The organism is Prochlorococcus marinus, assembly GCF_001180245.1.
Taxonomy (GTDB): domain Bacteria; phylum Cyanobacteriota; class Cyanobacteriia; order PCC-6307; family Cyanobiaceae; genus Prochlorococcus_A; species Prochlorococcus_A marinus_F.
On sequence record NZ_CVSV01000131.1, the window covers coordinates 283,979 to 500,623 of the forward strand.

At 30.8% G+C, this 216,645-nt stretch carries 268 protein-coding genes, 1 tRNA gene, 1 other RNA gene and 1 pseudogene (1 of these 271 running past the window's edge); 130 read left to right on the top strand and 141 right to left on the bottom strand.

Going from position 1 to position 216,645, the window contains the following annotated elements; translation table 11 throughout:
• The 8 genes from AMO19_RS06790 to AMO19_RS06820 form a co-directional block, all read left to right on the top strand.
• Positions 1–378: the 3' end of a hypothetical protein gene (locus tag AMO19_RS06790; RefSeq protein ID WP_075507832.1), read on the top strand. Its footprint begins 786 nt before the window's first position; 378 of the gene's 1,164 nt are visible here — the last part of the coding sequence; its start codon lies beyond the left edge, outside the window; it ends in the stop codon at positions 376–378.
• 54 nt (positions 379–432) lie between these two features.
• Positions 433–738 (top strand): DUF3764 family protein, encoded by a 306-nt coding sequence (locus AMO19_RS06795; RefSeq protein ID WP_075507833.1) that lies wholly within the window; start codon positions 433–435, stop codon positions 736–738.
• A gap of 3 nt (positions 739–741) precedes the next feature.
• A complete protein-coding gene (locus tag AMO19_RS06800) occupies positions 742–1,311 on the top strand; it encodes a S41 family peptidase (protein WP_075507834.1) in 570 nt (189 codons plus the stop codon).
• Positions 1,312–1,319: 8 nt separating this feature from the next.
• Positions 1,320–1,532: a hypothetical protein gene (locus AMO19_RS06805; RefSeq protein ID WP_075439674.1), complete on the top strand. Its 213-nt coding sequence runs from the start codon at positions 1,320–1,322 to the stop codon at positions 1,530–1,532.
• Positions 1,533–1,632: 100 nt separating this feature from the next.
• Positions 1,633–2,034 carry a hypothetical protein gene (locus AMO19_RS06810; RefSeq protein ID WP_075507835.1) on the top strand — a complete coding sequence of 134 codons (402 nt, stop codon included), beginning with the start codon at positions 1,633–1,635 and terminating at the stop codon, positions 2,032–2,034.
• A 97-nt stretch (positions 2,035–2,131) separates the two neighbouring features.
• A complete protein-coding gene (locus tag AMO19_RS08575) occupies positions 2,132–2,299 on the top strand; it encodes a hypothetical protein (RefSeq protein WP_179850530.1) in 168 nt (55 codons plus the stop codon).
• Between the two features lie 216 nt (positions 2,300–2,515).
• On the top strand, positions 2,516–3,244 hold the full coding sequence (locus tag AMO19_RS06815) for a response regulator transcription factor (RefSeq protein ID WP_082302708.1): 729 nt from the start codon (positions 2,516–2,518) through the stop codon (positions 3,242–3,244).
• 2 nt (positions 3,245–3,246) lie between these two features.
• Positions 3,247–4,392 carry a sensor histidine kinase gene (locus AMO19_RS06820; RefSeq protein WP_257008976.1) on the top strand — a complete coding sequence of 382 codons (1,146 nt, stop codon included), beginning with the start codon at positions 3,247–3,249 and terminating at the stop codon, positions 4,390–4,392.
• A 53-nt stretch (positions 4,393–4,445) separates the two neighbouring features.
• On the opposite strand, the gene AMO19_RS06825 is transcribed toward AMO19_RS06820, so the two are convergent.
• Positions 4,446–5,774 carry a carbohydrate porin gene (locus AMO19_RS06825; RefSeq protein ID WP_075507837.1) on the bottom strand — a complete coding sequence of 443 codons (1,329 nt, stop codon included), beginning with the start codon at positions 5,772–5,774 and terminating at the stop codon, positions 4,446–4,448.
• A gap of 350 nt (positions 5,775–6,124) precedes the next feature.
• Here AMO19_RS06825 and pstS (AMO19_RS06830) point away from each other — a divergent pair, with 350 nt between their 5' ends.
• Complete coding sequence (pstS, locus tag AMO19_RS06830) at positions 6,125–7,111, top strand: phosphate ABC transporter substrate-binding protein PstS (protein ID WP_075508054.1); 987 nt, start codon at positions 6,125–6,127, stop codon at positions 7,109–7,111.
• 46 nt (positions 7,112–7,157) lie between these two features.
• On the opposite strand, the gene chrA is transcribed toward pstS (AMO19_RS06830), so the two are convergent.
• The 3 genes from chrA to AMO19_RS06845 are packed head-to-tail and all read right to left on the bottom strand — an operon-like array spanning position 7,158 to position 10,708.
• Complete coding sequence (gene chrA / locus AMO19_RS06835) at positions 7,158–8,384, bottom strand: chromate efflux transporter (RefSeq protein WP_075507838.1); 1,227 nt, start codon at positions 8,382–8,384, stop codon at positions 7,158–7,160.
• A 30-nt stretch (positions 8,385–8,414) separates the two neighbouring features.
• Positions 8,415–9,674: an organoarsenical effux MFS transporter ArsJ gene (arsJ, locus tag AMO19_RS06840; RefSeq protein ID WP_075507839.1), complete on the bottom strand. Its 1,260-nt coding sequence runs from the start codon at positions 9,672–9,674 to the stop codon at positions 8,415–8,417.
• Between the two features lie 11 nt (positions 9,675–9,685).
• The gene (locus tag AMO19_RS06845; RefSeq protein WP_075507840.1) at positions 9,686–10,708 is read right to left on the bottom strand and encodes an ArsJ-associated glyceraldehyde-3-phosphate dehydrogenase; all 1,023 of its coding nucleotides are present in this window, start codon (positions 10,706–10,708) and stop codon (positions 9,686–9,688) included.
• Between the two features lie 165 nt (positions 10,709–10,873).
• On the opposite strand from AMO19_RS06845, the gene AMO19_RS06850 reads away from it, so the two are divergent.
• Positions 10,874–11,146 (top strand): ArsR/SmtB family transcription factor, encoded by a 273-nt coding sequence (locus AMO19_RS06850; protein ID WP_075508055.1) that lies wholly within the window; start codon positions 10,874–10,876, stop codon positions 11,144–11,146.
• Between the two features lie 18 nt (positions 11,147–11,164).
• On the opposite strand, the gene AMO19_RS06855 is transcribed toward AMO19_RS06850, so the two are convergent.
• Complete coding sequence (locus AMO19_RS06855; protein ID WP_075507841.1) at positions 11,165–11,371, bottom strand: hypothetical protein; 207 nt, start codon at positions 11,369–11,371, stop codon at positions 11,165–11,167.
• Positions 11,372–11,508: 137 nt separating this feature from the next.
• Here AMO19_RS06855 and AMO19_RS08310 point away from each other — a divergent pair, with 137 nt between their 5' ends.
• Entirely contained in the window at positions 11,509–11,757 is a 249-nt protein-coding gene (locus tag AMO19_RS08310) for a hypothetical protein (protein ID WP_146255936.1), read from the top strand.
• Positions 11,758–11,789: 32 nt separating this feature from the next.
• On the top strand, positions 11,790–11,939 hold the full coding sequence (locus tag AMO19_RS08580; RefSeq protein WP_179850531.1) for a hypothetical protein: 150 nt from the start codon (positions 11,790–11,792) through the stop codon (positions 11,937–11,939).
• Between the two features lie 35 nt (positions 11,940–11,974).
• On the opposite strand, the gene AMO19_RS06860 is transcribed toward AMO19_RS08580, so the two are convergent.
• Complete coding sequence (locus AMO19_RS06860) at positions 11,975–12,187, bottom strand: DUF3721 domain-containing protein (protein ID WP_257008765.1); 213 nt, start codon at positions 12,185–12,187, stop codon at positions 11,975–11,977.
• 301 nt (positions 12,188–12,488) lie between these two features.
• Between AMO19_RS06860 and AMO19_RS06865 the strand changes: the two genes are divergently transcribed.
• The 5 genes from AMO19_RS06865 to AMO19_RS06885 all read left to right on the top strand — a co-directional run bounded on the left by AMO19_RS06865 (position 12,489) and on the right by AMO19_RS06885 (position 17,940).
• Entirely contained in the window at positions 12,489–13,601 is a 1,113-nt protein-coding gene (locus tag AMO19_RS06865) for an aspartate/ornithine carbamoyltransferase family protein (protein ID WP_257008977.1), read from the top strand.
• 4 nt (positions 13,602–13,605) lie between these two features.
• Positions 13,606–15,618 carry an asparagine synthase (glutamine-hydrolyzing) gene (gene asnB, locus AMO19_RS06870; protein WP_075507843.1) on the top strand — a complete coding sequence of 671 codons (2,013 nt, stop codon included), beginning with the start codon at positions 13,606–13,608 and terminating at the stop codon, positions 15,616–15,618.
• 94 nt (positions 15,619–15,712) lie between these two features.
• Positions 15,713–16,990, top strand: coding sequence for a M20 family metallo-hydrolase (locus AMO19_RS06875; protein WP_075507844.1), 1,278 nt, complete (start codon positions 15,713–15,715; stop codon positions 16,988–16,990).
• Positions 16,991–17,677, top strand: a complete 687-nt coding sequence (locus AMO19_RS06880; protein ID WP_075507845.1) for a DUF1028 domain-containing protein — start codon at positions 16,991–16,993, stop codon at positions 17,675–17,677.
• A 128-nt stretch (positions 17,678–17,805) separates the two neighbouring features.
• Positions 17,806–17,940, top strand: a complete 135-nt coding sequence (locus AMO19_RS06885) for a high light inducible protein (protein ID WP_011376693.1) — start codon at positions 17,806–17,808, stop codon at positions 17,938–17,940.
• Between the two features lie 247 nt (positions 17,941–18,187).
• Here the strand turns inward: AMO19_RS06885 and AMO19_RS08315 are convergent, their stop codons facing one another.
• On the bottom strand, positions 18,188–18,334 hold the full coding sequence (locus AMO19_RS08315; protein ID WP_179850519.1) for a hypothetical protein: 147 nt from the start codon (positions 18,332–18,334) through the stop codon (positions 18,188–18,190).
• Positions 18,335–18,557: 223 nt separating this feature from the next.
• Here AMO19_RS08315 and AMO19_RS06890 point away from each other — a divergent pair, with 223 nt between their 5' ends.
• Positions 18,558–19,481 (top strand): alpha-amylase family glycosyl hydrolase, encoded by a 924-nt coding sequence (locus AMO19_RS06890; RefSeq protein WP_075507846.1) that lies wholly within the window; start codon positions 18,558–18,560, stop codon positions 19,479–19,481.
• A gap of 45 nt (positions 19,482–19,526) precedes the next feature.
• Here the strand turns inward: AMO19_RS06890 and AMO19_RS08585 are convergent, their stop codons facing one another.
• Together AMO19_RS08585 and AMO19_RS06895 are read right to left on the bottom strand one after the other, a co-directional pair.
• Entirely contained in the window at positions 19,527–19,676 is a 150-nt protein-coding gene (locus AMO19_RS08585) for a hypothetical protein (protein WP_179850532.1), read from the bottom strand.
• 134 nt (positions 19,677–19,810) lie between these two features.
• The gene (locus tag AMO19_RS06895; RefSeq protein WP_011862700.1) at positions 19,811–19,912 is read right to left on the bottom strand and encodes a DUF4278 domain-containing protein; all 102 of its coding nucleotides are present in this window, start codon (positions 19,910–19,912) and stop codon (positions 19,811–19,813) included.
• 305 nt (positions 19,913–20,217) lie between these two features.
• Between AMO19_RS06895 and AMO19_RS06900 the strand changes: the two genes are divergently transcribed.
• On the top strand, positions 20,218–20,412 hold the full coding sequence (locus tag AMO19_RS06900; protein WP_025894292.1) for a hypothetical protein: 195 nt from the start codon (positions 20,218–20,220) through the stop codon (positions 20,410–20,412).
• Here AMO19_RS06900 and AMO19_RS06905 read toward each other — a convergent pair.
• Complete coding sequence (locus AMO19_RS06905) at positions 20,409–20,675, bottom strand: RNA recognition motif-containing protein (RefSeq protein ID WP_075507847.1); 267 nt, start codon at positions 20,673–20,675, stop codon at positions 20,409–20,411. The genes AMO19_RS06900 and AMO19_RS06905 overlap by 4 nt on opposite strands.
• 88 nt (positions 20,676–20,763) lie before the next feature.
• Positions 20,764–23,097: a ribonucleoside-triphosphate reductase, adenosylcobalamin-dependent gene (gene nrdJ, locus AMO19_RS06910; protein ID WP_025925185.1), complete on the bottom strand. Its 2,334-nt coding sequence runs from the start codon at positions 23,095–23,097 to the stop codon at positions 20,764–20,766.
• 134 nt (positions 23,098–23,231) lie between these two features.
• Here nrdJ and AMO19_RS06915 point away from each other — a divergent pair, with 134 nt between their 5' ends.
• The 3 genes from AMO19_RS06915 to AMO19_RS06925 are packed head-to-tail and all read left to right on the top strand — an operon-like array spanning position 23,232 to position 26,322.
• Positions 23,232–23,927, top strand: coding sequence for a class I SAM-dependent methyltransferase (locus AMO19_RS06915; protein ID WP_075507848.1), 696 nt, complete (start codon positions 23,232–23,234; stop codon positions 23,925–23,927).
• 31 nt (positions 23,928–23,958) lie between these two features.
• A complete protein-coding gene (locus AMO19_RS06920) occupies positions 23,959–25,596 on the top strand; it encodes a peptide chain release factor 3 (protein ID WP_025934975.1) in 1,638 nt (545 codons plus the stop codon).
• A gap of 51 nt (positions 25,597–25,647) precedes the next feature.
• Positions 25,648–26,322 carry a CPP1-like family protein gene (locus AMO19_RS06925; protein ID WP_075507849.1) on the top strand — a complete coding sequence of 225 codons (675 nt, stop codon included), beginning with the start codon at positions 25,648–25,650 and terminating at the stop codon, positions 26,320–26,322.
• On the opposite strand, the gene hslO is transcribed toward AMO19_RS06925, so the two are convergent.
• Together hslO and AMO19_RS06935 are read right to left on the bottom strand one after the other, a co-directional pair.
• Positions 26,317–27,225 (bottom strand): Hsp33 family molecular chaperone HslO, encoded by a 909-nt coding sequence (gene hslO, locus AMO19_RS06930; protein ID WP_075507850.1) that lies wholly within the window; start codon positions 27,223–27,225, stop codon positions 26,317–26,319. The two genes, AMO19_RS06925 and hslO, sit on opposite strands and share 6 nt — an antisense overlap.
• The gene (locus AMO19_RS06935; protein WP_075507851.1) at positions 27,215–27,862 is read right to left on the bottom strand and encodes an ABC transporter ATP-binding protein; all 648 of its coding nucleotides are present in this window, start codon (positions 27,860–27,862) and stop codon (positions 27,215–27,217) included. The genes hslO and AMO19_RS06935 overlap by 11 nt, the downstream gene beginning before the upstream one ends.
• An 83-nt stretch (positions 27,863–27,945) precedes the next feature.
• Between AMO19_RS06935 and AMO19_RS06940 the strand changes: the two genes are divergently transcribed.
• The 3 genes from AMO19_RS06940 to AMO19_RS06950 are packed head-to-tail and all read left to right on the top strand — an operon-like array spanning position 27,946 to position 29,922.
• Positions 27,946–28,389 carry a DUF3531 family protein gene (locus tag AMO19_RS06940; RefSeq protein ID WP_011818170.1) on the top strand — a complete coding sequence of 148 codons (444 nt, stop codon included), beginning with the start codon at positions 27,946–27,948 and terminating at the stop codon, positions 28,387–28,389.
• Positions 28,390–28,398: 9 nt separating this feature from the next.
• Entirely contained in the window at positions 28,399–29,172 is a 774-nt protein-coding gene (locus tag AMO19_RS06945) for a 16S rRNA (uracil(1498)-N(3))-methyltransferase (protein ID WP_075507852.1), read from the top strand.
• A gap of 6 nt (positions 29,173–29,178) precedes the next feature.
• Positions 29,179–29,922 carry a TIGR00297 family protein gene (locus AMO19_RS06950; protein WP_075507853.1) on the top strand — a complete coding sequence of 248 codons (744 nt, stop codon included), beginning with the start codon at positions 29,179–29,181 and terminating at the stop codon, positions 29,920–29,922.
• Positions 29,923–29,937: 15 nt separating this feature from the next.
• Here the strand turns inward: AMO19_RS06950 and AMO19_RS06955 are convergent, their stop codons facing one another.
• From AMO19_RS06955 to AMO19_RS06975, 5 genes are read right to left on the bottom strand one after another with little or no spacing between them, the layout of a single operon-like run.
• A complete protein-coding gene (locus AMO19_RS06955) occupies positions 29,938–30,582 on the bottom strand; it encodes a GDSL-type esterase/lipase family protein (protein WP_075507854.1) in 645 nt (214 codons plus the stop codon).
• A 49-nt stretch (positions 30,583–30,631) separates the two neighbouring features.
• A complete protein-coding gene (locus AMO19_RS06960) occupies positions 30,632–32,134 on the bottom strand; it encodes a PhnE/PtxC family ABC transporter permease (protein WP_075507855.1) in 1,503 nt (500 codons plus the stop codon).
• A 4-nt stretch (positions 32,135–32,138) separates the two neighbouring features.
• The gene (locus AMO19_RS06965; protein WP_075507856.1) at positions 32,139–32,879 is read right to left on the bottom strand and encodes an ATP-binding cassette domain-containing protein; all 741 of its coding nucleotides are present in this window, start codon (positions 32,877–32,879) and stop codon (positions 32,139–32,141) included.
• A complete protein-coding gene (locus AMO19_RS06970) occupies positions 32,876–33,769 on the bottom strand; it encodes a putative selenate ABC transporter substrate-binding protein (protein ID WP_075507857.1) in 894 nt (297 codons plus the stop codon). Before AMO19_RS06970 ends, AMO19_RS06965 begins: the two co-directional genes overlap by 4 nt.
• Before the next feature lie 12 nt (positions 33,770–33,781).
• A complete protein-coding gene (locus AMO19_RS06975) occupies positions 33,782–34,960 on the bottom strand; it encodes a pyridoxal phosphate-dependent aminotransferase (RefSeq protein WP_075507858.1) in 1,179 nt (392 codons plus the stop codon).
• A 161-nt stretch (positions 34,961–35,121) separates the two neighbouring features.
• Here AMO19_RS06975 and AMO19_RS06980 point away from each other — a divergent pair, with 161 nt between their 5' ends.
• The 3 genes from AMO19_RS06980 (at position 35,122) to AMO19_RS06990 (ending at position 38,274) form a co-directional block, all read left to right on the top strand.
• A complete protein-coding gene (locus tag AMO19_RS06980; RefSeq protein ID WP_011818178.1) occupies positions 35,122–35,625 on the top strand; it encodes a uracil-DNA glycosylase in 504 nt (167 codons plus the stop codon).
• A 35-nt stretch (positions 35,626–35,660) separates the two neighbouring features.
• Positions 35,661–36,878, top strand: a complete 1,218-nt coding sequence (ispG, locus tag AMO19_RS06985; protein ID WP_011818179.1) for a (E)-4-hydroxy-3-methylbut-2-enyl-diphosphate synthase — start codon at positions 35,661–35,663, stop codon at positions 36,876–36,878.
• Positions 36,879–36,939: 61 nt separating this feature from the next.
• On the top strand, positions 36,940–38,274 hold the full coding sequence (locus AMO19_RS06990; protein WP_075507859.1) for a S41 family peptidase: 1,335 nt from the start codon (positions 36,940–36,942) through the stop codon (positions 38,272–38,274).
• On the opposite strand, the gene nadA is transcribed toward AMO19_RS06990, so the two are convergent.
• Entirely contained in the window at positions 38,271–39,230 is a 960-nt protein-coding gene (gene nadA / locus AMO19_RS06995) for a quinolinate synthase NadA (RefSeq protein WP_075507860.1), read from the bottom strand. The genes AMO19_RS06990 and nadA overlap by 4 nt on opposite strands.
• Before the next feature lie 118 nt (positions 39,231–39,348).
• Here nadA and AMO19_RS07000 point away from each other — a divergent pair, with 118 nt between their 5' ends.
• Positions 39,349–40,122, top strand: coding sequence for a TIGR04168 family protein (locus AMO19_RS07000; RefSeq protein ID WP_257008978.1), 774 nt, complete (start codon positions 39,349–39,351; stop codon positions 40,120–40,122).
• Between the two features lie 22 nt (positions 40,123–40,144).
• Here AMO19_RS07000 and AMO19_RS07005 read toward each other — a convergent pair whose 3' ends face one another.
• On the bottom strand, positions 40,145–40,942 hold the full coding sequence (locus AMO19_RS07005; protein WP_075507862.1) for a methanol dehydrogenase: 798 nt from the start codon (positions 40,940–40,942) through the stop codon (positions 40,145–40,147).
• Positions 40,943–40,973: 31 nt separating this feature from the next.
• On the opposite strand from AMO19_RS07005, the gene AMO19_RS07010 reads away from it, so the two are divergent.
• Positions 40,974–42,164 (top strand): SAM-dependent methyltransferase, encoded by a 1,191-nt coding sequence (locus AMO19_RS07010; RefSeq protein ID WP_075507863.1) that lies wholly within the window; start codon positions 40,974–40,976, stop codon positions 42,162–42,164.
• Here AMO19_RS07010 and aroB read toward each other — a convergent pair.
• Positions 42,161–43,252 (bottom strand): 3-dehydroquinate synthase, encoded by a 1,092-nt coding sequence (gene aroB / locus AMO19_RS07015; RefSeq protein WP_075507864.1) that lies wholly within the window; start codon positions 43,250–43,252, stop codon positions 42,161–42,163. The genes AMO19_RS07010 and aroB overlap by 4 nt on opposite strands.
• A 124-nt stretch (positions 43,253–43,376) precedes the next feature.
• Here aroB and AMO19_RS07020 point away from each other — a divergent pair, with 124 nt between their 5' ends.
• The 5 genes from AMO19_RS07020 to AMO19_RS08595 all read left to right on the top strand — a co-directional run bounded on the left by AMO19_RS07020 (position 43,377) and on the right by AMO19_RS08595 (position 45,510).
• Positions 43,377–44,567 carry a 5-(carboxyamino)imidazole ribonucleotide synthase gene (locus tag AMO19_RS07020; protein WP_075507865.1) on the top strand — a complete coding sequence of 397 codons (1,191 nt, stop codon included), beginning with the start codon at positions 43,377–43,379 and terminating at the stop codon, positions 44,565–44,567.
• A 17-nt stretch (positions 44,568–44,584) separates the two neighbouring features.
• A non-coding RNA gene (gene ssrS / locus AMO19_RS07025) (6S RNA) lies at positions 44,585–44,769 on the top strand.
• A 162-nt stretch (positions 44,770–44,931) separates the two neighbouring features.
• Complete coding sequence (locus AMO19_RS07030) at positions 44,932–45,231, top strand: DUF1651 domain-containing protein (protein ID WP_012007505.1); 300 nt, start codon at positions 44,932–44,934, stop codon at positions 45,229–45,231.
• Positions 45,228–45,368, top strand: a complete 141-nt coding sequence (locus AMO19_RS08590) for a hypothetical protein (RefSeq protein WP_179850533.1) — start codon at positions 45,228–45,230, stop codon at positions 45,366–45,368. Before AMO19_RS07030 ends, AMO19_RS08590 begins: the two co-directional genes overlap by 4 nt.
• On the top strand, positions 45,343–45,510 hold the full coding sequence (locus tag AMO19_RS08595; RefSeq protein WP_179850520.1) for a hypothetical protein: 168 nt from the start codon (positions 45,343–45,345) through the stop codon (positions 45,508–45,510). Before AMO19_RS08590 ends, AMO19_RS08595 begins: the two co-directional genes overlap by 26 nt.
• A 123-nt stretch (positions 45,511–45,633) precedes the next feature.
• On the opposite strand, the gene AMO19_RS07035 is transcribed toward AMO19_RS08595, so the two are convergent.
• The 4 genes from AMO19_RS07035 to AMO19_RS07050 all read right to left on the bottom strand — a co-directional run bounded on the left by AMO19_RS07035 (position 45,634) and on the right by AMO19_RS07050 (position 47,249).
• On the bottom strand, positions 45,634–46,383 hold the full coding sequence (locus tag AMO19_RS07035) for an NAD-dependent DNA ligase (RefSeq protein ID WP_075507866.1): 750 nt from the start codon (positions 46,381–46,383) through the stop codon (positions 45,634–45,636).
• Positions 46,384–46,578, bottom strand: coding sequence for a hypothetical protein (locus AMO19_RS07040; protein ID WP_257008979.1), 195 nt, complete (start codon positions 46,576–46,578; stop codon positions 46,384–46,386). It abuts the gene before it with no gap.
• Positions 46,579–46,621: 43 nt separating this feature from the next.
• Positions 46,622–46,879: a Notch domain-containing protein gene (locus tag AMO19_RS07045; protein WP_075507868.1), complete on the bottom strand. Its 258-nt coding sequence runs from the start codon at positions 46,877–46,879 to the stop codon at positions 46,622–46,624.
• 82 nt (positions 46,880–46,961) lie between these two features.
• Entirely contained in the window at positions 46,962–47,249 is a 288-nt protein-coding gene (locus AMO19_RS07050; protein WP_257008980.1) for a hypothetical protein, read from the bottom strand.
• Positions 47,250–47,377: 128 nt separating this feature from the next.
• On the opposite strand from AMO19_RS07050, the gene AMO19_RS07055 reads away from it, so the two are divergent.
• Entirely contained in the window at positions 47,378–47,668 is a 291-nt protein-coding gene (locus AMO19_RS07055) for a DUF1651 domain-containing protein (protein WP_075507870.1), read from the top strand.
• Between the two features lie 733 nt (positions 47,669–48,401).
• Here AMO19_RS07055 and AMO19_RS07065 read toward each other — a convergent pair.
• The 8 genes from AMO19_RS07065 to AMO19_RS07095 all read right to left on the bottom strand — a co-directional run bounded on the left by AMO19_RS07065 (position 48,402) and on the right by AMO19_RS07095 (position 50,977).
• Positions 48,402–48,584, bottom strand: a complete 183-nt coding sequence (locus AMO19_RS07065) for a hypothetical protein (protein WP_075507872.1) — start codon at positions 48,582–48,584, stop codon at positions 48,402–48,404.
• Positions 48,585–48,590: 6 nt separating this feature from the next.
• Entirely contained in the window at positions 48,591–48,788 is a 198-nt protein-coding gene (locus AMO19_RS07070) for a hypothetical protein (protein ID WP_011818197.1), read from the bottom strand.
• Between the two features lie 96 nt (positions 48,789–48,884).
• Positions 48,885–49,139, bottom strand: a complete 255-nt coding sequence (locus AMO19_RS08600) for a chlorophyll a/b-binding protein (RefSeq protein ID WP_075507873.1) — start codon at positions 49,137–49,139, stop codon at positions 48,885–48,887.
• A 517-nt stretch (positions 49,140–49,656) separates the two neighbouring features.
• The gene (locus tag AMO19_RS08605; protein WP_179850534.1) at positions 49,657–49,830 is read right to left on the bottom strand and encodes a hypothetical protein; all 174 of its coding nucleotides are present in this window, start codon (positions 49,828–49,830) and stop codon (positions 49,657–49,659) included.
• Between the two features lie 98 nt (positions 49,831–49,928).
• On the bottom strand, positions 49,929–50,141 hold the full coding sequence (locus AMO19_RS07080) for a TIGR02450 family Trp-rich protein (protein ID WP_075507874.1): 213 nt from the start codon (positions 50,139–50,141) through the stop codon (positions 49,929–49,931).
• 178 nt (positions 50,142–50,319) lie between these two features.
• Positions 50,320–50,529, bottom strand: a complete 210-nt coding sequence (locus tag AMO19_RS07085; RefSeq protein WP_075507875.1) for a hypothetical protein — start codon at positions 50,527–50,529, stop codon at positions 50,320–50,322.
• Positions 50,519–50,710 (bottom strand): hypothetical protein, encoded by a 192-nt coding sequence (locus AMO19_RS07090; protein WP_025955516.1) that lies wholly within the window; start codon positions 50,708–50,710, stop codon positions 50,519–50,521. Before AMO19_RS07090 ends, AMO19_RS07085 begins: the two co-directional genes overlap by 11 nt.
• A 60-nt stretch (positions 50,711–50,770) precedes the next feature.
• Positions 50,771–50,977 (bottom strand): hypothetical protein, encoded by a 207-nt coding sequence (locus AMO19_RS07095; protein WP_075507876.1) that lies wholly within the window; start codon positions 50,975–50,977, stop codon positions 50,771–50,773.
• 170 nt (positions 50,978–51,147) lie between these two features.
• Between AMO19_RS07095 and AMO19_RS07100 the strand changes: the two genes are divergently transcribed.
• Positions 51,148–51,813, top strand: coding sequence for an SDR family oxidoreductase (locus AMO19_RS07100; RefSeq protein WP_075507877.1), 666 nt, complete (start codon positions 51,148–51,150; stop codon positions 51,811–51,813).
• Positions 51,814–51,904: 91 nt separating this feature from the next.
• Here the strand turns inward: AMO19_RS07100 and AMO19_RS08610 are convergent, their stop codons facing one another.
• From AMO19_RS08610 to AMO19_RS07115, 5 genes are all read right to left on the bottom strand, one after another.
• The gene (locus AMO19_RS08610; protein WP_179850535.1) at positions 51,905–52,054 is read right to left on the bottom strand and encodes a hypothetical protein; all 150 of its coding nucleotides are present in this window, start codon (positions 52,052–52,054) and stop codon (positions 51,905–51,907) included.
• A gap of 290 nt (positions 52,055–52,344) precedes the next feature.
• A complete protein-coding gene (locus tag AMO19_RS07105) occupies positions 52,345–52,599 on the bottom strand; it encodes a hypothetical protein (protein WP_075507878.1) in 255 nt (84 codons plus the stop codon).
• Entirely contained in the window at positions 52,599–52,826 is a 228-nt protein-coding gene (locus AMO19_RS07110) for a hypothetical protein (protein ID WP_075507879.1), read from the bottom strand. The genes AMO19_RS07105 and AMO19_RS07110 overlap by 1 nt, the downstream gene beginning before the upstream one ends.
• Before the next feature lie 92 nt (positions 52,827–52,918).
• Complete coding sequence (locus AMO19_RS08615; protein ID WP_012007524.1) at positions 52,919–53,074, bottom strand: hypothetical protein; 156 nt, start codon at positions 53,072–53,074, stop codon at positions 52,919–52,921.
• Between the two features lie 15 nt (positions 53,075–53,089).
• The gene (locus AMO19_RS07115) at positions 53,090–53,341 is read right to left on the bottom strand and encodes a hypothetical protein (protein WP_025931689.1); all 252 of its coding nucleotides are present in this window, start codon (positions 53,339–53,341) and stop codon (positions 53,090–53,092) included.
• Positions 53,342–54,286: 945 nt separating this feature from the next.
• Here AMO19_RS07115 and AMO19_RS07120 point away from each other — a divergent pair.
• Together AMO19_RS07120 and AMO19_RS07125 are read left to right on the top strand one after the other, a co-directional pair.
• Positions 54,287–54,523, top strand: coding sequence for a hypothetical protein (locus tag AMO19_RS07120; RefSeq protein ID WP_025890625.1), 237 nt, complete (start codon positions 54,287–54,289; stop codon positions 54,521–54,523).
• A 21-nt stretch (positions 54,524–54,544) separates the two neighbouring features.
• Positions 54,545–54,787, top strand: a complete 243-nt coding sequence (locus AMO19_RS07125) for a hypothetical protein (protein ID WP_075507880.1) — start codon at positions 54,545–54,547, stop codon at positions 54,785–54,787.
• A 20-nt stretch (positions 54,788–54,807) separates the two neighbouring features.
• On the opposite strand, the gene AMO19_RS07130 is transcribed toward AMO19_RS07125, so the two are convergent.
• Together AMO19_RS07130 and AMO19_RS07135 are read right to left on the bottom strand one after the other, a co-directional pair.
• Positions 54,808–54,999 carry a hypothetical protein gene (locus tag AMO19_RS07130; RefSeq protein ID WP_025943342.1) on the bottom strand — a complete coding sequence of 64 codons (192 nt, stop codon included), beginning with the start codon at positions 54,997–54,999 and terminating at the stop codon, positions 54,808–54,810.
• Positions 55,000–55,097: 98 nt separating this feature from the next.
• Positions 55,098–55,409, bottom strand: a complete 312-nt coding sequence (locus tag AMO19_RS07135) for a DUF3303 domain-containing protein (RefSeq protein ID WP_011818215.1) — start codon at positions 55,407–55,409, stop codon at positions 55,098–55,100.
• Between the two features lie 282 nt (positions 55,410–55,691).
• Here AMO19_RS07135 and AMO19_RS07140 point away from each other — a divergent pair, with 282 nt between their 5' ends.
• From AMO19_RS07140 to AMO19_RS08625, 12 genes are all read left to right on the top strand, one after another.
• Positions 55,692–56,075: a DUP family protein gene (locus tag AMO19_RS07140; protein ID WP_075507881.1), complete on the top strand. Its 384-nt coding sequence runs from the start codon at positions 55,692–55,694 to the stop codon at positions 56,073–56,075.
• 96 nt (positions 56,076–56,171) lie between these two features.
• Complete coding sequence (locus tag AMO19_RS08620; RefSeq protein ID WP_179850536.1) at positions 56,172–56,309, top strand: hypothetical protein; 138 nt, start codon at positions 56,172–56,174, stop codon at positions 56,307–56,309.
• 121 nt (positions 56,310–56,430) lie between these two features.
• Positions 56,431–56,784, top strand: coding sequence for a DUF1499 domain-containing protein (locus AMO19_RS07145; RefSeq protein WP_025890629.1), 354 nt, complete (start codon positions 56,431–56,433; stop codon positions 56,782–56,784).
• Between the two features lie 77 nt (positions 56,785–56,861).
• On the top strand, positions 56,862–56,993 hold the full coding sequence (locus tag AMO19_RS08800; RefSeq protein ID WP_011818220.1) for a hypothetical protein: 132 nt from the start codon (positions 56,862–56,864) through the stop codon (positions 56,991–56,993).
• A gap of 183 nt (positions 56,994–57,176) precedes the next feature.
• Positions 57,177–58,232, top strand: a complete 1,056-nt coding sequence (locus tag AMO19_RS07150) for a potassium channel family protein (RefSeq protein ID WP_075507882.1) — start codon at positions 57,177–57,179, stop codon at positions 58,230–58,232.
• A gap of 36 nt (positions 58,233–58,268) precedes the next feature.
• Positions 58,269–58,640, top strand: a complete 372-nt coding sequence (locus AMO19_RS07155) for a c-type cytochrome (RefSeq protein WP_257008982.1) — start codon at positions 58,269–58,271, stop codon at positions 58,638–58,640.
• Positions 58,641–59,009 (top strand): hypothetical protein, encoded by a 369-nt coding sequence (locus AMO19_RS07160; protein WP_075507883.1) that lies wholly within the window; start codon positions 58,641–58,643, stop codon positions 59,007–59,009.
• Between the two features lie 151 nt (positions 59,010–59,160).
• Complete coding sequence (gene pstS, locus AMO19_RS07165; protein ID WP_075507884.1) at positions 59,161–60,132, top strand: phosphate ABC transporter substrate-binding protein PstS; 972 nt, start codon at positions 59,161–59,163, stop codon at positions 60,130–60,132.
• 105 nt (positions 60,133–60,237) lie between these two features.
• Positions 60,238–61,185, top strand: coding sequence for a phosphate ABC transporter permease subunit PstC (gene pstC, locus AMO19_RS07170; RefSeq protein WP_075507885.1), 948 nt, complete (start codon positions 60,238–60,240; stop codon positions 61,183–61,185).
• A 6-nt stretch (positions 61,186–61,191) separates the two neighbouring features.
• The gene (gene pstA / locus AMO19_RS07175) at positions 61,192–62,085 is read left to right on the top strand and encodes a phosphate ABC transporter permease PstA (protein ID WP_075507886.1); all 894 of its coding nucleotides are present in this window, start codon (positions 61,192–61,194) and stop codon (positions 62,083–62,085) included.
• A complete protein-coding gene (pstB, locus tag AMO19_RS07180) occupies positions 62,086–62,895 on the top strand; it encodes a phosphate ABC transporter ATP-binding protein PstB (protein ID WP_025952645.1) in 810 nt (269 codons plus the stop codon).
• A gap of 387 nt (positions 62,896–63,282) precedes the next feature.
• A complete protein-coding gene (locus AMO19_RS08625; RefSeq protein ID WP_002808068.1) occupies positions 63,283–63,429 on the top strand; it encodes a hypothetical protein in 147 nt (48 codons plus the stop codon).
• A 183-nt stretch (positions 63,430–63,612) separates the two neighbouring features.
• On the opposite strand, the gene AMO19_RS07185 is transcribed toward AMO19_RS08625, so the two are convergent.
• From AMO19_RS07185 to AMO19_RS07225, 9 genes are all read right to left on the bottom strand, one after another.
• On the bottom strand, positions 63,613–63,915 hold the full coding sequence (locus tag AMO19_RS07185; protein ID WP_075507887.1) for a hypothetical protein: 303 nt from the start codon (positions 63,913–63,915) through the stop codon (positions 63,613–63,615).
• Positions 63,916–64,089: 174 nt separating this feature from the next.
• Entirely contained in the window at positions 64,090–64,740 is a 651-nt protein-coding gene (gene pdeM / locus AMO19_RS07190; protein ID WP_075507888.1) for a ligase-associated DNA damage response endonuclease PdeM, read from the bottom strand.
• Entirely contained in the window at positions 64,741–67,227 is a 2,487-nt protein-coding gene (locus AMO19_RS07195) for a ligase-associated DNA damage response DEXH box helicase (RefSeq protein WP_075507889.1), read from the bottom strand.
• Positions 67,224–68,864, bottom strand: coding sequence for an ATP-dependent DNA ligase (locus tag AMO19_RS07200; protein WP_075507890.1), 1,641 nt, complete (start codon positions 68,862–68,864; stop codon positions 67,224–67,226). Before AMO19_RS07200 ends, AMO19_RS07195 begins: the two co-directional genes overlap by 4 nt.
• A 2-nt stretch (positions 68,865–68,866) precedes the next feature.
• The gene (locus AMO19_RS07205; RefSeq protein WP_075507891.1) at positions 68,867–69,853 is read right to left on the bottom strand and encodes a ligase-associated DNA damage response exonuclease; all 987 of its coding nucleotides are present in this window, start codon (positions 69,851–69,853) and stop codon (positions 68,867–68,869) included.
• 35 nt (positions 69,854–69,888) lie between these two features.
• A complete protein-coding gene (locus AMO19_RS07210) occupies positions 69,889–70,299 on the bottom strand; it encodes a competence protein ComC (RefSeq protein WP_075507892.1) in 411 nt (136 codons plus the stop codon).
• Between the two features lie 83 nt (positions 70,300–70,382).
• The gene (locus AMO19_RS07215; RefSeq protein ID WP_075507893.1) at positions 70,383–70,664 is read right to left on the bottom strand and encodes a translation initiation factor IF-2 N-terminal domain-containing protein; all 282 of its coding nucleotides are present in this window, start codon (positions 70,662–70,664) and stop codon (positions 70,383–70,385) included.
• 95 nt (positions 70,665–70,759) lie between these two features.
• Positions 70,760–72,079 carry a DUF2130 domain-containing protein gene (locus AMO19_RS07220; protein ID WP_075507894.1) on the bottom strand — a complete coding sequence of 440 codons (1,320 nt, stop codon included), beginning with the start codon at positions 72,077–72,079 and terminating at the stop codon, positions 70,760–70,762.
• 131 nt (positions 72,080–72,210) lie between these two features.
• Positions 72,211–72,579, bottom strand: a complete 369-nt coding sequence (locus AMO19_RS07225) for a CopG family transcriptional regulator (RefSeq protein ID WP_075507895.1) — start codon at positions 72,577–72,579, stop codon at positions 72,211–72,213.
• A 229-nt stretch (positions 72,580–72,808) separates the two neighbouring features.
• Between AMO19_RS07225 and AMO19_RS07230 the strand changes: the two genes are divergently transcribed.
• Positions 72,809–73,012, top strand: a complete 204-nt coding sequence (locus AMO19_RS07230) for a hypothetical protein (protein ID WP_025972018.1) — start codon at positions 72,809–72,811, stop codon at positions 73,010–73,012.
• A 57-nt stretch (positions 73,013–73,069) separates the two neighbouring features.
• Here AMO19_RS07230 and AMO19_RS08630 read toward each other — a convergent pair whose 3' ends face one another.
• On the bottom strand, positions 73,070–73,243 hold the full coding sequence (locus AMO19_RS08630; RefSeq protein WP_011818237.1) for a hypothetical protein: 174 nt from the start codon (positions 73,241–73,243) through the stop codon (positions 73,070–73,072).
• Positions 73,244–73,379: 136 nt separating this feature from the next.
• On the opposite strand from AMO19_RS08630, the gene AMO19_RS07235 reads away from it, so the two are divergent.
• Entirely contained in the window at positions 73,380–73,577 is a 198-nt protein-coding gene (locus AMO19_RS07235; RefSeq protein WP_025972019.1) for a hypothetical protein, read from the top strand.
• A 25-nt stretch (positions 73,578–73,602) separates the two neighbouring features.
• Here the strand turns inward: AMO19_RS07235 and AMO19_RS07240 are convergent, their stop codons facing one another.
• Positions 73,603–73,797, bottom strand: a complete 195-nt coding sequence (locus tag AMO19_RS07240; protein ID WP_011818239.1) for a hypothetical protein — start codon at positions 73,795–73,797, stop codon at positions 73,603–73,605.
• A gap of 143 nt (positions 73,798–73,940) precedes the next feature.
• Here AMO19_RS07240 and AMO19_RS07245 point away from each other — a divergent pair, with 143 nt between their 5' ends.
• Positions 73,941–74,123 (top strand): hypothetical protein, encoded by a 183-nt coding sequence (locus tag AMO19_RS07245; RefSeq protein ID WP_075507896.1) that lies wholly within the window; start codon positions 73,941–73,943, stop codon positions 74,121–74,123.
• A 313-nt stretch (positions 74,124–74,436) separates the two neighbouring features.
• On the opposite strand, the gene AMO19_RS07250 is transcribed toward AMO19_RS07245, so the two are convergent.
• From AMO19_RS07250 to AMO19_RS07255, 3 genes are all read right to left on the bottom strand, one after another.
• Positions 74,437–74,787 carry an alpha-2-macroglobulin gene (locus AMO19_RS07250; protein ID WP_075507897.1) on the bottom strand — a complete coding sequence of 117 codons (351 nt, stop codon included), beginning with the start codon at positions 74,785–74,787 and terminating at the stop codon, positions 74,437–74,439.
• A gap of 41 nt (positions 74,788–74,828) precedes the next feature.
• Positions 74,829–75,005, bottom strand: a complete 177-nt coding sequence (locus tag AMO19_RS08635) for a hypothetical protein (protein WP_179850537.1) — start codon at positions 75,003–75,005, stop codon at positions 74,829–74,831.
• An 81-nt stretch (positions 75,006–75,086) separates the two neighbouring features.
• On the bottom strand, positions 75,087–75,524 hold the full coding sequence (locus AMO19_RS07255; protein ID WP_075508057.1) for a hypothetical protein: 438 nt from the start codon (positions 75,522–75,524) through the stop codon (positions 75,087–75,089).
• 127 nt (positions 75,525–75,651) lie between these two features.
• Here AMO19_RS07255 and AMO19_RS07260 point away from each other — a divergent pair, with 127 nt between their 5' ends.
• On the top strand, positions 75,652–75,921 hold the full coding sequence (locus AMO19_RS07260; protein WP_075507898.1) for a hypothetical protein: 270 nt from the start codon (positions 75,652–75,654) through the stop codon (positions 75,919–75,921).
• Between the two features lie 260 nt (positions 75,922–76,181).
• Here the strand turns inward: AMO19_RS07260 and AMO19_RS07270 are convergent, their stop codons facing one another.
• Positions 76,182–76,460: a DUF2103 domain-containing protein gene (locus tag AMO19_RS07270; RefSeq protein ID WP_075507900.1), complete on the bottom strand. Its 279-nt coding sequence runs from the start codon at positions 76,458–76,460 to the stop codon at positions 76,182–76,184.
• Positions 76,461–76,576: 116 nt separating this feature from the next.
• On the opposite strand from AMO19_RS07270, the gene petN reads away from it, so the two are divergent.
• Positions 76,577–76,678 (top strand): cytochrome b6-f complex subunit PetN, encoded by a 102-nt coding sequence (gene petN, locus AMO19_RS07275; RefSeq protein ID WP_011376303.1) that lies wholly within the window; start codon positions 76,577–76,579, stop codon positions 76,676–76,678.
• 140 nt (positions 76,679–76,818) lie between these two features.
• Here petN and psb29 read toward each other — a convergent pair whose 3' ends face one another.
• A complete protein-coding gene (psb29, locus tag AMO19_RS07280; protein ID WP_257008984.1) occupies positions 76,819–77,415 on the bottom strand; it encodes a photosystem II biogenesis protein Psp29 in 597 nt (198 codons plus the stop codon).
• Positions 77,416–77,504: 89 nt separating this feature from the next.
• Here psb29 and clpP point away from each other — a divergent pair, with 89 nt between their 5' ends.
• Positions 77,505–78,095 carry an ATP-dependent Clp endopeptidase proteolytic subunit ClpP gene (gene clpP, locus AMO19_RS07285; protein ID WP_257008990.1) on the top strand — a complete coding sequence of 197 codons (591 nt, stop codon included), beginning with the start codon at positions 77,505–77,507 and terminating at the stop codon, positions 78,093–78,095.
• On the opposite strand, the gene ftsH is transcribed toward clpP, so the two are convergent.
• Positions 78,092–80,005: an ATP-dependent zinc metalloprotease FtsH gene (gene ftsH / locus AMO19_RS07290; protein WP_075507903.1), complete on the bottom strand. Its 1,914-nt coding sequence runs from the start codon at positions 80,003–80,005 to the stop codon at positions 78,092–78,094. The genes clpP and ftsH overlap by 4 nt on opposite strands.
• A gap of 107 nt (positions 80,006–80,112) precedes the next feature.
• Between ftsH and AMO19_RS07295 the strand changes: the two genes are divergently transcribed.
• The gene (locus tag AMO19_RS07295) at positions 80,113–80,322 is read left to right on the top strand and encodes an NAD(P)H dehydrogenase assembly family protein (RefSeq protein ID WP_075507904.1); all 210 of its coding nucleotides are present in this window, start codon (positions 80,113–80,115) and stop codon (positions 80,320–80,322) included.
• A 1-nt stretch (position 80,323) separates the two neighbouring features.
• On the opposite strand, the gene AMO19_RS07300 is transcribed toward AMO19_RS07295, so the two are convergent.
• A complete protein-coding gene (locus AMO19_RS07300) occupies positions 80,324–81,541 on the bottom strand; it encodes a M16 family metallopeptidase (protein ID WP_075507905.1) in 1,218 nt (405 codons plus the stop codon).
• Positions 81,535–82,785: a M16 family metallopeptidase gene (locus AMO19_RS07305; RefSeq protein WP_075507906.1), complete on the bottom strand. Its 1,251-nt coding sequence runs from the start codon at positions 82,783–82,785 to the stop codon at positions 81,535–81,537. The genes AMO19_RS07300 and AMO19_RS07305 overlap by 7 nt, the downstream gene beginning before the upstream one ends.
• 41 nt (positions 82,786–82,826) lie before the next feature.
• On the opposite strand from AMO19_RS07305, the gene AMO19_RS07310 reads away from it, so the two are divergent.
• The 11 genes from AMO19_RS07310 to AMO19_RS07355 all read left to right on the top strand — a co-directional run bounded on the left by AMO19_RS07310 (position 82,827) and on the right by AMO19_RS07355 (position 93,351).
• Positions 82,827–83,552 carry a phycocyanobilin:ferredoxin oxidoreductase gene (locus AMO19_RS07310; protein ID WP_075507907.1) on the top strand — a complete coding sequence of 242 codons (726 nt, stop codon included), beginning with the start codon at positions 82,827–82,829 and terminating at the stop codon, positions 83,550–83,552.
• A complete protein-coding gene (locus AMO19_RS07315) occupies positions 83,552–84,466 on the top strand; it encodes an HlyD family efflux transporter periplasmic adaptor subunit (protein ID WP_075507908.1) in 915 nt (304 codons plus the stop codon). The genes AMO19_RS07310 and AMO19_RS07315 overlap by 1 nt, the downstream gene beginning before the upstream one ends.
• The gene (gene devC / locus AMO19_RS07320; protein ID WP_075507909.1) at positions 84,466–85,638 is read left to right on the top strand and encodes an ABC transporter permease DevC; all 1,173 of its coding nucleotides are present in this window, start codon (positions 84,466–84,468) and stop codon (positions 85,636–85,638) included. Before AMO19_RS07315 ends, devC begins: the two co-directional genes overlap by 1 nt.
• A gap of 13 nt (positions 85,639–85,651) precedes the next feature.
• Positions 85,652–86,380, top strand: a complete 729-nt coding sequence (locus AMO19_RS07325; RefSeq protein WP_025953735.1) for a DevA family ABC transporter ATP-binding protein — start codon at positions 85,652–85,654, stop codon at positions 86,378–86,380.
• Positions 86,381–86,398: 18 nt separating this feature from the next.
• Positions 86,399–86,548, top strand: a complete 150-nt coding sequence (locus tag AMO19_RS08325) for a hypothetical protein (protein ID WP_011376314.1) — start codon at positions 86,399–86,401, stop codon at positions 86,546–86,548.
• Positions 86,549–86,609: 61 nt separating this feature from the next.
• On the top strand, positions 86,610–87,521 hold the full coding sequence (locus AMO19_RS07330) for a glycosyltransferase family 2 protein (RefSeq protein WP_075507910.1): 912 nt from the start codon (positions 86,610–86,612) through the stop codon (positions 87,519–87,521).
• Between the two features lie 129 nt (positions 87,522–87,650).
• Positions 87,651–88,355, top strand: a complete 705-nt coding sequence (rpsB, locus tag AMO19_RS07335; protein WP_075507911.1) for a 30S ribosomal protein S2 — start codon at positions 87,651–87,653, stop codon at positions 88,353–88,355.
• 44 nt (positions 88,356–88,399) lie between these two features.
• Positions 88,400–89,056 (top strand): translation elongation factor Ts, encoded by a 657-nt coding sequence (gene tsf, locus AMO19_RS07340; protein WP_075507912.1) that lies wholly within the window; start codon positions 88,400–88,402, stop codon positions 89,054–89,056.
• Between the two features lie 4 nt (positions 89,057–89,060).
• Entirely contained in the window at positions 89,061–90,131 is a 1,071-nt protein-coding gene (locus tag AMO19_RS07345) for an adenylate cyclase (protein ID WP_257008985.1), read from the top strand.
• Positions 90,132–90,153: 22 nt separating this feature from the next.
• Positions 90,154–92,610: an ATP-dependent DNA helicase RecG gene (gene recG, locus AMO19_RS07350; protein ID WP_075507914.1), complete on the top strand. Its 2,457-nt coding sequence runs from the start codon at positions 90,154–90,156 to the stop codon at positions 92,608–92,610.
• Positions 92,611–92,667: 57 nt separating this feature from the next.
• On the top strand, positions 92,668–93,351 hold the full coding sequence (locus AMO19_RS07355) for a M15 family metallopeptidase (RefSeq protein ID WP_075507915.1): 684 nt from the start codon (positions 92,668–92,670) through the stop codon (positions 93,349–93,351).
• Positions 93,352–93,354: 3 nt separating this feature from the next.
• Here AMO19_RS07355 and AMO19_RS07360 read toward each other — a convergent pair whose 3' ends face one another.
• On the bottom strand, positions 93,355–95,142 hold the full coding sequence (locus tag AMO19_RS07360; protein ID WP_075507916.1) for an NADPH-dependent assimilatory sulfite reductase hemoprotein subunit: 1,788 nt from the start codon (positions 95,140–95,142) through the stop codon (positions 93,355–93,357).
• Between the two features lie 87 nt (positions 95,143–95,229).
• Here AMO19_RS07360 and glyS point away from each other — a divergent pair, with 87 nt between their 5' ends.
• Positions 95,230–97,392, top strand: a complete 2,163-nt coding sequence (gene glyS, locus AMO19_RS07365) for a glycine--tRNA ligase subunit beta (RefSeq protein WP_075507917.1) — start codon at positions 95,230–95,232, stop codon at positions 97,390–97,392.
• On the opposite strand, the gene chlP is transcribed toward glyS, so the two are convergent.
• On the bottom strand, positions 97,373–98,713 hold the full coding sequence (gene chlP / locus AMO19_RS07370; RefSeq protein WP_075507918.1) for a geranylgeranyl reductase: 1,341 nt from the start codon (positions 98,711–98,713) through the stop codon (positions 97,373–97,375). The genes glyS and chlP overlap by 20 nt on opposite strands.
• Before the next feature lie 112 nt (positions 98,714–98,825).
• Between chlP and AMO19_RS07375 the strand changes: the two genes are divergently transcribed.
• From AMO19_RS07375 to ccsB, 5 genes are all read left to right on the top strand, one after another.
• On the top strand, positions 98,826–99,539 hold the full coding sequence (locus tag AMO19_RS07375) for a M15 family metallopeptidase (protein WP_075507919.1): 714 nt from the start codon (positions 98,826–98,828) through the stop codon (positions 99,537–99,539).
• Between the two features lie 129 nt (positions 99,540–99,668).
• Positions 99,669–101,465, top strand: a complete 1,797-nt coding sequence (gene typA / locus AMO19_RS07380) for a translational GTPase TypA (RefSeq protein WP_025923065.1) — start codon at positions 99,669–99,671, stop codon at positions 101,463–101,465.
• Between the two features lie 11 nt (positions 101,466–101,476).
• Positions 101,477–101,845, top strand: a complete 369-nt coding sequence (locus AMO19_RS07385; protein WP_075507920.1) for a DUF309 domain-containing protein — start codon at positions 101,477–101,479, stop codon at positions 101,843–101,845.
• 94 nt (positions 101,846–101,939) lie between these two features.
• A complete protein-coding gene (gene lptB, locus AMO19_RS07390; protein WP_075507921.1) occupies positions 101,940–102,668 on the top strand; it encodes an LPS export ABC transporter ATP-binding protein in 729 nt (242 codons plus the stop codon).
• A 114-nt stretch (positions 102,669–102,782) separates the two neighbouring features.
• Complete coding sequence (ccsB, locus tag AMO19_RS07395) at positions 102,783–103,712, top strand: c-type cytochrome biogenesis protein CcsB (RefSeq protein ID WP_075507922.1); 930 nt, start codon at positions 102,783–102,785, stop codon at positions 103,710–103,712.
• Positions 103,713–103,739: 27 nt separating this feature from the next.
• Here the strand turns inward: ccsB and rpe are convergent, their stop codons facing one another.
• On the bottom strand, positions 103,740–104,498 hold the full coding sequence (gene rpe / locus AMO19_RS07400; protein ID WP_075507923.1) for a ribulose-phosphate 3-epimerase: 759 nt from the start codon (positions 104,496–104,498) through the stop codon (positions 103,740–103,742).
• A gap of 187 nt (positions 104,499–104,685) precedes the next feature.
• Between rpe and glpX the strand changes: the two genes are divergently transcribed.
• From glpX to AMO19_RS07435, 7 genes are all read left to right on the top strand, one after another.
• Entirely contained in the window at positions 104,686–105,687 is a 1,002-nt protein-coding gene (glpX, locus tag AMO19_RS07405; RefSeq protein WP_075507924.1) for a class II fructose-bisphosphatase, read from the top strand.
• 18 nt (positions 105,688–105,705) lie between these two features.
• Entirely contained in the window at positions 105,706–107,016 is a 1,311-nt protein-coding gene (locus AMO19_RS07410) for a glutamyl-tRNA reductase (protein WP_075507925.1), read from the top strand.
• A 130-nt stretch (positions 107,017–107,146) separates the two neighbouring features.
• Positions 107,147–108,442 carry a glucose-1-phosphate adenylyltransferase gene (locus tag AMO19_RS07415; RefSeq protein ID WP_075507926.1) on the top strand — a complete coding sequence of 432 codons (1,296 nt, stop codon included), beginning with the start codon at positions 107,147–107,149 and terminating at the stop codon, positions 108,440–108,442.
• Positions 108,443–108,537: 95 nt separating this feature from the next.
• Entirely contained in the window at positions 108,538–109,956 is a 1,419-nt protein-coding gene (gene gndA, locus AMO19_RS07420) for an NADP-dependent phosphogluconate dehydrogenase (protein WP_075507927.1), read from the top strand.
• Entirely contained in the window at positions 109,944–110,681 is a 738-nt protein-coding gene (gene pgl, locus AMO19_RS07425; protein ID WP_075507928.1) for a 6-phosphogluconolactonase, read from the top strand. Before gndA ends, pgl begins: the two co-directional genes overlap by 13 nt.
• 30 nt (positions 110,682–110,711) lie before the next feature.
• On the top strand, positions 110,712–111,260 hold the full coding sequence (locus AMO19_RS07430) for a CIA30 family protein (RefSeq protein ID WP_075507929.1): 549 nt from the start codon (positions 110,712–110,714) through the stop codon (positions 111,258–111,260).
• A complete protein-coding gene (locus tag AMO19_RS07435; protein WP_075507930.1) occupies positions 111,250–111,636 on the top strand; it encodes a coat-like protein in 387 nt (128 codons plus the stop codon). The genes AMO19_RS07430 and AMO19_RS07435 overlap by 11 nt, the downstream gene beginning before the upstream one ends.
• A gap of 21 nt (positions 111,637–111,657) precedes the next feature.
• Here the strand turns inward: AMO19_RS07435 and ilvD are convergent, their stop codons facing one another.
• Genes ilvD through AMO19_RS07450 form a run of 3 tightly spaced genes read right to left on the bottom strand, consistent with a single transcriptional unit; the run spans position 111,658 to position 114,292 of the window.
• Entirely contained in the window at positions 111,658–113,331 is a 1,674-nt protein-coding gene (gene ilvD / locus AMO19_RS07440) for a dihydroxy-acid dehydratase (RefSeq protein ID WP_075507931.1), read from the bottom strand.
• A 23-nt stretch (positions 113,332–113,354) separates the two neighbouring features.
• Positions 113,355–113,645, bottom strand: coding sequence for a hypothetical protein (locus AMO19_RS07445; protein WP_011376338.1), 291 nt, complete (start codon positions 113,643–113,645; stop codon positions 113,355–113,357).
• 29 nt (positions 113,646–113,674) lie between these two features.
• Positions 113,675–114,292, bottom strand: a complete 618-nt coding sequence (locus tag AMO19_RS07450) for a uracil phosphoribosyltransferase (RefSeq protein WP_075507932.1) — start codon at positions 114,290–114,292, stop codon at positions 113,675–113,677.
• Positions 114,293–114,355: 63 nt separating this feature from the next.
• Between AMO19_RS07450 and AMO19_RS07455 the strand changes: the two genes are divergently transcribed.
• From AMO19_RS07455 to purQ, 5 genes are all read left to right on the top strand, one after another.
• Positions 114,356–114,868 (top strand): pentapeptide repeat-containing protein, encoded by a 513-nt coding sequence (locus AMO19_RS07455; protein WP_075507933.1) that lies wholly within the window; start codon positions 114,356–114,358, stop codon positions 114,866–114,868.
• Between the two features lie 9 nt (positions 114,869–114,877).
• Positions 114,878–115,942, top strand: coding sequence for a GTP-binding protein (locus AMO19_RS07460; protein WP_075507934.1), 1,065 nt, complete (start codon positions 114,878–114,880; stop codon positions 115,940–115,942).
• A gap of 46 nt (positions 115,943–115,988) precedes the next feature.
• On the top strand, positions 115,989–116,153 hold the full coding sequence (locus AMO19_RS08640; protein ID WP_179850538.1) for a hypothetical protein: 165 nt from the start codon (positions 115,989–115,991) through the stop codon (positions 116,151–116,153).
• A 97-nt stretch (positions 116,154–116,250) separates the two neighbouring features.
• Positions 116,251–116,505 (top strand): phosphoribosylformylglycinamidine synthase subunit PurS, encoded by a 255-nt coding sequence (gene purS, locus AMO19_RS07465; RefSeq protein ID WP_075507935.1) that lies wholly within the window; start codon positions 116,251–116,253, stop codon positions 116,503–116,505.
• Position 116,506: 1 nt separating this feature from the next.
• A complete protein-coding gene (purQ, locus tag AMO19_RS07470) occupies positions 116,507–117,172 on the top strand; it encodes a phosphoribosylformylglycinamidine synthase subunit PurQ (protein WP_075507936.1) in 666 nt (221 codons plus the stop codon).
• Between the two features lie 50 nt (positions 117,173–117,222).
• On the opposite strand, the gene fba is transcribed toward purQ, so the two are convergent.
• The 17 genes from fba to hisA all read right to left on the bottom strand — a co-directional run bounded on the left by fba (position 117,223) and on the right by hisA (position 133,131).
• Positions 117,223–118,296, bottom strand: coding sequence for a class II fructose-bisphosphate aldolase (gene fba / locus AMO19_RS07475; RefSeq protein WP_011376344.1), 1,074 nt, complete (start codon positions 118,294–118,296; stop codon positions 117,223–117,225).
• A gap of 147 nt (positions 118,297–118,443) precedes the next feature.
• Positions 118,444–119,511: a class I fructose-bisphosphate aldolase gene (locus AMO19_RS07480; protein ID WP_075507937.1), complete on the bottom strand. Its 1,068-nt coding sequence runs from the start codon at positions 119,509–119,511 to the stop codon at positions 118,444–118,446.
• A 103-nt stretch (positions 119,512–119,614) separates the two neighbouring features.
• Positions 119,615–120,712 (bottom strand): Gfo/Idh/MocA family protein, encoded by a 1,098-nt coding sequence (locus AMO19_RS07485; RefSeq protein WP_075507938.1) that lies wholly within the window; start codon positions 120,710–120,712, stop codon positions 119,615–119,617.
• Positions 120,712–121,107: a hypothetical protein gene (locus AMO19_RS07490; RefSeq protein WP_075507939.1), complete on the bottom strand. Its 396-nt coding sequence runs from the start codon at positions 121,105–121,107 to the stop codon at positions 120,712–120,714. Before AMO19_RS07490 ends, AMO19_RS07485 begins: the two co-directional genes overlap by 1 nt.
• 1 nt (position 121,108) lies before the next feature.
• The gene (gene accD / locus AMO19_RS07495) at positions 121,109–121,990 is read right to left on the bottom strand and encodes an acetyl-CoA carboxylase, carboxyltransferase subunit beta (RefSeq protein WP_075507940.1); all 882 of its coding nucleotides are present in this window, start codon (positions 121,988–121,990) and stop codon (positions 121,109–121,111) included.
• A 139-nt stretch (positions 121,991–122,129) separates the two neighbouring features.
• On the bottom strand, positions 122,130–123,026 hold the full coding sequence (locus tag AMO19_RS07500) for a phosphoribulokinase (protein ID WP_025881193.1): 897 nt from the start codon (positions 123,024–123,026) through the stop codon (positions 122,130–122,132).
• An 89-nt stretch (positions 123,027–123,115) separates the two neighbouring features.
• A complete protein-coding gene (leuB, locus tag AMO19_RS07505) occupies positions 123,116–124,189 on the bottom strand; it encodes a 3-isopropylmalate dehydrogenase (protein WP_075507941.1) in 1,074 nt (357 codons plus the stop codon).
• 28 nt (positions 124,190–124,217) lie between these two features.
• Positions 124,218–125,252 carry a UDP-3-O-(3-hydroxymyristoyl)glucosamine N-acyltransferase gene (lpxD, locus tag AMO19_RS07510; protein WP_075507942.1) on the bottom strand — a complete coding sequence of 345 codons (1,035 nt, stop codon included), beginning with the start codon at positions 125,250–125,252 and terminating at the stop codon, positions 124,218–124,220.
• Between the two features lie 20 nt (positions 125,253–125,272).
• Entirely contained in the window at positions 125,273–126,355 is a 1,083-nt protein-coding gene (gene proB / locus AMO19_RS07515; protein WP_075507943.1) for a glutamate 5-kinase, read from the bottom strand.
• Positions 126,352–126,846 (bottom strand): YqeG family HAD IIIA-type phosphatase, encoded by a 495-nt coding sequence (locus AMO19_RS07520; RefSeq protein WP_075507944.1) that lies wholly within the window; start codon positions 126,844–126,846, stop codon positions 126,352–126,354. Before AMO19_RS07520 ends, proB begins: the two co-directional genes overlap by 4 nt.
• A gap of 5 nt (positions 126,847–126,851) precedes the next feature.
• Positions 126,852–127,388, bottom strand: a complete 537-nt coding sequence (locus AMO19_RS07525; protein ID WP_075507945.1) for a DUF3727 domain-containing protein — start codon at positions 127,386–127,388, stop codon at positions 126,852–126,854.
• A 26-nt stretch (positions 127,389–127,414) separates the two neighbouring features.
• The gene (gene ruvX, locus AMO19_RS07530; protein ID WP_025945874.1) at positions 127,415–127,876 is read right to left on the bottom strand and encodes a Holliday junction resolvase RuvX; all 462 of its coding nucleotides are present in this window, start codon (positions 127,874–127,876) and stop codon (positions 127,415–127,417) included.
• Positions 127,873–128,928 (bottom strand): hypothetical protein, encoded by a 1,056-nt coding sequence (locus AMO19_RS07535; protein ID WP_075507946.1) that lies wholly within the window; start codon positions 128,926–128,928, stop codon positions 127,873–127,875. Before AMO19_RS07535 ends, ruvX begins: the two co-directional genes overlap by 4 nt.
• Positions 128,929–130,095 carry a hypothetical protein gene (locus AMO19_RS07540; RefSeq protein ID WP_075507947.1) on the bottom strand — a complete coding sequence of 389 codons (1,167 nt, stop codon included), beginning with the start codon at positions 130,093–130,095 and terminating at the stop codon, positions 128,929–128,931.
• Between the two features lie 8 nt (positions 130,096–130,103).
• Positions 130,104–130,652, bottom strand: a complete 549-nt coding sequence (locus AMO19_RS07545) for a thylakoid membrane photosystem I accumulation factor (protein ID WP_075507948.1) — start codon at positions 130,650–130,652, stop codon at positions 130,104–130,106.
• Between the two features lie 15 nt (positions 130,653–130,667).
• Positions 130,668–132,284, bottom strand: a complete 1,617-nt coding sequence (locus AMO19_RS07550; RefSeq protein WP_075507949.1) for a DUF3685 domain-containing protein — start codon at positions 132,282–132,284, stop codon at positions 130,668–130,670.
• 79 nt (positions 132,285–132,363) lie between these two features.
• Positions 132,364–133,131 carry a 1-(5-phosphoribosyl)-5-[(5-phosphoribosylamino)methylideneamino]imidazole-4-carboxamide isomerase gene (hisA, locus tag AMO19_RS07555; RefSeq protein ID WP_075507950.1) on the bottom strand — a complete coding sequence of 256 codons (768 nt, stop codon included), beginning with the start codon at positions 133,129–133,131 and terminating at the stop codon, positions 132,364–132,366.
• 92 nt (positions 133,132–133,223) lie between these two features.
• On the opposite strand from hisA, the gene AMO19_RS07560 reads away from it, so the two are divergent.
• The gene (locus AMO19_RS07560; protein WP_075507951.1) at positions 133,224–134,144 is read left to right on the top strand and encodes an NAD-dependent epimerase/dehydratase family protein; all 921 of its coding nucleotides are present in this window, start codon (positions 133,224–133,226) and stop codon (positions 134,142–134,144) included.
• Here the strand turns inward: AMO19_RS07560 and pgsA are convergent.
• Complete coding sequence (gene pgsA, locus AMO19_RS07565) at positions 134,118–134,657, bottom strand: CDP-diacylglycerol--glycerol-3-phosphate 3-phosphatidyltransferase (protein ID WP_075507952.1); 540 nt, start codon at positions 134,655–134,657, stop codon at positions 134,118–134,120. The two genes, AMO19_RS07560 and pgsA, sit on opposite strands and share 27 nt — an antisense overlap.
• 184 nt (positions 134,658–134,841) lie before the next feature.
• On the opposite strand from pgsA, the gene AMO19_RS07570 reads away from it, so the two are divergent.
• Positions 134,842–135,453 carry a PCC domain-containing protein gene (locus AMO19_RS07570; RefSeq protein ID WP_075507953.1) on the top strand — a complete coding sequence of 204 codons (612 nt, stop codon included), beginning with the start codon at positions 134,842–134,844 and terminating at the stop codon, positions 135,451–135,453.
• A gap of 9 nt (positions 135,454–135,462) precedes the next feature.
• On the opposite strand, the gene AMO19_RS07575 is transcribed toward AMO19_RS07570, so the two are convergent.
• From AMO19_RS07575 to nth, 3 genes are read right to left on the bottom strand one after another with little or no spacing between them, the layout of a single operon-like run.
• Complete coding sequence (locus AMO19_RS07575; protein WP_002805798.1) at positions 135,463–135,651, bottom strand: hypothetical protein; 189 nt, start codon at positions 135,649–135,651, stop codon at positions 135,463–135,465.
• A gap of 26 nt (positions 135,652–135,677) precedes the next feature.
• The gene (locus AMO19_RS07580) at positions 135,678–136,337 is read right to left on the bottom strand and encodes an SDR family oxidoreductase (RefSeq protein ID WP_075507954.1); all 660 of its coding nucleotides are present in this window, start codon (positions 136,335–136,337) and stop codon (positions 135,678–135,680) included.
• Positions 136,338–136,372: 35 nt separating this feature from the next.
• Positions 136,373–137,026 carry an endonuclease III gene (gene nth, locus AMO19_RS07585; protein ID WP_075507955.1) on the bottom strand — a complete coding sequence of 218 codons (654 nt, stop codon included), beginning with the start codon at positions 137,024–137,026 and terminating at the stop codon, positions 136,373–136,375.
• 95 nt (positions 137,027–137,121) lie between these two features.
• Between nth and AMO19_RS07590 the strand changes: the two genes are divergently transcribed.
• Together AMO19_RS07590 and AMO19_RS07595 are read left to right on the top strand one after the other, a co-directional pair.
• Entirely contained in the window at positions 137,122–138,180 is a 1,059-nt protein-coding gene (locus tag AMO19_RS07590; RefSeq protein ID WP_075507956.1) for an ABC transporter ATP-binding protein, read from the top strand.
• Positions 138,181–138,423: 243 nt separating this feature from the next.
• Entirely contained in the window at positions 138,424–138,978 is a 555-nt protein-coding gene (locus AMO19_RS07595) for a ferritin (protein ID WP_075508058.1), read from the top strand.
• On the opposite strand, the gene AMO19_RS07600 is transcribed toward AMO19_RS07595, so the two are convergent.
• Together AMO19_RS07600 and AMO19_RS07605 are read right to left on the bottom strand one after the other, a co-directional pair.
• On the bottom strand, positions 138,964–139,251 hold the full coding sequence (locus AMO19_RS07600) for a hypothetical protein (RefSeq protein WP_075507957.1): 288 nt from the start codon (positions 139,249–139,251) through the stop codon (positions 138,964–138,966). The genes AMO19_RS07595 and AMO19_RS07600 overlap by 15 nt on opposite strands.
• A 4-nt stretch (positions 139,252–139,255) precedes the next feature.
• Positions 139,256–139,843 (bottom strand): Crp/Fnr family transcriptional regulator, encoded by a 588-nt coding sequence (locus tag AMO19_RS07605; protein ID WP_075507958.1) that lies wholly within the window; start codon positions 139,841–139,843, stop codon positions 139,256–139,258.
• A gap of 153 nt (positions 139,844–139,996) precedes the next feature.
• Between AMO19_RS07605 and AMO19_RS07610 the strand changes: the two genes are divergently transcribed.
• Positions 139,997–140,185 carry a hypothetical protein gene (locus AMO19_RS07610; RefSeq protein ID WP_075507959.1) on the top strand — a complete coding sequence of 63 codons (189 nt, stop codon included), beginning with the start codon at positions 139,997–139,999 and terminating at the stop codon, positions 140,183–140,185.
• Here the strand turns inward: AMO19_RS07610 and AMO19_RS07615 are convergent.
• The 3 genes from AMO19_RS07615 to AMO19_RS07625 all read right to left on the bottom strand — a co-directional run bounded on the left by AMO19_RS07615 (position 140,178) and on the right by AMO19_RS07625 (position 142,746).
• Complete coding sequence (locus tag AMO19_RS07615; RefSeq protein WP_075507960.1) at positions 140,178–140,966, bottom strand: ABC transporter ATP-binding protein; 789 nt, start codon at positions 140,964–140,966, stop codon at positions 140,178–140,180. The genes AMO19_RS07610 and AMO19_RS07615 overlap by 8 nt on opposite strands.
• Before the next feature lie 104 nt (positions 140,967–141,070).
• On the bottom strand, positions 141,071–142,393 hold the full coding sequence (locus tag AMO19_RS07620) for a Rieske (2Fe-2S) protein (protein ID WP_075507961.1): 1,323 nt from the start codon (positions 142,391–142,393) through the stop codon (positions 141,071–141,073).
• A gap of 158 nt (positions 142,394–142,551) precedes the next feature.
• On the bottom strand, positions 142,552–142,746 hold the full coding sequence (locus AMO19_RS07625) for a hypothetical protein (RefSeq protein WP_075507962.1): 195 nt from the start codon (positions 142,744–142,746) through the stop codon (positions 142,552–142,554).
• Positions 142,747–143,114: 368 nt separating this feature from the next.
• Here AMO19_RS07625 and AMO19_RS07630 point away from each other — a divergent pair, with 368 nt between their 5' ends.
• Positions 143,115–143,456: an RNA-binding protein gene (locus tag AMO19_RS07630; RefSeq protein WP_075507963.1), complete on the top strand. Its 342-nt coding sequence runs from the start codon at positions 143,115–143,117 to the stop codon at positions 143,454–143,456.
• A gap of 21 nt (positions 143,457–143,477) precedes the next feature.
• Here AMO19_RS07630 and AMO19_RS07635 read toward each other — a convergent pair whose 3' ends face one another.
• From AMO19_RS07635 to AMO19_RS08645, 3 genes are all read right to left on the bottom strand, one after another.
• Entirely contained in the window at positions 143,478–143,717 is a 240-nt protein-coding gene (locus AMO19_RS07635; protein ID WP_257008986.1) for a hypothetical protein, read from the bottom strand.
• A 280-nt stretch (positions 143,718–143,997) separates the two neighbouring features.
• The gene (locus AMO19_RS07640) at positions 143,998–144,294 is read right to left on the bottom strand and encodes a hypothetical protein (RefSeq protein WP_012007619.1); all 297 of its coding nucleotides are present in this window, start codon (positions 144,292–144,294) and stop codon (positions 143,998–144,000) included.
• A 97-nt stretch (positions 144,295–144,391) separates the two neighbouring features.
• Positions 144,392–144,553 carry a hypothetical protein gene (locus tag AMO19_RS08645; protein WP_179850539.1) on the bottom strand — a complete coding sequence of 54 codons (162 nt, stop codon included), beginning with the start codon at positions 144,551–144,553 and terminating at the stop codon, positions 144,392–144,394.
• 76 nt (positions 144,554–144,629) lie between these two features.
• Here AMO19_RS08645 and AMO19_RS07645 point away from each other — a divergent pair, with 76 nt between their 5' ends.
• From AMO19_RS07645 to AMO19_RS07655, 4 genes are all read left to right on the top strand, one after another.
• Positions 144,630–145,028 (top strand): hypothetical protein, encoded by a 399-nt coding sequence (locus AMO19_RS07645; protein WP_075507964.1) that lies wholly within the window; start codon positions 144,630–144,632, stop codon positions 145,026–145,028.
• 127 nt (positions 145,029–145,155) lie between these two features.
• Positions 145,156–145,476: a hypothetical protein gene (locus tag AMO19_RS07650; protein ID WP_075507965.1), complete on the top strand. Its 321-nt coding sequence runs from the start codon at positions 145,156–145,158 to the stop codon at positions 145,474–145,476.
• Positions 145,477–145,869: 393 nt separating this feature from the next.
• Positions 145,870–146,043 carry a hypothetical protein gene (locus AMO19_RS08650; RefSeq protein WP_179850540.1) on the top strand — a complete coding sequence of 58 codons (174 nt, stop codon included), beginning with the start codon at positions 145,870–145,872 and terminating at the stop codon, positions 146,041–146,043.
• Between the two features lie 251 nt (positions 146,044–146,294).
• Entirely contained in the window at positions 146,295–146,474 is a 180-nt protein-coding gene (locus AMO19_RS07655) for a hypothetical protein (protein WP_075507966.1), read from the top strand.
• A gap of 35 nt (positions 146,475–146,509) precedes the next feature.
• Here AMO19_RS07655 and urtE read toward each other — a convergent pair whose 3' ends face one another.
• From urtE to ureE, 8 genes are all read right to left on the bottom strand, one after another.
• Positions 146,510–147,220: an urea ABC transporter ATP-binding subunit UrtE gene (gene urtE / locus AMO19_RS07660; protein WP_075507967.1), complete on the bottom strand. Its 711-nt coding sequence runs from the start codon at positions 147,218–147,220 to the stop codon at positions 146,510–146,512.
• Between the two features lie 2 nt (positions 147,221–147,222).
• The gene (urtD, locus tag AMO19_RS07665) at positions 147,223–147,972 is read right to left on the bottom strand and encodes an urea ABC transporter ATP-binding protein UrtD (protein ID WP_075507968.1); all 750 of its coding nucleotides are present in this window, start codon (positions 147,970–147,972) and stop codon (positions 147,223–147,225) included.
• A complete protein-coding gene (gene urtC, locus AMO19_RS07670) occupies positions 147,965–149,095 on the bottom strand; it encodes an urea ABC transporter permease subunit UrtC (RefSeq protein ID WP_075507969.1) in 1,131 nt (376 codons plus the stop codon). Before urtC ends, urtD begins: the two co-directional genes overlap by 8 nt.
• The gene (locus tag AMO19_RS07675; protein ID WP_075507970.1) at positions 149,095–150,249 is read right to left on the bottom strand and encodes an ABC transporter permease subunit; all 1,155 of its coding nucleotides are present in this window, start codon (positions 150,247–150,249) and stop codon (positions 149,095–149,097) included. Before AMO19_RS07675 ends, urtC begins: the two co-directional genes overlap by 1 nt.
• 83 nt (positions 150,250–150,332) lie before the next feature.
• Positions 150,333–151,610, bottom strand: a complete 1,278-nt coding sequence (gene urtA / locus AMO19_RS07680) for an urea ABC transporter substrate-binding protein (RefSeq protein WP_075507971.1) — start codon at positions 151,608–151,610, stop codon at positions 150,333–150,335.
• Between the two features lie 128 nt (positions 151,611–151,738).
• A complete protein-coding gene (gene ureG / locus AMO19_RS07685; RefSeq protein ID WP_075507972.1) occupies positions 151,739–152,350 on the bottom strand; it encodes an urease accessory protein UreG in 612 nt (203 codons plus the stop codon).
• Positions 152,351–152,353: 3 nt separating this feature from the next.
• The gene (locus AMO19_RS07690) at positions 152,354–153,040 is read right to left on the bottom strand and encodes an urease accessory protein UreF (RefSeq protein ID WP_075507973.1); all 687 of its coding nucleotides are present in this window, start codon (positions 153,038–153,040) and stop codon (positions 152,354–152,356) included.
• Positions 153,033–153,482, bottom strand: a complete 450-nt coding sequence (ureE, locus tag AMO19_RS07695) for an urease accessory protein UreE (RefSeq protein ID WP_075507974.1) — start codon at positions 153,480–153,482, stop codon at positions 153,033–153,035. Before ureE ends, AMO19_RS07690 begins: the two co-directional genes overlap by 8 nt.
• A 48-nt stretch (positions 153,483–153,530) precedes the next feature.
• On the opposite strand from ureE, the gene AMO19_RS07700 reads away from it, so the two are divergent.
• Genes AMO19_RS07700 through ureC form a run of 4 tightly spaced genes read left to right on the top strand, consistent with a single transcriptional unit; the run spans position 153,531 to position 156,823 of the window.
• On the top strand, positions 153,531–154,433 hold the full coding sequence (locus AMO19_RS07700; protein ID WP_075507975.1) for an urease accessory protein UreD: 903 nt from the start codon (positions 153,531–153,533) through the stop codon (positions 154,431–154,433).
• A gap of 50 nt (positions 154,434–154,483) precedes the next feature.
• On the top strand, positions 154,484–154,786 hold the full coding sequence (locus AMO19_RS07705; protein WP_011818334.1) for an urease subunit gamma: 303 nt from the start codon (positions 154,484–154,486) through the stop codon (positions 154,784–154,786).
• A gap of 2 nt (positions 154,787–154,788) precedes the next feature.
• Positions 154,789–155,109, top strand: coding sequence for an urease subunit beta (locus AMO19_RS07710; protein WP_075507976.1), 321 nt, complete (start codon positions 154,789–154,791; stop codon positions 155,107–155,109).
• A gap of 4 nt (positions 155,110–155,113) precedes the next feature.
• Positions 155,114–156,823, top strand: coding sequence for an urease subunit alpha (gene ureC / locus AMO19_RS07715; protein WP_075507977.1), 1,710 nt, complete (start codon positions 155,114–155,116; stop codon positions 156,821–156,823).
• Here the strand turns inward: ureC and AMO19_RS07720 are convergent.
• Positions 156,820–158,046: a glycosyl transferase gene (locus AMO19_RS07720; RefSeq protein ID WP_075507978.1), complete on the bottom strand. Its 1,227-nt coding sequence runs from the start codon at positions 158,044–158,046 to the stop codon at positions 156,820–156,822. The two genes, ureC and AMO19_RS07720, sit on opposite strands and share 4 nt — an antisense overlap.
• A gap of 50 nt (positions 158,047–158,096) precedes the next feature.
• Here AMO19_RS07720 and AMO19_RS07725 point away from each other — a divergent pair, with 50 nt between their 5' ends.
• The 6 genes from AMO19_RS07725 to AMO19_RS08810 all read left to right on the top strand — a co-directional run bounded on the left by AMO19_RS07725 (position 158,097) and on the right by AMO19_RS08810 (position 162,342).
• Positions 158,097–159,863, top strand: coding sequence for a sugar phosphorylase (locus AMO19_RS07725; protein WP_075507979.1), 1,767 nt, complete (start codon positions 158,097–158,099; stop codon positions 159,861–159,863).
• The gene (gene yedP / locus AMO19_RS07730) at positions 159,860–160,657 is read left to right on the top strand and encodes a mannosyl-3-phosphoglycerate phosphatase-related protein YedP (RefSeq protein WP_075507980.1); all 798 of its coding nucleotides are present in this window, start codon (positions 159,860–159,862) and stop codon (positions 160,655–160,657) included. Before AMO19_RS07725 ends, yedP begins: the two co-directional genes overlap by 4 nt.
• Before the next feature lie 4 nt (positions 160,658–160,661).
• Positions 160,662–161,606 carry a kinase gene (locus tag AMO19_RS07735; protein WP_075507981.1) on the top strand — a complete coding sequence of 315 codons (945 nt, stop codon included), beginning with the start codon at positions 160,662–160,664 and terminating at the stop codon, positions 161,604–161,606.
• Positions 161,607–161,707: 101 nt separating this feature from the next.
• Positions 161,708–161,935, top strand: a complete 228-nt coding sequence (locus tag AMO19_RS07740) for a DUF1830 domain-containing protein (RefSeq protein WP_011862870.1) — start codon at positions 161,708–161,710, stop codon at positions 161,933–161,935.
• Between the two features lie 89 nt (positions 161,936–162,024).
• Positions 162,025–162,150 (top strand): hypothetical protein, encoded by a 126-nt coding sequence (locus AMO19_RS08805; protein ID WP_257008987.1) that lies wholly within the window; start codon positions 162,025–162,027, stop codon positions 162,148–162,150.
• Between the two features lie 57 nt (positions 162,151–162,207).
• A complete protein-coding gene (locus tag AMO19_RS08810) occupies positions 162,208–162,342 on the top strand; it encodes a hypothetical protein (RefSeq protein WP_011818343.1) in 135 nt (44 codons plus the stop codon).
• An 8-nt stretch (positions 162,343–162,350) separates the two neighbouring features.
• On the opposite strand, the gene AMO19_RS07745 is transcribed toward AMO19_RS08810, so the two are convergent.
• Complete coding sequence (locus AMO19_RS07745) at positions 162,351–162,623, bottom strand: hypothetical protein (protein WP_075507982.1); 273 nt, start codon at positions 162,621–162,623, stop codon at positions 162,351–162,353.
• 67 nt (positions 162,624–162,690) lie between these two features.
• On the opposite strand from AMO19_RS07745, the gene AMO19_RS07750 reads away from it, so the two are divergent.
• Positions 162,691–163,491, top strand: a complete 801-nt coding sequence (locus AMO19_RS07750) for an undecaprenyl-diphosphate phosphatase (RefSeq protein ID WP_075507983.1) — start codon at positions 162,691–162,693, stop codon at positions 163,489–163,491.
• Positions 163,492–163,700: 209 nt separating this feature from the next.
• On the opposite strand, the gene AMO19_RS07755 is transcribed toward AMO19_RS07750, so the two are convergent.
• The 3 genes from AMO19_RS07755 to AMO19_RS07765 form a co-directional block, all read right to left on the bottom strand.
• Positions 163,701–163,774: transfer RNA gene (locus AMO19_RS07755), tRNA-Pro, on the bottom strand.
• A gap of 27 nt (positions 163,775–163,801) precedes the next feature.
• Complete coding sequence (gene msrA / locus AMO19_RS07760) at positions 163,802–164,530, bottom strand: peptide-methionine (S)-S-oxide reductase MsrA (protein WP_075507984.1); 729 nt, start codon at positions 164,528–164,530, stop codon at positions 163,802–163,804.
• Between the two features lie 30 nt (positions 164,531–164,560).
• A complete protein-coding gene (locus tag AMO19_RS07765; RefSeq protein WP_075507985.1) occupies positions 164,561–166,312 on the bottom strand; it encodes an ABC transporter ATP-binding protein in 1,752 nt (583 codons plus the stop codon).
• A gap of 80 nt (positions 166,313–166,392) precedes the next feature.
• Between AMO19_RS07765 and AMO19_RS07770 the strand changes: the two genes are divergently transcribed.
• The 9 genes from AMO19_RS07770 (at position 166,393) to AMO19_RS07810 (ending at position 176,164) form a co-directional block, all read left to right on the top strand.
• Positions 166,393–166,689, top strand: coding sequence for a DUF3288 family protein (locus AMO19_RS07770; protein WP_075508059.1), 297 nt, complete (start codon positions 166,393–166,395; stop codon positions 166,687–166,689).
• A gap of 33 nt (positions 166,690–166,722) precedes the next feature.
• Positions 166,723–167,757 (top strand): anthranilate phosphoribosyltransferase, encoded by a 1,035-nt coding sequence (gene trpD, locus AMO19_RS07775; RefSeq protein ID WP_075507986.1) that lies wholly within the window; start codon positions 166,723–166,725, stop codon positions 167,755–167,757.
• 14 nt (positions 167,758–167,771) lie between these two features.
• Entirely contained in the window at positions 167,772–168,911 is a 1,140-nt protein-coding gene (gene carA / locus AMO19_RS07780) for a glutamine-hydrolyzing carbamoyl-phosphate synthase small subunit (RefSeq protein ID WP_075508060.1), read from the top strand.
• A gap of 64 nt (positions 168,912–168,975) precedes the next feature.
• Positions 168,976–169,338 carry an STAS domain-containing protein gene (locus AMO19_RS07785; protein WP_306452422.1) on the top strand — a complete coding sequence of 121 codons (363 nt, stop codon included), beginning with the start codon at positions 168,976–168,978 and terminating at the stop codon, positions 169,336–169,338.
• Positions 169,335–169,733, top strand: coding sequence for a Mini-ribonuclease 3 (locus tag AMO19_RS07790; RefSeq protein WP_075507988.1), 399 nt, complete (start codon positions 169,335–169,337; stop codon positions 169,731–169,733). Before AMO19_RS07785 ends, AMO19_RS07790 begins: the two co-directional genes overlap by 4 nt.
• Before the next feature lie 4 nt (positions 169,734–169,737).
• The gene (gene rlmB / locus AMO19_RS07795; RefSeq protein WP_075507989.1) at positions 169,738–170,742 is read left to right on the top strand and encodes a 23S rRNA (guanosine(2251)-2'-O)-methyltransferase RlmB; all 1,005 of its coding nucleotides are present in this window, start codon (positions 169,738–169,740) and stop codon (positions 170,740–170,742) included.
• A 147-nt stretch (positions 170,743–170,889) separates the two neighbouring features.
• Positions 170,890–171,105, top strand: a complete 216-nt coding sequence (locus tag AMO19_RS07800; protein ID WP_075507990.1) for a DUF1816 domain-containing protein — start codon at positions 170,890–170,892, stop codon at positions 171,103–171,105.
• A 28-nt stretch (positions 171,106–171,133) separates the two neighbouring features.
• Positions 171,134–172,582, top strand: a complete 1,449-nt coding sequence (gene gatA, locus AMO19_RS07805) for an Asp-tRNA(Asn)/Glu-tRNA(Gln) amidotransferase subunit GatA (RefSeq protein WP_075507991.1) — start codon at positions 171,134–171,136, stop codon at positions 172,580–172,582.
• Between the two features lie 84 nt (positions 172,583–172,666).
• Entirely contained in the window at positions 172,667–176,164 is a 3,498-nt protein-coding gene (locus AMO19_RS07810; RefSeq protein WP_075507992.1) for a DNA polymerase III subunit alpha, read from the top strand.
• Between the two features lies 1 nt (position 176,165).
• Here the strand turns inward: AMO19_RS07810 and AMO19_RS07815 are convergent, their stop codons facing one another.
• Genes AMO19_RS07815 through AMO19_RS07835 form a run of 5 tightly spaced genes read right to left on the bottom strand, consistent with a single transcriptional unit; the run spans position 176,166 to position 178,869 of the window.
• Positions 176,166–176,615 (bottom strand): PAM68 family protein, encoded by a 450-nt coding sequence (locus AMO19_RS07815; protein WP_075507993.1) that lies wholly within the window; start codon positions 176,613–176,615, stop codon positions 176,166–176,168.
• A gap of 9 nt (positions 176,616–176,624) precedes the next feature.
• Positions 176,625–176,894: a 30S ribosomal protein S15 gene (gene rpsO, locus AMO19_RS07820; RefSeq protein WP_075507994.1), complete on the bottom strand. Its 270-nt coding sequence runs from the start codon at positions 176,892–176,894 to the stop codon at positions 176,625–176,627.
• A gap of 31 nt (positions 176,895–176,925) precedes the next feature.
• Positions 176,926–177,600 carry a Holliday junction branch migration protein RuvA gene (gene ruvA, locus AMO19_RS07825; protein WP_075507995.1) on the bottom strand — a complete coding sequence of 225 codons (675 nt, stop codon included), beginning with the start codon at positions 177,598–177,600 and terminating at the stop codon, positions 176,926–176,928.
• Positions 177,601–177,954 (bottom strand): glycine zipper 2TM domain-containing protein, encoded by a 354-nt coding sequence (locus AMO19_RS07830; protein WP_075507996.1) that lies wholly within the window; start codon positions 177,952–177,954, stop codon positions 177,601–177,603. It abuts the gene before it with no gap.
• Positions 177,955–177,978: 24 nt separating this feature from the next.
• Positions 177,979–178,869, bottom strand: coding sequence for a DMT family transporter (locus AMO19_RS07835; protein ID WP_075507997.1), 891 nt, complete (start codon positions 178,867–178,869; stop codon positions 177,979–177,981).
• Positions 178,870–178,962: 93 nt separating this feature from the next.
• On the opposite strand from AMO19_RS07835, the gene dnaG reads away from it, so the two are divergent.
• On the top strand, positions 178,963–180,996 hold the full coding sequence (dnaG, locus tag AMO19_RS07840; protein WP_075507998.1) for a DNA primase: 2,034 nt from the start codon (positions 178,963–178,965) through the stop codon (positions 180,994–180,996).
• 16 nt (positions 180,997–181,012) lie between these two features.
• Here the strand turns inward: dnaG and AMO19_RS07845 are convergent, their stop codons facing one another.
• The 5 genes from AMO19_RS07845 to AMO19_RS07865 all read right to left on the bottom strand — a co-directional run bounded on the left by AMO19_RS07845 (position 181,013) and on the right by AMO19_RS07865 (position 184,057).
• Positions 181,013–181,480 carry a serine hydroxymethyltransferase gene (locus AMO19_RS07845; protein WP_075507999.1) on the bottom strand — a complete coding sequence of 156 codons (468 nt, stop codon included), beginning with the start codon at positions 181,478–181,480 and terminating at the stop codon, positions 181,013–181,015.
• 9 nt (positions 181,481–181,489) lie between these two features.
• Positions 181,490–182,776 carry a Y-family DNA polymerase gene (locus tag AMO19_RS07850; RefSeq protein WP_075508000.1) on the bottom strand — a complete coding sequence of 429 codons (1,287 nt, stop codon included), beginning with the start codon at positions 182,774–182,776 and terminating at the stop codon, positions 181,490–181,492.
• Positions 182,776–183,189: a LexA family protein gene (locus AMO19_RS07855; protein WP_075508001.1), complete on the bottom strand. Its 414-nt coding sequence runs from the start codon at positions 183,187–183,189 to the stop codon at positions 182,776–182,778. Before AMO19_RS07855 ends, AMO19_RS07850 begins: the two co-directional genes overlap by 1 nt.
• A 99-nt stretch (positions 183,190–183,288) precedes the next feature.
• Positions 183,289–183,705 (bottom strand): 23S rRNA (pseudouridine(1915)-N(3))-methyltransferase RlmH, encoded by a 417-nt coding sequence (locus AMO19_RS07860; protein WP_075508002.1) that lies wholly within the window; start codon positions 183,703–183,705, stop codon positions 183,289–183,291.
• Positions 183,706–183,724: 19 nt separating this feature from the next.
• The gene (locus AMO19_RS07865) at positions 183,725–184,057 is read right to left on the bottom strand and encodes a hypothetical protein (RefSeq protein ID WP_075508003.1); all 333 of its coding nucleotides are present in this window, start codon (positions 184,055–184,057) and stop codon (positions 183,725–183,727) included.
• Positions 184,058–184,109: 52 nt separating this feature from the next.
• Between AMO19_RS07865 and rsmA the strand changes: the two genes are divergently transcribed.
• The 6 genes from rsmA to secF all read left to right on the top strand — a co-directional run bounded on the left by rsmA (position 184,110) and on the right by secF (position 189,781).
• The gene (gene rsmA, locus AMO19_RS07870) at positions 184,110–184,934 is read left to right on the top strand and encodes a 16S rRNA (adenine(1518)-N(6)/adenine(1519)-N(6))-dimethyltransferase RsmA (RefSeq protein ID WP_075508004.1); all 825 of its coding nucleotides are present in this window, start codon (positions 184,110–184,112) and stop codon (positions 184,932–184,934) included.
• Positions 184,935–184,946: 12 nt separating this feature from the next.
• On the top strand, positions 184,947–185,882 hold the full coding sequence (gene ispE, locus AMO19_RS07875) for a 4-(cytidine 5'-diphospho)-2-C-methyl-D-erythritol kinase (RefSeq protein WP_075508005.1): 936 nt from the start codon (positions 184,947–184,949) through the stop codon (positions 185,880–185,882).
• A 26-nt stretch (positions 185,883–185,908) separates the two neighbouring features.
• Entirely contained in the window at positions 185,909–186,211 is a 303-nt protein-coding gene (locus tag AMO19_RS07880; RefSeq protein ID WP_075508006.1) for a DUF3082 domain-containing protein, read from the top strand.
• A gap of 179 nt (positions 186,212–186,390) precedes the next feature.
• A complete protein-coding gene (locus AMO19_RS07885; RefSeq protein ID WP_025972114.1) occupies positions 186,391–187,374 on the top strand; it encodes a pyruvate dehydrogenase complex E1 component subunit beta in 984 nt (327 codons plus the stop codon).
• A 3-nt stretch (positions 187,375–187,377) separates the two neighbouring features.
• Positions 187,378–188,847, top strand: a complete 1,470-nt coding sequence (secD, locus tag AMO19_RS07890; protein ID WP_075508007.1) for a protein translocase subunit SecD — start codon at positions 187,378–187,380, stop codon at positions 188,845–188,847.
• A gap of 19 nt (positions 188,848–188,866) precedes the next feature.
• A complete protein-coding gene (secF, locus tag AMO19_RS07895) occupies positions 188,867–189,781 on the top strand; it encodes a protein translocase subunit SecF (RefSeq protein ID WP_075508008.1) in 915 nt (304 codons plus the stop codon).
• A gap of 204 nt (positions 189,782–189,985) precedes the next feature.
• On the opposite strand, the gene AMO19_RS07905 is transcribed toward secF, so the two are convergent.
• Genes AMO19_RS07905 through mnmH form a run of 3 tightly spaced genes read right to left on the bottom strand, consistent with a single transcriptional unit; the run spans position 189,986 to position 192,497 of the window.
• Complete coding sequence (locus tag AMO19_RS07905) at positions 189,986–191,029, bottom strand: AI-2E family transporter (RefSeq protein WP_075508009.1); 1,044 nt, start codon at positions 191,027–191,029, stop codon at positions 189,986–189,988.
• Positions 191,030–191,042: 13 nt separating this feature from the next.
• Positions 191,043–191,396 (bottom strand): photosystem II reaction center protein Psb28, encoded by a 354-nt coding sequence (gene psb28 / locus AMO19_RS07910; RefSeq protein ID WP_011862904.1) that lies wholly within the window; start codon positions 191,394–191,396, stop codon positions 191,043–191,045.
• Between the two features lie 60 nt (positions 191,397–191,456).
• Entirely contained in the window at positions 191,457–192,497 is a 1,041-nt protein-coding gene (mnmH, locus tag AMO19_RS07915) for a tRNA 2-selenouridine(34) synthase MnmH (protein ID WP_075508010.1), read from the bottom strand.
• 35 nt (positions 192,498–192,532) lie between these two features.
• On the opposite strand from mnmH, the pseudogene AMO19_RS07920 reads away from it, so the two are divergent.
• Together AMO19_RS07920 and AMO19_RS07925 are read left to right on the top strand one after the other, a co-directional pair.
• Positions 192,533–193,256 (top strand): annotated as a pseudogene (locus AMO19_RS07920) (GUN4 domain-containing protein).
• Between the two features lie 48 nt (positions 193,257–193,304).
• A complete protein-coding gene (locus AMO19_RS07925) occupies positions 193,305–193,739 on the top strand; it encodes an ATP-binding protein (RefSeq protein ID WP_075508011.1) in 435 nt (144 codons plus the stop codon).
• Here AMO19_RS07925 and AMO19_RS07930 read toward each other — a convergent pair.
• From AMO19_RS07930 to glnA, 3 genes are all read right to left on the bottom strand, one after another.
• Positions 193,718–193,981, bottom strand: a complete 264-nt coding sequence (locus AMO19_RS07930; RefSeq protein ID WP_025955690.1) for a DUF6439 family protein — start codon at positions 193,979–193,981, stop codon at positions 193,718–193,720. The two genes, AMO19_RS07925 and AMO19_RS07930, sit on opposite strands and share 22 nt — an antisense overlap.
• A gap of 12 nt (positions 193,982–193,993) precedes the next feature.
• A complete protein-coding gene (locus tag AMO19_RS07935; RefSeq protein WP_075508012.1) occupies positions 193,994–195,049 on the bottom strand; it encodes a class I SAM-dependent methyltransferase in 1,056 nt (351 codons plus the stop codon).
• A gap of 102 nt (positions 195,050–195,151) precedes the next feature.
• The gene (glnA, locus tag AMO19_RS07940) at positions 195,152–196,573 is read right to left on the bottom strand and encodes a type I glutamate--ammonia ligase (protein WP_075508013.1); all 1,422 of its coding nucleotides are present in this window, start codon (positions 196,571–196,573) and stop codon (positions 195,152–195,154) included.
• A gap of 214 nt (positions 196,574–196,787) precedes the next feature.
• Here glnA and AMO19_RS07945 point away from each other — a divergent pair, with 214 nt between their 5' ends.
• Positions 196,788–197,972: a pyridoxal-phosphate-dependent aminotransferase family protein gene (locus AMO19_RS07945; protein ID WP_075508014.1), complete on the top strand. Its 1,185-nt coding sequence runs from the start codon at positions 196,788–196,790 to the stop codon at positions 197,970–197,972.
• Here AMO19_RS07945 and AMO19_RS07950 read toward each other — a convergent pair.
• On the bottom strand, positions 197,947–198,462 hold the full coding sequence (locus tag AMO19_RS07950) for a nucleoside deaminase (RefSeq protein WP_075508015.1): 516 nt from the start codon (positions 198,460–198,462) through the stop codon (positions 197,947–197,949). The genes AMO19_RS07945 and AMO19_RS07950 overlap by 26 nt on opposite strands.
• Before the next feature lie 43 nt (positions 198,463–198,505).
• Between AMO19_RS07950 and AMO19_RS07955 the strand changes: the two genes are divergently transcribed.
• Entirely contained in the window at positions 198,506–199,891 is a 1,386-nt protein-coding gene (locus AMO19_RS07955; protein ID WP_075508016.1) for a pyridoxal phosphate-dependent decarboxylase family protein, read from the top strand.
• Positions 199,892–200,024: 133 nt separating this feature from the next.
• Here AMO19_RS07955 and AMO19_RS07960 read toward each other — a convergent pair whose 3' ends face one another.
• From AMO19_RS07960 to pyk, 5 genes are read right to left on the bottom strand one after another with little or no spacing between them, the layout of a single operon-like run.
• Positions 200,025–201,524, bottom strand: a complete 1,500-nt coding sequence (locus AMO19_RS07960) for a GTP-binding protein (protein ID WP_075508061.1) — start codon at positions 201,522–201,524, stop codon at positions 200,025–200,027.
• Position 201,525: 1 nt separating this feature from the next.
• The gene (lspA, locus tag AMO19_RS07965; RefSeq protein ID WP_075508017.1) at positions 201,526–201,984 is read right to left on the bottom strand and encodes a signal peptidase II; all 459 of its coding nucleotides are present in this window, start codon (positions 201,982–201,984) and stop codon (positions 201,526–201,528) included.
• Positions 201,984–202,553, bottom strand: a complete 570-nt coding sequence (locus AMO19_RS07970; protein WP_075508018.1) for a biotin transporter BioY — start codon at positions 202,551–202,553, stop codon at positions 201,984–201,986. Before AMO19_RS07970 ends, lspA begins: the two co-directional genes overlap by 1 nt.
• A 15-nt stretch (positions 202,554–202,568) precedes the next feature.
• Entirely contained in the window at positions 202,569–203,801 is a 1,233-nt protein-coding gene (locus tag AMO19_RS07975) for an ABC transporter permease (RefSeq protein ID WP_075508019.1), read from the bottom strand.
• Entirely contained in the window at positions 203,794–205,587 is a 1,794-nt protein-coding gene (pyk, locus tag AMO19_RS07980; protein ID WP_075508020.1) for a pyruvate kinase, read from the bottom strand. The genes AMO19_RS07975 and pyk overlap by 8 nt, the downstream gene beginning before the upstream one ends.
• A gap of 61 nt (positions 205,588–205,648) precedes the next feature.
• Between pyk and AMO19_RS07985 the strand changes: the two genes are divergently transcribed.
• Entirely contained in the window at positions 205,649–205,978 is a 330-nt protein-coding gene (locus tag AMO19_RS07985; RefSeq protein WP_075508021.1) for a nucleoside triphosphate pyrophosphohydrolase family protein, read from the top strand.
• Positions 205,979–205,980: 2 nt separating this feature from the next.
• Here AMO19_RS07985 and AMO19_RS07990 read toward each other — a convergent pair whose 3' ends face one another.
• The 3 genes from AMO19_RS07990 to ilvA form a co-directional block, all read right to left on the bottom strand.
• Positions 205,981–206,259 (bottom strand): YggT family protein, encoded by a 279-nt coding sequence (locus AMO19_RS07990; RefSeq protein WP_002807500.1) that lies wholly within the window; start codon positions 206,257–206,259, stop codon positions 205,981–205,983.
• 38 nt (positions 206,260–206,297) lie between these two features.
• Positions 206,298–206,804: an SMC-Scp complex subunit ScpB gene (gene scpB, locus AMO19_RS07995; protein ID WP_075508022.1), complete on the bottom strand. Its 507-nt coding sequence runs from the start codon at positions 206,802–206,804 to the stop codon at positions 206,298–206,300.
• A gap of 66 nt (positions 206,805–206,870) precedes the next feature.
• The gene (gene ilvA, locus AMO19_RS08000) at positions 206,871–208,412 is read right to left on the bottom strand and encodes a threonine ammonia-lyase, biosynthetic (protein ID WP_075508023.1); all 1,542 of its coding nucleotides are present in this window, start codon (positions 208,410–208,412) and stop codon (positions 206,871–206,873) included.
• 116 nt (positions 208,413–208,528) lie between these two features.
• On the opposite strand from ilvA, the gene dxs reads away from it, so the two are divergent.
• The gene (gene dxs / locus AMO19_RS08005; protein WP_075508024.1) at positions 208,529–210,418 is read left to right on the top strand and encodes a 1-deoxy-D-xylulose-5-phosphate synthase; all 1,890 of its coding nucleotides are present in this window, start codon (positions 208,529–208,531) and stop codon (positions 210,416–210,418) included.
• A gap of 34 nt (positions 210,419–210,452) precedes the next feature.
• On the opposite strand, the gene psaK is transcribed toward dxs, so the two are convergent.
• The 9 genes from psaK to AMO19_RS08050 form a co-directional block, all read right to left on the bottom strand.
• A complete protein-coding gene (gene psaK / locus AMO19_RS08010) occupies positions 210,453–210,713 on the bottom strand; it encodes a photosystem I reaction center subunit PsaK (RefSeq protein WP_075508025.1) in 261 nt (86 codons plus the stop codon).
• A gap of 66 nt (positions 210,714–210,779) precedes the next feature.
• Positions 210,780–211,115 (bottom strand): DUF3593 domain-containing protein, encoded by a 336-nt coding sequence (locus AMO19_RS08015; RefSeq protein WP_075508026.1) that lies wholly within the window; start codon positions 211,113–211,115, stop codon positions 210,780–210,782.
• Entirely contained in the window at positions 211,108–211,410 is a 303-nt protein-coding gene (locus AMO19_RS08020) for a DUF2499 domain-containing protein (RefSeq protein ID WP_075508027.1), read from the bottom strand. Before AMO19_RS08020 ends, AMO19_RS08015 begins: the two co-directional genes overlap by 8 nt.
• Positions 211,411–211,414: 4 nt before the next feature.
• The gene (locus AMO19_RS08025) at positions 211,415–211,948 is read right to left on the bottom strand and encodes a peroxiredoxin (protein WP_075508028.1); all 534 of its coding nucleotides are present in this window, start codon (positions 211,946–211,948) and stop codon (positions 211,415–211,417) included.
• Between the two features lie 6 nt (positions 211,949–211,954).
• On the bottom strand, positions 211,955–212,191 hold the full coding sequence (gene rpmB, locus AMO19_RS08030; protein ID WP_025881448.1) for a 50S ribosomal protein L28: 237 nt from the start codon (positions 212,189–212,191) through the stop codon (positions 211,955–211,957).
• A 39-nt stretch (positions 212,192–212,230) separates the two neighbouring features.
• On the bottom strand, positions 212,231–214,135 hold the full coding sequence (gene htpG / locus AMO19_RS08035) for a molecular chaperone HtpG (RefSeq protein ID WP_075508029.1): 1,905 nt from the start codon (positions 214,133–214,135) through the stop codon (positions 212,231–212,233).
• A gap of 116 nt (positions 214,136–214,251) precedes the next feature.
• The gene (locus AMO19_RS08040; protein ID WP_075508030.1) at positions 214,252–215,403 is read right to left on the bottom strand and encodes an ATP phosphoribosyltransferase regulatory subunit; all 1,152 of its coding nucleotides are present in this window, start codon (positions 215,401–215,403) and stop codon (positions 214,252–214,254) included.
• 18 nt (positions 215,404–215,421) lie between these two features.
• On the bottom strand, positions 215,422–216,270 hold the full coding sequence (locus AMO19_RS08045; RefSeq protein ID WP_075508031.1) for an inositol monophosphatase family protein: 849 nt from the start codon (positions 216,268–216,270) through the stop codon (positions 215,422–215,424).
• 5 nt (positions 216,271–216,275) lie between these two features.
• A partial coding sequence (locus AMO19_RS08050; protein ID WP_075508032.1) for a 2Fe-2S iron-sulfur cluster-binding protein occupies positions 216,276–216,645 on the bottom strand: 370 nt, incomplete at its 5' end.

Here is a 216,645-nt window from a genome sequence, read left to right on the forward strand (position 1 = left end):
TCTAACAACAATAAAGAAGATGCAAAAATGAAACTTAAATATTGTTATGCACTACCTAAGAGTTATGTAGAAGAATTTGATCTTATGAATGTTCGAAGAAATTTGGAAATGATAGGAGTAGATAATTATGACGCTGAAAAAGCTGCTGCTGAAGGTTATGCAATGGCTAAGTGGTTAAGGGATTATTTTAAAGATAAAAAAGAAAAATTCCAACTTTATGACCTTAGACATTATTGGGGCATTAAATCTACAAAATCTGATCTATCAACTGCAAACGCTGCTGAATCAATGGGACATTCTGTAAAAATTCATCAGGATACTTATTTATCAACTTTTGCATTAAAGGATGCAAGGGAAGTTGCCGCTAAAAAATTATAATATTTACTTGATTGACAGTCGATCTAAAATAAAAGGGAAGTAAGCTCCTTTTTTATGTCTTGTTCAGTTACCTCCGTGTTTACTTTTAAAATTGAAAGTACTTTCGATGAATGGGCTGCAATATTTGATAGTGCAGAAGCAGATAAAAGGCATTCAGAATTTGATATCAAGCCACTTTTTAGAGGAGTAAGTAAGGAAGATCCTCAAAAAGTTATTGTTATTCATCAAGCTCCAGAAGGTAATGTTCAGAAGTTTGTCGAAGCTAATGGTGACTGGATGGCAACCCATAGAGTTGACCTTTCAACAATGGAAGAATCATCTTGGACTTCTTCAGCAAAAACGGAAAGTTGTTGTGATTAACAAATGAAAAGACTTCTATTCCCACTAATATCGGCACTAACCTTATCTACTTCTGTTCAGGCTGGAATATCTGATGAATTACATAAAAAATGTTTAGAAGCACGAGATTATGCAGGTTGCGTGAATACTAATAAAAAATTTTCTCGCAAAAAAGATAAAGAAATATCTGGGATAGGAATAAGGCTCTTTCTTAATAGTGATACTGCTGAATTAACTATTCAATCTGTAATAAATGACTCTCCTGCCGCTTCCGCTGACATTCAACCAAATGATGTAATTATCAAAATAGATGGGAAATCAACTAAAGGAATGGGTATTACAGAGGCTGTTTCTCTCATAAAAGGACCAATAGATAAGCCAATTAAATTAGTCTTATTAAGAATTAATGAGTCAGGTAAAAAGGAAAAAATAAATGTTCGATTAGTAAGAGATACTTTTAAAGTCCCCAACAAAGAATATTTATATGAAGGAGATATGAGAAGGAAACTAGAGTTTTTCTTTCCAGAAAATTTAAAAGAAATTTTTCCAGAAAATGAACTTTCCCCAAATCAAAAAAGAGGAACCTCAATTTAAATTTCCGAATGAAACCCATACTCCTAGTTGAGCTTTTATTAGTTTTAATTACCATAATTTTTGTTTCTCTAAACCCAATTTCTAGAATTTATATTGCTGATTATTTAGAAAAGATATCCTTATTTTTATTTAAAACAGTAAGTGATGAAGATTTAAATCAGTGGTATGAGAAAAAAGATAAATATGAATTACTTGAGGAATCAGGAGGAGCTTCTTATTGATTGACAGTCGACCTAAAATAAGGAGCATTTAGCTATCTTACCCAACTAAATAAAAAACAATTAAAAGCAATTACAAGTGAATTTATCATTTAAAAAAAATATGAAAAAGCTACTGGTTGTATTTATTCTTATTCTTACTTCTTGCAGTACAAAAGATGAATTATCCATTACCCAAGAAGAATTATCCATTACAAAAGATGAAATTTCTATTACGAAAGGTAAATCATCCATTAATGATGAAAAAAAATTATTTTATGTAACTAAAGAAACTGCTGTTCGTCTTTGTGGAGGTAAATCCAGAATAATTGAAAGTGAAAATGAAGAAATAATCAAAATAGAAGTAAAAGATTTTTCAAGTGCTGATAAAGAAAAATTTGTTCAATTTACTCTTGTTGAGACAGATAGAAAAGGGGGTAAATATAGAATTGTTAATTGTTATCCAAATAAAGATCCGAAAAAATCGTTAATTAAAACAATCAAGACTAACTACAAGTTAAATTAGTCTTAGGTTAAATAGATCAAATGAAAATATTTAAATGAGATTTAAAGCTGCTTTAAACTAAATAATCTATAAAAAAAGAGTAGAAATAATTTTTATTATGCATCCAAGCAAAGTAGTTAAAGATCCAAAAATCAACGATACTTATTACGATCCAGATGTTGATAAGCTTTATCAATATGTAAAAATTGGTGACTTTCCGCCAGAATGGGTAGTATCAAATATAGATGAAGATGACGATTATTTTTACGCTTCGATGGGATATTAAATTACATGATCTTCCTTAAAAGTAAATAAGTTTGCTTCTTTAATATGTTTGTGTGAGGAAAATTAAAGAAGCATTTTTATATTAAATAAACAGGTTTAAGGAAAAATTAAAAAGCTAATAAGATCGAATAAAAAATAAGCATTGAATGTAAAGTAAATGTGAAATAATTACATCAAATAAATTTGATTATATAAAATTAATTTGTTGGGTTTTCAAATGGCTATTAAAGATCATAAAAGTTTGCAAGACTCAAAAATTCTTCTTGTAGAGGATGACAAGAGTATTAGGTTGACAGTCAGTGAGACATTGAATAGCGAAGGTTTTAGAGTATTAAGTTTCAAAGATGGTTTAACTGCATTAGACTTTATTAGTAATGATTCTAAAAGTGATGTTGACCTAATAATTCTCGATTTAATGTTGCCAGGGTTAAATGGATTAGAGTTATGCAGAAAAATAAGAAATGAAGAAAATTATACACCCATACTAATTTTGAGTGCTAAAGATAATGAATCAGACAGGGTTCTTGGTTTAGAAGTTGGTGCAGATGATTATTTAACAAAACCTTTTGGTTTAAATGAATTAATTGCTAGATCAAGAGCCTTAATAAGAAGATCTAAACGTAATAAAAAAAGTCTAGAAAACTCAAAAACCGTCATAGAGTTTAATCATATAAAAATGTTTCTGGAAGAATGTAGGGTAACTTCTTTCGATAGAGAAATAACATTATCTCCAAAAGAATTTAAATTATTAGAATTATTTATGAAAAATCCTAAAAGGGTATGGTCAAGAGATTTAATACTTGAAAAAATATGGGAAATTGATTTTATCGGTGATACTAAAACTGTAGATGTGCATGTTAGGTGGCTCAGAGAGAAATTAGAAGAAGATCCCTCAGCTCCAAAGTTTCTTAAAACTGTTAGAGGCTTTGGATATAAGTTTGGATGAAAATGAAAACGCTACAAGAGGTATTAACTTTCTTTTATGAGAAATGGAAAACCAAGGTTAAAGGATTTTCAAAAAATAATAAAAATATTGAATTAACTAAGAACCAAGAAATTTTTGATTTTCCATTTGATAAAGTTAAACCACAGCAAATTTTATCTTGGTTAGATTATTCATCTCAAGGATGGATGATTTTGTCATCTGATCTAACAATAAAATTTATCAATCAGAAAGGTTTATCTCTCATTAAGTTTATTAAATATAAAGATGTTATTGGAAAAGCAATTAATGATATTAATGAGCTCGAAGTACTAAGAAATAAGATTTTATATTCAAGAAAAAAAGATTTCCCAATCAGCCTAGATTGCATTATTTCGGGGGAACCCATTTCTGTAAATATTGTTAGAGCAAGGAAAAAAAATTATTTAATATTGTTGGAGAGTAAATTATCAATTGAATCCATAAAAAAAAGACAGAATCAATTAATCAATGATGTGTCTCATGAACTGAAAACACCTCTTACATCTCTTATTTTGATAGGCGAAAGACTGGAGGCAGTAGTATCAAAGAAAGATAGATATCTTGTTAAAAGACTTAAGAAAGAATCTAAAAGATTAAGAAAAATGGTCGAAGAAACTTTAGAACTTTCTAAGCTAGAAAGTAACGACGCTTTTCAAGAAAATAAAAAAGTATCTATTTCAGATTTAGTTATGGAATCTTGGCAAACCATAAAACCACTTGCAGAAAAAAAAGATGTAAAAATAAATTTACTGATACCAACAAAATATTTTATATCTGGTGATATTGAAAATTTAAAAAGAGCTTTTATAAATATTTTGGACAATGCTATTCGTTATTCCCCAGCTAATGAAGAAATTCAAATTGAAATTTTTAAAAGAGATAGCTCTGTTGTTATAAGAGTTAGAGATAAAGGTATTGGATTAGAAGAAAATGAATTTAATGATATTTTCTCTCGTTTTTATAGAGGTGATCCATCAAGGACAAAATTCAAGAAAAGTGGTAGTGGTTTAGGTCTTTCAATAACAAAAAAAATAATCAACAACAATAAAGGTTTTATAAAGGCTTTTAATCATAAGGATGGTGGAGCAATTTTTGAAACTATCTTTCCTTGTCTTAATACAGATTTATAGGATGGAAAAAAAAGACCTCCAATCTGGAGGTCTTTTGAACATTGTTATTCTGATTAGAATTTGAATGATGTAATTACACCAATCCCAGTATCATCATCACCGGTTTGCTCAACAACATAAACAAATGGAGTAATAGTCATAGCATCGTTTAATGGATAAGAGTAACTAACGTCGTAAGCGTATAGCTCTGTTTGTGAATCCGTGTAACCAGATTTTGTTCCCAATGATGCTGATAGGTTACCCTCACCAAGATCGGAAGAGAGACCTACTACATATTGAGTAGTATTTTCTGAAGATGATTCAGGATTTCCAAATTCAACACCACCGCTTATTGTTGGGAACCCATCTGGAGCATAAGCAGCTGTAGCCCCCCAGTATGAAGCATTATCTTTATCAGAGTAAGCAAGAGTTACAGCATAATTATCTGATGAGTATCCGAGAGCAGCCCCGTAGTAATCAGCTCCTTCCTTAGTGAACATACCTTTTGCAGTTTCACCATCATTTGCTGAAACTCCTATACCTACATCCCATCCATCTCCAAAACTTCTGCCAGCACTAAAAGAAATATCTCCTGATAGATCAACAGAGTTTGCAGCTCCACAATCTCCTAATGCATCAACGATGTTGTTTACTGCACAGGCATTTGGCCAGTTTTTGGAAGCATCCATTGACTCACCAACGGATAATTTCCATTCTCCTACAGGGAAAGTGTAGTTAATATCTTCGATTCTTAAAGCATCTGATGCGGGCTCTCCGAAATCGAGAACTTCACCTACAGTCCTCCCAGTATCACTGTTTGCAGAAGTGATTTGGTTCCCTGATGATATCTCAACGTTTAATTTGTCTTCACCAGTAAAAGATGTATTTAAATCGAATGAGTAATGATAGTGAGCCATAACAGCTTCATCACTATCAGTACCACCATTACTGGAGGCACCGATCAAGAATTCACCTACACCTTTAAAAGTAGTAGTTTCTGAGAAACTGCCAGCTTCAATTCCATTAACACGAGCTTCAAGGCCATCCACTCTTCCTTTCATAATTGCCAACTCAGAACCAAGCTCATCACTTAATCTGTCTATTGCAGCGCCGTTCATTAAGCCTTCACCACCTGCAATTAGATTACTTAATTCAGCAGCAGCTTCTAAACGAGAGACTGAGTTTCCATTGAATTTTGGACTATTTGTAAGATCCTTTAATGAATCGTAAGCCCAATCTCCTGGGAATAAAGTATCTGATTTAAAATCGCCTAAAGATACTAAATCATTAGAATTTGAATAATCACTAAGATCTGTTGAATTGATCTCAGCTGCGTTTATTGCGAAACCTGATGCCAAAGAAATTAAGGCAGGAGCAGCAATTAATTTTTGAAAAAGTTTCATGAACCTCAACACGTAAAAATGGATATAAATCCATATTTATGAGAACGTATTAAGGTTAAGAAAAGGGTAAGAAATAAAGTCAAAAAGAAAGATTTAAATAGACCTTAAACTACCCTTAAATTGAGAAAAAAAAATTACATATTTTTCATGATTGTTTGTATAAATGTTAAAAATCAACCTAAGTTTATTTTTAAATATTTTCAAAACCAAACGAAAAAAGCTCTAATCAAGATTTAGTTTAAGAGAGGGTTAAGAACTAATTAATTAAAAGATAAACTTTTAATTTAGATAGTATTTGTGTTCAAATTAAGTGCTATAAAGATGTTGTCTTTCGTTAATTCATGAAATCAATGAACATAGCTAAGAAAGCTTTGGTCTTTACTTCTGCAGTAGCCATTGCTGCTGGTACAAGTGTTCCTGGTACAAGTGTTTCTGCTAGAACAAGATTAAGTGGTGCTGGAGCATCATTTCCTGCCAAAATCTATACTCGATGGTTTTTTGATTTAGCAAAATCTGGCGGCCCAAGAGTTAATTATCAAGCTGTTGGTTCTGGTTCTGGAAGAAAAGCATTTATTGATCAGACTGTAAACTTCGGTGCTTCTGATGATCCCATGAAAGATAAAGATATAGCAAAAGTTACCAGAGGATTAGTACAGATACCTATGGTTGGTGGAACTATTGCATTTGGTTATAACTACGACTGCAATTTAAAACTTTCCCAAGAGAAAGCAGTACAAGTTGCTATGGGAATGATTAAAGATTGGAAAGAATTAGGTTGTAAACCAGGGAAATTGACTTGGACTCATCGTTCTGATGGATCAGGTACAACAAAAGCTTTCACAAACTCTATGGAAGCGTTTTCAAAAACCTGGACATTAGGGACAGGTAAGTCTGTGAAATGGCCGGGAGGTGTTGGTGCGAAAGGTAATTCTGGTGTCGCTGGAGTTATACAAAACACTCCTGGTGCAATTGGTTATGTTAACCAGTCTTATATAAAAGGTAATGTTAAGGCCGCTGCACTCCAAAATCTTTCTGGAGAATATGTAAAGCCTACAGTTGAAGCAGGAGCAAAAGCTCTTAATGGTATTACTTTAGATGAAAATCTTGCTGGTAAGAACCCTAATCCAACGGCAAAAGGAGCGTACCCTATCGCTTCATTGACATGGATACTCGCCTATGAAGAAGGTAATGGTAGAAACACTAAAGCTATCAAACAAGCCTTTAATACATTGTTAAGTGATGAGTATCAAGATAAAGCTCCATCACTTGGATTTGTTCCTTTGAAAGGCGATATTCTTGAGAAATCAAGAGCTGCTGTAAAAAGAATCGGTAAATAAACCGTAAGACAAACACTTAAAAGGGGGAATTTACTTCCTCATTTTTTTATGCAAACAAATATTTTGATAAACCTAATATTAAAGAAAAAAGAATAATTATGTATGTTGGAACTACTTTTAAAAAAGATAATAGTGTGGAGATTAAAACTATAAAAATAGAGCTAATTAAAAAGAATTTTGATGAAAAACTATCTTCAATTAAATTAAAGCCAGAAAAAATAACTGCTCCAGGAATTGTATTGATTACTCCTTCGATAAAATAATTAACAGATTTAAATCTGTTTTTTATAAAGCCTTTCCCAAAAACAAAAATCAATAAAAAGCTTGGTAAAAAAATTGCAAAAGTTGATATAAATGAATATTTTAAAGCCTCATTAATACCTCCAATTGAAAAACCTGCTTTATATCCAATAAAACTTGTAGTTAATAAGACAGGACCAGGTGTTATCTGGCCAATCATTATGCCATCAATAAATTCATTATTTGTTAACCATCCTTGCGAGACAACATAATCACTCATTAAAGGAATAATTACTAATCCGCCTCCAAATATAAAAAGTCCCGATTTGAAGAAGAAAAAAAACAGATTAAGATAATTTATTAAAAACTTTGAGTTTGTAGAGTGCTTAAAAAAATTATAAAACTTGGCAATATCCAAAAAGATTGAGCTATTTAAAAATGAGGTTGTTGAAAATATAGATAAAGGAACCAAGCTATAAAAAATATTTTTCCATTTCTGTAAGAAAATATTTATCAATCCTGCAATAGTAAGAATTATTATGAGAGGAAATTGAATACTATTATATTTTGCAAATATAAGTAGAAATAAGATTGAGCTAGAGAATAATACTCGATCTAACTTTAATCTTTTTTTTAAAAGAACTAATGAAAATGAAAAAATTATTCCTGCAATAATAGGAGGATTAAAATAAATTAAATCATTTAGAAATTTTGATCCTGAATAAATTTGCCAAAAAAAGCTAAGAACTAATACCGAAAAGAATCCGGGGATAATGAAACTTATACCTGATATCAATCCACCAAGATAACCATTTATTTCAAGACCTATATATATTGCTAATTGAGTAGATATTGGCCCTGGAAGCAATTGACATAATCCAATACCTTTTTCAAAAGATTGGGTTGAGATCAATTTTTTATTATTTATAAGTTCATCTTCGAATAAAGAAATATGAGCATATGGTCCTCCAAAACTGAAAATACCAATTTTTAGAAAAATTTTTGCAAGTTCAATTAAGGATATTTTTGCCATTTAAATATTCTAATTTCTAAAAATTAGTTTTTATGGTGATGATAAGCTTTGTTTGATTGATGGTAATTTAAGACTCGAAATCCAAGATAATAATATTAGAAGTGATGAAAAATAAAGACAATATTGAAGACCAATACTCGGATTTCTCCCAATCATAAATAGTAAGCCAGATAGTAATGTTCCAACTAGTCTTCCTGCAGCATTTGCCATGTAATAGAAGCCAACATTTAAACTGACTTTTTTATTATCAGAGTAGGCCAAAATCATATAAGAATGTGTAGAGGAATTCATTGCAAAAACAAATCCAAAAATAGTAAGTCCTAAAATTATTGCTATCGATGGAGAACTTTCTCTCCATAATGCGACTCCTATCAAAGATGGTATGACCATTAATACGGCACTCCAAAATTGGATAGCTTTACGATCTGGACTTTCTTTCTGGCCCCATATCTTTCTAATTGCTGGAGCCGAAGCCTGAACAATTCCATAACCTATTACCCAGGCCCCAAGAAATAATCCTATTTCCATGTAGTCCCAACCAAATGCAATATCTAGGAATACTGGAAGAGCTACAACAAACCAAACATCTCTTGCTCCAAAAAGAAAGAATCTTGCTGCAGAAAGAATATTTATTGCATTTGATTTTGAAAAAAGATCATTTAAAGCTGGTTTGGTTTTCATCTTGCCAATTTCTCCAGGCAAGATTAATGTCAATAAAAAGGCTAAGCAGAGTCCAAAACCCATAATTCCTACAGCATTATTGAATCCAAATAACTTATATAAAAGTCCACCCAAGAAAAAACCAACTCCCTTAAGAGCATTTTTAGATCCAGTTAAAATAGCAACCCATTTAAAAAGTTGTTTTTGGCCAGTATCATTGCCATCATTTGTCTCTGGAACTACTGTCTTAACAGCACTTTTAGCACTCATTTTGTTTAAATCTTTTGCTATCCCACTGACTGCCTGAGCAACCATAACGTATACGACACTAAATATTACTGGCCAATCCTCCTTAACTGGAATAAGCATGAAAAGAGCAATGATTTGAAGGATAGTCCCAATCCATAAAGTAAGCCTTAAACCATATCTTGCTCCTATCCAACCACCATATAAATTAGTAATTATTCCAAAAAACTCATAAAAAAGGAAAAGTAACGCAATTTGTAGAGTTGTGTAACCTAGCTCATGAAAGTGACCAACAACTAATAATCTTAATGCGCCGTCAGTGAGCGTGAATGCCCAATAGTTTGCTGTTACAACACTATATTGTTGAATATTAGATAACTTCATAAAGACATAAATTAAATCTCTTTTTTGATTACATATTCAGTAAGATCTGCAAGTCTGCAGCTGTAACCCCACTCGTTGTCATACCAAGCGTATATTTTTAATAAATTTGAATTAACAACCATCGTTGATAAACTATCAACTATTGAACTTCTAGAGTCATTTACATAATCTGCAGAAACTAAAGGTCTTTCTTCGTAGCCAAGAATTCCTTTTAAATAAGTTTCTGAAGCTTCTTTAAGTGCCAAATTTACTTGATCAACTGTCACTTCTTTATTTAATTCAAAAACTGCATCTGTTAAAGAACCATTAAGTAGAGGAACTCTTACAGCATGGCCATTTAATTTTCCTTTTAATTCTGGAAAGATCTCAGCGATAGCTTTGGCAGATCCAGTAGTAGTAGGTATTAAACTTTGCATACATCCTCTTGCTCTCCTCAAATCACTTTTATAAAAATCTACAGGAACTTGAGTGTTAGTGACATCGTGAATAGTTGTAATAGCGCCATGTTTAATTGAAAAATTTTCATTTATTACCTTTACTATCGGAGCTAAACAATTTGTAGTGCAGGATGCTGCAGTTACTAATTTATGTTTGGAAGGGTCATAATGACTTTGATTTATGCCATAAACAACATTAAGTGATTCAGCTTCTGCAACAATTCCCTTTACTGGACAAGCTACTATTACTCTTTTCATCCCGAGAGAATCAAAATAGGGATTTAGTTTGTCTGGCTTTTTATTCTTTCCTGTACATTCCAAAATAATATCTACAGAAGATTTTCCCCAAGGAACATCTAGGTAATTTTTAAAAGATGTGTAGGCTAATTTCTTTCCATCAATTATTATTTCTTCTTCTTTGACCTTTATATCTTTCACCCATCTACCATGGACTGAATCGAATTCGAGTAGATGTGCAGCAGCATTCGAATCTCCGGCTATCTCATTAATGTGAGTTATTTCTATATCAGCTCTATCCCATAATGCTCTGAAAACTAATCTCCCAATTCTTCCAAAACCATTAATTCCAATTTTCATAGCTTTGAAATCTCCTATTGAAATTATACATCAAAATATTTTGATGTATCAAGATGGTTTTATTAATGAAATCTTTTTTATTTAAGCTATATTTAGGAGAATTTAATTACTTTAAAATTGTTAAAAGAGAGTAGCAAAGTAAAAAAAGAAAATATATCTAAGTTGATGGTTTCATTTTCTGATCCTTTTAGGCTAGAAATAATTGACCTAATGATGGACGGAGAAGTTTGTGTTTGCGATATTATGAAATTAACTAATTTATCTCAATCAAGAATTTCATATCACATAAAAATTTTGAAGGAAGCTGGTCTTATCTCTGATAGACAAGAAGGTAGATGGGTCTACTACAGCCTAAATAAAGAGTCTCTCTTTTTGATCAAGGAATGGATAACTTCTTTGACAGATCATTCCTCGCATAGAAAACGTTGCTGCGAATAAGTTATACGTTAGATTTTATTAATTAACTTCTGATTCCCTGTCATAAGTCATTCCTGATTGTTCCATCCACTCAGCTTTAGTCTTGCAATTTTGTTTGTGATTAAAGATGTGAAAACCTTCAATAGTAATCATTATGGATAGAAGCAAAACAGGAATAAAAAATACAGGGGAAGATATTACTTCTTTATATTTGATTTGAGCGATGAATTCCCTGTATTTAAACATCCCCTTATTTTTTTATCTAATAAATAATATTCACCTATGGTTAAGTAAAGTTAAAGAAAAAAATTTTGAAGAAATTAAGAGAGGCTATGGAACGAATTGAAAATAATAATATCAATTATGTGGATATTTAATCCGCCGTGTCCGCAACTTCTGAGGCTGGGTTAAATCACCCCTTAATAATAATTAAAAACCTTCACGATCGAAGTCTAATAATGACATATGTTAAAATTAATAGATCTCAGGTAGAGATAAGACTAAGCAATATTGACCAAGCTAAAGAATTTATGAAAAAGATTCTCAACTGCAAGAGTCAAATACTTTCTGATAACCAAGCTGTGTTGATCTATCCAATAGACCAAATTCAAAGAATGCCATTACTTATCTAGCCTGCGTCTATGACCCTAAACAACAAGGAAAAATGAAAAAACTTAACAAAAAATATGCTGAATTATTGCATCAAGCATCCATTGCAACAGGAAGAAAAGAAGCTGTAGGTTTATTGCATAAGGCAACAAAACTTCAAAGTAAATTAGATGAGAAGTCAAAGGTTATAAGTAACTTTGATTGACAGTCGATCTAAACTAAGGAGCAATTAGCTTTTTTTTATTGGTTATGTTTGTGCATATTGCATGGCATCCATTTATCCCCCATTTGATGAGCACCTTCACAATCAAATTTATGAGCTTCTTTTTCAGCCTGTTCTTTTGTATCAAATAACATTGGCATTTTTATTTGTTTTTCGGCTTGTTTATTGGAACAACCCAAAGTAAGAATCATCATGTAAAGAAAAGAAAGAAAAGAAAGAAGGCCTTTCAAAATTAATTTATAAATCTGAAAAAGGTTATTTATGCAGTCAAAGACAATTAACTAAAATAGAAAGAAAAGCTGACATGTTTAGAGATATCGAAGATGCTCTTGAATTTTCTCATCATGAATCTGAAAGTAATTGTTCATGCTGTTAAATTCTGAGCCTAATTAAATATTTTCTGTATTAGTTCTATACAGAAACTGATATTAATTAGATTTTTTCTGAGATTTTTCTTTGAAATTACTTGTCTATATTGATTTTTGTTTATAAAAATGTAGTTATCGGCACAAATTTTGGAACTTTAATATTTTGGGATCATGTAAAGTAAGAACCTTACATAAGGAAAAATCATTTTCTTTTTCAAGAATCGGACCTGATATTTACGGCTCCACTCATCCTCAGAATTTATTATCTGAAATAAAGGAAAGAGCGGAATTTCTATATGAGTTATTGGACAGGCATGTAATTTCCATAGACCCCTTCAGTAAAGATTGTCTTCTACAACTTTTCAGGCTGGCTGCAAAATTCGAAAGTAACCCAAACAGATATATTTCCCATAACAGTCCCCTAAAGGGAAAGATACTCATAAATGCCTTCTATGAACCAAGCACCAGAACAAGATTATCGTTTGACAGCGCATGGCATAGGCTGGGCGGCGATTCAATAAATATCACCGATAAAAGTTCCACTGGAATTGCCAAGGGAGAAACCCATCTGGATATTGCTCATATGTTTAATAATTACGGTGACTGCGTTGTCCTCAGAGAAAGTGACAATGAGGCGATCTTTGAAATGACAAAATCATTGAGAATTCCAATAATCAATGCCGGTAACGGAATCGATGAACATCCCACTCAGGCGATGTCTGATCTTTATACGATTTTTAAATGGAGACCGCATCTGGTTAACAAATCAATTGATGATAGTGAAAAAATAACCATTGGTATCATCGGAGTTCCATCACGTATGAGAACAGTCAGATCTCTTTTGAAATTATTCTGCAAGTTTCCATATTTTATAAAAAAAATTATTGTTATTTATGATGATAAATCAATTGATCAGAACGATTTATTTGATGAAGGCCAGCTTGAACAACTTATCGAATCTGATCTGAAGATTGAGCTGGAGACGGATATGCAAAAAGTGTTGCCTTCCCTGGACGTTACCTATATAAATGCAATTGCATGGGTGGGAGAAAATTATGAGGTTCATGGAAGTTCATTTAAATTGCACAGTGAGTTGCCATTTAAAAAAGATTCCATAATATTGCATCCACTTGCTCGTGGTTCTGAATTATCAACATCATTGGATCAGACCTCGAAAAATTGGTATTTTGCTCAGTCAAGAGGAGCGGTATTTGTAAGAATGGCATTACTTACCTGTCTGATGGATAGAACAACAAGAGTGATGGATGTCGTTTAAATAGATGTGTGGAATAGGCGGGGTTTTTAATAAATCAAAAGATAAATCTGTTGAACCTCAGACTCTTGTAAATATGGCGGCTATTCAAAGCCATCGTGGACCTGACGGTTTTGGATATAAATTATCAGATGATGCTTCTGTAGGATTCTGTCATGCGAGATTATCGATAATAGATTTAAATGAAAATCGAGCCAGACAGCCTTTTGTCGGTGGTGCCGAAAATCAGATTCTGATGGCGCATAATGGTGAATTTTATGACTTTCAAAGAATCAGGGCTGATCTTGTTGCACAGGGCGTAAGCTTTTCTTCAAAAAGCGATTCGGAAATATTGCTTAGGCTTTATGAGAAATATGGCATTGATGAATCATTATCTTATCTGCGAGGAGAATTTGCCTTTTCATTGTTTGATGCAGAACAGGATTGTCTTTATCTTGTAAGAGATCGTTTTGGGATTAAACCTCAATACTGGATTGAGACCGATGATTCCTTAATATTTGGCTCTGAATTAAAAGTATTATTCGCCCATCCATCAGTTGAAAGAAAATTTACAGGTGAAGGACTGGTTCATCAATTGATGCAGGTAATGGTACCTGGCTCTACAGCATTCGCCGGTGTTAAACAAGTTAAACCCGGATATATCCTTAAGTTCAAAAGAGTAAATAATAAATTTCAGATAACAGAGGAAAAATTCTGGGATATAAATTTCCCTAAGAAAAACACTTATGAAAGAGATAAAAGTGAAAAATATTTTATTGAAAATATTAGAAAAGAATTGTTGAGAGCCGTTGAATTAAGAATGGTCGCTGATGTTCCTGTCGGCTGTTATTTGTCCGGTGGAATTGATAGTTGCTCAATTTTGGGATTGGCTTCTGCCATAAGTCAAAAATCAGTAAAGGCATTCACGATTGGCTTCAGTGATGAAAGATATGATGAAACTTCGATAGCAAAAGAGATGGCTGATGCCACAAATGCAGATCATGAGATTTTAAAAATAAATGGAGATGATCTGTATGGGAATTTTGAAAAGGTTCTATGGTTTACTGAAAGATCTATTTATAACACCCTTGCAATTGCAAAGTACCTTATGAGTAAAAGAGTGAATGAGCTCAATTATAAGGTCGTTATGACAGGAGAGGGCTCAGATGAATTGTTTGGAGGCTATCCCGCTTTTAGAAAAGATATGTATACCTATGGCGTCGGAATTTCTAATTCAGAATCTGAGAATCTTAAAGAAAACCTGGAAAATTCAAATGATATTTTCAAGGGCGCGATGCTAGCTAATAAAGAAATAAGTAATAAATCTTTCAAGGAATTTTTAGGATTTACGCCAAGTTGCCTTCAACCTTGGCTTGCATGTGAAACTTATGCGAAAAGTCTAGTCTCAAGTAAATATAAAGAGATAACGGAAACTTATGATCCCGGGGCGGCAATTTTTGGGGAACTTGACCTTGAACAGTTAGAAAATAGATACGCAATTGATCAGGCTCAGTACGTTTGGATGAAGACTATGCTTGAGGGCCAAATTCTCACATGGGGTGGAGATAGAGTGGATATGTCAAATTCAATGGAAGCCAGACCTGCATTTTTAGATCATCACCTAGCTGAAGCTGCCGTTGCTGTTCCCCCTGAATTAAGGATTAAAGACAATGTTGAGAAGTATGTTTTAAGAGAAGCTATGTCAGGATTGCTGCCTGAATCACTATATAAACGTGAAAAATTTCCTTTCATGGCTCCCCCTTCCCATGCAGATAAAGATAATTTAAGTTCTATGCAGGAAATTGTGAATGAATTTTTAAGTCCTGAAAGGATAAGAGAATTTGGAATCTTGGATGAAACAGAAGTAAATGATTTGCTGAATAAATTTTTTAGTTCAGAGCTTGATGCCTCAGAAAAAGTACAATTGGATGCAATAATCAATCATCTTTTAAGCGTTCAGATCTTATATAAGATTTTTATAATTGAGGATATCCCTGATAAGGCTCAAAAGATGGCTGATAATTTGGGCTGGAAAGTTTGAATTCGTTTCTTAAATTAATTTCTGAAAAGGTGTAAACCAATACAGGTTTTATTTGAAAAATAAGAGACCTTAAATAGGTTTAAGTAATAGAAGTATGAGTTATAGCGCTGGGTTAAACATCCTAGAGCCACAGGTAATAAATAGGGAGAGAATCCAAGACTTGATAAATTCTTTTTCTTCAATCGGAGCTTCTGAGAATGGTTCTGTTTCAAGAAGAGGTTTTTCTGATGAAGATATATATGCAAGAAATTTTTTTATGAAAACCCTTAAGGAATTAGGTTTGAAAATAAGAATTGATACTGCTGGAAATATTATTGCAAGATTAGATGGGCATGATAATAATCTACCTCCCATTGTTACTGGATCTCATCTCGACACTGTTCCAAAGGGAGGTAAGTATGACGGAACTTTAGGAGTGATTGCAGGAATTGAAATTGCTTTTTTTCTTCAGGAAAATGACATTAAATTAAATAGACCATTTGAAATAATTGTCTTTGCTGATGAAGAATCGACAATGATTGGTTGTAAGGGCTTTACAGGTAATTTATCTGTTAAAGAAGAAGATTTTGTTACCAGTAATTCTTGCTCAATAATTGATAATCTCTCTCGGATTGGTGGAAATTGGCTTGAGATTAAAAGTGCGGCAAGAAGTAAAAAAGATATATTCGCTTTTCTTGAATTACATGTTGAACAGGGAAAGGTACTTGAGGATGGTGGTTTGGATATCGGAATTGTTAATGGAATAGTAGGTCAAAAAAGAATAACCGTTAGGGTTAAAGGTCAGGCAAATCATGCAGGAACTACCCCGATGTCAAATAGAAATGACGCACTTTTGGCCGCCTCTAAAATTATTGTTGGCATTGAACAGATAGCTAAAACTACTTCTGAAAGTGCAGTCGCAACTGTTGGTAAATTGAAACTACATCCCAATGCGGCAAATGTTATTCCAGGAGAGGCAGTATTCACAATAGATATGAGAGATTTGGATAAAGATGTGATTGGGAAAATGAGCTTAAGAATTGAGAATCTATGCTCAGAAATTCAAGAAGGTACTGGATGCGTAGTACAGATAGAACCTCAATTTGAAGTGATCCCCACTAAGTCATGTCCTAAATTAGTGAGCTCTTCATTTCATGAATCTGAAAAGTTGGGATTTAAAACTGGAATCTTACCAAGCAAAGCAAGTCATGACTCACAAGAAATAGGAAGGATCTGTCCTATGGTTATGATTTTTGTTCCAAGCAGAAATGGTCTGAGTCATTCCTATAAGGAATATACTTCTCTTGATCAATGTGCTAATGGTATTGAGGTTTTATTGAATACAATATTTTCCATTGATAAGAATTTTTTAGACAAGCCTCTAACGATATAAATGACATTTTCAATTATTGGTTTTGATCCTTTAAAAAATAGATTTGGTGTTGCAGTTTCTTCTTGCCATATAGCTGTTGGCTCAACAGTTTCATTCGTTAGATCACAGGTTGGTGCTGTTGCAACTCAAGGGCAAACTAATCCTTATTTAGGAATAAGAAGTCTTGAGTCACTCCAATCCTGCTCTGATTCGAAAATAGTTTTGGAAGATTTAATTAAAGAAGATTTTGGCAGAGAAAAAAGACAGGTTCACTTAATTGATAAGTACGGGAGAAGCGCATGCTGGACAGGTCAAGAATGTTTTCAGACAAGCGGACATATTAGTGGAGAAAACTTTTCTGTAGCTGGCAATTTTCTAGAGAATATTGAAGTTCTTGAGGTGATGGCTGATGTTTTCAAACAAAGTGATCCAAATATTAAATTAGGGAAAAGACTACTTGATGCTCTTAATGCAGGAGAAAGTGTAGGTGGAGATAAACGAAGCCTCCGCTCAACCTCAAGCGCTCTAAAAGTTAGTGGAGAACTAGGCTTTCCTCTTTTAGATCTGAGAGTTGATTATCATGATTCCTCTGTAGATGAACTAATTAGAATTTATAAACATAGTCAAAGTGAATGGGCCCAGAAATGGAGAGACTCAATGAATGACCTGCCTGAAATGAATATGAAACAGGAATTTAGAGTCGCGTAAGCTTTAATAAGTTCAGCTTATAGAGAATATGAGAGTAAGTAATTATACTCACACTTATAATTTTTAATTATTAGATTTGTTTCAAGATTGCATTAGGAAGCGTCTTAGCTAAACAACTAACCAAACAAATGAACGAAACAAAAACTGTTGAGAAGGAAAAAATCGTAGCTGAGAAGCTTAACGGTAGATTTGCGATGATTGGCTTTATTGCGCTTATTGGCGCATATCTAACAACAGGACAAATTATTCCAGGATTTGTATAAATAAATGGATTTTATATCTAAAAGACAAGGATATGTACCCCTTAAGGTGGTTCCATACATATTCTTTGTGGCAGTTGTTTTAAGCATCACAACAACTACAATCGTATAGTTTTTAAAAACTTGCATCGTCATGGAAGTCAGCTAGTAGGGATACGGGCTGACTTTTTTAATTGATATTGAATAAGTGATTTGGAAGAATTTAAGTGTATTTGAATGGATTTTTACTTTAAATTACTAGAAATATTATTCAATTTTCACATCTTATTAAGTCTATACAGTTTGGATGATTATTTATATACTTATTAAGTTCCATTGCTAATGTTCTAGCCTCGTAAGCGTCAGAAGCATAAAAACAATTTTCTAATCTTATATTTTGAGAATCACGGTAATGCACTGTATACGGCTTCAACATATCGTTTATTTTAATTTGCTAAAAAGCAAATATTCTACATATCAACCATGCATATATTTATAAATTAAAAGTACATCTTTTGTTGTTATCAAAATATATTCAATTAATTTATGTATTTAAAGATACTTATAAAGTCTTTAAAATTTCACACTGAGTATGTTTTGAATCTAATTATTTAGATTTTAAAAATTTATTATATTTAAAAATGCCTTTAAAAGATAACAATAATCCAACTTTAAAACTACCATCGTGGGTTGAAAATGCAGTTGTTTATCAGATTTTTCCAGATCGATTTAAAAGAAGTAAAACATCATATAAAAAGAATAATTTTGAATTTATGAATTGGGAAGATCCCCCAGACTTACAAGGTTTTCTGGGAGGAGATTTATTCGGCGTTATAGAAAGATTAGATTATCTAAAAGGAATTGGAATCAATTGTATTTATCTAAATCCAATTTTTTCTTCAGCAGCTAACCATCGTTACCATACCTATGATTATTTTAAAGTTGATCCTATTTTAGGAGGGGATGAGGCACTTTACTCTCTAATTGATGAGGCGCATAAAAGAGATATTTTTATTGTTTTAGATGGTGTATTTAATCATTGTGGCAGAGGTTTTTGGCCTTTTCACCACATAATTGAGAACGGTAAAAGTTCTCCCTATAAAAATTGGTTTAAGTTACATGAAACTCCATTTAAGGCGTATCCAAAGGAGAATGAAACCTGCGGTTACGATTGTTGGTGGAATGATCCTGCATTACCTAAATTTAATTTTGAAAATAAGGATGTGGAAGATTTTCTTTTATCTGTTGGGAAATACTGGGTTGAAAAAGGTATTGATGGCTGGAGATTAGATGTGGCAGAAGAGATCCCTTTTTCTTTTTGGGATAAATTTAATTATGAAATGAAAAGAATTAATTCAGAAGTTTGGGTTGTAGGAGAAATTTGGGGTGATGCTAGAAAATGGTTAAATAAAAAATATTTTGATGGGGTGATGAATTATCGAGTTGGATGGAGCACTATATCTTGGGTCGCCGATTTTAAGTTAAATTCTCCCTATAAAAATTCTTTTTACCCATTAAAAAATTTAACTTCTAAAGAATACATTAATATCTTTAGCTACATTTAGTCCACAAAATGAGTCCACAAAAATTTAGTCTGCTTTCAAAAAAAATCACCCAAAGTTGACATTTTGTTGAAATAAACCAAATAAGTTATTCCCAACTATGGCAGCGATTATTAAAACGAAGGCAACTATGGCGAAAAGAGCACTAACATCTTTTATGTCATAAGGTGCTTTAAATAAAGGTTTTTGGTCTACCATGGTTATCTAAATATACAAATGCAATTGAATCATATTATTTTAATGCTTGGGAGAAGTATTAAGTTATTTTTTGTCTAAGAATGGACAATAAAAAAGCCACTAAGAGTGGCTTTTTCTATTTAATGGTTAAATAACTAGCTTGTGTAAGCTTTTCCTCTATAAGTTAGTTCATTGTGCTGCTTTTTAGCTGCTTCTTTGTTCTGGACGTACTTTTGTCCTCTGTAAATTAGAGTCATTTTTTAAGCTCCGGTTTCGCTTAAGTCCCCGTTCCATGGCTTAAGTCGATTTGCGGCTTGCTATATGCAAGTTGAACGTTTTGGTAGCGGTTGCTACAAATTTACAATAACATCTACTTAAATTATTTGTCTAGGTTTTTAATAAATAAACTTAATATATTAATGGTAGATTAGGTTTCTGATAAAAATATTTATCATAATCACAGCGCAATTGCTTACAGGTTACATTTTGTTCGTTTTTGAGAACTATTTTTTATTTAATGAACTTTTAAATGTAAAATTCTTAAGATTATAAAATTTGTTTTATGTTTTCTAGAGGCAAAAAACCTACAGTAAAAAAATCTGCAATAGTTGAAGAGACTCCATTATTTGCTCAATTATTACCATTCGCAAACAGAATGAATGATAAGGTTCAATTGGTAAATGCTTTGGCTTTCACTTTTATTATGGGATTCTCAATTTTTGGAATTGCTCTATGGAAACTATCAGGGCTGACCTAATTATTTAATTTTTGCAAAGAATCAATTTTTGATTCTTTGTTTTCAATTATGGTTATTAACCATCTAGAGGCTAGACCTCTGGATATTGATCTATTTTTTAGAAATCTACATATATATACGTGTAGATTTTTTTCGTTTTTTGAGTTAAATTTTTCCTCAAAATCTAAGATATCCTCCTCTGATGTTCTTTTTCTTAGCTCATCCACTAGTGCATGACTAGAGGAATCATTAAAAAAGTTCCCAATATTTAAGCTTAATGTCATAAATAATTTATGTCCCTATTTAAGAGGTAGCCATAAATTAAATTTTTAAAAACTAATTTATATTTTTTATTTACAAATAATTCAAAAATTAATCTTTTGGTTTAGCAAGAGGAAGTAAGCACTTATCTGAATCACAACCTGCTGGTCCTGCTTCAGATAGTTCTCCAACATCGTATTTATTAAGAGCGTCAAAGAAATCATTATTGACTTTCCTTTCTATTACTTTATTCTGCAATGATATATATTCCTCTTTACTTATTGGTTCAAAGGGTAATCTCGGGAAAGTAGCGTTAGCACTAAATCTAGCCAGCAATGCTGCTGAAATATATCCCTCATTATTTTCTATTGCATTATGAATAGCCTTAGCTAAATCCTCGATTTCATTTTCTCTAAATTCTACGGTTGCAGAGGTATTATGCTCTGTGTAAAATTTCTGCACTTGCATGTAAAAATCAAATTGAGCTAATGCTGAGAAATTATTGATGTCTATTTGGTCGGCGCCGTCTATATTTGCCCAACTAACTTCTGTGGGGATTTCAACTAACCATTCTGTACATCTTGGATCAAATGGATTATCGAGCAAGCAACCATTTTCATCTTTATCAGATTGAGATGGAACAACTGAGTAACCATAATCCATGCAAGCTAAAGCGATTGGGTCATTTTTCCTGAAAGTTATTCTTCTTATGAATCTTTGAGCCTTTGGAGGATGCCAACCTGGAGCTGCTCCAGTAAGAAGACTTTTAGTTCCAGCTGGCTGAACTGTTGTGCATCTATTTGGTCTCCTTAGATTATGCTTATCACAATATTCCCATACAGTTTCTTTTACTATTTTTCTCCAAGAATCTAAGAATTTAGCTTCCTTTTCTTTGAAGGCCTTCCCTTCTTCGCTATTTGGCCTTCCTGCTTCCCACCATTTCAACCATGGCGTCCCAAAGGCATGGACACAAAAATCAAATAATCCAGTGAAACTTACTCCTACGATAGGATCATATTCCCTACTTTTTCTGTAACGCTCAACTTCAAATTCATGATTAAGTAAGCATGCTACAGAAAGAGCGGCTGCTTTAAAAGCTTTTTTTTGCTCTTCAAAATTTCCTGGATCAATTTGATTTAAATGAACTTCAGCCAAATTGCAATGGAAATCATTTCCCAAGATCTCCCCACAAGGGTTAAGTCCATATCGGCTCATCCTGTGGTCTAACTCTTCTTCTGAAAAAGGACCATAACTACTATTTATCCAATTTCTCGCTTCATCCTTGCCTTGTTCTGAGTAGATTTCAATAAATTCCTTTCTCAATTCATCATCTTTGAGAATATCTGCATTTGACCTCGCGATTGCTTCAGGTGCAAATTGAATGGCTCCCTCACCTGAATGGAATTGTTTTGTTACTGCATCCAAAACAGTTTGGTAAGTGGGTTTTGTATGGTAAACCCTAGTATGATTGGCCATTCTGAGGGCATCTTTTTCAGGATCTATTCTCCAATTACCATTCTCATCTTGACTCCATAAATTTTCTTTTGCTGATGCGGCTTCCTTATCATCTGAAGCAAATTGTCTCATTCCAGCACTTCTTCTTATATTCCCAGCAACTATGGTTACTGCAGCTTCATCAATTAATAAACAACACTCTACTGTACTTAATTTCCTACCAATTGCCTTTCCAAGAAGTGATGCGACTCTAGAGTAAAGATCTTTCAATTTGATAGGATTTGCCATACCACCAAAACCTTTTAATGATTCTCCCGCAGGCCTAATATCTTCCAAATCAATATAAACATCAATTTCTCTTTCAAGACTCTCGTTACTTGATGCCTCAAGAAGATATTTATAACTATCTACCCATCCTCTTCTGCTATCTCCAACTTTGATATGTAGATCTTTTCCTTTAATTTCTAATGATGACTTTTCTTCTCTTTGATCTTTAGGAGTTATTCCAACTTCACTGACTGATTTAATGTTTATTTTGTTAATTACCGTAGGTAGATTATTTATAAAATGAGGCTCAATTATTGCACCTGTTCCACATCCCATCATTGCTAAGTCCATCATTAATGCGAAGGCTTCCCAATCAATTAAGTTTGTTGAGGTACAATTGTATGCCCCTGAGAAATTTTGGTTCTTATTAATCCAAGGGGTTCCGCCTATCCATAACCATCTTCCTGAAGGTTGAGCTTTTTGGTTACTTTGCATCTCTCTCATTAGGATTAATTCTTCTTCAGACAGTTTTCCTAATTCTTTTAATCCCGATAAATTCCTTTCGCCTACTTCGCTCCAGTTCTCCCTTTTGCCAGATGAAGTTTTTCTACTATAAGATCTAAAAAAAACTGGGTAAGCAGCTGGAGCAGTCTTTGGAAAATCATCTTTTTTAAGATTATTGGAATTGCTCTCTGAAGAAGCTTTATTTGGTGCAACAGTCACGATAAAAAAAACGTATGTAAATAACCCGTACTGGAAGAATAACTCTACCTGTGGCGTCTGCAACTATTCTTACCACTATTTAACGGTTTGTGTAGAATTATGTTTAATATGAAATCTTTGTTTCAAGAAAGGATATGGAAAGAGTCTCCGAACCTGAATTAATGGAAGAAAAAGAGCAGGTCATTTCTTATGACGAAGCTGATTTTTCAGAAGGGGAAGTTAATCTAATTAATCAAATAAATCAATATCTTTTGAAAAAAAATATTTCTTTAGGTGAAAAAGATTTAATAGTTGATTTAGGATGTGGCCCAGGAAATATTTCTGAGAAGTTAGCAATAAAATGGCCTAATACTGCAGTCTTAGGAGTAGATGGTTCTAAAGAGATGATTTTGAGAGCAGAATATAATAAAAGTATTTCTAATAATCAAAAAAAATTAAAAAATTTACGCTACATTTGTTCTGACATCAAAGACATTAAATCAAATAATTTTTTATTTAAAAAACGAATTAGTTTACTTGTAAGCAATAGTTTGATTCATCACATTACCAATCTTGAAGATTTCTTCAACACAATAAGAATTTTATCTAGTAATATTACTGTAAATTTTCACAAGGACTTAAAAAGGCCATTAGATGAAAAGTCTGCTTTAGAACTCAAAGCAAAATGTTCAACTAAATACAATGAGATTTTAACTAATGATTATTATGCATCTTTAAAAGCTTCTTATACTTTTAAAGAGTTAAGAAATTTCATCTTAGAGAATGATCTATCCTCTTTAGATGTGTTTGAGGAAGGTGAAAATTATTTAATAGTCTATGGTAATGTTTAAGAACTAAGTGAAAGGCCCTTATATTATATAAATGAGCTTAGGTACTAAAATTCTAAATAATAAAGAAATACTGGATGCGGTAAATAAAAGAAGAAATTTTGCTATTATTTCACATCCTGATGCTGGGAAAACGACTCTTACCGAGAAGCTTCTTTTGTATGGAGGTGCCATTCAACAGGCAGGAGCAGTAAAAGCTAGAGGTAATCAGAGAAAAGCCACCTCAGACTGGATGGAACTTGAGAAACAAAGAGGTATTTCTATTACATCAACTGTATTACAATTTGAATATGAAAGATCTGTAATTAATCTATTAGATACACCAGGACACCAAGATTTCTCCGAAGATACTTATAGAACATTAGCTGCTGCTGATAATGCAGTTATGTTGGAAGATGCTGCTAAAGGACTAGAACCTCAAACTAGAAAATTGTTTGAAGTTTGCAAGATGCGAAAAATACCAATATTTACTTTCATAAATAAAATGGATAGACCAGGAAGAGAGCCATTTTCTTTACTTGATGAAATTGAATCAGAACTTGGATTAAATACCTTACCTATAAACTGGCCAATTGGGAGTGGCGAGGAATTTAGGGGGGTTATTGATAGATTTTCGAGAGAGGTGATTTTATTTGATAAAGCAGTGAGAGGGAAACAATCGAATGAGAAAAGATTAAGTCTTGAAGATAAAGAGCTATCAAAATATGTAGAGAGAGATTTACTTGAAAACTCACTTGAAGAATTGGAGGTTCTTGATGAGGCAGGATCTAAATTTGAAAAAGAAAAAGTTTTTAATGGCTCTTTAACCCCAGTTTTCTTTGGATCTGCCATGACTAATTTTGGCGTAAGGCCATTTTTAGATAGTTTTTTAAAAATGGCACAAAAACCAACTTCAAGAAATAGTAATAAAGGGGATATTGAACCTGCAAGCGATGAATTTAGTGGGTTTGTTTTTAAGCTTCAAGCAAATATGGATCCAAAGCACAGAGATAGGGTTGCTTTTATAAGAGTTTGTAGTGGCAAATTTGAAAAGGATATGTCAGTTAAACATTCCAGAACTGGTAAAACAATTAGATTATCAAGACCACAAAAAATATTTGGGCAAGATAGAGAAGTAGTTGATGATGCCTATCCTGGAGATGTTATTGGTTTAAATAATCCAGGGATGTTTTCTATTGGAGATACTCTTTATACGGGTGCTCATCTGGAATATGAGGGTATACCATCCTTTAGTCCTGAAATATTCAGCTGGCTAAGAAATCCAAATCCCTCAGCATTTAAAAACTTTAGAAAGGGTGTTAATGAACTACGAGAAGAAGGAGCTGTTCAGATTCTTTATGACTTTGATGAGAGTAAAAGAGACCCTATACTCGCAGCCGTTGGTCAATTGCAGCTGGAGGTAGTAACTCACAGATTAAAAAGTGAATATGGTGTAGATGCAAATCTTGAAGCAATGCCATATCAATTGGCTAGATGGATTTCTGATGGATGGCCAGCTATTGAAAAACTAGGCAGAATATTCAACTGTAAAATAGTTAAAGATTGTTGGAATAGGCCAGTTATTCTTTTCAAAAATGAGTGGAATCTAAATCAGTTTGTTGAAGACAATAATCAATTAAATTTAAACAAAGTTGCGCCCGTTGTTAGTGGAGTCGAACCAATTGTTTTATAAAGTCTTAATGGATTATAAAATTAGTTAATCTGTTAGTATTGGTAAAAAATTTTGGATTCAAACAATAATAAAAATAAAAACGAAAAATCACCTTATGAAATTTTAGGTGTAAAAGAAGGTGCTGCTTTTGAGGATATTCAGAAGGCTAGAGATATTAAAGTTAAAGAGGCTGGTGAAGACTTGATTTTAAAAGCGAAAATAGAATCTTCCTTTGATCAATTACTCATGGGTAGTTTGAAAGCCAGGCAATCAGGAAATGTAAGCTATGAAGCTGTGAGTGCCTCAAAAAAAGAAAAACAAATTAATCAATTTACCAATAATAACTTCCCACTTCTTTCTAAGATAAAAAATTTAAATAATAACTCTAACAATTCAAGTCAGTATAGTCTGCCAAAAATTACTACCCCCTCATTTGATAATCTTTCAATAAAAATATCTGTTGGGCTATTATTTTTAATTTTGTTATTTATCAGTCCAGACTCTAATAATAGACTTTTACTCTCTATCTCAACATTAATACTTACCTATACTCAAATTAAATCAGGGAAAAGATTTATAGGTTCTCTGGGTTGGAGTGTTACCTTTCTCTCAATAGGATTAATATTTGGTGGATTGCTTGAAAATAATTCTTTCATTCAGGAAGTATCAAACAACTCTTTATCAATACAAAAAATTCAAAGTATTCCAGCTGTGGTTATTTTATGGCTAGGCGTAATTTTTTTATGATTGATTTTCTATCATAGATTTAATTTCTTCATAATTTATAAGATATTTATTTTTACAAAATTCACAAACCAACTCTGCTTTGCCATCTTTCTTGAGAATGTCCTCTAACTCGCTCTTATCAAGCATTTTCATCGCATTTAAACTTCTTTGTTTGGAACACTTGCATTTAAAACTCACTTGTTGAGAACGAGCTTTTTCAGAGATTGATTTATCGTCAATATCGGGAAATATATTTCTAATTAACTCAAGAAGATTATCTTTTGACTTAAATAGATCTTCGCTGAAAGAATTAATTTCTTTACATCTTTCTTCAAGTAGTGAGACTAGCAGAGGGTCAGTATCTTTTTTAGGTAAAACTTGAGCTAATAAGCCACCACTACAAATAACACTTTTATTTTGAATTTTTTCTCCAATAAATACAGCAGAGGGAGTTTGCTCTGAATGATATAAATATGAAGCTAAGTCTTCAGCAATATTCCCATTTACTAATTCAACAGTGCTTGTAAAGGGTTCTCCAAATCCACTATCTCTAATTACATTTAAATATCCTGTACCTAATGCTTTTGTAAAATCAAAAGAATATTTATTATTATCTATTTTGACTAGGTCCAATTCTAAATTAGGATTCCCTACATAACCCCTAACTTTCCCGTCTCTACCTGCATCAACTAGTAATCCCTTTAAAGGTCCGTCAGATCTAACTCTTAAAGTGACTCTCCCATGCATTATTTTCATCGAGCTTGCTAAAAGCAGTGAAGCACTAAATGCTCTGCCTAAGATACAGGTGGTTAAGTAAGAAAGACCGTGTCTATTTTTTGCTTCTAAAGAAGATTCTGTTGTTAAGACCGCAACTAATCTTATTCCTCCATTTGCTGCAGTAGCCCGAACTATCCTATCCTGCATGATTTTCTTTCATAAAATTTTTGATTTTCCCTTTTTCCAAGAATAATATCCTAGAAGGAATTCCCTCAAATAAGGCAGGTTCATGAGTAACAATAATAATTGTATTTTTATTTTTTAACTCAAGAATTAAATTCTTCACATCATTTCTCATTGAATAGTCTAATCCAGCAGTTGGTTCATCAAGTAAAAGAATTGAGGGGTTTCTAAGTAGTTGAACTGCTACAGCTAACCGCCTTTGTTGTCCGCCACTTAGCTGTTCTGGTGGTTGAGTCAGATTAATTTTTTTCAAACCAACTTTATTTAAAACTATTTCTATATTTTTTTCTCTTAAAGATTTATGGCCTATTTTTAATTCTTTACCAATGGTTGTACCTATAAAGTATCTTTCAGGAAATTGGAATACTACTCCACAAAACCATCTTCTTTGTCTAGAGGACAAAATTTTATTCTTCCAAGTAATTTTCCCCTTTTGCGGATTTGTTAATCCGCTTATTATTTCGAGTAGCGTTGTTTTCCCAGAACCACTATTGCCGCAAATTAAAATGATTTCATTTTCATGAACTTTTAAATTTAAATTGTCTATTATTTTTCTTTCACCAGTTTGGGGTTGATAAGATATTTTTTTTAAATCAAGCATTATTAATTAAGTTATAGGTATGAATTTGAATCTAGTAATAACTTACTTATAATAGCTGTAGATCTAAAAAGATATTAGTCAATATGAATATTATTTTTAGGGAAGTTGATCCTTTTAATTGTTGGATATGGATCAGGTTTTCAGAATCACCAACTCAAGACGAAAAAAATTATTTAGATGGTGTTTTTGATAGTTGGTACGTTTTAGGAAGGTTAGGTGGATTTAATTCTGAAAATTTGCAAACTCATGAAGAGGGTTCCGATCTAAGTTGGATGTCCTATGATAATGACCAAAAAAATGCATCTCTTCCAGCCTTAATGCATAATTTAGGAATTATGGAATATCAAAATCTTTGGGGAAGATGTTGGGTTGATTTTGGAACTTCAGACTCCATTTCAATAGATATATTAATTAATTCTTTGAATGAGATATCAAATAATTATGTAAAGATTGAAGAGTTAATTATTGGGGGTGAAAATAATGATTGGTCAGTTGAAGAACATGAAGATTTAGTTTTCAAAGATTAAGTGTTTTAGATGGAAGACTTAATTAGATTAATTATTTCCCATAAAAGAATTGAAAATATTAAGAACAATAATTTAGAACTTTCTAAAGAAGAGGCTCATTATTTAAATAAAGTAATGAGGATAAAAAATGGTAAAAAAATATTTATAGCTAATGGAGAGGGTTCATTATGGAAAGCTATAAAAGTTAAAAATGATTGCTTAGAAATAATTAAATCAAATAAACCTTACTTATTTCAAGAACAAGAAATTAACTTATTAGGAATAGCTGTTGTTATACCAAAAAGTGGTTTTGAGGATATTTTAAAAATGTGTACTGAAATAGGAATTGATTATATACAGCCATTATTTTCAGAAAGACAGGTAAACAAAAATTTAAATTTTTCTAGAAAACTTTTGAGATGGAATTTAATTATCAATGAAGCTGTTGAGCAAAGTGAGAGATTGTGGAAACCATCTATTTTAAATGGAATGGATATTATTGAATGGCTAAAAAGTAGAGATAATCATGAAAGAGTTTCAATTTCTATAACTAGAGAAGAAACACTATATGACTTAAATCAATGGTTAAGAAAACAACAAGAATTTGGAAATAAAAAAGAAGGTATTTTTTGGAATGTAATTGGTCCAGAAGGAGGTTGGTCCGCTAAAGAAATTGATTTTTTTAAAGAAAATAATATTACCTTTGTTAAGCTTTCCGACACTATCTTGAGAACTTCAACGGCTAGTATTAACGCATCATCAATTCTAAATCAGTGGAGAATTGATTTGAAATTAAAGAATTAGATAAATATGGATTTAATTAGAAATCAATTTTTTATAGGTTTTTGCATTAATTTTATTTTGATTTATATTTTTTGCAGGATTCCTTTGATGACCAAAAGTGGTTGGGTAAGTGCAGGTATCTTAGGCACAATTTTGTGGGGATGTTTGTCTTGGCAGGGATGGATGTCAGTTGTAATTTATTTATTATTTGGATCCCTCGTTACCAAAATAGGTTTTAAATTTAAAAAAGCACAAGGAATTGCAGAAAAAAGAGGCGGGAGAAGAGGTCCTGAGAATGTATGGGGCTCAGCAGCTACAGGATTATTTCTTGCCATTATGACCAAATTTAATGCTGCCAATGTAGTGATGTTTAAAGTAGGTTTTGCTGCAAGTTTTGCTGCAAAGTTGGCGGATACTTTTGGTAGCGAAATTGGAAAAAGATTTGGTAAAGACACATACTTAATTACTTCACTTAAAAAGGTGGATAGGGGAACTGAAGGAGGAATAAGTATAGAAGGAACATTAGCTAGTGTTTTGGGATCAATATTTATGGCTTTTATAATGCTTCATTTATCAATTATTTCTACAAAATACCATTTTATAGTTGTTGTAGTTTCTGGATTCTTGGCAACACTTTCTGAAAGTATTATTGGTGCTAAATTTCAAAACAAATATAAATTAAGTAATGAATTGGTAAATGCTATTCAGACAAGTATTGCTTCTGTTTTTGCTATCTTTACTCTTATTTTATATTCATATTTTTTAAATTAATAATATTTGGAAAAACTAAGATTCCTTCCATTTTGTAAGAATCTCCCAGCTTTTAAGTCTTTGGAAAAGCCAGAAATGACCTTCGGAATTTAGATGAATTCCATCATGAGTAATCCAATTTTTACTCCTTTTATCAGAGTACATTTCTCTAAAAGTAGGAAGAAATGGGACATTCTGATTGAGGCATACTTCCTCCATTCTCCTTTCATAAGAATTACAAAAATCATTTGAGTACCATAGACATCCTGCGAACGGCATTTTGCTTTCGTCAACTGGTGTCAAACCAATAACAAATACATTTGTTTGAGAGTTCATTTCATTAATTAGCCTCTCTAATCCATATTCAAATCCATCTATATCTAATTGATGTCTTCCATTTATCTGACCAATTGCTGCAGTGTCGTTAAGACCTACATTTAGCAGGATTGCTTTAGGTTTATTTCTTCTCGTCTCTCCTCTAGATGACCATTCTTTTTCCCATCTAGATGAAACTTTTTCTATCCCATCTCCCCTAACGCCAAGTTGATAAATAACTGGACCATTTTGGTTATTAACCCAATCTTTTCTAAGCCTCTCACACCATCCACCACCCTCATTATCTCCCCATCCATAAACTGAGCTATCTCCAATTACAACAAGCTGTTTTGGTAAACTAATCACTATAACCGGAAAAAAATAATTACTTGATTTAACAAATTATTCTTACAAATCAAGTTAAACTATTTTTGATTTTACCATTTATTAATTCGCCAACTATTGCGATGGAGCTATAAGCTATCAAAACTATGGTGACTTCTTGCCATGCGAAGGAACTTAGTGATTCTTGCAATTGCCAACCCAGACCAACACTTCCAATAACCCCAACAATTGCAGTTTCTCTAATAATGATGTCAGATCTATAAGTGCAATATGCTAAGTAACTTTTTGCTTGTTGAGAAAATAAACCTAAAAGCCAACTAGTCTTTTTTGAGATTCCTAGAGATTTCATTGCAATATAATTTCTCTTGTCTTGGTTATCTAGATTTGTAAAAAGTAATTTGCTAGTAATACCAGCGTTGTGGAGACCTAATGTTAAAGCTGCTAAAGATAAAGAAGGATTATTAAAAGTTAATAGAGTTAGAAGTATTAAAGGTGTAGGTATTAAACGTAATAAAAATGCAAAAATTTTTATAAAAATTTTAGAACTATTGTTGTTAAAAATTCCTATTACTAATGGAGGTAAACTAATTGCGATTCCTGTTGATAAAAGACTTAAAATTATTGTTTCTAATATAAGTTTTAAGAAATCAAATAATCCTAAATCTGAGCTTGATTTTAATAGAGAACTAACGGAATTAAAATTTTCAAAATTATTATTAAAAATAAAATAAAGAAAATATGAAAATGAAAATAAAATTGTTATGAAAAAAACTGCAATAAAAAAAATAGATAGGATTTTATTTGTAGTATTAAATTTTATTTTTTTGAATATTATTCCAGAAAGAATTATCAAAATTGCTAAGGACCATAAATAAGTCCATAACTCTCTAAAATTCAAAGCTTGGAAAGATAAAAAAATACTGGTACCTATTCCTCCAATCCCAAAAAGTCCTAAAATCACCGTACTTCTTATTGAACACTCTAATCGATATATACCAAAGTTTTTAAATGTATTTATTATTGGATTCCATATTAAAGTTAGTAAAGAAGAAAATTTAGGTGCATTTATTTGATTTATAGATTCAAAACTTTTGTAGTCAATAGTTTCTAATTGTTCAGCAAAAACTTTTGAATTTACAGCAATATAAGGTATGCATATAGCTATTATTCCTATTGAAAAATTTATTCCATATATTTGCATTAATAATATTCCCCAAACTACTTCATGAATAGATCTAATTATTGTTAGAAAAAACCTTATTACGCGGGAGAAAAAATTTGGAATATTAAAGATTTTACAAAAAATATTTGAGGATATTATTCCAAAAATTGCTCCAAAACTAATACTTACTAACCAACTAAAAAAACCAATTAAGATAGTTTCATTTAATCGATTAATTACGGTAATAATAATTTCATTATCGATCTTGGGATTAAATGCAGAAATTAAGAATTCTTGGAATAATTTAAATCCTCCCAAATGAATATTGTTTATTAATTGATACCCTAGAGGTATGCATACCAATATTGGAAGAAAAGATAATGAGGTATAGTTTAATTTTAATTTATTCAACTAATTAATATATTTTGTCTAAATGAAACTTCTTTAAGTTATTTCTTTTAATATTGAAAAAAATTTTACCCTCCCTTATCCCAATTACTTTATCGAAATTGTTCAGCAAATCTAATCTATGTAATGCAACTAATGCCGTTTTTGGCGATTTTTTTGAATTATTTTTATCTACATTATCTAGCAGCAGGTTTTTAATTGTTGTTATCAATTTTGGATCTAAATTATTAAAAGGCTCATCTGCAAGTAATATATTTGATCCTTGAATCAATGATCTAGCTATAGCCACCCTTTGTTTTTGTCCCCCAGATAGTTTTCTGATTTTTTTGTCATAAATAGAGTTATGAAGTCTACATAATTGCATATATTCATGTGCCTTCTTGAAAGAACTTATATTTAGCAAATTTTTAAAAGCGAAATAAAAATTGTTTTCCGCTAGTAGTCCACAATTAACATTTTGTTCTGCTGAAAGATCTTCTATTAATCTTAAATCTTGCCAAATAGTTGTTATCTTTCGTTTCTGCTTTCTATCTAATTCCTCGTAACTTTTATTGAATAATTTAACCTCACCTTCAGTTGGCTTGATAGTGCCATTAAGTACTGATATTAATGTAGTTTTTCCTGAACCGCTTTTACCTAAAAGTGCAATTTTCTCCCCTGAATTTATTTTTAAATTCACTTTATTTAGAATCAGATTATTTTTGTATTTATAAGATATATTTTTTAATTCTAAGAGAGCATTATTCATCTAATTTTATTTAATTTCCTCCCGATTTCCTCTATATTTTTATACTGTTTTGCTTCTGCATTTATAAATCTTTTTGCATTGAACATATCTAAAATCCGTTTATGTAATTTTTGATTTATATCTAAATTTAGAATTACTGATTTAAGTTCTTTTGTAAACCCTTCCCCGAATCTATTTTCAAGATCACCTTGAGCTAGCCAATGATAGTCAACATATTCTGGTGTGATCCAGAATAATTCTAAATTACTTGTTCTTTTGGGATTATTTTTAAGATTGTTTTCCCAAACCTGTTTATTTAAAGCTCCAGCATCAAATGCTCCACTATTAACTAAAGCTATAGTGGCATCATGACTCCCACTAAAACCTGCTTTTTTCCCTTTAAAATGTTTAATTTCAACTCCTGCTTGATTTAAAAAATATTCTGGCATTAATCTTCCAGAAGTTGAGTTTTCAGAGCCAAAAGTAAATCTTAAATTCTTTAGTTTTTTAAGTCCTTTAATGTTTGAAATTGAGTTAATTTCTAAATTTTTGTTTACTATAAAAACACTTTTAAATTCCTTATCGATATCTCTTTGAGCTATGACAATTGAATTAGGTGTTTGTAATCTTGCTTGAACTCCTGATAAACCGCCAAACCAAACTAAATCTAAATCTTTAGTTCTAAATCCAGTTACTGCTGCAACATAATTAATAACAGGAATGTATTTAACTTCTACATCAAGTTGTTTGGATAATTCTTTTGAAAATAAATTAAATCTTTTGTCCAAAATATCTTGGTTTTGATCAGGTATTGCTCCAACTTTTAAAACTTTGGGATTTGAAAATACAGGTGATGAAAAAAAAGAAAATAATAGAGATGAACTTAGTAGGAAATTCTTTAAATTTAACATAACTTAGTTAAATCAATAGTATTCAGAGATTGCGTTTTCAAGCCTCTGCAGTCCATCTTTTATTTTAATTTCTGAAGCTGCACAAGATATTCTTATATATTGATCAGCTCCAAAAGCTTTTCCAGGTACAACAACTAATCCGTAATCTTGAAGAGCTTTATTGCAGAAATCAACAGAAGTAATTGAGGAGTTGGGTAATTTTGGAAATGCGTAAAATGCTCCGTTAGGTTCTTCAATATAAATCCCATTTATATTATTAAGCCCCTCATAGAGAAGTCTTCTTCTACGATCATAATGGCTATTTATCATTGAGAAAAACTCATTATTAATTTTTAAAGCCTCTAAAGCACCTTTTTGAACAAAAGAGCAAACATTACTTGTACTTTGACTTTGTAATGCTGAGGATGCTTTGATTACATCTTTGGGACCTACTAAATAACCTATTCTCCAGCCAGTCATAGCCCATCCTTTCGCAAACCCATTTATTATAAAAATTCTATCTTTTAAGTCATTTGCTAATGAAGATAAACTGTAGTGTTTAAATTCTTTTTTAAGGATTATTTCGTAAATCTCATCAGAAAGAATATTGATATTTGGATTTTCTCTAGCTAAATCGGCAATTTGTAATAATTCTTCCTTTGACATAACTCTCCCAGTAGGGTTATTAGGAGAATTGATAATTATAAATTTAGTTTTTGAAGAGATTTTAGACTTCAAATCTTCTATATTTATTTTGAATCCATCTTCTGCAGAAGAATTTGTAAAAATTGGCTTCCCACCCGCCAATCTAACCATCTGGGGATAACTTAACCAATATGGAGAAGGAATAATAACTTCGTCTCCAGTATTTAACAACACTTGGAAAAGATTATATATTGCTTGCTTAGCACCATTTGTGACCATTACATTTTCAAATTCATAATTTAAATCGTTTTGAATTTGAAGTTTATTTGCAATTGCTTTTCGGAGATCTAAATTCCCCGCTGCGGGCCCGTACTTTGTAAATCCATCAAATATAGCTTTACTTGTAGCCTCAATAACTTCTTTTGGGGCATCAAAATCAGGTTCACCTGCACTTAAATTGCAAATATCTACTCCTTCTGCAGATAATTGATTCGCTTTAGCACTTATCTGCAATGTAAGAGAAGGCTCAATTGAAAGTGCCCGATCAGATAAATTCACTTGACTCATTGACTTATAACTTTTCAAATATGACTTTTAATAATGACAAATGCATAAATTAAGAATAAATAAAACTATCACACTATGGTTCAATTTAGTTCATTTTCTTAATCTATTTTATTTTCATGTTTTGAGTTCTTAAGATAAAAATATTTAAAGTTTTATTTTCGGTGAAAAGGTTAGTAATTGGGAGAGGAAGTGTATTTGCAGATTTGTTAGTAATTGGTGAGGCACCTGGAGCCCAGGAAGATTTAGAAGGAAAACCTTATGTAGGTAAATCTGGTAAGTTATTAAACGAATTATTAATACAAGCTGGAATTGATTATAAGAAGGATGTTTATTTTTGTAATGTAATTAAATGTCGTCCACCAAATAATAGAAAACCCACTGCTAGAGAAATTAATATTCATAAACCTTGGTTATTGCAGCAAATAAAGTTAGTCGATCCAAAATTTATATTACTTACTGGTTCTACTGCTATGAGAGCTATTTTAGAAGTTAAAGATCCTATAAGTAATTTAAGAGGTCAATGGATTAAAAAAGATGGGAGAGAAATTATGGTAATTTTTCATCCATCTTATTTGTTGAGATTTCCTTCAAAAGAAATCAATAAACCTTACCATCTAACTTTGAAAGACTTAGAGAATGTAAGTGGTAAACTATATGCCGTATAATTTAGTGAAATCCTTTTTGAATATCAAGAATTTTAATGTCATTAACTCAATCTAAAGAGGTTAATAGTCTCTCCAAAAGATATTCAACTCATATTGAGAGAAGGATAACTAGAACAGTAATGGTGGGTGATATAGCTATTGGAAGTGATTATCCAGTAAGAGTTCAATCGATGATAAATGAAGATACTATGGATGTCGAAAATGCTTACTTAGCTATCAAAAGACTTCATGATGTGGGTTGTGAAATAGTTAGGTTAACTGTCCCTTCCTTAGCACATGCCAAAGCAGTAGGAGATATAAAGGCAAAATTACTAGAAAATAATATCAATACCCCCTTGGTGGCTGATGTTCACCATAATGGTATGAAAATTGCAATGGAAGTTGCAAAACATGTTGATAAAGTAAGAATTAATCCTGGATTGTTTGTTTTTGAAAAATCAGACCCTACAAGAACTGAATATACAGATGAGGAATTTGAAACTATTAAGCAAACAATACTTAAAAGATTTACCCCTTTAGTTGAAGTTTTAAAGGCTGAAAACAAAGCTCTAAGGATTGGAGTTAATCATGGGTCTCTATCTGAGAGGATGCTTTTTACTTATGGAGATACGCCATTAGGAATGACAGAATCTGCGATGGAGTTCGTCAAAATTTGTGATGAGCTTGATTTTCATAACATAATTATTTCTATGAAAGCTTCTAGGGCTCCGGTCATGATGGCAGCTTACAGAATGATTGCAGATAGGCTTGACTCAGAAGGATATAACTATCCCTTACATTTAGGAGTGACCGAAGCTGGTGATGGTGATTATGGAAGGATTAAAAGTACTGCTGGAATTGGAACGCTTTTAGCAGAGGGATTAGGAGATACCATCAGGGTTTCCTTAACAGAAGCTCCAGAAAAGGAAATACCAGTGTGCTATTCAATTTTGCAATCTTTAGGATTAAGAAAAACAATGGTTGAATACATCAGTTGCCCCAGTTGTGGTAGAACACTTTTCAATCTAGAAGAAGTTGTAGATAAAGTTAGGAACGCCACCTCACATTTGACGGGTCTAGATATAGCAATAATGGGATGTATTGTTAATGGGCCAGGAGAAATGGCAGATGCTGATTATGGTTATGTTGGAAAAGGTAAAGGAACTATTGCCTTATATAGAAGAAAAGAAGAGATTAAAAGAGTACCTGAAGATGAGGGTGTTAATGCTTTAATCCAACTTATTAAGGATGATGGGAAGTGGATTGATCCTTAAGGATTTGTCAAATTTCTGAATTATAAATAAATTCTTTTTATAATAAAAAATATCGAATTATTTGAAGATAAGAAAATTGCTTAAAAAAAAATATATATTTCTGTTTGCGACATCCTTTTCTGGGTTATTTTTAAATAATTTTGCAGAGGCAACAGTTTTAAATAATAGTTATAAAGAAGTAATTGATCATGTTTGGCAAATTGTATATAGAGATTTTCTTGATTCAAACGGCAAATTTCAAAAGTCCAATTGGATTAATCTAAGAAAAGAAGTTTTATCAAAAACATATTCAGACAGCAATGAAGCATATGATGCGATTAGAGATATGCTTTCTAATTTAGATGATTCTTATACAAGATTTTTAGAACCTAAGGAATTTAATCAAATGAGAATTGATACCTCTGGCGAATTAACTGGAGTTGGTATCCAAATAGTTAAAGATAAAGAATCTGATGATTTAATAATTATTTCTCCCATAGAGGGCACCCCTGCATTTGATGCTGGAATTAAAGCTAGAGATAAAATATTATCCATAGATGATATTTCTACTGAAGGTATGAATATTGAGGATGCAGTGAAATTAATAAGAGGACAAAGAGGTACTAAAGTAAAGCTTGAAATTCTTAGAGGTTCTCAATCCTTTTTTAAGACTTTATCAAGAGAAAAAATTGAAATAAAATCTGTATCAAGTAAAGTCAATCAAACCAAAAATGGCTTATCAATTGGCTATGTACGAATTAAACAATTTAATGCAAATGCATCCAAAGAAACTAGAGATGCTATTAAGGATTTAGAAACAAAAAAAGTCGCAGGATATGTTCTTGACTTGAGAAGTAATCCTGGAGGTTTATTAGAATCAAGCATTGATATCTCAAGGCACTTCATTAACAAAGGAGTAATAGTAAGTACAGTAAGTAAAGATGGTTTAAAAGAAACAAAAAAAGGAAACGGTAAAGCTCTAACAAAAAAGCCCTTAGTTGTCTTAGTTAATGAGGGTTCTGCTAGTGCTAGTGAAATAGTTTCTGGTGCAATAAAAGATAACAAAAGAGGAAAATTAGTTGGGAAGAAAACATTCGGTAAAGGTCTAGTTCAATCCATGAGAACTTTAGTTGATGGTTCAGGTCTAACTGTTACAGTCGCTAAGTATTTAACTCCGAACGGCACTGATATAAACAAATCTGGAATTATTCCAGACATAGAAGTAAGAATGAATATAAACCCTATACTTCAAAGAGAGATAGGAACTAGAAAAGATAAACAATATAGAGCTGGTGAAAAAGAGCTAATAAATATAATTAATAGAAAGAATCAGATAAGCGAATTTAATCCCGACACCACAAACCTTAATGCATTCCTAAAAATTAATAAGGAAGATAAAGTATTTTCATTAAATTAATTACTCATATCCAGCATTCTTTTTATTGGCACATAGGCTCTTCTTATTATTTCTGGGTCTAGTTCAATAGACGGGGAATTATTTTTCAAACAATCAAGAATTTTTTCTAAAGTATTTAATTTCATATATGGACACTCGTTACATTTACAACCTTCTACATCGGGAACTTCAATAAAAATTTTATTAGGTTCTTTCTTTTTCATTTGATGAATTATTCCAGGTTCAGTTAGTACCATGTAAGTTTTAGATGGATCTTTACTTACGAAATCAAGCAGCTTACTTGTTGATCCAATAAAGTCTGAGAGAATTAGTAAATTTTGACTACATTCAGGATGAGCAATTACTTTTGATCCTGGATTTTGATATTTTAATTTTAGAAGTGCTTCTTCACTAAATGATTCATGAACAATGCAGCTACCAGGCCATAATTTAAGATCTCTTCCTGAATTTTTCTGTACCCATCTCCCAAGGTTCTGATCTGGCGCAAATATTATCTTTTTATCTTCAGGTATCTTTTTAATTAATGAGACTGCATTACTGCTTGTACATATCAGATCACTTTGAGCTTTTACTTCTGCAGTACAATTTATATAACTTACGACATAGTGATCCGGATTTTCTTCCCTGAATTTTTGAAATTTATCTGAAGGACAATCGTCTGCTAATGAGCATCCTGCGTCAATATCCGGTAATAGGACTGTTTTATTAGGGCTAAGTATTTTTGCGGTTTCGGCCATAAAGTGCACACCGCAAAAAATTATTATATCTGCGTCATTATTTGCAGCTTTCCTAGATAGATCTAATGAATCGCCGATAAAATCTGCAATTTCCTGAATCTCTGGAGCTTGATAATAGTGCGCAAGAATAATTGCATTAGCTTTTCCGCAACGCTCCTTTATTTCAGAAATCAAATCTTCTTCGTTTTGAACTGATTTCTGTTTTGCAGTAGAAGTTATACTGGTCAGGATTTAGAATATCTCTAAATAGATTATATGCCTTTAAACAGAAAAAATTCTGACAAATTTAAAAATTGCTATTGTTGGTGACTGTCATGGTCAATGGTCTGAATTAGACTTGAAAGTTTTATCGATTATCAAACCAAATATTGTTTTATTTGTTGGTGATATTTCTGATGGAAGTGTCAAAATAATTAAAAAAATCAATGAGATCAAAATTCCTACTTTTGTGATTTTAGGAAATCATGATAGAGGGAAAGATTCTACAGGCGAAACTCTCTCAAAGCAGATACGTGTTCTTGGTGAAAAATATTGTGCATGGGATTTGAAAGTTTTTAATAATCAAATAAATTTATTGTCTGCTAGACCATGTAGTTCTGGCGGCGGCTATTATCTTTCAAAAGAAGTTAAAGGCGTTTATGGACCTATAACCGAACAAGATTCAATAAATAAAATTATCAAATGTTCAGAAGATACTGTTGAAGAAATACCTCTAATAATTATGTCTCATGCTGGTCCTTCGGGTTTAGGTTCAGAACCTAAAAGCATTTGTGGGAAAGACTGGAAATTACCCTCTTTAGATTGGGGAGATAGAGATTTGTCTGTGGCTATTTCCCAAATACAAAAGAGAAGAAAAGTTGATCTTGTAATTTTTGGTCATATGCACAACCGGCTTAAAAGAAATCTTGGTTTAAGAGAGATGTTTAAAATTGATAGCAAAGGAACAATTTATTTCAACACTGCTGTGGTGCCAAGATATAAAACTGCTGAAGATGGGAAATTACTAATTAACTTTTCATGGATTGAGTTTGAAAAAAAAGGATTAAGTCATGTTTCTCATCGATGGTATTCAGAGTCTGGTGAAATTCGTGAAGAAGATAAATTTTTTTAGGGTAAGATATTTTGTTTATTTTTTAAGTATTTTTGGGCTTTTCATATCTCGAAAATAATGTTTGAGACAAGATATAACCCGCAATTCCTGCGGCTATAAAAGCTAAACTATTTTTAAATAACGGTAATAAATCAGTTGTTCTGGATATTATTGGTGCCAGACCAAAAATTCCAAATAACATACCCCATAAAGGAGAAAGAAGAGCTAAAAAACCAATTGATATCACTTGACCTTCTTTTCTTGGAGCAGATGCAAAACCTGCTACTAAACCTCCAAGAATAGATGTACATAAAGTCCAAATATATTGCTCTTTGGGTAGGCCAGGGACAACTTGGCATCCTCCTCTTTCGAGACAAATTTTTACTGAATCAATTGCATCTAATACTGCACCATCCTCGCCATGATCTTTAACATAGTATTGGTTGCCAAATCTTGTTTGAAGTTCAACCCAAAACAACCTTGGCATAAAATTAAAATAAGCCTCTCCGACGTTAAAGTTCAGCAAATTTCCCCCTCTAGGATCTGCAACTATCAACAAACTTGTCTCATCTAAGTCCCAATAGTCCTTTATTGCGCTACCAGGTGAACTCTCAAACTGAGATAAATATTTTATTTTCCACCCACTTTCAATTTCTAGATTGTTGAGCTTTTCCTCTAAAGATTTTTTCTGATTAGGGCTTAATGTTTTAGCTAAATCAATAACGGGTGTTTTTTCTTCTGGTAAGAGATTTGGATTATTTATAGCGAAAACGGGTTTATGTGAAATTAAAACTAATATAGATAGAAATATTCCTAATAAATAGTTAATCTTTGAAGGCATAAATAAATTCTGTCTTTTTATATTTTCGCCGATGAATAGCTTACCCGCGAATAATCCAGATTGGTTAGTAAAAAAAATAATAAAAATGGGTGGAATTATAAGTTTTTATGACTTTATGAATTTTGCATTAAATGATCCTATTAATGGTTATTACGGCAGCGGCAAAGCTAATTTAGGCGTTCGGGGAGATTTTGTCACATCACCCTCTTTATCTGATGATTTTGCTTTTTTGGTTGGTAAACAAATAGAAGATTGGTTGATTCAGTTCAAAAATAGTTTTTTATCTAATCAGAAATTAGCTGTAATTGAATTTGGAGCAGGAGATGGAAGCTTTATGAGTGGATTAGTTAAATATTTTTTAGAAAATAACAAGAATTTGTTGGAAGGAGTTTCTTTTGTGATTATTGAACCTAATGAAGGGATGGTAGAAAAACAAAAAAATAAATTGGAGAAATTTTTAATATTAGGGATTGATATTTTATGGAAAGGTTTGGAAGAAGTAGATGAAAATAATATAAATGGAATAGTTCTTGCCAATGAGGTTTTGGATGCTTTGCCAGTAGAGAGAATAACCTTCTCAAAAGGAAAATTACTTCGACAAGCAGTTTCTATAGACAAAAAATCTCATAAATTATATTTTGATGAAATGCCAATTACAAGCGAATTGGGAAAAAGTATTGAACTTGCTAAAAGTGAGTTGGGAATTACTATCCCGCCTGAAGATGCTATTGAAGGATGGACGACAGAATGGCATATAGATAACTCAAAATGGTTAAAAGCTATTTATCAAAAAATTAACAATGGTATTTTATTGATAATTGATTACGCTAAAGAAGCTAAAAAATACTACACCTCTAAGAATTCAGATGGGACGATAGTTTCATATGAAAATCAAAAATTGACGAATAATGTTCTAGATTCTCCTGGAAATTGCGATTTAACATCTCATGTCTGCATAGAAACTTTAATTAATGATGCTGAGACTCTTGGATTTGATACTGTTGGAATAACTAAACAAGGAGAGGCTTTGTTGGCGCTTGGATTGGCAGAGAGACTTTATGGGATTCAGAAAGAAATTAAAGAGGATTTATCAAATGCCCTTTTAAGAAGAGAGGCATTACTTAGACTTGTTGATCCTGTTTGTTTAGGTGATTTTAAGTGGTTTGTTTTTAAAAAGTTAAATGAGAATAAAATGAATATAAAGTCAACCTGTTTACGTTAAGAAAAAAACTTTAAAAATAATGAATCTTCTACGTCATCATATATATCAACAGCACCAATTTCTTTCGGTAATATAAATCTCATTTTGCCATCACGAACTTTTTTATCGCCCATAAGTATTGTTAGAACCTCTTCTTTATTTATTTTGGGGATCTCGGTAGGAAGATCGTAACTTTTTAAAAGATTCTTCTGTCTCTCTAATTCTTCTTTAGACCATAACTCTTTCTCAATTGCTATTTTCCCCGCAATATTCATACCAATTGATATTGCCTCACCATGGAGAAATTTGCCGTATCCACATAAATTTTCAATAACGTGACCAAAAGAATGACCATAATTCAATATTGCTCTAACACCATTTTCATGTTCGTCTTGAGAAACAATATGAGACTTTGTTTTGATTGAACTATTAATTATTTTAATTAGATATTCATTTTTGAGATTTATAAGTTCATTTTTGTTTTTTTCAACTTCTAAGTATTCGAAAAGTTCTTTATCTCTTATCACTCCGTATTTTATTACTTCGGCCATGCCTGCACTAAATTCTCTTTTGGGCAAGCTTTTTAAAGTTTCTGGATCAATAAAAACTGCTTTAGGTTGATTGAAAGCTCCAATTAAATTTTTACCTTTTGGATGATTTACTCCTGTTTTTCCTCCCACAGATGAATCAACCATTGATAATAATGTTGTTGGAATCTGAATATATTCGATACCTCTTAGCCAAGTCGCAGCTGCAAAACCACTTACATCTCCAACAATTCCTCCCCCAAGGGCAATAATTATTGAATTTCTATCTAAGCCAAATTCAAATGCTACATCATATATTTCACTTAAGGTTTTTAAGTTTTTGTATGATTCTCCAGCCTTGATAAGGAACATTTTGGCCTGAAATTTATTATCTTTTAAATTATTTAAAAATTTTTTTCCATACAAATTTGATATTTCTTCATTTGAAATAACAAGTATTTTTCTATTCTTTGTTATTCCAATTTTTAAAAGTTCTTCGCTGATATTATTCAGTATTCCTGCTTCAATAGTTACTTCGTATGACTTTTCACCTAATGGGACTAATATTTTTCTCTTATTCACAATTGATTACCTAGTTAAAATTTATAAATATTTGGTATAAATACTTTATATATTAGCAAAATCTAAGCTCTAGATCCTTAAAAATTCAGTTGTTAAGAATTAGAAATGGTAATAAAATCATGCTATGAGTTTTAAAAAAAATATAAACGATATTAAAAAAAATTATTCCCTAGGAATAATTGGAGGAGGTCAACTGGCTTTGATGTTAACCGAGGCAGCAAAAAGAAGAGATTTAGAAGTATGTGTGCAAACAAAGTCTTGTGATGATCCTGCTGGTTCAAAAGCGGATCATGTCATAGAAGCTGATCCTTTAAAGATAAGAGGTAATAAATCATTAATTAATGAATGTGAAAAAATAATTTTTGAAAATGAATGGATAAAAATTGATAAATTAAATTTAATTGATAATAACGATATTTTTGTTCCAAGTCTTAATGCAATAAAGCCTTTAGTAGATAGGTTTTCTCAAAAAAAATTAATAGATAGAATGAATATCCCCTGTCCAAAATGGATAAAGATTGAAGATTTTAAGAATCTTTCGGATGAGGAAATCAATAATTGGACTTTCCCTTTAATGGCAAAATCAAATAAAGGTGGATACGACGGTAAAGGGAACAAAAAAATAAAGACAAAAGAAGATTTAGATTCTTTTTTAATAGAGAATAATTCTGATGAGTGGTTAATAGAAGAATGGATAGAGTATGAAAAAGAACTAGCTCTTGTTGGTTCGAGAGATAGAACCGGTAAGATAAGATTCTTCCCAATCGTTGAGACATTCCAATCAAATCATATTTGTGATTGGGTTCTTGCACCTGGAACAAATGAATATGATTTGAACTTATTTGCAATAAATATTTTCTCTTCAATAGTCAATGAACTTAATTACGTTGGAGTTTTAGCTATTGAATTCTTCTATGGCGATAATGGTCTTTTAATTAATGAAATAGCTCCTAGAACACATAACTCAGCTCATTTCTCTATTGAAGCTTGTACTTCAAGTCAGTTTGATCAATATGTTTGCATTTCTTCTGGGATAATGCCACCTGAAATTAAAATGAATTGTGAAGGGGCAATTATGATAAATCTACTGGGATTAAAAAAGAATTTCCCAATCTCAATGGAAACCAGAATTAAAATGTTATCTGAAATTGAGGGTTCTAATATTCATTGTTATGGCAAATCTCGAGAAATTCTGGGAAGAAAAATGGCTCACATCACATTTTTATTGAATGGTAAAACGCATTCAGAAAGATACGATGAAGCTCAAATTTTATTAACTATGGTAAGAGACATTTGGCCATCACCAAATGCATAAAAAAATAAGTTAGAGTTAGATTACTGGATCTTTGGTTAAGTTCTTCTTTATGTGCTCTGATCTGACTCTCTTTCGACATGAGGAGACTGTCGTGATGCGGTAGTAAACCGATCTTGTAATCGGAAACGAAAGCCCACTTTGAATCCTCTTCTGGCATTTCCAGGTCGATGCAGCAGAGAACTGACGGGGATCCGGTTTTACCTATTAAAATGCTTGCTATAACAGGCTTTTGGTAGGTATTTTATTTTTTTGAAATAACTGAGCTGTTTTTATTCTCTATTAGTGTAAATAATTTATTTGCCTAAATACTTGACGATCCATTTCTAATGTATTTATATTAGTAGTACAAATGTATTACTAAGTAATGACTTTAGGAGGCGCTAATGTTTGGACTAATTTTTCTTACGGTTATCGTAATGAGTCCCCAAGTGGTTGGTTGCTTAGCCCAGACCGCAGCAGATTAATTTTATTTATAAGGAATAAAAAATCTCCAAGAAATAGTATGAGAATTTTTGCTCATACATATTATGCAAATGATCTTGGTGAGCCAATGGCAATTAAATCATCCACTCAAATGTATTTGGATAATGCTTGGGATAAATGGCATGACCTTCAATTAGAAGGCTGGACTTTTGAAGAACTTGAATTACCTGAATCTGTATGACTAACTTAAATCCAATCAAAAAGAAATTATCAAAAGTAGATAGAAAGATATCTATGCAAGACCCATCAAAATTATTAGCAGAATTTTTTAATGGTGTCGTCATTGAACTTGATGAAGAATATAAATATGACACATAGAGAATTAATAGATCAAGTTTCCGCAAATTTATTTAAACAAAGTGGAAAGTTAGAAAGCAGAAGATCTTGGTTGGCAATGAGAAATTATCTTGAACAATTAGATACCGAACAACTTAAATCCATGCTTAAGGACCACCGATGATTTAAAAACTTTATTTAGTTTTTATTTTTTTCTTAATTCTTAGATAACCGTAAGTTGCAAAGCCAACCAAAAACATATCCAAGTAAATATGCCAAGTAGGAAAAATCTGGTGCATTAATTCCATTAACGTTTTATTGCTACTTGCCAATAAGGATAATCTAAATTTGATTTTTCTCTAATCAATTGTAATTTTCTAGAATTTATTTTTACTACTATTCCATCTGTTGGATATTTACTAAAAAGCTTCCCTTCTAGCCATTGTTTTCTAAATACTTCAACTTGGCTCGTAAAGTTGCATGAAATATCCTGAGGGACCTTGAAGCCAAGCTTTGAAAGACTTTTTTTGGATTCATATTGGTTAAGTGTTGAATTAAGTATTTGAAATGCGCAGAAGCTAAGACTTTTAGAAAATCCTTCTTTAGCTCTTAGAAATCCAGAAGCGATTCTCTGGGAGATATTTGGACTTTGGTTGGGTGCATATAATTCACCTCTAACTTGAAGAATTCCTCTTAAAGGGAGATTATTGGGAATGTCTTGTAATTTAATAAGTTTACTAGTAACATCTGCCCCTTTTCTTGAAATTGCTTTCTCCAAGGTTCCATCCCTATATTGCAAAGCAACAGCACAACCATCAATTTTTGGTTCAATTATTAATCTGGTATTTACTAATAATCCTTTCAAAAATTCATCTATTGAATCCTTTTCTAATGAAGGTAAAACTAGTTTATTTTTCTTTTTAAAGTAATCACAATTAGGGTTTGTTCTTAATAAATTTTTTTCAAGTTGGTCGAACTGCTTATCAGAGATTAACGCATTACCATTTCTATAATTATCGTCAAACCATTCAATTCGTTCTTCTAAATAAGTCTTCATTTAATACGATGGCTTAAGTTTTTGGCTAGGTATCCAACTTGGTTTATCTATAATCCATTTTTCTCTATCTTCATATTTAACAGTCCATAAAAGAAATGAAGAAATTTCTTTAAGAGTTATGCCAACCAAATATCTTGTTTTTGGACTTATTGATATAAATCCAAATAATAATATTAATAAAATAAGTTTTAACATACCTTTAATCATTTAAAAACTCAGCGTAATTATTGCGAACTTTTTAATTAATGCAATTCTTATAACCTTCAATCTTTGCTAGTTCATCAATATTCAAACCTGTTTCTTCAAGTAAAGTTTCTCCAATATCGTCCTTATTAAATTTAGTTAAAGCTCCTTTAGTAGAATACTTAATACATTGGTTTTTGTATGTTGCTTCTTTGATAACAGGAGATAAATAAAAACCAAACAAGAGGATAAAAGCTCCATAGGTTACAACTTTTCTATGGTTTTTCCACCATTCATAAAATTTATTGGACACGATAAATAAATGACTATTTTCTATTTTAAATTGACTATCAACAAATTACTTTAGAAATTTAAGGATTGGTTAATTTATTGTTTTATTCATTAATAGATTTAACCCAAGAATAATATCTTGATTTTCTAATCCTTTGCTCTTTCGAGACTAATCTATCCGCAGATTCTAGGGGTGATTCTCCTTTCTCAACTTTTGTTGTAATAGAAATACCAAAACCTTTTGCTTCAATTTTTGCAATGCCACCCTCTAAAAAAAATAAAAAAGACCAACCTTTGTTCCATCCTAAATAGAAGGGATTTCGATACATTGAATTTTTTTGGAGATACTCTTTAAATGATATTTTCCTTTTCAAGGAGTTACTTGTATTCACTATTACCAAATAAGAAGTTTACGGCTGATTATTTTGGATACTAATTTTAGTATTTAAATAATTATCAGAGGCATACTTGACGTCTACGAATAGTACATTTATATTAATAGTACAACTGTATTATCTTCATGGCTTCAGGAGTTGCTAATGTTCGGACTTATTTTTATAGTGGCAGCCTTATTGACCCCCCAACTGGCTGGTTGTTTAACAAAAAAAGTGGTTTATTAATTTTTTTTGAGAGTTATAAGAAATCTGTATCTAATAACTTAAAAGTATATACTCATCTTTTCTATGCAAATGAATTAGGTGAACCAGCCCGACTTAAAAATTCAAGACTCCATTCTATTGAGTGCGCTTGTGAAACATGGAATGAATTGATCTCAGGAGGTTGGCAAATTGTTACTAATAAATTCCAGTAATCATGATCAAGGTTAATTCGTCAAAATGGGAATATCTAAAAGAATCTACCCTAAAACGAAAACGAACAAAGATTTGTATTACTTGCAATCACTTTCGCTACAGCACTACAGAAACTTTTGCTACTATCTTGATCTGTCCAAAATACGAAAAACGCATACCACAGGGTGATCATTTACTTAAAGGCTGTGAGTATTGGCAAAAAAATAGTACGATATTTTCTCCTAAAGCATCTTAATTATTCTTTAATTAAACTTCTCTAAGTAGAGATATTTAATTATGTAAACAAAGCATTATTTTATACAACTTAAAAAATTCTTTTTAAGTAATTTTGAAGCATGATTCAATTCTACTTTTCCATATTTTTATTAGTTGTGCTCACATTTTTTGCACTTTTATTAGATGCCCCAGAATTGGCATCTTTAATTCAAACATTTTAGAAAATAACAAATCAGCATTTTTACTGATTTACTTTCTTAATTAGTAAGGCTTAGGTTTAACTTGTTGAATAGGAGGGATCTAATGATTGACAGTCCACCAGAGGAGTTTAATTATAAAATTTAAATCTAGATAAAACTAATGCTAAATCTGGAATGAATCTTCTATTTGAGATTCATTCCTTTTTAATTTCTTTCTAAAAATTGTAAATTATAAATATTAAATTTTAAAAATTAAAAAATCTTTTCATATTAAAATGATTTGAGGCTTAATTCTCTTCTTAGACAGTGGCTAACTTTACCTAAATCCAAAACCATTTTTTTTCTCCTCATTTTCTGCCCATTCATTCATAATTAGTTTTAGTAAACTTTTAACTTCCAAATTCGAAGCATCAGTATCTTTTTGAAGATTTATACAAATGTTTTTAATTTCCTCATAAGCATTATCAATTAATATTGTTTTTTGATCTGGATTAGCCATAGAATTTTAAAATGCTCCATTACAGTTGAACCCGCTGCAGTTAATAACCCTAAAAATATTCATTACAAAGTTGTGGAATCTTTCATCATAAAAAAATGCCCAGGTTGTAAATATAGCAAAACCAGAGACAGCAAAAGCAGCATATTGAAGCCAATGTATTCCATAGCTGTCTAATCCATTTTTATCAAAATCAGAATTGCTCAATTGCTTTTTTACTTATAATAAAAATTATTTTTTTAAAAGGAGAGTTTGTTATGAACGAGAGATTTATTTTCTTTAAAACTTTAATGTAATTATATTTTAAATAAAACCAGGTATTATCCACCCGAAAAAACCGTAGTTTATTATCAAAGCTAAAAAACCAATCATAGCTAATCTCCCATTTGTTATTTCGGCATTTTTCCAAAATTTACCCATGTAGTTTGTTATTTTTTTCGAATTTTTATCTATCAAATAATTTGGTTCTAAAGGTTCCTGCAACCTTTTGATGGCGTATAAAGAGAATTGAATAGTTATTGCGATGATAACAACTATAAAACTAGTAAGAGCATCCATTTTTATATTTCATGTGTGATCAATTAGTAAGCCAAAGAGTAAATGACATTTGTATGTATCAAACATTTCCTTTAACTGCTTTTACAGAGGAAAACTTAACTTGAATTATTAATGAATGTAACATATTTAAAAAAAATTAGTATGAATCCTTACTTTTTCTTTGGATTTAACACTTTTGAAGACTAAAGTGTTACAGTAATGTGTTATTTATTTCTTATTTCTTTTCTTATTTGAATTGCAGAAAGCTTTAAAATTTGTATTGTCAAATCAGATAATGTATTAAATTTTTATTAGGAATATACATTTATTATAATTTGTTTAAAATATATTTAATAACTAGAAATTGTTACTTTTGTTTGATTTCAGGAAGGTAAAATTTATTGCCTAATGTATAACCAATCGACATAAGTACGAACCCAATAAGTTGAGGTAAATGAGAATTTGCTAGAGAGATTTTTTCAATCATTTCTCAATCTATAAATTATTATCATAATAAAAATTTTTTAATAACGTAAGTCTATTTTCTTTTTGATTCTTTAATTTCCCCAGATTTTTTTAGTGAATTAACAAGCCTTTCATTTTCTGTTTTTAAATTTTCTAATGCAGATTTTGTGAATTGTTCTTTAGCCTCAAATTTTGCTGAACTTATAACTTTTTTATTAGGGAGTTTTTTCTTCGGTTCTTGCTTCATATTAAACAGGATTTTAAAAATTTTAGAAGTTATTTTTTTTGCATTAGGTATTATTTTTTACAGTTTTCTGGTTAATAATATTTGTTTACATAGACAAATTATTCTTTATCTTTTGGGAGCCTCAACCATCCAGAAGTCCATTCTGATTTTAGTTTTGTCCATAGGATCCTTTTAATATCTTTTTTATTTTTGGTAGGAAAAATATCAACCCATCTATCTTCATTTTTACCACCATAAGCTTTAACTTGAAAATGCCTATTACCATTAATAGTTTTTGGTGCTGTCCAACAAAGAGCAGGAGGCCATTTCATTAGAAATTTTAAAAGTTGAAAAACTAAAGATTGCTTTGGCCAGTTAAAACTAAACCATAATATGCAATTGTACCAAGGATAAGTACGATACCTAGTATTCTAATAATCATGATTTAATTTTTAAATTCAAATTATATTAGAGAAATTTTATAATTTTTAGTTGAAGATTTAATATTTTCTAATTTTTCCTTTTTTTATTTCTAACTATGGAGTGACATGACTCAGGATGCCATTCATTCTGAATTTTGCCAATAAAATCGTAAATAAATGAATCGGGACATCCAGTTTCTTTTTGAAGTTCTGACAGTTCTTCTTTAATGAATTCATATACTCTCGTTATTACCCCTAAATTTTCTTCTTGGGAGGGAGCCCATGTTTTATTCTCCATTAATATTTTTAAAATTATTTTCCACAATATCGTAATAGGTTATGTCTCCATAATCAGCATCTGAACAACATAAATCTCCATATAGTTCCTCTAGCAAATCGTACGCATCTGAATATTTATCAAAACTTTGAGCTGTTAATTCGTCATCTTTCCCATCAATTCTAATTATTTTGTAGGTCATATTTTACCTAGATGCAAAAAGTATTTTTTGATTTATTAGATCATTTTATAAATAAAAATCTTATTTAGGAGTATTAGTTGGGTAAAGCTTCTGAATTTTATTTTTCTGAATTTCTATTTTTCTTCTTTCATATTTTTTTGCCATTATTTTTCTGATAAATAATTGTGGGATAAGCCAAACTAACGCAATAGCTATAGCCATGAAAGCAGGATTTCTCCACGTTAACCTAATAATCTCTTCTATAAATTCTTGATTGATAATTTCCATAAATTAAATTTTGATAATAAAATATCTTTGCTTTCTTTTATAAATTCTTTAATTTTCATAACCTATCATAACCTTAAAAATTTAATAAGGAATTTTATAAATTTTTTCTTTTTCTAGTTCGTTTTCTTTTATATTTTGATTTAGATTAACTTTTTATTTTTAGTTTAGAGATGTCGACTTTTCTAATTACAGGATCAAATAGGGGTATTGGATTAGAACTATGTAGGCAAATTCATAAAAGGGGGGATAATGTTATTGCAACGTGTAGGAAAGCTTCAAAAGAACTTAGAGATTTAGGAGTGAGAATTGAAGAGAATATAGAAATTTCTTCTGATGAGTCGATAACAAATTTGTGTAAAAAACTATCTGGAGTTAATTTAGATTGCTTAATACATAATGCAGGAATTTATGAATTTAATTCTTTCGAAAACTTAGATAAAAAAAGTATTTTGCGGCAATTTGAAGTCAATGCATTGAGCCCAATATGTATGACTCAATCACTTAAACATTTTTTAAAAAGATCTTCTAAAGTTGCTTTTATCACAAGTAGAATGGGATCTATTGAAGATAATACATCTGGAAGTTCTTATGGTTACAGGATGTCTAAAGTTGCTTTGTCCATGGCAGCAAAATCACTTTCTATAGATTTATCAAGAGAAGATATTTATGTAGCTATTTTGCATCCTGGGTTAGTGAATACAAGAATGACTGGCTTTACAAGAAATGGCATTGGTCCTGAAGAATCAGCAAATGGCCTTTTAAAACGTATAGATTCTTTAAATAAAAATAACTCGGGTACGTTTTGGCATGCCAATGGGGAAGTTTTGCCTTGGTAAATTCTATATTTTTATTTTTTAGAGATTTATATCGTTAATTTGTTAAAAAACTTTTAAATTTTTAACGAATTTCTTTCCTTGTTCAATTCTTTTAGTTATCTTTAGAAAAAATTAGTAAAGGAGGTGATTCATTGTCGTATCTACCGAAAATTGCGGTTATTAAAGGGGCCGTGAATTCAGTATCTTCATCACATTCATCGGTCTCTTTTTCTTTGATTAAGAAAAAAGGTTTTATAATCAACAGATTTATATAAATCAGTTACTTAATTATTAAAAGCTCTGCATCTCGTGAAGTTGCAGAGCTTTTTTTATGAATTTTAATAATCTTTCAAAATTTACTCTATCTTTTTTGGCCAAAGTAAATTAAGGCTAAAAAAGATAAAGTGCTTACTAAAGCGATTAAATACCATCCAGTTGAGGAGTTGCTAACTACTTCAGTCATTTATTTTGATTTATCGGAGGAATTGATTATTTGAGTGAAAATCACAATTGAAATCATTAAAAAACTAAAAGGATGTAAGTTACGTTCATTTATAGAAAAATGCTAATTATCAAAAAGATTATTCCTAGAACTACCGTAACAATTGCTCCATCTACTAATAAGTCTTTCCATGTATAACTTTTAAGCATCCTTATTTTATCTTCTTCACTCATAAGGTTCTTTAACCACGTCCAATCTAAAAGCTTTGTCAATGCAACACCAAAAATTAAATGCCCAATCAAAATACCAATTAGATCAATTCTAGAAATATCTTTAGTAAGGCCTGTAATAATAAAAAAGTCCACTAGCCTTTTTCTTTATTAGATAAGGCACCACCTTCTTCTTTGTACTTTTCCCAAGCTTCGCTTATTTTTGCTTTAGAAAAGTTTTGTTTCCCCTCAGAGAATTTATTTTTGAGATTATTAAAACTATTAGTCAGCTCTTTTTTTGTTGGTTCATCAAGAAAGTTTGATGTTAATTTCCATAAGTACCAGCTACTCGCTAGAAGAAGAATCAATCCCAGTAGTTGCATATTGTTTTTTTTTACTATGCTACAACTTTTTAAATGGTTTCGATAAATTAACTTATTTAATACCTGTAGAATTTTTTTGACATAAATAAAAATTAAAACTTTAACCAGTGGAAAAATATTCTATCCAATAACCATATGGTTAAACCTCCTTCCAAGAAAGCCAACCAGTACATACCATAATCAGAAAATCCCATTTGTTCTTTGACTGTTTTAATTAATTTTTTATGAGCTTGAATGAGATCTTTCATAAACAATCAAATTTTTTAAACCTGCTGAATTTCTTTAATCAAAAAACCCTTCCCATAGCAAGATAGACATGTCTTAGTCTCATCTAAAGAAATTCTTAGAAAACCTGCTCCATTACATCTAAAACAATTTACCTTAGTGTTTGAATAGATCTTTGATTTAATTTTAGCAGCACGATTTAAGTAAGAAACAGTTTCTTTACGACCGTTTGCTTTGGCAGCTTTGTTTAAAAGCTTTTTGTAGTTGACTTTAAGTTCTTGGATATTCATCTTTTGTAGAAACCATGATGCAAATACAGGAAAAACTTAATGTTTAAATAATTTAAATGATTTTTCCCGTTTATATTTCTTTTCAGATCTCTTATGGAGATTTGGATAATATAACTAAGATTTGTTTTATATGATTGGTATAAAGAGTATTAACTTGGTTATTTAATAGAAATTTTATATTTGATAGATTAAATATTTTGGATGATCATTCCAAAGTCATTATTTCGACCTTCAAAGGAATTTTGTAAATTTTGCAGTTTAAAAAAATTTTTTAGTTCTAATAAATCATCCGGCCTTTTTGAGGTTTTTCACTAAAAAATCATTTTCATTAGTAAGAACTTTGAGCTTAGATTTTTCCAACTCTTTTCTGATTTCGGGATTTAAATCCTTTTTTGTCTCATTTAGATTCATAAGATTTGTTCTTAAAATTAATTAAAAGACAGTTGAGATCATAGTGATCCCAAAAAAAATTTGTGGATAGTTTTTTCTTAAAAGAAGATAATATTTAATTTTCCTCATAGAAATTCAAATTTAATCAACATATTGTGGAAAACCCTGTTGAAAAACGCTTAAAAAGTGGATAACTCTTCGGGAGCATTATCAAAACAAGCTTTTCTGGAAAAATTTTTAAGTATTAATACTTCATCAAAAAAAATAAAATATAGTTTAAAAAGTAACATAATCTCTTGTTATAACTGTGGGATCATTACTTTTTAAAAAAGATAAATTTTCTATACCAGAAGCTCATGTTGATAAAAAATTCAAAAAGTTTTTTCTTCATGATGTATCAAATTGAAAATTAAAGTGAAGAAAAATCAATCAAAACTTGAAATTTTTAATTTTTGCCATAGCTGAGTATAAATTGTTTAATTCGGTTTTCTCTATGCAAATATTTCTCAAACCTAAAACTAATCAAATAGGGTTGACTAAGTTAATAAATTTTAAATGACAGAAGAAAAAAAGGATTCAAAAAAATGTTCTGGAAAGAAAAACATTATGTTTGCCTATGGTTTTATACAACTTGGTTCTAGTTTCGTATCTGCAATAGCTTTAGCTGCAATCGCTTTTGGATTCTGTTCAGTAAAAAAAGAGTCTAAACTTTTCAATAAATGTGTTGCAGAAATTATTGAAGATGGTGGTACCAATTCTGAGGCCGTAAGGTATTGTAACGGGGGTAATTAAAATTACTTTCAGAATTATTAAGTGGACTCAACCTGTGATTTGATTATTGACTCTTTAAAAGAGGAGCCAATTGGAGAAACTGATCATTTTATTTGGTTTATAACAGATATTGGCATCGTTGCTCTATTTAAAAGACAGGAAAACTTTGAAACTTATAGTTTGAATGTCGAAATTGAGGCAAATAAAATTGCTTTAGACATAACTAAAGAAGAGAAAGAGTACCTCAAAATTAAAGAGAGACAGATTTTCTTGTTTTATTCATGACCTAGGATTTAGTTCTTGATTTAGTAAGATGGCTCAAGGTTAAAGGCTGGCTCCATAATATTGCTCTCGCTAACTAATTCGTAGGTTAGCTCTTTATTAAGGGCATTTATATAAGATGTATAAAGTTTCCCCCAAACAAATTCAAATTCATCTTTACTTAAATTCTTGAAAAGAATTTCTCCTTTGAAGTAAATGTGATAAGAATCATTCATCATGGAAAATTAATCTTATCCTTTTTAACGCAGTGAAATATGTATGTAGTATTAGGTGCTACTAAAAAGAAATTTATATTTAGAAGTTAGAAATACTTTTAGACTATCCGTGTATTCATTTTTTGTTTTTTGAATAATCCGACTGTCTCATCAAGATCCATACAAGGCTGAATGCTTATATCCATTAACCTTCTCCATGGATGCCATTGCTTCCAAATTGTCTCAAGAGAATCTGCACTCACTACAGAATGGCCAATCCCATTTTGAACCATAAAAATCCAAGAATGAACCTCATAGTTTTCAGGTCTATTTTGGGGACCACCTGATTCATACCAATTAATTAGCATTTCTGCCCCTTCTTCTTGATCCTCGCCATCAGTAAATTCGTAGGAAATCAAATATCTTTGCATATAGATTATTATTAAAATCTCTAAACTATTTTAACTCTAGATTTAGATATTGCCTCCGAATTTAATTAATGCTATGAAGTTTATAAAGGTGATTATTTTAAATGACAGAAAGATTTGGGAAAATTAAAAAGAATATTTTGACTAATTTATCTTTTATAAATAAGACAATCTTGAAGTATTTTCAAAACCATGATCTGTTCGTATAGCTTCATTTAATAGATAAAATTTGATACTTTTAAAATACCTTTAATTAGTTAACATATTTGTACTGTATAGATACCGATGATAAATAAAAAGGATCAAAGCGATCCAATTGATAATTTAGAGTATGAAAAAGTTCTAGAAGAAGAAATAATTAATTCGTACGAAAGTAAATTTCAGAAAGATACTGAAGAAGATATTAAAAAGATTAAATTCTACAGACTTAAAAGAACTCCATTAGAAATATTAAATAGGTCATTCTTCTTCTTCTTTATTGGAAGTTTTCTTTTCTCTTTGTTTTTAGCTTATTCAGAGAGTAAGTTATGGTTCATACTTTATGTAATAAGTGCATTGTCATGTGTTTTCTATACTCCTAATAGAAAGGCACTAAAAGAATTAATAGCAGCTTGGCCAAATATAGAGGATCTCATCAAAGGGAGGAGTATGTGGAGAAAAGGCAAGTAAATAGATTATGAAACCTTTAAGTGCATTTAAAAAATGGTTATTAAATATCCTTGTGCCATATATCGAAGGCACCAACAAGAAAAAAGAGGATAAAAAATGAGTCTAATAAAGGTTGGAATTATTGTTGAAATTTTTTTGTTTGTTGGAGTTTTTTTATGGATTAGGAAACTAACTAGTAATAAAGGTAGACAACCATCTCTATCAAAAAAAATAATTAAAAATCTTAAATTTTAGAATTTTGGACAAAAAATAAGGAATCTTTATAAAGAGATTAAATTTATGGGGAATTTATTTACTTTTTTTCTCTCACTTTGTGTATGAAATCGGTTAGAACATCTATATCTTTCTTAAAAATATGGTTTCCTCCATTCAAGGTCTTGCTCCAATAACTAATCCATTAAATAGTGTCTTAGTAGAAAAGAAACTAATAAATGTTGACCAAAAGTTTATTCAACTTGTTTCTCTGGCAGAGGGGTTACCTCGTACAGAAGTTATTGAAAGTGGTAGAAATTATTGGAGAGGCGTTTGTAGAAGCTTAATTTTTAGATTTCCAGATGATCTCGAAATTTTAAAGCTTGATGTAAGAAGTTATGTAGATAGATCAAAAGGAATTATTCAGATAAGATCTGCAGCAAGATTAGGGCAATCAGATTTAGGTGTGAATCTAAGAAGAGTGGAATACTTGTTTAATCAATTAGAGAAATTTTAATTAATCTGTTTTTTATAAATTTAAGGTTCTTTTTACCAAATAGTTGTGCTTTAATTCATAAGAATATTTGAATTGCCATGGTGAAGATAATTTTAGTTGGAATTATTGTTGCGCTTGTATATTCTCAACCTGACCTCCGTCTTACAGTTGCTGATTGGTTAAAAGCAGCTTCTGATTTTCTTATTGAATCAGTACAAGTAAAACCATAAATTAATTTTTAATAAAGCATTAAATAAGACCTGAGACAGTAATCATTTGTTTAATGCATACAGCTACGAAAATAAATATTATTATCCTGCTTAATATGTATTTCACTTAATCAAATAAATAGTTTTAGGAACATAATAGAAAATTTTTTTGAAATTTTTGAATAGTTAACGATAATAAGGGATATGAAGCTTAGATTATTTGAGTTCTATTTTATTAAAGACTATTTGAGGCCTTGGTTTGGTCTTATTTATTCTTTATTCTTTCTGTTTTTTTTAGGTGCAATTGGCTATCGAATAACAGAGGGCTGGGAATGGAGTGATTGCTTATGGATGGTTCTGATCACAATAACCACTATTGGTTTTGGAGAAGTTCAACCTTTAAGTCCTGAAGGCAGGATCGTAACTGTTTTAGTAATCGTAGGCGGATTGATCTTTATTCAATTTACCTTTCAAAAAGCTGTTCGATTATTCGAATCGGGCTATTTTCAAAGAGTAAACGAATTACGTTTTAAAAGACTTCTTAGAAAAATGGAAAATCATGTAATTTTGTGCGGATATGGGAGGGTAGGTCAGGAAATTTCTAACCAGATAAAAACGCAAAATATTCCAATAATTGTTGTTGAGAGCGATGAAGATAGAAAAAAGATTGCTGAAGAAAATGGTTTAGAAGTTCTTTGTGCTGATGCAACTCTTGACGAGACTTTAAAACTGGCAGGATTAGAAAAATGTAAAAGTTTGGTTGTTACCTTACCAAATGATGCGGCTAATTTATATGTCGTTTTAAGCGCTAAAGGGATTAGAAGTTCTATAAGAGTAATTGCAAGAGCTGGAACTGAAGAAGCCGCAAGTAAATTGAGATTAGCTGGAGCAAGTATAGTCGTAAGCCCTTATATCGCTGCAGGAAGAGCAATGGCATCAATGGCTTTAAGACCTATCGCCATTGACTTTCTTGATCTGCTTGCAGGAAGTGAATGTGAAATTGAAGAATTTGAATTAAGTAATGATATTAGTCTTTTTGAAACTGCAGAGAAAAGATCACTTTCTGAACTTGGAATTGGAAAAAAGAGTGGTGCAAAAATTTTAGCTATTAAAGAAAACGAAAAATTATTTACTAATCCTGGAGGTAATTTCATACTTCAACCAGGTCAGGTATTAATAGCCTTTGGTAGTAAAGAACAACTAAATATTTTTAACGGTTTATTAGGAAATCTTGTTGTAGCAGTAGAGTTATTAAAATAGATAGATTGAGATTCAGAATTAATTGCTAAATTAATTGTGGGTGAAATAAATCAAATGAAAATATTTAAATTTCTAATTGTAATTCCTGTAATAACTTTAATAATTATTTTCCAAACCTCTTTGCAAAATAGATATCTAATGGCTACTGATATTAGAGATGGAGAGACAATTTTTAGAAATGTTTGTGCAGGCTGTCATGTAAGAGGTGGATTAGTCGTTCTTAAAGGATCCAAATCATTAAAACTTTCTGACCTTGAAAAAAGAGGAATAGCCGATTTAAATTCAATAACAAAAATTGCTAATGATGGGATTGGTTTTATGAAGGGTTATAAAAATAAATTGAAGGATGGAGAGGATAAGGTTCTTGCACAATGGATTATTCAAAATGCAGAAAGGGGTTGGGAGTAAATGAAAAGCTTATTTTTTGCATCGTTTTTATTTTTATTAGCTGAATATTCTTTTGCTCAGGAATTAACTAATTACACAATTACATCTGATTCTCAAGTAAATACTTTAGAAGGTGATTTAAAGGCTAAGGGAAATGTAGTCATTAAGAGTAATAGTGGTAATTTTGAGGCTTATTCGGACAAGCTTTCTTTTGACAAGGATGATAAATCCCTAAAACTTATTGGTAATGTATATGTTAAAAATCTAGAGTCTGACGGAATTGCAATTGAAGAAACATCCGGAGATGAATTGACAATATTTACTGATACGGGAATTTTTGAATTCAAATCTCAAAATAAAAACAGAGTAACAACAAAAATTAAATTCTAAATAAAGAGCTGATATTTAGTTTCTAGCTGAGCTCTTAATGCAGCTATATAAATAATATTTATATCAAAATAATTTGATTAATATATCTTGAAATTTTTAAATTAACTTTTGTCTGTAATTTATATTTAACACTATTATTTCTCATTACAAAGTGGGCATTTTCAAAAAAGTCCTTATTTTTTCTTCTGCTATCTCATTAGTCCTCTCTCAAGAAGCGATTGCTTCAAAAAGATTGAGCGGAGCAGGTGCTACATTTCCCTCGAAAATTTATACTAGGTGGTTTTTTGACTTAGCCAAATCTGGGGGACCAAGGGTTAATTACCAAGCAGTTGGTTCGGGCTCTGGAAGAAAAGCTTTTATAGACCAAACTGTAAACTTTGGTGCATCAGATGATCCTATGAAAGATTCTGATATAGAGAAAGTAACTAGAGGACTTGTTCAAATACCTATGATTGGTGGAACTATTGCTTTTGGTTATAACTATGATTGCGATTTGAAACTTACTCAAGAGCAAGCAGTACGAGTTGCAATGGGTATGGTTAAAAACTGGAAAGAATTAGGCTGTAAATCAGGAAAGTTAACTTGGACACATCGTTCTGATGGTTCAGGAACTACTAAGGCTTTCACAAACTCTATGGAAGCATTTTCACCAACATGGACTTTAGGAACTGGCAAATCAGTTAAGTGGCCAGCAGGCGTTGGAGCAAAAGGTAATTCTGGTGTCGCAGGTGTAATTCAAAACACTCCAGGGGCAATTGGTTATGTAAATCAGTCATATATTAAAGGTAATGTTAAGGCTGCTGCACTTCAAAATCTTTCAGGTGAGTTTCTAAAACCATCTGCAGAAGCAGGAGCTAAGGCTCTTAATGGTATTACTTTAGATGAAAATCTTGCGGGTAAAAATCCTAATCCAACAGCAAAAGGAGCGTACCCTATCGCTTCATTGACATGGATACTTGCTTACGAAAAAGGTAATGGTAGAAACACTAAAGCAATAAAACAAGCCTTTAATAAATTGTTAAGTGATGAGTATCAAGATAAGGCTTCATCCCTTGGATTTATTCCCTTAAAAGGAAATATCCTTTTGAAATCAAGAGCTGCCGTTGAAAAAATAGGTAGTTAAATTTTTTAATAGATGTCAAATTATCATGAATTTCATATACCTTTAACCCCTCTTAAAGTCTTTTACAACATTTAGTAGTAGATTTATAGAGATATTCTTTTTTTAATGGAAGAGAAATTAACTCTTTTCAAGAATCGTAAAAGATTCGGTATCGAAAAAAATATAGATATTATCTTCAAGAATACTGCCCTAGTCTTGTCTAGTTTCGTAGCAATAATACTTTTAGGAATTATTTTAGTAGTCTTTTTTCAGTCATTTGAATCTTTTTCAAGGTACGGCTTGAAGTTTTTAGTAACCTCTGAATGGAACCCAGTAAAAGATGAATACGGAGCTTTTACCGCAATATATGGCACATTGGTAACCTCATTTTTTTCGTTATTAATAACTATCCCTTTGGGCGTTGGAACTGCAATATTTATTACCGAGGACTTTGTGCCAAAAGTTGTTAGAGAAATAATAGGTTCCTTTGTTGAATTATTAGCAGCAATTCCATCAGTTGTATTGGGACTTTGGGCAATATTTGTTATGGAACCTTTTTTCAGAGCCTTTTTTGTCTTTTTACATAATTTCTTTGGTTGGATTCCTTTATTCAGTACAGAACCTACAGGCAGGAATTCTTTGTTAGCAATATTGATTTTAGTAGTGATGCTTTTGCCAATAGTGACTTCCATTGCAAGGGATTCACTTAATCAGGTTCCTAAAAAGCTAAGAAATGCAGCCTATGGAATTGGAGCAAGTAGATGGAAAACAATTTTTTCAGTAATTTTGCCGGCAGCATTATCAGGAATTATGGCAGGTGTTCTATTGGCTTTAGGTAGGGCAATGGGAGAAACAATGGCCGTGACAATGATTATTGGTAATTCAAATGCATTTAGTTGGTCTCTATTATCTCCTGGATATACCATTTCCTCCATGCTTGCAAACCAGTTTGGTGAGGCTGATGGAAGTCAGGTTTCATCACTTTTTTATGCGGCTTTTGTACTGATGATCCTATCTTTAGTGGTCAATATCTTTGCTCAATTGCTAGTTAAGAAATTTAGTCTCAAATATTAGATAATTATGAATTCACTCTATTACCAAAAAAGATTATCAAGAAATATAGGAGATAAATTCTTTACTTCTTTATCAGTAATTTGTGCATTAATAGCAATACTTCCTTTGATTTTTCTAGTGACTTATATCCTTTACAAAGGTGGATCTCAAATTACACCAGAATTATTTACTTTAGAACCAAATCCTCCTGGAGATGATTTAGATGCAGGAGGTATTAATCCTGCCTTAATAGGGACATTAATAATTACTAGCATTGCTTCAATTATCGCCATACCAGTCGGTGTTGGTGGTGGAATATATCTGGCTGAATACTCTAAAGGTGGAGCTTTTTCAAGATTTATTAGATTTGGTGTAAATGTTTTAGCTGGAGTCCCTTCAATAATTGCAGGTGTATTTATTTATGCCTTAATCGTTTCTACAAAGATCTTGTTTGGGAGTATGTACAGTGGCTTGGCAGGAGGGATGGCGCTTTCAATATTGATGTTGCCTACTGTTATTAAGACCACTGACGAAGGTTTAAAGTTAGTTCCTAATGAATTAAGATATGCTTCTCTTGGTGTTGGAGCAAGTATGTATACAACCATATTGAAAGTTACTTTGCCCTCTGCCTTTAGGTCTATTGCTACTGGGGTTGTACTTGGAATCGCAAGAGCTGCAGGTGAAACAGCACCTTTGATATTTACGGCTTTATTCTCTTACTACTACATAACAGGCTTTGGAGACTTGTTTTATGAGATGGGTTCTTTGGCTGTATTGATATATAACTTTGCCCTTGAACCTTATGATGCACAGAATAAATTAGCCTGGGCAGCTTCCTTTATTCTTGTTTTATCGATACTATCAGTAAATATATTTTCAAGGATATTAGCCGCTTTTACTGAGAAAACTAAGAGAGTATAAATGATTAAAACTAATAAAAAAATACCAAAGAATATCATTTTATCTCTTGAGAATGTATCTATTAGCTATGGAACTTTTGAAGCAGTAAGAAATGTTTTTTGTAATTTTAAAAAAGGCAATATAACCTCCCTTATTGGACCTTCAGGTTGCGGTAAATCTACTGTTCTAAGATCTTTAAATAGGATGAACGATTTAATTCCTAATTGCTCACTGAAGGGCACTGTACTGTTTGATGGAACAAATATTTACGATAAAAGAGTAGATCCAGTAGAGGTAAGAAGAAGAATCGGAATGGTTTTTCAACAGCCTAATCCTTTTCCTAAATCTATCTACGAAAATATCGCATTTGGAGCAAGAATTAATGGCTTTACAGGAGATATGGATGAATTAGTCGAAAGTTCACTAAAAAAGGCTGCTTTATGGGATGAATGTAAGGATAAATTAAATGATAGTGGTTACTCTCTATCTGGTGGACAACAACAAAGATTATGTATTGCTCGAACCATCGCAATTGAGCCTGAAATAATTCTCATGGATGAACCATGCTCAGCATTGGATCCTATCTCTACTTTGAAAATAGAGGAGACGATGCACGAACTTAAAAAGAATTACACAATAATAATAGTTACTCATAATATGCAACAGGCATTAAGAGTTAGTGATATGACTGCATTTTTTAATGCTATTGAATATGAAGATGGTGATGGAGGGAAGGTTGGTTATCTAGCCGAATTTAATTCGACAAAGAAAATTTTTAACTCTCCAAAAGAAAAAACTACGCAGGAATACATTTCTGGTAAATTTGGTTGATGTTAATTTTTTACTTTTAAAAAAAAATTTATTCCAGAGAGGGATAAGGGGTAGACAAACAGTATAAATACCTATATAGTAATCTCGAATTAGTAAGTTTATCTTTGAAAAACTATCCATTTCTACCTTTCTTGATTTTTGCAGGAGCTCTAATAACAACTGCAACAATAGGATTGCCTGTATTTACTTCATAATTTACGAGTATTTCTATTTACGGTAATCTTATGGTCTCAATATTCAATAAAGAATTAATTGGAAGTCCTCATAAAACCTTAATAAAAGGAAATTTATTTGACTTTATAAAAAAAAGAGAGAATATGAATCTGTGTGGGAGTGAAAAATCTGTATTAAAACCACTAAAAGTGGTTAATTTCTAATTTATTTATCATGGATAAAACTAAAGAACAGTTAGAAAAATTAAGAGAAGTAGCGGAAGCATCTCTTACAAAAACGGATGAACTTCAGAAAGTTCTTGCTCAAATCGAAGCTTTAATGTCTAGAGAAGAATCACAAACATTATCGAAGAAGAAATAATTACTTAAAAAATAATTTTAGTTTTTGTACTTTTAATTACACCTCTACAATTTCTTTGTAGTTATTAATTGGGTATGCAGAACCCGTTCCAAAGTTTTCTGTTAGGTCTCGAGGTCTTACCTTCTTTAAGTAAAAGACCTCTTTAATTTGCTTGTCTTTATTATATTGTTAAAACCTGCTCATTTAGTTGATTACTTTATAAATTTCTTTCAGGCAGACATTTACATCGAAAGATTCAGTATTTACAACTTCTAATCCTGTTTTTTCTGTAACCTCAACAGTTGCATTGCATTCGTCCTGTTTAAGAGCCATGTAACTTGGCTTTTTATTTTCCATGTCTAATTCAACACTTGATTCAGTTTCTTCCTTATATTGCTCCATTACAAGTGTAAGTGCTTCTATCTCAACAGAAAAATTATCATTTGCTTTTGCTCCAAATGGTATGACAAGAAATGGGAATAAAATCAAGGCTATTAATTTTTTCATTTCTATATAATGGGTTTATTTTTTTTATAACGTAGATTGTCTTGTAAAGAAAGGGGCATTAGGTGTATCAATTTTTTTTACTTTAAATTAATTGATAAAAAAATTAAACGAGACTTTTACGTATAAATTGGTATATCTAAATGAAAAATTTAAGTAACTTTAATAGGATTTCTCTTAAGATTTTATTTCGATAATTTCTTCTTCAGAAACAATTGCCCATTTTTTAAATGACTTTTTGCAGGGATATCCTCCTGTTAAGTCTCCAAATGCAGGCAGATATAAAACATTTTTATTGATATCCATTGCAAAGCACCTAAATGATAATTTATCTCCATTGTTTTTTATAGAGATTTTTGGATGGTAATGTCCACAAATATTCAAGGTTTTATTGTTTTCTAAATTAACTGGTTCATGACTAAAAGTAATATTTTTATTTTTTCTAATATCAAAAATTTTAATATTTTTAATATCGCAACCTAAATCGTGATTTCCTAGGACTAGTTCAACGTTAGTTTTTAGTAGTTCAGGAAGATCCTCAACTTTTTTTTGCAGAGTTTCATCTATTGAATATTTGCTGTGGAATAAATCTCCTAATATTATTAACTTTTTAGGACTATATTTTTTTACTATTTTTTTTATTCTTGCAAAATTGTTTTTATCTGAATTATTAGTAAGAGGTATACCATTTTGCTGAAAATACTCAGCTTTCCCAAGATGAATATCGCATATTAATAACTCTTTTGTTTCCGGTAAAAATAACGATCTTGAAGGAAGCATCTCTAACAATGTATCTTCCCAACAAAATTTAAAAGAACTTTTTTTCATTTAATCACTATATTTTTTTATAAGTTTTTCAACTCTTTTTTCTATTGGCTCATTGCTTAAAGTATTTTTAAGTCTTTCAACTAGTAAAGGGAAAGCAAAAGGAGTTGGAGTTTTTATCTCGTTTAGCAGCATTTTTAAATTTTTTAATCTTTCTAATGATCTAGATATTCTTTTATTTTCTAATTGATATTCTTTAACTTCTTGATGCGATTGTTTTATCAAAAGATGGCCTTCTTCATATTTAGTAAAGACATCGTAGAAAAGACTTGAACTTATTTGAAGTTGGGAAGAAGTTTTTGTTTTGGTTGGATTATTTTGATTTACTAGTCCACTTATTTGGGCAATATTTTTAAATCTACGTTTTGTTAATTCTGAAAAATTAATTGCATTTTCTAGATCTTCTTCTAATTTTTTGTTATTCAAAAAGTAATCAGCTTCTTTTTTTATTATGGAAAAATCATAATCTTCTGCAGTAGTTAAGCTGAATCCAAAATCATTTGCAGTAATACTAAATGTAGATTGCTTTAATTTTGCCAATCTCAAAGCCCATAAAAATGCAATTCCTTCATTTACAAATTTGCCATCAAGTGTAAAAACAAAAAGATTTGATAAATCCTTGGTTTTATATATTTCTATAAGGAATTCTTCTTTATTTGGAATATTTGAAAGAACTTTTTGTTTCTTTAATATTGGGCGTAATGAATTGAGTTCAGGATTTAAGCAATCATAATTTTCTAGTTCGTTGCATATATCTATTTCTTTTCTTAAACTCTCACAAAGTAGATCAGAAATTGCCATTTGACCTCCAACCCATGCAGGGATTAGAGAACTTTTTTTTGTTGATTTTTTAACGTATAAAATCATATCTCTTATTCTTACAAATTGAAGCATTTTGCCAGCAAAGTAAAATGTATCCCCGGGATTTAATTTTGAAGCAAAATTCTCCTCTAAATTTCCTAATGATTTACCTTTCATATATTTGACATTTACAAATTTGTCACTTGTAATTGTCCCAATATTGAACTTATGCATTCTTATTAAAGATTTGTCTTTTACAAAATATTTAAAGTTTTCATTATTATTTTGTGATTCTTCTTTTACTATCTTTTTATATTTTGGGTATGCTTTAAGACATTTTCCTCCATATTCTAAAAAGTCAAGACACCAATTCCAATCTTGATCTTTTAAGTTTCTATAACTCCAGCAATTTTTAATTCTTTCTTTTTCAATTTTCGGATCAAAGCCATTTCCACATGCCAAACTTATTAGATGTTGTAGAAGCACATCATAAGATAATTCAGGAAGTCTAATTTCCTCATATATACCACTTTTTATTATTCTTCTCATTGCACTAATCTCTAATAACTCTAAAGAATTAGTAGGCATAAAAATTATTTTTGATTTTCCACCTGGTCTATGAGCACTTCTTCCAGCTCTTTGGATAAGTCTAGCTAAATTTTTTGCACTACCAATTTGAACTATTTGATCTACAGGTTGGAAGTCAACTCCCAAATCCAAAGAGCTGGTGCATACTACCCATTTTATTAATCCGTCTTTAACCCCTTCTTCAACTCTTCTTCTATCCTCTTTATCGAGGGAGCCGTGATGAAGTGCGATTTTGTCTCCCATCTCTGGTAGAAAAAATTTAAGACATTGATACCATCTTTCAGATTGATTTCTCGTATTAGTGAATAATAAGGTGCTTTTATTTTTATCAAGGATTTTTAATAGTGAAGAATGACTTCTAATCCCAAGATGCCCACTCCATGGAAAGGTGGTTTCCTCCTCTGGTAAAACACTTATAATTTCGATCTCTTTTTGAATATTTGTACTTATAATTTTGGGTTTAATGGCTCTCATCCCAACTATTGCTCTTGCTGCTTCTTCAATATTTCCAATAGTTGCAGACATTGCCCAAATTTGTAAATTTTTTTTATTACCTCTTAGCCAACTTAAAGATAACTCGCACTGGTTTCCTCTTTTACTACCCATTAATTCATGCCATTCATCAATAATTATTGATGACAACTCCTTGAACAGATTATTAGATTCTTTATTAGAAAGTAAAAGAGATAAAGACTCTGGAGTGGTAATAAGAATATTAGGTGGTTTAGCTAGTTGTTTTTTCTTTTCATATGGGGTTGTATCCCCGTTCCTAATTTCAACAGTGATTTCTTTATTAAAATGCAAAGCTGCTAATTGTATGGAATTTTTTAGATCTCTACTTAATGCTTTTAAAGGGGTTATTAATAATATATTGACACTTTTATTATTTTTGGGATCTTCTATCTTTGATAGAGGTCCCATTAATGCAGCATAGGTTTTGCCGCATCCAGTAGGTACTTGTATTATTCCACTCTCTCCATTTAAAAATGCTTCCCAAGATTCGATCTGATAGGGTAGCGGCTCCCATCCATTTGTGGAGAAAAACTGTTTAATTTTAGAAATTAAATTATTTTCCTTATAATTTTTCGTGATATTTTTCATGACATTTTTTTCATTAGTTTATAAGCATTCTCTAGGCTATCTGCATCATTAATTTTTTTATCTTTTCTCCATTTTGTTATTCTTGGAAATCGTACTGCTATACCTGACTTATGACGTTTAGAAATTTGTATTTTCTCAAAAGATATTTCGAATACCATTTCTGGTTTTAACGATCGAACAGGACCAAATTTTTCTATTGTATTTTTTCTTATCCATTTATCTAGCTCCTTAATCTCAATATTCGTTAAACCAGAATATGCACTTGCAAATTTAATTAATTCTTTGTCTTTCCATAATGCAAAACTGTAATCTGTATAAAGACCAGCTCTTCTACCGCTGCCGCCCTTAGCGTAAATTAGAACAGCATCCAGTTGCATAGGATCAACTTTATATTTCCACCAAATACCTTTCTTTCTTCCAGAGGAGTATATAGAATTCTTTTTCTTAATTATTAATCCTTCTGTGTTATTTTCTCGAGATTTTTCTTTATAAGTTAAAGCATCAGGCCAATCTTTAGGAAAGATTAAATCACATATTTTGAAAATATCAGAGATATTATTCTCAGCTTTTATTTGCCATTTTGAAAAATATTTTTCTAACTCAATTCTTCTATTTTCTAATTTAATTTCTCTTATATCTCTCCCATTAATCTCTAAAAGATCATAAGCAATAAAAATAATTGGATATTTTATTTGGATTGATCTCGTAGGAGACTTTCTATTTATTCTTTTTTGAAGTAAAGAAAAATCTAAGGCGATTTGTTCTTTAAAATCCCAAACTAATAATTCTCCATCAAGAACAAAATCATCTTTTAAATGTGATATTTTCTCTACTAATTCTGGGAAAGATTCATTTACTAATTCTTGCCCTCTTGTCCATAACGAAACATTGCCTGATCTTTTAATTAATTGCATCCTTATACCGTCGTATTTCCATTCAAATTGAAAATCATTTATTGAATTTTGGAAGATTTTATCTTCAAAAGTATTTGCTAGAAGAAATGGAAATGGTTTGTAATTTAACTCTTGAAGATTGATATTCTTGTTAATTAAAAATTCATATGATTCAATTGAAGGTTTAAAATCCCCCATCAACCTATGAGAAATAATCTCTTCATCAATATTAATTAGTTTTGATATTGATTTAGTGATTAATCCGATAGAGACTCCTACTCTGAAAGTTCCTGTAAGAATTTTATTAAAAATTAGATGGTTATCTTCAGGTAATGTTTCCCAAAGATTTTTAATTTCTAAATTTTTCTCCTCCTCATTAAGTTTTGACAATGCAGGTATTGTTTCGCTTAGTAATTTATTGAGACTTATATTTGATAATTTCTTTTTTCTAGAATTAGTTTTATTTTTGAGTAATAACGTTATTACCTCAGCAGAATCACCAACTTTTAAATAACATGTATCAATTAACCATTGAGGATATTCATATATTTGAGAAAAAAGATTTTTTAAATATCTTCCACTAATAAATCTCTTATTACTTTTTCCAGTAAGCAAATATATTGCCCATGAATTATCTATTGGATCATTAGATAAAAAATAATTCTTTAAAACTTCAATTTTATTATTTGTACTATTAATTGAATCTAGATCGCCAAATAATTCTGAAAACTTTTTTAAGCTCATATTTATTTACTGAATAAAAGGACATTTATTGATTCCTTTTCAAATAAATATTTACTTAAGGCTTCACTATCTCCATGATGAAAAAATACATTTTTTGCTTCAGACTTTTTTACTACTTCCAGAATTCCATCCCAATCCGCATGATCAGAGATTGCGAATCCTTTATCATATCCCGATCTTTTTCTTAGAGCTCTTATTGACATCCATCCACTCGCGAAAGCTGTTTGAATGTTTTTGAAATTTTTTAAATAAGAACCCTTACTTAAAGATGGCGGTAATAATATTAGACTTCCTTTAAGTTCATCTATCTTTTTTTTATTTTCAATTTTTATAGTATCTTTTATATCAATTCCAAGTTCCCTATAACTATTGTTAATTTTATGAATACTGCCATGGGAATAAATATTGCCTTTAAAATTTGTTTGACTAATTTCGTTTAACAATCTCTGAGCTTTTCCAAGTGAATAGCAGAAAAGTAAAGAAGTTTTTTCTGGTGAATTAGTTATCCATTTTGAAATATCGTTTGCTATTTTATTTGATTCATCCCACTTGAATATTGGTAAACCAAAAGTACATTCGCTTATTAAATAGTCCGTTTTTACTATTTCATATTGTTTGCAAGTCTGATCTTTTTGAAGCTTAAAGTCACCTGAAATTAGCCATTTTTCTTCAGCAAAAATAAACCTTATTTGACTAGATCCAAGGATGTGACCGGATGGATGAAAAGAAATATTAATGCCATTTATCTTAAATTCTTCTCCATATTCAAAAGTCTTAATTTTGATATTATCTCCAACTCTTTCTTTAAGAAGTATCGCAGTTTCCTTAGTAGAAATGTATTCTTCACAGCCAAATGTAAAGTGATCAAAATGAGCATGTGTTATTAATGCCTTTTTTACTGCCTTGCTTGGATCAATCCAAATATCAGCAAGTTCACAATAAAGATTTCCATCTTTATATCTAATTAAATATTCTTGTTTAGTTCTCAAAACTACATATCTTACAATGAAGTTAATTTAGCTAATTATGCCCACGCTTGTTTTGATAAAGCTATGGCTGAAATTGTAAGTAAAGCAATAACTACAAATTTGTTACTCCAATTAATCATGAATGAACTGATTTTGTTGAAAGAAACTCTATTAGATGGAACAATCTTTTTTTTATTAATAAGATGATTTTCATTCTTTTCTAAGTAATTTAAATTTTTAATCTCATTTATTAATTTAGATTCGCAAGTTGAGAGTTTTTCTACTTGATTTAATAATTCAATATCTTCTGGACGTAATAAAGAATTTAATTCTTTAATTTGTCTTTCGTTTTTTATAAGAAATTCATTAACTATCTCATCTATCCCTAAACCCTTCTTTATATTTAAAAGAATATCATCTCTTTCCCAGGATTTTTCAAGAGAATTTAAAATTTTATTTATGCTCATTTTAAGTATTTTTACTTATGATAAATTATTATTTTTTTCTTCTGTGGCTTATTTCTTTAAGTAATTAAAAAAATTATTTTTATTTAAGATTTACGAATAAGTCTGTTAGCAAAATATTTTATCTTTAACTTTTCTACCATTTTTTTAGAACTACTTTTAGTTTTAACTTTATTTAAATTGATCACTTCATCTGACACATTTTTGCCCGTTTCAAAATAACTTTTAATTTTTTCTAATTCTTCTTTATTTAATCTTTTTGTAGCACCTTTTGCATTGATTCCAAGTTTCTTGCAGGCTAATAATATTCTATTACTTTCGACATTAAGATCTTTGGCAATACTGAAAATAGGTGTGTTGGTAGACATTATTTTCTTTACTATGAAATTTATTATTAATAGTATATTTATAAGTTAGAAATTAAATATATTTTTAATTATTGTTAATTTTAAAACTTTTTTATTTAGGCTACTTCATCTTCAAAATTATTTAAATCATTAAATTTCTTCTTCATGGTTGGATTATTTCTAGTTAATTTCTTTACTGTCAAATCTTGAGATTTGCTGTCAGCAGATAAAAGATGTTTTTTTGAGAGAACTAAAGCCTCTTTAGTTTTTTGTAAATGTGTTATTGATTTATCAATTTCTGAAATTGCATCATTAAATCTATCCTGGGCAAGTGAAACATTTTTGCCAACTGCATTTTTGAATTGCTCAAGAGTACTTTCAAAATTAGTTATGTCAAAATTCTCACGTTTCATTAAATCAATTTGTGATTTGTATTTAAGGGTTTCCATAGATGCATTTCTTAGCAGAGAAATAATGGGCAAGAAAAATTGAGGTCTTATGACATACATTTTTGGGAATCTATGAGAAACATCTACTATGCCAGCATTATATAGTTCACTATCTGGTTCTAGAAGGGATACGAGAACTGCATATTCACAAGATTTTTGTCTTCTATCTTTATCTAATTCTTTTAAAAAATCTTCGTTTTTTCTTTTATTAGTTCCATTTAAACTTTCATTCTTCATCTCAAACATTATGGATACGACTTCGGTTTTATTTTCATCAAATTCTCTAAATATATAGTCGCCTTTACTTCCTGAAGTGGCATCATTATCCTTTTCGAAATATGAGTTTTTAAATGCGGAGGCACGATTCAGATTAAATTGAGTTTCGCAATGGATTTCTAATGTTTCTCCTATCATCTTTGTAGATAATCTAGATTTCATTTCTCTTAACTCCTGAATAGTAAGGTCCCTTTCACTAATTTTGCTTTTAAATTTTTCTTCAATTAATTTTTCATTAATTGAATGTTCAAGCTTCATCTTTTCAATGGAATTTGTTAAAGATGAGTTTTCTTTTTCTAAATTAGTAACAGCTTCACTAATTTTGTTTTTTAAAGATAATTCTGAAATTAAAGACTGGTTTTTAATTTCGTCTTTCAACTTGATTAATTCATTATTCAATTTATTAATTTTATTTGTTGCTTGATTTTTTAAATCATTAAGGGCATTTGTTTTCTTTTCTTCAGCTATTTTTAATTTAGATTCAAGAGCTTGGATCTCAGACTCTTTAATCTGATTCTGCTCTATTAACTGTATTTTTAACTCACGTTTTAAAATTTCCAAAGCTTTTTTATTATCTTCTTCAGCCAAGATAAGTCTTTCTTTTATTTGTTTATTAAATTCTTCGTCTTTTATCTGAAGAAGTATTTCTTCAAAGCTGCTGGGATCAATTCGGAAAGTTTTGCCGCATGAAGGACATTTAATATCTTTCATTTTTTAATTACAAAATTAATATTAGAAAGGATTTAATATTCGAATTATGTAAAAAGAATATTATTCTTGACTAAGAATAAACAATGAACCAATATTATGCATTAAAAAATAAAGTAATTACTCAATAAAAGTTATATTAATCCTGATTCCTTAAGAATATTTATTTTATTTGCTAATTCTATATCTGCAGAAGATATTGAGCGGTCTAAAGTTTTGTGAGATGAAACTGTGTAACCACTGTCATCAACAAATTCGTCTTCCCCATCTTTTAGATGGGCATTTTCATTTTTGAGATCTTTAAAATTATCCGACTTGAATATATTTGACTTGCTGATATTACTATATCCAAAATTCGCAATTCCTCTAGCATCTAAGGCTTCCTCAACTAATATTCCAACTACTTTAGATCTACTTATAGATTCGCTCTTGGATATTTCATCAATAATTTCAAGTACTCTCTTTCTAGGAAGATATCCTATCCTTTTAACTTTATTTTCCATAAGTCTTTATATATGTCAATATTGTAACACTTCTGTCAAATCAACGCAGATTTTGATTAATAGCACTTATGTATAAATTTAAATAGTAGGATTAAAGTATAATTTCAAAGAACATTCATCAAAAGTTAATTCTCAAACACTCATGGGGATAGTTTTAAATGCTTCTTCTAATTACTTTTTCAGTTTGGTTCTGATTTTTGAAATTTTCTAAATTTAAATTTTAAATATTATGAAAGATAAACTATATGATAATGCTGATAGCTTTGCAATGTCATTTGATGAGGAATGGGAAAATGTTGATTGTGATGATATAAGATTAAAGATAAATAAGGTATTAGAACTTTTATCAGATCACCCTTTTTTGATATCTAATCCTGAAAATGCTAGAAAAATGGCAGAATTTAGGATATTTTCATTAAAAAAATTTCAATAATTATTTTTAAATTTTTTAAAGATAATTTTATTAAAATTAATTTTAATAACTTAAGATTTAAATAGTTGGTGAATTAAAAAATCCCTTACTGTATAAAAATATTATTATGCCAATAATTGGACCTATCCCAAAAACAAAAAGTACTAATTTCGCAGAATTTTTTGTTTGACCTAATTTTTGATCTTTTAAATTTGAATTAGTTTGTTTTTTTTTAGATTTTTTCTTTTTCATGAAGGATATATTACTACAATTCGACTTTAAAAGGTTTTGATATGTTATTGGGTTTGAATAATTTTTTCAAATTGACAAAACTTATATGGGAGTCAAAAAAGATCGTACTGTATAATATAAAGAACAAAAAGGAAATATGAGTGCAACTAAGAGAGAGGAAGTTTGTTCTCACCTTAGATATATAAGGTTAGAGCTTAGAGAGATGCATCAAATGCTCATCAAAGAAGATTTGTTGCCAGATCTTAATGAAGCAAAGGAAGTACTCGCTCAGCTTGATGCTTTATTGGATTTATTATCAGAAAAAAAAGTAAACAAGATAAAAAGTCAATTTTGAGAGCTTTCAGTTAATTTGATTGTATTTAAAGATAATTTGTAGCTGATTCTATTTTTTTTCTATTGTCGTGCATTTGTTCTAATTTATTGTAAATTTCTTTAATTTGGATTTGTATTAGATCGGTCGAATGTATATTACTTAATGCATCTAATGTTGATAGAAGGCTTTCTTTGGCTTCAATTAAATGTCTACATTCTTTACTGCCTGCTTCGTAGGACATAGGACTATTATAAAGAAAATCATTATCCTAAATATATTAAAAATTCTTCAGTATTGCTTGATACTCTTATTAAATCAACGCTTATTATTGTAATTTTCAATACAGAATAAGAAATTATTTTTACTAAGATTCAATAAAAACAAATGCAAGAAAACTCCAACGATTATAAATTCTGTATTAAGTTGGCACTAGATAATGCAAAAAAAAGAATTAATTTATTAGATGATTTTGATAAAAAGTGTGTTCTAGAAGAATATAAAGAATGGATTAATGATGGTTTAAATAAGCATTCGGTTTTACTACTAAGAGATGATCCGATTATCTAGGAAAGATGTGAAAATATTCTTTAATTCTTTGTACTAGAAGTAACCCTAAATAAAAAATAAAGACTTAAAATAAAAATCATTGAAAGAATATAAGTTAATGATGAAACATTATCCATATCTGTATTAATTAAAAAATTTATTTAACTATAGCAGTTAAGTTAAATAAGACCTGAATTCAGTTTTCTTTGAAAAGTAAAAGAATAAATTTATTCAAATTTTCTTTTTCTAAAAATATTTTTTTCTTCTTATAGGTCTTTAATTTCTTAAAAATTAAATCAACTAAATGTTCTGATTTAGGATTCATAAATTAAGTTTATTTTTCCAATAAATAAATTTTCTCTTCACCTATTTTATCTGGTTTTGTTATTTTACATCCTTTATCTTTTTCCATATTGCAATCTTTTGTGGCAGGAACGGATTTCCAGGTACAAATTTTTTCTTTGGATTCTTCTTTTAAAATATTCCATCCATCATCTAAGTATTCTGAAATACCATCCTCTCCACAAGAAAAATTTATTTCCATTCTTTTCTTTTCTGAATTAGGATTATCCTCAATATTTTTTTCCAAATTGTTTGTGGGATAATCTTTATTAGTAGATGTCCTACAAGAAATTAAGAAAATTGCGATTAGAATTAAAGTAGGAACTTGTTTTATTATTTTCATTTTTTTAGCTTTTGATGATTCTAAATTATTTAAATTATAGTTTATTTTGATTCTATTAATTTTAATAGTTTATCCATTTTATCCATCAAGTCTTTTACATCACCTGGCTTCGGTAATATTAATTCTTCTGTAACTTCTAAATGCATTTTCTTTAAGTTTTGCCTTAAATCTTTTAAATACATTTTTACGTTTTCTTTCTTTAGTTTTACGTCAGTCATAGGAATAAAATTTAAACTTTATTAAACTTAAACTTACTATCATAATATTGAGATGCTTATTTATAGAGAATAATTCAAAATTTAATTTTTTAAATTTTCTATTTCATAGATTTCTTCGCCACCATAACAAAAATTTGTAGATAACATTTTTATTTCTCTATTATTAATTCCGATTATATTTTTATTTTTAATAATATAATTTTTAGCAATCGCTTCACAATCTAATTTATTTTTTGCATGTTTAATAACTGGATAAAAATATGCCAATGTAGTAATTACAAAGAAAAAAATTATTATTGATTTTTTTTCATTTTTAATAAATTCTTTAGATGTTTTTTTTGTTTTTAATATTTTTATTAGCAATCTATCTGGTAATCCTATTTGAACAAATAATAACTCTACCCACCATGGAAGGTCCTTATCTTTCTTTTTCTTTAAGTTTGAGGAAGTATTCATTGTCTTGGCTTCATAGTTACGCTTTTTCAGTTCTTTAGAATTAGTTGTTTCTTTATTATTCATATCATCCAATTATTTTTTGGAATGTAGAGGTTTTATTTTGATTTGGAAACTATATCTTTATTTTATAAGTTTTAATTTAATTTATCTATGAATTTGAGTATTGTTAAGATGTATTTAGAAACTTTAAATGGCAAAAAAAAGAAGGAAGTTAAATAAAGATTTTGAGAGAAAAATATATTCATCAAAAAAAAATGTCGAATTAGTACTGGCAAAAATCTATGATATCGATGATGAAGACATACAAAAAGAATATATGAGCGCCTTTAATAAAGTGGTTTACTTATATGATGAATTAAAAGAAGATTACGAACGAAAAGGATTTTCTGATAATTCTGAAGAACTTCTCACAAGCTATAAAAATGCATTTAATATTTTTGAATCAGAATTTGAAATTTAAATTCAATTTCTACTTACCGTTTGTAAGTGGTCACAGGTATTTCAATTAGCTTTCCTTTTTGGAGATCAGATCTTTTCTCTTGCAAATTTTTGATACATAAAGATACTCTTTTCTCCTTTGCGCAAAATCTTTTTATTTGGTAATCAGTAAGTGATAATGATTTCTTACTAAATGAAAAAAAGGCCAATAAAAATATAAAAAAATTTAATACTAATTTCATTTGTTCTCTCCTAACTATTTTCTAATACCCTTTAATTTAATTACTTTTCATTATAAAGATCTATGATTTCTTTCAATTCATCTTTACTTAACTCTGTTGAAATAAAAACTTCTTGCGCTGTATTACCCTTTCTTGCGATTGCTTTATATCCGTTTATTGTTTTCACTGACAATCTAATTATCAATTTAGAGGATCTTCCCCTGGCTCTTGAAATAACAGCTGGAGTTATTGTCTTGATATTATTTTCCAGTGCTAATTTTTGAAGTATTGGAATTAGACCTTCTATATTTGTACTATGATTTAAAACTAACCTTCCCAATTTAATTTTATTATAATTCTATTGGGAAAATTTTGTTTCTGAGAAATTAACTTTAGCTTTAAAATGATTAAAAAATTTTGAAGTTCTGTTATATTTATAAAAACGATTAAATTCTAATGATCTTTCAAATAGGCTGGGCAGCATTGGCTGCTATTTTTACTTTTTCAATTGCCATGGTTGTTTGGGGAAGAAATGGGGACGGATCCATTGATATATGATTTCATTTTCAACTTATGGAGTCTATTTAAGTAACTTTCTTATCTTAACATCGTTTGTTTTACTCATATTCATAACATTAGCTGTAATTTATATATCCTATGTCTCTTGGAAAGATAAAAAAAGGTTAAAAAAATAGTTATTATTTTTTTTGGTTTTTCTTATCCTTGACTCTGAGCTCTTCAATTAATTCTTTTGCCTGTTCCATTTTTGATATGCTGCTTTTGTAGATTCCAATATCTTTTTCTGCTTTATTAGCAGACAAGCTTAACTCCTCAAAAATATCAGAGGTCATTTTATTTTTATCTGATTCATCTTTCTCTTTGAAGTCTTGGGAGTTTGAAATTAATATATATATCCCTAAGTTCAAAATCCTTGAAGGATAAAGTTTAGAATTACTTTTTTCTACTAATAATTTTAAGATATCTTTAGATGTTTTATCCTTTAACTCTTTTTGAGACTTTTTAGATATTTCATTAATTTCCTTCGCCTCAAAATTTGTAGAATTGCATAAAGATTCAAAAAGTAGATCCAAGTGTTTTTCAGGTTGATATCCTTTCATTAATTCTTTGAATGTTTCGGTGAGGCCGACACAAAAGAGATAATCTTGCGTAAATTCATTTTGATGGTTCAAAAGATTAAGTTCGACAAGCATTTCATCAACTATTCTTTTATATAAACCTGGAATGACGTAAGGAAATTTTTCATGAAATAACTTTTTGCTATCTGAAACAGTCAATTTTTCTTTCAATTTTTTATATGTAAACCTTAATAAGGTTAGCGTATGTTGACTCCATATCGTTAATATCTAATAAACAGATAAATATTATTATGATCCCTTTAGTTTTAGAAGAATCGGGCGGTAGTGAAAGAGTCTTTGATATTTATTCGAGACTATTAAGAGAGAGAATAATCTTTTTGGGAGAACAAGTTACTAGTGAAACTGCTAATAGAATTGTTGCTCAATTATTGTTCCTCGAGGCAGAGGATCCAGATAAGGACATTTATATGTACATAAATTCACCTGGCGGATCCGTATATGACGGATTGGGTATCTTTGACACAATGCAACATGTAAGGCCTGACATACATACAGTTTGTGTTGGCTTAGCAGCTAGTATGGGCGCATTTTTGCTTGCGGCAGGTACTAAAGGTAAAAGAAGCAGCCTTAGACATTCAAGAATAATGATTCATCAACCACTTGGAGGTGCTAGAGGGCAAGCCAGTGATATAAGAATTCAAGCAGATGAAATTTTGTTCTTAAAAGAACGACTAAATACTGAATTATCAGAAAGAACTGGAAAGGATTATGACACTATAAAAGAAGATACTGATAGGGATTTTTATATGTCCCCAAACGAAGCTGTTGAGTACGGTTTAATTGATTTAGTATTAGATAAGAAACCAATAAAAGTTTAGCTTAATAATTGGGGTGATCTCTCTTTCTCAGGAATTTTGGTGAACTTGGAAAGAATACTTATAAATTCATCACCATCTAATGTTTCTTTTTCGATTAATAGGTCAACTATCTTATCCATAGCTTCTCTATTTTTGCTTACTATATCGTAGGTCTCTTTATAACATTCTTTGACCATTATTCTTACACTTTCATCTATTTGTTTAGAGATAGAATCAGAAATTTCACTTCTAGTCATTAAATCTCTACCAACAAATACTTCTTGATTACCACTTTCTAAAGCTATCGGACCTAAATTACTCATTCCAAATCTAGTAACCATCTGGCGGGCCATTGAAGCAACTTGTTGGAAATCACCTCCAGCTCCTGTTGTAATCTCACCTTCCCCAAAAACAACATCTTCAGCAGCTCTTCCTCCTAAAGCACCCATTATCCTAGCTTTTAATTGCGCCCTGCTAACAAGGGTTTGTTCATCATCTGGGGTAAACCAAGTTAATCCTTTAGCTTGACCTCTTGGAATGACGGTAACTTTTTGAACAGGATCATGGGCTTTGACAAGTGAACCTATGAGAGCGTGGCCAACTTCATGATAAGCAATTAATCTTTTGCTTCTACCATCTGTTAATGGAGAACCTTCCATTCCTGCGACAATCCTATCTACAGAGTCATCAATTTCTGAGATACTTATAGAGTCTTTTCTCCTCCTGGCAGTTAATATAGCAGCCTCATTTAATAAATTTGCTAAATCTGCTCCAGTAAAACCTGGTGTCCTTCTCGCAATGCTTTCAAGAGTTAAATCCTCTTGAAGTTTCTTATTCCTTGCATGAACTTCCAATATTGATAGTCTACCCTTGATATCAGGTGCATCTACAGTTACCTGTCTATCAAATCTTCCTGGCCTCATTAGCGCTGAGTCTAGAACATCGGGCCTGTTTGTGGCTGCAATGATTATTATGCCACTATTACCTTCGAAACCATCCATTTCAGTAAGTAATTGATTGAGAGTTTGTTCTCTCTCATCATTACCTCCACCAATACCTGCACCTCTTTGCCTTCCGACTGCATCGATTTCATCAATAAAAATTAAACAGGGACTATTCTCTTTAGCTCTTTTGAAAAGGTCTCTAACTCTACTAGCGCCAACACCAACAAACATTTCAACAAATTCAGAACCCGATAATGAAAAGAATGGTACACCAGCTTCACCTGCAATAGCTTTGGCTAAAAGAGTTTTACCAGTACCAGGAGGTCCTACCAATAGAACCCCTTTGGGAATTCTTGCTCCTACAGAAGTAAATTTTTCTGGTTTTTTCAGAAAAGTGACAACTTCTTGCAAATCCTGTTTAGCTTCATTAACGCCTGCAACATCATCGAATACAACTCCTGTTTCAGCTTCCATCGCAAATCTTGCTTTAGTTTTTCCAAACTGCATTGCTTGGCCTGGACCTCCAGGCATACCATTTGACCTCCTCGCCAACAAAATTAAACCTCCAATTAAGATAGCAGGGAAGAGTAAATTACCTAAAATTCCTAATGCAGGGGGGGCTGTTTTTATTGGATGAACATCAAAACTAATACCCTCATTTTTTAAAATATTTATAAGTTCTGGTGTTAAGCCTGGAAGATCTACACGCAACCTTTGAACTTTATTATCTAAATCCGAATCTATTGTCTCTATTACTGCATTTCTGCCTCCCTCAAAAATATCAACAGATGTAACTCTTCCCGAATTAATGTAATCTAAAAATCTTCCGTAACTAACTCTTGCTACCGCTGAATTTCTTGGTGCAACAGTAGTGCCATTAGATTTAAGCGAATCAACGTTGCTTGAAGATAAAAATTGGTAGGAAAGTGCTATAACTAGAAGTATAGGTAAAGCCCATAAAATTAATGTTTTAAATTTTTGATTCATTAATTTGCAGAAAGTCAATTCTAGGATTCTAGACTGAATCAGTTCATTTCGTTGATATTTTCTCTAACTTTATGCTTATACTACTGTTTAATGTATCTAATTTATAAATGAAATTTGAGATCAACGATAAGGTTAAGTTAATTGCGCCAATCTCTTATTTGAAGACTTCAGATAATATGCCGATGTTAAGACCACCTGATCTAGTGGCAATTGATGAAATTGGGGAAATACTTTCAATTAAATCTCCAGATACTGTTGAAGTAAAGTTTAGGAGAGGTTCGTTTTTAATAGATATTGATAAGATTGAGAAAAACTAATCTAAAAGTTTTTCTTCCACCTGTTAATAATTTCTAAACATATATTTTTATTTCCAGAAATACTCAGAAAAGGTTTTGAAAAATACTTATTAGTTAATTTCAAAATATCTAACGAAGAAATTTCATCTATTTTTGAATTTAAATCGTTCTCAGAAATTGGTGAAATTCCATAACTAACTAACTGTATCTTTCTCTGTAGAATTTCATCTAATGATTGATTTCCTAACAAAAAAGAACCTTTTATTTTTTCTTTTGCCAAAAATATTTCAGCATCAGTCAACGGATTTAAAAGTAAATTTTTCCATAGTTTTGATAAAAGTTCAAAAGCAAAAAGTGCTTGATCATTAGTTACGGATAAATAAATTAAAAATGGAGCATTTCCACTCCTGATAGGATAGTAAACACCTAAATCGTAAGTGATACCATGTTTTTCTCTAAAAAGTTTAAATAAAGCAGCGCTCATTCCATAAGATAAATATGATTCCAAAACCTTAAGAGGAAAATATTCACTACTTCTTCGCGAGCAAGTTTGGTCTCCCATCATTATTATTGTTTGATTTGAATCATTATTAATGTAATCAAATCTATTCGAAGTATTTAAATTATGATTTAAAGGATCTGATTTTTCTTTTAAGATTTTTTTTTCAAGTGTTTCAAAATTTTCTCCATTTATTCCGGGATTATTTGAAATTAAATACTTTTCTCTATTTTTTAAATTTTTAAACTCAAGCAAAACATCTTCATATGTAATCTTTGAGACATCATTAGCATTGCCTATAGTGTTAAAAGCATATGGATGATTTGTGTAAACAATTTTTCTCCATTTTTCAAAACAAATATTGAATGGATTCTCTCTATCTTTTTTAATGTGATCAATAGAAGATTTTTTTACTTTTTTAAATTCAGTTTCCGAGAGGATTGGCTTATTAATTATTAAGTCTAATAAAGGGAATAATTTGCTGAAATGTTCATTGAGGGATTTAATACTTATTGAAATACCATCTTCAAATATTTCTTGATTTAATTCTGCTCCATAGGACTCAATATATTCAGAGAGAGTGAAATTGTTAAAACCTTCACATCCTCTGGTAAGTAATGAACAAAGGATCTTGTTTATCCCTTTTTTGCCAATACTATCCATATCACTGCCCCCTTTAATCCAAATTGAGGCAGTTGAAAAATTTCTTTTTTTATTATTCAAAAAATATCTTTTTAACATTTCTCAGGAGATGCAACTAATGTAAATTTCTCTCCACGGATATATTCTGTGATCTCTTTGAAGTTATCCAAGTCATTCCAATAATTTAAATGACTCTCTAAATTATTTATTGAAGATTTTCTCCCCCAAAGAAGTTCATTTCCAAAGAATGAAGAGAGTTGTGTTGATGTCTCTAAATTAAAGATATAGTTACTTTTAACAATATTTATTGCTTTTTTTATTTCATCCAAAGCCAAGACTTTACAATTTGAGATCTCATATATTGTTTTATTAATTTGCTTTTCTACTAAATCAATATCCTTGGACTCACAACTTGCTTCCATTATAAGCAATCCTCCTAATTCTCCAGCATTTACATCTACATATACCGATTCAACAAGATTACTATCTTCTTTTAAAATTTTAACTAATCTGCTATTTCTTCCAACAGAGAGTATGGATGCTAATATCTCTAGTCCAATAATATTTTTTTGATCATTTAGGTTTGGGATAAACCAAGCCATAAATATTCTTGAAAACTCTAAATTATCAAACTTAACTGACTCTCTACCATTCCTTATTTTTAAAGAAGGTTTATTTTTTAGATTTATTAAATTCGGACTTTCTTTTATGCCAGATAGATCACTTTTTTTAAAAATTTCATAAATTTCTTCGGAGAGATTCCCCGCAATTGCAATACAAATTTTTTCGGTAGTGTAATGTTTGCTATGAAATTTCACAAGGTCATTTATTTCTAAATTTTCAATACTATGTTCAGTTCCCAAGATTGAATTGGCATAATTAGGACCTAACCAAACCCTTTTCAAAAAATAATTATATAGTCTCTCTTCAGGCTGATCATTTTGTTGTTTTATTTCATCAATAACTACCCCTTTTTCTTTTATAAATTCATCAGGATTAAAATCTGGAGCTACGACAATATTTGTCAAAAGAGCAAGTGATTCTTTAAAGTTATTGGGTGGAACTAAGACATGGTAATGTACATCATCATAACCAGTTGAAGCGTTACTTATTCCGCCTAGTGATTCAATTTTATGGTCAAACTCACCTGGCATTATTTTGTTAGATCCTTTAAAAATCATATGTTCTAGAAAATGAGCAGTGCCATTTTTATCAACATCCTCAAATGAAGAACCTGCTTTGCACCAAATATCAATGCTTATAAGCGGCAATTCTTTATTGTCCACAAACACACATCTAGTTTTGCTTGAATGGGTGTAGTAGTTAACATCTCCTACTTTCATTTCAGTTCTCTTTTTAAATTCTATTTTGGTACTTTTTAACCTTGTTGTCTGAATCTTTAACTAAAACAAAATTAACTGACCCTCTTATTTTGGATTTGTTACAAAATATTAGAGAGCATAGATCCATGCTTGAGGACCTTAAGAGTATAAAAATTGATCCAAAACTAACTAACATAATATCTAAAGAAATTGGCAGAGAACTTTATATTGAAAATGAGTTTCATAAAGCAAAAGGTTTTAGAAAGTTACATATTGAAGTAGCAGAATTTTCAAAGAATCTTAAAATATTACATTGCGTTTTTTTCCCTGATCCAAAGTTTGATATCCCAATTTTTGGGATGGATTTGGTAAAAATAAATGATATTGTTTCTGCTGCCATTGTTGATTTATCTCCTGCCTCACAAAACCAAGGTTTGAAATACGAAAAATTACTTTCTGAAGTTGATAAAAGTTCTTTTACTTCTTTGAGAGAGATTCCTAAATGGGGGGGGATTTTTTCTAATAATGTATTTTTTGCTTCATTAAAAAGTAAATCTGAAAAAAATGATTTCTGTAGAGTTGTTGATCAATACCTCACTATTTTGATCAAATTAAGTAAGAGAGCCAAACCGGAAGTTAATGAGGAAATTATCCAAGAGAGAATAGATTTTCAAAAAAATTATTGTGTTCAACAAATGAAAAATGAGAAGACTAGTATGGTTCTCTTAAAATATTTTGATGAAAAATGGGTCAATAACTACATAAAAACAGTACTCTTCGATTTTTAATGAAGTTAAAAATATTAAAAAATTTATTTATTTATTTTTTATTATTTACACCAATATCTCTTGGTGTTGTTTCCTGTTCTGGAAATAATAAATCTAGTTCAAAATTTAAAGAGGAAATAACTTCAGACTTCATACCTCCTATTACAGCTGTTGCCGCACTTGGTCAACTTTCTCCTTCGGGAGAGATTAGACAATTGGCAGCTCCAATAAGTCAATTTGGCTCTTCCCCCCGAATTGTCGAAATTTTTGTAAATGAAGGGGATTTCGTAAGAAAAGGTGATATCCTCGCAATCTTTGAAAATGGAGAAAAATTAATCGCTGATCTTGAAAGGAACGAAAATCTAATTAATACTATTAACGAAGAAATTACCTTAAAAAAAGATCAAATTCAAAGGTATGAATTAGCTTTGAACAAAGATGCATATTCTTTTGTTGAGTTTTCACAGAGAAAAGATGAATTATTAAAATTGCAAAAACAGAAAATAAACCTTATCGGAGATCAAAAAAACATAAAGATAGATCTATTTAATTCAAAACTAAGGAGTCCAATCGATGGTTTTATCCTTGGAATAAATACGAGAGTTGGTGAAAGGCCTAAAAATGAAGGGATTTTGGATATTGGTTCTAGTCAAAAAATGGAAGCTTTGATAGAGGTTTATGAATCTGATATCGATAGGGTCTTTATCTCTCAGAATGTTGAATTGAGCAGTGAGAATGGAGGTTTCCAAAAAAATCTTAAGGGAAAGGTGATTAGGATTAGTCCTCAGGTAAAACAAAGAAAAGTTCTTTCGACTGATCCAACAGGGGATGCTGATTCACGAATTATCGAGGTACTAGTAAAACTTGATCAAGATTCTATAGATATCGTTCAAAACTATGCAGGAATGAAAGTGATTGCAAAATTTATTCCCTAATGAGTTTTTCTTTTTTAAAATTTAGAAAAATACCATTAGCGTGGTTGTTATTAACTAGGCAACCATTAAGGTTAGCAGTTGCCATAGCTGGAATCAGTTTTGCAGGGATTTTGATGTTCATGCAATTAGGTTTTAGAGATGGTTTATTTGACACGAGCGTAACTATTCATAAGCTTCTAGATGCTGATCTTGTTTTGATAAGTCCCAGATCAAAAAGTTCTATAAGCATGAGTGGATTCCCAAAAAGAAGATTAATTCAAACTCTCGCAGTAGAAGATGTTGAAAAAACTGCTCCCGTTAATCTAAATTATTTACTTTGGAGAAATCCCGAAAATCTTAAAACTAGATCAATACTTGCATTAGGTTTTAATCCCTCCGATTCACTTCTTTTAGATGAGGGATTCTCAAAGAAAGCTTATAAATTAAGAAATCCATCAAGAGTTCTTTTTGACAAACTATCTAGACCTGAATTTGGACCAATTGAAGAATGGTTCTTATCTGAAAAAAAAGTTGAGACTGAGGTTGCTGGTAAAAGAGTGATTGTTGAGGGCCTTGTGGAGTTGGGACCATCTTTTGGCGCAGATGGTAATTTGATAACTAGTAGAGAAACCTTCTTAAGACTTTTTCCTGCTAATCCTCCTGGCAGTATAGAAATTGGTCTAGTAAAGCTAAAAAAAGGATCTAATCCTGAATTGATTTCAAGGATATTAAATAAATCACTCCCAAATGATGTTAAGGTTCTTACAAAAAATCAATTTATAGAATTTGAGAAGAATTATTGGAAAAATAGTACTGCAATAGGTTTTATATTTAGTTTGGGAGCATTGATGGGTTTCGTTGTAGGGTGTGTGGTTGTTTATCAAATTCTTTATAGTGACGTTACAGATCACCTTCCAGAGTACGCCACCTTATTGGCAATGGGGTATAGACTTAAGTCCCTTTTCTTTGTTGTAGCTAGAGAGGGGTTTTTGTTAGCTTTGTTTGGTTATTTACCTGCTTATTTCTCTGGTCAAGTACTTTACTCAGTTATAAGAAGTTCTACTAAACTCCCAATAATAATGGACGCAGACAAAACTATTTTAATTTTCGTATTAGTTTTAGTTATGTGTATGGGGTCCGCCGCTGTTGCGATGCGTAAATTAGTTGATGCTGATCCTGCCGAAATTTTTTAATAATTTAAGATAAATGGTTAAAGCTAATAAATCAAAAAATAATGTTAAAAATCTTAAAACAGTCTCAATAAATAATTTGAGTCACTTTTATGGAAAAAATGAGAACAAAAAACAAGTTCTTAATGACGTTAATTTAAATATTGATAAAGGAGAGTTGGTTCTTTTGAAAGGACCTTCTGGATGTGGTAAAACGACTCTTTTGACCTTAATTGGTGCCTTGAGAACCTGTCAAAGTGGAGATTTAACTGTATTAAATAATCAGTTAAATGGAGCATCAAGGAAAACTCGTCAGATTCTTAGAAGAAGTATTGGAATGATTTTTCAAGGTCACAATCTTCTGAGATGTTTAACAGCAGAACAGAATGTCCAGATGGGCGCCGATTTAATAAAAGGTTTAACATATTTGCAAAGACGAGAAATAGCGCGGAATTGGTTGTCAGCAGTAGGATTAGAAGAACATCATAAAAAGTTGCCAAATGACTTATCTGGTGGGCAGAAACAGAGAGTAGCAATTGCTCGAGCTTTATCTGCTAATCCAAAACTTTTATTAGCTGATGAGCCGACTTCTGCTTTAGATAGTGTCACAGGAAGAGAAATAGTAACCCTTTTAAGGAAACTAGCAAAAGAGCAAAATTGTTCTGTACTTATGGTGACGCATGATCCAAGAATTTCTGATATGGCTGATAGGATTTTAAATATGGAAGATGGTAAAATATATAGTGCTCATAGTGAGCTAATATAATAAAAAGTTAAAAATTTTATGTCTAAGAGAAGGAATCTAAAAAAAGAAAAGCAGGAGCGTAATAGAGCCTATGCTAGAAAATTCAAAAAAAGGAAATTAAGAACTGATGGAAGACCTGATGGTGGAAACGTTACAGGCACAGCAAATAATGGCGGTGCAGCTGATTAGGGAATATCTTTTATTTTTAACTTTTGGAGTTTAATATATCATGCATATTTAAAACATAATCATGAATGTAAGTATTGTTATACCGACTTACAATAGATTACCTATACTAGAGAAATGTCTATTTGCGCTTGAGAATCAAAAATTAAATACAAATATCAGTAATTATGAAGTAATAGTAGTTGATGATGGGTCAACTGATGGGACAACCGCATGGATAAGTAAAAACAAAGCTAATCTCCCACACGTTATTCTATTTCAGCAAGAACATGGTGGGCCTGCACTTGGAAGAAATCTGGGAGTGATTAAATCAAAATATGAAATTATTATATTCATTGATAGTGATCTTATTGTTTTAGACAATTTTATAAATTGCCACGTAGAAAAATTACTTGCCTCTTGGAGAAAAAATGATAAAAAATGTTTTACCTATGGCTCGGTAGTCAATACATCTAATTTTCTAAATCCTCAGAGTGAAAAACATAAAATAATGGACACTTCTTTTGCATACTTTGCTACTGGGAATGTAGCGATATCAAAAGAATTGATTTTAAGTGTGGGATTATTTGATACTTCTTTTAGTCTTTACGGTTGGGAGGATTTAGAACTTGGAGAAAGATTAAAAAAAATTGGGACAAAATTAATTAAATGCCCAAATGCAGTAGGTTTTCATTGGCATCCGCCATTTAATTGCGAACAAATAGATTCATTAATAACTCAAGAAAAAGAGAGAGCAAAAATGGCTTTAGTGTTTTATAGAAAACACCCAAATTTAAGGGTTAGATTTATGATTCAATTAACTCCTCTCCATAATTTACTTTGGCATATTCTTTGCTTGGGAGGACTAATCAGTGTTGATAGAATCCTTCCTTTATTAAGATTCCTAGTAAATATAAGAAGAAATAGACTTGCACTTGAGATACTTAGGATCCCTCTAAATATGATATACATTAAGGAGTTAACCAAATCAAGATAAAAAACTTTTAGAAATACACATCACTTGCTAGAATATTTGGAGTAAATTTCACACATCTGACAGTTTCGGGTGAATTATTAATATTAATTCCCCGTCAGATGGAGGCTAACCCGAAACCCTTTTTAAATTATGGCTGTTGTATCACTATCAGAGATGATGGAAGCTGGTGCTCATTTTGGGCATCAAACTAGACGTTGGAACCCCAAGATGTCTAAGTATATATATTGCGCGAGAAACGGAGTACATATTATTGACCTTGTAAAAACAGCATTGTGTATGAACAATGCGTATAAATGGACTAGAAACGCAGCAAAAAGCGGTAAACGTTTCCTATTTGTAGGTACAAAAAAACAAGCCTCAGACGTTGTAGCTCAAGAAGCTACCCGCTGTGGAGCTGCATATGTAAATCAAAGATGGCTTGGAGGGATGTTGACTAATTGGACAACAATGAAAGCTAGGATTGAAAGATTAAAGGATCTAGAAAGAATGGAAAGTAGTGGTTCAATAGCAATGAGGCCTAAAAAAGAAGCAGCAGTATTAAGAAGAGAACTTGAAAGATTACAAAAATACTTAGGTGGACTTAAGAGTATGAGAAGATTACCAGATGTAGTTGTATTAGTTGATCAGAGAAGAGAATCTAATGCAGTATTAGAAGCTAGAAAATTAGATATCTCATTAGTATCGATGTTGGATACAAATTGCGATCCGGATTTGTGTGAAGTTCCAATTCCTTGTAACGACGATGCAGTTCGATCTGTTCAACTTATTTTAGGAAGACTTGCAGATGCCATAAATGAGGGTAGAAAAGGCTCTAATGCCGAAAGAAAAAATTAAATTCCAATTTAAAACTTACTATTCACTATTTTTTATTACTTCAAATGGGAAACATTACAGCAAAACTTGTAAAAGATCTTAGAGACAAAACTGGCGCAGGAATGATGGACTGCAAAAAAGCACTTAACGAAACTGACGGGAATGTAGATAAAGCTTTGGAATGGTTAAGAAAGAAAGGCATAGCTAGTGCTGAAAAGAAATCGGGAAGAGTAGCGGCAGAAGGGTCAATTGGTAGTTATATACATACAGGATCAAGAGTAGGAGTTTTACTAGAGTTAAATTGTGAAACTGATTTCGTTGCTAGAGGTGATATATTCCAATCTCTCTTGAAGGATGTCTCAATGCAAGTAGCAGCATGCCCAAATGTTGAGTATGTTTCAATTGATGAAATACCTGAAGATGTTGTGGAAAAAGAAAAGCAGATTGAAATGGGTAGGGATGATTTATCTGGAAAACCAGAACAAATTAAAGAAAAAATAGTTGAAGGGAGAATAGCAAAAAGACTTAATGAGCTTGTTTTGCTTTCACAACCCTACATTAAAGATAGTTCTCTAACAGTTGAGGATCTTGTTAAACAAGCAGCTGCAAAAATTGGGGAAAATATCAAAGTAAGACGCTTTACAAGATATACATTGGGTGAAGGTATCGAAAAAAATCAGATGGACTTTGCTGAAGAGGTTGCATCAATGCAAACAAACTAGTCATTTGAATAATTTCAATAATTACATAGATAAGATTAATTCTCAATTAGAAAGAGCAGATATACAAAAAAAAATATTAACTAGAAATATCTATAGGGAATATGAACTTTATCTCAATCTTGTAAGAGATCTACTTTTCATCTCTGTAGAAAAAGGCCTTAATCAAATATATAGTTATCTAACAATTAATGATAATTTCTTAAATGACAATGAATTCTGTAGTCTTCTTGAAAAAAAAATAAGTAAATTAATATTTACGAATTTGCCTTTTTTAACAGTTGAACAATTAAAGATAAATGAAATTGAAAAAAATAAAAATAAGGAAATTAATTACACTATTTTTGATAGTTCCACAAAGACAAAGGATGATCAAAAAGAAAAATTTCAATATGAAGATGGTTTTCAATTAAAAGAACTCACTCAGTTCGAGATTAGTAAAGACTTTTCAAATACCTCTGAATATTATCAAGTTTATAATAATGAGAGATTCCTATCACTTGATTTAGATAATAATCATCATAATAATTATTTATCTAAAAACAATATTTTTGAAAATTTAGGAGTTGAAAAACAGTTTATTTCCTCCTTACTTGAATTAATAGGAGAAGAAAAGATGGAAAAAATAAGATATCAAGAAAAAGAAAATATCAATCAAATGGATAATTTACCAAAAAATCAGATTCTTAATAATTTTGATTTAATAGACAAGTCATTAGAAAAATTATTATTGAATCTTTCATATAAGATTAACCAAGAATTATTCAAGGCAAATCTAATAAAAAAAATGATATCTAAAGATTCCTTTGATTATTTAGTAGGCAAAAATTTTATGATAAAACATCCATATCCTTTTGTTATTAATTTCGAATTAAACTTAAATCGGTCATTATTAATCGACAATAATTTTCCAAGCATTATTTTCTTAAATATATCTACTGTTGAGTTAGAGTTTAAAAATTTAAATCTTTCTATTCAAAGGAACAAAATAAATGAGCTAAAAAATCAATTTCAGCGTTTGATTAAAAAAGAGACATATTGGAGGCAAAAAGAAATAACTTTGAATAAGATACGTTGAAAAAATAACTCTTTTTTCAAATGTGACTATTAGCGGGAATAACAATAAATTAATTAAAGATTGGATAAGACCTCTTCAAAAATCTCTTACTATTGAAACTGAAAACAAATTTATTAATACTTTAGGAAGAGAAAAATACTTTAATGATTATTTGCATGAATCATTAAAAAAACTAGAAAATCTAAATCTCTCAGACGAATATTTAAGGATATTTTATGAATTTTCTAAAAAATATAATGAATATAATAAATTAGATGAAAATCAAAGGAAAAGATTAATAATAGATACGAGAAAAAATCTTTACAAACTAGGTAAAACTCTAGAAATAGAAAGTTCTAATAATATTTCTAATAATGTTTTTCTGAATAAAGCTGATTCAAGTTTGTCCTTTGATTCAGATATTTCATTAATAAAAAATGTAGGAAAAGTATATAAAAATAAGCTTAATGAATTAGGGATATTTCATATAAAAGATCTAATTAATTATTACCCACGAACATATCTAGACTATACGAATAGAGTCAAGATAATAAATTTAAAACCAGATAATTTATACACGTGCATCGTAAACGTTAAAAGATTTTATATTCATAAGAGTAAAAAAAATAGTAATTTATCAGTAATGAATATTGTAGTTTTTGATGAAACGTCTTCAATAAAGGTTACAAAATTTTTTTTAGGAAGAAGATTTAGATCCTACTCCTTCTTCACATCTCAAAAATCTTTATATACTCCTGGAACCAAATTAGCAATTTCCGGTAAGGTTAAATTGACAGAGTATGGCAAAACTTTTGTAGATCCGCAGATTGAAATTCTTAAGGATAACAATGATAATTTTAATTTCTCAGGCAAAATATTACCCTTGTATTCATTAGGTGAAGCATTATCAAATATGAGTTTTATAAAACTTATGAAAAAGGTACTAATTTATGCAAAGCAATATCCAGAAATTTTAAATAAAAAGCAACTTGATTCATTATCTTTATTATCAAAAGGAGAGTCGTTGATTAATATTCATTTTCCAAAAACTCAAGAGGCACTTATTGAGTCAAAAAAACGTTTAGTTTTTGATGAGTTATTCCTACTTCAAATAAAGTTTCTACTAAGAAAAAGAAAGACGAATAAAAATGTAACTTCTCAACAATTACCTCAAAAGAAATCTTTATTAAAAGAATTTTTAAATACTTTCCCTTTTGAATTAACAAAATCTCAAGAAAATGTTTTAAATGAAATCAAGAAAGATTTATCTAATCCAGTACCAATGTCTAGATTGCTGCAGGGAGATGTGGGAAGTGGTAAAACCATAATTGCAATAGCGTCTCTTTTACTTGTCATTGAAAAAAACCTGCAAGGTGCATTTATGGTCCCAACTGAGGTATTGGCAGAACAGCATTATAAAAATTTATTAAAATATTTGAATCCCCTTTTAGTTTCTGTTGAACTACTTACTGGGAATACTCCTCAAAAAAAGAGAAAAGAAATTTTCTCTAATTTGAACAATGGATTAGTTGATATCCTCGTAGGTACTCATGCATTATTTGAGGATAAAGTCATCTTTAATTCATTAGGGATGGTCGTAATTGATGAACAACATAGATTTGGAGTTACTCAAAGAAATAGATTACTAAATAAAGGGGAAAATACTAACTTGTTATCAATGACAGCAACACCAATTCCAAGAACTCTTGCGCTTTCTATATATGGTGATTTAGATGTGAGTCAAATTACAGAACTCCCTCCTGGTAGAGTTCCCATAACGACAAAAATAATTTCAGAAGATGATTTAACTAAATTGTTCAAGATTGTTGAAGATGAGATCAATAAGGGAAAGCAAGCTTATGTGATTTTGCCACTTATAGAAGATTCAGAAAAAATGAATTTAAGCTCCGCAAAGAAAACATTCAAACATTTATCAGAAGAGGTCTTTTTTAACAAAAAAGTTGGATTATTGCATGGCAAATTAAGTTCACAAGAAAAGAATGAAGTAATTAATTCTTTTTTAAAGAATGAAATTAATATATTGGTTTCAACCACAGTAATTGAGGTTGGCATTGATGTACCTAATGCCACAATTATGATTATTTATAATTCGGACAGATTTGGATTGTCCCAACTACATCAATTAAGGGGGAGAGTTGGTAGAGGATCAACAAAATCTTTTTGTTATCTGGTAACCCCCGATAAAAATGGATTAGAAAATAAACGACTTTGTGTTTTGCAAAAATCTAATGATGGTTTTTATATTGCTGAAAAAGACTTGGAGCTTAGAGGACCAGGTCAAATTTTAGGATATAAACAATCGGGATTGCCTGATTTTGTACTGGACAATTTACCTGACAATAAATTTCTTATTGATAAGGCTCGTGAAGAGGCTATTAAGATTGTTAGTGATGACCCTGATTTAAAAGAAAATATTGTTTTAAAGAATATCCTTATTGATAATTCTGATAATAAATTCATTCATGATTTCTTAAATTGAAAACTATCATTGTAATTTTTGATATATATGGCACTATAAATCAATTGCAAATTTTAATTGAAAATTTGGAATAAAATACCAATTAAAGATAATGGTGAAAAATTAATAGCTATACCTAGCTGCCTAAAGTTTTTAGATCCCCACCCTTACTCTCATTTAGGAGCACCTTACAAAGATAAAACTTCTATTTGGAAATTAAGAGAGGAGGTCGTAAATAGATTAGTAAAAGTAAATCATTATTTGATATCAAAGAGTAGTTTTAACCTTTTAATTTACGACAGTTGGCGACCTTTAGAAGTCCAGGAATTTATGTTTAAAAGAGCATGTTTATTAGAGTGTGAAAAATTCGATATTGATATTACTTTTGAAAATATAAAATCTTATCCATCCATTGTAAAAAAAGTTGAAAAATTTTGGGCATATCCTTCTTATGACACTACGTGTCCTCCCCCTCATTCAACTGGGGGTGCATTGGATGTTTGTTTATCAGATAAAGACGGAAATCTTGTTGATATGGGAAGCATGGTTGATCAAATGGATGAGACCTCAAATCCTCTTTTTTATGCAAACAAAAAGAATGAAGAGGCAATTATTTGGAATAGTAGAAGAAATTTATTAAGGGAAATTATGACTAAATTCGGATTTGCTCAACATCCTAATGAATGGTGGCATTTTAGTTATGGTGATCAATTATGGGCTTGGAAAAATAAAAAACCTAATGCCCTTTATGGAAAAATTTAAATTCTATTGATTTTTATTTAGTAAATTAAATATATAATTATCATCTTGAGTATTTATAAAATCTCCGAAATCCAAATCCAAATTACTCTTCCAATTATCAAATAATGGATGAAGAGTTTTTTCTAAATCGCTAAGTTCCATTCTTTGTAAAAATGGTTTAGCAAGCCTTTGTAGATTTTTACTTCCCCCCAACCATAATTGGTATTTGTTTTGTCCACTTCCAACAAGTGCTAATTCGGCCATATAGGGCCTGGTACATCCATTCGGACATCCTGTCATTCTGAATAATATTGTCTTTTGTATTTTTAGATCTAGTAGCAAATTTTCAATCCTATTTAATACATCAGGTAATATTCTTTCAGCTTCAGTCATTGCAAGACCACAAAGTGGTAAAGCAGGACAAGCTAAAGCGTGTCTTTGTATTTCATTAATGTTTTCTAAATTCTCGTATCCAATTTTTGATAGAGATTTTTGAATTTCACCTTTGTTTTTATTGGGGATATTACAAAGTAAGATATCTTGATTAGGTGTGAGTCTTAAATCTAAATTATATTTTTTAACAATACTTGTGATGGTATTCTTCTTCTCTCCAGATAATCTCCCTGATAATAATGGTAAACCTACGAAATAGGAGGTTTTATTTTGTTTATGCCAACCTAGGTAATCAATAAGAACCTTATCAGGTTCTTTTCTGATTTTTTTAATTTCTTTTTTGAAATATTTATCAGAAAGTATCTTTTTGAACCATTTAATACCTTTTCTATGAAGAAGATATTTCATCCTCGAATTTTTTCTTGATTTTCTATCACCATAATCTCTTTGAATAGCAACAATGCCCTGTATCAATTCATAAACATCAGGTTCTTCAACATATCCAAGTGGATCTGCAATTCTGGCAAAGGTCTCTTCATTATTATGTGTGCGACCCATCCCACCTCCAATATAGAAGTTGCATCCCTCCAAGTATCCATCTTTAGAGGTAAAGGCTACTATTCCTATGTCATTGGTAAGAAGATCAACTGAATTGTCCCCAGGAACTGTAACAGCACATTTGAATTTTCTCGGTAAATAAGTTGAACCATAGAGAGGCTCATCTTTTATCCCACTAAAAACATTATCTTTGAATTGAAGCTTCCTAATTGCTTCAATATCTTTGTCAGGCTTTATGGTGTACTCTAAATCTCCATCAGCCCAAAGCTCTAAAAAAGTACCTTGGCCAGCCATTGGGGTAAGAAGATCTGCAACTTTTTTTGCCAAGGCTCTAGCAACATTATAGTCTGGCGAATCAATTGGAGCCGCAGGGGCCATAACGTTTCTATTTATGTCTCCACATGCAGCTAATGTGGAGCCCATTGAATTTACTATTGTTTGAATTACTTCCTTTAGGTTCTCCTTTCTAATTCCATGCATTTGAAAGGCTTGTCTTGTAGTGGCCCTAAGTGTTCCATTACCTAGTTTGTCTGATAATTCACCTAATGCTAAAAATAATTTTCCAGGGACTTCACCTCCCGGATTTCTTAACCTAAGCATCATTTGCCAATCTTTACCTTTGCCAGGCCTTCTATTTTCCCTGTTATCTTGTTGATAACTACCATGAAATTTTAATAACTGAACTGCATCATTGGTAAAATGATCGCTCTCATTGACTAGTTCCGTAGCGAGTGGTTCTTTAAGAAATTGGCTTGTTTTTTTAAAATTTTCAAATTTAGAAACTTCTAGTCCATTTGCCAAGCAAACAGTTTCTTCCTTGGTGGGATCTTTTTTCTTTTTTACTTTCTCAACCTTGATCAAAGGACCAAAAAATATCTCTTTTTATACATTAGCGAAAAGCTTATTTAACTGGTAGTAAATTATAGTAAGTGTAGTCATATTTTTTTCTTGTCTAAATATTTACTTGAGATAGGGACAGAAGAGATGCCCGCAAAATTTTCTCATTCTGTTCTAGAACAATTTAAATCTCTAATTGAATTTGAATTGGATAAAAAGTTAATCAAATTCGAAAAATTAGTTGTTACCTCCACACCAAGGCGGATAGTTCTACTTCTCGAAGGTTTAGTTGATTATGCAGAAGATAAGATAATAGAGAGAAAAGGGCCTAAAGCAAATTCAGCTTATTTAAATGGATGTCCTACTAATGCTGCTTTAGGATTTGCTAATAGCTTAGATATAGATGTAGCTGAGCTAGAAATAAAAAATACAGAAAAGGGTGATTTTGTATTTGGAAAGAAAATTGAGAAAGGACTATCAACAAAAATTTCTTTGTCTTCGATTATCCCAAAATTAGTAAAGAGTCTACAAGGTCCTCGATTTATGAAATGGGGGGCTGGGAACATAAAATTTTCAAGACCTATTAGGTGGATTGCCTCGATATATAATGATGAAATTCTTGATTTTGAATTTGACGAATGTGATCCAAAGATCAAAATAAGTAATAAAACAAAAAGTCATAGGCTAATAAATGAATTTTTAGAAGTACAGAATCCTGATGGTTTTTTTGAATTATTGAAACGAAATAGAGTAATGGCTATTCGAAAAGAAAGAAAAGAAAAAATTGAAAGTTTAATAAATCAGGCATCTAAATCTTTGAATCTCAAACCTGACCTTTCAGAAGGATTACTAAATGAACTAACTGATTTAGTTGAATGGCCAGACTTAATTATTGGCAAATTTAGTGATGAATTTCTTGATCTTCCTGTTGAAGTTCTTTCAACAGTTATGAAAAGTCATCAGAGATACGTTCCTCTTTTATTGAAAAACAAAAGTTTTTCTAAACTAGATTTAAGCTCTGAAAAAAATATCAGTATAAATTTCTGCGTTATTTCAAATGGTCTTGAAGAATCAAATAATAATATTGCCAAAGGTAATGAGAAAGTATTAAGGGCACGGTTTTCAGATGCAAAGTTTTTCGTAGAAAGTGACAAAAAAGTTTCTTCAATCGAAAGAAATGAAAAGCTTAAATTTGTTTCCTATTTGAAGGGACTCGGAAATATATTTCAGAGGGTAGAAAGGTTAGAGGAAGTTACTAAAAAAATTCTTAAATTTTTAAATGATAAGTCTCTAGAAGAAAAAAAAATAATTGAAGCTGCTAAATTCTGTAAAAATGACTTATGTAGCGAAATTGTTTTCGAGTTTCCTGAACTGCAAGGAATAATGGGTGGTAAATATCTTAAAAATGAGGGATATAGTGAGGATGTTTGCATGGCTGTCGCAGAACATTATTTACCTTCTTTTTATAAAGATGCTTTGCCCACCACAAAATATGGTGCAATAGTTTCCATAGCAGATAAGGTCGAAACTTTAATAAGTATATTTATTTCTGGTAAACGTCCCAGTGGATCATCTGATCCTTACGCCTTAAGAAGAAATTTGAATGGGGTGATTAAAATAATTTGGGATTATGAACTCGATTTACCTTTAGATAAATTATTCAAAGAACTTATTGATTTTTGGAAAATCGAATTTCCGGATTTAAACTTCTTAAAAGAAACAGTATTAAATGATTTAAATGAATTTTTAGTTCAAAGAATTGTCAGTCATCTAGAAGAAATAAAACTAAGTAAAGAATTAATAAAGGCCGTTTGCTCTTCTGATGAATTATCTCAAGAAAAAGTATTGAATATTGTTGACCTTAAAAATAGGGTTAAATCTATTATTAATTTTATCGAAAAGGATAATTTTTTTGAAATCCAGAAGGTAATTAGCAGGGTAAGCAAATTAGCAAATAATAGTGATCTTTCAAGAGACATTCTCTCAACAAGTGATTGTGTAAACACAAATCTTTTTGAAAAAGATTGTGAATTGAAAGTTTTTGAATTTATAAGAGAATTAGAAAAACTTTTTTCAGAAGGTTATTGCAATTATTTGGAACTTCTAAATTTGTTTGAGATTAATGTAAACACTATCGAGGATTTATTTGATAATAAAAAAGGAGTCCTAATTATGTCAGAGGATTTAAAAATAAGAAATAATAGGCTCAATTTGTTGAGCTTAATTAGAAATTATTCTCTAAAAATAGCCGATTTTACACTTTTGAACTCTTAACTTTTATTCCTCCCTTTATTGAATAATTTTCTAGCATTTTTTCGACTTCTTTATTTTCCCTAACAGCACTATCAACAGGTTTATATTTTAGAGGTGCTAGGGCTTTCCCTCTTAAAATCGATCCAAGTGTAAGCATTGTAATTTTAAGTTGCTGTAATGGTTTCATAGAGACAACTCTTTTATATAGGTAACTATCAAAAGTAAGTCTCTGTACATCCATGTCATCACACATCTCAACAAAGGCTTCTCTAGCAGAATCATTTCTGTAGAAAATATTTTGAAGGATTTCTAGCACTTTATAAGTTGTGCCATATTTTTTATCCCATTTTTTAAGATAGTTTTTTAACTCTTTTTCTGATGGAATTATTTGACCGTTTTTTGATGCTTCAACAATTTCTTCGGCACACATTCTTCCGCTTTTTGCAGCAAAATAAATACCCTCTCCAGAACTTTTTGTTACATAACCAGCTGCATCCCCAACCAATGCCATTCTTCCAACTACTCTTCTTGGCCTTGGATGCTCAGGAATAGGGTGAGCTTCTACTTTTATTACTTCACCATTAACAAGTCTTTTCTTTGCCCTATTTCTTACACCTTCTTGAAGTCCTTTAATTAATGACTGATTCTTTTGCATGGTCCCAGTGCCCACAGCAACATGATCATATTTAGGAAATACCCACCCATAAAAATCAGGAGAAACATCAGTTCCTACGTACATTTCAGCAAGATCTTCGTAGTAACTCATTTCTTCTTTAGGCAATTTAATTCTTTCCTGAAATGCTATGGCAACTTTGTAATCTCCTGCATTCATTGCTTTTGCAACTCTGCTATTGGCTCCATCAGCTCCGATTAAAAGGTCAACAGTAAGCTCTTTGAGTTCCCCTTTTTTATCTCCATTCGTAAAATCTGAGTAGGAAAGCTTATATGGCCCTTGATTATTATCGCCAGTATCAATAGAAGTAACTAATCCATTTATTAATGTAGCGCCAAGATCTGATGCTCTATTGCGCATAAAGGCATCCATAACTTCTCTTCTACACATTCCAATAAACTCATTATCACTTTTTCCATAAACTCTATCTAAACTTATATCTACCTCTCTATTTGATGGAGATATCATTCTCATATGCCTTACTTTTCTATCAATAATTGACTCAGGCAAATCAAATTCTTCGACCATGCATAGTGGAATTGCTCCTCCACATGGTTTTGCATTATCTAATTTTCTCTCGAAGAGCCAAGTTTTTATTCCAGCTTTAGCAAGTATTTCTGCCGCACATGAACCACTTGGACCTCCACCAATAACAGCTACCCTCAACATATGAAAAAAAATAATACTGTATATAAAAACTACATCTTTTTTGCTGATAAAAGTGCATTTCTTAAAATAATAGTTAATATCGAAATATCTTTTCCAAATTCACATATAAATATTGGAACTAAACAAAGATATCGATCAATTTGATATACCGCTTGCCAAAAGAACTTACCTAAATAATCCAAATTCAAGATTATTAAAAAAATTATTAATATTTTCTCCATTTCTTTTTCTTATGTTTTCTTTCATTGCATTGCGATTAATTAGAAATATAGAATCAATACCACTTAATAATCTCAAATTTCAGGTTGAAAGAAATCATGATGCCAGAATTTTAGGCCATCTTCCTTATAAGGAAACTCCTAAAGAGAAACTAGTTTTAATTGAGCCTAATATTGAAGTTCATATTGATATGCGCGATTCTCTACTAAAGATGAGAGATGAAGCCAAAAAGGATGGGATATATTTGGTCTTCTTGAGTGGTTATAGATCAATAAATTTGCAAAACAATATCTTTTATTCTTTAAAATCTATTAGAAATCAAGAAGCAGCTGAAAGAGCTAGAGTTTCAGCCCCTCCAGGATATTCTGAACATAGTACAGGTTTCGCAATCGATATTGGTGATGCTACTCAAAGAGAGACAGACTTTGAAAACGACTTTGAAAATACTGATGCCTTTAAATGGCTCATAAAAAATGCAGCCAAGTTTCACTTTAAGTTATCGTTCAATAAAGGTAATAAATATATAAATTACGAACCCTGGCATTGGAGATATGAGGGTTCAATTGAAGCATTAAAAGTTTTTGAAAGCGCAAATAGAAAATTATAAATCTAATTGACTGATTTAATTATTCAATTAGATTATATTTTTCAAAGTCTTAAAGAGAAAATTCTCATAATAAGCATACTTTGAGTTAGCCTTAATAAAGTCAAACTACTATTCATATAAATTCTATAAATGTCATCTTCGATAAAAGAAATTAGAAATGTTGCAATTATTGCTCACGTAGATCATGGGAAGACAACACTTGTAGATGCATTGTTATCTCAATCAGGAATATTTAGAGACAATGAAGTTATCCCTACATGTGTAATGGATTCAAATGATCTTGAGAGAGAAAGGGGGATAACAATTCTCTCAAAAAATACCGCAGTTAACTATAAAGACACCAGAATTAATATTATAGACACACCTGGACATGCAGATTTTGGAGGGGAAGTTGAGAGGGTTTTGGGAATGGTTGATGGTTGTCTACTTATTGTTGATGCAAATGAGGGACCTATGCCTCAAACAAGATTTGTTTTAAAAAAAGCATTAGAAAAAGGACTTAGGCCTATAGTCTTTGTAAATAAAATTGATAGACCACGAGTAGTACCAGAAATAGCAATTGATAAGGTCCTTGATTTGTTTTTGGAGTTAGGAGCTGATGATGATCAATGTGATTTCCCTTATCTTTTTGGGAGCGGTTTATCTGGTTTCGCAAAAGAAGAAATGGAATCTAATAGTGACAATATGATGCCTCTTTTTGAGGCTATTATCAGACACGTTCCTCCTCCAGTAGGTGATTCTAATAAGCCTCTTCAGCTACAAATAACAACTTTGGACTATTCTGATTTCTTAGGCAGAATAGTAATTGGAAAGATCCACAATGGGACTATAAAAAATGGCCAACAGGCTAGCTTAATAAAAGAAAACGGAAAAACTATTAAAGGTAAGGTTAGTAAACTTTTAGGATTTGAAGGATTACAAAGAATTGATATAAATGAAGCATTTGCAGGTGATATTGTTGCTGTTTCTGGTTTTGATGACGTCAATATTGGTGAGACCATAGCATGTCCCGATTCTCCTCATCCTCTTCCATTAATCAAAGTTGATGAACCTACCTTAAATATGACTTTTGTTGTAAATGATTCACCATTTGCAGGTAAGGAAGGGAAATTTGTTACTAGTAGACAATTAAAAAATAGATTGGAGAGGGAACTTTTAACAAATGTTGCCTTGAGAGTAGAAGAAACTGATTCTCCTGACAGGTTTTCAGTTTCAGGAAGAGGAGAATTACATCTAGGGATATTGATTGAAACTATGAGAAGAGAGGGTTTTGAGTTTCAAATCTCACAACCTCAAGTAATTTTCAGAGAAATTGATAATGTTGAATGTGAGCCTATAGAGACTTTGGTTTTAGATGTACCTGAAGTGTCTGTTGGTTCTTGCATCGAAAAACTTGGATCTAGAAAGGCAGAGATGAAAAACATGCAGACAAGTTCAGATGGTAGAACTCAATTAGAATTTCTTGTACCATCAAGAGGCTTAATTGGATTTCGCGGGGAATTTGTAAGAATAACCAGAGGTGAAGGTATCATGAGTCATTCTTTTTATGAATACAAACCTAAAACAGGAGACTTTGAAACAAGAAGGAATGGCGTTCTTATAGCTTTTGAGGAAGGTGTGGCCACATTTTATGCTTTAAAAAATGCTGAAGATAGGGGAGTATATTTCATTAAACCTGGAATTAAAGTTTATAAGGGAATGATAATTGGAGAGAATAATCGACCTCAAGATCTTGAGTTGAATATATGTAAAACTAAGCAGTTGACCAATATGAGGTCTGCAGGGGCAGAAGAACTTGATACTTTGCAGTCACCTGTTGATATTACCCTTGAAAGAGCACTCGAATATATTGGTCCTGATGAAATGCTTGAGGTAACACCGGATTCAATAAGAATGAGAAAAATTAATAAAAAGAAAAGAAATTAATAATTAATTTCATGAACGAAGAAAGTACAAATAGTTTTAAAGATTCTCTTTTTACTGCTTTAAATCTTTTTAATAATCATGAATGGTATGAGGCTCATGATGCTTTTGAAGAAATATGGAATACCGTTGATGGAGACGAAAGACAAGTTATCCAGGGAATTTTACAAGTATCTGTTTCTCAGTTTCACTTAAGTAAGGGTAATTTAAATGGAGCCACTATTTTGCTTGGAGAGGGTTTAGGTAGGATAAAAACTAGAACCAAGATTAATTTAGGAATTGATCTTGAATCCTTCTGCCAATGTTTGGAGGATTTATTGAGGAAATTACAATATAAAGAGCTATTAAATGAGAGCGATAAGCCTTTTTTGAAACCTCTTTGATGATTATGATTATATCTTTATCTTCAATGGAATTTTTATTTTCTATCCAATTATTTTTTCAAGAAAACAAGAAAACTAATCGATCTCAAGAAAAATGAACCTAAAGATTCATAATGTTTCCCTTTCAATTAAGGGAAGATTAATCGTAAATGATGTCTCCATAACTGTAAATCCAGGGGAAGTTGTAGGTTTGATGGGACCTAATGGCGCAGGGAAAACTACCACTTTTAATCTCGCAGTTGGGAATATAAAACCTGATAAAGGTGAAATTTTAATGAATGGGAAAAATATAACCAAACTTCCTCTCCCAATCAGATCAAGACTTGGGTTAGGTTATTTAACTCAAGAAGCAAGTATATTTAGAAACCTAACTGTTAAGGATAATATAGATTTGGCTTTGCAAAATTCATCTTATAGTCGGGCGGCAATTAGAAATAGAAGAGAACAATTAATCAATGAATTTAATTTGAATAACTTTGTAGATAATTATGGTTACCAACTTTCAGGAGGAGAGAGGAGGAGGTGCGAAATAGCTAGGGCTCTAACTGTAGGGAGAAAAGGACCTAAATATTTGTTATTGGATGAACCTTTTGCTGGGATCGATCCTCTAGCTGTTAATGATCTAAAGAAACTAATTCTTAAGTTAAGTATTGATGGGGTCGGGATTCTTATTACAGACCATAATGTGAGGGAAACCCTTTTAATTACAAACAAATCATATGTATTAAGTGAAGGAAAAATTTTAGCTTACGGTTCATCAAGTGAATTAGCTGATAATCCAATAGTCAAGAAGTATTATCTAGGAGATAATTTCAAACTTTGAAATGCTTTTTTAAAAATAAATTAAAACTTTATTATTAAAGTTTTACTCAAATAAGAATGATTTTAATTATTATTTGGTTGTCATTAAATATTAAAACTTGAGAAATTTCTTGAGATGATACTAGATAATTTTTTTAAAAATTTAATATATGAACCGGTTTCAGTTTTAGGCCTTTTAGTTTTTTATTTTTTATTGATTAACTTACCAATATCTTTGGGTGCAGTTTTTAAAAAAAAGTCTTCTTCTGCTGTAAGACTTATTACGATTTTAGTGAACTTATTGATAACATTACAATTACTTTTTAGGTGGTCAATTTCTGGGCACTTTCCTATCAGTAATTTGTACGAATCTCTTTATTTCCTTACTTGGGGTATCACATTAGGTCAACTATTGGTTGAGAGAGAATACCAAGCTCCAATAATTCCCTCAATTGCTATACCTATTGAGTTACTGACTGTGGCTTTTGCTTGTTTTGTTTTACCTGAGGATTTAAAATTATCGTCAAACTTAGTTCCAGCTTTAAGGTCTAGTTGGTTAGTAATGCATGTTAGTGTCGTAATGCTTAGTTATGCAGCATTAATAATAGGTTCTTTACTTTCAATGTCCGTGCTGTTTATTAATAAAAATAAGCCGCTTCAAATCAGAAGTAGTTCTACCGGTATAGGAGGATTTAAAATTTCAAATAGCTATCCTGTAAATGATTTAGTTGAACCTATTGATTTTTCTCATTCAGAAGAATTAGATACATTAAGTTATCGTTCTATATTAATCGGCTTTGTTCTTTTGACCCTTGGTTTAATTTCAGGTGCGGTCTGGGCTAATGAGGCTTGGGGCACATGGTGGAGTTGGGATCCAAAAGAAACATGGGCATTTATCTCCTGGTTATTTTATGCCGCTTATCTGCATATGAGAATAAGCAAGGGTTGGCAAGGACGTAGACCAGCATTATTAGCATCTACAGGCTTTTTAGTAGTTTTAGTATGTTATTTAGGAGTTAATTTCTTAGGAATAGGGTTACATAGTTATGGCTGGATATTTGGGTGATTTGTTAATCTCCCGGAATATTTATATTTATTGAGGTTCAGAAAGAACATTCCCCTTTTGAGCTTCTTGTGCAACTTTTCTCAAGTCATCACATCCCTCTTTTAACGTTGGGTAAGCAAACATTCCACTACCTGCTATAAAACAATTAGCTCCAGCATCTGCACATTGTGAAATAGTCCAATTTGCTTTTATTCCCCCATCTACTTCAATATCGACATTTAAGTTTTTTTCGATAACAAAGTTTCTTATTTCTCTGATTTTATTAAGCATTGTTGGTATATAAGCTTGTCCCCCAAAGCCTGGATTAACTGTCATAACTAAAACATGATCAACCATATCCATAATATTTTTAATCATTTCAAAAGGAGTATGAGGGTTTAATGCAACAGAGGGAGATCCTCCTAAATCTCTTATTCTTCCAAGGACTCTATGCAAATGAATATTTGCTTCGGCATGAGCTATTACTACTCCTGGTTCGCCATTCGCTCCCTTTGTAGCGTTTACATAAGATTCAAGCATGGTTTCACAGTTGTATTGACTTACCATTAATTGAGTTTCAAAAGGGACATTGCAATATTTCCTGCATGCCGAAATCATTTCAGGACCGAATGTAAGATTTGGCACGAAATTCCCATCCATTACATCAAATTGAATTCTATCTACCCCAGCTTCCTCGAGCTCTTTCACACATGCCCCCATATTTGCCCAATCTGCTGGTAAAACTGAAGGAATTATTTGAATTGGTCTATTAACACCAGCTAAATTTGGTTGATTTGACTCAGTCATTTAATTTTTAAAATATTTAATAAAGATACTATATTTAGTTGTTTATTCCTAATTTCAAGTCACGGCCTGATAAAGTATCACCTGTAAAGAGTTAAAAAAAGCTTACTAGCATAATAATTCTCATAAAAAATGTCATGTTTTATGAGATCATACTCAAAACCTTTAAGAAAATCCTCAAAATTTAATTGTGAATCAAACTTTAATTCAAGAAATTCTCGAAGTTGTCGAGCAAGCAGCTATTGCCTCAGCAAAACTAACAGGACTTGGTCAAAAAGATGAAGCTGATGCTGCAGCTGTAGAAGCAATGAGATTGCGAATGGGCAAAATTGAAATGAAAGGGAAAATTGTTATTGGAGAAGGTGAAAGAGATGAAGCACCTATGCTTTATATAGGTGAAGAGGTTGGTAGTGGAAATGGCCCAGGGGTTGACTTTGCAGTAGATCCTTGTGAAGGAACAAATCTTTGTGCGAATAATCAAAGAGGTTCTATGGCGGTTTTAGCTGCTTCTGATACGGGTGGTCTTTTCAATGCGCCTGATTTTTATATGAACAAATTAGCAGCACCTCCTGCGGCCAAAGGTAAAGTAGATATTAGAAATTCAGCTACTGAAAACTTGAAGATACTAAGTGATTGCTTGGGCCTATCTATTGATGAGCTTACTGTAGTTGTAATGGATAGAACTAGGCATAAAGAATTAATTAAAGAGATTCGAGGATGTGGTGCAAAAGTACAACCGATTTCTGATGGTGATGTTCAAGCTGCGATTGCATGTGGTTTTGCAGGTACTGGAACACATTGCTTGATGGGTATAGGTGCAGCTCCAGAGGGTGTTATTTCAGCGGCTGCAATGAGAGCTCTTGGCGGACACTTTCAAGGACAACTAGTTTATGATCCAGCAATCGCTCAAACTTCTGAATGGGCTGATTACACAAAAGAAGGAAATATAAAACGTCTTAATGAAATGGGCATAACAGATATAGATAAAATCTATGAAGCGAATGAATTGGCATCGGGAGAAAATGTTGTTTTCGCTGGAAGTGGAATAACTGATGGATTATTATTTGACGGAGTTAAATTTGAAAGGGATTGTGTTAGAACAAGTAGTCTTGTTATTAGTACATTAGATAGTACTGCAAGGTTCACAAATACTGTCCATATAAAAGATGGTGCTAAGAGTATCAGCCTTTAAAAATTCACTTTTGATTTTATGCATATTGTTGTCGTCGGACTGAGTCATCGCACGGCACCTGTCGAAGTGCGTGAGAAGTTAAGTATTCCTGACCAATCCATAACAGAGTCATTGAAAGCGTTAAAAGCTTTCTCTGATGTATTAGAGGTGTCAATTTTAAGTACTTGTAATAGGCTGGAAATATATGCGCTAGTAAAGGATAAAAATACTGGAATTTCATCAATTAAAGAATTCATATCAGAATATTCTGGAATTATTTTTGAAGATTTAAATCCACATCTTTTTTGCTTTAGACAGGAAGAAGCAGTTTTGCATTTGATGAAAGTCTCGGCAGGACTCGATAGCCTCGTTTTAGGTGAAGGACAAATCCTCTCGCAGGTAAAAAAAATGATGAGATTAGGTCAAGAGAATCAATCTACTGGACCAATTCTTAATAGATTATTAACTCAATCAGTTAGTACAGGTAAAAAAGTAAGATCCGAAACAAATTTAGGAACTGGAGCCGTCTCAATAAGTTCAGCAGCGGTAGAACTAGCTCAATTAAAAATTGGACAAGAAAAGGGTTTTGATACTCTTGTAAGTTTGGAATCAGAGAATGTTCTTGTTGTTGGCGCAGGACGAATGAGTAGGCTTTTAATAACTCATTTAAAATCAAAAGGATGTCATAAACTTATCATTTTAAATAGAAATATTGATAGAGCATTAAATCTTGCTCAAGACTTCCCTGATTTAGAGATTGTTTGTAAAGGGTTAAACGAATTAGAAGAAAACATTTCATTATCTTCGCTTGTTTTCACCAGTACTGCTTCTGAAGAGCCAATTATTGATCTCACAAAAATTGAAAAAATAAATTTGAGTAATAGACTTAAATTTATTGATATTGGTGTTCCGAGAAATATATCTAATGATGTCAAACAACATGAATTTGTAAAATCATTTGATGTTGATGACTTACAAGAGGTCGTTTCAAGAAATCAAGAATTTAGACAGAAAATAGCAAAGGAAGCGGAATCTTTAGTAGAAGAAGAAAGGATCATTTTTCTAGAATGGTGGGCAAGTTTAGAGGCCGTTCCAGTAATTAATAAACTTAGATCAGATTTGGAATTAATTCGAAAAGAGGAATTGCAAAAAGCACTTAGCAGAATGGGACCAGATTTTTCGGCTCGAGAAAGAAAAGTTGTGGAAGCTCTGACTAAAGGAATAATTAATAAAATACTTCATACGCCTGTTACCAAGTTGAGAAGTCCTCAATCAAGAGAAGAAAGACAAGTTTCTTTGAAAATCGTTGAAAAATTGTTTTCTTTGGTAGAAGAGGATAAAAATAACTAACTTTTTTCGATTTATATTAAGTTTTTCCAGTAATTTATCGAAATACCTTTGTAAACTGACCATTTTTATTTCTAAATATGCCCATAATCAGTTACTTTAAATAGTTGTATATCTACCTCCATTAGATTGAATGAAGCGTGTGTTGGCCATAATCCTCGGCGGAGGAAAAGGTTCTAGACTTTACCCTCTAACAAAAATGAGGGCTAAACCTGCTGTGCCATTAGCAGGTAAATATCGTTTGATAGATATTCCGATTAGTAATTGTATAAATTCAGGCATTGAAAAAATGTACGTATTGACCCAGTTCAATAGTGCATCTCTAAATAGACATATAGGAAGAACCTATAATTTAAATGGCCCTTTCGGCCAAGGATTTGTGGAGGTTTTAGCGGCACAACAGACACCTGATAGTCCCAAATGGTTTGAAGGTACTGCTGATGCTGTAAGAAAATACCAATGGTTATTTCAAGAATGGGATGTTGATGAATATTTAATATTGTCAGGTGATCAACTGTACAGAATGGACTACAGTTTATTTGTTCAACATCATAGAGATAATGGTGCTGATTTAACTGTTGCAGCTTTGCCTGTTGATGAGGCCCAGGCAGAAGGTTTTGGCCTAATGAGAACCGATGATGTAGGAAATATTAAAGAATTTAGTGAAAAGCCTACTGGAGAGAAGTTGAAGGCTATGGCAGTAGATACTTCAAAATTTGGATTAAGTAAGGAGTCAGCTGCCGAAAAACCATATTTAGCCTCAATGGGTATTTATGTTTTTAGCAGAAATACTCTTTTTGATCTTCTAAATAAATTTCCTAATTATACGGATTTTGGTAAGGACATAATTCCAGAGGCCCTTAAGAGAGGCGATACTCTTAAAAGTTATGTATTCGATGATTATTGGGAAGATATCGGCACCATTGGGGCATTCTTTGAGTCAAACCTTGCATTGACTGAGCAACCAAAACCTCCATTTAGTTTTTATGATGAGAAATTTCCAATTTATACTAGACCCAGATTTTTACCCCCTTCTAAACTTGTAGATGCTCAAATTACTGATTCAATTGTTTGTGAAGGAACAATTCTGAAGTCATGCAGTATTTTGCATTGTGTTTTAGGTGTAAGAAGCAGAATTGAAAGTGACTCGGTTCTTGAGGATACTCTTGTTATGGGGGCAGATTTCTTTGAATCCCCTGAAGAGAGGATTGCATTAAGAAAAGGGGGCGGAACGCCTCTTGGAGTAGGTGAAGGGACTACTGTAAAAAGAGCAATCCTTGATAAGAATACAAGAATTGGTGATAATGTTGTGATTATTAATAAAGATCGAGTAGAAGAAGCAGATAAGCCAGAATTAGGCTTTTACATCAGGAATGGAATTGTTGTAGTAGTTAAAAATGCAACTATTGCAAACGGAACTGTTATTTAAATCTTTTCCATCATTTTTCGCTGACATAAGTAATTTTTTTGAGCAATTTTGTTGAGTAGCAGGCAAACTATATTTATTGAGTTTTTTAATTTTTTATGTCCAAGGCACATTTTGGTTTAATAGGTCTTGGTGTTATGGGCGAAAATTTAGTTCTTAACGCAGAAAGAAATGGATTTTCAAGTGTAGTTTTTAATAGGACTTACTCAAAAACTGAAGAATTTTTACAAGGTCGTGGCCTCGGGAAGAATATAGAAGGAGCTGAAACTCTTCAAGAATTTGTGAACAAGCTAGAAAGACCTAGAAGAATTCTCATGATGGTAAAAGCTGGGCCAGCAACAGATGCTGTCATTGATAATATTTCTGGATATCTCGAGGAAGGAGATTTATTAATAGATGGTGGTAACTCTCAATTCAAAGATACTGAAAGAAGGGTGAATACTCTTGAAAGTAAAAGTTTTGGATACATTGGGATGGGAGTCTCTGGAGGTGCCAAAGGAGCTCTAGAGGGTCCAAGTATGATGCCCGGTGGTACTAAGGCTTCATATGATGCAATAGAAAGCTTACTAACAAAAATGGCTGCCAAAGTTGAAGACGGACCATGTGTTGCATATGTTGGACCAGGAGGCTCAGGTCATTTTGTAAAAACTGTTCATAACGGAATTGAATATGGAATTGAACAAATACTTGCAGAAGCATATGACCTTATGAAGAGAGTCAAAGGTATGAATGGACAGCAGATGTCAGAGGTATTTGGTATCTGGAATAATACTGATGAATTAGCTTCTTATCTTGTTGAAATAACAGAGATTTGTCTAAATACAAAAGATGAGATTACTGGAGATGATGTCGTGGAAAAAATATTAGATAAAGCTGGCCAGAAAGGTACAGGTTTATGGACTGTTGTAAGTGCTCTAGAACTTGGGGTATCAGTCCCAACTATTTATGCATCTTTAAATGCAAGAGTAATGAGTTCTTTAAAAGAGCAACGTAGTGAGATTGAAAAAACTATTCCTTCTAAAGAGATAGAGGATTTTGATTTAGGGACTATATCAGATGGAATGAAACCTTTATTTGATGCTGTGGTCCTTGCCACAATTGCTAGCTATTCCCAAGGTATGGATATTTTAAGAGAAGCATCTGCAGTATATAACTATGGTTTGAATATGCCGTCAATTGCTCAAATATGGAAAGGTGGTTGCATAATTAGATCAAAATTATTAAGTAAAATTCAAGATGCTTATAACAAAGACCCTGATCTGAAAAATTTAATTTTTGATGATTGGTTTAATAATGAAATTGCGACAAGATTAGATAACTTAGCTAAGGTAGTTTCTCTATCCACAAAGGCAGGTATACCAGTCCCATGTTTATCCAGTACTTTAGATTATTTGAATAGTTATAGAACAAATAGACTTCCTCAGAATCTTGTTCAGGCAATGAGAGATTGTTTTGGCTCTCATACATATGAAAGAATTGATAAGGAAGGTAGTTTTCATACTGAATGGATGAAATGATTGAAAAGGTCAAAAATGGATACACCTTAAATATATACAAAGACAAGTTAGAACTATCAAAAGCGGTTTTTAAGTTTATTCAAAGCCACATTATTTATACTTTAAAAAAGAAAGACAGGTTCAAATTTTGTGTAAGTGGAGGTTCAACTCCTAAATCTGTGTATCATCTTTTATCTAATAATGATCTTCGATGGGACATGGTTGATGTCTTTTTAGGAGATGAAAGATGTGTTGATCCAAATTCAGAATTAAGTAACTCGTTAATGTTGAGAAATTCTTTATTAACTAATTTTGGATCTAAAGCTTATTTTTATGAAATTTTCAATGATATAAACGCTGATGATGAAACTACCAAAAATCAATTTATTTCAAAATTATTTGAAAAATGCGAATCAAACCCTCCCTCATTTGATTTGACTTTATTAGGTCTTGGAGACGATGGTCATACAGCTTCACTATTTCCTTATCAAAAAAATAACAATGTAGATGATTTTGTGATTTTTAATGAAGGCAAAGGATTAAAAAGAATTTCATTAACGCCAAAGGTCCTTTCAGCCTCATCAAAAATAGTATTTTTGGTTAGTGGAGCTAATAAAAGAATTGCTCTTGAGAGGTTGTTAGATGAAAAAGAGCCTCCAGATAGAACACCATCAAAATTAATAAAATCTATTAATCAAATATCAGTATTTTGCGATCAGGATTCAGCAAAAGAATTAGAAATTTAGTTAAAGTCTATTAATAATTTAAATTATTTAATGAGTAAGAAAAAATTTTTATTCCAGAAAAAGGAGTTTGATGGTTGGAAAACATTAAATGACACTGTTATGGGCGGATCAAGTTCAGCTTTTTGTGAAATTTTAAATTCTGGTTTGTTATTAAAGGGTAATATTGTCGAGAAAGCTGGAGGATTTGTTAGTTGTAGATCGCCTATTTATAAACCCTCCTTAAATGTATCTGAATATTCATCCTTCGAATTAAATATTGATGGACAAGGAAGAACTTTTAAATTTGCTGTTGCTTGCGAAGATGATCTTCTTGGACTAACAGAATTTATTCCTGGTGGTCTTAGATGGATTAAATCATTCCCAACAAAAAAATTCGGAACAACAAATGTTCAAATTCCGTTTAGTGAGCTAAAACCTTCAGTAAGAGCTAATAAGGTACGGTTCCCATTTAAATTCAAGCCTTCTAAAATCAGAAGATTGCAACTACTACACTCTAAGTTTGGTGATGATGGATTACTTAATAATGAGTTTAAACAGGGTTCCATAAAAGTTTTAATTAAATCAATAAGTGTTATTTGAAAATCGATCTAAAAATATAGAGAGCTTAATCGCTAAGTCAGCAGATTTAACAAATAAACCTTTTGTGCATTCTGTCGTAAAAATAAATGGTGAATACGAAATTGAAGAAGAAGATATTGATTTGACGGTTAATATCTTATGTCGAGATAAAGAAGGTAAAAGATTAGAAATTTATGATCTTGAATTAGAGCTTTTTAAATCCAATAAAGAGTTAGTTTTAGTTATCTCTAAGCTTAATTTTCCTGATGAACCTATATTGTGGTGTGGAGTTAAAACATTGTGGATGAATAGCAATAATGGGAAAAAATGTGACTCACCAAAATACAGCGCTAGATTGGAAAATCTAGCAAATAGGATAAAAAGCTTTATTGATTAAGTAAATAAACTTTGAGCTGATCTATAAATCAGTAACAGCCCCTAAACTTGATGTGCTTACGATTTTCGAATATTTTGAAAGTATCCCTCTTTTGTATTTTGGTTTAGGCTTTAACCAATCCTTTTTTCTTTTTTCTAATTCTTCGTCAGATAAATCAACTTCAATAAGTTGCTTTATAGCATCTACTGTAATTAAATCACCTTGTTTTATTAGAGCAATATTTCCGCCAACAGCAGCCTCTGGGGCTATATGACCCACAACCAGACCATAAGTACCCCCGCTAAATCTGCCATCGGTAATTAAAGCTACCTTCTCTCCGAGGCCTTGACCAACAATTGCAGATGTTGGAGCTAACATCTCTCTCATACCTGGTCCTCCTACAGGCCCTTCGTTTCTAATAACAACAACATCGCCAGCTTTGATATCATTATTCAATATCGATTTTAAACAATCCTCTTCACTCTCAAAAATCTTGGCTGGACCTGTTAATACAGGGTTTTTTACTCCGCTAATTTTAGCTACGGAACCTTCGCTCGCTAAGTTTCCTTTTAATATCGCTAGGTGCCCCTTTTGATAAAGAGGGTTTTCTATGTCTCTTATGACATTTTGATTTGTTGGAGGCTTATCTGGAATATTCTGTAAGTATTCTGAGATGGTTTTACCTTCAATATTTTTGCAATCGCCATGAATCAATCCTGCATTCAAAAGTATTTTCATTACTTGTGGAATCCCACCTGCATTATGAAGATCAACCGTCACATATTTACCACTCGGTTTAAGGTCACAAATAACGGGTACTTTTTGTCTGATTCTCTCAAAATCATTAATGTTGATATCTATTCCTGCAGTATTTGCAATGGCTAAGATGTGCAATACCGCATTTGTTGATCCTCCAATTGCCATGATTACTGATATGGCATTTTCAAATGCTTTCTTTGTCATTAGGTCTAGAGGTCTTATATCTTTTTCTATTGCAGAGACTAATATCTCAGCACTTTTATCCGCACTTATTTCTTTTTCAAGATCTTCAGCAGACATCGTAGAACTGTGAGGAAGACTTAACCCTAATACTTCAATAACTGCAGACATTGTATTAGCTGTAAACATCCCTCCACAACTACCAGCACCAGGAATACAATTTTTCTCAACTTGCATAAGCCTTTCTTCATTAATTTTGCCTGATGTTAATTGTCCAACAGCTTCAAATGCACTAACCACAGTAAGATCTTCTCCATGCAACTTTCCAGGTTTTATTGTCCCTCCATAAATGAAAATTGCGGGAATATTCATTCTTGCAATCGCGATCATTGCACCAGGCATATTTTTGTCACATCCACCTATAGCAAGCACTCCATCCATACTCTGAGCATTGCATGCTGTTTCAATTGAATCAGCAATAACTTCTCTTGAAACTAGGGAATATTTCATGCCCTCTGTTCCCATAGAAATGCCATCACTTACTGTTATAGTTCCAAACATCTGAGGCATCCCACCTGATCTTTTTATTGACTCTTCAGCTTTAAGAGCTAGCTTATTTAAACCTATATTGCATGGCGTTATGGTGCTGTATCCATTCGCAACTCCAATAATTGGTTTATTAAAATCTTCATCATTAAATCCAACAGCTCTTAACATCGATCTGTTAGGGGATCTTTGCACACCTTGGGTTATTGCAGATGATCTGAGTTTATTCATATTATTTGAGAACCCTTTTTATTCTATTGTCCCAACTCTTCAAGTTGCTTCCTCACATCAGCAATTGCAGAATTTAGTTGTTCAACTTTCTTCTCCAAATTCTCTCCTTCAACTTCATTTATATTTTCATTTGAATCAATCGCTTCAGAACCGTCTTGAATTCTGGAGGAATACATCATTGCTTTTTGTTTTTTTTCCTCCTTTCTTTTGTCTGCTTCGGAAATTAACCACCAAGCTAGACCTGCTGCTCCAATAAAAGCACCGCTTATTAATGATAAAAGATTATTTGAAGACGAATCTCTGTATTCAGACATTGGCAAAATATTTACTCCTATATTCTATATTAGTTCTTATCTTGAAATATAGTACTTAAACGCGATAAAGGATTCCCAATACCGGGTACTAATAATGGTGTTTTTTCGTCTTCCTCATCTATGCAAGAAGTGTAAATTACCTGATTAGGGAATAATTTTGCAATTTCATTTAACCCTTTATTTGAGCAAATAGCAGTTATTAAAAGAATCCTATTTGAATCAACACCTAATTCCCTTAATTTAATTAAAGTTTCTAATGTTGCTGATTTTGTCGTTATTTGTTCTGAATAAAATATAACTCCTTCATTTGATTCGATAGTTTTAGGAAGTTCTCCTAATGAGAGGGTTGAATTAGGAATTACTTCTTTAGATCCAAACCAAAGAGATAACCCTTCCGGCAACATTGCGATCACTTTTATTGGATAATCATTATTAATAAAGAATCCATCTGCATCCCCATTATCAGTATTTACTATTTCTTTTTTATATGGCAGCCAACTACGTAATGCTTCATATGTAAGCCATTTCCCTAATTGCTCATATCCTGTTGAGTACAAAATATTTGGAGTATTTTTTTCTCGCAATATTGAAAGCCAATGTTTTATTAATGGATGAGGAGGAACAATAACCTTTAGTGACATTGCCATATATTTTCCTTTAAGATACTCTTACAAACTTTAAATACTTAAGTTCTAAAATACAGTCTTATTATGATTAAATCAATCGCTTTCCCCTCACTAAAGAATGCATTAATTACTTTGTTGTTCGTTGGGATTTTATTTTTTAACTCTGTACATTCTGCATGGGCTAAAAGACCTCCTGAGATTAGAAACCAGCAAGACCTTAATTTAGAGCCAGATATGCATGGTCAAGATTTAAGCGGTAACGAATACGTTAAGTTTGATTTGAATGGGTTTAATTTCAGTGAAAGTAATTTAGAAGGCGCGGTGTTCAATAATAGTAAATTGCAAAATTCAAAGTTTAATGGAGCCAATTTAAGAGACGCACTAGCTTATGCAACAGATTTTACAGATGCAGATCTTTCGGATGTTAATTTTACAAATGCTTTATTAATGGAGAGTAATTTTGAAGGAGCAAAAATAGATGGTGCAGATTTTACTGATGCTGTTCTTAGTCGTACACAACAAAAACAATTATGTGCGATTGCTAATGGCACAAATAGTTCTACAGGAGAGAGCACAGAATATAGCTTAGGTTGTTAATCATAAAAAATGAAAAAAAAAATACCAGTTATAGTTGTTTCGGGATTCCTTGGCTCAGGTAAAACAACTTTTCTAAGATATCTATTAAAAGAGAGTAATAAAAAATTTGGTTTAATAATTAATGAATTTGGTGATGTTGGAATTGACGGTGATTTGATTAAAAGTTGTGAAAAATGTGATGAATCTGAAGATGACTGCGTAATCGAATTAAACAATGGATGTTTGTGTTGTACTGTACAAGATGATTTTGTTCCATCAATAAAAGCTCTCCTAGAATTTAATCCTCATGTCGAATCAATAATTATCGAAACAAGTGGCTTAGCACTGCCAATTCCCTTAATTCAAGCACTTAACTGGCCTGAGATTAGGTCTTCCATCTACCTTGATGTTGTTGTTTGTATCGTTAATGGAGAATCAATGCTTAATGGTTCACCAATTAATGATCTAAATAAAATAACAAAACAATATAATGAAACTGATAAAATTGATCACAACGCCGATATAGATGAACTTTTTGAGGAGCAACTAGAAGTTTCTGATATCGTTTTAGTCTCTAGATCAGATATCCTAAATGATGATCAGTTTGACGTTGTAAAAAATAAAATAAGAGGAAGTCTAAACAAATCTACACCAGTCCTTAAATCCAAGAATGGCAAAATTGATTTAAATTATTTATTTGATTTTAATTTTAAAAAAGAGACTTATAAAGAATTTTTAACTGAAGAACATGACCATAATCATGTTGAGCTTGTATCAGATTCATTTAAATTAAATTATTTCCTTGAAAAAAATGACTTTGAAAAGGTGATGTCAAAAATCTTGGATGAATTAAACATTCTTCGAATTAAAGGACGTATTTGGATACCAAACAAATCATTGCCTTTACAAATACAAATTGTCGGAAAGAAAATTAATACTTGGTTTGAAGAAGCTCCAGACAATTGTTGGAGACCAAATGATAATGCTGGCCTTGAATTAGTAATAATTTCCTTTGATGAAAAATCTATAAAAACTTTTAATAAAAAAATTAAAGAGAAATTTAAGATTTTAAGCGACCAAAAAATAGCAATTTGACTTTATAGTTAGCTGTCGGGATACTTACTACAGTAGTCAGCTCAAGATGGAAAATCCAAAAATTGCTTTAAAACAAATAATCTCTAATGACGTTACATCAATTGATAAAATAAAATGTTCAAAATGTGGAGGTGCTGGCAATTTTAAAACACCTGAAAATTCAAGAAGAACTTGCTTAGTTTGTTTTGGTAGAGGCTACATAAATATTTAATAACTCAGCAAACCTTAAGTTAAAAATATTTGTTTATTAATCAATAGTACTTTTTATTAAAATTTAAACTAATCTTCTAATAGAAATTAATTTTTAATTGGACCAATTTGCTGTAAAAGTTTTTGTAAGACTAAGGCCCTCAGTTTTAGATCCAGCAGGGGAAGCTACCAAATTTGCTTCTATAAAACTTGGAGCCGAGGGAATAAAATCATTACGTATAGGAAAAATGATTGAGGTTAAAATAGAAGGTAATGGTGAAAACGAAGTAAGAAAAAAAATTGATTTACTGTGTGATAGGTTATTCGCAAATACTGTTATTGAAGATTATGAGTATTCACTAGAAAAATTATAGGATGGATAATTTTACTGTAGGAGTGGTTGTCTTCCCCGGTTCTAATTGTGATCGTGATGTTTCATGGGCATTGGAAGGTTGTTTAGACATAAGAACAAAATACTTGTGGCATGAGTCTTCAGATTTGAGTGATGTAGATGCAATAGTTTTACCTGGAGGATTTAGCTACGGTGATTATCTAAGATGCGGAGCAATTGCGAGATTCTCTCCATTAATAAATGCCTTGGATGAATTTGTTAAAAGCGGGAAAAGAGTTTTAGGAATTTGTAATGGGTTTCAAATTTTGACAGAATCAGGGTTTTTGCCTGGTGCTCTTGTTGCAAATAAAAATCTCAATTTTATCTGTGATGACGTTGAACTTGATATCGTTTCTTCAAAAGGAGGTTGGTTTAATAATGGAGATGAAAAACAAACTATTAAGTTGCCAATTGCGCATGGGGAAGGAAGATATCATTGTGATTCTGATACTTTAAAAAAACTTGTAGATAATGAATTGATCGCTTTGAGATATAAGAATAATCCCAATGGATCCTCATTCGATATCGCAGGCATAACTAATGAAAAGGGAAATGTTCTAGGTTTAATGCCTCATCCAGAGCGAGCATGTGACGAGACAATTGGTGGGACTGATGGTCTCTTTACATTAAAATCATTAATATTGAAATAAAAAAAGACCCCCAATCTTGCAGGTCTTTTTTTATTTAATTTGGGAAGAAATTAAACAGTAGCTTTTACTTTTGGATCTAAATCACCTTTTGCGTAAAGATCAGCAAAATAATTAGTGCTGTTTTGTTTGATTTTACTTGCTTGACCTTCGCACCAGAACTGCTTGTATCTGTCAAGACAAACTTGCTTCATGTATTTTCTAGCAGGCTTGTTGAAATGTCTTGGGTCGAAGTTTGCCTTATCAGCAAATGCTGCTTCTCTAACCGCGGCAGTGAAAGCAAGTCTGTTATCAGTATCAATGTTAACTTTCCTGACTCCATTTCTTATTCCCTCTTGAATTTCTTCAACTGGGACACCGTATGTTTGAGGAATTTCACCACCATATTTGTTAATGATATCTAACCATTCCTGAGGAACTGAACTAGATCCATGCATTACAAGATGGGTATTTGGAAGTGCTTTGTGAATTTCAGCAATTCTGCTTATTGCAAGAACTTCTCCTGTTGGTTTCCTTGTGAATTTATAAGCACCATGACTTGTACCTATAGCAATAGCTAATGCATCGACTTTTGTCTTAGCAACAAAATCTGCAGCTTCTTCAGGATCTGTCAAAAGCATATCTGTAGAAAGTTCACCTTCAAATCCATGACCATCTTCTGCTTCTCCTTTCCCTGTTTCTAATGAACCTAAGCAACCTAGTTCTCCTTCAACACTAACTCCAACTGAATGAGCAAAATCTACTACTTTTTTAGTAACTGCAACATTATATTCGTAACTAGCGGGTGTTTTCGCATCTGCCTCTAGAGAACCATCCATCATTACTGATGTAAAACCATTTATTGCGGCTGAATAACATGTTGATGGTTCATTACCGTGGTCTTGGTGCATTACCACTGGAATATTAGGATATGTTTCTGTTGCGGCAAGGATTAGATGACGTAGGAAAATTTCTCCTGCATAATTTCTTGCCCCTCTTGAAGCTTGGAGGATTACAGGACTATCAGTTTCATATGCTGCTTCCATAATTGCTTGAACTTGCTCAAGGTTATTAACATTGAAAGCTGGAATACCGTAACCATTCTCAGCTGCGTGATCTAAAAGTAGTCTTAGTGGAACGAGGGCCATAATTAAAATAAGTTAAATGCTATATAAAGCATATGTTTCCGAGAGTTTAGTATAAAGAGGTATCAAATGTCACGTCATTAGATATACAAAATACTAAATTAAAGAAACTAATTTTATGACCCAGAGTATATTTTTAGGATTTTTTATTTAGTAAGTGTAGCCTGCCACAAACAATTGCTCATCAGATGAAGGTTGAGATCCTGCTACATAGGAACCTTTTGAAGCTTCAGAGTTTGCCTGGGCTCTTGCAATCAATGCTTTTTGCCCCCCTTCAACGTCGCTTCCTTTCCAGGCCTTTAAGCATGAGTGCTGTAATGCTCTTCCATAGGAGAATGAAACATTCCATAAAGCTTTCCTGTAAAGAGTGTTCATATTATTTAGGTAGACAGAAGCAGCTTCTTCGCTTAACCCTCCTGATAAGAAAACTATTCCAGGAACAGATGCAGGAACGCACCTTTCCATAGTTCTTATTGTCATTTCAGCAACTTTCATAGGATCAGCCTTTGTTGGACAATCTGCTCCATTAACAGTCATAGAAGGTTTTAATAAAGTTCCCTCTAGAAAAACTCCATTTGTCTGACAGGCAATATAAACCTGTTTTATTACCTCTTCTTGGACTTCAGCAGTTTTTTCAATAGTATGGTCGCCGTCCATTAAGATTTCAGGTTCAATAATTGGTACCAAACCAGATTCTTGAACGGATCTTGCATACCTCGCTAATCCCCAGGCATTCTCTTGAATTGATAGTTTTGAAGGACAACCATCATTTGTAATTTGCAGAACTGCTCTCCACTTTGCAAATCTTGCACCTTGTTCATAATATTTTGCGGCTCTTTCAACTAACCCATCTAGGCCAGAGCAAAAAGTTTCTACATCTCCTCCTCCAGGAAGTGGATTTAAACCTTTATCGACCTTAATACCTGGAATAATACCTAAATCATTTAGTTTCTTAACCATTGACTCACCATCTTGGTGATTCTGATAAAGAGTTTCTTCGAAGAGGATTGCACCACTTATATACTTCCCAAGACCTTCTGTGGTAAAAAGCATTCCTCTATATGCCTTCCTATTGTCTTCAGTATTCTCAACGCCAATTCCAGCGAGTCTTTTCCCTACTGTTTTAGTGGATTCATCAACCGCTAATATCCCTTTCCCTTTAAAAGCTAGTAATTGAGCATTCTCTTTAAGCTCATTTTTGTAATAATTTAAAGCCATTCTTTAATAATTCAGTTCAATTGATTTTTCCAGAATATTAAAAAAAAATAAAATCAATCCAATACTTTTTCGGGTAATAATTGCTACTTGTAGATGTATAGCTTTAAATTTTTATTCTTAATCCGCTTTTCGAAGATTCCCTTATAGCTTCGCAAACTTTATGACTCGCCAGTCCCTCACATAATCCTGGAATGATAGGTGTTTGATTAAAAATACTCTCAGCCCATAAATTTTGAATTCTTAAAACTGGAGCAATTCTTCCATCAGTCCATGTTTTTTCAAAATTAAATCTTGAATCTGCAGTTAGATTTTGTATTTTATTTTCGCTGTTTGAATATTTCAAATTAAAACCATGGACATAATCTTTTTGGTTCTCGCTTTTAAGAATAAGTGAACCTTCGCTTCCATATATTTCTAAACTAAATCCTCTACCGTTTTTAGAAATTGATGATAAAGATACCTGACATGGAATAATATTCGAGTTGTAGTTTAATATTTCTATATTGGCTAAACATACATCTTCACTTGTAACATCATTAAAATCAGATGAATTAGCTAAAGGTCTTTTTTTGATTGAAGTTGCTAACTTGCCAGATACATTTATTGATTCTCCAAAAAACCAATTTAACATGTCGAATGCATGAGTACCTAAGGCGCCAATAACTCCTCCACCTTTTTCTTCTAAAGAATACCAATTCCAAGCTCTTTTAGGGTCGGATCTGCTACCCATTAACCAATCTAATTTGACTAAATATATTTCTCCTAAAATATTCTCATCAATAAGTTTTTTTGTCTGAAGGAAAAGGGGTACTGCTCTATATTCAAAATCAACACATACGCTTAAGTTATTAATTAAAGATATCCTCTGAAGCTCTTCTATTTCAGAGGACGATATTGAAACAGGTTTTTCTAGTAGCAAATTTTTATTATTCTCAAGAGCTTGTTTTGCTAATTTAAATCTTGATTCGGGAGGAGTAGCAATAATAATCCCATCAATTTCTTGAGATTTAACTAAGTCTTCCCAATCATGAAAAAACTCTAATCCAGTCTCTTTTCCTAGAATTGATTTTTCCTTTTTGTCATAATGATAAATAGCAACAGGCGTAAAATAATTAGACTCTTTTAACGCTTCTAAATGTACTTTTTTACCAAAACCTAGTCCAGCGATTGCTATTTTTAATTTTTTATTTTTAGAATTCATTATTGTCCATTTATAAACTCTGAACAGCTATTTTCAATAACTACATCTATTAGTTCATCATTATTGGAAGTTTGCCATTTTGAATTGAATTGAGGTATTCCATTTATGGATGTATCTTTAAACTTTTTTTCATCGCAATTAATTCTCATTACATAAAGTGATAACTCTCCCTCATCATCAGAATTAGTTGGATTTTTGAAGAACTTCGTTAAGACACTTATTTCACCATTTGAAAGCGACTTAATACTGCCTTTATCAAGCCATTCTTTCCCTTCATTATTCTCTTTTAGTAGGACCCAGTCAACATTTCCTATTCCATAAGAATATGGAGCAAAATTTAAAACAAAAAATAAAATACTTAAAGAAAGATAAAAGAAATTTGAAATAATTCTCATTTTACATATTTGCTTTTACAAGTTCTTTTACACCATGAATTTTTAAAATTTTAGTCAAAGTATCCTTGAGATCTTTCCTTTTAACTATTACATCTACAAAACCATGCTCAAGCAGATATTCAGCTGTTTGAAAATTATCGGGTAATTTTTCTCTTAATGTTTGTTCTATAACCCTTCTTCCAGCAAAACCAATAAGAGCTTTTGGTTCCGCCAAAATTAAATCACCTAACATGGCAAAGCTTGCTGTTACCCCTCCAGTGGTTGGATGAGTTAGCAAGGGCATATAAAGAAGATTTTTTTCTTTATGTTTTTTTAGTGCTCCAGATATTTTTGCCATTTGCATGAGACTTAACATCCCTTCTTGCATCCTTGCCCCTCCTGATGCGCAAACAATAAGAATTGGAAAATTTTCTAAAGTTGCTTTCTCAATTATCCTTGTAATTTTTTCACCAACTACTGAACCCATGGATCCTCCCATAAATCGAAAATCCATAACAGCTAATGCTAAAGGCATTGAATTTACAGAACAGATACCTGTTACGACTCCATCTCTTAAACCTGTACCTGCTTGACTTTCTTTAATTCGATCAGCATACGCTCTTCTATCTTTAAAACCTAAAGGATCTGTAGGACTCAGTGAACTATCAAACTCCTCGAATGAATTTTTGTCAGCAATTATATTAATCCTTTCATCGCTATTAATCCTATTGTGGTGTCCACAATTACTACAAACATTGAAATTTGAAATGAGGTCTTTTCTATAGGCTACTTGCGAACATTCTGAACATTTAACCCACAAACCATCTCCCTCATCAGTATCTTGCGAAACTTTCCCAACAAATTGATCTTTACGCCTTGCGGCAAACCAGTCGATTAATGACACAATGTTTTCTGTTTTTTCTATTTAAATCTAAATTAGGTACTTTTATCAAGAAAGATATATAAAAATTTGAAATCATCTAGATTAAAAACTCTTCAAAGTAAAAATATATTGATTTGAGTTGATAATCCAAAATTAAATATTATTTGTTTTTCTCCTCAATCATTTTATGAATTATTGGAGTGAGAATTAGTTCCATTGCGAATCCCATTTTTCCTCCATTTACAACGATACTTGTTGGACTTGACATGAATGAATCGTTAATCATTCCAAGCAAGTATTGAAAATCAATCCCCCATTTCTCTCTTGCACCTTTTCTGAAATGTATGATCACAAAGCTCTCATCAGGAGTTGGGATATTCCTGCATATGAAAGGATTAGAGGTGTCAATTGTGGGAATTCTTTGGAAATTAATATCGGTTTTGCTGAATTGTGGGCATATGTGATTTATATAATCAGGCATTCTTCTTAATATAGTATCCACAATGGTTTCCGCTGAGTAACCTCTTTCTGCGTTATCTCTATGGATTTTTTGAATCCACTCTAAATTTGTTATCGGAACAACACCAACAAGTAAATCCGCATAAGAGGCAACATTGTATCCATCACCTTCTACTCCGCCATGCAAACCTTCATAAAAAAGTACATCTGTTCCCTCAGGAATATCTTCCCATGGAGTAAATTGTCCAGGTTCTAAGGATGTCCCAAGTCTTGTATTATGTTCTTCTGCCTCTTCAAGACTATGTAGATAATATCTTTTCTTTCCTCCTCCAGTTTCACCATAGATTTTAAAAAGTTCTTCTAGCTTGTCAAAAAGATTAGCCTCTGGACCAAAATGAGAGAAATTTTCACCTTTTGAAAGAGCGTCTGCCATAGCTTTTTTCATAGGCATTCTTTCAAATCTGTGGTAACTATCACCTTCTACAACTGCAGGAACAATATCCTCTCTGGCAAAAATATGCTCAAAGGCTCTTTTTACTGTACTTGTTCCTGCTCCTGAAGATCCTGTTACAGCAACTACTGGATGACGTTTTGACATTTTTTAAAAACAATATCTCATGATTCTGACAGGTCATATGCCAACTTTATGTTTTACTTGAAAATATTTTTTTATTTATTAATTTTTTTTTAAATTTCATCCATTATTTTATCTCCGATTTCACTACAAGATAAAACTTCAGAAGACCCATCAGCTAAATCTGCTGTTCTAAATCCTTTTGATAAAACTTTATCAATGGCAGTTTCTAAATTTTCTGCGGCTTTTTCTTCATTTAATCCAATTTTTAACATCATGGAAGCAGATAAAAGCATTGCTATAGGATTTGCTATGTTTTTACCTGCTATATCAGGAGCCGAACCATGAACAGGTTCAAAAACTCCTGGTCCATTATTGTTTAGAGAAGCAGATGGAAGCATACCAATAGAACCAGTTAACATTGCGGCTAAGTCGCTTAAAATATCTCCAAATAAATTACTTGTTAAAATTACATCAAATTGACCAGGATCTCTAACTAATTGCATCGCTGCATTATCAACGTACATATTGCTTAGAGATATATTTTTATCTTTTGAAGTGATATTTAAAACTGTATCTCTCCACAATTGACTAACCTCAAGAACATTTGATTTATCAACAGAACATATTTTTTTATTTCTTTGGTTAGCAATTTTTATTGCTATTTCAGTTATTCTCTCTATTTCGGCCGAATCATAAACCATCGTATTGAAAGCTTTTGGGATTTTTGTATTTGTTATATGTCCTCTTGGTTTCCCAAAATAAATTCCCCCTATTAATTCTCTTACAACGATAAGATCTACATGCTCAACGATTTCTTTTTTTAATGTACTTGAATCTAATAGAGATTTTCTTATTTTGACAGGCCTGATATTTGCGAAAAGGTTTAGGGCAGACCTTAACTTTAGTAACCCACTTTCTGGCCTTAATTCTCTTTCAAGAGAGTCATATTTAATATCTCCAACACATGCTAAAAGTACAGCATCACTTTTTTTGCATTGATCTAGTGTCTCATCTGGAGCAGGAGTCCCATATTTTTCATAAGCTATCCCTCCAAATAATTTCTCAATAATCTCAATATCGAAATTATGATTTTTTGAAAGCTTTTTTAAAACTTTTTTTGAAACTTCTGAAATCTCTGGTCCAATTCCGTCTCCTGACAATAAAACAATCTTATATTTCTTCATTTAAATTTTTGTTTAATAGAACAATAAATTATTGCTTGTCTAATTGTCTAAGTTTTTTTGCTAATTCTGGTAATTTTTTAAAAATACTTGAACTCCTTAGCCATGATTTATTTTCCATCGCTGGGAAACCACTAATTACCTTGCCATCTTCTATGTCACAATGAATTCCGCATTTTGAACTCGCTATGACATTATTACCAACTTTTACTCTATTATTAACTCCTACTTGCCCTGCCAAAATAACACCATCTCCAATATTCGCTCCTCCAGCGATACCAACTTGAGCTGCAAATGCACAGTTCTTTCCAATTTTTACTCCATGACCTATTTGTATTAAATTATCCAACTTTGTTCCCTCATCAATAAAAGTAAATCCAACTGCGGGTCTATCGATACAACAATTCGTTCCAATTTCTACGAAACTCATTATTTTTACACCACCTTTTTGAGGCATTTTTACCCATTTGCCATTTTTAGGAATAAAACCAAATCCCTCTGATCCAATAACAGAATTTGAATTAATTACACAATTATTTTTTAGAGTTGTATTTTCGTAAATTACACAATTTGGATGAATTATATTATTATTTCCTATTCGAACATTACCTAAAATTGAAGATCCAGGAAGAATATGATTATTGTCTCCAATTACAGTATTTTCTCCAATATAGACATTAGGTCCAATATGGCAATCTGCTCCAATTATTGCTGTTTTATCTATAACCGCTGAAGCGTGAATTCCTGGTTTGAAATTGATAGTTTTATATAAACAATCCAATACTTCTGCAAATGCAATTCTTGGATTTTTAACAATTACGTTTGATATATTGAGTTTCTTTAGGGCACTTACGATTTCATCGTTGTTAGTAGTTATTATTGCTGATACTTTAGTTTGATCTAATTTTTCTTTAAGGATATTATTTTCTTCTAAAAAAGATATTTGATGCTTAACTGCAACATCTAATGAGGCAGCTTCATCAATATTTAAATCTTCGAAAATATTGGCACTAATAAAATTTGAATTTCCTTTTTTTATCAGATCAACTAAATCACTTAAAAGCATTTTTCAGTTTTAATTTTTTTCTAGGAGAGAGCAAGAACATCTCTGTGCACGACAATTATCGAGGAGTTGTTATTTTCTTTATTATTTAAGATACTTCTTAATTTGTCGCTACTTATTGATACTAAACCTTTTGCAACTTCTTTATCATTTGTATTTACGATTTTAACTGCCTGATTAATCGTAAAGTTTCCTTCTACATTCTTAACTCCAACCGCTAAAAGTGAGGCACCTTTTTTTTTAATTGCAAAAGAAGCGCCATCATCTAAAGTGATTTTCCCTACTGTTTGAATTGCATGTGAAAGCCAACTTTTTTTGTTTCCTATAGGTTTTTCTACTGGATAAAATAAAGTACCAATTTTATTATTATTAAAAATTTCAATTAAGTTTTTTTTATTAGTTCCATCTACTAGTTGGACTTCAACTCCTCCTTTTGTGGCTATTTCTGCAGAAATTAATTTTGTAGAAATTCCTCCTGTTCCCCACTCATTATTTGAGTTTTGAATATTTTTATCTTTAATTTCTTTTAATTCACTATTATGAACTTCTTTAATAGGTTGAGCATCTTTATTATTGCGTGGATCTTTTGAGTATAGATTTTCAATATCTGTTAATAAAATAAGCTTGTTAGCATTTATAGCTAAGGCAACTAAAGCAGAGAGGGTATCATTATCTCCATATTTAAGCTCTTCATTTGCTACGGTATCATTTTCATTTACTATTGGAATTACATTCAAATCGATTAATTTTTTTAAAGTTTTAGAAGCGTTATTAAAGGATTCTCTTGAATTGAAATCAGCTTTAGTTATCAAAATTTGAGCAATATTATGACCTAATTTATTAAATACTTTATCGTATAAGGACATTAAATTAACTTGACCTACTGCAGCTGTAGCTTGAAGGGTACTTAAATCATTTGGTCTCTTTTTAATATTTAATTTTTGGCAACCTAATCCAACGGCTCCACTAGTTACTAAAATTAACTTGTTCCCTTTTGAAAGAAAACTTGTAAAGGATCTAGAAAGGGTTTCAATAACGTCTTCTGTAGATGTTCCCTCTGTTCCCCTTAAAATACTAGTACCAATTTTAATAACCCAAGTTTTCATTTTACAAAATGAGAAATTAATTTTTCTATTATCAAAGTTAAATTAAATTTTATAGGCAAGCCATCTCTATTTAATCTCTTAACTAATATTGTTTTTATATCACATCTATTCCCAACAATAATATCTGTAAAAATTCTGTCGCCAATAATGGCTACATTTTTTGGTTCTCTGCCAATTTCTTCGATAGCAGACAAAGTTACTTTTTTTCTAGGTTTTGATGCATTGTATTTATACCTTAAATTTAATTCTTTCGCTATTTTTGCGATTCTTTTTTTTGATGGATTATTACTTATTAGATATAGGGAGAAAAGTTTTTTAGATTCTATTATCCAATTTTTAACAGCTTTTGGGATCATATTTGATTTTCTATTTACTAGAGTCCCATCCACGTCTAGCAATAAAGAATTAATTCCTTTTTTTTGCAACTCAGATTGAGAAATATTATATATTGGTAAGTTTGAATCCCAATTGACTTTTAGGATAGATCTCATTTATTTTAAGAACTACTTTTTTCAAGCTCAGTTTCAATCAAAGGTTGAATTTTATCGAACTCATCATCTTCAACTAATAAGGCACCTTTGTCTTTTAATTTACCCACAATAAAAAAAGGATCTAGTGGTATATATAAGCCATATTCTTGGTCAAAAAGATTAAAGTTAACGAGCAATTCATAACTCTCACTATCATCATCGACGTAATCTTCTTCTAATTCATCGTAAATTGGTTCTTCAAGTTCGCCTGATACTGTTAATGTAACGGCTGATCTGATAAGTTTTAAATCATGTTCTTGAAGAACTGCTTCAGCATTTTTTAGTATTTGTTCATTTTTATCTATTTTCTCAATTAGTTCAGGTTCCTCTTTTTCATTTATCTTAAAAAGACTTACTGGTGTATCAACTGGGGTTAATAAAGCATATTCTTGGCCTTCAACACTTACTAATTGTTCAAGATAACAAAATAGCTCGTTTCCATTTGAGTCATTTAATAAAAGAGTCTGTGCATCATAATTATCATTTGAATTTGCTTCTTTCATTTAAAAATTATCTATCCTTTTTAATACTAATATTTTATCTGCCGTTTACCAGCTATTTCTTCTAATTCAGGACCTTCTTCGATCCATTGTTCAAGTATTATTTTTGCTGAAAAACTATCAATCAATCCTGATTTATCTTTTTTTATTCCAAATCTTTCTGAAGATTCCCAAGTTGAACTATGTTCGTTGACATAAGAAAATGGAAGCTTTAATTCATTTGAAAGTAATTTACCGTAATTTTTACAGTCAATAGCTTGAGTGGTCATTTGACCTTCCTCATCTAGCGGAATACCCACTATAAAACCAGTCAAATTAAATTCATTTATATAATTTCTAATGATTTTAATCTCTTGATTATTTTCAAATCGTTTTACTGCTGGAAGTATATTTGATGTTATGCAGAGGGGATCACAATAAGCTAATCCTATTCTTTTGGTACCTATATCCAAACTCAAAATAGACTTGGGTTTGGGTTTGCAAAATTTCACTTTGTTTTTAATGGAAAAGGAGATGGATATGGATTACCTTGTGGACTTAATTTTTCAAAGATTGATTCCAAAGATTGATTTATTATATTTACTTGTTTGGCTTCATTCTTAATTATTGTATTCCTAATAAGAATTATTTCTTGATTTTTTTCTTTGATATTACACTCTTGGAGAAAAACATTTAATTGAGAATTTTCTTTATAGGTTTTTAAATATGAAACAGGTGATTTTTCAAAAAATCTTTTTATAAATTCTTTTAAAATAGAATTGAATCTTTTATCCCAATATCTACTTATAGTTAAAGTATAAATTTCCTCATTGTGATAATTAATATCTTTTAAAATTGTACATAAAACTGAATTTTCATATATTAAGGCACCACTCTTAGAGTTATTTCTTTTAAGAATGTCGTCTTGATCAAAATCTAAAATATTTCTTATTAAGGGAGATTGATTTGATCTTATGAAATTAACTATTTTTAATATATTTTGTTTATTAATGTTTTGGAATTCATTAATTAATGTATAGGCATTTGTATTTTGATTTGTAAGTTTATTTAGATCAGAACCCTCCCAATGAATTATCTCTCCTAACGGTTGAAAGCCTAATTCTCTTGAGTTTGAGATGAGGTCAACATTATTTATATCAGAATTAATTATCCAACTTGAAGTTTTGATTTCTTTTATTGAGATAGATTTTTTTATCAATCCTAAAGTTAATTGTTTATCTGTTAAAGAACACTTGCTATTAATCAACTTGGGCTTAGATATTTTTAAGCAAGTCTCTTTTTTGTTTAAAGGAAAAATATTCAAATAACCAATAATTTCTTTTCCATATATAGCAATTATGCATTTATTTTTATTTTTCTTAAGATTATTCAAGAAGATTTTTAAGTCATCAAAGGTATTTATAATTGCCATCTTTAAAAACCAATTATTTAATTCCTTATTTTTAATATCTATTAAAAGATTAATGTGCCGTATATGGAGTTCTTCAAAAGTTACTTCCATTCCTTTTTTAGATTGAAAAGAATAAGAGGTATCTTTTTTCATTTACTTTTTTTCTCTTATTAATACTATAGGGGTTTTTTCATCTCCATTGCCAGCTGGATTAGATAATAAGTTTGTTTTGAGTATTTTATTTACTTTTTTATTTGAACTTGCTAAGACTTTCACACCTCCAAGATCATTAACATCGACAACAGCAACATCTATATTGAAATAGTTCGAGACCTTTTTACAAAATAAATCTGCATTGAGAGGACCCATAACTATACTCTTGTCGTAAGGTGTAATTGTGCCGCTTATGTCATCAATAAGGGATGATTCTGAACCAGTTAACCTATAAAACATACCTTTAATCCCAACTAATTTGAAGAGACATCCAACAAATAGTGCAAAGGTTATTCTTGTGACTCCTATTCTATTTATTAATAATTGCATGCCGCAAGCTGTTGCAAGACTGCTTGTAGGGTGAAAAAAATAACATAAAGCTCTAGAATATAAACTACATTCTAAATTTTGAGGGGAAATATATCTATTTTGCATAATTGCTAGCGGACTCTCACCGATAGTTAAAATATCATTTTTTTCTACAATTCCTTTGCAGTATTCAATCACAGTATTTACTGGGTTATCAAAGCAACCAAGTAAATCAGTTTTAATAGCAAAAGCTTTATATTTATTATTTATTGGAATTTCAAAAACTTCTTGCGGCCTTTGTTTTTGACCATCTAAATTAATTAAGAAACAATCCTTATTATTAGAAATACCAAAATGTCCATATTTCTCCCAATATATTTTTAACCATAGATATTTTATTTTTTTTCTAAAATTATTATTGCTAAATTTATATATGATTCTTACAAATAATTCTGAATTTGACTTGATAATTGTTGTTGGCCAGTAATTATTTAAATTCTTGATTTTATTATTTTCATAAATATAAATATCTTCTTGATAATTAAAATTTTGGCAATATTCGTTACTTTTACTTTTAAAAAAATCTAGTTCAAAATTTATATTAGATACCATCGTCTCTTTGGTTTTACTTTTATTAGTTATTTTTAAATCAATAATTAATTCCTTTAAACCATCCTTTTTTTTGATTTTGTAATTTATAGGTACCAGATTTAACTTTGATTTGGTTGAGTTTTTAATATATAAATCTGAAAGAATTAAAAAAATTAAAAGAACTAAGAAGATATTTATTAATATCATTTTTTTTATTAATTTATGTTTTTATCTTTTTTTTCAGAAATGATACTGTTGTATTCATTAAAACTTTCTACAGAAAATGTCGTATTTTCTATATCAATTCCTTTTAACTCTCCAATAACTTTGTTTAATTCATCAATATTAATCATTCCATTTTTATCATATTTAACTTCACCATCACTATTTAAAACTATAGTTTGTGGAATTAATCCGTTCCAATAATAATTAGGTTCATTTCTAAGATCAGACTTTTCTTTATCTTGTAATTCATCAGTAGTTAGAGCAATGATATCTATATTATTTCTCCATATCAAATCCAAACCAGATATTATCGGAGCCATAGCTTTACTATCTGAGCTATCGTCAAGATAAAAAAATAAAACTGCGACTCTTTTATTTTTAAATGATTCCTTAAGAGTTGTCTGGGGAGGAACTATAGCCCCATTACCTGCGTATATAGGAAAGATGTTGCCATCGTAACTATCAGAATCTCTAGAGGCATATGCTTTATATGGACTTAAAAAAATTAATGCTATTAGGGTCCATTGAATTATTTTCATTTAAAGTTTAAAAACTTACTTTGAACTTGATCTTCCTAATCCTTGAAGGATTCCTTTCCCAACTAAACCGATAGCTTTGCCAACGACCTTTGTAAGGAAAGTTACGAAAAGATTACCGATATATTTTACAGCAACTTCTAGCTGCGGTGCTACGGCATCTCTTATCTCAACTAACAATGTAACTTGTTTTTGTAGCCATTCTAGATTCTCTAATTCTTTCTCTCTATTTTCATTTTTAAAGTATCTGGTAAATTTTTTATCGATAATATCAATATATTCTCGTTTACTTTCATACAAGTAGATAGGCATATAAATATTGTCATGCCAGCGATTGTAGTTATTAATATTATTTCTAAATCTTTCAAAATTTCTTGTCGATTGTAATTCGGGATTTATAAGTACAGTTCTTAATTCAGGCCAAGAAGAACAAATATTAAAGATTTCAGAAGCTAATAAATTACAGTTCCTTATTGTCCAATTTGAAATTATATTTTCAAGGATCAAAAACGATTCTGTTTCATATAGAGGAAGTAATTTCCCATCATAGTCAAGAGGTTCATTTTTAATAATTGGCTCAATAAACATTATTGATTCGTGTGATTCTTTATCTATCTCTTCGCAACTTACCTCACTATAAATAAAATCATTTATTGAAATAGATTCGCCTCCTTTCTTTAATCGAAAATAACTTTCTGTGATATTTGAAATTGTATTAACTTTAAGTTCTTTTATGAGAGAATTTAAATCATCTTTAAAATCTTTCTCCTTATAGTTTTCCTTAATATTTTTTACTAAACTCTCTAACTCATCTAACATTTTGCAAATTAGTCGTGAAATGAATTCTTTCTTTATCCCAGAGAGAATTATTGATGAATTATTAAATTCAACCTGTAAGTTAGTTGAGCTATACCTTTCTTTTAGTCTATCTAAAATTAAATTCCATATTTCTGCGGTGTTTTTATCTTTAATGAAAACAGTGTTCTTATTTTCAAAATTAATTTTATTTTCAGTGTAAACTGCCTCTGTATAAAGTTCTAGTGAATTACCCCATAAGAAAATTAGAAAAGATTTTGCAGTAATAAGTTCTCTTAATCTTCCTTTTAAAATGAATTTATAAAATTCTGGTGTTGAATCAGTGTTGACATATTTAAATATATAATTAATTTCAGAATCAATTTGTTTAAGACCTGAAGTTAGAATTTTTTGACTAAAAGAGAGAGGCTTATTTTTGTTTAATTGAACTCGGGAATTATTTTCAATATCAAATACCCTTCCTCCATTTGAAATGGTATCAATAGATTCAAGAACTTTTTCTACACTGGGATTTAAAAGAAAACCTTCAGCATTTAACGATGGAGTGGTATTTGCCTCATAAACAAGTTCTCCAGAGAGAATTATAAGAAACTTTGACTCATCATATCTTTCTCTTAATTTTAATAATTCTAACCTTATAAGATCTTCTGATTGAAAATTAAGAACATTCCATATAACTAAATCTGGAGTTTTATCACCTGTTCCATTATTAAAATTAATTTCTAAATTTTGGTCTAGTGATGTTAACTTAAGTGATAAAGATTCTGCTATTAAGCTTGGAGCAATAATCAATATCGATTTTTTTGAAATTAATTCCAAGACTAGATTTCTTATCTCTTATACAAAATTAACTAACAATTACTGCAAACACCAGCCTTAAATAAATTTTTATACTCTTTTAAGCGTAGTAATTTGTGTTTAAATCAAAGTCATTTAATCTCTCTGCTGACAATACATTATTCGCTTCGTTTATCGTGAATTTATTTTCATATAGAGCTTTACCTACTATTACTCCAAAGAGTCCAGATTTTTCAAATTTTACTAACGATAATAAATCAGAAATTGAACCAACACCTCCTGAGGCTATTACTGGAATATCTGTGATTTCAAGTATGCTTTTTATGAATTCTTCATTTGTCCCCTCTAAAGTCCCATCTGTATTTATATCTGTAACAATAAAACTAGCAATTTTAAATGAAGAAAATTCCTTTACTAGATCTGTGGCAAAAATATTAGATTGCTCAAGCCAACCCCTTGTACTAACTTTTCCATCTTTTGAATCTATTCCAACAATTATCCTTCCAGGAAATTTATTTGATAAGTCTTTAACTAGTTCTTTATTTTCTATTGCAGAGGTTCCCATGATAACTCTCTCAATACCATAAGAAAATAATTGTTCTATCCTTTCTTGAGACCTTATCCCCCCACCTATTTGAATAGGTATGTTAACTGTTTTTGCAATCTTTTTTATTGATTTATCGTTTGCTGGGGATCCAGTTTTTGCAGCATCCAAATCAACTATATGTATATATTTTGCTCCTTCGCTTTCCCAAAATTTAGCTTGCTCATGAGGCTCTTTTGTGAAGTCTTTTCTTTTATTAAAGTCGCCTTTAAAAAGCCTTACACACTTACCATTCATTAAATCAATTGCTGGTATTAGGTCCATAGAATCATCCTTTTCATTAATTACTTATTAGTAGTACTATTCAATATGTAATTCTATTTAAGATTACTACTTCAGTTAAATATTTTTTGAATATGAAAATTCTTGTAATGGGTGGCACTAGATTTGTTGGAAAATCTTTAGTTGGAAAGTTATTAAGTAAAAATCATGATATTGATATTTTCACAAGAGGTAATAAAAGTAATCCTGAAAAAACTAATTTAATTAAGGGTGATAGAAATAATTCAGGAGATATCGTCAAGCTAAGAAATGAAAAGTATGATGTTGTTTTTGATATTTCTGGACGAGAGTTAGAACAAACAAAACTTCTTATAGAAAATTTAGATAATTCTTTCCAGAGATATATATATGTAAGCTCTGCAGGAGTTTATAAAGATAATTGTGAGCTACCTTTATCCGAAGTTGATCCAATTGATCCAGAAAGTAGGCATAAAGGAAAGTTTGAGACAGAAAATTGGTTAAAAAACCAGAAAATCCCTTTTACAAGTTTTAGACCAACTTATATTTATGGACCAGGAAATTATAATAAAATTGAAAATTGGTTTTTTGAAAGGTTATTTGCTAAAAAATCCATACCAATCCCTGGTGACGGTTCTTTAATTACTCAGCTAGGCCATGTTTCGGATCTAACTGATGTAATGATTAGGTGCATAAATTTTGAAAATTCCAAAAATAATATTTACAATTGTTCAGGTGAAAAAGGAGTAACAATCAAAGGTTTAATTTATTTCTGTGCGAATGTTCTTGGATTAAACCAAAATGAGATTTCTTTAAGAACATTTGATTATCAAAAATTAGATCCTAAGTCTCGAAAGGGATTTCCAATTAGATTAAATCATTATCAGACTGATATCTCTAAGATAAAACGTGATTTAGAGTGGGCTCCAACTTTTGATTTACTTAATGGTCTAAAGGATAGTTTTGTGAATGATTTTAATAATAAAAAGAGTGAGGAGTTTGATAAAAATTTAGATAATATTCTTTTTAATTCTTAAATAGCCTAATAAAGTCACAAATGTCAGGCTAAATCCTGCCCAATAAAAAATTAAAGCCAAATTATTCAATAAGCTAATTTTTAATGGTGTAAAGAAGGTAATTACTGAAATAAAAAAGAAAAATGTTTTATATTTTCCTAAAATTGATGCTGGTAAACCGTCTTTTGTAGAGTTCCTTAGGCTAGAGATAATTAATTCTCTAAATAAAATTAATGACAAAGACCAGAAGGGTATAAAATTATTTTTACAAAGGAAGGTCAAAGGAATTAAATAGAATACTTTATCGCTTAAGGGATCAAGGATAGCTCCTAATCTGGTTTTAAGATTAAATTTCCTTGCAATTAACCCGTCAAAATAATCAGTTAAACCTCCAATAATAATCAATATAAAGACATAAAAAGGTCTGTTAATTTCTAAAAAAAGTATTAATGGAAATACAAGGAAAAGGCGAGATATCGATAATAAATTGGGAATATTCAATGCCAAATTTTTAAGATTTTTTCTTAATAACAAATTAGTTTTTGTATATAAAAAATATATTACACTCTCAGCAAGCTTAAATTTTTAGTAAAAATTTTAAATAGTTTTTGATGCTAGATTCTAAATTTTAATTTAAATCTGAATCCTTAAGATTATAAACTCAACTTCTCTTTATGAATGATGATGTTTTATATTACAAAATTATTCCTTATATCTAATGCAGTCTCATAGCCTAAAGCTATCTCCAGAATCTGATTTGATAAAATCAATTAAAGAATATTCTTTATCGAATAATTTATACGGGTATGTTTCTGGAGTGGTTGGTAATCTTAGAACAGTTTGTATTCAATGCCCAGGTAATCAAGAGATAAATAAATTTGAAGGTAATCTAGAGATAGTTTCTTTAAACGGACATTTTAATAAAGGAGATGTTCATTTACATTTGAGTTTTGCAGATGAGGGATGTAATGTTTTTGGAGGGCATCTTGAGGAGGGATGTATTGTAAAAAAAGGTACTGATATATTATTACTTTCTTTTGATCTGAAAATTATTAATATCTCAAATCATGATTTAATCACTAATGAATCACGTGTAAAAGTATATATTTTAAAGGATTGTCCTTGGTCTAAAAGAGCAATTAGGTTGCTTAATTCTTTATCTATCCCTCATGAAGTTACTCTAATAGACAATGATGAGAGCTTTAAAAAAATTATGGCTCAAAGTAGCCATAATACTTTCCCTCAAATCTTTTTGGATAATAAATTTTTTGGAGGATATGATGAACTTTCAGAACAAGCAAAATTGGATAACTTAATTTCATTTAAGTAATCTAAATTTTTAACTATCACGATTAGTAAGCTTTTCAGCAACTAATTCGTCCTCTAACTGCTTTATTAATCTTGATACAAGACTTTGAAATTCTGGCTGACAGCCTTTAAATGCAGCTTTATGTCTTATTGGCTCATTTCTAGTTCTTAAATCAGTAAGCATTAATTGTAATGCGTCAATTTTGGGATTTATTTTCATAGTTTTAATTTATATATTTACATCTTTTAAATCATTTGCATAGCTTTTTTAAAAGATATCTTTTTATTATCATTCGAACTTGTAACTTCTATTAATTTATTTATGGATTCTTTGTTTTTTAAAGAATTTATACAACATTGAGCAACTAATCTTCTTGGGATTGATCCATTAATTTGAGTATCCTCTTTTGAATAATTTATATTTTCTGATTTAATATCTTCATTTTCCTTTAATCCTCCAGGTCTGATAATAGTCCATTCAAAATTTGAATTGCGTAGAAAGTTTTCACCTAATTTCTTCCAAATAAGAATTAAACCAAATAAGTTTAATGGATGAAATAATTTACCAGTACAAAGGGAACTAACTAAGATAACTCTTTTAATACCCACTCTTTTGCAACTCTCTAATTGCCTGTATACACCTAATGCATCAACCTTTGCAGGACCGGTTAAATCTAATGATGCTCTCGCTCCAGTCGCAATTATCAAAGCATCAATATCTTTTAAAGCTTCATCAAGTTCTCCTTTTTTGTCTAATGAAACCCTAATTGTTTCTAAACGCTCAAGTCCTGCTGAGACTTTTGAATTCTTTCTGATGATTTGCCTTACTTTATATCCTTTTTTAACTGCTTCTTCGGAAATTCTATAACCTGTTTTCCCCGATGCTCCAGTAATTGCTATTTTCATAATTAAAAAACTAATTTAGATATTATATAAATTTCTCAGGGCTTTTTACATATAAATTTCTTTTTTCTTTTGGGATAAAGAGTGCGACATAAATAACATTTTGTTCCATCACAGCCTCTTGCTGTGCAGTATTCTCTGCCATAAAAGATTATTTGCAAATGTAAGGTATTCCAATCATTAACAGGGAATATTTTTTTAAGGTCTTTTTCTGTTTGTACTACGCTATCGCCATTTGAAAGGCCCCATCTTTGTGCCAGCCTGTGTATGTGAGTATCGACTGGGAATGAGGGTATTTTAAACACTTGAGACATTACAACCGATGCTGTTTTATGACCTACCCCTGGAAGAGATTCAAGCTTCTCAAAAGAATCTGGGACCGTACTATTATGCTTCTCAATCAATAATTTAGATAAGTTATAGATGTTCTTTGATTTTTGATTAGATAGACCTAAAAATTTTATGTATTCGTAAATGCCATTAATACCTAGCTGCATCATCTTTTCTGGATTATCTGCAACTTTAAATAAGCTTTTTGTTAATTCATTAACTTTCTTATCTGTTGATTGAGCACTCAAAACTACGGCGACTAGAAGAGTATATGCATTTGTATGATCAAGAGGTATTGGAGGTGATGGATATAGCTTTTTGAGTTCCTTGCGTATTATTTCTGCTCTTTCAGACTTTCTCATTAAAATTGAAAATTAAATGGTGTATAAAATTATACACGGGATATTTTAGGTGAATATTTTCTGCTAACTTAATATATTTGAATAAGAAGAATTTAGTGGAAAATGATGCGTTAATAATTGATGATTTGCATCATAAATACGATAAACGTGAATGTTCAAATTGGATATTAAACAAAATTAACCTGAAAATTGAAAATGGAGAATTGTTAGGGTTGCTTGGTCCTTCTGGTTGCGGAAAAACTACTCTTTTAAGATTAATCGCGGGGTTCGAATATCCCTCCAAAGGGAGGATTTCTCTAAATGATAAGGAAATCTCAAGTAGGAGGAAAATTCTTAGTCCTGAGAAAAGAAATATTGGTATGGTTTTTCAAGACTATGCACTTTTCCCTCACTTAACTGTTTTGGAAAATGTAATTTTTGGGTTGAAAAACAAAAAAGACAGATCTAGAGTTGATTATTTATTGAATGTTGTTGGTCTTGATACATTTGTTGAAAGGTACCCACATGAACTGTCTGGAGGCCAAAAACAAAGACTCGCAATTGCGAGAGCTCTTGCTCCAGGTACAAATTTTATTTTATTAGATGAACCTTTTTGTAGTCTTGATATGCATGTCAAACTAAAATTGAGAAGTGAACTCCCTAATATTCTAAAAGGTTGTAATGCAAGTGGATTGATGGTTACTCATGATCCGGAAGAAGCAATGTCAATTTGCGATAAGGTCGCCGTTATGAATGATGGAAAAATACATCAAATTGATACGCCAATTAACCTTCTAAATAATCCCAAGACCATATTTGTTAGTAGTTTTATTTTGGGTAATAATATTATTAATCTCAAAAAAAATGGTAATTCATATATTTCTTGTTTAGGTGAAATTAATTGTTCAGAGTATTTGAAAAATACAGGCATCAACAGTATGTCAATTTCGCCTAAATTTATTTCAATTAAAAGATCAGAATCTGGTGATGCGATTGTTATATCTAAAGAATTTCTTGGAGAATTTCTTATATATAAAGTATCTATTAATGGAAACATATTGCGGGTTAGAACTGATATTTATAATCTTCTAAATAGTGGTGATAAATGTTCTCTTTCTATAAATAAAAATAGTTATTATTTTTTATATCCTGGAGCACATAAGGTATATATATAGAATTTATTTATTGGCAAATACACCTGCCTCCCTTCCAATTAGAGCATTTTTTCTTTTTACATTTCTTTTTTTTAGTTTTATATATTTTTTTAGTTAATAGTAGTTCAGAAAAACTGTACTCTGAATTCATTTATAGTATTGCGAGTGATTTTCATTATCATATTATTTAATTTAATTTATAGGATTTATTAATTACTAATTTATACAAAATGTTGTATTATTTATTTAGATACTTATATGGAAATGAATGAAAATAATTTAAAAACAAAGAAATTAATTAATTTTGGTCCATCTGGAAGAGCTGTCGCTCAACCGATAGATAATAGTTTATTGGATAACATTTTTGAACATCTAACAATGGAAAGATATGCCAATGTTCAATATTTTTCTATGTATCTATGGTTTCAAGAACGTGATTTAAATGGATTTGCCTCTCATTTTCTTAGTGAATCACAAGGTGAAATGGTACATGCTCAGAAATTTGCAGATTACTTAATCGCAAGAGGTCAAAGCGTAAAATTAGATGAAATTCCTGCACCCGTTCAAATATGGGATTCAATAGAGGAGCTGATTTCTTATTCTTTCAACATGGAGGCTGATTTAACTTCATCTCTACAGCAACTTTATTCCATATCAGAAAGAATTTCAGATACAAGAACTAACGTATTTTTAGATCCAATTATAGAGGCTCAAACACAATCAGAAGATGAATTTGCCAACATACTTGGCAAAGTAAAGTTTGCTTCTAATCAACCTTCGGCAATCTTATTAATAGATAGTGATTTAAAGAAAAAATAAATTACTTTCAAATTTATTTTCATTCAATGTCCTTTTGGTTATTTCAAAAAGTAAATTCGAAAAGTTGATTTTCTCATTATTTTTATTTAAGATTTTAGCTATTTTATGAATCTCATTAACTCTTTTAAAAATATTTTTGTTTTCAGTGAGTAACCTTCCCTTCAATGCTTTATTTTCTGTGGTTTTATAGGATTGCTTGATATTTCTGAGTCTATTCAATAAAACATCAACTTCCATTAACAAGTTGTTAGTAAGTAATTGTGATTCCTTCATATTGTTATAGGGGCGATGTTTCAATAAAAGAAGGAGCAACACTTACTGTTTGGGTTCCAATAGGAGCTATTAATAAATCAGATGATCTTAATTTAGAAATTAATCTTGTTGATGTTACTCGTGTAGAACCGATTAATTCACCAATCCTTTCATGAGTTAACCTAAAAGGTAACTCACACCATTGACCACATCTTCTACCTAGACGATTTACTAGTATTGAAAACAACGCTTGTAATCGCTGTTCTGCATTTCCTAAGTGTCTAATTCTAAGAAGTTGCAACGTCCATTCATTTACTGCATCGAAACCGATATTTTCATCAATATTTACATTGCTGTGAAACGACAAATCTGTTAGTGCTTCAACGCAGACCCCCTCACTACATAAAAGGTCCGTTCTTAATTGATCTCCTGATTGTAAAAATGCGAGTGTCATCCCTTCTGTTTCTTCACAAGGACAATAAACTCTTGCAATTCCACTTTCAACTTCTAAGCATGTTCCTTTTGGTCTTGATGAAGGATCTATTAATACGGATTGCCCAGTTATTATCCTTACCGATTTTGAGGGAGATTCTCCATAACTATGGAAATTCATTAATTTAAGTTTGATAATGAGAATTATTATCAATTATGGACTAAAAAATTACTTATTGCAATAGATTCTCATTATCATAACAATTCTGATGTTTTTCTTTACATAGTATTTAGGAATATAATTTAAATAGAATTGCTAAATTTTTTATTCTAGATGGGCGCAAATAGAGTTTGTTTTAATTGTGGAAGTTCTTCATTCGTCTCAGATCGATCTTTAGGAGGTAAGATTGTATGCTCTAAATGTGGATCTTCTTCATTTAAAAATAAATCCTCTTCATTTTTAAAAAGTAAAAAATTAGTATTTCTTGCTATCGCTATAGCTATTTTTATAATTGTTATTTAGATAATCTGTTTATATTCCATATTCCATTATTATTAGTTACCTCTACTTGAATACTATATAACTTATTAAGATTTTCACTATTTATAACCTCATTTTGATCTCCATCAGCAATAATTTTGCCATCTTTTAGCATTATTACCCGATCATAAATTTTTGTAATTGTTGAAATATCATGAGTGACGCACAAAATTTTTGTATTTAATTTTGATAATTCATTAACCTTATCAACTACAAAAAACTTTGATTTATAATCTAAATTTGCAATTGGTTCATCTAGGATTAAGATTTCAGGTTTTTTGATTAATGCCCTAGCAATAAGAGAAATTTGTTTTTCTCCATCAGATAAATAGGAAAAATTCTTTTTAGATAAATAAGATATATTCATTTTCTTCATGATTTCTTCAACCTTATAAGAATCTCTTTCAGATTTATTTTGTATGTAACAATATCTTCCATACAGTCCACTTAAAATTAAATCAAATACTTGTAAATTTGGATTTATTCTATTTTTTATATCATTATTTACGGTACTTATTTTTTTTCTAAGTTCCCATAAATTTATAAGTTCTTTGTCAAATATCTTCAGTTTCGATTCATTAGCTACTACTGGGTACAAGTTTCTATTAATTATTTCAATTAGAGATGATTTACCTGAACCATTTGGTCCAATTAAAATTACATTTTCTGAATAAGATATCTTTAAATTTAAATCTTTAATTACTCTAAAGCCATTTTTAAAACAATTTATATTTTTTGCGTCAAACCAAAATTTATTAAACACTAAAACTTACTACTCCAAAATATAATTAATTGAATCGAGCTTAAAATAAATATAAAGAGATAAAGCCAATTCAACCATGAAGGTCTATCTACTTTCTTCATGGATTATATTATTAGCATAAAAAATATAAGCGGAGCAGCAAATCTTACAAATGTTTTTCTAATAATATCTAGATTATTAGCAATTTCTAACTTCTTTATTTCAGGAGGATATTTCAATATAACTTTGTCATATACATCAAGATTTTGGGTTTTGTTAATATTTTTCCATGGTTCATCTTTATCTTCAGACTTCTTGTACCACTTCCAAAAATAATTTATTATCCTGTCTTCTCCCAATAATTTTATTTCATCCTTACTTATAAGTCCCATATCATGATTATATGTTTGTGTTTTTAAAATCATATAGTCCTCATCAAATATTTTATAAAAAATCTTTCTTTGAGTCTCTTTAAATAATAAGAGGTTATTAAGTAGTTTATTTTGTAAAAATTTCCTGTAGTGTCTTACTATCACTCTTGCTTTGTTGTTGCCTAGAGGGATATGATCTAAAACTTGTAAATATCTTGAAGAGGAAGGATCGCCTTTGTAAATTAATATCCTTCCTGGGGGTATGTATTTTATCCGAATAAATTCTTTTGTAGGGGTATTCTTGTAATAATAAATACTTTCAATGTATGAGGGATTAACATTAATTTTCTGGTTAAAACTAACTAATACGTTTTTATTAACATCTTTATCTGGTATTGTATCGCCATGAACCCAAAAGATATGAAGGATATCTAGGTGATTTTCAATAATCCTTGACCAATCACATTTGAAGTCGACTAATACCTCCTCAAAGACATAATCCTTATGTGAAAAACCATTTTCATATAATTCGTAGTTACTTATAGGTGTATCTTCAATTATATTATTTAAATCAGTCTCAGATTTCTTAGAAAAATGTACAAAAATATATCCATTTTTTTCTGAAGTTTTGTATTGAGATAAATGAATTCTTTTGGCGTAGTTATCGTAGTTATTATCTACTATATGGCGACATGTTATTCTGTCGAGATTTTGGCAACTTCCTCCAGATGAAAACTTAGCTCCATGATATGGGCAGGTTATTACTCCATCTGATAATGTCCCTCCAAAAAAGGAGGCCCCTCTATGTGGACAGATATTCTTAATGCACCTAACGTTTTTATTTTCATCTCTATAAAGAACAAGAGGCTCATCATAGAGTGAAAAATAATATAGCTCACTTTTTTTTAGTTCTTTAGAGGGACAAATTGCATACCAACCAAATAAACCTATATTTAAATCTTTTTGAGTTTCTCTAATATCAAACGAGTCAATTTTTACTACCGATCCTTTTTTAAATGGCTTAAGAACGGTATTAAAGTCTTTTGATTTAAAAAAATTAATTTGTCTGTTTTCCATAAATTAATTTCTTTTTTTAAATGACTGTTTATCTTTCGGAACTATAACCCAAGTAAATAATCAATTTCTTATAAAAAGAAAATTCTCTATTATTTGTAGCAATAATTATGTAGTTATCGAAAAATATTGAGTCTCTATCGTATCTATGTATCTTTATTTCATGTTTTTTGTATCTTTTGTGATTCTTTCAAACTTTTTATGTAATCAATAGCATCATCAATATTTTTGTGGAAATTACATTGACCCAAATAACAACCTATAAATCTTAAAAATTTTCTCTTTCCACCACTAATTTCATATCTATGTATTGTTCCGCCATCTATAGGAGCATAAATAAGTTCTGGTAATGCCATATTAATTTTGTATTTAATACTTAATTTAAAAATAAATCATGTTTAAATACATTTCCATAGCTCAATCCATATATTTAATAATTAATTTACTTATTTTTATAAAATTATTTATTGAATACCCATGTATTATTTGTTATCTATTAATAATTGATATGGATTTTTTATTATGCCAAAAGCATTTAGGCGTTTTTTAAAAAAATTACCAAAAAAAATTAAAACTATAAAATACTCATTTAGAGAGTTTTTATCGTCCAAAATATGAAATCGCTGTTCTGGTTAATAAATTTTTAATTTCTATAATTTTTAATAAAACATAGTCGGCAGAGTTAAATTTTAAACTATATTAAATTTGCAATTTTTAAAATATTATGATCAGAAGGGATTTTGCGATATTCACTTTAATTTTGCTTTTTCTATTTAGTAGTCCAGTTTACTCATTAGATACTTCTTCAAAAACTATTGAAAAGTATACTAAAAAGATTTCTAGTAAGTTCACTAGAACTTACTGCAACACTACCAACTTCGGCATTTCTTATGAAGGAGCTTTGGCATTTGCTATTGGAGAAACTAATAAGGAATTTAAAAATAATAAACTCAATAAGTTGATAGATTATTCTCTATTAAAAAATTCAATAGTTAATGATTTAGAAAATAATTGCCAGGTTTATGATTTCGATATTAGTAATTTAGAAAATTTGAAGTTTAACTAGAAAATGTATATTGTATGAGTCTTATTTTTTACCTATCCAATCATTTGGTTTCTCCATCATCCATTCGAAAACTCCCTTTGCATCAAGGTTTTTAGAAGCATAAACAAATAAAATTGGAAATATTAAAATTACTGCGCCAATAACTGCTAACTCTATTTTACCGATCCCCATCTCAGTAACTGTTAAAGCAAAATAATTAATCATTATATTTATTGAATTAAAATTTATTTCTACATAATTTATGAAAAAATTTGTATCCATTCACTTTTTTATAAAATATCTTAATTATTTATAGCGAAGGATATTTGTATAAAGTACCTATTTTATTGATGTAGAAATTTTAATAATTTAAATAATAGGCTTCTGTTTGATGGTTATGAATCATGAAATTATTATTTTTACTCCCATTTTTGCATTATTGATTGGATTTATAGTATTGAGAATATTAAAAAAAAGAAAGAGATCAGCTAAAAGTATCTATAAATTAATAGATGATTTGGAAAAAAAATACATATATTGATTTCTTTTGTTAGAAAAAATATTAATCAAATTCTATTCCAACTTCTTCTTTTAAATCTCTCTCCAAATCTGGAAGATGAGGTTCAACCCAATGATCTTTGTTATCAATTCCTGCTGCATTTACATAATTCATAATATGTTGATCCACTTGCTTGTAAAGATCATGCAAATTTAAATCCATACGAATATCATGTGCAATTTCAGAGACTTGTTTTTCTGTTAGACAATGATCTGGATGAAGTAAATCACAACATGGAATTCTCTTCTCGATCAATTCATTTAGATTGATTTTTATTTCGTAATCTTGATGGACTGTCATTGAATTTATAGCTTTATTACTCTAATTGTAATTATGTTTAAGGTTTTGTATATCTTTAAGTCAAGAAACAAAGTTCTTTAATGAATAAACGGTAATTTTAAATAAATAGATCTTCCAAATCTTTATACAAATCTTTATACAAATCATCATTCTCTTTTTGGTTTTCTATAAGTTCGTGGTGATCCAGTGAAAATTCTTTTTTTGAAGTATAGAAAAGATATCCAAGGGCTCCTAAGAGTAAAGTTGTTGGTAGAATCATTAGCATTAAATTGACTTATAATGAATATAGTGCAACACTTATTACAGTCAAGTGCTGAACTTTAATTAATTTTTAAATGCCTACCAAGAAAAAAAGAGTTGGTTTTATTCCTAGAGAAGATGTTATGAGAATAATTGAAAGGTTGAGCACAGAGAACAACTTAAGTAATTCAAAAATAATAAGTATTTTGGTAGAAGAAGCACTTTCTATAAGAGGTATATTTAATAAAAACAATGGAAAGGTAGCTCAATCATATAAATTAAATGTTGATAATTCAAAAAAATTATTTGATAATTCGGGTGAATTTACAGATAATGCAAAATACTCAATTGATAATAACTTAGGAAATCATTTTATTTCTAGTAAATCAATCCATTTAAATGAAGAGAATCAGGAGGCTTTTGACCTGCAAACTTATAAAAAGTTTTTATCATTCCTAAAGTTTCAGGAAATGATGGATAAATATAACACTTAACAAGGTGTTGCTAAGTGATGCACTGTGCGTTAAATTTAATTTAAATATACAGGAGATTCGCATATTAAGATTATTTTTCATCATTTCAAAAACCTTAATTCAATAAATCTATAAAATATTTACTCCTATGAATTCATCTCTCCCCAGTTTATCTGTAAATCTCCTACCTCCAGACAAGTTATATTGTAATTTTAGTTATTGGAGTTCTTTGTTCTCTCAGGATATGCAAATATTATGGGATAGAGCGCATGGAGTACCTTTAGAAAAACTGCCAAAAGGTGTTTCTGATATGATTTTTCCGTATTTATTGCTTGCACTCTCAGACTATAAGACTTCTCAAATAAATAAAATGAATGGAATAGGATTAGACAATCTATTAAGTCTTTGGTTTGATAAATACTTATTAAATAAAAATGGTTACTTCGAGCTAATTAAAAAAAATATTTAAAATTTAGCTAATAATATCAATTTTTATTGCTATAAAAATTTATTGCAATTAAAAAATTTTAAGTGATTCTTTACGAATTGGCACATCAATAGTCTTGCTATAAATATAATAAATGGTTTGATGATGAATTCTTTAAATTTCTTTTTAGTAAATATGTGTATTGTCGTTTTGATATTACTAATCAGGAGAGATATAAAATTAAGAAAAGCAAGATAAATGAAATTTAATTCAAAAACCCTAAGCTTGATATTAAATCTGTTATTTTGCTTGTTTATTTTTATTATTTAATTTTTTAGTCTTTATTCATTAATTTTAAAAATTAAAAATTAATATTCAAAATTGGTTGACTTTTGTTGTCAATGCGATGATAATTGCAAAAAATAATTTTTACTTGTGAATCCTCTTTCAGATACTTTTGATGATTTTGTTGATGATCTACTTTTATCGGATGATAATTTGTTGAAAGGGGAACTTGATTTTCTGCTTATGCAATATTTATTTAACTCTACAGATTTGAAGTGTCTTAATAAAACTGAAATTGAAGATATCGAGTCATTAGCGGCTTAATTTTTATGAAATTTTTTTATGAAAAGTTTTGGGTTCCAGTTTTTGGATATATTTTATCAAAATTTGTATTTTTAATAGAAGGTAAAAAGCAAGATTCTAAAAATAAAAAAAAATAGATTAATTACTTTTTTTCTTTATAAAGTATTTTTAAATACATAATTTAAGTCAATATATTTTGATAACAACAAAAGTTGTGCTCTAGATTTATTAATGTGTACATGGTTGAAATATAAGTAATTGCTTTTTAGCAAATGAACAGAAATAATATGTTAAAGCCATATACAGTGCATTACCGTGATTTTCAAAATATAAGATTAGAAAATTGTTTTTATGCTTTTGACGCTTACGAGGCTAGAACACTAGCAATGGAATTTAATAAATATATTAATGAGCATCCAAACAGTATAGACCTTATAAGATGCGAAAAATGAATAAAGTTTTTTATTAATTTAAAATAATAATTTACTTAAACACTCAAGAATTTATCAATAACCACTTGACTCAACTCACTAGTATTTCCGCTAGCAACAATCCCTCCGCGTTGCATTGCATAATATCTATTGGCTTGTCTGACAAAATGCAAATGTTGTTCTACTAATAAAACACCAATTCCTGTATCTCTAATTATCTGGTTAATTGCATTTTCAATGTCTAAAACTATATTTGGCTGAATACCTTCTGTTGGTTCGTCAAGTAATAAAAGTTGAGGTTTGCCCAGCAATGCTCTTGCAATAGCTAATTGCTGTTGTTGTCCTCCACTAAGATCTCCTCCTTTCCTTTGTAGAAAATCTTTAAGGATTGGGAAGAGATCATAAATAAATGGATCTATTTTCTTGTTCTTAGATAATCCACCCGGTAGAGACTCCATTCCTAACATAAGATTCTCTTCAACTGTTAGATATGGAATAATTTCTCTCCCTTGAGGAACGTAAGCCATTCCTTTCCTCGCCCTCTGATGAGGTGCTTTTCTGTTGATATTTTCACCAATCAAATAAATATCTCCTTTTTTTTGTTTTAACAAACCAATTAGTGATTTCAATAAAGTTGTTTTGCCAACTCCATTTCTTCCAATCAAACAAACCATTTCTCCTGATTTAACGTTTAAATCAACATCTCTAAGAATATGACTCTCGCCATAATAAGTATTTAATGATTTTATTTCGAGTAAATTTTCCATAACTAGTCCTCAGGTCTGCCTAAATAAACATCAATAACTTTTTTGTCTTTTTGTATGGTTTCCATTGTTCCCTCACATAATACTGTGCCCTGATTTAATACTGAAACATTACTATCAAGTCTCCTTATAAATTCCATATCATGATCTATTACCACTACTGTATTTTCACCTGATAATGATTTTAATAAATCAGCTGTAAGATCTGTTTCTTCATCAGTTAAACCAGCAACAGGTTCATCTACTAACATTAAATCTGGTTTCTGTCCTACTAACATTGCTATCTCTAGCCATTGCTTTTGGCCATGAGATAAAGATCCAGCTTTAGAATCAACTTTTTGAGCTAAATTAACAATCTTCATAAGACGATCAATCTCATTAAGCTGCTCATCTTTAATACTTTTATTTATAAGGTTTAAGGGACTTTTAGGTGTTGTCACCGATATTTCAAGATTTTCTTTAACTGATAGATTTTCAAAGATTCTTGGACTTTGGAACTTTCTTCCAACTCCAAGTCTGGCTATTTTATGCTCCTTTCTACCTACTAAAGATACCCCTTTAAAAATTACTTCACCTTTTGTTGGCTTAACCTTTCCAGTTATTACATCAAGAAATGTTGTTTTACCTGCGCCGTTGGGTCCTATTACGGCTCTTAATTCTCCTTTCTTCAAATTTAAATTAAGTTTGTTGAGAGCTAAAAAACCCTCGAAACTAACAGTAATATTTATTAAATTTAAAAGATCTTTATTATTCATTATTCCCCTCCTTATTATTGACTTCTAAGCTTGGATAGGTTTCAATCTTTCTTTTCAAACCAAATCTTTGAAGAAGATTCCTAGGACCATCTCCTTGAATCCATCCTAAAACTCCTTCTGGCAGAGCTGTTACAACTAAGATAAACAACCCTCCTTGAATAAACATCCAGCTAGCAGGTAAAGCTTCACTTACTAGACTTTTTGCATAGTTAATGAAAACTGCTCCTAGTATTGCTCCCAATAAGGTTCCTCTTCCTCCAACAGCAACCCAAATAACCATTTCTATAGAGAAGGGAACCGTCATAAATTGAGGGGATACTATTCCAGACTGAACCGTATATAAAGCTCCCGAAATTCCTGCGAGACCTCCAGCAATAGAAAATATTATCGTCTTAAATATAACTGGGTTGTATCCTGTAAACCTAACTCTTGGTTCATCATCTCGTATTCCTATAAGGATATTTCCAAATCTTCCTTTAACTACCCATTTTGCAAAAAACCATGCTGCTATTACTAATATGGCGGTTATCCAAAAGAATATTCTTTGCATGGACTCAGACCCTACCATCTGACCAAATAGTTGTGTTACATCTGTTTTTAATCCATTTGTTCCATTTATAAGTTTTTGTTGTCCATTAAAGAAGTTAAAGAATACAAGAAGAGAAGCTTGAGTAAGTATAGAAAAATAAACCCCTTTGATTCTATTCCTGAAAACAAGAAATCCAATTAAACCTGCAACCATACCTGGAATTATCCAGATAGCTAAGAAGGTAAAAACAGGTGATCTAAACGGTTCCCAGAAAAAGGGTAATTTTTCAACACCATATAAAGCAAAAAATTCAGGAATATTATTAGGAAATTCAGAGGAACTGGTTATTTGTAAATACATTGCTGCACAATATCCACCCAGTGCAAAAAATATACCTTGTCCAAGACTTAATAAACCTGTATATCCCCAGATAAGATCAACACCAAGTGCAACTATGGATAACGATAAGTATCTTCCTAGGAGGTTTAGTCTAAATACAGGGAGTAGAGTTGGTGCTGCAATAATTAAAGCTATTAATATTATCCAAAATGACAATACTATTTTTTTATCAAATTTAATTTTAATAAAGGACATTAGTTTTCAACCATCCTTCCTTTTTGAGGAAATAAACCTGTAGGTTTAAATTGTAAGAATATAACAATTAGTGCAAATATCATTACTCTTGCCATACTTGTGGTCGCAAAAAAGTTAATTGTGTTCGATAAAGGTAAAGGCATATCTGGCCATATTGATAAGAGCCTGCCAGCTCCAATTAAATCTGTCATTATTCCTATTCCAAATGAAGCAAGTACTGTTCCTAATAAATTTCCTACTCCTCCCAGCACTACAACCATAAAACAACCAACTATATAGTTTCCGCCAACATTAGGTCCTACAGAACCTAAAAGAGATACTGCTACCCCAGCAACTCCTGCTAAGCCAGATCCAATTCCAAAAGTTATTATATCCACTTTTTCAGTAGATATACCAAGACAATCACTCATTTGACGGTTCTGAGTAACTGCTCTTATACGCATCCCCCAAGCACTTTGATTAAGAAATAATGTTATTGCTATTACAGAGATTAGAGTAATGAGAATTATCATTAATCTTGTTTTAGGAAATGCAGTGCCAATAATTTCAACTTGACCTCTCATCCATGAGGGCGCTGTTACATCAACATTTCGAGCGCTTGCTCTACTAAGTTTGCTTACAGATGATGAGATTACGCCACCTGTCATAACTCCGGTTAAAGCGGCAAATATCCAAGAACTAAATTTAAAATATTTGAAATTTATTGATTCTTTTATTTTTGAAGGGAATGTTGTTGGTAAGAATAAACCAATTAACAGACTTATAACTAGACCGGTCCCATAAGCTAAAGGCACACTTCTGACAAATTGTTGAAGAATTAAGCTTACGCCCCAAGTTGCGAGAAGTGTTTCTAGTGGACTTCCGTAAAGCTTTCTTATTATAGTTTTTTCAAGGAGAATGCCTACTACTCCACTAACAATAAAAGCAAGGAAAATAGAAACTATTATGTACGAATTGTAGAAAGGTTTTAATATAGGTAATTTGAAAATTAATTGTGTTACATATGTTGTGTAAGCCCCGAGCATCATAAGTTCTCCATGTGCAAGATTTATTACACCCATAAGACCAAAAACAATTGCTAGACCTAATGCAGCAACAAGTAGTACAGATCCTATTGCAACACCATTAAAAAGACTATCGAGAAGTAACTCCAATTTAGAAAAAGAAAATATTTGATTATATAAAATAAAAGGAGGCGTTAACCTCCTTTTATTTTGAAGTATAGGTTTTAATTAGATTAAAGCTTATACTTTTCTCCTTTTGAAGGATCTGTCCAGTCGCATGCAAATCCTTTTGAACTTGGATGCTTTTGGTTCCATGCTTGAGGAAGAACAACTCCTGTCTCTTCAAGGATTGTAAATCCACCTTCTGCATTAATCTCCCCAATTCTTACTGTTTGAGATAAGTGGTGATTAGGCATAACTTCAACAGGACCTTGTGGAGCATCAAACTTTTGTCCAACAAGGGCTTCCCTTACTGCGTTGTCGTCGAATGTTCCAGCATCTTCAACTGCTTGTTTCCACAAATAGACCATGTTATAAGCAGATTCTTGAGGATCAGCTACAACTCGATCTGCTCCCCATCTTTTCTTGAAATTTGCAGCAAATTTCTTAGATGCAGGAGTATCAATTGACATCATGTAGTTCCAAGCGCCGTAGTGACCTTCAAGGAACTCAGGACCAATTGTACTAATCTCTTCTTCAGCAATTGAATAGTTCATTACGTAGTACCCACTTGAAGGTGTGATACCTGCGTCTTGAATTTGTTTGAAGAATGCAACGTTTTGGTCACCATTAAGTGTATTAATGATTATTCCACCTTCAGGAAGTGCCTTCTTGATTTTTGAGATAATTGGAGCAACTTCAGTATTTCCTAATGGAAGGTAATCTTCTCCAACAACTTTACCTCCTAACTGTTTTACCTGAGCTTTTGTAATTGTATTAGAAGTTCTTGGGAAAACATAATCAGAACCTACAAGAAAGAAATCTCCGCCAGCTGCGGGAGAACGCTTATACATAAAATCTGTAGCGGGTTCTGACTGTTGGTTTGGTGTGGCTCCTGTATAGAAAATGTTGTTAGAACATTCTTGAGCTTCATATTGAATTGGGTAGTAAAGGAAAGCATCCTTTGATTCGTAGACTGGTAACATTGCCTTTCTACTAGCAGATGTCCAACCACCAAATACGACGGGAACTCCGTCTTGATCTATAAGTTTCTTAGATTTTTCAGCAAAAGTTGGCCAGTCAGATGCACCATCTTCCACTATGTATTCTATTTTGTAGCTTTTGCCGCCAACTTTAACTCCACCAGCAGCATTTATCTCTTCAATAGCCATTTTTTCTGTATCAACAAGAGTTGATTCTGAAATAGCCATTGTTCCGGATAAAGAATGCAAAATACCAACGGTTACTGTGTCATCGAAACTTCCGGAGGTTCCGCCTCCACCACAGGAAGTTGCGGTGACCGCAAGTGAGGCAGTAGCTAAACCTGCCAAAATACGCCTTGAAATTCTCATGAATTAGGATAAATTAGGTAATTGACCCTCATTAGGGGGATAAAATAAAAGTTATTAACGAGTGAGGATTCGTTTTGTATCAGTCGTAACTTTTTGTTGAATCCAATATATTAGTCATGAACATTTTTCTAGTTTCGATTGTTGGGTATATGTGATTCTAAAAATTGAGTTATTTCTTCAACTCCTATGCCGCTACTTAGGTTGGTAAAAAACCAAGGTTTCCCTTTTCTCATGAATTCAGTATCACTTTTCATAATTTTTAAATCTGCACCAACTTTATCTGCTAAGTCAATTTTGTTTATTAATAATAAATCAGACCTTGTTATCCCTGGTCCCCCTTTTCTAGGGATTTTGTCTCCGGCAGATACATCAATTACATATATTGATAAATCTACAAGTTCTGGACTAAAACTAGATGCTAAATTGTCACCTCCACTTTCTACAAAAACAAAATCTAAAGGATTATATTTATTTTCTAAATCTAAAACTGCATTTTTATTTAATGAACAATCCTCTCTTATCGCTGTATGAGGACAACCTCCAGTTTCTACACCAATAATCCTTCCTTCCTCTAAAACTTTTTTATTTATTAGAAAGTTAGCATCTTCTTTAGTGTAGATATCATTGGTGACAACAGCTATCTCATGAGTTTTTTTCATTCTTAAGCATAGAGTCTCTACTAGTGCAGTTTTTCCTGAACCTACAGGCCCAGCAACCCCCACTCTCAATTTGCTGCTCATAAATTAATTTCTAAAAAGTTTTGTATAAAGGTCATTATGATTTTGTTGTGCCATAGCTAAACCTACATTGCCAAAATAGATGTCATCAATTTCTTTGTCCATAATTTCTTTAGAAACTTTTGAAATTATTTCTAATAAGTCTCTCTGAATTAATTGTGCTTTTGTTGAGCCAATAGGAATAATTCTCAATGCAGCATTAAGTTGATTTGCACTCCAAGCATAGAAAAAATTTTCAACCATTTCTAACTTAGTAATTTCAAAACAATAACAAGCCCAACTCCATGCTAATGACCAGGAGCTTTTTTTATTATTTTCATATGGATATTCAAATCCAAATTCTTTGGTTAAATCAAAGAGTGATTTTGCCATTTGAATTTGTTGTTCTCTCATTTCAAGAGAGTCCTTTGATGAGAGGATCCATTTATCCAAACTCATTATCTTTTGCAAATTACCATTTAAATTTTTGCGGTAGTTTATCTCATTGAAAATATCAAAAAATTCTAGCAGAAGTCTTGCATCGAGCTTTATCTGACCAATTTTTAGTTCACTTATGATTAAGTCTTTTACAGAATTTGAATCTGTTAAATTTTTATTATGAAGATAACTCTCCATTCCTTCCGAATAACAAAATCCTCCAACTGGTAAGTTAGGACTTATTAATAAATATTTTAATAAGTGACTTTTACTCATGACTATGGGCACCTCTTTCTGGGAAAAACTTTTTTTTCGTATTTTTTACATCAACTTTAAAATTAAGAACCATATTTTTAATAACATAATCACTTTTTGTTAGAAGAATGCCTTCTTCGATTTCTACTTCCACGTGCCGATTTCCGAGATGATAGGCAGTTCTAATAAGCTCAATTTTAGAATTTGAACTTATTTCAATTAAATCTTCTGTTTTAGCAATTATCTCTACATAAAAATTGGACTCATTAGTTGAAAGAATATCTCCATCATTTAATTTGCCCTTTCTAGGTAATTGTAAAATTATTTCTTGATCACAATCAGTTATTCTTTTACCTCTTAAGATTCTTCTTTCATCTGAAGTTAAGGTAAGTTTTAAAAATGAACCTAATTTGGGTTTCTCCTTTATCCAATCAGTTACAACAATTTGTTTATTCATTCTCATAATCAAAATTTTTGGTTACTTTGATTTAGTAATTAAAGAAAACAATTTATGATTAAAACTTCATGGGAAGGTAATTGTTTCTTAAATTTTTTCAATAATAAAGCAAGTTTAGGAAATGTTGATAAAACAATCTTTAAATCTAAATCAACTTCTCCTTATAAGTTATTAAAGTCTACTCATGATCAAGAGGGCAGATGTATTTTGCCTGTTCTACATACTGCAGGGGGATTGGTAGGAGGTGATTTACTCGATTTTGAGGTAAATCTTGAAAAAAACTCTAAGGTTTTGTTGACTACATCTTCAGCTCAAAAAGTATATGGATCAGTTGGAAGATCTAAAATCAATCCAAAAGGAAGTTTTTCAAAGCAAAAGAATCTCATAAACATTCTTGACAATTCTCATTTAGAGTATCTTCCCCAAGAAACAATCATCTTTGCAAATGGTTTGTATGAGCAAATTTTTAAAGTATCTATTTCAGATACTTCAAGTTTTTTATTTACTGATTTAATAAGACTTGGAAGATCATCATCCGGAGAATCTATTGAGAGAGGAGTTTTTAGGTCTAAATTAGAAATTATGAGAAATAATGATTTACTTGATGATTGGGAATATGTTGATCAGATTGAATTATCTAAGGCAAGTTTTGTGGCTAAGTCAGGCATGGATTACATGCCCGTTTTTGGATCCTTAATTTGGATTTGCAAAAAAGATTTCTCCAAGTCAAAAATAAATAATCTTGTAGGAAATATAAAAAAGATTTTCAATGAAACTAATAATAATTTATCTATTGGAATCCTTGAAAATGGAATCTCTGTACGATTCCTAGGAAGTTCTTCTCAAGATGCTAGAAAATGTTTTTTTTGTATTTGGAAACAAATTAGGTCTGTTTGTGGATTTTGTGAGCCAAAATATCAAGGTGTATGGCCTTTACAAGATTCTATGAATTATTAATTATGTTCAGAAAGAACCTTTTTTAAGAATTTATAGATTAATTTTTTATTATGCATCTTTCACCTCAAGAAAAAGATAAATTATTGATTTTTTCTGCTGCGCTCTTAGCTGAAAGAAGGCTTAGTCGAGGTCTTAAGCTTAATTATCCTGAAACAATTGCTTTTTTAAGTTTTCAAGTTCTTGAAGGAGCAAGAGATGGTAAAAGTGTAAGTCAATTAATGTCAGAGGGAACTACCTGGCTTTCAAAATCACAAGTTATGGAGGGTATTCCTGAAATGGTTGATGAAGTTCAAATAGAAGCGGTTTTCCCCGATGGGACTAAATTAGTTACTATTCACAATCCGATTAATTAGTTATGAGTAATTTAATTCCTGGCGAAATAATTCCTGAAGAAGGTGAAATCGAACTAAATCTTAGTAAGCAAGTTAAAACAGTAACGGTTTCTAATTCTGGAGATAGACCTGTTCAAGTTGGATCTCATTATCATTTTTATGAAGCTAACAAGGCTTTAATTTTTGATCGAGAAATAACAAAAGGTATGCGTCTTGACATTCCTGCTGGAACAGCAATTAGATTTGAACCAGGTGATACAACAGATGTCAAATTAGTGCCATTTTCAGGTTTAAGAAATGTATATGGTTTTAATTCATTAGTAAATGGTTCTTTAAATAATTAAAATTATGTCTTATAAAATTGATAGAAAAACTTACGCTCAAACTTACGGACCCACTACCGGAGATAGAGTAAGGCTCGCTGACACCGAACTTTTTATTGAAGTAGAAAAGGATTTAACTACATACGGAGATGAAGTTAAATTTGGTGGAGGAAAAGTTATTCGTGATGGGATGGGACAGTCTCAAGTAAGGAGGGCTGGTGGGGCTGTAGATACTGTAATAACTAATGCTTTGATCGTAGATTGGTGGGGAATAATTAAGGCTGATGTGGGTATAAAAGATGGTATGATTTTTGAAATTGGTAAGGCGGGCAATCCTGATATCCAGGATAATGTTGATATTGTTATTGGTGCATCAACAGAAGTAATAGCTGGAGAAGGGCATATTCTTACTGCAGGTTCAATAGATACCCATATTCACTTTATCTGTCCCCAACAAATTGAGACAGCACTAGCCTCTGGAATTACAACCATGTTGGGAGGAGGAACTGGACCTGCAACTGGCACAAATGCTACTACTTGTACTCCGGGGCAATTTCACATTTCAAGAATGCTTCAATCTGCAGAAGCATTTCCTATGAATTTAGGTTTTTTTGGAAAAGGAAACTCAACAAATGAGAGCAATCTTATTGATCAGGTTGAGGCTGGTGCATGTGGATTGAAGCTTCATGAGGATTGGGGAACCACTCCTTCTACAATAAATTCTTGTCTAAATGTTGCAGATAAGTTTGACGTACAAGTATGTATTCACACTGATACTTTGAATGAGGCAGGCTTTGTTGAAGATACTATCAACGCTATTGCAGGAAGAACTATTCATACTTTTCATACCGAAGGGGCAGGTGGAGGTCATGCTCCAGACATTATAAAAATCTGTGGAGAAACAAATGTTCTTCCTAGTAGCACAAATCCAACAAGACCTTATACAAGGAACACATTAGAAGAACATCTTGACATGTTAATGGTTTGTCATCATTTAGATTCTAAAATTCCAGAAGACATTGCATTTGCTGAATCAAGGATCAGAAGAGAGACTATTGCAGCTGAGGATATCTTGCATGATGTAGGTGCCTTTTCAATTATTGCTAGTGATTCTCAAGCTATGGGAAGAGTTGGTGAAGTGATTACAAGAACTTTTCAAACCGCACATAAAATGAAAGTCCAAAGGGGGCCTCTATCGCAGGATTCTGATAGAAACGATAATTATCGAGTAAAGAGATATATTTCTAAAGTCACAATTAATCCTGCAATAGCTCATGGTATTGATAAACATGTTGGGTCTATAGAAAAGGGTAAAATTGCGGATTTAGCATTGTGGAAACCTTCCTTTTTTGCGGTAAAGCCTGAATTAGTTGTTAAAGGAGGATCTATAGTTTGGTCCCAAATGGGTGATGCAAATGCTTCAATTCCTACTCCAGGCCCTGTACATGGTCGACCTATGTTTGCTAGTTTCGGCCAATCTCTAATTAAGAGTTCTTTTACCTTTTTAAGTAAAAATTCAATTGAACAAAATATTCCACATAAATTAGGCTTACAAAAGAAATGTATTGCCGTAGAAAATACCAGAAATATCAATAAATCAAACTTAAAACTTAATAGTAAACTACCAAATATTTCTGTTGATCCTCAAACTTATGAAGTTTTTTCTGATGGAGAACTTCTTACTTGTGAACCCCTTGATGAAGTCCCAATGACTCAGAGGTATTTTTTGCTTTAGAAGTTTTTAATTAATTCTTTTTCACTTATCTTTATGTCTTTTGACCCTGCAATAGCTAAATCTTCTTGCAGTTTGTTCTCACAAGATAGAACTCTTGACCAACTTGGTAATTGAAGTGTAGTAGGACAAGCCAGATAATTTTCAGTAGCAGGTCTTAATAGTTTCGCAAACTTTTGTACTGATAATTCTTCTTCGTGCCTATCGTATGGAAGTTGATTAACTGCTGAATCTAAACCAAATTGTTTTACCCGATCTTCTCCAACTCTTTTGTAGAGAACTTCTAAAGTTGCTAGTTGAGTGCTAGTTAAGGTCTCGGCTTGATGCTCCATTAGACCTCTTAAAACACTTGAAAGTATTTCTGTACACATTTTTTGCAATCCTTCTTTAGAAGAATCACCAATATTCTTGTGTTTATGATCAAATAAACCTAGGTCAACCTGGGCGATTTTGGAGGTCCTTACGTTTCTATAAACCTCTGATAATAAACCTATCTCTAAACCCCAGTCACAAGGAATTCTTAAATTCATAGCAAGGTCTTTAGTAAAAGCAAACTCACCTGCTAATGGATATCTAAATGATTGAAGATATTGTAAAAACGGACCCTTACCAACTAACTGCTCAAGACTTGCTAATAAAGGACCCACGAATAATCTTGTTGCTCTACCCTGCAATTGATTTGTTTCTAGAGATAATCTGCTGTAAAAAGCTTTTACATATGATATTCCATATGATTCATCCAGAAGTGGGAGTATCATTCTTGAAGGATATAAAGGACTAAAAGTTCTTATATCAGCATCAAAAAGAGCAACAACTTCTGATTTTCTAGTCGCAACTCCAATGCCTTGCCATACAGCCCATCCTTTACCTGGAGTTCCTAAAAGTTCTAATCCATTTTTTTCTTGGCTTTTTAATAGCTCAATTACAGAGGGAGAATTAGTCCATTGAACGTGAACTGGGAATGGCATTGAGTCAAAAAATGATTTTGCTAACTTAACTTGCTCAACAGTTTTTGCCGATAGAGCAATTACTAATTCATTTAAGCCTGTAAGATTTTTTAAAACTTCTTTTATATCTTTTAATGCTGGACGCTCAAACTCTTCATATAAGCAAGGTATTAAAATGCTAGTTGATCTTCTTTTAAGACTTTTATTTAATTCTTTAAGTAAATTTCCTGTAACTCCATATTCATGTATTGTTGTTATTAAACCTTGTTGAAAGTCCATTTTCTAATTGATGTGCAGAATAGTATTAATACTTCGATGATTTTTTCAAAGTGAAGCAAATTGATTCAGAGAAAAAATTAGATAGATTAAAAATCAATAAATTGTTAAAAACAATTTATCCAAATCATACTACAGAAGAAATTAATTTTATTTCAAATCAATTATTACAGATTTTAGATGATTTCTCAGAGAAATCTGCTTATGAAGAAATAAGAGATAAGGAAAGGTGGAATGAATCTCATTCAGTTTTGATAACTTATGCAGATAGTATTTATAAAAATGGCGAGGCAACGTTAATAACTCTTAGGAAGTTATTAAGTAAACATTTTGGCAGTCTTTCTAAAGTTGTACATATTCTTCCTTTTTTGAAATCCACAAGTGATGGAGGCTTTGCAGTCTCAAGTTATGATTCCCTAGAAGAAAAATTTGGTGGTTGGGATGACCTCAAAAGTATTTCTAAAAATCATGATTTGATGGCTGATTTAGTACTAAACCATGTCTCATCATCTCACCCATGGGTTCAACAATTTATTAAATCCCAAGAACCAGGTATATCAAATGTTTTTTCACCGGAACAAAATCTTGACTGGTCAAATGTAGTTAGACCTAGAAGTTCCTCTTTGTTTTCTCAAATAAATACTGATGATGGTCCTAAACAAGTTTGGACAACTTTTGGGCCAGATCAAATTGATTTGAATTGGCAAAATCCTAAAATGACACTTGAGTTCTTGAATTTAATTACTAATTATTTATCTAATGGAATTAAATGGTTAAGGCTTGATGCTGTAGGTTTTATATGGAAGGAGTCAGGGACTACATGCTTACATTTACCTAAAGCACATTCAATTGTGAAACTCTTAAGAGTTCTTTTAAATAATCTTCTTGATGATGGCGTTTTAATAACAGAAACCAATGTTCCTCAGAAAGAGAATCTATCTTATCTCATTCCTGATGATGAAGCCCACATGGCATATAATTTCCCATTGCCTCCTCTTCTCCTTGAGGCAATTATTACTTCAAGAGCTGATATCCTAAATTCTTGGATTTTTGATTGGCCCATATTGCCTGAAGATACCACTTTATTTAATTTCACTGCATCTCACGATGGTGTTGGGCTAAGAGCCCTTGAGGGTTTAATGAATGAGCAGAGAATCAAGGATTTATTAATTAATTGTGAGAAAAGAGGAGGATTAGTAAGTCATAGACGTTTATCAAATGGTGATGATAAACCTTATGAATTGAATATTAGTTGGTGGAGTGCAATGGAAGACTCCAGTAGAGATGCTAAAAGATTTCAATATGAGAGATTCATTTTGAGTCAACTATTAGTAATGGCTCTGAAAGGAGTCCCTGCATTTTATTTGCCAGCATTACTAGCTTCAGAAAATGATATTAAAAGTTTTTCTATGACAGGTCAAAGAAGAGATCTCAACAGAGAAAAGTTTAAATCAGAAAATCTTTCAGCTGTTTTAAATAATCCTGAATCTAATGCTAATAAAAACTTAAAATATCTTCGTAATGCTATGAATGTCCGATCAGAATTAAAGCAATTTCACCCTTCTTCACAAATGAAATGTTTGTCTAAAGGTAGAAGTGATATTGTTGTAATCAAAAGAGGTATAGGCCCTGGGTCTGTTTTTGCAATACATAATATGACTGAAAATAAAATTAATTATCAATTGAATGATAATGATCTACCAAAAATAATTGATAATGATTTCGATGCCCATGATTTTTTAACATCAACCAAATACAATTGCAAAAATATTAGTCTTGATTCTTTTCAAGTAATTTGGCTTAGTGCCTTATCAAAATGATAGAAAATTCCTCTATTTGGGTAGTAAGTGATGTAGATGGTACTTTAATGGATCACTCATATGATTTATCACCTGCTAAAGAAACTATAAAAAAACTACAAAAATTATCTATACCCGTAATTCTTTGTACAAGCAAAACCGCTTCTGAAGTAAAAGTTATTAGAAAAGAACTTAACTTGACGGATCCTTATATTGTTGAGAATGGTGCGGCAATATATGGTGAATCTCTTAAAAGAGTAAATGGAGAAATTATTCTTGGAACAAAATACGAATCTCTTGAAGAAATCTTAAATTTTATTTCTAAAGAAATTGATTACAAACTTACTCCTCTTAATAATCTCACTGATCAAGAAGCCACTCAGCTTACAGGTTTAGTAGGCAACTCATTGAATTTAATGCGTGATAGACACTGGAGCATGCCTTTTTTAAATCCGCCAAGTTATTTAGAAGAGAAAATGAATATCTGTTGTAAAAAATTCAATGTTGATATTTTTAAGGGCAATAGAATGAGTCACTTATTATCTACAAAATCGAATAAAGGGAAAGCAATAAATGCTCTTAAAGAATATTCAAATGTTCATAATATTGAAATTATAGGTTTAGGGGATTCTCCAAATGATTTGCCTCTACTTTTAAACTCAGATATTAAAATAGTTATTCCTGGAATAGATGGACCTAACTTAAACTTACTTGATCAATTAAAAGATTTGGAATTTATTTTGGCTTCTGAACCAAATGGTTATGGTTGGAAAAATGAAATCAATAAATTAATAAATAAGCGAGTACTAAGTTAGAAAGATGAAAGATTTAGATATTAATTTTCCTCTAGATAAATTTGAAAAATTAATTATTGATATTGGTTGGAAATCCTTGGATGATTGGTTCAATTTTTGGAATAATAAAAGAAAGATTCTTTCAATTGATCAATATTGGAACAATAAGGTAAATGATGATTGGATTTGGGGTTTGGCTTTACCTCTTTTATCTCAGGCTTATAAATTGCAAAATAATTTTTCTGATAGAAAAATAATTGGAATCTCAGCTCTACCTGGCACAGGTAAAACAACACTTGGTAAATGGCTCGAAGCTATATCGTTAAAATTAAACTTCAAAGTTGCGGTTATTTCAATTGACGACTTTTATCTCCCCTCAAATGAAATGAAATTAGCAATTGAGAATAATCCTTGGAATGTTTCGAGAGGTTTTCCTGGAAGTCACTCAGTAAAATTAATGCATGAAAAATTATTAAATTGGAAGATAAATGGAGAATTAAATGTACCAGTTTTCGACAAATCTTTAAGAAATGGTTTAGGAGATAGATCTCATTGGAGATTAGATAATCCTGATTTATTAATTCTTGAGGGATGGTTTTTGGGAATAAAACCTTACTCTATTGACATAAATGATCGACCCATAAATACAACAGATATGAGTCTTCATGAATCATCTTATGTATTAAAAATTCAAAATAACCTAAAAGAATATTTAGATATTTGGAGTTTAATAGATAATATCTGGCACTTAAAGCCATTGAAGATTGAATATATGAATATATGGAAAACAAATCAGGAAAAAGAGATGTTTTTACAAAAAGGTAATGCCCTTAAAGATGAAAATTTATCTAATTTCTTGAGAATGCTCAATGTTTCAATTCCTCATAAAAGTTTTGATGTTATCAAATCCTATGCGCTTTTATTAATTGATCAAGAAAGAAAGTTAGTTGAGGCTGGATTGAATTTATAGCATTTACTGAATTTCTTTTTTTTCAGTAATTTTTTATACATTTTTTTTAGTAATTAATAGTGTTTAATGGTGTTTAATTTTAGATATTTTGCTGCTTAGGGATGGTTGAGTTTTCTTACAAAAATGAAGGATGTAGGATGGTTGTCTTGAGATGTATTGGTCCATCAAATTTTTTCTTAGAAAGAGTTTTATTCCCAACTGACATTCTTACTTTTATGGCCCCAAATGATTCAAGAGTTGAAATCTGGGGAAATGAATTATATGGTCCAAAGTTGGAAGAGAGAATAAGAATTTCTGCTGATAACGAAGATTCAACGTTAGTGGCATAGAACAGATATTATCTAATTGTCTTCGAGTCAAAATTTTTTACAAATACCTATTTTTTATTGATATTATCAAACTAGTTTTAGTTTTATAGATGTATTATTTTTCTTCCTTTGCAATAGGTGGTTTCGTTCCTTCTGCAGCCATAGCTGGAGTTTTACTTTTAGTTGGATTAGGAGCCTTCTTTTATCTTGGTATTAAAGGACCCACAGATTATTAAAAATGAGTTAATGAACAAATATTAATTTTTCATAACCTTCTTAAACAAGTTATCACTATGGATTTAACAACTATTTTATTTATATTAAGCTTACCTTTCGTTTTATTAACAGTTTATTTTGGGACAAAAAATGATTTTTACGAGAGTGAAAACTATAAAGGAGATGGTTGTGCTCACGATGTTAAAAGGTAACTTTTATTCTAATTACCTGTAAACACGCAGGTCCATCTACTATCAAATTGCCAAACAGGTTTGTATATTTCATTAGTAATTTTTTCTCCTGCCTTATTACAAATATCTAAATCTTTCATTGGAATAGAATGTAAAGAAGGACTTGTTATTCCGCTAACCTCTGGCCTTCCTCCAGGTCCTTGTCTATAAGTTCCAATTATTAACCAATAGTTAGCTTTCGCAGAATCAGAAAAGATTAAGGAAAAAAGAAATAATAATATTAAAATAGATTTTTTTTTCATTTTTCAATACTAGCTTTTATTTTTTAAATGTAAATTGCTATTAATTAATTAGGTAATTTTATAATTTTTGGAATATTTAAAATTTGTTTTATACGGATTAATACAAGGGTTGACGGAATTTATCCCTGTAAGTAGTACAGCTCATCTAAAAATCATATCCCTTTTTTTAGGTATTGATGATCCTGGAGCTTCTTTGTCCGCTACTATTCAACTTGGCAGTGTTCTAGCCATAGCTTGGTATTTTAGGAATGATATTTTTAATTTCAGAAGTCAATCTTCCAAAAACTTTCTTGAATATCTCTTACATGAAAGATTGTTAAGGTCTATTTTGCTTGGTACTTTACCGATCGTTTTGCTTGGTGGGATGATAAAGATATTCATCCCTTCTTTTTTTGAAAACGTTCTTCGTTCAAATTTATCAATAGCATTGGTTTCATTTCTAATGGCTATTTTTATGTACTTGGCAGATAGTTCAAAAAGAGGTTCTATTAATATTAAAAACCATAATTATTCAAATAGTTTATTAATAGGTTTCTTTCAAGCATTTGCAATTTTTCCTGGTGTTTCAAGATCAGGGGTCACTATTTCTAGTGCTTTAATATCAGGATGGGAAAGAGGCGATGCTGCGAAATTTTCTTTTCTTTTAGGGATGCCAGCTATTTCTCTTGCTGCGATTGTTGAGTTTATTTCTTCTTTTAATGATTTTTTTTCACTAGGTTTTTTACCTCTTTTCGTTGGTCTTATTACGACATTTTTATCCTCCTTATTAGCAATAGATTTTTTATTAAAGTTTTTTTCTTCAAATGGATTGAAAATATTTATTATCTATCGAGTAATTTTTGGTGTTGTAATTCTTTTGAATTTGTAATTTACTTTGAAAAAAAATTTTTGCAATTATGTTAAGGTTTTAAAAAATTCTTTCTAATGAACATTTTTATATCTTTCCAATTAGGTGAAGTAGAAGTTTCTAATCTAACTATATTGGTTTTAGCTTTTTTTTCTTCTTTTACGTTCATAGCTGTAGGCATAAGTTCATATAAACTGTACAAATCGCTTATAAATGAAGAAGATAAATAATCGGAACGGCGGGATTTGAACCCACGACCCCCACTACCCCAAAGTGGTGCGCTACCAAACTGCGCTACGCCCCGTGTCATTACTATAAAGTTTAGATTGATTTAAATGTTATTCTTGATAGGATTGTTATCAGATCTCAATACACACTTGTCAACTTCCCAATTAAAGTTTTCCCATATATGGTCATCTAATTTATAGTTGCTTCCAGTAAAAACTCCTAACTTAACTTTTGTAGGTGAAGCGGAACAGTACTGCCTGCTTCCAGCTGATGCAAGATATTGTTGATGGTATTGTTCCGCATAAAAATATGAATCAATCATTTTTATTTCTGTTTCAATTAAACCAAGATTTTTTTTGCTTAGTTCCGTTTGATATTGTTCCTTACTGGCTAATATGGTTTTAATATTATTTTCATTTTTGTAATATATTGCTGATCTATATTGTGTTCCCATATCATTACCCTGTCTATTCTTTTGAGTAGGGTCATGACATTCCCAAAACATTTTTAATAAATCACTTACATCAATTTCCCTTTTATCCCATATAACTCTTACAACTTCTGAATGACCAGTTAAGCCGGAACACACTTCATAATAAGTTGGATTGTTTTTCCGCCCTCCAGCATAACCTACAGATGTTGTGATAACTCCAGGTAGTTTCCAAAAACATTTTTCAGCACCCCAGAAACAACCACATCCAAAAATTATTTCATCTTCTTCTACATTGGGATCTTTTTTGATATCTGTTTTTAATATTCTATGTAATGCATAAGCATCATTAGTTAAATTTGCCTCCTCATTATTCATAATGTTTTTCAGGAATTTAAACATAATTTAAATCTTTTAGTATAAGAAAAAAAATTACTTTTGGCTCTTAACAATTCTGGTAGCAAGTTCTCTATCCCAAAGTTGTTTATATAAACCATTCACTTCTACTAAAACTTTATGAGTCCCTTCTTGTACTATTTCTCCTTTATCCATTACTAATACCCTGTCACAGGTAGCTGCAACAGAAAGTTGGTGACTAATCATTATGATTGTTTTATTACTTCTATCACTCATTTCATCTATTATTCTTGCTGCTGTTTTATTATCTACGCTTGCTAAAGCATCATCAAGAACAACAATAGGAGAATCAACAAGAAGTGCTCTTCCTAGTGCCGTTCTTTGCCTTTGTCCACCACTTAATGTAATACCTCTTTCACCAACAATAGTTTTAAACCTTTGTGGAAAACTATTGATATCATCAATTAATCCAGCTTTTGTTGCGCTTTCTTTAACTAAATATTTAGAAGCTTTGGGTTCTCCAAAACTTAGGTTTTCTGAGATTGTAGAAGTAAATAAGAATGCTTCTTGAGGAACGATTGAAATATTTTTTCTAAGATCACTTAATTTTAAAGTTTTTACATCAATTTCATCTAAAAACAATTGATTGTCTGGTATTTCAATAGTCCGTCCTAGAGACTTAGCTAGTGTTGTCTTTCCACAACCTACTGGGCCAACTATTGCAATAAGTTCTCCAGGATAAATTTTAAAATTGAGATTATTTAATGCATTAAATTTTGATCCTGGATACTTTATCGTTAAATTTTTTGCTTCTAAGAATCCTTTAATCTTTCTTTTTAAAAATTTAGTTTCTTCTCTATCTACAATATTTGGGTTGTTCTGAAAGATTTCTTCAACGCGATCTAAACTTACTTGACCAAGTTGAAAAGTATTTAAGGTAAAACCTAATAGAGCTGTTGGAAAGACAAGTCTTTCTACGTAAAGAATTAAAGCTACTAAACCACCTATAGAAATAAATCCACTCTCTAATTGAAAAGTTCCTAATGATAATAAAATCAATAATGAAATTGAGGAAATCCCTTGTAACAAAGGGAATAGGGTACTCGCTGTTCTTGCAAGCTTTATCGCTGAATTTCGATAGGCCTTATTATATCTGTTAAATTCATTTTTCTCAGCATTCTCTTGAGCATAAATTTTAATGGCGCTTATACCAGATAGATCTTCTTGTATTAGATCACTAAGTTTTGATAATGATTCTTGTTGAGCTTTCCTTTGATTAACCATTCTGCCTCCAAATAGACTTACAATTCCAAGGATTAATGGAAAAATCATTAAAGCTGATATTGTTAATGGTTTATTAATCGAAAACATTGAAGGAATTGTGAATGAATATGCCAAGACAATGTTGCACAAGCTTAAAACTGTAAAACCTAAAAGTCTTCTTATGTTTTCAACATCGCTTGTAGCTCTACTAATAATGTCTCCACTTCCTTTTTTTTGAATCCATTCTGGATCTTGAATAAGTAAATGGTCAAACAGTTTTTGACGAAGATTTACCTCTACTTTTCTACCTATTCCGAAGACAATCTGCCTTGAAAATAATCTTATTAAACCCATACAAGTTGCTAAAAATATTAACCATAAAGATTTAGAAATAACAAAATCCGAAGAGAACCCATTTTGTAATTGGTCAATTATATTTTTTACTTCTAAGGGTATAACAACACTTAGTATATTTACTATTAAGAGAGCTAAAGCTCCATATAAGAATTCTTTTTTGTAGGGTCTTAAGTATTTAGATATAACTTTTATCTTTAAATTTTTCATTTAATTTTGCCGATATGATTAAGATAATGTTTCATTTTTAAATATGTGAGCTAATTTTATAAATGATTCAGTATTTATTTATGGGTAACGAGCAAACTCATCCATTACATGAAACAGACAAAAACATTATAGATTCCCTTATTACTAAAAAAACACCTGAAAATCTTGACTATATAAATTTAGCTAGATTAATAAATCGTTATGCCAATTTCCCAGGAGAAATTGAAATTAAAAACGATATTGAAAAAATTTTAAATTTTTGGAAGATCACTAAAAATGAACTTTTTTCAAAAACAAAAATTATTTGGTCAAAAAGCTTCAGGCCTTCCAATACAAATAAAGATTTAGTTGGTTCAGGTTTTGATACCTCAAATTAAATTTTATCTGCATAATTTTTCTTCCATAAATAAATGTTTTCTAATCTATCAAACTCTGAAATCCTAAATAATTTGTTGGAGGGAAGGGACCTTGATGAATTAACTTCTAGAACCTTAATGCAAAGATGGCTTAATGATGAAATTTCAGATGTTGAAACAGGAGCTTTTTTAAGTGCTTTGAGAGCCAAGAGTTCTACAGGTGTCGAACTAAGTTCTATGGCTGAGGAACTCTTAAATGTTTGCGAATTGCCAGTAGCAAGACCAAATTTGTATTTGGTAGATACTTGTGGAACAGGGGGTGATGGAGCTAATACATTCAATATTTCAACTGCAGTTGCATTTGTAGCTGCATCTTGTGGAGTAAAAGTTGCAAAACACGGAAACAAAAGTGCTAGCGGAAAAGTAGGTTCTGCGGATGTCTTGTTGAATCTTGGTTTAAATTTGAATTGTCCATTAGAAAAAGTAATTAAAGCCGTAAGTGAAATAGGAATAACTTTTTTGTTCGCACCTGTTTGGCATAAATCTTTAATAAAACTTGCTCCATTAAGAAAAACCCTTGGAATAAGGACAGTATTTAATCAACTTGGACCATTGGTAAATCCTTTAAGACCCAATGCACAGGTTTTGGGTGTTGCTTCTGAGGATCTTTTAAAACCTATGGGAAGTGCTCTTTTAAAAATGGGTATGAATAGAGCAATAGTCGTTCATGGATCTGGCGGCCTTGATGAAGCTTCGCTTCAAGGAGTAAATAAATTAGTTTTTGTTGAAAATGGTGAATTGCGGTTTTCAGAAGTAAATATTTCAGACTTTAGCCATGAGAATATATCTAACGAAAAGCTTGTGGTTTCTGATATTGATTCTAACGAGGAAATATTAAAGTCAGTTTTAAATGGTTCTGGAAAAAAATCTCATATTGATGTAGTTGCCTTGAACTCTGCTTTAGTGCTTTGGGCAGCAGGAATTGAGGATGATTTAAAAGAAGGATTTAATAAAGCTTTATTTTCGATAAATCAAGGAGATCCTTGGAAAAAGTTTTTACTTTTAAAAAATTATTTACATGCAAATTAATTAATTTCAAATTGATGATTAATCCATATAAGAAAAACGCGAAATTGGTTTTAAGTAATGGAATTGTATTCCCAGGATTCTTTTTTGGTGCTTCTGGTACAGCCATTGGTGAAATAGTTTTTAATACTGGAATGACCGGATATCAGGAAGTTATTACTGATCCAAGTTATTATGGACAGTTATTAACATTTACTTATCCAGAGATTGGAAATACTGGTATTAATTTTGAAGATTCAGAATCCGATATTAATGTTAAAGGTATAATTGTTAGAAATTTTTCATCTAGTAGCAGCAATTGGAGATCTAAAAAGAATTTTAATCAATGGTTAGTTGAGAAAAACATCGTAGGTCTATATGGAATTGATACAAGGGCTCTTGTTAAAATTTTAAGATCTAGTGGCGCGATGAATGGAGTTATTACCTCTCTAGATAGAACTGATGAAAGTAGTTTAAAGATAATTTGTGACACTCCGAAGATGGAGGGACTAAATTTATCAAAAGTTGTTTCAACAAAGCAACAATATTTATGGAAAAGCCATACGCAAACAAGTTTTGATTTAAGAAAAAGATATTATGAATCTTCTAAAAAGTTAAAAATAGTAGCAATTGATTTTGGAATTAAAAATTCAATTCTTAATAGACTTGTATCCCATGGTTGTGAAGTTTTGGTTTTACCTTCACGATCTTCTCTGAATGATGTTCTGTCTAACAAGCCGGATGGTATATTTTTCTCAAATGGTCCAGGCGATCCTTCTTCTGTTACTGAAGGTATAGACTTAGCAAGATCACTTATTGAATATGGAGAAATACCTATGTTTGGTATTTGCCTAGGCCACCAAATATTTGGATTAGCATTAGGAGGTTCAACTTATAAATTACCTTTTGGACATCGTGGTTTAAATCATCCTTGTGGAGAAAATAATAAAATTGAGATAACTAGTCAGAATCATGGCTTTGCTATTGATCCCAATTCTCTCTCAAAGGACAGAGTTAGAATTACCCACTATAACCTCAACGATAATACTGTGGCTGGCCTAGAGGTTTATAATAAGCCTATATTTAGTGTGCAATATCATCCAGAAGCAGGACCTGGCCCACATGATTCAGATTATTTATTTAAAAAATTTGTTTCTCTAATGTTAGAAAGATGTTGACATATTGTTTTCATTTGATTTGATAATTACATTTGATATATAAATTTTTTGGAGGTATTAAATCATAGAAGAATTCCAGAAGTTAACCGTTTCTTTAAGAGGAAACCTTGAGGTTAAAACAAACATATTGGTTTTTAGTTTTAAAGGCCAACTAGATGCTTTCTCAGAAAAACAATTTAAGACTTTTGTCACTAATAATTTAAAAAATGACCTTCCATTCGTTATTGATCTTACAAAAATAGATTTTTTAGATTCATCGGGTCTTGGAGCACTTGTTCAAACTTCAAAAGAATGCAAAAAGTCAAAACTTGGTTTTTCTGTCGTTGGCAATTCGAGAGTGGCCCAAACAATCAAACTTGTTCGTTTAGGGGATTTTCTTAACTTGAAGTCAAGCCTTGAAGATGCATTAAATTTTTTAAAGAATTGAATTATTGGATTCAAAACTTGGTTCCATATGGATCTCCCGAGGATATAGGTGTTATTCAACTTGCTTGGCTTGGAGATTCGGTATGGGAGCTCCACCAAAGACTAAGGCATGTTCATTTTCCTCTAAAATCTAAAGATCTCCACTTATCTGTAGTAAACGAAGTAAAAGCAAAATCTCAGTCAAAATCTTTAAGTCAAATTGAACATTTGTTAAATTCAAATGAAATGGATTTAATTAGGCGTGCTAGAAATAAAACAAAGAGATATCCAAAATCATCAGACCCCACCATATATTCTAGAGCAACTGGTTTTGAAACTCTTATTGGCTGGCTATTTTTAAAAGATCCTCAAAGATTATCAAAACTTTTTGAATATTTAGAATTAAAAATGAATTGAATCTATGAAAAACTCCTCAAATAAATTTCGCGGAAAAAATAATAAAGAATACAAAAAAAATTCAGATTTTGGTTATTACTCAAAAAATTCAAATCGTTCAGAAAAAAATGATAGATTTTTGAACAATTCCGTTAAAAATAAGAAAGTTGAAAATTTAAAAAAAAATGATGAAAATAATACTTTTTCTTCTTTAAAAAGAAGAAATCCAAGTTTTAAATCACAAACAGAGTTTCCTAATAAAAATTCTGATATGCATCAAGAGTTTATTAATAAGAGACATTTTGATGATTGGATATGGGGTAAACATTCGGTTTATGAGGCTCTTATTAGCGATAGAGCAATTAATAGGATTTGGTGCACTTCGGAAATTTTTTCTTCAGATAAATTCTATATTTTGCTTAAGAATCTTAAATCAAAAGGAGTTCTTATTGAAGAAGTTACTTGGAAAAGGCTTTCGCAATTGACATATGGTGCTTCGCATCAAGGCGTTGCATTGCAGTTGGCATGCTCTAAAACAATATCGCTAGAACAATTAATTAATTTTTCTAAACACAATTGTCCAAATCCTATAATTGTCGCATTAGATGGTATAACTGATCCTCATAATGTTGGTGCGATTATGAGGTCAGCGGAAGCATTTGATTGCAAAGGTGTAATTATTCCGCAGAGAAGGTCCGCAGGATTGACTGGAACAGTCGCCAAAGTAGCTGCAGGAGCTTTAGAACATCTTCATGTAAGTAGAGTTGTTAATCTAAATAGAGCACTTGAGGAACTTAAGAAAAATGGTTTTCTTATAGTTGGCTTATCTGGAAATGGTCAAATATCTATCTCAAGTTTTCAAGAAAAAGCACCTTTGGTAGTTGTAGTAGGCTCTGAAGATAAAGGTATTTCTTTGCTTACTCAAAAAAAATGCGATTTTATATTAAGTATTTCTCTTAAAGGTAAGACTTCAAGTTTAAATGCCTCTGTGGCGGCTGCCATATCCCTATTTCACTTGACAAGTAAATAATTTTTATTGTTTCTAATCACATTTTTTAAAGACCATTTAAATGTTGTTGTTTCAATACATTTATATGATTAATAAAAATTTATTGAATTTTCACTACAAAATTGTATAGAATTTAACAAGAATTGATGGCCTTACAGGCCAATAAAATTGATTAGAAACTTTGGAAACAAACTCGGTTTAGCTTGGTGGGCTAAAATTGAGACAGACCAACCTAGTATTACCTACTGGTTCGGACCATTTATTACTAAACGTAGTTTAAAAGAAAATATGTCTTCTTTTATTAAAGAACTCTCTGATGAAGGGTCTAAAAATATTAAACACAGTTTAGTGCGTTGCAAAAAAGAAGAACCATTAACTGTTTGATAACTTTGAGTTTAGAAATAAATAAGATATGAATTTTAATTCTTTAAGAAAAGAAATTACCAGTAATAATATTTCTGTTAAGGAATTAGTTAATGATATCTTTGCAAAAATCGATCAAAAAGATCCTGAAATTAATTCATATATTTGTATTACAAAAGACAATGCTATTGAGCAAGCAGAGAACATTGATAAATTAATTAAAAATAAAGAAAAACTGCCTCCTCTCGCGGGGATCCCAATAGCAGTAAAGGATAATATTTGTACCAAAGGAGTTGCAACAACTTGTGCAAGTAAAATGCTCAAAAGCTTTGTTGCGCCTTATGAATCCACAGCTTCGAGTAAATTATGGTCTTCAGGGGGAATTTGTTTAGGAAAAACAAATTTAGACGAATTTGCAATGGGTAGTTCAACGGAAACTTCAGTATTTGGAGTCACTTCAAATCCTTGGGATATTAATAGAGTCCCAGGAGGTAGTTCAGGTGGAAGTGCTGCTTCAGTTGCCGCTGGATTTTGTGCAGCAGCTATAGGTTCTGATACAGGAGGATCAATAAGGCAACCAGCTTCTTTTTGTGGGGTCGTAGGTCTTAAACCTACTTATGGCAGAGTTAGCAGATGGGGACTTGTCGCATTTGCTAGCTCTCTTGATCAAATTGGCCCAATTACTAATACCGTTTCAGATGCGGCCGAAATTCTTTATTCAATATCTGGTAAAGACCCCTTTGACTCAACATGTCTTGACAAGCCAGTACCAAATTATTTGACTGATCTAAATAAATCTATAAAGGGTTTAAAAATTGGAATCATTAAAGAATGTTTTGAACACCCAGGGCTTAATCCAGAAGTTAAAGAATCTGTTCTTTCTGGAGTTGATAGATTTCAAGCTTTAGGCGCTGAAATTATAGAAGTTGAATGTCCAAGATTTAATGATGGAATTGCGACATATTATGTCATTGCTCCATCTGAAGCCTCAGCAAATTTAGCTAGATATGATGGAGTTAAATATGGCTACAGATCGAATGAAGGTTCAAATCTTATAGACATGACTTCAAAAAGTAGAGCTGAAGGTTTTGGAGATGAGGTAAAAAGAAGAATTTTGATAGGTACTTATGCCTTGTCAGCTGGATACAGTGATGCTTACTACAAGAAGGCACAAAAAGTTAGGACACTTATAAGAAATGATTTTGATTACGCTTTTAAGAAAGTAAATGTTTTATTAACTCCAACTTGCCCAACTACAGCTTTTTTAAAGGGAGATTTTGTCAATGATCCACTCTCGATGTATTTGTCTGATCTATTAACTGTTCCTGCTAATTTAGCAGGTCTACCAGCAATCAGTATCCCTTGTGGCTTTGATAAAAAAGGATTACCTATAGGAATGCAATTAATAGGCAATGTATTAGAAGAAGATAGAATATTAAATGCCGCAAATATCTTTGAAATTGATGCTCAGGTAATTAAGAACAGACCTTTATTTTAAATTTGTATTAATAATTAATTTGTAAGCACAAAATATAGATCTTTTAGAAATTTTCTCTATCTTATATATATAAATTATTTGAATATGGCTTTCGTTCCTCTTCATAATCATAGTGACTACAGTTTGCTTGATGGTGCCAGTCAAATTTCAAAAATTGTTGATAGAGCTTGTGATCTTGGAATGGAATCGATAGCTCTTACTGATCATGGAGTTATGTATGGTGTTCTCGATTTGGTCAAGAAGTGTAAAGAGAAAGGTATAAAACCAATTATTGGTAATGAAATGTATGTGATTAATGGTTCTATTGATGATCCTCAACCAAAAAAAGAAAAAAGATATCATTTGGTGGTGTTAGCAAAAAATCATGCTGGATATAAGAATCTAGTGAAGTTAACAACAATTAGTCACCTAAATGGGATGAGAGGTCGAGGCATTTTTTCTAGACCATGTATTGATAAATCTCTTTTAAGCAAATATAGTGATGGTTTGATAGTTTCTACAGCTTGTCTTGGAGGTGAGATACCTCAGGCTATTTTAAAAGGTAGATTAGACATAGCAGAAGATATAGCTATTTGGTATAAAAAATTATTTGCAGATGACTTTTATCTAGAAATACAAGATCACGGCTCAATTGAGGATAGAATTGTTAACGTTGAATTAATTAAAATTGGGAAGAAGCATCAAATAAAAGTCATCGCGACCAATGACGCTCACTACTTATCAAGTATGGATGTTGAAGCACATGACGCTTTGCTTTGTGTATTAACAGGAAAGCTCATAAGTGATGAAAAAAGATTGAGATATACCGGTACAGAATATATTAAAAGTGAAAGTGAAATGCTTGAACTTTTTAAAGATCATATTGATGATGAATCAATTATTGAGGCAGTTAACAATACAGTAGAAATTTCTCAGAAAGTTGAAGAATTTGATTTGTTTGGTAATTATAGAATGCCAAAATTCCCTCTTAACGAAGATACAGATTCATTTTCATTCCTTACACAATTATCTAACAAAGGCCTTTTAAAAAGACTTAAAAAAAATGATCTTTCAGAAGTTGATGAGAACTATAAAAAAAGACTATCTTCCGAATTAAAAATTATTAAAGATATGGGCTTCCCAGATTATTTTTTGGTTGTTTGGGACTACATCAAATTTGCTAGAGATAACTCTATCCCTGTAGGACCAGGTAGAGGCTCTGCAGCAGGCTCATTAGTAGCTTATGCTCTTCAGATTACAAATATAGATCCTGTTGAGCATGGATTGTTGTTTGAGAGATTTTTAAATCCAGCAAGAAAGTCAATGCCAGATATTGACACCGATTTTTGTATTGATAGGAGAAATGAAGTAATAGATTATGTTACTAATCGTTATGGAGAGGATAAAGTAGCGCAAATAATTACTTTCAATAAGATGACCTCTAAGGCGGTTTTAAAAGATGTTGCAAGGGTTTTAGATATTCCATATGGAGAAGCGGACAAATTGGCTAAGTTAATACCGGTTGTAAGAGGGAAACCTTATAAATTAAATGAAATGATTGACAAGAATTCTCCTAGCCAAGAGTTTAGAGAAAAATATATTAATGATAATAGGGTGAAAAAATGGGTTGATTTGGCTTTGAGAATTGAAGGAACTAATAAAACATATGGAGTTCATGCTGCTGGAGTTGTTATCGCATCAGATCCTCTTGACAAGCTTGTACCTCTTCAAAGAAATAATGAAGGGCAAATAATAACCCAATATTCTATGGACGATATCGAATCACTTGGATTATTGAAAATGGATTTCTTGGGTCTTAAGAATCTTACAATGATTGAAAAAACAGTTTCTCTAATTAATCAATCTACTGGAAGGAAGATAAACATTGATGAGTTACCACAAAATGATGGTAAAACCTTCGATCTTATCGGGAGAGGAGATCTTGAAGGTATTTTTCAACTTGAATCTTCCGGTATGAAACAGGTCGTTAGGGATTTCAAACCTAGCTCTCTAGAGGATATTTCGTCCATATTGGCTCTTTATAGACCTGGTCCTCTTGATGCAGGCCTTATACCTAAATTCATAAATAGAAAAAATGGGAACGAAAAGGTTGATTTCCCTCATCCTTTTATTAAGTCAATCCTCACTGAAACCTATGGAATTATGGTTTATCAAGAACAAATCATGAAAATTGCTCAAGACCTAGCCGGTTATTCTCTGGGTGATGCTGATTTACTTCGAAGAGCAATGGGGAAAAAGAAAGTTTCTGAAATGGTCAAGCATAGGAATATTTTTGTAAAAGGTTCCATGAAGAAAGGTGTTAATGAAAAATTAGCAAATGATCTTTTTGATCAAATGGTTTTATTCGCAGAATATTGTTTTAACAAAAGTCACTCAACTGCTTATGGTGCCGTAACTTATCAAACTGCATTTTTAAAAGCCCATTTTCCTGTTGCTTATATGGCAGCTCTTTTAAGTGTAAATTCTGGCTCTAGCGACAAGATGCAAAGATATATTTCTAATTGTTATTCCATGGGAATAGAAGTTATTTCACCGAGCATTAATTTTTCTGGGGTTGATTTCACTATTAAGAATAATCAGATTTTATTCGGGTTATCTGCAATTAAGAATTTAGGAGATTCTGCAATAAGAAATATAATTGAAAACCGAGATAGTTTTGGAACCTTTAAGTCATTAGCAGATTTGTGCGACCGTTTGCCTTCTAATGTTCTTAACAAAAGAAGTCTTGAATCTCTAATTCATTGTGGAGCACTGGATGAGTTTTCAAATGATAATAATAGGGCTCAGTTATTATCAGATCTTGAACATGTTATTGAGTGGGCATCTTCAAGAAATCGTGACAGATTATCAGGACAAGGAAATCTATTTGACTCTAAAGATGAATTTTCTAATGTTGCTTTTTCAGATTCACAATTAGCTAAAGTTGATGATTATTCACTTATTGAGAAGTTAAAGTTAGAAAAGCAGCTATTAGGCTTTTACTTATCTGATCATCCTCTAAAGCATTTAACCAAGCCAGCAAAACTTATATCACCTGTAAGTATTTCGCAGTTAGAAGAAACAAAGGATAGAAGCAAAGTCTCTTTGGTTGGAATGATCCCCGATTTGAAGCAAATTACAACGAGAAAAGGTGATAGGATGGCTATAGTTCAGCTTGAAGATCTTTCTGGAAGTTGCGAAGCAATAGTTTTTCCTAAAACCTATGTTAGATTATCAGAATTTCTTCTTACTGATACTAGATTGTTGGTTTGGGGTACAATCGATAAAAAAAGTGATAAGACTCAGTTAATAATTGATGATTGTAGAGAAATCGATAACCTTAAGCTGCTAATTATTAATCTTGAAAGTTCTCAGGCATCAGATGTAAGGGTACAAAATACTTTGAGAGACTGTTTAATTAAATTTAAACCAGATAAAGGTAGATGTGGAATTAAGATTCCAGTTTTAGCTGCAGTTAGAAATAAAAATAATGTTACCTACGTTAAATTTGGCGAACAATTCTGTATTGGAGATATTCAAGGTGCATGCAAATTATTAGAAGATAAATCATTCCAAGTTAATTTGAAATCTTTAGTTTCCTAGATTAACTTTTATCCTCAAAGTTTTGCGTGGCAGGTTTGAAGGCAGCTTTTGCGCGTTGTATGTTCATTGGAATATTTTCAATACCAAAAAAGGATCCAGGCTCTTTATCCCAACTAGCTGATAATATACCAAAACTCAATCCTGCCAGACCTAGCAAGAAAAACAATGCTGAAATTGCAATTGTTGAAGAAGGTGGTATTTCAGCAATATTTCTTGTAACTATAATGTAGCTCACAACAAAAACAGACATTCCTAATATTGTCGGTATTCCAGCTGTGAAAAATATTCTTCTTGCCATTCTATCTGCGACATATTTAGGTATGCCATTTGAGGATTTCTTTGAGGAAGTTACAGTGTTAGACGTTTTTTCTATGTTAGCGAATGCAGTTGTCTCAGAATTAATTTTTTTCTTTTTATTTTGTGTCTTTTTTTTGGATTGCTTTTTTTTCATTAAATGAGGTCATCCTCTGATTCCAATTTTCTTTACTAGTTCTTGATATTTCTGAACGTTTTTTTCTTTTAAGAAAGATAATAATCTTTTTCTTTTACCAATCATTTTTAATAATCCTTGCCTTGAAGCGAAATCGTGAATGTTTCCTTGGAGGTGGTCACTTAATTTCGATATTCTTTTTGAAAGCAGAGCTACTTGAACTTCGGATGAACCTGTATCAGTTGGATGTACTTGATGAGTCTCAATCAGCTTCTGTTTTTCAGCTGTATCTAATGACATAAAATTTATTTCTTTACTCTATGATACTACGTCATCTAGCTAAATTACTACTATCTTTATCTAAATAATTCATAGCTAATTTCAATAAATTTTCAAATGATAAATTATTTTTCATAGCAAGGAGATCTACTTCTTTATTAATATTTGCCAAAATAGTCTTGATTTCTTTATTTTTGTAATTTAAAGATCGAAGGGTTAACTGAAGATCTTCGATCATTTTATTAATTTCTTGATCCTTAATCTTAAATTCAACTTTGCCTTTTGTATCTTCAAATTGTATTTCACTTTTAAATTTATTTTTTAATTCTAAAATTAAACGATCACCCATTTTTTGTCCTACACCAGGTACAGAACATATTAATTTTTTGTTTTGTGTTTTAATTGCATTGATAACTTCATTAATTGAAAATTTATTTAATATTCCCATACCGATTTGAGATCCAACACCTCGGATACTTAAAATTTCAATAAAAAAATCCTTTTGATCCTTTGATGTAAAGCCAAATAATAAATCTGAATCTTCTTTCTTAATATGTTTTAACCAAAGAGTAATGTTTTTATTAGATATCTGATTTGTTTTTAATTTGAGAAAAAAGAATTCTAGTATTTGTATTTCGTATCCTAATCCTTGACAATTTATTAAAACAAAAAATTTTTGATTAGTTTGCCATAACTCAACCAATTCTCCATTTATCCAACTAATCAATTAACCACCATCCACCTGACAACCAATTAACGCACCTGCAGTCCCACCAGCAGGTACGGCCCAAAATCTGTCTTTACCCCTAGATGAGGATAGTGCTATTCCAGCACCAAGAATACCTCCAATAATAGAACCTTCACTACAGTCATTATCATCAATTTTTTCAGCTTTATTTTGACCGCCACATGGTATTACAACATCAACTTCATAACTTTTTACGTAGCCTGGATTTGATTTTGTTCCAGGAATATACTCCTCTCTATATTCAGTTCTTGTACAAGTTATTGACTTTGGAGTTGCTTTTACTTGAACAATAGGAGAAAAACAAAACAATAAAGCTAAATAGTAAAATTTCACCTTTTTTTTAACTCTATCTTTATTCTATGTCCTTTTGATTATTTTGGTAGTAGATATAATAGTTCCTAATAAAACTAGTGAGGCTCCTAATAAAAAATTTATGTTGATTATTTCACTAAAAAAAAATATGCCCCAAATTGAACCGAATAAAACTTGTAAATAGTTAACTGTTGATGCTTCAGAAGCAGGTAAATTTTTTAATCCCACAGTTAAGAAAGTCTGACCTAATTGAGTAAATAAGCCAATCCCTATTATCCAAACTAATTCATTCCAATTTGGAGTAACCCAGTTCATCAATACAATTGGTAGTAGAGTAATAAAAGAAACAAGTGGAAAATATTCAATAATTACATAAACATCTTCAGTAAATGAGAGTTTTTTAACTGTTACGTAAGCTAATGCGGTGCAGATTGCTCCAAGAAATGCCACCAAAATCGAAACATTTTCAATTTCAACGTTTATAGTTGATAACTGGCTTGGATTTAAAATTACTAATATTCCAATCCAGCCAAGAATTAAAGCAAAAATTATATTACGAGTTATTTTTTCATTAATAAATATGCCAGCAAATATAGATATAAAAATAGGATATGTGTACTGAATGACGGTAGATATGCTAAGAGGCATATTTCTTATTGCATAAAAAATACAAACTAATGCTAAAGTTCCTAAAGCACCTCTTAAGATAAGTAATGGTTTGTTTTTACCCCATGGATTTATATTTTTTAAATTGATTATGAATAATGTAATTATTAAACTTAATAATGATCTAAATAAAACTAATTCATAAATAGGTATCCTTTTATCAATATTTTTAACGCACAAAGTCATCAAACTGAAGAAGAATGATGCAAATACTAAATTAAACTTATTCAATGAAATGAATTTTTTTTCTAATTCTTCAAGGTTTATCATTTAAAAAAATAGTTTTTTTGTGAAATTAAGTAGATTCTTATTTGATTTTGACCTATAACAAATAAATTATTATTAATTTTTTTACTAATCTCAATGGTTCATTCTATACACCCAAGAACTATTCAGGAGGTTAAGGAAAAAGCAGATATTGTTGACGTTATATCTGAACATATTGTTCTTAAGAAGAAAGGCAAAGAATTTGTTGGGATTTGTCCTTTTCATGATGATACTAAGCCATCTATGACAGTATCGCCAAGTAAACAATTCTATTATTGTTTCTCTTGTGGTGCTGGGGGTAATTCTATTAAATTTTTAATGGAATTTACTCGTGCAAATTTTTCAGATGTTGTACTTTCACTTGCCAAGAAAAATAATATCAATGTTGAAAATCTTGAGGGTCCCCAATTAGAAGCTTTTAAAAAACAATTATCTAGAAAAGAAGAGCTTTATAAAATATTAAGAGTCACCAAAAATTGGTTTAAATCTCAATTAAATAATTCTTTAGGTTGCGAAGCTATGAAATATTTAACATCCAAGAGAAAATTGAATAATAAAATTATTGATGACTTTGAATTAGGTTTTGCGCCGAATTCATGGAATGATTTATTTAACTATCTATCCAAGGTAGAAAAATTTCCTATTAATCTAATATTGTCTTCAGGGCTTGCAATTTCTAAAGATAATTCTGACAAAATATATGATCGTTTTAGAAATAGATTAATAGTTCCAATACATGATATGCAGGGACGTGTAGTTGCCTTTGGTGGAAGATCTCTTGATGGTCAGGAACCTAAATATCTTAATTCTCCTGAATCAGAGATATTTGAAAAAGGCAAGATGTTGTTTGCATTTGAAAAAGCATCTAGCAATATTAGAAAAAGTGATAAAGCTATTATTGTTGAGGGATACTTTGATGTAATTGCTCTTCATTCAAAAGGTATTGCGAATGCTGTAGCTTCCCTCGGCACCGCATTAAATAAGTATCAAATTTCTCAACTATGTAGATGTACAGATAATAAAAATATAATCATAAATTTTGATTCTGATAATGCAGGGATATTAGCTACAAAAAGAGTAATAAACGAAGTCGAAAGCTTATCTCTACATGATCAAATTAACCTTAAGATACTTCAACTTAATGATTTTAAAGATCCTGACGAATTTTTGAATAGTCATACACCAGAAGATTATATTAATCTCATTGATAATTCATCCTTTTGGATTGATTGGGAGATTGATCAGATCTTTAAAGATAAAGATTTAACTAAGTCTGAAAATTTCCAAAGTGTTATTTCTTCATTGGTAAAATTGTTGAGTAAATTACCTCAATCTTCAATAAGAACTCATTACTTACAAAAAGTTTCCGAACGATTGAGTAAGGGACAGGCAAGGTTAGCGATACAGTTTGAACAAGATTTAAGAAATCAAGTTAAGGGATTTCGTTGGCATGGTAGATCAAAAAAATTTGAACAACCAAATGAAATTTCTCGGCGTGAAAAAAATGAATCGGAAATAATCTTTTATTATTTGCATTGTCCTGATCTTCGCTTATTTATTCGCGATGAATTTCTCAAAAGAGAAATTAATGGTTTTAATACTAATCATATTCAAAATTTATGGGAAGCTATTTCAAAAATTGAACAAAATAATTTAGGTTTAAATTATTTAAATGAATTAAAAGAATCTAATAATCAAAATCTTCAAGAAGAGTTTTTTGCTATTGACTTGATTTCACTTCTTACTGATCACTTAGCTCTTTATAATCCTGATTCATCAAATAAAATTAATAATTTTGTTAATCCAAATGAGTTGTTTTTAACCTTGCTTACTAATCCTAAAGATAATTTACTTGGAACTTTATCACTTCTGGAAAAATATAATTCTTTAAAAAGATGTAGACACTTGATCGAATCTTGGGGATCACAAAGATTAAAAACTTTAGAAAATTGTATTTCTATTTTAATTGATAAATCTTCTTCAGGTTCCTCAGAGACTAATAAAGAAATAGATGATCTCTTTAAGGATTTAAACTCAGATGCGATTAAATTTCAGGAATTGTATTACTTAGAAAGAAAACATATAAGTTTTTTAGATAAACAACGCTGTGGTAATTTCATTGCTAGCTAATGTATTTTATTTAAATTTACAGGCAGTATTTTTTAATCATATTTTTTACCTTTTTGGGCTTGTCTTCAAGAATATAAGCTTCCACTTCTTTTGCATATGTTCCAGAAAAATTGGAGGTTGAGAACTCTAATGATCTCCTCTTACTTTGATGTAATTTAGCTTCTAAATTTTTAATATCCCCTACTGTCTTATTGTTGTTACATTTTTGTATAGCATGAGTAGCTTCATGTCTTAACGCTTTTCTTATTGCCAATTTTGTTTTGAGGTTTTCTTTATTTGGATGCTGCTTTTCATTTCTGTAATTTGTTTTCCTTTTTGCATTCTCAGTGCATATTATTATTTTATTTTCTATAAAATTATGTAGCCCTTTTATTTCTTTATTTAAGAGACATTCAATTTTATTCTCTTCAACTTTGTAGTTTGCTTGTATTAATAAGTCAAGAATCTCTTTATCTAATTTGCTTAAAAATATAATAAATTCCATTTTATTTTTTTACTTTACTATAGTTGGGATCTGTTCTATATCAGTTGTAGATGAGCGACTTAAGAAATTCTTATTCATCTTCCAACTTTTTGGCGTTTTCGTAATAGCCCATGTAATCGCATTGTTATTAAATCTTTTATTTAATAAATCAATAGTTCTCATGAGAATTGCTGATTTTTTTAGGTCTTTCTGAGATTTGTAATTGATAACTGATTGTTGTAAATATTCGCTATTAGTTAAATCCTGCATTAAAACACCAGCTTTTGAAAATTTATATTCGGGATTATAAATTTCTTTAGATAATTCAACTACTATTTTTAAAATGCTGTTTGTGTCGTCTGTTGCATTTGTAAGTTTTCTATGAGCACTTCTTTGATAATTTTGACTTGAATATTTACTGGTTCTTGCGAATACTCTAATATTAGATGATTGCAAATTCTGACTTCTCATTTTTTCAGATGCTTTTATTGCGTGAGTCGCTAGTGCTTGAGTTAAGTCTTCTAATTTTGTGACAGGAGTACCGAAACTCCTGCTTACCTGAATTTCTTTTTTTGATTTCTTGTTTTTTTCTATAGGCAGACATTTATAACCTTTCAGTTCTAATTGCAATCTTTTTCCTACTATGCCTAGTTTTTTGATGATTTCATTTTCTTCCATATCTCTTAATTCTTTCGCATTCTTAATACCTTTACTTTGCAACCAATTAGAGGTTTGTTTCCCGACTCCCCATATCTTATCTACACTAATTCTTTTTAAATAATTGTTCTCATTTCTGGTTATAGCTAAATCAAATATTCCAGCTGAATAATAAATATTTTTAGCTAATTTATTAGCAATTTTTGCTCTTACTTTATTTTCTCCTATGCCTACTGTTATGGTAATCCCTAAATTCTGATATATTAATGATCTTATGTTTCTTGCCCAAGGATATAGATTTTTATCATTAGGTCTAGAAATTGAGATAAATGCTTCGTCAATAGAATAAATTTCTATTTCTTCACAGTAATTTTTTAGTAAATTCATTAGTCTTCTGCTCATATCTCCGTAAAGAGAGTAGTTTGAGCTTAAGACTGCTACATCCAATTTATTTAATTTTTCTTTGATCTTAAAATAAGGAGTTCCCATTTTGATTTTTAAAGCTCGCGCTTCAGGACTTCTCGCAATAATACATCCATCATTATTAGATAAAACTACTACTGGTTTATTTCTCAAATTAGGATTAATATTTTGTTCACATGACGCATAAAAATTATTAGCATCTATAAGAGCTATAGCATTATTACTTGAAATTATCATTAATAGCTGTGTATTGAATAAATAACAACTCCCCATATCTGTACATCAATATGATTTTTAAAGCTAAAATCAGGATAATTATGATTTTCTGCTTTTAAATATAATTCATCATTTTTTATAGATAATCTTTTTATTGTAAATTCTCCGTCTATCATTGCGATGACAATATTCCCTGGCTTGGCGATTAAACTTTTGTCTACTATTATTAAATCTTTATCTTTAATTCCTGCATTTATCATTGAGTCACCTTTAACTCTAAGAAAAAAAGTGCTAAACGGATTAGATATTAAATGTTCATTTAAATCAATATTTTCTTCCGTATAGTCATCTGCGGGAGAAGGGAACCCTGCAGATACCGAATCATTTAATAAGGGGATTCTGAACTTTTTAGTAGCTTGATCAAAGGAATTCAAGATTTAAATTAATAGTATATATGTACTATAGAGTAAAAATTCGAAAAATAGTTAGTTATTAAAGTTTTATAGATTAATTTTAGATTAAATCTAATCTTTTTAAGAACGATGGTAAGGGGAGTTGTTAGATATAGAGACAGCTCTATAGATTTGCTCGAGAAGGATTAATCTAGCTAATTCATGAGGAAAAGTTAAAGGAGACAAACTTAGTATGAGATCTGAATTTTTTTTTATATCTGAATTTATTCCATCAGTATCACCAATTAAGAAATTAATTTTTTTATTTTTAAAACTTAAGAGAAAAGAACATAGTTCAACTGAATTAAACTGCTTCCCTTCTTCACTTAGGCAGATAATAATATTGTTATTAGATCTAAGATTATTTAAATTAAAAGTCTTTAACTCATTAATGATAAGTTCAGGCATTCTTTTTTTGTATTGATTAATTCCTTCTCTAATCCAAAGTTTTTTTATTTTGCCGATAGCATAAATTTTTAATCTATTACTCTGAAGCATAAGTAAATATTAAAACTAATTATTCATCAAGAAGATAATTAAATTCATCATATAGTTCCTCTTCAGTTGTTAATTTCTTAGAAAAATTAGCTTTTCTAGGATTCATATTAATTTGATTAAGCTCACTTTTTCTTAGTGAATTATTAACGTTAGAAGTCTCTTCTAAAGATTCTGAATTATCAATTAACGCATAAAAAATTTTATTAGGATCTTCTGAATTAAGTGGATTAGAACTTAAATTATCATTGTTTGATATATTTGTGTTGTTACTTATATTTTTAATTTCGTTATTTAAATTTTTATTTTTTTTAAATTTATTGAGTTTATCTAAATTTTTTTTTGATAAGCTCATGATATAAAGTATTAAATTCATATTTAATTTAAACATATTATTTATCTTTTAGATGAATTCTAAAAACCATCATCAAAAAAAAAGATTTGGACAACACTGGTTGGTAAATAAAAAAATATTAGAAAAAATCAAAGAAATTGCTGTTCTTAATGAAAATGACTTTATTTTAGAAATTGGCCCAGGTAAAGGAGCTTTAACCTCTAAGTTGTTAGATTCAGAAATTAAAAAATTACATGCGATTGAATTAGATAAAGATTTAATAAATTTATTAAATGATAAATTCAATAATAATGATAAGTTTTCACTTCAGCAGGGAGATATTCTTACCGTAAATTTAGATTCGATCAATAAGAAGATTACAAAAGTGATTGCAAATATTCCTTACAATATAACTGGCCCAATATTAGATATTTTCATAGGTCGATTGGGCATTATAAAAAATTATAATTACGAAAAAATAATATTTTTAATGCAGAAAGACGTTGTAGATAGGATTTTGTCAAAAGAAGGAAGTCCCAATGCTGGTGCACTTAGTGTAAGAATGCAACTTCTATCAAAAATAAAAAGAATATGTGATGTACCCCCTTCATCATTTAGTCCACCTCCAAAAGTTTTTTCTTCTTTAGTAGTTTTCGAACCAATTAAGAATGATTTAAGATTAGATATTAGTCTGGAAAAATATATAGATAAACTTCTTCGAATTTCATTTAATTCAAGAAGAAAAATGCTTAGAAATACTCTTAATTCAATACTTTCAAATGAAGAGATAAATGAATTATCTGAATCTTCAAAAGTTTGTTTTAATTTAAGACCACAAGATATTTCAATTGACCAATGGATTAAGCTTGCAGAAAATTGTATTAAAATTAAAAAATAAAAATTTAAGTATATGCAAAATTTAGCTAAAACGAAAATTAATATAAAATCTCCTGCCAAAATAAATTTGCACCTTGAAGTTATTGGTAAAAGAGAGGATGGTTTTCATGAGTTAGCAATGATTATGCAAAATATCGATCTATCTGATTATTTAGAATTTGAATTTAATAATGAAGGTTTAATTAAGCTTGAATCTGATTGTAATAATTTAAGCTTGTCTGATGATAACTTAATTGTTAAATCGGCAAATCTATTAAGGAAAAAATCAAATATAGATTACGGTGCGAATATATTTTTAAGAAAAAATATTCCAATTGGCGCAGGATTAGCTGGTGGATCCAGTAATGCAGCAGCAACATTAATTGGTCTTAATAAGTTATGGGATTTGAATTTAGATAAAGAAACATTATGTTCATTAGCATCAACTTTAGGATCTGATATTCCATTTTTTATAAATGGTGGTATTCAATTATGTTTTGGAAGAGGAGAAATTTTGGAGAAATTAGATTCAAACTTTGAATATGGAGTAATTCTTTTAAAAAATCCAAATGTATCAGTATCTACAGCTGAAACTTATAAAAAATATAGTAATAGATTTTGTGAACAATATCTTACAAATAGAGAAATGGTTGAGAAAATAAGAAATGATTTAAGAGATAATGGTTTAAATAATTTTAGTTTTGATAATCAACATTTAACTATAAAAAATGATTTGCAGTTAGTTGTTGAAAATGAAAATGATTCTGTAAACCAGGCATTATATTTACTTTCTAAATTAGAAAATTGTCTCACATTTTCAATGAGTGGATCAGGCCCTACATGCTTTGCACTCTTTAAAAATTTAGAGACTGCTAAAAAAGAATTAGCTGCAAATTCTAAATTATTTAAAGATAAAGGTTATGATTCATGGGTTTGCACTTTCCTTAAAAAGGGAATAACATTCATTTAAAATTTTTTTTTATGTAAAAATCTATTGTGGCTGATAATAATAATGAGAATATTGAAAAAAATATTCCCGAAAAAGGACCTTTAAATTTTATTGTTGGATCATTAACAAGTTTTTTATTATTTATATTTTTTTATTTTTTAAGTAATAAAATTGCAATTTATTTTTCAGTACATAGACCATCTAATTCTTCTGAAATAGTCCAAAATATTTCCTCTAGTATCAATACCTTAATAATTGGATTATCTTTTTTGCTAACTTTCTCTTTTGCATTTATTGGTATAGGACTTTTTATTGTATTTATTCGCAGTTTTATTGTGAAGAAAAGTTGATTTGCCAATATTATTAAGAAAACTCTTTCTTTGAATGTCTTTACATGACTTAGGCCTTTTAGTCCTTTTGCTATCGCCTGGAATGATTTTATCAATATTGCTACTCATAACCTTCGCTGAAGGAGGTTGAATTATTCAAAGTGGTAGGATTATATATGTGATTAATTAGGTAATTAATTGTGGCTGGAACATTATTATTTAATGCTTTGAAAGAGGCAATTGATGAAGAAATGGCAAATGATGTAAATGTTTGCGTTATGGGGGAAGATGTTGGTCAATATGGAGGATCTTATAAGGTAACTAAGGATTTATATGAAAAATATGGAGAGTTAAGAGTCTTAGATACACCAATTGCAGAGAATAGTTTTACGGGAATGGCTGTGGGTGCAGCAATGACTGGCTTAAGACCAATAGTAGAAGGAATGAATATGGGTTTTTTGCTTTTAGCTTTTAATCAGATATCAAACAATATGGGTATGCTTAGATATACAAGTGGCGGAAATTATAAAATACCAGCAGTAGTTAGAGGACCTGGTGGAGTTGGTCGTCAACTTGGTGCTGAGCATAGTCAAAGACTTGAAGCATATTTTCATGCAGTTCCTGGCATAAAGATTGTTGCATGTAGTACGCCTACAAATGCTAAAGGTTTAATGAAAGCAGCTATAAGAGATGATAATCCGGTTCTATTTTTTGAACATGTTCTTCTATACAATTTGTCTGAAGAATTACCTGAGGGTGATTATACTTGCGCTTTAGATCAGGCTGACGTTGTAAAAGAAGGAAGTGATATTACTTTATTAACTTATTCAAGAATGAGACATCACTGCCTTAAAGCTGTTGAAGAATTAGAAAAAAAAGGAATAGATGTTGAGTTAATAGATTTAATAAGTTTAAAACCATTTGATATGGAAACCATCTCAAAATCAATAAGAAAAACAAATAAAGTGATTATTGTTGAAGAATGTATGAAGACTGGAGGTATTGGTGCAGAATTAATTGCCTTGATAACAGAAGAGTGCTTTGATGACCTTGATGCCCGACCAATTAGATTATCTAGTCAGGATATTCCAACTCCCTATAATGGAAATCTTGAGAATTTGACAATAATCCAACCACATCAAATAGTTGAAAAAGTTGAACATTTAATTAGTGGGAGTATATAGAAAATGAAAAGAAGGCAAGGTTGGCTTTTTTTTATTATATTTCTACTTACTTTATCTTTTTATCTATTAATAAATTATCCCTTACAGTTGGGATTGGATTTACAAGGTGGTTCTCAACTTACACTTCAAATTATTAAAGAGGAAGGTAAGGTAACAAGGGATGAACTTGAAGCAGTTAATTCGGTTATAGATAAGCGCGTTAACAATTTAGGAGTTTCTGAGTCTAATTTACAAACCCTCGGTGGAGATCAATTGATTTTAGAATTACCAGGCGAACAAAATCCATCTGTTGCTTCAAGGGTATTAGGTAAGACTGCTTTATTAGAATTTAGAACCCAAAAAGAAGGAACATCTTCAGATTTAAAAACTCTGCAACTACAAAGATTGAATATTAAAGAATTAATTGAACAATATTCCTTTGAAGAAAAAAATCAAAATAATGATAATTTCTTAAAAGTTATTCAAGATGATCTCGAAGATATAGAGCAAGAATTGAATTACTCATCTACTAGTAATGATTTATATGGGAAGTTAATTGAAATCAAAAAATATGTTGATAAAGAAATTACAAATTTATTTATTAAAACAGATTTATCTGGTAAAGATCTTATTAACGCAGGAAGGAGACAAGAACAAACAAATAGTAATTGGGAAGTTTTATTAACTTTTAGTAATTCAGGAGGTGAAAAGTTTGCAGAAATTACAAAGTCAATTGCTGGCACTAATCAACTATTGGCTATTATTCTTGATGGCGAATCTATAAGTGAAGCTAGTGTTGGTAACCAGTTTGCTAGTACTGGTATTACAGGTGGATCAGCAACAATAAGCGGTAATTTTAGTGCTGAAAATGCTAGAGAATTAGAAGTTCAACTTAAAGGAGGCTCATTGCCATTGCCAATTGAAATAGTAGAAACTAACACTATAGGTGCTCTATTGGGATCCAAAAATATTTTAAAAAGTCTTTATGCAGCTATTAGTGGATTAATTTTTGTTGGTATATTTATGATTTTTAATTATAGAATTCTAGGTTTCGTTTCAGTTCTATCTCTAGTACTTTATGGTTTCTTTAACTTAGCTCTATATTCTTTAATTCCTGTAACTTTGACTTTACCTGGAATATCTGGGCTTATACTTAGCATTGGTATGGCTGTTGACGCAAATATTCTAATATTTGAGAGAATTAGAGAAGAATTATATGACGGCAATACTCTTACAAGATCTATTGATAGCGGTTTTCAAAGAGCTAATTCATCTATAGTTGACGGTCATATTACAACTCTTCTAAGTTGTTTTGTATTGTTTTTATTAGGAACAAATTTTGTTAAAGGTTTTGCGGCAACATTAGGTATTGGAGTTCTAATAAGCTTGTTTACCTCATTAAATTGTTCAAAAACTATTTTGCGATTTTTTACAACATACCAATCTTTAAGACAAAAAAATCTCTATCTACCCAAGAATAATTTTTCAAATTAAATTTTTTTTCTAATTTCTCATGAAATACAATCTTGAACTAATAAAAAATAAAAGAAAGATAATTAGTTTTTCAACTTTTCTTATTTTGTTAAGTCTTTTAGGAATTTTATATTCAACTTTTAATACTTCTTATAAGAAACCTATAAATTTAGGGATGGATTTTGTTGGAGGAAATGAACTAAGAATAGAAAGAGTTTGCGAAGAAGAATGTTCTAATCTTTCCCCTGATTCAGTTTTAGAAAATTTAAGAGAGATCTCTAGTAATAAAAACTTTATAAATAATATTAAATTACAATTTCAAAATAATAATAAATTAATTTCAATAAGAACACCTTATTTGAGTATCGAAGAATCAAATAATCTAATTACTAATCTTGATAATATTATTGGACCTCTAAATTATGAGAGTAAGAATTCAAGATTAATAGGTCCAAAGCTTGGGAAAAGATTACTTACCAATTGTGTTACTTCATTGTTGGTTTCTTTATTTGCAATATCTTTATATATAACTATTAGGTTTGATAAAAAATATGCATTATTTGCATTATTTGCTTTATTCCATGATTTATTAATTGTTTTCGGTATATTTTCCTGGTTGGGAATTATATTATCTGTCGAGGTAAATAGTTTATTTGCGGTGTCCTTGTTAACTATTGCTGGTTATTCTGTAAATGATACTGTTGTTATTTTTGATAGAATTCGTGAGAATTTAAAATCAAAGGAAGAAGGCTATAACGAAACTATTCAATTATCAGTAAACGAATCATTTAGGAGAACAACTTTTACCAGTATTACAACCCTTATCCCTTTATTAAGCATTATTTTGTTTGGATCTTACTCGCTGTTTTGGTTTTCTTTGGCCTTATCATTAGGAATTATTGTTGGAAGTTATTCAAGTATTTTATTAGCTCCATCTTTGTTGCTTAAAGACTGAGCTTAAGCTTCTCATTTTATGAAATTGAATTACTATTTGATAATTTTATTTTCTTTAGTTTTAATAGATCTTTCTACTGAGCTAAGAATATTATTTGATCATTTTACTTTTAGTTCTCTATATTTTGCTATAGGTAAACATCCCTTAGCTATCTTCATACTTTTTTCATACCCATATTTATATAAAAAATTAATTAAGTAGTTTTTAAATATCTTTAAATGATTCTTTGATTAAAACCTGTATTACTACAGCTAATGGGAGAGATAGTATTAAGCCTAATGGACCAAAAATGAAGGTAAATCCAAATTGTGATATTAATGTCAAACCAGGAAGTAAGTTCGCTTTTTTCTTCATTATAGATGGCATTATGATATAGCTTTCAATATTTTGAATGATTACATATGATCCTAAAACTGCCAGTGGTTTCCAAAAATTATCTAGTAGTGCAATTGAGATTGGAAATATACCACTAATAACTGGACCTATATTCGGAATTATATTAAGAACCATTGCTATTAAGGCATTTGAGACAACGTATTTGACATCTAATATAGATAAAACTATTAATGATAATAAACCTACTGATAATGAGCTTATGACCATAGAAAAGGTCCAATTTGCTAATGCAATATTGCATTTTTCCAGAATATTTCTAAATTTATTACGGTAATTTTTTGGTATTAATAGAAGTACATTTTCTTTATATTGTTTTGGTTCAATAGAAATCATCAAACTCACTGCTAATACGAATATTAATCTCAAAAGACCTGAACCTAGATTGCCCGCAATATTAATTAAATTCTTAAAACTTTCTTGAATAGCTTTTGCAATAGTTGAGACATCTGGAATGGTAACTACATTATTTATTAAACTGAATATGTCTATAACATTTTCTGATTGTTCGCCATAAAATAAGCTATTAAATTTGCTCAGATTTGTATTGATCAATATATTTATTTTTGATAAACCATTTGGAATGTCAACTAGTATTTCATTGAATTCCTTTATAAATGGAGGTAATACAAGAATAAAAATAGTAAATATAATTACTGATATGACGGCTAAGACAAGAAACAATGAAATCGATCGAGGAATTTTCAAACCTTTTTGGATTTGATTAGATAAATTACATACAATATTTGAAATTACTAAAGAACAAATTATTAATAGGAGAAAATCCCTTAAAGTCCATACTATTAATAAAGTGATTAATATTACTACTAACTTGAAATATGATGAACTATTCAATTTTCATAACATTCTACTTCTTTTCAGAATATCCTAATCCATTTGATTTGGCATAACTATTTGCAAATCTCATAAATCTGTCAAAGTCTGGTGTGTTCTTCCAAATATAAACCGCTTCTAAAAATATTGGTTCTCCATCAACAAACTTTACTTTAACTTCTCTAGTTAATATTTCACCTTCGGAATCTATCATCCGCATACCTGTGATTTCACCGTCTGTAATTGAAGATAATGCCTGAGGTTTTTCAAACAAAAATAATGCTTGACCGGTGGTACCATCTTTACTCCTAGTCAGTCTTATTTCAGGCACAACTGGTTCATCAGTACCCTCATAAAATTGTATTTTTGCAGTTTTATTTGTTGTCATAATATTCGGTTGATAATTTTTTATCTTAGGAAAAATTTTTCATATTCGTTTGTAGTTATTTTATAAAACATTATTTATTATCTCTAGGATACTTTCATCATATTTTTTATCAGTTAAATCTATTATCTTTATATTAGTTTTGCCAACCTTTTCATATTCATAACACTTATCGTAATAATCTAAAACTGATTTGCAAACTAAGTCCCATTTCTCATTATGAATTGATTCAAGAGCTATTTTTGTTCTTTGTGGTCCTAGTCTTTTTTTTATCCTTAGTACTGATTCTTGGAGTTCCTCTTTTTTAAATACACTATAAGTATCTATTAACTCATCTAACCTGTTAGATTCGCTCCTTATAATTTCAATCCTCCTAGAGTTTTTCATCTGCTTAAAGAATTCATGAGGAATTTTACATTTACCTATATTTGCACTTTCAGCTTCTACAAAAATATTATTAGAACATTTAAAAGAACTTAATTTTTCTGCAATAATATTTTCAAATTGTTCATTTGAAGGTTGTTTTTTCATTCCTAAACCTCCAAATGTACTTCCTCTATGACAAGCAAATCCTTCAAGATCAATAGTTTGATATCTATATTTATCAAGTAATGATAATAATCTTGTCTTCCCTGTGCCTGTTTTCCCGCCAATAACTACTAAATTCATCTTATTTGAAAAACTATCTAATACCCATCTTCTATATATTTTGTATCCGCCATTAAGTGTAACTATATTTAATTTAAATTTATCTAATAACCATCCAATACTTTGTGAACGCATTCCTCCTCTAGAGCAGTATATCCTGATAAATAATTCATTATTTTTATTAGGAATAGTTGTATGAGACTCAATACTCTTGAATAAATTATCAAGAAGTAATTCCATTTTTTTTTCAAAAAATTTTAATCCCTCTATTACTGCTTTTTTTCTACCTTCTTTTTTATAAATTGTACCAATTATAGATCTCTCATCATCATCAAATAGTGGAATATTAATAGAATTAGGCATGTGTCCTTTATAATACTCACTCGGGCTCCTAACATCTATAAGTGGTCCTTTAAAACATCTAAATTTCTCTAGTTCTTTTCTTTTGAAATACATGGATAGTTTTTATTTATTTGATTAATTTTTTTAAAATGAATAACAAAGAACAGGATAACTATAGTAATGCTACATTAGATCTTATAAAAAAATTTATAGATTCCAATCAAAGAAAAAGGATAAATTCATTAACTCAAATAGAATCTGAAGTCGAAAATATTTTTAATCTTGGCCCATCTCTTTTTGATATGTTTGATAGAGAAGGAGATGACTGGGCTGCTGGATGGATATTGCAAGTTTTAAAAAAATTTAAGCCAGAATTCTTTGAAAACACAAAATTCAATAATTGGTTTAATACATATTCAGATATTGATATTAATTATGAGGAATTGCAATTGATGTTAGTTGAGCAAAAATTTGAAGATGCAGATAGATTAACAAGTTCGTACTTACGAAAATTAGCTGGAAAATTAGCTGAAAAACGTGGATATGTTTTCTACAGTGAAGTTAAAAATATGTCAGGAAAAGATCTAGAAACAATAGATAGATAGATTATGGACTATTTATTCTACTGGTAGATTTGGATTCTCAATTCAAGCAAAGATATTAAAATCAGTAGGGAAAAAATATGAATTAATGTGGCCGAAAATAGGGTGGAAAAAAGAGGGCTTATGGACTAGATATCCTGGATCTTTTTGCTGGTCATTGGATGCTCCTGATGGACATATGCCTTTAATAAATCAACTAAGAGGAGTAAGACTTATGGACTCAATCCTACGTCATCCTGCTATTTCAAAGAGACACAATAATATTCTTTAAATTAAGGTATTTAATAAGTTAAAATTAAGACAGTGTAAAAATATTATTATGTCCTTATTCCAGGGCAAAAATATTTTAAAAAGATTTTTTAAAAGACCAAAAATTAACTGGTCAAACTACGAATTTGAATCATCATTACAGTTAAATGAATTTGTCGATCAATTATTAGAACCTATTAATAATTCTCAATCAAGCTATCTTATAAAACTTGGTTTACATGAAGCTTTGGTTAACGCAGTAAAACATGGTAATAAATTAGATCCTAAAAAAAATATTAGAGTAAGAAGAATAATTACTCCTAATTGGTGTGTTTGGCAAATTCAAGATCAAGGTAATGGTTTAGAAATAAAAAAAAGAGATTATAAATTACCAAAAAAAATAAGTAGTATTAATGGCCGTGGCCTTTACATAATTAATGAATGTTTTGATGATATTAGATGGAGTAGTAAAGGCAATAGGCTTCAGTTGGCTTTAAAAAGGTGATTTTTACTAGGGCAAGGTTGATCTACGTTGATTTCTTTTAACCATTTTATACTTTCTTCTATATACTCAATTGATTGATTCTCATTACAAGAAATGATTAAATGGCATAATCCCGCCGAAATTAGTTCGGCAGATCGTTTATATTTATTTCCTTTATCTTTATGCCATTTAGAATGATCAATTTTTAATTTGTCATTAAGACTTTGAACAAGCTGAATAGTATCTTTATCCCAATAGGTCATAGAAGTTTTTATTTACTTTACAGCAGACCATACTTTGGTCATAAAAAAGGAATTAGATTTTACATCTTTAAACCCTACTTCCTCTATTTTAGAATCTATATCCTCTTTTATGTAATCACAATAAAAAGGCTCATGAAAAGATTTATAGAAGTTTTCCATTACAGATGTAAAGTCAGGTGAATCACTTATTTGAATTGAATCAGCTAATACTAATATCCCCCCCGGTTCAATAACTCTAAAAAATTCATTTAGTACTTTCGCTCTAATTGTTCGAGGTAATTCATGAAATAAGTAAACACAAGATATACATTGAAAACTATCATTTTCAAAAGGTAATTCTTCAGCGTTACCTTTTATTAACTGAATTAAATCTCCATCTAAATCTGAAATATATCTACTTGCCTCTTTTAAGTATGAATCAGATAAATCAAGTCCTGTAATTTTTTCTTTAGGAAATGCAGCTCTTAATTGTTTTAATGTTCTTCCTGATCCTGTAGCCACATCAAGTATATTTATGGAACTTTTTTTTCTGTCGCTAAAAGTTTGAAGCCCTTCTTTTATTGGCTTAATTATTCTTCTCCTCATTGAGTCAGCACTTCCATTAAAAAGTATCTCTACTTGTAGGTCGTAAATGCTAGCTGAAAAATCTGATAAATAACCATCTGTTTGATGATGAAAATTTCTCAAGTAATATTGAGGATAATTATCTTTATCAATAGATTTTGGAAGATCATCAAAGTTTTGTTTTCTGCGTCTATCCCATGTATTAGGCATATCGAGCCAAATTTTAGGATATTGAGTTAAATATCTAAGCCATGGTTCGTCAAATAATAATTTTTTTGGATATATATTTTTTTCTGCATCATTCCAATCTTCTTCTCTTAAGATATCCATTGAATTTTGGATTTGCATTAAAAGATCCTTATCTATATCAAAATTTTCAAGCTTTGAATCTGGAAGAATAAAATTCATTAGTCTTGAACTGATCTGCTTGTGAGCAAAACCTGCAATGCTTTTACTTTGTTGTAGCGTTTTATATGCAATTTTTGAAATAGATTCTCTAGCCATTTTTCAATTTATATACCTATATTCCAACAAAAAAAAAATCAATTTGAGAATATTTTGTGATATTTCTCAAATTGATTAATTTAAACTAATGAGTTCTTTTAATTATGCATCGTAATACATAAAGAATTCATGTGGATGAGGCCTTTGTCTTAGCTGTTGTACCTCTTCGTATTTTATATCAATAAAGTTATCAATAAAATCTTCAGTAAATACTCCACCAGCTAATAGATAATCCTTATCTGCTTTTAACGCATTAAGAGAATCATTTAGAGAGGAAGGTACTGTATCAATTTTTGCAAGTTCATCAGCTGGAAGTTCAAATAAATCTACATCTACTCCGTCACCAGGATCAATTTGATTTTTGATTCCATCAATACCAGCAAGCATCATTACAGAGAAAGCCAAGTAAGGGTTTGCAAGTGCATCTCCTGATCTGAATTCTAATCTTTTAGCCTTAGGGCTTGGACCTGTTAAAGGTATTCTTACTGCAGCTGATCTATTACCCTCAGAATAAACTAGATTTACAGGTGCTTCAAATCCTGGAACCAATCGTTTATAACTATTTGTTGTTGGGTTAGTAAATGCTAAGAATGATGGAGCATGCTTAAGTATGCCTCCGATATACCATCTTGCTGTTTGAGATAAATTTGCATATGCTCCTTCACCAAAAAATAGTGGCTGACCACTCTTCCATAAACTTTGGTGGACATGCATTCCAGTTCCATTATCGTTGAATACAGGCTTGGGCATAAACGTTGCAGTTTTTCCATATTTTTTAGCAACATTCCTGACAACGTATTTATAAGTCATTACGTTATCGGCAGAATTTATCAATGAATCGAATTTCATTCCAAGCTCGTGTTGACCGGCACCAGCAACTTCATGGTGATGTTTTTCGGTTGGTATACCTAATTCACCCATTAAAAGTAGCATTTCAGATCTGATGTCTTGCGCAGTATCATTTGGAGAAACTGGGAAATAACCTTCTTTGTATTGGATCTTGTATCCTAAATTTCCACCTTCTTCAATTCTTCCTGTGTTCCATGGAGCTTCAATTGTATCTACACTGTAAAAGCAAGAACCTTCTTTTGAGTCGTATCTCACGTCATCAAATAAGAAGAATTCTGGTTCCGGTCCAAAAAATGCTGTATCAGCAATACCAGTCGATTCTAAGTACTTTAAAGCCTTTTGAGCTAAAGATCTTGGGCATCTATCATAAGGTTCTCCACTTCTAGGCTCTTGGATAGAGCAAATCATACTTAGAGTTTTATGTTTGTAAAAAGGATCTATCCATGCTGTACTTGCATCGGGGACCATTGACATGTCGGAGGCATTAATTGCTTTCCAACCCCTTATTGATGAACCATCAAATGCTAGACCTTCTGTAAATGAATCCTCTTCTATCATGTCTGATGTAAGAGTTAAATGCTGCCATTTACCATGGATGTCTGTGAATTTTAAATCGATGAGTTCAATTCCTTCATCTTTAATTTGACTTAAAACATCTTGTGGAGACTTCGTCATAACTTTTGAGATACCTTATATGAAATTAATAACTTGATGATTCTTATTATGTATCAACCGTAACTTTTTTCAACACTAGGTGGCTTCTTTGAGTGTTTCAAGTCATAACTTTAATAATTATTTACTTAATTATTTAAATTGAATTAATTTCTATAAAAAAATATCGCTTAAGCGACGATATTAGTCTAATTTAAAGGTAATTGAATGTAATTCTTTGACAGAAGCAAAACTTATTCCGGCTTTAAATAAAGAGAATTTATCTCATTTTTCAAAGACTTATGTTCCCTCCAGACTTTTATTAGGACCTGGACCTTCAAACGCACATCCAGAAGTTTTAAATGCTCTTTCTTTAAATCCTATTGGTCATTTAGATGAGGCATATATCTCATTGATGTCTGACGTTCAGCAACTTTTAAGGTATACCTGGCAGTGCAATAATCGTCTTACACTCCCAATGAGCGGCACTGGTAGTGCAGCTATGGAAGCTTCAATAGCTAATTTTATTGAAGAAGGCGAAAAAATTCTTATTGCTAAAAAAGGATATTTTGGAGATAGATTAGTTGATATGGCAACTAGATATAAAGCTCAAGTTTCCGTTATTGAAAAACCATGGGGTGAAGCTTTTACTTACGAGGAAATTAAGTATGAAATAGAGACTAAAAAACCTGCTATTTTTGCTATTGTCCATGCTGAAACCTCAAGTGGTGTTTTACAACCTCTTGATGGTATTGGGGATATTTGTAGAAAAAATAATTGCTTATTTTTAGTAGATGCTGTTACTTCACTTGGTGCTTTAGAATTATTGATAGACGAATGGAAAATTGATCTAGCATACAGTTGTAGTCAAAAGGGATTAAGTTGTCCCCCTGGATTAAGCCCTTTTACAATGAATAAAAGAGCTGAAGAAAAACTATCTTCAAGAAAAACAAAAGTACCTAACTGGTATTTAGATTTATCTCTATTAAATAAGTATTGGGGTTCTGATCGTGTTTACCATCATACTGCTCCAGTAAACATGAATTTTGCCATTCGCGAAGGTTTACGATTAATTGCGAAAGAGGGTTTAGAAAATGTTTGGAATAGACATAATACTAATGCAAAGAAATTGTGGAAAGGTTTAGAAAGTCTAGGAATGGAATTACATGTATCAGAGGATTATAGATTGCCAACATTAACCACAGTTAAAATACCTCCAGCAGTTGATGGGGATGGCTTTAGAAATCATCTCTTAAGAAGCTTTGGAATTGAGATAGGAAATGGACTTGGAGCATTATCCGGAAAGGTGTGGCGTGTAGGGCTAATGGGTTTTAATTCGTGTGAGGAGAATGTTGATAGATTATTAAACCTATTTGATACAGAGCTAAAGAAATTTTCTATCTTTGAGTCCTCAACTTTTTGAACCAATTCTGCAATATTTGACTGCATTCATCTTCTAGGATACCTCCAATTATTTCCATTTTGTGATGAGCACTTTCATGTTTTGATAGGTCTATTGAACCACCCAATCCACCTCTTTTCTCATCGTAAGCCCCGAAAATAACTTTACCCATCCGTGCTTGAATAAGTGCAGAGGAACACATAGTACAAGGTTCTAAATTTGTGATAATAGTACATTCATTAAATCTCCAATCATTTTTTATTAGAGATGCCTGCCTAAGTGCCATTATCTCAGCATGACCTAATGGGTCTTTATTTATATTCCTTCTGTTAACCCCTCTCCCGATACATCTTCCTCTCTCATCTAAAATTATTGAACAGATTGGTAGCTCAACTTTCCCAATTTCTTTGGATCTTCTTAATATCGAATTCATCCATGAAGTGTATTTTGAATTATATGTTTTTTGTTGTTGTTCTTCATTACTATTTCCATTTTCAAAAATATATCTCATTTACCAAGATTGAGAATAGAATTATTAATAGATATCTTATCTGATGGCTGAAGATTTAATTAGTAATAAAGATATATATTTCCCCTCAAATTTAGGGACTAATGACAAATTGATTACTCTTCTGAATAGAGCAAGTCGAACTCTTTGTGACTGGTTCTCTAAAGCTGATAAAAATGGTCCTTTACCTTTTGATGAGAGTTTCAATTGTATTATGCCTGAGGAAGATGGTAACTCTGAGGAAGATTTGTTTTCTGATATTGAATCTCTTTTGAATAATTCATTTAATCCAGTTCATCCTGGCTCACTAGCTCACCTTGATCCCCCACCTTTAATTTTTTCTATTTTGGGAGATTTAATTTCTGCTGGTTTAAATAATAATCTTCTCGCTTACGAGTTATCACCAAGTGTAACCTTGCTTGAGGAATCATTATGCAAATGGTTTGCTAAGAAAATAGGGTTTAATGATTTCTCAGGAGGTATAGCTGCTAGCGGCGGTACATTAAGTAATCTGAATGCACTTATTGCAGCTAGAAATAACGCTGGATTAGGTTCTGAACCCAATTCTGTATTACTTGTTAGTGAAGATGCTCATTCTTCATTCGTTAAATGTATAAGAGTAATGGGTCTTGATAATAGGAATCTTGTCAGGATTAAAACTGATAATCAAGGTCGAATGGATATAAACGATCTGAGAAACTCTTTAGATAAATGTTCAATAGAAAATAAAAAAATATTTGCTATTGTTGCCACCCTTGGGACAACTGTAAGAGGAGCCATTGATCCTATTAAAGAAATAAGTGAAATCTGTAAACAAAGAAACATATGGTTACATATTGATGGTTCAATTGGAGGGATTTTTGCTATAACTTCTATTCCAATAGAAGGTCTAAATAATATTAATCAGGCTAATTCGATTACGATTAATCCACAAAAAATTATTGGCATTACAAAGACTTCATCTTTGTTATTGGTTTCAAATATGAGTACTTTAGAAAATACTTTTAATACTGGACTACCATACATATCATCTAAAGAAAATATTATAAATAGAGGCGAAATAGGCATACAAGGTTCTAGACCTGCAGAGGTTATCAAACTATGGCTTGGGTTACGTTTTTTAGGTCTCAAAGGAATAGAAAATATATTAAATTCATCAATTAAAAGAAAAGACTTTTTTGTAAAAAATATTAGTAAAAATAAATTTGATATATATTCAGGTCCTCTTCATATTGTTTCATTCTTACCAAAAAAACTTAAGCCAAAAGACTCTGATGCATGGACTCAAACTAAAGTAAATGAACTAATTAACAATAATTTTATGCTTTCTAGACCAAAATTTAAAGGTAAATATTTTTTACGGGTTGTCATGGGAAATTACAATACAAAGGATTCTGATATTGAAGAACTTTTAAGACTTCTTGATGCTTAGCTAATGAATATGGGAAGACCAAAAATTATTGCAATAATAACAGGGTTTATCTCTATAGCTATTTGCATTGCTTATTTACTATTAATAACTATCTTTGATTTCAGAACTTATCTAAATGATCAATTATCCAATATTAATTAGTAAATGGAGGCAAACTTTTATTTGATTTGAAATATTTTTTCATTTCAATTTTTGAAATAGCTTCTTTTACGAAATTATTTAAAATATCCTCTCTTTTACTTATTCTATAGATCTTATCTACTACTTCTTGAATTCCTCCATCGCCCCAATCTTGACCATTTTTAAAATATTCAATCAAACTTAGTCCTACTATTCTTATTAACCAGCCTGCTGTAACTGATTGTATAGATTTAGATAATATTATTTTAGTCAAGCTTGTAGCTAAAGCAGGAGAAAGAATGGCGAGACCCCCTTTTAGTATTCCTTGTTTTGCCAATGCGCTTAGCAATGAAGTCGCTAAATCTTTTGCATCTTTTTTTGTAAGCTTTATTTCATATATTTTTGATAACTCCATTATCATTTGAAGGTTTACGGAGGTAGTAGTAAGAAAATCAACAGCTGGTAGTGGATTAACTAGTATTACTCCTCCGGTTATCCACATATATTTATTAATCACTTTATTTGACATTAAATATCTTTGTTCTTGTACGAAATTTTTACTTTTAATACCTAACTTATTTGAGCGAAAAAGAATATTATCAGCCAATAGCTCTTCACCATTATTATCTAGGGTTTCAATTATTTCTCTAAATAAACTTCCTACCTCGGGGACTAAATTTAAAGCATCTGATTTTATATAGGGAGATTTTTGAGGGACTGCAATTGTTTGAACCACTGAAATTTTATTTTTTCTAGCGGATGTTATAGAAATTATATTTTCTTTGATAAGGTTATTTTCATCTCTAGACCTCAAATCACATTTATTTAGAACTATTATTATTTTTTTCCTTAATTTTAATAATTCTTTAATTAAATAGTTTTCGTATTTATTTATGTCCTGATCTAAAACAAAAAGAACTAGGTCAGAATTTGATGCTTGTATAATTGTTGCTTTTTCTCTTTCTTCTCCTAATTTAGATGGTTCGAATAAACCCGGAGTATCAACTATATTAACGTTTCTTTTTAAAATTGGTATACGAATTTTATAGCTATTAATTTTCTTTGTTGTACCAATTTTTGCTGAGGTTTGTCCGACAATATTTTTCAACAAAGATCTTGCTATAGATGTTTTTCCTGAGGAACCTGCTCCAAAAAGAGTAACTTTGTAATCTCCTGTTTTTAATTGGGACTCCAGTTTATTTTTTTGGTAATTTAACAATTCAGCTTTTACTTTATCGCTAATTTTTTTGTTAATTTTCTCGACTCCTTCCAAACTTATCTTGGCAGCACCATATGTATTTTTGAATGAAAGTGTATTTTTTTTATTTTTATATATAACTTTATAAACTATTTTTTTAAATAATTTTTTATCAATATTATAAAAAGTATAAATAATTATAATTAAAAATAAAAGAGTATAAATATTTACTATTCTTACAAATATAGAAAATAAAATATAAAGAAATAATATCAATATTACATACTTTATATACTTTAATTTCAAGTATTTCATTTTATCGATTATTTTTAAAAATGTTATACAGTAAAATAATGAAACCAATATTAATAGATATATCTGCAATATTAAACACTGGAAAATTTATAATATTTAAATTTATAAAATCAACTACAAAACCTCTATATATTCTATCTATACCATTACCAATAGTTCCCCCAAGAATAAAGCTATAAGAATATAGATCGAATGAGTTTAAAGTATTCTTTCTAAATATCAAATAAATAAGTAATATAGAAAAAAAAATACTAATTAAAGATAAAAATACTCTACTACCACTAAATATGTTAAATGCTGCTCCGTAATTTTTTACAAAGTCTAATTTGAATAAAAGAAAATCTTTATTAATAAATAATTTTTTATTATAAAACATTAAATATTTCGTAAATTGATCTATCAGAACAATAAAAATACTTAAAGATACAAAATATAATTTTGTTTTTATATTAATAATCATTATTTGCTACGTTTTAAACGTTCTATAGGTTTAATAAGTAATAAAAGTGGAAAAAGCATTAATAAATGATATCCAATTTTACCTAATGAATATTTCCCTAAATTATATAAAAATAAATTGTATTGATTGTAGAATATGATTTGTATGAAGTTGTAAAAAATTCCAGTTAAATGCATAGCACCTATTGCTATAAATCCGTTTTTTAAAAAACTTCTAACATTTATTTTATTTCTATTATTTAAATTATCAATTATTTTGATTAATGGATATAAACCTAATAAATAACCAAAATTTGGAGTAAGCAAATAACCTAATGAACCTCCTTGGTGAAAGACAGGAAGTATAAATAACCCCATAATTATATATATCGAAAATGCTCTGAAAACAACTTTTTTATGGAAAATAAGTGTTAATAAAATTATTGTCGGAATTTGCCATGTGATAGGTAACTCAAAGTTATTACTAGATTTATAGATAAATGGTAGTGGAATATAAACAGGTAACATTGAGGTTATTACTATTGATTGAAGACTCACCAGTATCTCAATTAATTTATAAAAATTGAGCATTATTATAAATTCTATTTATAAACTTCTTAATGCAACAATTGGATCTAATTTAGAAGCTCTTTTTGCAGGTAAAACGCCAAAGATTAAACCTATTGATCCTGAAATGATCATTGTGGAAAAAGTGGTTGTAATTCCTACTGATGCAGGAAGTGGTGTTATCAGAGATAAAAGAAAAACACCTGATAATCCTGTTGTTGTTCCAATTAATCCGCCAATTGTAGATAAAATCAATGCCTCAATTAAAAATTGAATTAATATGTCTGACTGTTTAGCTCCTATTGCTTTTCTAAGTCCAATCTCTTCAGTCCTTTCACTTACAGAAACTAGCATGATATTCATGATTCCTATGCCTCCAACCACCAAAGATACTGCACCAATACCAGCCAATAAAAACGTTAGCCCACTTGTTATATTGGTTACTATATTCAATGCATCTTCTTGTGATCTAACCGCAAAGTCATCATCTCTGATTATTTTATGTCTTTGCCTTAATAAGTTAGTAATCTGAAATTTAGCGGCACTAGTTGCATTTTTATTTATAGCTTCAACACTAATGAAGCTTAAACTTACTCCATATGTCGGGTCCTTCCCTGTAATCCTATTGACCATGGTGGTTAATGGAATATAAGCATTTTTGTCTTGATTACTTCCAAATACAGCACCTTTTGGTTTTAATATTCCAATAATTTCATAAGTATGATCTTTAATTCTGATTTTTTCCCCAAGTGATGAAGAATTATCTTTGAAAAATTCTTCTTTAAGATCAGGACCTATTACTACATAACTTCTTGCACTATTAATATCACTATTAGATATAAATCTTCCCTTATCAACTTCAAAGCTTCTTACTTCAAGAAATTCAGGAGTAACTCCTGCAATTGATATATTTAGACTTTTAGAATTTGACTGCACTATTTCGTTAGCAGAAATTTGAGGCGCAACTTTTTTAACTGTTGGGACTTGATTACTTATTGCTAGTGCATCTTCTAAAACAAGATTTTTAGGAAATGAAATACCTCTTCTTCTGGTGTCATTATTTCCAGGAACAATGAATAAAACATTTGCACCTAAATTACTTAATTGGTTTTTAGCTAATGTTTGAGCACCTCTTCCAAGCCCAACAAGTGTAATAACTGATGCATTTCCTATAATTATCCCAAGCATTGTTAATGAACTTCTCAATTTGTTCGAGACTAAGGTTTTTGTAGCCATGCCTAAGGCTTCTTTTAATGAGATATTCCTAGACATATTTATATTTATCTATTGCATCATCATCATCTTCAATTTGCCCCATGTATATAACTCCTTCATTTAGCTGCAGTGTAATAAGATCGCCATTGCTGATTTGATGATTATCCATATTTTCTAAATTACAAATTGTAGAAATTTTTTTATTATTTTTGTTAAACAAAGCATAAACATCATTTACATTTTGGTTCGTAACAATGCCCGCAATATTTTTACTTAGCGGAATATTCTTCATTAATTCCTCGGGAACAAATAATATTTCTCCCGGACAAATTAGGGACATATCTAGATTGTTTTTAATTATTCTTGCTTTACCTGTTACACCGATTTCCCCTATTGAAATTCCTCTTGATACAATCTTTCTTACTAAACCGACTTTTATTAAATCTGTAGAGCCACTAATACCAGTTAATGTGCCTGCAGTTTGAACTACTAAATCTCCTTGATTTAGTATTCCCATCTCCTGAGCAATTTGCATTGCTAAACTAAAAGTTTTTGCTGTTCTTTCATCATTTTTAACTACTATTGGAGTCACTCCCCAAACAAGTTGCAATCTTCTCGCTACACTCCTCTCTGTTGTAGTTGCCAAGATAGGTGTTGGTGGTCTGAATTTACTTACATTTCGAGCGGTAGAACCTGATTTCGTTAAAGGGATTATAGCTCCTGCATCAAGTTGTCTAGCTATATTACTTACTGCTGCACTAATGGCATTTGGGATCGTACTAGGTAAGTGGCTTTCAATAGCTTTAAGTGGATAATCCCTTTCAATTCTTCTTGCTATGGTTGCCATAGTTTCAACTGCCTCTACAGGATAATCGCCAACGGCAGTTTCGTTTGAAAGCATTACAGCATCTGTACCATCCAGAATCGCATTTGCAACATCACTAACTTCTGCCCTAGTTGGTCTTGGGTTAGAAGCCATAGAATCAAGCATTTGAGTCGCTGTAATTATGGGGATACCTAGCGAATTAGCTTTTCTTATTAATTCCTTTTGTAAAAGAGGAACTTCTTCTGCAGGCATCTCAACTCCCAAATCACCTCTTGCAACCATTACTCCGTCACATAAAGGTAATACGGTGTCAATTTGATCAATTGCTTCAAATTTTTCTATTTTTGCTACTACAGGAGTCGAATGCCCATTTTTGTTTATTAAATCTTTTATCTCGTTTATATCGGATGGATTTCTTACGAAACTAAGGGCTATCCAATCAACTCCTTCAGATAAACCAAATTTTAAATCCTCTTTATCTTTTTCTGTTAATGCTTTTACTGATAATTGAACATCTGGGAAATTAACCCCTTTATTGTTTGAAAGAACACCCCCTACAGTTACTAAACATTCCAAAAGATTAGCTTTTATATCTACTTTTTCTACAATCATTTCTATTTTGCCATCATCTAAAAGTATTCTTTTCCCTTCACTAACTTCTTGGGAAAGTTTGTCGTAGGTTACATTTGCAATTTTATTTGTACATTCAACTTCATTCGATGTCAGTGTAAATTTATCACCTTTTTTAACTTTTACTGGACCATCTTTAAAGCGGCCTAATCTTATTTTAGGTCCTTGAAGATCTTGTAATATTCCAATATCTATATCTAGTTTATTTGATACCTCTCTTATTGTTTTTATTCTCTCAGCATGATCTTTATGATCTCCATGTGAGAAATTTAATCTGAATGTTGTTACTCCAGCTTTAATTAAATCTGTAATTATCTCTTCTGATTGAGTTGCGGGTCCAATAGTTGCTACAATTTTCGTTCTTCTTTTTAAATCAATATTCGACATATATAAATAATATTGCTAGATATAAATAAATTTACCATACCCAAAGTTAGTTATTTAAGTCATGGATTTTAAAACTTATCAGAAAAAAGCTAGAGAAACAGCACAATATCCAAATTTAGGCTCAAATAATATTTATCCAACTCTTGGTTTGGTTGGAGAGGCTGGTGAGGTGGCAGAAAAAGTAAAAAAAGTTATAAGAGATAAAAATGGAATATTTGATAACGAATCTAAATTAGGTATTAAAAAAGAGTTAGGAGATGTTTTATGGTACATATCAAATCTTTGTACAGAATTAAATTTCAATTTAGAGGATGTTGCATTACAAAATCTGGAAAAATTAAAATTAAGAGCTTCTAAAGGAAAGATAAGTGGGTCTGGAGATGATAGATAAGTTTAGCTATAACCTAAGCTTGCATACTGGAGATTTGTGATTAAGTTTTGAATAACATTTAAAAGTAAAAAAGCTAATAAAGATGAAATATCAAAACCACCAATTGGAGGGATGATACCTCTAAAAATGTTTAAATAAGGATCTGTGATAGAAGTTAATGCAGATAAAACACCGTTACTCCAATCAATACCTGGAAACCAAGTAAGTAAAATTCTTATTATCAATATGAAAGAATAGATTGATAAAGTTTGGCCCAGAACTGCAAAAATCTCAGATAACATTACATTGTCTTAATTTAATTTATTCTAACATTTACTTATTATTGCTGCTTATTATTTCGACTTCCTATTTTTGAGAGATATTCATTACTCACAGCAAAAGTTTGGAAAAACTTTTCTGATAATGATAACCAATATGATCTACCATCTTTTTGCTTCCGTTTGACGATAAACTTCTTATCTAATAATTCTTTAATATGATCATATGCTCCTGAACCTCGAAGAAGAATAAGATCTGATTGCAGGATCTTTTTTTTGATTGCTATAGTTGCCAATGTTCTTAATTCGGATGTTTTCAAATCAGAAGGAAGCAAATCATCGACAAATTCATTAAGACTAGATTTTAGTTCTAGAGAAAAACTGTTATTAACTGCTTTTAATTCAATAGCTGAGTTTGGATTAGAGTATTTATTTTTTAGATCTTTAATTGCATCATTTATTGAGTTTATATCAGAATTAGTAATTTCTGAAAGATCCTTTTTTGTTATTGGTCTGCCTTTCAAATATAGAACAGCTTCAACTTTAGTAACTAGATCTATGTCAGATATTGGCGTGGTATTTAGATCAGATTGATTGATTTTAATTACCGAAATCTTTCCTAAGATACCTTAAATTTAATCTGACGCACCAAGGAATAACCTATATGTATCGTTTTGAGTTTCATCCCAGAATTTATAGCCTAGAATTCTTACAAATTTATTCCACTCTAAAATTTCATTTTTATCGATCAAAACTCCAATAACAATTTTCCCCACATCAGCTCCATAATTCCTGTAGTGAAATACGCTTATAGACCAATTAGATTTCATATTCTTTAAAAAGTTTATTAATGCGCCAGGCCTTTCAGGAAACTCAAATCTGTATAAAAGTTCAATAAAGTTTCTATATTCCATCTCTTTAAAATTCTTTGGTAATCTTCCACCTACCATATGTCTGAGATGATTTTTAGATAATTCATCATCACTTATGTCAATAAATGAGTACTCAGAATTTCTAAATACATTTAATAGATTTTTTTTATCATTTAAACCATAGACTTGAACTCCTACGAAGATCTGTGCATTTTTAGAATTCGACATCCTATAGCTAAATTCAGTTAAATTCCTATTATCAAGTAACTTGCAAAAATCAATCAGACTACCAGCATGTTCAGGAATTTCAACAGCCATCATTACTTCTTTACACTCTCCAAGTTCTGCTCTTTCTGCTACAAATCTAAGCCTTTCAAAATTCATATTTGCACCACATGCAATCGCGACCATTTTTCTATTTAAATGATTCGAATTTAAAATATCTTTTTTCATTCCCGCTATTGATAAGGCACCTGCGGGCTCTAGTATTGATCTAGTATCCTCAAAAACATCTTTAATAGCAGCACAGATTTCGTCGGTATTAACCCTGATCATCTTATCAATATATTTTCTACCAATATCAAAAGTATTTTTACCAATTTTTTTAACCGCTACTCCATCTGCAAATTGACCTACAGAAGATAGTTCCACAATTTTTTCTTCTTCCAAAGATTTCGTCATTGCGTCAGCATCTTCTGGTTCTACACCAATTATTTTTACTTCAGGCCATATTTTTTTAACGTATAAGGATATCCCTGATATCAATCCCCCACCACCTACAGAAATATAAATTGCATAAGGTTTTTCCTTAAGCTGCTGTTCAAGTTCTATAGCTATAGTTCCTTGTCCTGCAATTACTTCTGGATCATCAAAGGGATGAATAAAGCATAAATTTCTTTCTTGGCTAATCCTTATTGCCTCTTTGTAAGTTTCATCATAGTTATCGCCATATAATATAACTTTTGCTTTTAAATTTTTTACTGCATTAACTTTTACGAGAGGTGTGGTAATGGGCATTAATATGGTTGCTTGGCAATTTAACTTAAGTGCACTAAGTGCAACCCCTTGAGCATGATTACCAGCACTAGAAGTAATTACTCCTTGAGCAAGCTGTGAATTAGTGAGCTTACTCATTTTGTTATATGCACCTCTTATTTTGAATGAAAATACATCTTGAAGATCTTCTCTCTTTAGAAAAACTTCATTATTAAGTGTATTACTTAAATTATGAGCTTTCTCTAGTGGTGTTTTTTTTGCAACTTCATAGACTTCAGCTTGAAGTATTTTTTCAAAATAATCATTCATATATATATTTTTAGCATTAATTATTAATCTAATAAAACATTACATGATCTATTTCAAAAAAAATACTCATTTTGCACCTCAACGTTTTAGATTATATAGATACCAATTTTTGTTAAATGCTTTTAAGTGAGTTAAGTCATCCAAATCAACTTCATGGCTTAACAGTTTCACAATTAGAGGAAATTGCTTGTCAAATTAGAGAAAGACATCTTCAGGTAGTATCTACTAGTGGAGGACATCTTGGTCCTGGATTAGGTGTAGTTGAGTTGACATTGGCTTTATATCAAACTCTTGATCTTGATTTTGACAAAGTTGTTTGGGATGTAGGACATCAAGGTTACCCTCATAAATTAATTACAGGACGTTTTAGTCAATTTGATTCTCTAAGGCAACAAAATGGAGTCGCTGGATATCTAAAAAGAAGTGAAAGTAAATTTGATCATTTTGGTGCTGGACATGCAAGTACTTCTATTTCTGCAGCTTTAGGAATGGCAATAGCGAGAGATAGAAAAGGTGAGAATTATAAATGTGTCGCTGTTATTGGAGATGGCGCACTAACTGGAGGAATGGCATTAGAAGCTATAAATCATGCAGGTCACTTACCAAATACCCCTTTAGTTGTTGTATTGAACGATAATGATATGTCTATTTCACCTCCAGTTGGAGCTCTTTCATCTTACCTAAATAAGGTAAGAGTAAGTCCACCATTGCAATTTTTGTCCGATAGTGTTCAAGAAAGTGTAAAAAATATTCCCTTAATTGGTAAGGATATTCCAGAAGAACTCAAAAATATTAAAGGAAGCGTTAGACGATTATCTGTACCTAAGGTTGGAGCTGTTTTTGAAGAACTTGGATTTACATATATGGGTCCAATTGATGGTCATGATATTGGTAACTTAGTTAAGACCTTTAACGCTGCCCATAAACTCAAAAGACCTGTACTTGTTCATGTTGTCACAACAAAAGGGAAGGGTTACCCATATGCAGAAGCCGATCAGGTTGGATATCATGCACAGTCTGCTTTTGATCTTACAACTGGGAAATCTATTCCATCAAAGAAACCTAAACCTGTTAGTTATAGTAAAATTTTCGGTCAAACTTTATTAAAAATATGTGAGCAAGATAGCAAAGTCGTTGGCATTACAGCTGCGATGGCTACAGGTACTGGTTTAGATATATTGCAAAAAAATATCCCTGATCAATATATCGATGTAGGAATAGCAGAACAACATGCAGTTACTCTTGCAGCAGGAATGTCTTGCGATGGTCTTAAGCCTGTTGTAGCTATTTATAGTACTTTTCTTCAACGTGCTTTTGACCAATTAATTCATGATGTAGGGATACAAAATTTACCTGTATCATTCGTACTTGATAGAGCTGGGATAGTTGGAGCTGACGGTCCTACTCACCAAGGTCAGTACGATATAAGTTATATGAGATCTATACCTAATTTTGTATTGATGGCTCCAAAGGATGAGTCTGAATTACAGAGAATGTTAATAACTTCAATAAATCATAATGGTCCTACAGCTCTAAGAATACCCAGAGGCTCTGGATTAGGAGTGGCTGTAATGGATGAGGGTTGGGAACCTCTAAAAATAGGCGAAGCAGAAATACTTGAAGAAGGAGAAGATATTTTAATTATTGCTTATGGTTCAATGGTCGCATCAGCAATCGAAACAGCAAAGATCTTAAAAAACATGAACATTAATGTATGCATTGTTAATGCAAGATTTGTTAAACCTCTCGACAAAAATCTTATTATGCCTTTAGCAAGTAGGATTCAAAAAGTTGTAACTATGGAAGAAGGAACCTTAATAGGTGGATTTGGTTCCGCAATAGTTGAATTATTTAACGATAATGAAATAAATATTCCTGTATACAGAATAGGTATACCTGATGTATTAGTTGATCATGCATCACCTGATCAGAGCAAAGAAAAACTAGGCCTCATGCCTGATCAGATGGCAGATAAAATTGTTGAAAAATTTAAGTTAGTTAATTAAAAATTTAATAAATAAAAATTTTATAATTAAATATTTATAAAACACCACGTGAGGCTAATCCTAAGATTGCTCCAATTCCGAAAATATGACCTAGGCAATTAGCACCTACAACTGAAGCGTGACTTAAACCACCATAGAATTTTGAATTGGGTATTTCAAAACCTTCATTAGGTTTTCTTATTGTTGCTCTAGCAATAGCATAAGCAAAAACATTACATGCAATCATTACGACGGCACACTTAGGAGACCAAGAAAAAGTTGCTGGATCAGCAGCTGCAAATAATGTAGTAAGCATAAAAAATCGTTATTTTCATATATTCTCTAATACTTTTACCTAAAAAACACAAAATTGTAAAAGGTCTTAAGAGTTGTTTACTTCTAAGCTATTTAACATTTTTATAAATCCAAACAAAATAACAAAATCGCTTAGAGTAAGAAAGGATTCTGCAAAGCCATGCAAAAAGTCAACCTCAACAAGGTTTTTATCATAGTAATTTAGTGTGAAAATTGATACAAATATAGTTATGAATACGAATAATACAGTTAAGGAAAATCCTGTTTTTACAAAAATATTAACAGATTTGATTTTATATATGTAAAACAAAAATATTGTATATGGAATTATTGATACTGCGAACAATAATGTGTTATCAATTGAACCTAATTTTTCTATTAATTTAAAAAATAAATCATTCATAAGTCTCTTTTCCTTTAAAAATTATTATTGCAGCACAGGCTAATGTTGAATTTCCAACAAGTGTAAATATTCCTTGAAGTGATACTAGACCGTAAAGATTTTCTTGGTTGTCATAGATATGCCATGTGATCGCACACATAGCACCTATTAAGTTTGGGACCATAGCGAGGCTTAACCAAAAAAATAAATTATATTTTTTATATGTAGAAATTTTGTTTATGACTAATATGGCAAAAATCCATTCTATTACTGATGAGATATGTATTAACCAAGTTCCAAATGATAATTCGTGCAAAATTTTATATTTTTTTCTTTAAAACGTTGAGAACTTCTTTAGCATGATTTAAAGGCAAAACACTTATCCATCTATAAGAAATTTCCCCTTCTGGAGAAATCAAAAAAGTATTTCTATCTGAAAAAGGGGGAATCCAAGAACCATATTTATCGCTAATAATTCCTTCGGGATCAGATAATAAAGTGTAGTTTAGAGATTTTTCGCTGCAGAAACTTTCATGAGAATCTTTATTATCTGCGCTAATTCCAACAATTTCGGCATTATATTTTGAAAAATCCTTTTTTAATTCAGAAAACCCTTTAGCTTCAAGAGTGCAACCTGCTGTAAAGTCCTTTGGATAAAAATACATAACAAGCCACTTGCCTTGAAAATCATTTAATTCCCAAATCTTTTTTGATTTTATGTTTTTATTAAAGCCTTCTAATTGAAAATTTGGAGCCATGTCTCCAAGTTCTGGAGCGAAATCGAAAGCTATTGCTGAATTATAATTAATTAAAAGAATAAATGATATTAATATACTTACAACTAAATTTCTCATCAATATTTAGAATTTTTTTAAATCAACTCCATTTGATTTAGCAAATTTATCTAATCCAACTTTTTGTATAGATTTCAGCGCTTTGGTACTAATTTTTATATTTACCCATTTTTTTCCTTCTTCCCACCAAAGTCTCCTTTTTTGGAGATTAACTTGTTGCAATTTTTTTGTACGAATATGTGAGTGACTTACAGCCATCCCATTATTAGCTTTTGCTCCTGTCAGTTCGCAAACTCTTGACATATCTTTTGAGTTATATCTGTAAAAATTTTAACATACGACTCAATTTGTTGAATTAAGCAATTCTGAAATTAAATCAGCGTTATTATTTTGTAAATTAATAATCTGTTTTTGATCTAATCCACCAACCGATAGTTTAGCCATATCGTAAACATGATTTGCAATTTTAGATGCCAATGGATTTTCTGTAGGGGCTTTTTTATCAATAATTATTTTATTGCCTGTAATTTTATTTAGACCAACAATAAGAGGATGTTCCTTATTAATTAAAAGCACATGATATTCAGGTAAGCCAGGCATCTTTTGTTCCATGTAAGCACCCATATCATTAATTCTTCTCATTTGCTCTGGAAGCAAGATCATCGCAGGTGGTGCACCTTTACTTGAAAGTGACTGAACTTTAACTGTTACTTTTTCGTTGTTAAGAGCTTTTACAATCGTATCTCTAAGATTTTCTGTGTTCGATTTGCCATCCTTATCTACAATTTCTTTAGATTCATTATCTTCAAGTTCGTTTATTTCTGAATCAACTCTTTGAAACTGATAATCTTCGTTTTTACTTTCTAACCAAGGAAGAAATTGTGCATCAATTAAGGGATCTGATTTAATAACTTCCTTGTTTTCAGATAAGCAGATATTTAATGCGCTTGACTGAGCAATCGAATCTGAACAGTAAATTATTTTTTTAGAATCAGTTAAGTTACTTCGTTCCTTGTAATTAGCCAGAGTTGTGAAATATTTATCATTGGATTTGATAAGAGTTTTATTTTCAATATCTTTAGAGACGTCTTTTTCTGAATTTATTATTGTTTCAAAAATTATACTTTTATTTACTAATTCAGCAAATTTATCATCCTCGATAGCTCCAATTTTAATAAAAGCAGAGATAGAATCCCAAATTTCTGCATAAAATTCTGGAGAATTTTTTATCAAATCCTTCAGTTTATTAGCGATCTTTTTTGAGATAAATGATGATATAGACCTTACTTTTCTATCTGTTTGTAATGCACTTCTACTAACATTTAAAGGTATATCTGTAGAGTCAATAACTCCTCTTAGAGGTAAAAGGTATTTTGGTACTATCTCTTTAATTGAATCGCTTACGAATACTTGATTGCAAAAAAGTTTTATTTCTCCCTTTTCCCAATCAGCTCGACCTGACAACTTTGGAAAATACAATATCCCTTGTATGTCATATGGATAATCTGTATTTAGATGAATCCATAACAATGGATCTCCCTGGAAAGGATAAAGGTATTTATATAACTCAATATAATCTTCATCTTTTAATTCACTAGGTTGTTTTCTCCAAGGAGGATTTTTCTTATTGATTGTCTCTCCTTCTAATAAGACATCTATTGGCATGAAATCACAATATTTTTTTATTAGTGATTTAATCCTTTCAGGTTCGATAAACTCTTTTTCTTCTTCAAGCAGGTGAAGAATAACATCTGTACCAATTGTCTCTCTTTCTGCTTCCTCTAAAGTGAAATTTGGAGATCCATCACAAGACCATTTGAATGCTTTTGATTCACCAATTGCCGACTTAGTTAATATATCAACTCTATCTGCCACCATGAAACTTGAATAAAAACCTAGTCCAAAATGACCTATAAATTCATCATTATCTTTTTTGTATTTTGTTAGGAATTCTTCAGCACTAGAAAATGCAACTTGATTTATGTACTTCTTAATTTCTTCATCATTCATTCCAATTCCATTATCGGAAATTGTTAGCGTATTTTTTTCACGGTTAAGTGTTATTTTTACTTGAGCTTCCTCAGTATTCTCGCAATCACCTGCCATAGAGGCCATTCTTCTTTTACTAATTGCGTCAACACCATTACTAACAAGTTCTCTTAAAAAGATTTCATGGTCAGAATATACTGCCTTCTTGATAATTGGGAAAATATTTTCGGTATTAATACGAATTTCGCCTTTTTCCATTTAAAAAAATCAAACATCTTAAATATTATTTCGTAAAAACTAGTTAATCAAGTTTTATTAGGAGTATTGACCGTACAAGATATGAATTTAAAAGTTAAATAAATTTTGAAAAGGTTTTATTTAACCCACAAAATCTCACTACAATTATTTTCTTTCATAATTTGATAGGCTCTAGCCAAGTCATCACATGGATTTAAATGTAAGACAGCAATATTTCCTTTTTTCTGTTGCACTTTTTGTTCATTCATACCTTTTTCTAACAAATAAGAATCTTTAAACATCAATAAAATCTTCTTTTGATCAGTCTTTTCTTCCTTAATTAAATTTCTTAAAATGTCTACTGAAATTGTAAATCCAATCCCATTAAATATTTTCTCATTAGGACTATATGATCTTACTAACTCATCATATCTTCCACCTTTTGCGATGACGCTTTTATTTTTACCATTATCCCCTATTAATTGAAAAACTATTCCTTCATATAAATTTAGGTGAGGTTGAAATGTAGGATCAAGTTGTAATTTAACACCATATTTATTTGATATTTTTGATAATGTTTCAAATAAAAAATTTAAGTCATCTAATGTTTTACTAGCACCGTATATAGTTTTTAATTTATTTAATATTGCAATTGGCTCTCCTCGTGTGAATAAAAGATCTTTAAGAATATATTTATCATCTTCATCAATTTCTAATTTGGATAAATTATCTTGATCAAAATTAACCAGACTTTTCTTGATTTCTTCAAAATTATTATTCTTATATTTGTTAAGTATCAAGTCCATTATTTTTGTGGTGCTTACAAGTAGAAATAAATTACAACCATCCCTCAAATTAATATTATCGATTGAATCAAACAAAATATTAATAACTTCAATTTCTGGGTATTTTGTGTCATATCCAATTAATTCAATACCACTCTGCAATTTTTCTTGTAACTTAAATGAATTTTTATTATTTTGTTTTTTATCAAAAACCATTCCATTGGTAAATAATCTTATAGGTCTTTTCTTATTTATTAGTCTAGTAGATGACAATTTAACAATTGATGTAGTCATCTCTGGCCTAAGACATAATGAATTACTACTTACTATTCCTATAACTTGATTTTCGTCAATAACGCCACGGCCTTTTATGGTATCTAAAGTATTTATGAAGGAGGGTGAAACCTCTTCATATCCCCATAGTTTATAAATACTATTTAAATTATTTATGATGTTTGAGTTATTTTTTACATCGACTAATTTAATTTCCTTTATATCGGTCATTTTTATATTTAAGTAATTTTAGGTATAGAGATTTTTTTTGAATGGAGAAACTTTATCTAGTTCATTTTTTAATTCATTCTCAAGGCTGGGAGAACAAGCTAAAATTCTTCCTGAACATAAATTAAATTCGCCTGATGGATAATCAGAAATAATGCCACCAGCCTCTTTGACAATAATAGCACCGGCCGCTAGGTCCCATACCTCCAATCCTCTTTCCCAATATCCATCGACCTTACCCGCCGCAACAAATGCTAGATCAACTGCTGCTGCACCTCCTCTTCTAACACCTCTAGTTTTATGTGTTAAATAACAAAATTCAGCATAATTATTATCCTCTGTCTCAAATCTGTCATAAGAGAAACCAGTTACGAGTAAACTATCAGAAAGATTAGAGGTTTTCGATACTTTAAGTTCACTATCATTGCAGAATGAGCCTAAACCTATACAGGCTGAATATAGTTCATTTAAATAAGGTACTGATATAGCGCCTATAATTGGCTTATTTTTATATACAAGCCCAATAGAAGTCCCAAAAAAAGGATATCCATGGGAATAATTTGTAGTACCGTCTAATGGGTCTATACACCACGTTAAATCCGAAGATTTGGTTAATTTACCCGATTCTTCTGCATTTATAGATATGTTTGGTGTCTCTTCTAATAAATATTCTTTTATTTTATTTTCAACTTCCAAATCTACATTGGTAACTAGATCGCCCTTTCTACCCTTTGATGATATTTTCTGGATTTTATTGTAATTAACTTTTAAAATTTCATTACCAATTTGAGCGGAATTCTTAGCTACTTCGAACAGAATGGATAAGTTTACTTTATTTGCAAGTTCCTCTATTTCAATTAATTCAAACATGATAGTTAATCTTCCTCAAATTCCCATGGTGGCGCAACTCTTGTATTTCCCCTCCCAAAATATTGTCCAAATTGTAAATCATATACTTCATCTTCATATGTGGTTTCTACTACAAGATTTGAAGTTGCTTTAGCGACACAAAGAAGTGCATAGCCTTTGTCTTTTAAAGCCTGAGATACACCCATGGCTTCAGGTTGTTGTATGGTACCAGATTTAATTTTAACTGCACAACTTGTACAGCAACCATTTCTACATGAAAATGCAAGTTTGAAACCTTTCTTTTCAAATTCCTTAAGTATGTAATCATCACTATTGACCCGCTCTTGGTAGACCTTTCCGGTTTCCTTGTTTTTAATCGTGACTGTGAAAGTCTTT

Bases quoted from the DNA above. Each gene is read 5' to 3' on its own strand.
- AMO19_RS06795 (WP_075507833.1), top strand. From the start codon at position 433: ATGTCTTGTTCAGTTACCTCCGTGTTTACTTTTAAAATTGAAAGTACT.
- AMO19_RS06800 (WP_075507834.1), top strand. From the start codon at position 742: ATGAAAAGACTTCTATTCCCACTAATATCGGCACTAACCTTATCTACT.
- AMO19_RS06805 (WP_075439674.1), top strand. From the start codon at position 1,320: ATGAAACCCATACTCCTAGTTGAGCTTTTATTAGTTTTAATTACCATA.
- AMO19_RS06810 (WP_075507835.1), top strand. From the start codon at position 1,633: ATGAAAAAGCTACTGGTTGTATTTATTCTTATTCTTACTTCTTGCAGT.
- AMO19_RS08575 (WP_179850530.1), top strand. From the start codon at position 2,132: ATGCATCCAAGCAAAGTAGTTAAAGATCCAAAAATCAACGATACTTAT.
- AMO19_RS06815 (WP_082302708.1), top strand. From the start codon at position 2,516: ATGGCTATTAAAGATCATAAAAGTTTGCAAGACTCAAAAATTCTTCTT.
- AMO19_RS06820 (WP_257008976.1), top strand. From the start codon at position 3,247: ATGAAAACGCTACAAGAGGTATTAACTTTCTTTTATGAGAAATGGAAA.
- AMO19_RS06825 (WP_075507837.1), bottom strand. From the start codon at position 5,774: ATGAAACTTTTTCAAAAATTAATTGCTGCTCCTGCCTTAATTTCTTTG.
- pstS (WP_075508054.1), top strand. From the start codon at position 6,125: ATGAACATAGCTAAGAAAGCTTTGGTCTTTACTTCTGCAGTAGCCATT.
- chrA (WP_075507838.1), bottom strand. From the start codon at position 8,384: ATGGCAAAAATATCCTTAATTGAACTTGCAAAAATTTTTCTAAAAATT.
- arsJ (WP_075507839.1), bottom strand. From the start codon at position 9,674: ATGAAGTTATCTAATATTCAACAATATAGTGTTGTAACAGCAAACTAT.
- AMO19_RS06845 (WP_075507840.1), bottom strand. From the start codon at position 10,708: ATGAAAATTGGAATTAATGGTTTTGGAAGAATTGGGAGATTAGTTTTC.
- AMO19_RS06850 (WP_075508055.1), top strand. From the start codon at position 10,874: ATGGTTTCATTTTCTGATCCTTTTAGGCTAGAAATAATTGACCTAATG.
- AMO19_RS06855 (WP_075507841.1), bottom strand. From the start codon at position 11,371: ATGTTTAAATACAGGGAATTCATCGCTCAAATCAAATATAAAGAAGTA.
- AMO19_RS08580 (WP_179850531.1), top strand. From the start codon at position 11,790: ATGAAAAAACTTAACAAAAAATATGCTGAATTATTGCATCAAGCATCC.
- asnB (WP_075507843.1), top strand. From the start codon at position 13,606: ATGTGTGGAATAGGCGGGGTTTTTAATAAATCAAAAGATAAATCTGTT.
- AMO19_RS06875 (WP_075507844.1), top strand. From the start codon at position 15,713: ATGAGTTATAGCGCTGGGTTAAACATCCTAGAGCCACAGGTAATAAAT.
- AMO19_RS06880 (WP_075507845.1), top strand. From the start codon at position 16,991: ATGACATTTTCAATTATTGGTTTTGATCCTTTAAAAAATAGATTTGGT.
- AMO19_RS06885 (WP_011376693.1), top strand. From the start codon at position 17,806: ATGAACGAAACAAAAACTGTTGAGAAGGAAAAAATCGTAGCTGAGAAG.
- AMO19_RS06890 (WP_075507846.1), top strand. From the start codon at position 18,558: ATGCCTTTAAAAGATAACAATAATCCAACTTTAAAACTACCATCGTGG.
- AMO19_RS08585 (WP_179850532.1), bottom strand. From the start codon at position 19,676: ATGGTAGACCAAAAACCTTTATTTAAAGCACCTTATGACATAAAAGAT.
- AMO19_RS06895 (WP_011862700.1), bottom strand. From the start codon at position 19,912: ATGACTCTAATTTACAGAGGACAAAAGTACGTCCAGAACAAAGAAGCA.
- AMO19_RS06900 (WP_025894292.1), top strand. From the start codon at position 20,218: ATGTTTTCTAGAGGCAAAAAACCTACAGTAAAAAAATCTGCAATAGTT.
- AMO19_RS06905 (WP_075507847.1), bottom strand. From the start codon at position 20,675: ATGACATTAAGCTTAAATATTGGGAACTTTTTTAATGATTCCTCTAGT.
- AMO19_RS06915 (WP_075507848.1), top strand. From the start codon at position 23,232: ATGGAAAGAGTCTCCGAACCTGAATTAATGGAAGAAAAAGAGCAGGTC.
- AMO19_RS06920 (WP_025934975.1), top strand. From the start codon at position 23,959: ATGAGCTTAGGTACTAAAATTCTAAATAATAAAGAAATACTGGATGCG.
- hslO (WP_075507850.1), bottom strand. From the start codon at position 27,225: ATGCAGGATAGGATAGTTCGGGCTACTGCAGCAAATGGAGGAATAAGA.
- AMO19_RS06935 (WP_075507851.1), bottom strand. From the start codon at position 27,862: ATGCTTGATTTAAAAAAAATATCTTATCAACCCCAAACTGGTGAAAGA.
- AMO19_RS06940 (WP_011818170.1), top strand. From the start codon at position 27,946: ATGAATATTATTTTTAGGGAAGTTGATCCTTTTAATTGTTGGATATGG.
- AMO19_RS06945 (WP_075507852.1), top strand. From the start codon at position 28,399: ATGGAAGACTTAATTAGATTAATTATTTCCCATAAAAGAATTGAAAAT.
- AMO19_RS06950 (WP_075507853.1), top strand. From the start codon at position 29,179: ATGGATTTAATTAGAAATCAATTTTTTATAGGTTTTTGCATTAATTTT.
- AMO19_RS06965 (WP_075507856.1), bottom strand. From the start codon at position 32,879: ATGAATAATGCTCTCTTAGAATTAAAAAATATATCTTATAAATACAAA.
- AMO19_RS06970 (WP_075507857.1), bottom strand. From the start codon at position 33,769: ATGTTAAATTTAAAGAATTTCCTACTAAGTTCATCTCTATTATTTTCT.
- AMO19_RS06975 (WP_075507858.1), bottom strand. From the start codon at position 34,960: ATGAGTCAAGTGAATTTATCTGATCGGGCACTTTCAATTGAGCCTTCT.
- ispG (WP_011818179.1), top strand. From the start codon at position 35,661: ATGTCATTAACTCAATCTAAAGAGGTTAATAGTCTCTCCAAAAGATAT.
- AMO19_RS07005 (WP_075507862.1), bottom strand. From the start codon at position 40,942: ATGCCTTCAAAGATTAACTATTTATTAGGAATATTTCTATCTATATTA.
- AMO19_RS07010 (WP_075507863.1), top strand. From the start codon at position 40,974: ATGAATAGCTTACCCGCGAATAATCCAGATTGGTTAGTAAAAAAAATA.
- AMO19_RS07020 (WP_075507865.1), top strand. From the start codon at position 43,377: ATGAGTTTTAAAAAAAATATAAACGATATTAAAAAAAATTATTCCCTA.
- AMO19_RS07030 (WP_012007505.1), top strand. From the start codon at position 44,932: ATGACTTTAGGAGGCGCTAATGTTTGGACTAATTTTTCTTACGGTTAT.
- AMO19_RS08590 (WP_179850533.1), top strand. From the start codon at position 45,228: ATGACTAACTTAAATCCAATCAAAAAGAAATTATCAAAAGTAGATAGA.
- AMO19_RS08595 (WP_179850520.1), top strand. From the start codon at position 45,343: ATGAAGAATATAAATATGACACATAGAGAATTAATAGATCAAGTTTCC.
- AMO19_RS07035 (WP_075507866.1), bottom strand. From the start codon at position 46,383: ATGAAGACTTATTTAGAAGAACGAATTGAATGGTTTGACGATAATTAT.
- AMO19_RS07040 (WP_257008979.1), bottom strand. From the start codon at position 46,578: ATGTTAAAACTTATTTTATTAATATTATTATTTGGATTTATATCAATA.
- AMO19_RS07055 (WP_075507870.1), top strand. From the start codon at position 47,378: ATGGCTTCAGGAGTTGCTAATGTTCGGACTTATTTTTATAGTGGCAGC.
- AMO19_RS07065 (WP_075507872.1), bottom strand. From the start codon at position 48,584: ATGGCTAATCCAGATCAAAAAACAATATTAATTGATAATGCTTATGAG.
- AMO19_RS08600 (WP_075507873.1), bottom strand. From the start codon at position 49,139: ATGGATGCTCTTACTAGTTTTATAGTTGTTATCATCGCAATAACTATT.
- AMO19_RS08605 (WP_179850534.1), bottom strand. From the start codon at position 49,830: ATGAAGCAAGAACCGAAGAAAAAACTCCCTAATAAAAAAGTTATAAGT.
- AMO19_RS07080 (WP_075507874.1), bottom strand. From the start codon at position 50,141: ATGAAATGGCCTCCTGCTCTTTGTTGGACAGCACCAAAAACTATTAAT.
- AMO19_RS07085 (WP_075507875.1), bottom strand. From the start codon at position 50,529: ATGGAGAATAAAACATGGGCTCCCTCCCAAGAAGAAAATTTAGGGGTA.
- AMO19_RS07090 (WP_025955516.1), bottom strand. From the start codon at position 50,710: ATGACCTACAAAATAATTAGAATTGATGGGAAAGATGACGAATTAACA.
- AMO19_RS07095 (WP_075507876.1), bottom strand. From the start codon at position 50,977: ATGGAAATTATCAATCAAGAATTTATAGAAGAGATTATTAGGTTAACG.
- AMO19_RS07100 (WP_075507877.1), top strand. From the start codon at position 51,148: ATGTCGACTTTTCTAATTACAGGATCAAATAGGGGTATTGGATTAGAA.
- AMO19_RS07110 (WP_075507879.1), bottom strand. From the start codon at position 52,826: ATGCAACTACTGGGATTGATTCTTCTTCTAGCGAGTAGCTGGTACTTA.
- AMO19_RS08615 (WP_012007524.1), bottom strand. From the start codon at position 53,074: ATGAAAGATCTCATTCAAGCTCATAAAAAATTAATTAAAACAGTCAAA.
- AMO19_RS07115 (WP_025931689.1), bottom strand. From the start codon at position 53,341: ATGAATATCCAAGAACTTAAAGTCAACTACAAAAAGCTTTTAAACAAA.
- AMO19_RS07120 (WP_025890625.1), top strand. From the start codon at position 54,287: ATGACAGAAGAAAAAAAGGATTCAAAAAAATGTTCTGGAAAGAAAAAC.
- AMO19_RS07130 (WP_025943342.1), bottom strand. From the start codon at position 54,999: ATGAATGATTCTTATCACATTTACTTCAAAGGAGAAATTCTTTTCAAG.
- AMO19_RS07135 (WP_011818215.1), bottom strand. From the start codon at position 55,409: ATGCAAAGATATTTGATTTCCTACGAATTTACTGATGGCGAGGATCAA.
- AMO19_RS07140 (WP_075507881.1), top strand. From the start codon at position 55,692: ATGATAAATAAAAAGGATCAAAGCGATCCAATTGATAATTTAGAGTAT.
- AMO19_RS08620 (WP_179850536.1), top strand. From the start codon at position 56,172: ATGAGTCTAATAAAGGTTGGAATTATTGTTGAAATTTTTTTGTTTGTT.
- AMO19_RS07145 (WP_025890629.1), top strand. From the start codon at position 56,431: ATGGTTTCCTCCATTCAAGGTCTTGCTCCAATAACTAATCCATTAAAT.
- AMO19_RS08800 (WP_011818220.1), top strand. From the start codon at position 56,862: ATGGTGAAGATAATTTTAGTTGGAATTATTGTTGCGCTTGTATATTCT.
- AMO19_RS07150 (WP_075507882.1), top strand. From the start codon at position 57,177: ATGAAGCTTAGATTATTTGAGTTCTATTTTATTAAAGACTATTTGAGG.
- AMO19_RS07160 (WP_075507883.1), top strand. From the start codon at position 58,641: ATGAAAAGCTTATTTTTTGCATCGTTTTTATTTTTATTAGCTGAATAT.
- pstC (WP_075507885.1), top strand. From the start codon at position 60,238: ATGGAAGAGAAATTAACTCTTTTCAAGAATCGTAAAAGATTCGGTATC.
- pstA (WP_075507886.1), top strand. From the start codon at position 61,192: ATGAATTCACTCTATTACCAAAAAAGATTATCAAGAAATATAGGAGAT.
- pstB (WP_025952645.1), top strand. From the start codon at position 62,086: ATGATTAAAACTAATAAAAAAATACCAAAGAATATCATTTTATCTCTT.
- AMO19_RS08625 (WP_002808068.1), top strand. From the start codon at position 63,283: ATGGATAAAACTAAAGAACAGTTAGAAAAATTAAGAGAAGTAGCGGAA.
- AMO19_RS07185 (WP_075507887.1), bottom strand. From the start codon at position 63,915: ATGAAAAAATTAATAGCCTTGATTTTATTCCCATTTCTTGTCATACCA.
- pdeM (WP_075507888.1), bottom strand. From the start codon at position 64,740: ATGAAAAAAAGTTCTTTTAAATTTTGTTGGGAAGATACATTGTTAGAG.
- AMO19_RS07195 (WP_075507889.1), bottom strand. From the start codon at position 67,227: ATGAAAAATATCACGAAAAATTATAAGGAAAATAATTTAATTTCTAAA.
- AMO19_RS07200 (WP_075507890.1), bottom strand. From the start codon at position 68,864: ATGAGCTTAAAAAAGTTTTCAGAATTATTTGGCGATCTAGATTCAATT.
- AMO19_RS07210 (WP_075507892.1), bottom strand. From the start codon at position 70,299: ATGAGCATAAATAAAATTTTAAATTCTCTTGAAAAATCCTGGGAAAGA.
- AMO19_RS07215 (WP_075507893.1), bottom strand. From the start codon at position 70,664: ATGTCTACCAACACACCTATTTTCAGTATTGCCAAAGATCTTAATGTC.
- AMO19_RS07220 (WP_075507894.1), bottom strand. From the start codon at position 72,079: ATGAAAGATATTAAATGTCCTTCATGCGGCAAAACTTTCCGAATTGAT.
- AMO19_RS07225 (WP_075507895.1), bottom strand. From the start codon at position 72,579: ATGGAAAATAAAGTTAAAAGGATAGGATATCTTCCTAGAAAGAGAGTA.
- AMO19_RS07230 (WP_025972018.1), top strand. From the start codon at position 72,809: ATGAAAGATAAACTATATGATAATGCTGATAGCTTTGCAATGTCATTT.
- AMO19_RS08630 (WP_011818237.1), bottom strand. From the start codon at position 73,243: ATGAAAAAGAAAAAATCTAAAAAAAAACAAACTAATTCAAATTTAAAA.
- AMO19_RS07235 (WP_025972019.1), top strand. From the start codon at position 73,380: ATGAGTGCAACTAAGAGAGAGGAAGTTTGTTCTCACCTTAGATATATA.
- AMO19_RS07240 (WP_011818239.1), bottom strand. From the start codon at position 73,797: ATGTCCTACGAAGCAGGCAGTAAAGAATGTAGACATTTAATTGAAGCC.
- AMO19_RS07245 (WP_075507896.1), top strand. From the start codon at position 73,941: ATGCAAGAAAACTCCAACGATTATAAATTCTGTATTAAGTTGGCACTA.
- AMO19_RS07250 (WP_075507897.1), bottom strand. From the start codon at position 74,787: ATGAAAATAATAAAACAAGTTCCTACTTTAATTCTAATCGCAATTTTC.
- AMO19_RS08635 (WP_179850537.1), bottom strand. From the start codon at position 75,005: ATGACTGACGTAAAACTAAAGAAAGAAAACGTAAAAATGTATTTAAAA.
- AMO19_RS07255 (WP_075508057.1), bottom strand. From the start codon at position 75,524: ATGAATAATAAAGAAACAACTAATTCTAAAGAACTGAAAAAGCGTAAC.
- AMO19_RS07260 (WP_075507898.1), top strand. From the start codon at position 75,652: ATGGCAAAAAAAAGAAGGAAGTTAAATAAAGATTTTGAGAGAAAAATA.
- petN (WP_011376303.1), top strand. From the start codon at position 76,577: ATGATCTTTCAAATAGGCTGGGCAGCATTGGCTGCTATTTTTACTTTT.
- ftsH (WP_075507903.1), bottom strand. From the start codon at position 80,005: ATGAATCAAAAATTTAAAACATTAATTTTATGGGCTTTACCTATACTT.
- AMO19_RS07295 (WP_075507904.1), top strand. From the start codon at position 80,113: ATGAAATTTGAGATCAACGATAAGGTTAAGTTAATTGCGCCAATCTCT.
- AMO19_RS07300 (WP_075507905.1), bottom strand. From the start codon at position 81,541: ATGTTAAAAAGATATTTTTTGAATAATAAAAAAAGAAATTTTTCAACT.
- AMO19_RS07305 (WP_075507906.1), bottom strand. From the start codon at position 82,785: ATGAAAGTAGGAGATGTTAACTACTACACCCATTCAAGCAAAACTAGA.
- AMO19_RS07315 (WP_075507908.1), top strand. From the start codon at position 83,552: ATGAAGTTAAAAATATTAAAAAATTTATTTATTTATTTTTTATTATTT.
- devC (WP_075507909.1), top strand. From the start codon at position 84,466: ATGAGTTTTTCTTTTTTAAAATTTAGAAAAATACCATTAGCGTGGTTG.
- AMO19_RS07325 (WP_025953735.1), top strand. From the start codon at position 85,652: ATGGTTAAAGCTAATAAATCAAAAAATAATGTTAAAAATCTTAAAACA.
- AMO19_RS08325 (WP_011376314.1), top strand. From the start codon at position 86,399: ATGTCTAAGAGAAGGAATCTAAAAAAAGAAAAGCAGGAGCGTAATAGA.
- AMO19_RS07330 (WP_075507910.1), top strand. From the start codon at position 86,610: ATGAATGTAAGTATTGTTATACCGACTTACAATAGATTACCTATACTA.
- rpsB (WP_075507911.1), top strand. From the start codon at position 87,651: ATGGCTGTTGTATCACTATCAGAGATGATGGAAGCTGGTGCTCATTTT.
- tsf (WP_075507912.1), top strand. From the start codon at position 88,400: ATGGGAAACATTACAGCAAAACTTGTAAAAGATCTTAGAGACAAAACT.
- chlP (WP_075507918.1), bottom strand. From the start codon at position 98,713: ATGTTGAGGGTAGCTGTTATTGGTGGAGGTCCAAGTGGTTCATGTGCG.
- typA (WP_025923065.1), top strand. From the start codon at position 99,669: ATGTCATCTTCGATAAAAGAAATTAGAAATGTTGCAATTATTGCTCAC.
- AMO19_RS07385 (WP_075507920.1), top strand. From the start codon at position 101,477: ATGAACGAAGAAAGTACAAATAGTTTTAAAGATTCTCTTTTTACTGCT.
- lptB (WP_075507921.1), top strand. From the start codon at position 101,940: ATGAACCTAAAGATTCATAATGTTTCCCTTTCAATTAAGGGAAGATTA.
- ccsB (WP_075507922.1), top strand. From the start codon at position 102,783: ATGATACTAGATAATTTTTTTAAAAATTTAATATATGAACCGGTTTCA.
- rpe (WP_075507923.1), bottom strand. From the start codon at position 104,498: ATGACTGAGTCAAATCAACCAAATTTAGCTGGTGTTAATAGACCAATT.
- AMO19_RS07410 (WP_075507925.1), top strand. From the start codon at position 105,706: ATGCATATTGTTGTCGTCGGACTGAGTCATCGCACGGCACCTGTCGAA.
- AMO19_RS07415 (WP_075507926.1), top strand. From the start codon at position 107,147: ATGAAGCGTGTGTTGGCCATAATCCTCGGCGGAGGAAAAGGTTCTAGA.
- gndA (WP_075507927.1), top strand. From the start codon at position 108,538: ATGTCCAAGGCACATTTTGGTTTAATAGGTCTTGGTGTTATGGGCGAA.
- pgl (WP_075507928.1), top strand. From the start codon at position 109,944: ATGGATGAAATGATTGAAAAGGTCAAAAATGGATACACCTTAAATATA.
- AMO19_RS07430 (WP_075507929.1), top strand. From the start codon at position 110,712: ATGAGTAAGAAAAAATTTTTATTCCAGAAAAAGGAGTTTGATGGTTGG.
- ilvD (WP_075507931.1), bottom strand. From the start codon at position 113,331: ATGAATAAACTCAGATCATCTGCAATAACCCAAGGTGTGCAAAGATCC.
- AMO19_RS07445 (WP_011376338.1), bottom strand. From the start codon at position 113,645: ATGTCTGAATACAGAGATTCGTCTTCAAATAATCTTTTATCATTAATA.
- AMO19_RS07450 (WP_075507932.1), bottom strand. From the start codon at position 114,292: ATGGCAATGTCACTAAAGGTTATTGTTCCTCCTCATCCATTAATAAAA.
- AMO19_RS07455 (WP_075507933.1), top strand. From the start codon at position 114,356: ATGATTAAATCAATCGCTTTCCCCTCACTAAAGAATGCATTAATTACT.
- AMO19_RS07460 (WP_075507934.1), top strand. From the start codon at position 114,878: ATGAAAAAAAAAATACCAGTTATAGTTGTTTCGGGATTCCTTGGCTCA.
- AMO19_RS08640 (WP_179850538.1), top strand. From the start codon at position 115,989: ATGGAAAATCCAAAAATTGCTTTAAAACAAATAATCTCTAATGACGTT.
- purQ (WP_075507936.1), top strand. From the start codon at position 116,507: ATGGATAATTTTACTGTAGGAGTGGTTGTCTTCCCCGGTTCTAATTGT.
- fba (WP_011376344.1), bottom strand. From the start codon at position 118,296: ATGGCCCTCGTTCCACTAAGACTACTTTTAGATCACGCAGCTGAGAAT.
- AMO19_RS07480 (WP_075507937.1), bottom strand. From the start codon at position 119,511: ATGGCTTTAAATTATTACAAAAATGAGCTTAAAGAGAATGCTCAATTA.
- AMO19_RS07485 (WP_075507938.1), bottom strand. From the start codon at position 120,712: ATGAATTCTAAAAATAAAAAATTAAAAATAGCAATCGCTGGACTAGGT.
- AMO19_RS07490 (WP_075507939.1), bottom strand. From the start codon at position 121,107: ATGAGAATTATTTCAAATTTCTTTTATCTTTCTTTAAGTATTTTATTT.
- AMO19_RS07500 (WP_025881193.1), bottom strand. From the start codon at position 123,026: ATGTCAAAACGTCATCCAGTAGTTGCTGTAACAGGATCTTCAGGAGCA.
- leuB (WP_075507941.1), bottom strand. From the start codon at position 124,189: ATGAAGAAATATAAGATTGTTTTATTGTCAGGAGACGGAATTGGACCA.
- lpxD (WP_075507942.1), bottom strand. From the start codon at position 125,252: ATGCTTTTAAGTGATTTAGTTGATCTGATAAAAAAAGGAAATTCAAAT.
- proB (WP_075507943.1), bottom strand. From the start codon at position 126,355: ATGAAAACTTGGGTTATTAAAATTGGTACTAGTATTTTAAGGGGAACA.
- AMO19_RS07520 (WP_075507944.1), bottom strand. From the start codon at position 126,846: ATGAGATCTATCCTAAAAGTCAATTGGGATTCAAACTTACCAATATAT.
- AMO19_RS07525 (WP_075507945.1), bottom strand. From the start codon at position 127,388: ATGAAAGAAGCAAATTCAAATGATAATTATGATGCACAGACTCTTTTA.
- AMO19_RS07535 (WP_075507946.1), bottom strand. From the start codon at position 128,928: ATGAAAAAAGATACCTCTTATTCTTTTCAATCTAAAAAAGGAATGGAA.
- AMO19_RS07540 (WP_075507947.1), bottom strand. From the start codon at position 130,095: ATGATATTAATAAATATCTTCTTAGTTCTTTTAATTTTTTTAATTCTT.
- AMO19_RS07545 (WP_075507948.1), bottom strand. From the start codon at position 130,652: ATGAAAATAATTCAATGGACCCTAATAGCATTAATTTTTTTAAGTCCA.
- hisA (WP_075507950.1), bottom strand. From the start codon at position 133,131: ATGGACCTAATACCAGCAATTGATTTAATGAATGGTAAGTGTGTAAGG.
- AMO19_RS07560 (WP_075507951.1), top strand. From the start codon at position 133,224: ATGAAAATTCTTGTAATGGGTGGCACTAGATTTGTTGGAAAATCTTTA.
- AMO19_RS07570 (WP_075507953.1), top strand. From the start codon at position 134,842: ATGCAGTCTCATAGCCTAAAGCTATCTCCAGAATCTGATTTGATAAAA.
- AMO19_RS07575 (WP_002805798.1), bottom strand. From the start codon at position 135,651: ATGAAAATAAATCCCAAAATTGACGCATTACAATTAATGCTTACTGAT.
- AMO19_RS07580 (WP_075507954.1), bottom strand. From the start codon at position 136,337: ATGAAAATAGCAATTACTGGAGCATCGGGGAAAACAGGTTATAGAATT.
- nth (WP_075507955.1), bottom strand. From the start codon at position 137,026: ATGAGAAAGTCTGAAAGAGCAGAAATAATACGCAAGGAACTCAAAAAG.
- AMO19_RS07595 (WP_075508058.1), top strand. From the start codon at position 138,424: ATGAATGAAAATAATTTAAAAACAAAGAAATTAATTAATTTTGGTCCA.
- AMO19_RS07600 (WP_075507957.1), bottom strand. From the start codon at position 139,251: ATGAAGGAATCACAATTACTTACTAACAACTTGTTAATGGAAGTTGAT.
- AMO19_RS07605 (WP_075507958.1), bottom strand. From the start codon at position 139,843: ATGAATTTCCATAGTTATGGAGAATCTCCCTCAAAATCGGTAAGGATA.
- AMO19_RS07610 (WP_075507959.1), top strand. From the start codon at position 139,997: ATGGGCGCAAATAGAGTTTGTTTTAATTGTGGAAGTTCTTCATTCGTC.
- AMO19_RS07620 (WP_075507961.1), bottom strand. From the start codon at position 142,393: ATGGAAAACAGACAAATTAATTTTTTTAAATCAAAAGACTTTAATACC.
- AMO19_RS07625 (WP_075507962.1), bottom strand. From the start codon at position 142,746: ATGGCATTACCAGAACTTATTTATGCTCCTATAGATGGCGGAACAATA.
- AMO19_RS07630 (WP_075507963.1), top strand. From the start codon at position 143,115: ATGATCAGAAGGGATTTTGCGATATTCACTTTAATTTTGCTTTTTCTA.
- AMO19_RS07635 (WP_257008986.1), bottom strand. From the start codon at position 143,717: ATGGATACAAATTTTTTCATAAATTATGTAGAAATAAATTTTAATTCA.
- AMO19_RS07640 (WP_012007619.1), bottom strand. From the start codon at position 144,294: ATGACAGTCCATCAAGATTACGAAATAAAAATCAATCTAAATGAATTG.
- AMO19_RS08645 (WP_179850539.1), bottom strand. From the start codon at position 144,553: ATGATTCTACCAACAACTTTACTCTTAGGAGCCCTTGGATATCTTTTC.
- AMO19_RS07645 (WP_075507964.1), top strand. From the start codon at position 144,630: ATGCCTACCAAGAAAAAAAGAGTTGGTTTTATTCCTAGAGAAGATGTT.
- AMO19_RS07650 (WP_075507965.1), top strand. From the start codon at position 145,156: ATGAATTCATCTCTCCCCAGTTTATCTGTAAATCTCCTACCTCCAGAC.
- AMO19_RS07655 (WP_075507966.1), top strand. From the start codon at position 146,295: ATGAACAGAAATAATATGTTAAAGCCATATACAGTGCATTACCGTGAT.
- urtE (WP_075507967.1), bottom strand. From the start codon at position 147,220: ATGGAAAATTTACTCGAAATAAAATCATTAAATACTTATTATGGCGAG.
- urtD (WP_075507968.1), bottom strand. From the start codon at position 147,972: ATGAATAATAAAGATCTTTTAAATTTAATAAATATTACTGTTAGTTTC.
- urtC (WP_075507969.1), bottom strand. From the start codon at position 149,095: ATGTCCTTTATTAAAATTAAATTTGATAAAAAAATAGTATTGTCATTT.
- urtA (WP_075507971.1), bottom strand. From the start codon at position 151,610: ATGAGAATTTCAAGGCGTATTTTGGCAGGTTTAGCTACTGCCTCACTT.
- ureG (WP_075507972.1), bottom strand. From the start codon at position 152,350: ATGAGCAGCAAATTGAGAGTGGGGGTTGCTGGGCCTGTAGGTTCAGGA.
- AMO19_RS07690 (WP_075507973.1), bottom strand. From the start codon at position 153,040: ATGAGTAAAAGTCACTTATTAAAATATTTATTAATAAGTCCTAACTTA.
- ureE (WP_075507974.1), bottom strand. From the start codon at position 153,482: ATGAGAATGAATAAACAAATTGTTGTAACTGATTGGATAAAGGAGAAA.
- AMO19_RS07700 (WP_075507975.1), top strand. From the start codon at position 153,531: ATGATTAAAACTTCATGGGAAGGTAATTGTTTCTTAAATTTTTTCAAT.
- AMO19_RS07705 (WP_011818334.1), top strand. From the start codon at position 154,484: ATGCATCTTTCACCTCAAGAAAAAGATAAATTATTGATTTTTTCTGCT.
- AMO19_RS07710 (WP_075507976.1), top strand. From the start codon at position 154,789: ATGAGTAATTTAATTCCTGGCGAAATAATTCCTGAAGAAGGTGAAATC.
- ureC (WP_075507977.1), top strand. From the start codon at position 155,114: ATGTCTTATAAAATTGATAGAAAAACTTACGCTCAAACTTACGGACCC.
- AMO19_RS07720 (WP_075507978.1), bottom strand. From the start codon at position 158,046: ATGGACTTTCAACAAGGTTTAATAACAACAATACATGAATATGGAGTT.
- yedP (WP_075507980.1), top strand. From the start codon at position 159,860: ATGATAGAAAATTCCTCTATTTGGGTAGTAAGTGATGTAGATGGTACT.
- AMO19_RS07735 (WP_075507981.1), top strand. From the start codon at position 160,662: ATGAAAGATTTAGATATTAATTTTCCTCTAGATAAATTTGAAAAATTA.
- AMO19_RS07740 (WP_011862870.1), top strand. From the start codon at position 161,708: ATGGTTGAGTTTTCTTACAAAAATGAAGGATGTAGGATGGTTGTCTTG.
- AMO19_RS08805 (WP_257008987.1), top strand. From the start codon at position 162,025: ATGTATTATTTTTCTTCCTTTGCAATAGGTGGTTTCGTTCCTTCTGCA.
- AMO19_RS08810 (WP_011818343.1), top strand. From the start codon at position 162,208: ATGGATTTAACAACTATTTTATTTATATTAAGCTTACCTTTCGTTTTA.
- AMO19_RS07745 (WP_075507982.1), bottom strand. From the start codon at position 162,623: ATGAAAAAAAAATCTATTTTAATATTATTATTTCTTTTTTCCTTAATC.
- msrA (WP_075507984.1), bottom strand. From the start codon at position 164,530: ATGTTTAAATTCCTGAAAAACATTATGAATAATGAGGAGGCAAATTTA.
- AMO19_RS07765 (WP_075507985.1), bottom strand. From the start codon at position 166,312: ATGAAAAATTTAAAGATAAAAGTTATATCTAAATACTTAAGACCCTAC.
- AMO19_RS07770 (WP_075508059.1), top strand. From the start codon at position 166,393: ATGGGTAACGAGCAAACTCATCCATTACATGAAACAGACAAAAACATT.
- trpD (WP_075507986.1), top strand. From the start codon at position 166,723: ATGTTTTCTAATCTATCAAACTCTGAAATCCTAAATAATTTGTTGGAG.
- carA (WP_075508060.1), top strand. From the start codon at position 167,772: ATGATTAATCCATATAAGAAAAACGCGAAATTGGTTTTAAGTAATGGA.
- rlmB (WP_075507989.1), top strand. From the start codon at position 169,738: ATGAAAAACTCCTCAAATAAATTTCGCGGAAAAAATAATAAAGAATAC.
- gatA (WP_075507991.1), top strand. From the start codon at position 171,134: ATGAATTTTAATTCTTTAAGAAAAGAAATTACCAGTAATAATATTTCT.
- AMO19_RS07810 (WP_075507992.1), top strand. From the start codon at position 172,667: ATGGCTTTCGTTCCTCTTCATAATCATAGTGACTACAGTTTGCTTGAT.
- AMO19_RS07815 (WP_075507993.1), bottom strand. From the start codon at position 176,615: ATGAAAAAAAAGCAATCCAAAAAAAAGACACAAAATAAAAAGAAAAAA.
- rpsO (WP_075507994.1), bottom strand. From the start codon at position 176,894: ATGTCATTAGATACAGCTGAAAAACAGAAGCTGATTGAGACTCATCAA.
- AMO19_RS07835 (WP_075507997.1), bottom strand. From the start codon at position 178,869: ATGATAAACCTTGAAGAATTAGAAAAAAAATTCATTTCATTGAATAAG.
- dnaG (WP_075507998.1), top strand. From the start codon at position 178,963: ATGGTTCATTCTATACACCCAAGAACTATTCAGGAGGTTAAGGAAAAA.
- AMO19_RS07845 (WP_075507999.1), bottom strand. From the start codon at position 181,480: ATGGAATTTATTATATTTTTAAGCAAATTAGATAAAGAGATTCTTGAC.
- AMO19_RS07850 (WP_075508000.1), bottom strand. From the start codon at position 182,776: ATGATAATTTCAAGTAATAATGCTATAGCTCTTATAGATGCTAATAAT.
- AMO19_RS07860 (WP_075508002.1), bottom strand. From the start codon at position 183,705: ATGCTTCAGAGTAATAGATTAAAAATTTATGCTATCGGCAAAATAAAA.
- AMO19_RS07865 (WP_075508003.1), bottom strand. From the start codon at position 184,057: ATGAGCTTATCAAAAAAAAATTTAGATAAACTCAATAAATTTAAAAAA.
- rsmA (WP_075508004.1), top strand. From the start codon at position 184,110: ATGAATTCTAAAAACCATCATCAAAAAAAAAGATTTGGACAACACTGG.
- ispE (WP_075508005.1), top strand. From the start codon at position 184,947: ATGCAAAATTTAGCTAAAACGAAAATTAATATAAAATCTCCTGCCAAA.
- secD (WP_075508007.1), top strand. From the start codon at position 187,378: ATGAAAAGAAGGCAAGGTTGGCTTTTTTTTATTATATTTCTACTTACT.
- secF (WP_075508008.1), top strand. From the start codon at position 188,867: ATGAAATACAATCTTGAACTAATAAAAAATAAAAGAAAGATAATTAGT.
- psb28 (WP_011862904.1), bottom strand. From the start codon at position 191,396: ATGACAACAAATAAAACTGCAAAAATACAATTTTATGAGGGTACTGAT.
- mnmH (WP_075508010.1), bottom strand. From the start codon at position 192,497: ATGTATTTCAAAAGAAAAGAACTAGAGAAATTTAGATGTTTTAAAGGA.
- AMO19_RS07925 (WP_075508011.1), top strand. From the start codon at position 193,305: ATGTCCTTATTCCAGGGCAAAAATATTTTAAAAAGATTTTTTAAAAGA.
- AMO19_RS07930 (WP_025955690.1), bottom strand. From the start codon at position 193,981: ATGACCTATTGGGATAAAGATACTATTCAGCTTGTTCAAAGTCTTAAT.
- AMO19_RS07935 (WP_075508012.1), bottom strand. From the start codon at position 195,049: ATGGCTAGAGAATCTATTTCAAAAATTGCATATAAAACGCTACAACAA.
- glnA (WP_075508013.1), bottom strand. From the start codon at position 196,573: ATGACGAAGTCTCCACAAGATGTTTTAAGTCAAATTAAAGATGAAGGA.
- AMO19_RS07950 (WP_075508015.1), bottom strand. From the start codon at position 198,462: ATGAGATATATTTTTGAAAATGGAAATAGTAATGAAGAACAACAACAA.
- AMO19_RS07955 (WP_075508016.1), top strand. From the start codon at position 198,506: ATGGCTGAAGATTTAATTAGTAATAAAGATATATATTTCCCCTCAAAT.
- AMO19_RS07960 (WP_075508061.1), bottom strand. From the start codon at position 201,524: ATGAAATACTTGAAATTAAAGTATATAAAGTATGTAATATTGATATTA.
- lspA (WP_075508017.1), bottom strand. From the start codon at position 201,984: ATGATTATTAATATAAAAACAAAATTATATTTTGTATCTTTAAGTATT.
- AMO19_RS07970 (WP_075508018.1), bottom strand. From the start codon at position 202,553: ATGCTCAATTTTTATAAATTAATTGAGATACTGGTGAGTCTTCAATCA.
- AMO19_RS07975 (WP_075508019.1), bottom strand. From the start codon at position 203,801: ATGTCTAGGAATATCTCATTAAAAGAAGCCTTAGGCATGGCTACAAAA.
- pyk (WP_075508020.1), bottom strand. From the start codon at position 205,587: ATGTCGAATATTGATTTAAAAAGAAGAACGAAAATTGTAGCAACTATT.
- AMO19_RS07985 (WP_075508021.1), top strand. From the start codon at position 205,649: ATGGATTTTAAAACTTATCAGAAAAAAGCTAGAGAAACAGCACAATAT.
- AMO19_RS07990 (WP_002807500.1), bottom strand. From the start codon at position 206,259: ATGTTATCTGAGATTTTTGCAGTTCTGGGCCAAACTTTATCAATCTAT.
- ilvA (WP_075508023.1), bottom strand. From the start codon at position 208,412: ATGAATGATTATTTTGAAAAAATACTTCAAGCTGAAGTCTATGAAGTT.
- dxs (WP_075508024.1), top strand. From the start codon at position 208,529: ATGCTTTTAAGTGAGTTAAGTCATCCAAATCAACTTCATGGCTTAACA.
- psaK (WP_075508025.1), bottom strand. From the start codon at position 210,713: ATGCTTACTACATTATTTGCAGCTGCTGATCCAGCAACTTTTTCTTGG.
- AMO19_RS08015 (WP_075508026.1), bottom strand. From the start codon at position 211,115: ATGAATGATTTATTTTTTAAATTAATAGAAAAATTAGGTTCAATTGAT.
- AMO19_RS08025 (WP_075508028.1), bottom strand. From the start codon at position 211,948: ATGAGAAATTTAGTTGTAAGTATATTAATATCATTTATTCTTTTAATT.
- rpmB (WP_025881448.1), bottom strand. From the start codon at position 212,191: ATGTCAAGAGTTTGCGAACTGACAGGAGCAAAAGCTAATAATGGGATG.
- htpG (WP_075508029.1), bottom strand. From the start codon at position 214,135: ATGGAAAAAGGCGAAATTCGTATTAATACCGAAAATATTTTCCCAATT.
- AMO19_RS08040 (WP_075508030.1), bottom strand. From the start codon at position 215,403: ATGACCGATATAAAGGAAATTAAATTAGTCGATGTAAAAAATAACTCA.
- AMO19_RS08045 (WP_075508031.1), bottom strand. From the start codon at position 216,270: ATGTTTGAATTAATTGAAATAGAGGAACTTGCAAATAAAGTAAACTTA.